This is a genomic window from Mycoplasmopsis caviae (assembly GCF_024498215.1).
GTDB classification, from domain to species: domain Bacteria; phylum Bacillota_I; class Bacilli_A; order Mycoplasmatales; family Metamycoplasmataceae; genus Mycoplasmopsis; species Mycoplasmopsis caviae.
Genome location: NZ_CP101806.1, coordinates 519,042 through 749,727 on the forward strand (window position 1 = coordinate 519,042; position 230,686 = coordinate 749,727).

The 230,686-nt window shown below is 28.0% G+C and carries 235 protein-coding genes, 12 tRNA genes, 2 rRNA genes, 1 other RNA gene and 2 pseudogenes (2 of these 252 only partly in view); 85 read left to right on the plus strand and 167 right to left on the minus strand.

All coding sequences use genetic code 4. From position 1 onward, the window contains the following. A protein-coding gene (locus NPA07_RS02475) for a hypothetical protein (RefSeq protein ID WP_126117839.1) crosses the window boundary here: on the plus strand, positions 1 to 1,190 show its 3' portion. It extends 172 nt beyond the left edge of the window; only the last 1,190 of its 1,362 coding nucleotides appear in the window; the start codon falls outside the window, past its left edge; the stop codon is at positions 1,188 to 1,190. A 245-nt stretch (positions 1,191 to 1,435) separates the two neighbouring features. Beyond that, positions 1,436 to 3,142, plus strand: coding sequence for an ABC transporter permease (locus tag NPA07_RS02480; RefSeq protein ID WP_126117838.1), 1,707 nt, complete (start codon positions 1,436 to 1,438; stop codon positions 3,140 to 3,142). On the opposite strand, the gene NPA07_RS02485 is transcribed toward NPA07_RS02480, so the two are convergent. The 4 genes from NPA07_RS02485 to NPA07_RS02500 all read right to left on the minus strand — a co-directional run bounded on the left by NPA07_RS02485 (position 3,139) and on the right by NPA07_RS02500 (position 13,334). Next, the gene (locus tag NPA07_RS02485; RefSeq protein WP_126117837.1) at positions 3,139 to 3,879 is read right to left on the minus strand and encodes an ATP-binding cassette domain-containing protein; all 741 of its coding nucleotides are present in this window, start codon (positions 3,877 to 3,879) and stop codon (positions 3,139 to 3,141) included. The two genes, NPA07_RS02480 and NPA07_RS02485, sit on opposite strands and share 4 nt — an antisense overlap. A 5-nt stretch (positions 3,880 to 3,884) precedes the next feature. Next, complete coding sequence (cypl, locus tag NPA07_RS02490; RefSeq protein WP_126117836.1) at positions 3,885 to 5,066, minus strand: ABC transporter thiamine pyrophosphate-binding lipoprotein p37/Cypl; 1,182 nt, start codon at positions 5,064 to 5,066, stop codon at positions 3,885 to 3,887. A 243-nt stretch (positions 5,067 to 5,309) separates the two neighbouring features. Further along, entirely contained in the window at positions 5,310 to 9,611 is a 4,302-nt protein-coding gene (locus NPA07_RS02495) for a hypothetical protein (protein WP_126118658.1), read from the minus strand. Positions 9,612 to 9,650: 39 nt separating this feature from the next. Then, positions 9,651 to 13,334: a hypothetical protein gene (locus NPA07_RS02500; RefSeq protein ID WP_256553298.1), complete on the minus strand. Its 3,684-nt coding sequence runs from the start codon at positions 13,332 to 13,334 to the stop codon at positions 9,651 to 9,653. A gap of 380 nt (positions 13,335 to 13,714) precedes the next feature. On the opposite strand from NPA07_RS02500, the gene NPA07_RS02505 reads away from it, so the two are divergent. The 16 genes from NPA07_RS02505 to NPA07_RS02580 all read left to right on the plus strand — a co-directional run bounded on the left by NPA07_RS02505 (position 13,715) and on the right by NPA07_RS02580 (position 27,694). Beyond that, the gene (locus NPA07_RS02505) at positions 13,715 to 14,716 is read left to right on the plus strand and encodes a tyrosine-type recombinase/integrase (RefSeq protein WP_126117832.1); all 1,002 of its coding nucleotides are present in this window, start codon (positions 13,715 to 13,717) and stop codon (positions 14,714 to 14,716) included. A gap of 345 nt (positions 14,717 to 15,061) precedes the next feature. Continuing rightward, positions 15,062 to 15,595, plus strand: a complete 534-nt coding sequence (locus NPA07_RS02510; protein ID WP_256553299.1) for a hypothetical protein — start codon at positions 15,062 to 15,064, stop codon at positions 15,593 to 15,595. Positions 15,596 to 15,747: 152 nt separating this feature from the next. Then, the gene (locus tag NPA07_RS02515) at positions 15,748 to 15,954 is read left to right on the plus strand and encodes a hypothetical protein (RefSeq protein WP_256553300.1); all 207 of its coding nucleotides are present in this window, start codon (positions 15,748 to 15,750) and stop codon (positions 15,952 to 15,954) included. Between the two features lie 163 nt (positions 15,955 to 16,117). Next, positions 16,118 to 16,300 carry a hypothetical protein gene (locus NPA07_RS02520; RefSeq protein WP_256553301.1) on the plus strand — a complete coding sequence of 61 codons (183 nt, stop codon included), beginning with the start codon at positions 16,118 to 16,120 and terminating at the stop codon, positions 16,298 to 16,300. A 118-nt stretch (positions 16,301 to 16,418) separates the two neighbouring features. Further along, positions 16,419 to 18,209 (plus strand): IS1634 family transposase, encoded by a 1,791-nt coding sequence (locus NPA07_RS02525; RefSeq protein ID WP_256553302.1) that lies wholly within the window; start codon positions 16,419 to 16,421, stop codon positions 18,207 to 18,209. A gap of 452 nt (positions 18,210 to 18,661) precedes the next feature. Further along, positions 18,662 to 20,386, plus strand: coding sequence for a hypothetical protein (locus NPA07_RS02530; protein ID WP_256553303.1), 1,725 nt, complete (start codon positions 18,662 to 18,664; stop codon positions 20,384 to 20,386). Positions 20,387 to 20,403: 17 nt separating this feature from the next. Beyond that, entirely contained in the window at positions 20,404 to 20,724 is a 321-nt protein-coding gene (locus tag NPA07_RS02535) for a hypothetical protein (RefSeq protein ID WP_256553304.1), read from the plus strand. A 171-nt stretch (positions 20,725 to 20,895) separates the two neighbouring features. Beyond that, complete coding sequence (locus NPA07_RS02540) at positions 20,896 to 21,069, plus strand: hypothetical protein (protein WP_256553305.1); 174 nt, start codon at positions 20,896 to 20,898, stop codon at positions 21,067 to 21,069. Positions 21,070 to 21,379: 310 nt separating this feature from the next. Continuing rightward, positions 21,380 to 23,224, plus strand: coding sequence for a hypothetical protein (locus tag NPA07_RS02545; RefSeq protein WP_256553306.1), 1,845 nt, complete (start codon positions 21,380 to 21,382; stop codon positions 23,222 to 23,224). A gap of 125 nt (positions 23,225 to 23,349) precedes the next feature. Next, entirely contained in the window at positions 23,350 to 23,601 is a 252-nt protein-coding gene (locus NPA07_RS02550; protein ID WP_256553133.1) for a hypothetical protein, read from the plus strand. A gap of 42 nt (positions 23,602 to 23,643) precedes the next feature. Further along, positions 23,644 to 24,096 carry a hypothetical protein gene (locus NPA07_RS02555; RefSeq protein WP_256553307.1) on the plus strand — a complete coding sequence of 151 codons (453 nt, stop codon included), beginning with the start codon at positions 23,644 to 23,646 and terminating at the stop codon, positions 24,094 to 24,096. Between the two features lie 75 nt (positions 24,097 to 24,171). Further along, positions 24,172 to 24,609: a hypothetical protein gene (locus tag NPA07_RS02560; protein ID WP_256553308.1), complete on the plus strand. Its 438-nt coding sequence runs from the start codon at positions 24,172 to 24,174 to the stop codon at positions 24,607 to 24,609. Continuing rightward, positions 24,549 to 24,818, plus strand: a complete 270-nt coding sequence (locus NPA07_RS02565; RefSeq protein WP_256553166.1) for a hypothetical protein — start codon at positions 24,549 to 24,551, stop codon at positions 24,816 to 24,818. Before NPA07_RS02560 ends, NPA07_RS02565 begins: the two co-directional genes overlap by 61 nt. Positions 24,819 to 25,229: 411 nt before the next feature. Continuing rightward, positions 25,230 to 26,801 carry a hypothetical protein gene (locus tag NPA07_RS02570; RefSeq protein ID WP_126118571.1) on the plus strand — a complete coding sequence of 524 codons (1,572 nt, stop codon included), beginning with the start codon at positions 25,230 to 25,232 and terminating at the stop codon, positions 26,799 to 26,801. Positions 26,802 to 26,884: 83 nt separating this feature from the next. Continuing rightward, on the plus strand, positions 26,885 to 27,412 hold the full coding sequence (locus tag NPA07_RS02575; protein ID WP_126118572.1) for an isochorismatase family cysteine hydrolase: 528 nt from the start codon (positions 26,885 to 26,887) through the stop codon (positions 27,410 to 27,412). A 3-nt stretch (positions 27,413 to 27,415) separates the two neighbouring features. Continuing rightward, on the plus strand, positions 27,416 to 27,694 hold the full coding sequence (locus tag NPA07_RS02580) for a Smr/MutS family protein (protein ID WP_126118573.1): 279 nt from the start codon (positions 27,416 to 27,418) through the stop codon (positions 27,692 to 27,694). Between the two features lie 97 nt (positions 27,695 to 27,791). On the opposite strand, the gene NPA07_RS02585 is transcribed toward NPA07_RS02580, so the two are convergent. From NPA07_RS02585 to deoD, 6 genes and pseudogenes are all read right to left on the minus strand, one after another. Beyond that, positions 27,792 to 32,090 carry a hypothetical protein gene (locus NPA07_RS02585; RefSeq protein WP_126118574.1) on the minus strand — a complete coding sequence of 1,433 codons (4,299 nt, stop codon included), beginning with the start codon at positions 32,088 to 32,090 and terminating at the stop codon, positions 27,792 to 27,794. Between the two features lie 40 nt (positions 32,091 to 32,130). Then, positions 32,131 to 35,922: a hypothetical protein gene (locus NPA07_RS02590; RefSeq protein ID WP_126118575.1), complete on the minus strand. Its 3,792-nt coding sequence runs from the start codon at positions 35,920 to 35,922 to the stop codon at positions 32,131 to 32,133. Between the two features lie 321 nt (positions 35,923 to 36,243). Beyond that, positions 36,244 to 37,530, minus strand: coding sequence for an MAG2810 family protein (locus NPA07_RS02595; protein ID WP_126118576.1), 1,287 nt, complete (start codon positions 37,528 to 37,530; stop codon positions 36,244 to 36,246). A gap of 140 nt (positions 37,531 to 37,670) precedes the next feature. Further along, positions 37,671 to 38,339, minus strand: coding sequence for a deoxyribose-phosphate aldolase (gene deoC, locus NPA07_RS02600; RefSeq protein ID WP_126118577.1), 669 nt, complete (start codon positions 38,337 to 38,339; stop codon positions 37,671 to 37,673). Between the two features lie 19 nt (positions 38,340 to 38,358). After that, positions 38,359 to 39,654: pseudogene (locus tag NPA07_RS02605) on the minus strand (pyrimidine-nucleoside phosphorylase). Between the two features lie 13 nt (positions 39,655 to 39,667). Then, positions 39,668 to 40,372: a purine-nucleoside phosphorylase gene (gene deoD, locus NPA07_RS02610; RefSeq protein ID WP_126118578.1), complete on the minus strand. Its 705-nt coding sequence runs from the start codon at positions 40,370 to 40,372 to the stop codon at positions 39,668 to 39,670. 382 nt (positions 40,373 to 40,754) lie between these two features. Here deoD and pfkA point away from each other — a divergent pair, with 382 nt between their 5' ends. From pfkA to NPA07_RS02630, 4 genes are all read left to right on the plus strand, one after another. After that, entirely contained in the window at positions 40,755 to 41,747 is a 993-nt protein-coding gene (gene pfkA / locus NPA07_RS02615) for a 6-phosphofructokinase (protein WP_126118579.1), read from the plus strand. Between the two features lie 204 nt (positions 41,748 to 41,951). Continuing rightward, on the plus strand, positions 41,952 to 42,773 hold the full coding sequence (locus tag NPA07_RS02620; protein ID WP_126118580.1) for a Cof-type HAD-IIB family hydrolase: 822 nt from the start codon (positions 41,952 to 41,954) through the stop codon (positions 42,771 to 42,773). A 65-nt stretch (positions 42,774 to 42,838) separates the two neighbouring features. Beyond that, positions 42,839 to 44,113: a GTPase ObgE gene (gene obgE / locus NPA07_RS02625; protein WP_126118581.1), complete on the plus strand. Its 1,275-nt coding sequence runs from the start codon at positions 42,839 to 42,841 to the stop codon at positions 44,111 to 44,113. 121 nt (positions 44,114 to 44,234) lie between these two features. After that, positions 44,235 to 44,978 carry a sugar phosphate isomerase family gene (locus NPA07_RS02630; protein ID WP_126118582.1) on the plus strand — a complete coding sequence of 248 codons (744 nt, stop codon included), beginning with the start codon at positions 44,235 to 44,237 and terminating at the stop codon, positions 44,976 to 44,978. Positions 44,979 to 45,003: 25 nt separating this feature from the next. Here NPA07_RS02630 and hpt read toward each other — a convergent pair whose 3' ends face one another. The 4 genes from hpt to greA form a co-directional block, all read right to left on the minus strand. Further along, positions 45,004 to 45,561: a hypoxanthine phosphoribosyltransferase gene (gene hpt / locus NPA07_RS02635; protein ID WP_126118583.1), complete on the minus strand. Its 558-nt coding sequence runs from the start codon at positions 45,559 to 45,561 to the stop codon at positions 45,004 to 45,006. Then, positions 45,554 to 46,225 (minus strand): deoxynucleoside kinase, encoded by a 672-nt coding sequence (locus tag NPA07_RS02640; RefSeq protein WP_126118584.1) that lies wholly within the window; start codon positions 46,223 to 46,225, stop codon positions 45,554 to 45,556. The genes hpt and NPA07_RS02640 overlap by 8 nt, the downstream gene beginning before the upstream one ends. Before the next feature lie 10 nt (positions 46,226 to 46,235). Then, positions 46,236 to 46,907 carry a deoxynucleoside kinase gene (locus tag NPA07_RS02645; protein ID WP_126118585.1) on the minus strand — a complete coding sequence of 224 codons (672 nt, stop codon included), beginning with the start codon at positions 46,905 to 46,907 and terminating at the stop codon, positions 46,236 to 46,238. A gap of 102 nt (positions 46,908 to 47,009) precedes the next feature. Then, a complete protein-coding gene (gene greA, locus NPA07_RS02650; protein ID WP_126118586.1) occupies positions 47,010 to 47,501 on the minus strand; it encodes a transcription elongation factor GreA in 492 nt (163 codons plus the stop codon). 524 nt (positions 47,502 to 48,025) lie between these two features. On the opposite strand from greA, the gene NPA07_RS02655 reads away from it, so the two are divergent. The 3 genes and pseudogenes from NPA07_RS02655 to NPA07_RS05695 all read left to right on the plus strand — a co-directional run bounded on the left by NPA07_RS02655 (position 48,026) and on the right by NPA07_RS05695 (position 50,427). After that, the gene (locus NPA07_RS02655) at positions 48,026 to 49,090 is read left to right on the plus strand and encodes a hypothetical protein (protein ID WP_256553309.1); all 1,065 of its coding nucleotides are present in this window, start codon (positions 48,026 to 48,028) and stop codon (positions 49,088 to 49,090) included. 186 nt (positions 49,091 to 49,276) lie between these two features. Then, a pseudogene (locus NPA07_RS05690) lies at positions 49,277 to 49,845 on the plus strand (DNA cytosine methyltransferase); the annotation flags it as partial. Between the two features lie 12 nt (positions 49,846 to 49,857). After that, positions 49,858 to 50,427 carry a DNA cytosine methyltransferase gene (locus tag NPA07_RS05695; protein ID WP_256553313.1) on the plus strand — a complete coding sequence of 190 codons (570 nt, stop codon included), beginning with the start codon at positions 49,858 to 49,860 and terminating at the stop codon, positions 50,425 to 50,427. 12 nt (positions 50,428 to 50,439) lie between these two features. On the opposite strand, the gene NPA07_RS02670 is transcribed toward NPA07_RS05695, so the two are convergent. The 15 genes from NPA07_RS02670 to NPA07_RS02740 form a co-directional block, all read right to left on the minus strand. Beyond that, the gene (locus NPA07_RS02670; RefSeq protein ID WP_126118589.1) at positions 50,440 to 51,174 is read right to left on the minus strand and encodes a BC85_0335 family putative methyltransferase; all 735 of its coding nucleotides are present in this window, start codon (positions 51,172 to 51,174) and stop codon (positions 50,440 to 50,442) included. Further along, the gene (ruvX, locus tag NPA07_RS02675) at positions 51,167 to 51,601 is read right to left on the minus strand and encodes a Holliday junction resolvase RuvX (protein ID WP_126118590.1); all 435 of its coding nucleotides are present in this window, start codon (positions 51,599 to 51,601) and stop codon (positions 51,167 to 51,169) included. Before ruvX ends, NPA07_RS02670 begins: the two co-directional genes overlap by 8 nt. Beyond that, entirely contained in the window at positions 51,601 to 54,213 is a 2,613-nt protein-coding gene (gene alaS / locus NPA07_RS02680) for an alanine--tRNA ligase (RefSeq protein WP_126118591.1), read from the minus strand. Before alaS ends, ruvX begins: the two co-directional genes overlap by 1 nt. Positions 54,214 to 54,223: 10 nt before the next feature. Continuing rightward, a complete protein-coding gene (locus NPA07_RS02685; RefSeq protein WP_126118592.1) occupies positions 54,224 to 55,435 on the minus strand; it encodes a DNA cytosine methyltransferase in 1,212 nt (403 codons plus the stop codon). A gap of 7 nt (positions 55,436 to 55,442) precedes the next feature. Continuing rightward, a complete protein-coding gene (gene mnmA / locus NPA07_RS02690; protein ID WP_126118593.1) occupies positions 55,443 to 56,561 on the minus strand; it encodes a tRNA 2-thiouridine(34) synthase MnmA in 1,119 nt (372 codons plus the stop codon). A gap of 228 nt (positions 56,562 to 56,789) precedes the next feature. Next, a complete protein-coding gene (locus NPA07_RS02695; RefSeq protein WP_126118594.1) occupies positions 56,790 to 58,064 on the minus strand; it encodes a hypothetical protein in 1,275 nt (424 codons plus the stop codon). A 306-nt stretch (positions 58,065 to 58,370) separates the two neighbouring features. Continuing rightward, the gene (locus NPA07_RS02700; RefSeq protein ID WP_126118595.1) at positions 58,371 to 60,614 is read right to left on the minus strand and encodes a UU173 family protein; all 2,244 of its coding nucleotides are present in this window, start codon (positions 60,612 to 60,614) and stop codon (positions 58,371 to 58,373) included. Further along, positions 60,601 to 61,509 (minus strand): MAGa7180 family putative nuclease, encoded by a 909-nt coding sequence (locus NPA07_RS02705; RefSeq protein WP_126118596.1) that lies wholly within the window; start codon positions 61,507 to 61,509, stop codon positions 60,601 to 60,603. The genes NPA07_RS02700 and NPA07_RS02705 overlap by 14 nt, the downstream gene beginning before the upstream one ends. Before the next feature lie 160 nt (positions 61,510 to 61,669). Further along, complete coding sequence (gene ptsP / locus NPA07_RS02710; protein WP_126118597.1) at positions 61,670 to 63,379, minus strand: phosphoenolpyruvate--protein phosphotransferase; 1,710 nt, start codon at positions 63,377 to 63,379, stop codon at positions 61,670 to 61,672. A 225-nt stretch (positions 63,380 to 63,604) separates the two neighbouring features. Continuing rightward, on the minus strand, positions 63,605 to 65,521 hold the full coding sequence (locus NPA07_RS02715; RefSeq protein WP_126118598.1) for a M13-type metalloendopeptidase: 1,917 nt from the start codon (positions 65,519 to 65,521) through the stop codon (positions 63,605 to 63,607). Positions 65,522 to 65,584: 63 nt separating this feature from the next. Continuing rightward, positions 65,585 to 66,265 carry a 16S rRNA (uracil(1498)-N(3))-methyltransferase gene (locus NPA07_RS02720; RefSeq protein ID WP_126118599.1) on the minus strand — a complete coding sequence of 227 codons (681 nt, stop codon included), beginning with the start codon at positions 66,263 to 66,265 and terminating at the stop codon, positions 65,585 to 65,587. A 161-nt stretch (positions 66,266 to 66,426) separates the two neighbouring features. Next, positions 66,427 to 67,578 (minus strand): cell division protein FtsZ, encoded by a 1,152-nt coding sequence (ftsZ, locus tag NPA07_RS02725; protein WP_256553067.1) that lies wholly within the window; start codon positions 67,576 to 67,578, stop codon positions 66,427 to 66,429. 27 nt (positions 67,579 to 67,605) lie between these two features. After that, positions 67,606 to 68,787, minus strand: coding sequence for an MAG3720 family protein (locus tag NPA07_RS02730; RefSeq protein WP_126118601.1), 1,182 nt, complete (start codon positions 68,785 to 68,787; stop codon positions 67,606 to 67,608). Positions 68,788 to 68,835: 48 nt separating this feature from the next. Beyond that, the gene (gene rsmH, locus NPA07_RS02735; protein ID WP_126118602.1) at positions 68,836 to 69,741 is read right to left on the minus strand and encodes a 16S rRNA (cytosine(1402)-N(4))-methyltransferase RsmH; all 906 of its coding nucleotides are present in this window, start codon (positions 69,739 to 69,741) and stop codon (positions 68,836 to 68,838) included. Position 69,742: 1 nt separating this feature from the next. Then, a complete protein-coding gene (locus tag NPA07_RS02740) occupies positions 69,743 to 70,177 on the minus strand; it encodes a division/cell wall cluster transcriptional repressor MraZ (protein ID WP_126118603.1) in 435 nt (144 codons plus the stop codon). A 312-nt stretch (positions 70,178 to 70,489) separates the two neighbouring features. On the opposite strand from NPA07_RS02740, the gene NPA07_RS02745 reads away from it, so the two are divergent. The 5 genes from NPA07_RS02745 (at position 70,490) to NPA07_RS02765 (ending at position 71,960) form a co-directional block, all read left to right on the plus strand. Further along, on the plus strand, positions 70,490 to 70,741 hold the full coding sequence (locus NPA07_RS02745; protein ID WP_256553068.1) for a hypothetical protein: 252 nt from the start codon (positions 70,490 to 70,492) through the stop codon (positions 70,739 to 70,741). A 42-nt stretch (positions 70,742 to 70,783) separates the two neighbouring features. Then, a complete protein-coding gene (locus tag NPA07_RS02750; RefSeq protein ID WP_256553069.1) occupies positions 70,784 to 71,146 on the plus strand; it encodes a hypothetical protein in 363 nt (120 codons plus the stop codon). 75 nt (positions 71,147 to 71,221) lie between these two features. Next, positions 71,222 to 71,632 carry a hypothetical protein gene (locus NPA07_RS02755; protein ID WP_256553070.1) on the plus strand — a complete coding sequence of 137 codons (411 nt, stop codon included), beginning with the start codon at positions 71,222 to 71,224 and terminating at the stop codon, positions 71,630 to 71,632. Continuing rightward, on the plus strand, positions 71,613 to 71,750 hold the full coding sequence (locus tag NPA07_RS02760; RefSeq protein WP_256553071.1) for a hypothetical protein: 138 nt from the start codon (positions 71,613 to 71,615) through the stop codon (positions 71,748 to 71,750). The genes NPA07_RS02755 and NPA07_RS02760 overlap by 20 nt, the downstream gene beginning before the upstream one ends. Positions 71,751 to 71,768: 18 nt before the next feature. Then, a complete protein-coding gene (locus NPA07_RS02765; RefSeq protein ID WP_256553072.1) occupies positions 71,769 to 71,960 on the plus strand; it encodes a hypothetical protein in 192 nt (63 codons plus the stop codon). Positions 71,961 to 72,625: 665 nt separating this feature from the next. Here NPA07_RS02765 and NPA07_RS02770 read toward each other — a convergent pair. Further along, the gene (locus NPA07_RS02770; protein ID WP_126118604.1) at positions 72,626 to 73,303 is read right to left on the minus strand and encodes a potassium channel family protein; all 678 of its coding nucleotides are present in this window, start codon (positions 73,301 to 73,303) and stop codon (positions 72,626 to 72,628) included. A 189-nt stretch (positions 73,304 to 73,492) separates the two neighbouring features. Between NPA07_RS02770 and NPA07_RS02775 the strand changes: the two genes are divergently transcribed. The 3 genes from NPA07_RS02775 (at position 73,493) to NPA07_RS02785 (ending at position 76,163) form a co-directional block, all read left to right on the plus strand. Continuing rightward, entirely contained in the window at positions 73,493 to 75,028 is a 1,536-nt protein-coding gene (locus NPA07_RS02775) for a TrkH family potassium uptake protein (protein ID WP_126118605.1), read from the plus strand. Between the two features lie 3 nt (positions 75,029 to 75,031). Beyond that, the gene (locus tag NPA07_RS02780) at positions 75,032 to 75,481 is read left to right on the plus strand and encodes an MAG0130/MAG3770 family membrane protein (protein WP_126118606.1); all 450 of its coding nucleotides are present in this window, start codon (positions 75,032 to 75,034) and stop codon (positions 75,479 to 75,481) included. 61 nt (positions 75,482 to 75,542) lie between these two features. Continuing rightward, positions 75,543 to 76,163 carry a copper homeostasis protein CutC gene (locus tag NPA07_RS02785; RefSeq protein WP_256553073.1) on the plus strand — a complete coding sequence of 207 codons (621 nt, stop codon included), beginning with the start codon at positions 75,543 to 75,545 and terminating at the stop codon, positions 76,161 to 76,163. A 454-nt stretch (positions 76,164 to 76,617) separates the two neighbouring features. Here the strand turns inward: NPA07_RS02785 and NPA07_RS02790 are convergent, their stop codons facing one another. The 4 genes from NPA07_RS02790 to NPA07_RS02805 all read right to left on the minus strand — a co-directional run bounded on the left by NPA07_RS02790 (position 76,618) and on the right by NPA07_RS02805 (position 78,302). Continuing rightward, entirely contained in the window at positions 76,618 to 77,034 is a 417-nt protein-coding gene (locus tag NPA07_RS02790; protein ID WP_256553074.1) for an IS1634 family transposase, read from the minus strand. Positions 77,035 to 77,141: 107 nt separating this feature from the next. Continuing rightward, positions 77,142 to 77,654 (minus strand): IS1634 family transposase, encoded by a 513-nt coding sequence (locus NPA07_RS02795; protein WP_256553075.1) that lies wholly within the window; start codon positions 77,652 to 77,654, stop codon positions 77,142 to 77,144. Between the two features lie 58 nt (positions 77,655 to 77,712). Then, a complete protein-coding gene (locus NPA07_RS02800; RefSeq protein WP_256553076.1) occupies positions 77,713 to 78,069 on the minus strand; it encodes a hypothetical protein in 357 nt (118 codons plus the stop codon). Between the two features lie 20 nt (positions 78,070 to 78,089). Continuing rightward, on the minus strand, positions 78,090 to 78,302 hold the full coding sequence (locus tag NPA07_RS02805; protein WP_256553077.1) for a hypothetical protein: 213 nt from the start codon (positions 78,300 to 78,302) through the stop codon (positions 78,090 to 78,092). Positions 78,303 to 78,408: 106 nt separating this feature from the next. On the opposite strand from NPA07_RS02805, the gene NPA07_RS02810 reads away from it, so the two are divergent. The 4 genes from NPA07_RS02810 (at position 78,409) to NPA07_RS02825 (ending at position 81,392) form a co-directional block, all read left to right on the plus strand. Continuing rightward, a complete protein-coding gene (locus NPA07_RS02810; protein WP_126118609.1) occupies positions 78,409 to 78,594 on the plus strand; it encodes a hypothetical protein in 186 nt (61 codons plus the stop codon). Positions 78,595 to 78,820: 226 nt separating this feature from the next. Continuing rightward, entirely contained in the window at positions 78,821 to 79,768 is a 948-nt protein-coding gene (rpsB, locus tag NPA07_RS02815) for a 30S ribosomal protein S2 (RefSeq protein WP_126118610.1), read from the plus strand. A gap of 8 nt (positions 79,769 to 79,776) precedes the next feature. Next, positions 79,777 to 80,649, plus strand: coding sequence for a translation elongation factor Ts (tsf, locus tag NPA07_RS02820; RefSeq protein WP_126118611.1), 873 nt, complete (start codon positions 79,777 to 79,779; stop codon positions 80,647 to 80,649). A 215-nt stretch (positions 80,650 to 80,864) separates the two neighbouring features. Continuing rightward, the gene (locus NPA07_RS02825; protein ID WP_126118612.1) at positions 80,865 to 81,392 is read left to right on the plus strand and encodes a hypothetical protein; all 528 of its coding nucleotides are present in this window, start codon (positions 80,865 to 80,867) and stop codon (positions 81,390 to 81,392) included. A 59-nt stretch (positions 81,393 to 81,451) separates the two neighbouring features. On the opposite strand, the gene NPA07_RS02830 is transcribed toward NPA07_RS02825, so the two are convergent. The 7 genes from NPA07_RS02830 to asnS form a co-directional block, all read right to left on the minus strand. Further along, on the minus strand, positions 81,452 to 81,931 hold the full coding sequence (locus tag NPA07_RS02830) for a PTS sugar transporter subunit IIA (protein WP_126118656.1): 480 nt from the start codon (positions 81,929 to 81,931) through the stop codon (positions 81,452 to 81,454). A 17-nt stretch (positions 81,932 to 81,948) separates the two neighbouring features. After that, entirely contained in the window at positions 81,949 to 82,827 is an 879-nt protein-coding gene (locus tag NPA07_RS02835; protein WP_126118613.1) for a DegV family protein, read from the minus strand. 175 nt (positions 82,828 to 83,002) lie between these two features. Next, entirely contained in the window at positions 83,003 to 84,619 is a 1,617-nt protein-coding gene (locus tag NPA07_RS02840; protein ID WP_126118614.1) for an MHO_4530 family protein, read from the minus strand. Between the two features lie 44 nt (positions 84,620 to 84,663). Further along, complete coding sequence (locus tag NPA07_RS02845) at positions 84,664 to 86,838, minus strand: ATP-dependent helicase (RefSeq protein ID WP_126118615.1); 2,175 nt, start codon at positions 86,836 to 86,838, stop codon at positions 84,664 to 84,666. A gap of 10 nt (positions 86,839 to 86,848) precedes the next feature. After that, positions 86,849 to 87,499 (minus strand): RDD family protein, encoded by a 651-nt coding sequence (locus tag NPA07_RS02850; RefSeq protein WP_126118616.1) that lies wholly within the window; start codon positions 87,497 to 87,499, stop codon positions 86,849 to 86,851. Positions 87,500 to 87,507: 8 nt separating this feature from the next. Further along, positions 87,508 to 88,515, minus strand: a complete 1,008-nt coding sequence (locus NPA07_RS02855; protein WP_126118617.1) for a glycosyltransferase — start codon at positions 88,513 to 88,515, stop codon at positions 87,508 to 87,510. Between the two features lie 12 nt (positions 88,516 to 88,527). Then, positions 88,528 to 89,889, minus strand: a complete 1,362-nt coding sequence (gene asnS / locus NPA07_RS02860) for an asparagine--tRNA ligase (protein ID WP_126118618.1) — start codon at positions 89,887 to 89,889, stop codon at positions 88,528 to 88,530. Between the two features lie 292 nt (positions 89,890 to 90,181). Between asnS and NPA07_RS02865 the strand changes: the two genes are divergently transcribed. Together NPA07_RS02865 and NPA07_RS02870 are read left to right on the plus strand one after the other, a co-directional pair. Next, positions 90,182 to 90,907 carry a PQ-loop repeat-containing protein gene (locus NPA07_RS02865; protein ID WP_126118619.1) on the plus strand — a complete coding sequence of 242 codons (726 nt, stop codon included), beginning with the start codon at positions 90,182 to 90,184 and terminating at the stop codon, positions 90,905 to 90,907. A gap of 102 nt (positions 90,908 to 91,009) precedes the next feature. Continuing rightward, complete coding sequence (locus tag NPA07_RS02870; RefSeq protein WP_256553078.1) at positions 91,010 to 92,329, plus strand: C1 family peptidase; 1,320 nt, start codon at positions 91,010 to 91,012, stop codon at positions 92,327 to 92,329. Between the two features lie 55 nt (positions 92,330 to 92,384). Here NPA07_RS02870 and NPA07_RS02875 read toward each other — a convergent pair whose 3' ends face one another. The 8 genes from NPA07_RS02875 to NPA07_RS02910 form a co-directional block, all read right to left on the minus strand. After that, the gene (locus NPA07_RS02875; RefSeq protein WP_126118620.1) at positions 92,385 to 92,573 is read right to left on the minus strand and encodes a hypothetical protein; all 189 of its coding nucleotides are present in this window, start codon (positions 92,571 to 92,573) and stop codon (positions 92,385 to 92,387) included. Between the two features lie 8 nt (positions 92,574 to 92,581). After that, a complete protein-coding gene (gene mgtE, locus NPA07_RS02880) occupies positions 92,582 to 94,027 on the minus strand; it encodes a magnesium transporter (RefSeq protein WP_126118621.1) in 1,446 nt (481 codons plus the stop codon). A 1-nt stretch (position 94,028) separates the two neighbouring features. Beyond that, entirely contained in the window at positions 94,029 to 94,538 is a 510-nt protein-coding gene (locus NPA07_RS02885) for a diadenylate cyclase (protein ID WP_235659583.1), read from the minus strand. 75 nt (positions 94,539 to 94,613) lie between these two features. Next, positions 94,614 to 94,916 carry a hypothetical protein gene (locus NPA07_RS02890; protein WP_126117821.1) on the minus strand — a complete coding sequence of 101 codons (303 nt, stop codon included), beginning with the start codon at positions 94,914 to 94,916 and terminating at the stop codon, positions 94,614 to 94,616. A gap of 135 nt (positions 94,917 to 95,051) precedes the next feature. Beyond that, a complete protein-coding gene (locus tag NPA07_RS02895) occupies positions 95,052 to 95,837 on the minus strand; it encodes a hypothetical protein (protein ID WP_126118622.1) in 786 nt (261 codons plus the stop codon). A 237-nt stretch (positions 95,838 to 96,074) separates the two neighbouring features. Further along, positions 96,075 to 96,347 carry a hypothetical protein gene (locus NPA07_RS02900; RefSeq protein WP_126117825.1) on the minus strand — a complete coding sequence of 91 codons (273 nt, stop codon included), beginning with the start codon at positions 96,345 to 96,347 and terminating at the stop codon, positions 96,075 to 96,077. Between the two features lie 778 nt (positions 96,348 to 97,125). Beyond that, positions 97,126 to 97,398, minus strand: coding sequence for a hypothetical protein (locus tag NPA07_RS02905; RefSeq protein WP_126117825.1), 273 nt, complete (start codon positions 97,396 to 97,398; stop codon positions 97,126 to 97,128). 347 nt (positions 97,399 to 97,745) lie between these two features. After that, positions 97,746 to 98,306 (minus strand): hypothetical protein, encoded by a 561-nt coding sequence (locus NPA07_RS02910; RefSeq protein ID WP_256553079.1) that lies wholly within the window; start codon positions 98,304 to 98,306, stop codon positions 97,746 to 97,748. A gap of 322 nt (positions 98,307 to 98,628) precedes the next feature. Between NPA07_RS02910 and NPA07_RS02915 the strand changes: the two genes are divergently transcribed. The 4 genes from NPA07_RS02915 (at position 98,629) to NPA07_RS02930 (ending at position 99,936) form a co-directional block, all read left to right on the plus strand. Beyond that, on the plus strand, positions 98,629 to 98,862 hold the full coding sequence (locus NPA07_RS02915) for a hypothetical protein (RefSeq protein WP_256553080.1): 234 nt from the start codon (positions 98,629 to 98,631) through the stop codon (positions 98,860 to 98,862). A gap of 180 nt (positions 98,863 to 99,042) precedes the next feature. Then, positions 99,043 to 99,402: a transposase gene (locus tag NPA07_RS02920; protein WP_256553081.1), complete on the plus strand. Its 360-nt coding sequence runs from the start codon at positions 99,043 to 99,045 to the stop codon at positions 99,400 to 99,402. Next, positions 99,363 to 99,782, plus strand: coding sequence for a transposase (locus NPA07_RS02925; RefSeq protein ID WP_256553082.1), 420 nt, complete (start codon positions 99,363 to 99,365; stop codon positions 99,780 to 99,782). The genes NPA07_RS02920 and NPA07_RS02925 overlap by 40 nt, the downstream gene beginning before the upstream one ends. Before the next feature lie 22 nt (positions 99,783 to 99,804). Then, a complete protein-coding gene (locus NPA07_RS02930; protein WP_256553083.1) occupies positions 99,805 to 99,936 on the plus strand; it encodes a hypothetical protein in 132 nt (43 codons plus the stop codon). 58 nt (positions 99,937 to 99,994) lie between these two features. Here NPA07_RS02930 and NPA07_RS02935 read toward each other — a convergent pair whose 3' ends face one another. From NPA07_RS02935 to NPA07_RS02965, 7 genes are all read right to left on the minus strand, one after another. Beyond that, positions 99,995 to 100,300, minus strand: coding sequence for a hypothetical protein (locus NPA07_RS02935; protein WP_126117828.1), 306 nt, complete (start codon positions 100,298 to 100,300; stop codon positions 99,995 to 99,997). Between the two features lie 62 nt (positions 100,301 to 100,362). Further along, positions 100,363 to 101,199 (minus strand): hypothetical protein, encoded by an 837-nt coding sequence (locus tag NPA07_RS02940; protein WP_126117829.1) that lies wholly within the window; start codon positions 101,197 to 101,199, stop codon positions 100,363 to 100,365. A gap of 114 nt (positions 101,200 to 101,313) precedes the next feature. Beyond that, positions 101,314 to 101,586, minus strand: coding sequence for a hypothetical protein (locus NPA07_RS02945; RefSeq protein WP_256553084.1), 273 nt, complete (start codon positions 101,584 to 101,586; stop codon positions 101,314 to 101,316). A gap of 515 nt (positions 101,587 to 102,101) precedes the next feature. Continuing rightward, the gene (locus tag NPA07_RS02950; RefSeq protein WP_256553085.1) at positions 102,102 to 102,359 is read right to left on the minus strand and encodes a transposase; all 258 of its coding nucleotides are present in this window, start codon (positions 102,357 to 102,359) and stop codon (positions 102,102 to 102,104) included. Beyond that, positions 102,353 to 103,051, minus strand: a complete 699-nt coding sequence (locus tag NPA07_RS02955) for a hypothetical protein (protein ID WP_256553086.1) — start codon at positions 103,049 to 103,051, stop codon at positions 102,353 to 102,355. The genes NPA07_RS02950 and NPA07_RS02955 overlap by 7 nt, the downstream gene beginning before the upstream one ends. Before the next feature lie 28 nt (positions 103,052 to 103,079). Continuing rightward, complete coding sequence (locus NPA07_RS02960; protein ID WP_256553087.1) at positions 103,080 to 103,733, minus strand: hypothetical protein; 654 nt, start codon at positions 103,731 to 103,733, stop codon at positions 103,080 to 103,082. Between the two features lie 119 nt (positions 103,734 to 103,852). Beyond that, positions 103,853 to 104,713: a hypothetical protein gene (locus NPA07_RS02965; RefSeq protein WP_256553088.1), complete on the minus strand. Its 861-nt coding sequence runs from the start codon at positions 104,711 to 104,713 to the stop codon at positions 103,853 to 103,855. Positions 104,714 to 105,122: 409 nt separating this feature from the next. Between NPA07_RS02965 and NPA07_RS02970 the strand changes: the two genes are divergently transcribed. Both NPA07_RS02970 and NPA07_RS02975 read left to right on the plus strand, forming a co-directional pair. Beyond that, positions 105,123 to 106,940 (plus strand): ABC transporter ATP-binding protein, encoded by a 1,818-nt coding sequence (locus tag NPA07_RS02970; RefSeq protein WP_126118566.1) that lies wholly within the window; start codon positions 105,123 to 105,125, stop codon positions 106,938 to 106,940. Next, positions 106,940 to 108,775, plus strand: a complete 1,836-nt coding sequence (locus tag NPA07_RS02975; RefSeq protein WP_126118565.1) for an ABC transporter ATP-binding protein — start codon at positions 106,940 to 106,942, stop codon at positions 108,773 to 108,775. The genes NPA07_RS02970 and NPA07_RS02975 overlap by 1 nt, the downstream gene beginning before the upstream one ends. A 39-nt stretch (positions 108,776 to 108,814) precedes the next feature. On the opposite strand, the gene NPA07_RS02980 is transcribed toward NPA07_RS02975, so the two are convergent. From NPA07_RS02980 to NPA07_RS02990, 3 genes are all read right to left on the minus strand, one after another. Further along, positions 108,815 to 108,899: transfer RNA gene (locus NPA07_RS02980), tRNA-Leu, on the minus strand. A 17-nt stretch (positions 108,900 to 108,916) separates the two neighbouring features. Further along, positions 108,917 to 109,771 carry an HAD family hydrolase gene (locus tag NPA07_RS02985; RefSeq protein ID WP_126118564.1) on the minus strand — a complete coding sequence of 285 codons (855 nt, stop codon included), beginning with the start codon at positions 109,769 to 109,771 and terminating at the stop codon, positions 108,917 to 108,919. Between the two features lie 193 nt (positions 109,772 to 109,964). Continuing rightward, a complete protein-coding gene (locus NPA07_RS02990; protein ID WP_126118563.1) occupies positions 109,965 to 111,113 on the minus strand; it encodes a hypothetical protein in 1,149 nt (382 codons plus the stop codon). A gap of 266 nt (positions 111,114 to 111,379) precedes the next feature. Here NPA07_RS02990 and NPA07_RS02995 point away from each other — a divergent pair, with 266 nt between their 5' ends. From NPA07_RS02995 to NPA07_RS03010, 4 genes are all read left to right on the plus strand, one after another. Further along, entirely contained in the window at positions 111,380 to 112,399 is a 1,020-nt protein-coding gene (locus NPA07_RS02995; RefSeq protein ID WP_126118655.1) for a nicotinate phosphoribosyltransferase, read from the plus strand. 132 nt (positions 112,400 to 112,531) lie between these two features. Next, entirely contained in the window at positions 112,532 to 112,942 is a 411-nt protein-coding gene (locus NPA07_RS03000) for a hypothetical protein (protein ID WP_126118562.1), read from the plus strand. 102 nt (positions 112,943 to 113,044) lie between these two features. Beyond that, positions 113,045 to 113,605, plus strand: a complete 561-nt coding sequence (gene efp, locus NPA07_RS03005) for an elongation factor P (protein WP_126118561.1) — start codon at positions 113,045 to 113,047, stop codon at positions 113,603 to 113,605. 2 nt (positions 113,606 to 113,607) lie between these two features. Next, the gene (locus NPA07_RS03010) at positions 113,608 to 113,910 is read left to right on the plus strand and encodes an MMB_0454 family protein (protein ID WP_126118560.1); all 303 of its coding nucleotides are present in this window, start codon (positions 113,608 to 113,610) and stop codon (positions 113,908 to 113,910) included. A gap of 318 nt (positions 113,911 to 114,228) precedes the next feature. Here the strand turns inward: NPA07_RS03010 and NPA07_RS03015 are convergent, their stop codons facing one another. Together NPA07_RS03015 and NPA07_RS03020 are read right to left on the minus strand one after the other, a co-directional pair. Further along, positions 114,229 to 115,227 (minus strand): IS30 family transposase, encoded by a 999-nt coding sequence (locus NPA07_RS03015; protein WP_256553089.1) that lies wholly within the window; start codon positions 115,225 to 115,227, stop codon positions 114,229 to 114,231. A gap of 142 nt (positions 115,228 to 115,369) precedes the next feature. Beyond that, positions 115,370 to 116,065 (minus strand): LemA family protein, encoded by a 696-nt coding sequence (locus NPA07_RS03020; RefSeq protein WP_126118558.1) that lies wholly within the window; start codon positions 116,063 to 116,065, stop codon positions 115,370 to 115,372. 179 nt (positions 116,066 to 116,244) lie between these two features. Between NPA07_RS03020 and NPA07_RS03025 the strand changes: the two genes are divergently transcribed. The 10 genes from NPA07_RS03025 (at position 116,245) to NPA07_RS03070 (ending at position 121,243) form a co-directional block, all read left to right on the plus strand. Then, the gene (locus tag NPA07_RS03025) at positions 116,245 to 116,385 is read left to right on the plus strand and encodes a hypothetical protein (RefSeq protein ID WP_256553090.1); all 141 of its coding nucleotides are present in this window, start codon (positions 116,245 to 116,247) and stop codon (positions 116,383 to 116,385) included. Positions 116,386 to 116,390: 5 nt separating this feature from the next. Further along, positions 116,391 to 116,642 (plus strand): hypothetical protein, encoded by a 252-nt coding sequence (locus NPA07_RS03030; RefSeq protein ID WP_256553091.1) that lies wholly within the window; start codon positions 116,391 to 116,393, stop codon positions 116,640 to 116,642. A gap of 42 nt (positions 116,643 to 116,684) precedes the next feature. Continuing rightward, positions 116,685 to 116,984 carry a hypothetical protein gene (locus NPA07_RS03035; protein ID WP_256553092.1) on the plus strand — a complete coding sequence of 100 codons (300 nt, stop codon included), beginning with the start codon at positions 116,685 to 116,687 and terminating at the stop codon, positions 116,982 to 116,984. Beyond that, a complete protein-coding gene (locus NPA07_RS03040; RefSeq protein WP_256553094.1) occupies positions 116,978 to 117,295 on the plus strand; it encodes a hypothetical protein in 318 nt (105 codons plus the stop codon). Before NPA07_RS03035 ends, NPA07_RS03040 begins: the two co-directional genes overlap by 7 nt. Beyond that, positions 117,274 to 117,666, plus strand: coding sequence for a hypothetical protein (locus NPA07_RS03045; protein WP_256553095.1), 393 nt, complete (start codon positions 117,274 to 117,276; stop codon positions 117,664 to 117,666). Before NPA07_RS03040 ends, NPA07_RS03045 begins: the two co-directional genes overlap by 22 nt. 4 nt (positions 117,667 to 117,670) lie before the next feature. Beyond that, entirely contained in the window at positions 117,671 to 117,862 is a 192-nt protein-coding gene (locus tag NPA07_RS03050) for a hypothetical protein (protein ID WP_256553072.1), read from the plus strand. A gap of 835 nt (positions 117,863 to 118,697) precedes the next feature. Further along, entirely contained in the window at positions 118,698 to 119,534 is an 837-nt protein-coding gene (locus NPA07_RS03055; RefSeq protein ID WP_126118557.1) for a MurR/RpiR family transcriptional regulator, read from the plus strand. Positions 119,535 to 119,658: 124 nt separating this feature from the next. Further along, the gene (locus NPA07_RS03060) at positions 119,659 to 120,117 is read left to right on the plus strand and encodes a hypothetical protein (protein ID WP_256553096.1); all 459 of its coding nucleotides are present in this window, start codon (positions 119,659 to 119,661) and stop codon (positions 120,115 to 120,117) included. A 95-nt stretch (positions 120,118 to 120,212) separates the two neighbouring features. Then, positions 120,213 to 120,518, plus strand: a complete 306-nt coding sequence (locus tag NPA07_RS03065; protein ID WP_256553097.1) for a hypothetical protein — start codon at positions 120,213 to 120,215, stop codon at positions 120,516 to 120,518. After that, positions 120,494 to 121,243, plus strand: a complete 750-nt coding sequence (locus tag NPA07_RS03070) for an IS1634 family transposase (protein ID WP_256553314.1) — start codon at positions 120,494 to 120,496, stop codon at positions 121,241 to 121,243. Before NPA07_RS03065 ends, NPA07_RS03070 begins: the two co-directional genes overlap by 25 nt. A 682-nt stretch (positions 121,244 to 121,925) precedes the next feature. Here the strand turns inward: NPA07_RS03070 and NPA07_RS03075 are convergent. From NPA07_RS03075 to NPA07_RS03115, 9 genes are all read right to left on the minus strand, one after another. Next, a complete protein-coding gene (locus NPA07_RS03075) occupies positions 121,926 to 122,621 on the minus strand; it encodes an N-acetylmannosamine-6-phosphate 2-epimerase (RefSeq protein ID WP_126118654.1) in 696 nt (231 codons plus the stop codon). Continuing rightward, a complete protein-coding gene (locus NPA07_RS03080; protein WP_126118554.1) occupies positions 122,608 to 124,401 on the minus strand; it encodes a PTS transporter subunit EIIC in 1,794 nt (597 codons plus the stop codon). The genes NPA07_RS03075 and NPA07_RS03080 overlap by 14 nt, the downstream gene beginning before the upstream one ends. 247 nt (positions 124,402 to 124,648) lie before the next feature. Next, positions 124,649 to 125,485 carry a methionyl-tRNA formyltransferase gene (gene fmt, locus NPA07_RS03085; RefSeq protein WP_126118553.1) on the minus strand — a complete coding sequence of 279 codons (837 nt, stop codon included), beginning with the start codon at positions 125,483 to 125,485 and terminating at the stop codon, positions 124,649 to 124,651. A 53-nt stretch (positions 125,486 to 125,538) separates the two neighbouring features. After that, on the minus strand, positions 125,539 to 126,432 hold the full coding sequence (locus NPA07_RS03090; protein WP_126118552.1) for an MSC_0882 family membrane protein: 894 nt from the start codon (positions 126,430 to 126,432) through the stop codon (positions 125,539 to 125,541). Between the two features lie 254 nt (positions 126,433 to 126,686). Continuing rightward, complete coding sequence (locus NPA07_RS03095; protein WP_126118551.1) at positions 126,687 to 129,659, minus strand: AAA family ATPase; 2,973 nt, start codon at positions 129,657 to 129,659, stop codon at positions 126,687 to 126,689. A gap of 92 nt (positions 129,660 to 129,751) precedes the next feature. Then, positions 129,752 to 130,462 (minus strand): ribonuclease III, encoded by a 711-nt coding sequence (gene rnc / locus NPA07_RS03100; protein ID WP_126118550.1) that lies wholly within the window; start codon positions 130,460 to 130,462, stop codon positions 129,752 to 129,754. A 16-nt stretch (positions 130,463 to 130,478) separates the two neighbouring features. Continuing rightward, positions 130,479 to 131,474, minus strand: coding sequence for a phosphate acyltransferase PlsX (gene plsX / locus NPA07_RS03105; protein WP_126118549.1), 996 nt, complete (start codon positions 131,472 to 131,474; stop codon positions 130,479 to 130,481). Between the two features lie 7 nt (positions 131,475 to 131,481). Continuing rightward, the gene (locus tag NPA07_RS03110) at positions 131,482 to 133,107 is read right to left on the minus strand and encodes a DAK2 domain-containing protein (RefSeq protein ID WP_126118548.1); all 1,626 of its coding nucleotides are present in this window, start codon (positions 133,105 to 133,107) and stop codon (positions 131,482 to 131,484) included. Then, positions 133,100 to 133,390, minus strand: a complete 291-nt coding sequence (locus tag NPA07_RS03115; protein ID WP_126118547.1) for a hypothetical protein — start codon at positions 133,388 to 133,390, stop codon at positions 133,100 to 133,102. Before NPA07_RS03115 ends, NPA07_RS03110 begins: the two co-directional genes overlap by 8 nt. Before the next feature lie 136 nt (positions 133,391 to 133,526). Here NPA07_RS03115 and recO point away from each other — a divergent pair, with 136 nt between their 5' ends. The 6 genes from recO to holA all read left to right on the plus strand — a co-directional run bounded on the left by recO (position 133,527) and on the right by holA (position 138,776). After that, positions 133,527 to 134,207 (plus strand): DNA repair protein RecO, encoded by a 681-nt coding sequence (gene recO, locus NPA07_RS03120; protein ID WP_126118546.1) that lies wholly within the window; start codon positions 133,527 to 133,529, stop codon positions 134,205 to 134,207. A 168-nt stretch (positions 134,208 to 134,375) separates the two neighbouring features. Beyond that, complete coding sequence (locus tag NPA07_RS03125) at positions 134,376 to 135,092, plus strand: nitroreductase family protein (RefSeq protein WP_126118545.1); 717 nt, start codon at positions 134,376 to 134,378, stop codon at positions 135,090 to 135,092. A gap of 58 nt (positions 135,093 to 135,150) precedes the next feature. Next, complete coding sequence (locus tag NPA07_RS03130; RefSeq protein WP_126118544.1) at positions 135,151 to 136,338, plus strand: phosphopentomutase; 1,188 nt, start codon at positions 135,151 to 135,153, stop codon at positions 136,336 to 136,338. An 83-nt stretch (positions 136,339 to 136,421) separates the two neighbouring features. Next, on the plus strand, positions 136,422 to 137,261 hold the full coding sequence (gene whiA / locus NPA07_RS03135; RefSeq protein ID WP_126118543.1) for a DNA-binding protein WhiA: 840 nt from the start codon (positions 136,422 to 136,424) through the stop codon (positions 137,259 to 137,261). Further along, positions 137,261 to 137,773 carry a hypothetical protein gene (locus NPA07_RS03140; protein ID WP_126118542.1) on the plus strand — a complete coding sequence of 171 codons (513 nt, stop codon included), beginning with the start codon at positions 137,261 to 137,263 and terminating at the stop codon, positions 137,771 to 137,773. Before whiA ends, NPA07_RS03140 begins: the two co-directional genes overlap by 1 nt. Positions 137,774 to 137,810: 37 nt before the next feature. Beyond that, positions 137,811 to 138,776, plus strand: a complete 966-nt coding sequence (gene holA / locus NPA07_RS03145) for a DNA polymerase III subunit delta (protein WP_126118541.1) — start codon at positions 137,811 to 137,813, stop codon at positions 138,774 to 138,776. 459 nt (positions 138,777 to 139,235) lie between these two features. On the opposite strand, the gene NPA07_RS03150 is transcribed toward holA, so the two are convergent. Genes NPA07_RS03150 through NPA07_RS03170 form a run of 5 tightly spaced genes read right to left on the minus strand, consistent with a single transcriptional unit; the run spans position 139,236 to position 140,702 of the window. Next, entirely contained in the window at positions 139,236 to 139,505 is a 270-nt protein-coding gene (locus tag NPA07_RS03150) for a hypothetical protein (protein WP_256553098.1), read from the minus strand. Beyond that, positions 139,445 to 139,705, minus strand: coding sequence for a hypothetical protein (locus tag NPA07_RS03155; RefSeq protein WP_256553099.1), 261 nt, complete (start codon positions 139,703 to 139,705; stop codon positions 139,445 to 139,447). The genes NPA07_RS03150 and NPA07_RS03155 overlap by 61 nt, the downstream gene beginning before the upstream one ends. 53 nt (positions 139,706 to 139,758) lie before the next feature. Further along, positions 139,759 to 139,971 (minus strand): hypothetical protein, encoded by a 213-nt coding sequence (locus NPA07_RS03160; protein WP_256553101.1) that lies wholly within the window; start codon positions 139,969 to 139,971, stop codon positions 139,759 to 139,761. Further along, positions 139,956 to 140,408 (minus strand): DDE-type integrase/transposase/recombinase, encoded by a 453-nt coding sequence (locus NPA07_RS03165; RefSeq protein WP_256553102.1) that lies wholly within the window; start codon positions 140,406 to 140,408, stop codon positions 139,956 to 139,958. Before NPA07_RS03165 ends, NPA07_RS03160 begins: the two co-directional genes overlap by 16 nt. Positions 140,409 to 140,450: 42 nt before the next feature. Beyond that, on the minus strand, positions 140,451 to 140,702 hold the full coding sequence (locus NPA07_RS03170; RefSeq protein ID WP_256553103.1) for a hypothetical protein: 252 nt from the start codon (positions 140,700 to 140,702) through the stop codon (positions 140,451 to 140,453). Positions 140,703 to 140,985: 283 nt separating this feature from the next. Here NPA07_RS03170 and rnpB point away from each other — a divergent pair. Both rnpB and NPA07_RS03180 read left to right on the plus strand, forming a co-directional pair. After that, positions 140,986 to 141,258, plus strand: an RNA gene (gene rnpB / locus NPA07_RS03175) — RNase P RNA component class B. A gap of 223 nt (positions 141,259 to 141,481) precedes the next feature. Continuing rightward, on the plus strand, positions 141,482 to 142,945 hold the full coding sequence (locus NPA07_RS03180; protein WP_126118538.1) for a helix-turn-helix domain-containing protein: 1,464 nt from the start codon (positions 141,482 to 141,484) through the stop codon (positions 142,943 to 142,945). 4 nt (positions 142,946 to 142,949) lie between these two features. Here NPA07_RS03180 and NPA07_RS03185 read toward each other — a convergent pair whose 3' ends face one another. The 4 genes from NPA07_RS03185 to NPA07_RS03200 all read right to left on the minus strand — a co-directional run bounded on the left by NPA07_RS03185 (position 142,950) and on the right by NPA07_RS03200 (position 145,027). Then, on the minus strand, positions 142,950 to 143,420 hold the full coding sequence (locus tag NPA07_RS03185; RefSeq protein WP_126118537.1) for a GIY-YIG nuclease family protein: 471 nt from the start codon (positions 143,418 to 143,420) through the stop codon (positions 142,950 to 142,952). Positions 143,421 to 143,838: 418 nt separating this feature from the next. Further along, positions 143,839 to 144,495 (minus strand): IS3 family transposase, encoded by a 657-nt coding sequence (locus NPA07_RS03190; protein ID WP_256553104.1) that lies wholly within the window; start codon positions 144,493 to 144,495, stop codon positions 143,839 to 143,841. Further along, positions 144,477 to 144,755 carry an IS3 family transposase gene (locus tag NPA07_RS03195; protein ID WP_256553105.1) on the minus strand — a complete coding sequence of 93 codons (279 nt, stop codon included), beginning with the start codon at positions 144,753 to 144,755 and terminating at the stop codon, positions 144,477 to 144,479. The genes NPA07_RS03190 and NPA07_RS03195 overlap by 19 nt, the downstream gene beginning before the upstream one ends. Positions 144,756 to 144,868: 113 nt before the next feature. Further along, positions 144,869 to 145,027, minus strand: a complete 159-nt coding sequence (locus NPA07_RS03200; protein ID WP_256553106.1) for a helix-turn-helix domain-containing protein — start codon at positions 145,025 to 145,027, stop codon at positions 144,869 to 144,871. A gap of 30 nt (positions 145,028 to 145,057) precedes the next feature. Here NPA07_RS03200 and NPA07_RS03205 point away from each other — a divergent pair, with 30 nt between their 5' ends. Further along, entirely contained in the window at positions 145,058 to 145,195 is a 138-nt protein-coding gene (locus NPA07_RS03205) for a hypothetical protein (protein ID WP_256553107.1), read from the plus strand. 64 nt (positions 145,196 to 145,259) lie between these two features. On the opposite strand, the gene NPA07_RS03210 is transcribed toward NPA07_RS03205, so the two are convergent. The 19 genes from NPA07_RS03210 to NPA07_RS03300 all read right to left on the minus strand — a co-directional run bounded on the left by NPA07_RS03210 (position 145,260) and on the right by NPA07_RS03300 (position 166,841). Continuing rightward, a complete protein-coding gene (locus tag NPA07_RS03210) occupies positions 145,260 to 145,409 on the minus strand; it encodes a hypothetical protein (protein ID WP_164535723.1) in 150 nt (49 codons plus the stop codon). 564 nt (positions 145,410 to 145,973) lie between these two features. Further along, the gene (locus tag NPA07_RS03215) at positions 145,974 to 147,242 is read right to left on the minus strand and encodes an Mbov_0401 family ICE element transposase-like protein (protein WP_126118533.1); all 1,269 of its coding nucleotides are present in this window, start codon (positions 147,240 to 147,242) and stop codon (positions 145,974 to 145,976) included. A gap of 308 nt (positions 147,243 to 147,550) precedes the next feature. Continuing rightward, positions 147,551 to 148,270, minus strand: a complete 720-nt coding sequence (locus tag NPA07_RS03220) for an Mbov_0400 family ICE element protein (protein WP_126118532.1) — start codon at positions 148,268 to 148,270, stop codon at positions 147,551 to 147,553. 518 nt (positions 148,271 to 148,788) lie between these two features. Beyond that, complete coding sequence (locus NPA07_RS03225; RefSeq protein WP_126118531.1) at positions 148,789 to 153,093, minus strand: Mbov_0399 family ICE element protein; 4,305 nt, start codon at positions 153,091 to 153,093, stop codon at positions 148,789 to 148,791. Further along, a complete protein-coding gene (locus tag NPA07_RS03230) occupies positions 153,086 to 153,682 on the minus strand; it encodes an Mbov_0398 family ICE element protein (protein ID WP_126118530.1) in 597 nt (198 codons plus the stop codon). The genes NPA07_RS03225 and NPA07_RS03230 overlap by 8 nt, the downstream gene beginning before the upstream one ends. 21 nt (positions 153,683 to 153,703) lie before the next feature. Then, complete coding sequence (locus NPA07_RS03235) at positions 153,704 to 156,679, minus strand: Mbov_0397 family ICE element conjugal transfer ATPase (protein ID WP_126118529.1); 2,976 nt, start codon at positions 156,677 to 156,679, stop codon at positions 153,704 to 153,706. Between the two features lie 3 nt (positions 156,680 to 156,682). Then, a complete protein-coding gene (locus NPA07_RS03240; RefSeq protein WP_126118528.1) occupies positions 156,683 to 158,359 on the minus strand; it encodes an Mbov_0396 family ICE element transmembrane protein in 1,677 nt (558 codons plus the stop codon). 36 nt (positions 158,360 to 158,395) lie between these two features. Continuing rightward, positions 158,396 to 158,734, minus strand: coding sequence for an Mbov_0395 family pilin-like conjugal transfer protein (locus NPA07_RS03245; protein WP_126118527.1), 339 nt, complete (start codon positions 158,732 to 158,734; stop codon positions 158,396 to 158,398). Between the two features lie 18 nt (positions 158,735 to 158,752). After that, a complete protein-coding gene (locus NPA07_RS03250) occupies positions 158,753 to 161,095 on the minus strand; it encodes a hypothetical protein (protein WP_174705412.1) in 2,343 nt (780 codons plus the stop codon). A 9-nt stretch (positions 161,096 to 161,104) separates the two neighbouring features. Then, the gene (locus tag NPA07_RS03255; protein ID WP_126118526.1) at positions 161,105 to 161,824 is read right to left on the minus strand and encodes an Mbov_0392 family ICE element protein; all 720 of its coding nucleotides are present in this window, start codon (positions 161,822 to 161,824) and stop codon (positions 161,105 to 161,107) included. 18 nt (positions 161,825 to 161,842) lie between these two features. Beyond that, positions 161,843 to 162,580, minus strand: coding sequence for an Mbov_0392 family ICE element protein (locus tag NPA07_RS03260; RefSeq protein WP_126118525.1), 738 nt, complete (start codon positions 162,578 to 162,580; stop codon positions 161,843 to 161,845). 14 nt (positions 162,581 to 162,594) lie between these two features. Next, positions 162,595 to 162,867: a hypothetical protein gene (locus NPA07_RS03265; protein WP_126118524.1), complete on the minus strand. Its 273-nt coding sequence runs from the start codon at positions 162,865 to 162,867 to the stop codon at positions 162,595 to 162,597. A 173-nt stretch (positions 162,868 to 163,040) separates the two neighbouring features. Continuing rightward, positions 163,041 to 163,247 (minus strand): hypothetical protein, encoded by a 207-nt coding sequence (locus NPA07_RS03270; RefSeq protein ID WP_126118523.1) that lies wholly within the window; start codon positions 163,245 to 163,247, stop codon positions 163,041 to 163,043. A gap of 4 nt (positions 163,248 to 163,251) precedes the next feature. Beyond that, positions 163,252 to 164,730 carry an MAG3960 family lipoprotein gene (locus tag NPA07_RS03275; RefSeq protein ID WP_126118522.1) on the minus strand — a complete coding sequence of 493 codons (1,479 nt, stop codon included), beginning with the start codon at positions 164,728 to 164,730 and terminating at the stop codon, positions 163,252 to 163,254. Between the two features lie 140 nt (positions 164,731 to 164,870). Continuing rightward, positions 164,871 to 165,338, minus strand: coding sequence for a hypothetical protein (locus NPA07_RS03280; protein ID WP_126118521.1), 468 nt, complete (start codon positions 165,336 to 165,338; stop codon positions 164,871 to 164,873). A 95-nt stretch (positions 165,339 to 165,433) separates the two neighbouring features. Continuing rightward, the gene (locus NPA07_RS03285; protein ID WP_126118520.1) at positions 165,434 to 165,664 is read right to left on the minus strand and encodes a hypothetical protein; all 231 of its coding nucleotides are present in this window, start codon (positions 165,662 to 165,664) and stop codon (positions 165,434 to 165,436) included. Between the two features lie 178 nt (positions 165,665 to 165,842). Continuing rightward, the gene (locus NPA07_RS03290; protein ID WP_126118519.1) at positions 165,843 to 166,109 is read right to left on the minus strand and encodes a hypothetical protein; all 267 of its coding nucleotides are present in this window, start codon (positions 166,107 to 166,109) and stop codon (positions 165,843 to 165,845) included. Then, positions 166,093 to 166,521, minus strand: coding sequence for a hypothetical protein (locus tag NPA07_RS03295; RefSeq protein WP_126118518.1), 429 nt, complete (start codon positions 166,519 to 166,521; stop codon positions 166,093 to 166,095). The genes NPA07_RS03290 and NPA07_RS03295 overlap by 17 nt, the downstream gene beginning before the upstream one ends. 32 nt (positions 166,522 to 166,553) lie before the next feature. Beyond that, positions 166,554 to 166,841, minus strand: coding sequence for a hypothetical protein (locus NPA07_RS03300; protein ID WP_256553108.1), 288 nt, complete (start codon positions 166,839 to 166,841; stop codon positions 166,554 to 166,556). An 875-nt stretch (positions 166,842 to 167,716) separates the two neighbouring features. Here NPA07_RS03300 and NPA07_RS03305 point away from each other — a divergent pair. Continuing rightward, positions 167,717 to 168,082: a hypothetical protein gene (locus tag NPA07_RS03305; RefSeq protein ID WP_256553109.1), complete on the plus strand. Its 366-nt coding sequence runs from the start codon at positions 167,717 to 167,719 to the stop codon at positions 168,080 to 168,082. A 268-nt stretch (positions 168,083 to 168,350) separates the two neighbouring features. Here the strand turns inward: NPA07_RS03305 and NPA07_RS03310 are convergent, their stop codons facing one another. The 18 genes from NPA07_RS03310 to NPA07_RS03395 form a co-directional block, all read right to left on the minus strand. After that, complete coding sequence (locus tag NPA07_RS03310; RefSeq protein ID WP_126118515.1) at positions 168,351 to 169,283, minus strand: hypothetical protein; 933 nt, start codon at positions 169,281 to 169,283, stop codon at positions 168,351 to 168,353. Positions 169,284 to 169,288: 5 nt separating this feature from the next. Continuing rightward, positions 169,289 to 170,125 (minus strand): hypothetical protein, encoded by an 837-nt coding sequence (locus NPA07_RS03315; protein WP_126118514.1) that lies wholly within the window; start codon positions 170,123 to 170,125, stop codon positions 169,289 to 169,291. A 26-nt stretch (positions 170,126 to 170,151) separates the two neighbouring features. Beyond that, on the minus strand, positions 170,152 to 170,850 hold the full coding sequence (locus NPA07_RS03320) for a LemA family protein (RefSeq protein WP_126118513.1): 699 nt from the start codon (positions 170,848 to 170,850) through the stop codon (positions 170,152 to 170,154). Next, positions 170,834 to 171,301 (minus strand): hypothetical protein, encoded by a 468-nt coding sequence (locus NPA07_RS03325; RefSeq protein ID WP_126118512.1) that lies wholly within the window; start codon positions 171,299 to 171,301, stop codon positions 170,834 to 170,836. Before NPA07_RS03325 ends, NPA07_RS03320 begins: the two co-directional genes overlap by 17 nt. A gap of 7 nt (positions 171,302 to 171,308) precedes the next feature. After that, a complete protein-coding gene (locus NPA07_RS03330; RefSeq protein WP_126118511.1) occupies positions 171,309 to 171,506 on the minus strand; it encodes a hypothetical protein in 198 nt (65 codons plus the stop codon). Between the two features lie 13 nt (positions 171,507 to 171,519). Further along, positions 171,520 to 171,894, minus strand: coding sequence for a hypothetical protein (locus tag NPA07_RS03335; protein WP_126118510.1), 375 nt, complete (start codon positions 171,892 to 171,894; stop codon positions 171,520 to 171,522). Positions 171,895 to 171,904: 10 nt separating this feature from the next. Next, positions 171,905 to 172,516 (minus strand): hypothetical protein, encoded by a 612-nt coding sequence (locus NPA07_RS03340; protein ID WP_126118509.1) that lies wholly within the window; start codon positions 172,514 to 172,516, stop codon positions 171,905 to 171,907. Between the two features lie 221 nt (positions 172,517 to 172,737). Further along, positions 172,738 to 173,142, minus strand: a complete 405-nt coding sequence (locus NPA07_RS03345; protein ID WP_218017469.1) for a hypothetical protein — start codon at positions 173,140 to 173,142, stop codon at positions 172,738 to 172,740. 8 nt (positions 173,143 to 173,150) lie between these two features. After that, positions 173,151 to 175,097: a type IA DNA topoisomerase gene (locus tag NPA07_RS03350; RefSeq protein WP_126118507.1), complete on the minus strand. Its 1,947-nt coding sequence runs from the start codon at positions 175,095 to 175,097 to the stop codon at positions 173,151 to 173,153. After that, complete coding sequence (locus NPA07_RS03355; protein ID WP_235659560.1) at positions 175,088 to 175,477, minus strand: hypothetical protein; 390 nt, start codon at positions 175,475 to 175,477, stop codon at positions 175,088 to 175,090. Before NPA07_RS03355 ends, NPA07_RS03350 begins: the two co-directional genes overlap by 10 nt. 347 nt (positions 175,478 to 175,824) lie before the next feature. Continuing rightward, on the minus strand, positions 175,825 to 177,807 hold the full coding sequence (locus NPA07_RS03360) for a type IV secretory system conjugative DNA transfer family protein (protein WP_126118506.1): 1,983 nt from the start codon (positions 177,805 to 177,807) through the stop codon (positions 175,825 to 175,827). Between the two features lie 3 nt (positions 177,808 to 177,810). Continuing rightward, complete coding sequence (gene mobP3, locus NPA07_RS03365; protein ID WP_126118505.1) at positions 177,811 to 179,070, minus strand: MobP3 family relaxase; 1,260 nt, start codon at positions 179,068 to 179,070, stop codon at positions 177,811 to 177,813. Between the two features lie 554 nt (positions 179,071 to 179,624). After that, positions 179,625 to 180,416, minus strand: a complete 792-nt coding sequence (locus tag NPA07_RS03370; RefSeq protein ID WP_126118504.1) for an MAGa4850 family ICE element protein — start codon at positions 180,414 to 180,416, stop codon at positions 179,625 to 179,627. A 607-nt stretch (positions 180,417 to 181,023) separates the two neighbouring features. Beyond that, the gene (locus NPA07_RS03375; RefSeq protein WP_256553072.1) at positions 181,024 to 181,215 is read right to left on the minus strand and encodes a hypothetical protein; all 192 of its coding nucleotides are present in this window, start codon (positions 181,213 to 181,215) and stop codon (positions 181,024 to 181,026) included. 18 nt (positions 181,216 to 181,233) lie between these two features. After that, positions 181,234 to 181,761 (minus strand): hypothetical protein, encoded by a 528-nt coding sequence (locus tag NPA07_RS03380; protein WP_256553110.1) that lies wholly within the window; start codon positions 181,759 to 181,761, stop codon positions 181,234 to 181,236. 75 nt (positions 181,762 to 181,836) lie between these two features. Continuing rightward, a complete protein-coding gene (locus NPA07_RS03385; RefSeq protein ID WP_256553111.1) occupies positions 181,837 to 182,199 on the minus strand; it encodes a hypothetical protein in 363 nt (120 codons plus the stop codon). Positions 182,200 to 182,241: 42 nt separating this feature from the next. Continuing rightward, complete coding sequence (locus tag NPA07_RS03390) at positions 182,242 to 182,493, minus strand: hypothetical protein (protein WP_256553103.1); 252 nt, start codon at positions 182,491 to 182,493, stop codon at positions 182,242 to 182,244. A gap of 5 nt (positions 182,494 to 182,498) precedes the next feature. Then, complete coding sequence (locus NPA07_RS03395; protein WP_256553090.1) at positions 182,499 to 182,639, minus strand: hypothetical protein; 141 nt, start codon at positions 182,637 to 182,639, stop codon at positions 182,499 to 182,501. A 181-nt stretch (positions 182,640 to 182,820) separates the two neighbouring features. Between NPA07_RS03395 and ychF the strand changes: the two genes are divergently transcribed. The 5 genes from ychF to NPA07_RS03420 all read left to right on the plus strand — a co-directional run bounded on the left by ychF (position 182,821) and on the right by NPA07_RS03420 (position 186,801). Next, positions 182,821 to 183,921, plus strand: coding sequence for a redox-regulated ATPase YchF (ychF, locus tag NPA07_RS03400; protein ID WP_126118503.1), 1,101 nt, complete (start codon positions 182,821 to 182,823; stop codon positions 183,919 to 183,921). Further along, positions 183,921 to 185,315 (plus strand): HsdM family class I SAM-dependent methyltransferase, encoded by a 1,395-nt coding sequence (locus NPA07_RS03405; protein WP_126118502.1) that lies wholly within the window; start codon positions 183,921 to 183,923, stop codon positions 185,313 to 185,315. Before ychF ends, NPA07_RS03405 begins: the two co-directional genes overlap by 1 nt. Further along, positions 185,316 to 186,056 carry a hypothetical protein gene (locus tag NPA07_RS03410; protein ID WP_126118501.1) on the plus strand — a complete coding sequence of 247 codons (741 nt, stop codon included), beginning with the start codon at positions 185,316 to 185,318 and terminating at the stop codon, positions 186,054 to 186,056. It begins immediately after the preceding gene. Between the two features lie 8 nt (positions 186,057 to 186,064). Continuing rightward, positions 186,065 to 186,138: transfer RNA gene (locus NPA07_RS03415), tRNA-Trp, on the plus strand. Positions 186,139 to 186,219: 81 nt separating this feature from the next. Then, positions 186,220 to 186,801, plus strand: a complete 582-nt coding sequence (locus tag NPA07_RS03420) for a hypothetical protein (protein ID WP_126118500.1) — start codon at positions 186,220 to 186,222, stop codon at positions 186,799 to 186,801. 30 nt (positions 186,802 to 186,831) lie between these two features. On the opposite strand, the gene NPA07_RS03425 is transcribed toward NPA07_RS03420, so the two are convergent. The 3 genes from NPA07_RS03425 to NPA07_RS03435 are packed head-to-tail and all read right to left on the minus strand — an operon-like array spanning position 186,832 to position 193,342. After that, positions 186,832 to 188,100, minus strand: coding sequence for a restriction endonuclease (locus tag NPA07_RS03425; RefSeq protein ID WP_126118499.1), 1,269 nt, complete (start codon positions 188,098 to 188,100; stop codon positions 186,832 to 186,834). Beyond that, a complete protein-coding gene (locus tag NPA07_RS03430; protein WP_126118498.1) occupies positions 188,101 to 190,614 on the minus strand; it encodes a DNA cytosine methyltransferase in 2,514 nt (837 codons plus the stop codon). A gap of 22 nt (positions 190,615 to 190,636) precedes the next feature. Then, entirely contained in the window at positions 190,637 to 193,342 is a 2,706-nt protein-coding gene (locus NPA07_RS03435; protein WP_126118497.1) for a cation-translocating P-type ATPase, read from the minus strand. A gap of 189 nt (positions 193,343 to 193,531) precedes the next feature. Here NPA07_RS03435 and NPA07_RS03440 point away from each other — a divergent pair, with 189 nt between their 5' ends. From NPA07_RS03440 to NPA07_RS03465, 6 genes are all read left to right on the plus strand, one after another. Continuing rightward, a complete protein-coding gene (locus NPA07_RS03440; RefSeq protein ID WP_256553090.1) occupies positions 193,532 to 193,672 on the plus strand; it encodes a hypothetical protein in 141 nt (46 codons plus the stop codon). A gap of 5 nt (positions 193,673 to 193,677) precedes the next feature. After that, entirely contained in the window at positions 193,678 to 193,929 is a 252-nt protein-coding gene (locus NPA07_RS03445; RefSeq protein WP_256553112.1) for a hypothetical protein, read from the plus strand. 42 nt (positions 193,930 to 193,971) lie between these two features. After that, on the plus strand, positions 193,972 to 194,334 hold the full coding sequence (locus NPA07_RS03450; protein ID WP_256553113.1) for a hypothetical protein: 363 nt from the start codon (positions 193,972 to 193,974) through the stop codon (positions 194,332 to 194,334). Then, complete coding sequence (locus NPA07_RS03455; protein WP_256553114.1) at positions 194,237 to 194,608, plus strand: hypothetical protein; 372 nt, start codon at positions 194,237 to 194,239, stop codon at positions 194,606 to 194,608. The genes NPA07_RS03450 and NPA07_RS03455 overlap by 98 nt, the downstream gene beginning before the upstream one ends. A 69-nt stretch (positions 194,609 to 194,677) precedes the next feature. Further along, positions 194,678 to 194,821, plus strand: a complete 144-nt coding sequence (locus tag NPA07_RS03460; RefSeq protein ID WP_256553115.1) for a hypothetical protein — start codon at positions 194,678 to 194,680, stop codon at positions 194,819 to 194,821. After that, on the plus strand, positions 194,802 to 195,128 hold the full coding sequence (locus tag NPA07_RS03465; RefSeq protein ID WP_256553116.1) for a hypothetical protein: 327 nt from the start codon (positions 194,802 to 194,804) through the stop codon (positions 195,126 to 195,128). The genes NPA07_RS03460 and NPA07_RS03465 overlap by 20 nt, the downstream gene beginning before the upstream one ends. A gap of 503 nt (positions 195,129 to 195,631) precedes the next feature. Here the strand turns inward: NPA07_RS03465 and NPA07_RS03470 are convergent. From NPA07_RS03470 to NPA07_RS03525, 12 genes are all read right to left on the minus strand, one after another. Further along, positions 195,632 to 195,723 (minus strand) — tRNA-Ser (locus NPA07_RS03470). Positions 195,724 to 195,806: 83 nt separating this feature from the next. After that, on the minus strand, positions 195,807 to 197,765 hold the full coding sequence (locus NPA07_RS03475; protein ID WP_126118496.1) for an endonuclease/exonuclease/phosphatase family protein: 1,959 nt from the start codon (positions 197,763 to 197,765) through the stop codon (positions 195,807 to 195,809). A 45-nt stretch (positions 197,766 to 197,810) separates the two neighbouring features. Continuing rightward, positions 197,811 to 198,719, minus strand: a complete 909-nt coding sequence (locus NPA07_RS03480) for a UTP--glucose-1-phosphate uridylyltransferase (RefSeq protein ID WP_126118495.1) — start codon at positions 198,717 to 198,719, stop codon at positions 197,811 to 197,813. Positions 198,720 to 198,818: 99 nt separating this feature from the next. After that, positions 198,819 to 198,894 (minus strand) — tRNA-Arg (locus tag NPA07_RS03485). Between the two features lie 75 nt (positions 198,895 to 198,969). Then, positions 198,970 to 199,045, minus strand: a tRNA-Phe gene (locus NPA07_RS03490). Between the two features lie 4 nt (positions 199,046 to 199,049). Continuing rightward, a tRNA-Asp gene (locus NPA07_RS03495) sits at positions 199,050 to 199,126 on the minus strand. Between the two features lie 3 nt (positions 199,127 to 199,129). Continuing rightward, a tRNA-Met gene (locus tag NPA07_RS03500) sits at positions 199,130 to 199,206 on the minus strand. A 43-nt stretch (positions 199,207 to 199,249) separates the two neighbouring features. Then, a tRNA-Ser gene (locus tag NPA07_RS03505) sits at positions 199,250 to 199,342 on the minus strand. A 1-nt stretch (position 199,343) separates the two neighbouring features. Next, a tRNA-Ile gene (locus NPA07_RS03510) sits at positions 199,344 to 199,418 on the minus strand. A gap of 26 nt (positions 199,419 to 199,444) precedes the next feature. Further along, positions 199,445 to 199,521: transfer RNA gene (locus NPA07_RS03515), tRNA-Met, on the minus strand. Positions 199,522 to 199,527: 6 nt separating this feature from the next. Further along, positions 199,528 to 199,604: transfer RNA gene (locus tag NPA07_RS03520), tRNA-Ala, on the minus strand. Positions 199,605 to 199,607: 3 nt separating this feature from the next. Next, positions 199,608 to 199,684: transfer RNA gene (locus tag NPA07_RS03525), tRNA-Pro, on the minus strand. A 285-nt stretch (positions 199,685 to 199,969) separates the two neighbouring features. On the opposite strand from NPA07_RS03525, the gene NPA07_RS03530 reads away from it, so the two are divergent. Then, positions 199,970 to 201,046: an HAD family hydrolase gene (locus NPA07_RS03530; protein WP_126118494.1), complete on the plus strand. Its 1,077-nt coding sequence runs from the start codon at positions 199,970 to 199,972 to the stop codon at positions 201,044 to 201,046. 155 nt (positions 201,047 to 201,201) lie between these two features. Here NPA07_RS03530 and NPA07_RS03535 read toward each other — a convergent pair. From NPA07_RS03535 to rpsJ, 22 genes are all read right to left on the minus strand, one after another. Next, positions 201,202 to 204,076 (minus strand): 23S ribosomal RNA (locus NPA07_RS03535). Positions 204,077 to 204,378: 302 nt separating this feature from the next. Continuing rightward, positions 204,379 to 205,891, minus strand: a 16S ribosomal RNA gene (locus NPA07_RS03540). Together the 16S and 23S rRNA genes form the textbook arrangement of a ribosomal RNA operon. 266 nt (positions 205,892 to 206,157) lie before the next feature. Continuing rightward, positions 206,158 to 206,598 (minus strand): 50S ribosomal protein L15, encoded by a 441-nt coding sequence (gene rplO / locus NPA07_RS03545; protein ID WP_126118493.1) that lies wholly within the window; start codon positions 206,596 to 206,598, stop codon positions 206,158 to 206,160. 47 nt (positions 206,599 to 206,645) lie between these two features. Continuing rightward, complete coding sequence (rpsE, locus tag NPA07_RS03550; RefSeq protein ID WP_126118492.1) at positions 206,646 to 207,356, minus strand: 30S ribosomal protein S5; 711 nt, start codon at positions 207,354 to 207,356, stop codon at positions 206,646 to 206,648. Positions 207,357 to 207,358: 2 nt separating this feature from the next. After that, a complete protein-coding gene (rplR, locus tag NPA07_RS03555) occupies positions 207,359 to 207,724 on the minus strand; it encodes a 50S ribosomal protein L18 (protein ID WP_126118491.1) in 366 nt (121 codons plus the stop codon). 27 nt (positions 207,725 to 207,751) lie between these two features. Continuing rightward, positions 207,752 to 208,291, minus strand: coding sequence for a 50S ribosomal protein L6 (gene rplF / locus NPA07_RS03560; protein WP_126118490.1), 540 nt, complete (start codon positions 208,289 to 208,291; stop codon positions 207,752 to 207,754). 10 nt (positions 208,292 to 208,301) lie between these two features. After that, complete coding sequence (gene rpsH, locus NPA07_RS03565) at positions 208,302 to 208,697, minus strand: 30S ribosomal protein S8 (RefSeq protein WP_126118489.1); 396 nt, start codon at positions 208,695 to 208,697, stop codon at positions 208,302 to 208,304. Positions 208,698 to 208,699: 2 nt separating this feature from the next. After that, positions 208,700 to 208,885 (minus strand): type Z 30S ribosomal protein S14, encoded by a 186-nt coding sequence (locus NPA07_RS03570; protein WP_013354768.1) that lies wholly within the window; start codon positions 208,883 to 208,885, stop codon positions 208,700 to 208,702. A gap of 1 nt (position 208,886) precedes the next feature. Then, the gene (rplE, locus tag NPA07_RS03575; protein ID WP_126118488.1) at positions 208,887 to 209,432 is read right to left on the minus strand and encodes a 50S ribosomal protein L5; all 546 of its coding nucleotides are present in this window, start codon (positions 209,430 to 209,432) and stop codon (positions 208,887 to 208,889) included. After that, positions 209,432 to 209,761: a 50S ribosomal protein L24 gene (gene rplX / locus NPA07_RS03580; protein WP_126118487.1), complete on the minus strand. Its 330-nt coding sequence runs from the start codon at positions 209,759 to 209,761 to the stop codon at positions 209,432 to 209,434. The genes rplE and rplX overlap by 1 nt, the downstream gene beginning before the upstream one ends. Before the next feature lie 18 nt (positions 209,762 to 209,779). Beyond that, positions 209,780 to 210,148: a 50S ribosomal protein L14 gene (gene rplN, locus NPA07_RS03585; RefSeq protein WP_126118486.1), complete on the minus strand. Its 369-nt coding sequence runs from the start codon at positions 210,146 to 210,148 to the stop codon at positions 209,780 to 209,782. Beyond that, entirely contained in the window at positions 210,148 to 210,414 is a 267-nt protein-coding gene (gene rpsQ / locus NPA07_RS03590) for a 30S ribosomal protein S17 (RefSeq protein WP_126118485.1), read from the minus strand. Before rpsQ ends, rplN begins: the two co-directional genes overlap by 1 nt. Continuing rightward, on the minus strand, positions 210,414 to 210,617 hold the full coding sequence (rpmC, locus tag NPA07_RS03595) for a 50S ribosomal protein L29 (RefSeq protein WP_126118484.1): 204 nt from the start codon (positions 210,615 to 210,617) through the stop codon (positions 210,414 to 210,416). The genes rpsQ and rpmC overlap by 1 nt, the downstream gene beginning before the upstream one ends. Next, positions 210,617 to 211,045 (minus strand): 50S ribosomal protein L16, encoded by a 429-nt coding sequence (gene rplP / locus NPA07_RS03600; protein WP_126118483.1) that lies wholly within the window; start codon positions 211,043 to 211,045, stop codon positions 210,617 to 210,619. Before rplP ends, rpmC begins: the two co-directional genes overlap by 1 nt. Continuing rightward, a complete protein-coding gene (gene rpsC / locus NPA07_RS03605; RefSeq protein WP_126118482.1) occupies positions 211,023 to 211,697 on the minus strand; it encodes a 30S ribosomal protein S3 in 675 nt (224 codons plus the stop codon). Before rpsC ends, rplP begins: the two co-directional genes overlap by 23 nt. A 6-nt stretch (positions 211,698 to 211,703) precedes the next feature. Further along, positions 211,704 to 212,057, minus strand: a complete 354-nt coding sequence (gene rplV / locus NPA07_RS03610) for a 50S ribosomal protein L22 (protein WP_126118481.1) — start codon at positions 212,055 to 212,057, stop codon at positions 211,704 to 211,706. 2 nt (positions 212,058 to 212,059) lie between these two features. Beyond that, complete coding sequence (gene rpsS / locus NPA07_RS03615; protein ID WP_013354777.1) at positions 212,060 to 212,335, minus strand: 30S ribosomal protein S19; 276 nt, start codon at positions 212,333 to 212,335, stop codon at positions 212,060 to 212,062. Next, entirely contained in the window at positions 212,335 to 213,180 is an 846-nt protein-coding gene (rplB, locus tag NPA07_RS03620; protein ID WP_126118480.1) for a 50S ribosomal protein L2, read from the minus strand. The genes rpsS and rplB overlap by 1 nt, the downstream gene beginning before the upstream one ends. Before the next feature lie 70 nt (positions 213,181 to 213,250). After that, entirely contained in the window at positions 213,251 to 213,727 is a 477-nt protein-coding gene (gene rplW / locus NPA07_RS03625; RefSeq protein WP_126118479.1) for a 50S ribosomal protein L23, read from the minus strand. After that, positions 213,727 to 214,821: a 50S ribosomal protein L4 gene (gene rplD / locus NPA07_RS03630; RefSeq protein ID WP_126118478.1), complete on the minus strand. Its 1,095-nt coding sequence runs from the start codon at positions 214,819 to 214,821 to the stop codon at positions 213,727 to 213,729. The genes rplW and rplD overlap by 1 nt, the downstream gene beginning before the upstream one ends. After that, positions 214,821 to 215,633, minus strand: coding sequence for a 50S ribosomal protein L3 (rplC, locus tag NPA07_RS03635; RefSeq protein ID WP_126118477.1), 813 nt, complete (start codon positions 215,631 to 215,633; stop codon positions 214,821 to 214,823). The genes rplD and rplC overlap by 1 nt, the downstream gene beginning before the upstream one ends. Positions 215,634 to 215,698: 65 nt before the next feature. After that, complete coding sequence (gene rpsJ, locus NPA07_RS03640) at positions 215,699 to 216,004, minus strand: 30S ribosomal protein S10 (RefSeq protein WP_126118476.1); 306 nt, start codon at positions 216,002 to 216,004, stop codon at positions 215,699 to 215,701. 595 nt (positions 216,005 to 216,599) lie between these two features. Between rpsJ and NPA07_RS03645 the strand changes: the two genes are divergently transcribed. Next, on the plus strand, positions 216,600 to 217,790 hold the full coding sequence (locus NPA07_RS03645) for a hypothetical protein (protein WP_126118475.1): 1,191 nt from the start codon (positions 216,600 to 216,602) through the stop codon (positions 217,788 to 217,790). A 370-nt stretch (positions 217,791 to 218,160) separates the two neighbouring features. Continuing rightward, positions 218,161 to 219,171: a recombinase RecA gene (gene recA, locus NPA07_RS03650; RefSeq protein WP_256553117.1), complete on the plus strand. Its 1,011-nt coding sequence runs from the start codon at positions 218,161 to 218,163 to the stop codon at positions 219,169 to 219,171. Between the two features lie 413 nt (positions 219,172 to 219,584). Here recA and NPA07_RS03655 read toward each other — a convergent pair whose 3' ends face one another. The 5 genes from NPA07_RS03655 to NPA07_RS03675 all read right to left on the minus strand — a co-directional run bounded on the left by NPA07_RS03655 (position 219,585) and on the right by NPA07_RS03675 (position 223,133). After that, positions 219,585 to 219,875 (minus strand): hypothetical protein, encoded by a 291-nt coding sequence (locus tag NPA07_RS03655; protein ID WP_256553118.1) that lies wholly within the window; start codon positions 219,873 to 219,875, stop codon positions 219,585 to 219,587. Positions 219,876 to 220,331: 456 nt separating this feature from the next. Beyond that, a complete protein-coding gene (locus NPA07_RS03660) occupies positions 220,332 to 221,339 on the minus strand; it encodes an IS1634 family transposase (RefSeq protein WP_256553119.1) in 1,008 nt (335 codons plus the stop codon). Positions 221,340 to 221,668: 329 nt separating this feature from the next. Then, entirely contained in the window at positions 221,669 to 222,142 is a 474-nt protein-coding gene (locus NPA07_RS03665; protein WP_256553120.1) for a hypothetical protein, read from the minus strand. A gap of 239 nt (positions 222,143 to 222,381) precedes the next feature. Further along, positions 222,382 to 222,816, minus strand: coding sequence for a hypothetical protein (locus NPA07_RS03670; RefSeq protein WP_256553121.1), 435 nt, complete (start codon positions 222,814 to 222,816; stop codon positions 222,382 to 222,384). Between the two features lie 11 nt (positions 222,817 to 222,827). Continuing rightward, complete coding sequence (locus tag NPA07_RS03675; RefSeq protein ID WP_256553122.1) at positions 222,828 to 223,133, minus strand: hypothetical protein; 306 nt, start codon at positions 223,131 to 223,133, stop codon at positions 222,828 to 222,830. Positions 223,134 to 223,516: 383 nt separating this feature from the next. Here NPA07_RS03675 and NPA07_RS03680 point away from each other — a divergent pair, with 383 nt between their 5' ends. Further along, on the plus strand, positions 223,517 to 224,335 hold the full coding sequence (locus tag NPA07_RS03680) for a TIGR00282 family metallophosphoesterase (RefSeq protein ID WP_126118472.1): 819 nt from the start codon (positions 223,517 to 223,519) through the stop codon (positions 224,333 to 224,335). Between the two features lie 84 nt (positions 224,336 to 224,419). Here the strand turns inward: NPA07_RS03680 and NPA07_RS03685 are convergent, their stop codons facing one another. The 9 genes from NPA07_RS03685 to NPA07_RS03725 form a co-directional block, all read right to left on the minus strand. Then, positions 224,420 to 225,505, minus strand: coding sequence for a M42 family metallopeptidase (locus NPA07_RS03685; RefSeq protein ID WP_126118471.1), 1,086 nt, complete (start codon positions 225,503 to 225,505; stop codon positions 224,420 to 224,422). Positions 225,506 to 225,837: 332 nt separating this feature from the next. Next, complete coding sequence (locus NPA07_RS03690; protein ID WP_256553123.1) at positions 225,838 to 226,008, minus strand: hypothetical protein; 171 nt, start codon at positions 226,006 to 226,008, stop codon at positions 225,838 to 225,840. 22 nt (positions 226,009 to 226,030) lie between these two features. After that, positions 226,031 to 226,450, minus strand: coding sequence for a transposase (locus tag NPA07_RS03695; RefSeq protein ID WP_256553082.1), 420 nt, complete (start codon positions 226,448 to 226,450; stop codon positions 226,031 to 226,033). After that, positions 226,411 to 226,632, minus strand: a complete 222-nt coding sequence (locus tag NPA07_RS03700) for a transposase (RefSeq protein WP_256553124.1) — start codon at positions 226,630 to 226,632, stop codon at positions 226,411 to 226,413. Before NPA07_RS03700 ends, NPA07_RS03695 begins: the two co-directional genes overlap by 40 nt. 80 nt (positions 226,633 to 226,712) lie before the next feature. Continuing rightward, entirely contained in the window at positions 226,713 to 227,261 is a 549-nt protein-coding gene (locus NPA07_RS03705; protein ID WP_256553125.1) for a hypothetical protein, read from the minus strand. 344 nt (positions 227,262 to 227,605) lie between these two features. Next, complete coding sequence (locus NPA07_RS03710; protein WP_256553126.1) at positions 227,606 to 228,079, minus strand: hypothetical protein; 474 nt, start codon at positions 228,077 to 228,079, stop codon at positions 227,606 to 227,608. A gap of 138 nt (positions 228,080 to 228,217) precedes the next feature. Beyond that, positions 228,218 to 228,616, minus strand: coding sequence for a hypothetical protein (locus tag NPA07_RS03715; RefSeq protein ID WP_256553127.1), 399 nt, complete (start codon positions 228,614 to 228,616; stop codon positions 228,218 to 228,220). Positions 228,617 to 228,629: 13 nt separating this feature from the next. Continuing rightward, on the minus strand, positions 228,630 to 228,755 hold the full coding sequence (locus tag NPA07_RS03720; protein WP_256553128.1) for a hypothetical protein: 126 nt from the start codon (positions 228,753 to 228,755) through the stop codon (positions 228,630 to 228,632). A gap of 11 nt (positions 228,756 to 228,766) precedes the next feature. Further along, complete coding sequence (locus NPA07_RS03725) at positions 228,767 to 229,195, minus strand: hypothetical protein (protein WP_256553129.1); 429 nt, start codon at positions 229,193 to 229,195, stop codon at positions 228,767 to 228,769. A 256-nt stretch (positions 229,196 to 229,451) separates the two neighbouring features. On the opposite strand from NPA07_RS03725, the gene mgtA reads away from it, so the two are divergent. Then, positions 229,452 to 230,686, plus strand: the 5' portion of a protein-coding gene (gene mgtA, locus NPA07_RS03730; protein WP_126118468.1) for a magnesium-translocating P-type ATPase. The gene runs 1,480 nt beyond the window's last position; only the first 1,235 of its 2,715 coding nucleotides appear in the window; the start codon lies at positions 229,452 to 229,454; its stop codon lies beyond the right edge, outside the window.

A 230,686-nucleotide genomic window follows, 5' to 3' on the forward strand; every position in this document is an offset into this window, starting at 1 on the left:
TTAGTGATTACTTAACAACTAAGAATCTTGAAATTTCAGAAGCTCAATTATCAGTTATGAATTCATTTGATGGTAAAGGCTTATTAAGGATAAAATTAAGTTATAAAGATAACAGTAAAACACCAATTTGAGTTGAATATGAAATTGATGGATTTAAGAAAATAACTTCATATGAAGAAGCTAAATTTGAAAAATTATTAAGTTCAGTTAAGGTTGCAAATAACAACAATAACTACTATTCTGAAATAGTGAAAGACTTGAAAAAGTTTATTAAAGTTAAATATACTAACCCTGATACAAATAGTGAAGAAGACTTTACAGTCGAAAATCTTAAAAAGTTAAACATAAGCCAACTAGACTTGGAATGAAATCCTTACTTTATAACTAAAAATAATCTTACTAATCAAATAACTGTTAACATTAAGTACAAACAAAATGGAGAAACAAAAGTTAAACAAATTAACCACCAATTTTTAAAAGGTTTTTTTGAAGACCACAAGAAAGAATTTGCTAATGAAGTAAGAGCAAGATTAGCTGATGGATTTATTCCTAGTGAAGTTACAAGAGATGATTTAATTTATGATAAAGCTAAATTAAATAATCCATCAACAACTAATCCAATTTATGAATTAATTGATATTGGAATTGTTGCTTCGGCAAATGAATACCTTAGAAATTTACTTGAAAGTCAAGGCAAAGTCATTGTTAGATATACTTACAAAAATAAGGAAACAAATCAAATGCACGACTTTCTTGATACATTATCAAATGGTAAAAAGTTTACTACTAACTGATCAATGCTAATGAAGTTGGCAAGAGTTAAAAAACTATTTACTGTTGATGAAAGTAATTCATCTTATTTACCAATGACAGTTTTATTTAAGGAACAATTAAATAAACCAAATGTTAAGAGTATAGAAATTAATTATAATAGTGATTCTAAAAAATTTATGTTCTTATCAGCAGGATTGGAGTTCGATTTTCTAAAATTTAGTGAAAAAGCACTTAAGGTCATTAGTAAGGATAACCTTGAAACCCACTTACGTGGACACAAGACTATTAACAATTATAAAAAAAACATGTCTATTGCATTTAATAAGAATGGCAAATTAAGTCTCTTTTTCTCAGTAGGTGAAAATAGTACAAGATATAATAAAAATGTTGAAAACTTTGAACTAGAATTAGAATAATATTAACAAGCACAAGGTTGTGCTTGTTTTTATAATTGGCAAACTCAAATATTATATAAGGTTAAAAAAATATGTTAAAATATAAACAAATTGACAGAGGTATTTACCTATAAAACAGGTAGATTGAGAAAAACTCTTAGAGCTGATCAGGTTAAGACCTGCGGAGCAAGTTCAATAGGTTTAATTAAATTCTATAGGCTTTTTTCTCACTAAAATCCTTTCTCAATTTTGAAAGGATTTTTATTTTGCAACCAATTAAGAACAAAGACAAAAAATATCATTATTCATGATTATTTGATATTTATACAAATAGCAAAGGTGACAGTTATAAAAAACCTAAGAAATGAGTAAAGCTAAGTATAGTTTTTATTATTCTCTTAATTTGCTTATATTGTCTTTTTTTATTTGATCTAAGACTAGCAGATCCTAATTCGCTTTCTCAATTAAGAAGCAATATAAAATTATTATTTTCATTTAATAATAAAAATCCTTCATTTCCAGCAAGTAATTTGTGGACTTTAAGTTTCACTTATTTATGAAATACAATTCAGTATACTTCTCTAGGTACTTTATGTGGTTTTCTATTAGCTCTATTTACTAGTTATTTAAGTTCACTAAATTTACATAGAAATAAATTTATACCACTAGTGTGCAAAATTATTATTACCTTATTAAGAGCATTGCCAATCTTTTTCTTTGTTCTTTTACTTAATTCCAGCTTTGATCAATTACTCTCAGCTTCCTTGATTCTAACTTGATTTACTTGATTGTGATTACATAAATATTTAAGTGAAATCTGAGAAAATAGCAAGGTTACTTTCTATTGAAATTCTATATTATTAGGCACTAATAAATTTAAATCATTTATTAATAATGTTTCTTATCGTAATAGAAATAAAGTAATTATGTTATTTCTTTACTCATATGAATCTAACATAAGATGAAGTAGTGTTCTTAGTACCCTTGGACTATTTGGGATTGGAAAATTAATTAATGAGCCTTTAAAAAGCGGTAATTATTCTATAGTTGCAATTCCACTATTACTCTTAGCATTAACATTACTAATTTTAGAGATATTTAGTTTAATAATTAATCATTTAATATTTAAACCTCTTAAATTAAGCAGAAATACAAAAGTTAAAGTTTTCTTAAGAGTTAAGTTCTATTTAATAATTAGTTTTATAACAATAATGCTAACTAGTATTATTACATTATTCAACATTAAATATCAATTTAATGTTTCTATTCTTAGCAGTAGATGAAGTGAATTAACATATAAAGCAAATTATTCAATTTTAAGATTTGATTCTTATGCAATTTTTAATGAGTTGCTTACAAGTTTTAAAATTGCTATTGCAAGTATTTTTCTAGCATTTATTTTTTCTCTTATTGCTTCATTTTTTACTAATGATAAGAGTGTCAATAAGTATATAAAGGTATTAGGTAAGATTCTTTTAGCACTACTAAGAACAATACCAATTACTTTGTTTTTCTATTTTTCTATTTACCTATATTATTCAAGAGAATTTATTCTGATTTTAGCTCTATCTTTTGTAACGATGAGATCGATGAGTAAGTTTTTCACAGAGTCAATTAATAATATTGATCAAAAGTTAATTGATAATTATTTATTAATAAATAATAATAAAGTTTTATTATATTGGAACTTTATTATTCCTAGAGTTATTAAGGATTTTTATAGTTATGCAGCATTTAGATTTGAATTAATATTTAGAAATATTATTAATTATGCATCTTTTGCAATAGTAGGTATAGGCCCTAGACTTAATGAATATAAATTTAAAGGAGAGTGAGATAATGTCGGTGCTTTAACGTTAGTTATTTGACTAACTTTAATTGCAATAGAGTTAATTACTACTATTATTAAGTACCATAGAAGTATTATTAGCTTTTTAAAATTTAAAATAAAAGAACCTAATATTAGGTTCTAGTACTGACTTTGTAATTCCTTCTCACTAATATCTTTAGCTTGTTTTAAAAAAACAAGTCTTTTATCTTTTAATAGTAGTACATAGTCCATGTATTCAAGAGAATTGGCAACATCGTGAATATTGCACAATAACAGTGCATTATTTTGATGAACATAGTTGTGTAGATATTTTAAGATCTTTTGTGTATTAATAAAATCAAGATTACTTGTAGGCTCATCAGCCAATATAATATTCTTTTTTTCAAAAAAGACAGCAGCTAATTCAACCCTTTGTTTTTGACCACCACTAAGATCTTTTACTGGTGTGTTGATGTAATTAAAGATATCTAAATATTCAAGAATATTTGATAGTTCTTTTTTTTGTTCTTTTGTAAGAATTCTTAGAAGTTTAAAAAACCAATTCTTATAATTATTATTTATTTTTTTCTTAATGTTTTCAATAATGTCATCAGTTTCAATTAATGAAGCTTCTTGAAAAAGAAAGGAAATATCTTTTTTGATTGTTTTATAGGTTTTTTGGTCAATTTTTGCAATGTCTTGATCATTTATTAATATTTGACCTCTGAGCACTAATTTAGGCTCTAAAATTGACTTAATTAATGTACTTTTGCCAACACCACTAAGTCCATAAATACCATAGCAGTAACCACTGTTAAAAGTGATATTTATATCACTTAAAATAACTTCACTATTATATGCTAGTGTTACATTTTTAAATTCAATTTTGTATTTTTTCATAATTGCTATATATTAAGTACTGAATCAATTCTATTAATGAAGTTTTCAACTTCATTATCTATTATTGAGTAATGATTAAGACCTCACAAATTGCCAATATAGTTTTTGTTATTATTTGCTAATTCAATGAATGTTTGAGCCAATATATTCAAAACATCATTACTTAAAGAATTATGAGCAATAGCCACATTGTAAGGAATAGGATCTGTTAGTGTTAATATTTCATAGGCTTTGTTACTATCTTTAACATAAAAATCTCTTTTTGTTAATTCTTTTGAACCATGAGATGTATAAGCAAATGAGTTTTCATTATCAAAAGCTATATGGTATTTAGTATTATCTAATTTACCCAATTCTTTTGCTTTTATTTTGCCAAAGTATTGACTATTTGTACTTGCAAATGAATCAAGAGTAAAAGCTTCATTTAAGTCAAATTGCTTTCTTAATAGTGCTTGTGGTAAGTGATATTTTGAAGCACTATAATTTTCTCCATAAGTTATACCGAATTTATAGAAGTCATCTCATCTTCTATTAATTCAAGCATTCTTAATGTTGCTTCTTTCATCCTCAGTTCCAAATATTCAAATTGCACCTCTTTGAACATCAACAAACTTATCCTTTTCATACATATTGGTAAACTTGTAATTTTTATATCCACCCATGCTATCTTTTGTTCAATTTACATAACCACCTTCACTTTTAAACAGATGGTTTTCATATTCTGCTTGTTCAGTGGCAAAATTACTTGGTCCTTTATCTACATCATATAATGATGTATCATCAAATTTAAGAGAATCCTTAGTTTTAAAAGCAAGGCTTTTTGTTTGCATAAATGCACTTACACTCTTATTTTTGTTGTTTTGGTACTCTTGATAATATCTTAAAGCACCAGGGAATGCAACTTGAAATTTATTAGTGTTAATTTCACTAATAGTAGCACTTTCATCGCCTCCTGCTTCATGAAATGAAACAACTTTATTATCTAATTTGGCTTCCATCAAATTTTGATTAAAAATTTGATTAAAAGCATTTGTGTATTCTTTTATTTTGCTATCTTCTCCATACTTAATGCCTTGCATTTTGATTTTAATTTCGCTGACACTTGTATGGTGGTGGCAAGCACCACTTAGTGATGTTAGTGTTATAACACCTGGTATTAATGTTAAGTATTTATACATTTTTTTCATAAATAAAATCCTTTCACGACAGAGTAAAAGGATTAGAGAAATACTATTTGTTAATTCAATGTTTTTGAACTTGCTCCGCAGGTCTTAACCTGATCAGCTCTAAGAGTTTTTCTCAATCTACCTATTTTATAGGTAAATACCTCTGTCAATATGCTTATATTTTATCATATTGAGCAAGTTAAATGTTCAAAAAAACATAAGGAGAATTATGCCTTTCCTTATGTTTTTTTAACTTATATTTTATTATTCAGTTACAGGGGTATATGTAACTAATTGTTTTATTTTACTATTGGTGAAGAAGTCGGTAAAACTATGCGATTTAATTCCTGCACGAAGGTAATCAAAATTTTCACGATCGTTTCCATGTGCTCTTTTGTATTCAGTTAATGTCTTAAATCTTCATCAATCAAAATGTTTTGCATTAAATTTGTTTCCAAATTCATCATCAAATCCAATTTTGTTATAGAATGCAGCAAATATATGTTGATTTTTTCATTCAAAATTAAAATAATCACTTTGTTTTAATTTAAATTGAAATGGCCCAGATGTTGAAATTACATGAGTTGAATTGTATGAAATGTTAACGTTATTTTTTTCAAATTCAGCCTTTATATCACTATGCAATCTATCATAATTAGTTCAATTGTCTTCGCTAACTTGTGATGACAATCCCTCATTATGTGTTATTCAACCTTTGGAAAATGCTTGCTTACTTGGTACTCAATTTCAATTAAAAGCACTATGCATCTTAGAACTTACTTTAACTGGTAAAATTTTAGACATACCAGCATCATAAAACCTAGAACTATAATGCTCATCATCTTTATGACTATATCCAAATGGAATTTCTATTGCTTTGTTGCTATTTGATTGGAACGAACCTAATGTTATTAATATACTAGCATATGTTAATTTTGCAAATGATTTTACAAGTTTTGTAAAATTTTTCTCATAATCATTTCTTGTTAAAATATTAATTTTACTTTTTAATTGATTAATAAAATTATTAACTAGTCTATTTTCGTAATTTAATAATGCAAAAAATGAATCTAAAACATATGGTGCACTGTTTGATTTAATTTTACTTATTGCACTACTTACATTCGAACCAATTTCACTATCACTAATTGAATTATTTCATTTTGCATAGATTCAATTAGGTGATGAAATTTCGTCATCCCTTGATTTTTTTGAAACTTCGATACCAAAAATAGTATCATAATATCAAACTTCATAATTGATCTTACTTCAACCACCATCAACTAGTAACTCATTAAAATTCTTTCCATTAGACTCAAGCCCATAAATAATATTATTAAATCCATAACGTTCATATAGATTCCTATATGAACTAGATTTTAGACCTACATTTGTTTTATATTTACTTGCATCATTCATGGCTTCTGTTTTGTTGGCATATTTGCTATTACCATTAAAAAGAATATTCATTGTTTTATAAGTAAACTTATCAGCAGAATTATCTCAATAATATTTAGGAGCTTCAAAATTATAAACAGTATTATAGCCAAATTTGTTTACAAGGACATTGTAAAAGTTTTTAACAAAACTAACAAGAAGTGTTTTGGTTTGGTCAGCAAAATCATTATCATCATTTATTAATGGATTTTTATTTATATTTATTATATTTGCTTCTAGTTGTTTGTAAAATTCATCTACTGAATTTTCAATTAATTCCTGTTGCTTAGTAGCAAAATTAACAGCATCATCCTTTATGTACGCAATATCAAGATGTGAATATTTCTCGAATTCATTTTTAATTGAATTATTATATTCAACATGTTTGTCATATTTTTTAAATATTTCAAGTCATGCATTAGCAAAGTCTTCACTTACTTTTATTGATGAAGGTTGTATTTTTGTTTGAAATTCATCTTGACTTGATACATTTAAATAGTCATTTGTAACACCACTCACAATTTTCTTAGCAGCATCAATATTTCTTTGATGTTTATTGTGGTTTTTGTCTAATGTGTTTTCAATTTTGCTAATTTCGTTTACAACAGTATCAAGAAATGATGTGTAGTTTGTTTTAATTTCATTTATTTTAGTTGCTTTTTCTTGAATTTCATCAATAGCATTAAATAGGAAATTCATTGATTCTTTTACAGTGTCAATATTACTATCAACTCATTCAGTAGGCATTATTGCCTCAACTGTTTCAATTTTAGAATCAAATCAAAGTTTTGCTTCTTTAATGTCACTTAGTTCTTTAAAACTCTTATATCCATTAATTTTGCTATATGTAAATTCATATGCAGTAGGTAACTTATCTACATCATTGATATTAGATAATATAGTATTTTTGACTGAGTTAAAATTATCAGTATCAACCAAACCAAATTTATTCATATTTAATAAATCATTTAAAAATTCACTTAAATCTTTATTTTCGGAATTAATGAAATTATTAAAGTTAGTTGATAGAGCTTTATTTGCTCTTTCTTCCTGAGCACTTATTTCTGAATATGAGAAATTAAATAAATTAAAGTCCTCAAGTTTTTGTTTTCTTTGATTATATGCTTCTTTAAATGCACTAATTCTACTTTTTGCATATTCATAGTATAAAAGGCTCTTGTCTTTTAGTTGCAAAATTTTGTTTTTAACATTAACAAATTTGTCAATTAATTCATTTCTTTGAACTAGATATTCTTCTTTCTTATATTGAGAAAAGTCAACATTAGAAGTATTTGAAAAATCTTTAATTTCTTTTCAATCAGAATTAAGTTTTAGGAATTTGATATATTCACTTAAATTTCCTTTGAATTCATTAACCTTAGTTTTTAGTTCGCTCTCAACAAATGAAGCAAAGTCATCATTTAGTGATTTTTCATCATTATTTAAATTATTTACTTTTGTAACTAATTCAAGTAGTGAATCAATATTTTTGTATTGTAGAGATGTTGAATAACTCTTGAATTCGCTACCTTTGTTGTAAAGTTCATTATATCTTTCTGTTCTTGAATTCAAATTAAACATTTTTGAACCGATTAATAGATTCTTTTCATCGGCCTTAGTTTTTAGGCTTTCAATTGATTTAACAACAAATGAAGAAACATTATTTTTGAGCTTATTAGCAAACTCAATAATGTTTGTCTTAATTGAAGCAAACTGATCCATAAATGAATTTCTTTTTGTTAAATAATCTTGGCCATTGAGATTTGCAAAATCAACATTGTTGGCATTTACATATTTGATAATATTATCTCATGTGTTTTTTAATTCAAATTCACCAAGCAAGTTTGAAAAATCACTACCAACATTTTTAACTTTTGTTTTAAGTTCATTATCTATAAAACTTTGGAGTTCAGAAGTTAAACTTTTTTCACTCTTAATAATTTCTATTGACTTAGAAATTAATGTAGTAACTCTTTCAAGACTTGATGTGCTAGTATTTTGAGACAGATTTTGATAATCGTTATTTAATTTATATAAATCTTGATATTTAGTATTTCTATCACTTAAGTTAAGTAAGTTTGATTTTTCTAATATCTTCAAAGATTGATTCTTGTTCTTTAGTGAATCAATTAGGTTAGAAATAAAACTTTGAACATCTGAATTAAATGCTGTAATGTTATTATTAGCAATATTCAATTGTTCTAGAATTTCTTCTCTTGAATATTCTGTCGTTTCAAGAATTTTTCCTTCAAGGCTAAAGAATTTAGCTAATATTTCTTTTGCAGATTTATAATTTTCTGCTGAAATATTACTTTCATTTTCAAGAATATCAATTTCATTACTGTTGAGAATTTGTTTGCTAATTGAATTAGTAGTTACTTCTTCATTGAATTTGGCCAAAACACCCTTTTCTCAAAGAATTCTATCGCTATTGATTAATTCAAGACCAGCAAGAATATAGTCTCCATCGATTTTTTTCTTTCCATTTATTGATGGTATTTTAGCTTTTTGCTCACTATATTTTTTTAGTGCTTTTTCTAAATTATTAAATTTGATATCTTTATCATTTGTTGACATTATTAAAAAGTTATCGCTATCTCTTAATAATGTCAATTCTCTTGCTAATTTAGCAACATTATCAAAACGTTTTAATAATCACTCATCAGCTTCAAGAAGCAGATTTGTTTTTCTAATTCCTTCTGGAACATTTTCTTCAAAGAAAAGTCTTTCTTTGTAATTTTTTGCTTTTCTTAAAAATTGTTTATTACCAGGATGATGACCAACATTATACTTTGAATAAGTTTTCAATCTTTCTTTTAAACCATCCTGTAATATTTTGTTCTCTGTAATTTGATCATTAAACTTATTTAGAATATTATCCAACTCTTTTTTAATGTCAGTATCAATGTTTCTACCTTCAACTTTGCGAGCAATATTATCACGAGTGTGCATAAGGTCATTATTATTATCATCAAATTGTTTGTCAAGCGACTTGATATGGTCAATTTCATTCGAATAATTTCTTTTGTCTTTAGCCACACCGGCTATTGAACCTATTGAAAGAATACCAATACCTGCTCCTACAATACCTAGTGATATTCCAACAACTTTTTTCTTCTTCTTAGTCATAAGTCTCCTATTGTGTTTAGTTATATTTGTATTAAATTATTATTCACTAACTGGTTCATACTTAGTTAATTTGGTTACTTTTTCTTCTGTAAAGAAGTCAGTAAATTTATGACGTTCTAAGTTGTGTTCTAGATATGGATACTCATCGTTAACGAGGTTTCCATATGTTCTTTTGTATTCAGTGATAGTATTAAATCTTCATCAATCGAAGTGCTTAGTATTAAATTTATAACCAAAATCATCATTAAAACTTAATTTGTTGTAAAATGCCACAAATATATTTTGTTTTCCCCTAAAAATATCAAAGTATTCACTTTGAAGAAGTTTTATTTGAAATGCACCTGATGTTGAAATAACATGAGTTGAATCATGTGACACATTTATATTATGTTTCATAAATAAATCATTTATGTCAAATCTCAACATATCAAATTCAGTAGTATTTCCTTCTCTTGCTTGTGAAAAATGACCTTCAGGCATATCTGTGTAGTATCTAAAATGATGTATGTCATAATCATAAGTTTTATAATATCTATTGTGAATATCTCGATCGATAGATATTGGAAGAACCTTTGACATACCAGCATTATATCACTTACCTAATGGTGATCCCACGTTTCATACAATGTTTTCTGGCTTATCTCTATCAGGTAAGTATAACGATTTATTGTCAATTGATTGGAATGAACTTAATATTGAAAGAATACTTGTGTATGTCAATTTAGCAAGAGAATTTACTAGTTTTGTGAAAATTTCATCATATTCAGTTTTTTCAATAAGTTTATTTTTGTCTTTTAATTGACTAATTACTTTGTGTGTTAATTTGTTTTCATAATTCAATAAGTCAAAAAATGTGTCGAGAATATATGGAGCACTCTCTTCTTTTATTTTAACAAGAGCAGAACTTACATCATCACCTATCACATGATTTGTAATTGAATTATTTCATTTTGCATAAATTCAATTATTAGCTTTAACAGTATAATATCTCTTATCAGTACTATCAGATTTATTTGTTTCAGTATAACTAACTTCTGATTCGTTATTTGGTTCTAGAAATTCATTATTAAAATTTTTCCCATTTAAGTCAATACCATAAAACGGCTGATCAAATCCATAACGCTTATATAAATCACTAGCTTTATCTGATTTAGGTTTTAGACCAGGTTGACTCTCGTACTTTTTAGCATCTTCCATGGCTTTGGTTTTGTTTGCATATTCATTTTGGCCATTTCTAAGTATATTTACTGAATCAAAGATAAATTTTTTATTACTTTCATCATATTTGTATTTTGGAGATTGAAAATTGTAAATTGTGTTGTAACCAAACTGATCAACTAAAATTTTGTAAAGATTCTTAACAAAATTTACACGTAACGATTTTTCAGATTTAACAAATTCATTGAATTTATTCTTTTGCGGTAATTGATTTCAATTAATCGATCCTTGATCTAGTACACCATATATCTCATTTATTGATGCTTCAATTATGCCATGTTGGTGTTCAATAAATTGACTAACAGCATCTTTAAGATATGCAATGTCATTGTGTGAATATTTAGTTAGTTCAGGTTCTAGTAATTTCTTTACTTCTTCATATTTGTCATATTCTTTAAATACTTCAACTCATGATTTAGCATATTTTTCTTTAAGATTCTTTGCATTATTTTCAATTTTTGAACTAAATTGTTCTTTGTTACATACATCTAAATAATCAGTTTTTGCTAGAGCAATAATTTTATCCTTTGCTTCAATATTCTTTTTGTTGTTTGCATGTCCACTTTCAACAATAGATTTAAGAGCATTGATATTTTTAACAACCGTGTCTAAAAATGATTTGTAACTTTCTTTAACATCTTCTAATGATTTAACCGAATTATTAATTTCCTCAATTAAGGTAAATATCGAAGTAAAGGAACTTCTCACTGTTTCAAGATTGTTTTCAACTCATTGCTCCGATTTTTTTGCTTGAACTTCTGCGTTCTTTGTTTCAACTAATGTCTTAACACCTTTAACATCTTCAAGTTGTTCAAATGGTTTGTATCCATCAATTCCACTATAACTAAATTCATATGCAGTAGGAAATTTATCACTATCAGTGATATTTGAATTAAGTGCACTCTTGAGTGCTTCAAAATTATTAGTATCAATTGATACTAATTGACTAACTGATTGAACATTAGCAAGAAATTCATCAACTTGCTTGTTATTGGCATTAATTAATGATTCTAGATCTTTACTTAGTGCATCATTAATTAAATTTTCTCTTTCGGAAATTTTCGAGTATGAAAAGTTTAAAAAATTAAATCCATTCAATTTAGATTTCTTAGATGAATATGCTGTCTTAAATGCATTAAGACGATTCTTACCATATGTATAATTGCTTAATGATTTATCTTTAAGAAGATTAATAGTCTCTTTTGATTTTAAGAAAGAATCAATTAATGTATCTCTTTGGTTGATGTATTCTTGTGCTTTAATAGTTGAAAAGTCAATGTTTGAACTCTTAGAAAAGTTAACTAGTTCATCTCATTGTGTTTTGAGTCCAATTAGTTCGAGAAACGAAGTAATGTCTCCACCAAATTCATTAACTTTTGATTTAAGAGATGAGTTTATAAATGAATTTAACTCGACAATCTGTTCTTTTTCTTTTAAAATAAGTGCATTTGATTTAAAAATTAGTTGGCCAACTTTTTCAAGATTTCATAGCGAAGAATTTGTTGATATTGACTTAATTTCTTCAACATTGCGATAAAGTTCTCCATACGAGTCACTTTTATCACTTATATCAAGCATATTAGATTGATTAAACGCATTTTTAGATTCTAATTTTGTTTTTAGGGAACTAATTAGATTTGTAACATAACTTAAAATTTCGTCATTAAAGTTAGCAATGTCGCTATTTGCTTTTGATAATTCGCTAATAATTTCACTTCTTTTGACATCTTCATTAGAAATAAGTTTACCATCTTTATCAAAATATCTTGCTAAGATGTCCTTAACTCCATCATATTTTGCTATTGATAAATTAGTATTGTCTTTCAATAAGTCAATATCTTTGTTATTTAATATTTTTTCACTGATTGAATTGTTTGGATTTGATTTTGATTTAATAAATTTACCCAATACACTTTCTCACAATTTTTTGTCTTCACTAAATAATTTAATACCAGCAAAAATGAAATCAGCTGTTAACTCTTGCTTTTTGTCTTTGATTGGTAGTTTAGTTTTTTGTTCTTTATATTCATTAATTTTTACTTGCAAATTACTAAACTTAGATTCTTTTGCACTAATTGAGTCAATTAGTAAATTGTTTGAGTCTTTAAGTGAAATTAATTCATTGGCATTTTCAACTACTTTATCAAAGTAATTAATAAGTCAATTACTTTCTGAAAGCAAAGCATTTGTTTGTTGTTCAGCATCAACTAGTGTTTCACTAAAGAAAAGTTGCTCTTCACGGTTTGCTAATTTTCTTAAAAATGATTTATTGCCCGGGTGGTGACCAACACTGAATTTTGCATATTTGTCAATTTTTTCTTGAAGTTGTTTTTGAAGATCATTGTTTGTAGAAATTTGGTCATTATATCTAGATAATAATTTTTCGAGATCTTCCTTAATTGGATCATAACCAGGCTGATCAACGACTTTCTCGATAATATCATCATGTATTTTTTTAAGTTTCTTACTATTAATCTCAAAGTCTTTTTTAGTGTCTTCATTCACTCATTGACTTTAACATAATTAGATTTATCAACTGATACACCGGCAATTGCACCAATTGATATTACACCAACTATCCCGCAACCAATACCAGCCGATATCCCAACGAGTTTCTTGTTTTTCTTTGTCATATATTCCTTTATTTTTCTATATCAATATTTCTAATTTTTGAGTAATGTGGATATGTTTATTGGACATTAGGAAAATAATGTCATAAAAAACGTTTCATTTTCTAAGTGCATCTATGTTGTTAAATTGCTTAATTTAAAGAAAAATAAATGACTTGTACATGGAAGAAATTAAGACAACTGTAATAATAAGTAGCCTTTATATATTGAAATTGCATATATAATAAAAAGGTTGAAAATATAAGGAGATGACATATGAATAATAATTTTGATTACATTCAACTATATTTAAGAAACATATACAATATGGTACAAAGAGACCAAAGAAGCATAGAAACATACAAACAGTATAAGAAATATTTAACTGTTTTTAAAAAATGAGAAGATATTAACGAATTAATTTCATTAATGAATAAAGAATTACAAAATCGTCAAATATCTAATAATTCTAAACTTACTAAAAGAAATATTTTTAAAGCATTTTTAAGTTGGTATACAAAAATGAATAATTTTTATATGGATTATAACAGTGAACTTGTATATATTCGTGAGGAAAAAGGTAGACGTCAAGCTATACCAGAGAAGATGTTAGAAATATTAATAGACGAACTAAAAAGTTATAAAAATGCTAAATTTAGTGTCCTTTTTAGACTTTTTCTTTCGACAGGCATGAGGGTTGGTGAGTTTAAAATATTTGTTAAGAATGCTCACAAATTGGAAAGTGAGAACTGAAGTTTCATTATACAAACACTAAAAAATAATAAACCTAGATACATCAGAGTACCTTCAAAATACGATATGCCACTAGTTGGGGATCTTAGGCGAGATTTAATGAAATATTTAGAAAATCTTAATTTGACTACAAAATCAATTAAGAATATGTTTTGTGAATTTAGTAAATATATTAAACAAAAATATCCTAATTTTAAACACCAAATATCGGCTCATATTCTAAGGCATAACTTCGCAACAAAAGCTTTTTATAATCTTGGAAGTAATGATTTAGTTGCAAAACTTTTAGGTCATACAAATTCAACAATTACTCAAAAAACATACATTGACTACGATAAAAATATAATGGACCAACTTGCAATTGCAGCGGTTCAGGATCGTAAGACATATGTGTCAATTGTTGAACTTAAAGCAATAAATAAATCTCTGGGAGATAAAATTGTAGAACTAGAAAAAGACAACAAAGCATTAAGAGAAGAAATTGAAAAATTGAAAAATGAAAAAAATTATTGTGCAAGAAAATAAGCAAATCTTATTTAAATAGTATTTTAACAATTTACTAAATTAACTATAAAACAGTTGTTTTAGATAAAATAGAAAATTTGACAATTATTTTTTAATTTAATTTTATTTGATAAAAAATTTGTCTTTATATTAATATCTGTAATATAAATATATTTGTATTATAATTTATATGTATTTATTACGAAAGATTAATGGAGTTTATTTAATGCATAAATTACCAAAATGCATATAAATCAGGTATTTTGTGACATAATAAGAGACATTATTTTCCTAATGTCCCAAAAATATATTTGATTGTTAAAGAATATATACTTCATTTTTGAAATAAATAGAAAAGGAGTCTTTATGACTAGAAAGAACAAGAAAATTATTGAGATTACTGCTGGTATAGCTAGCGGAATAGTTGGGACAATATCAATAGGTACAATCGCTGGTGCATCAGTAGACCATTCTAACTATAAAAAAATCAAGCAGGAATTTGATAAAAAAATTGACAATTTCACTAAGTTCAATAAAAAACTTAAACAAAACCATGATGACTTAGTAAATATTATTAAGGATGAGCCACTAGAAGATGAAGTTAAGGCTCAACTTAATATGATTCTTGATTCTTACAATAAACAAATGCAATTAAACAAAGAACTAAGCGATGAATTAATTAATATCCAAAAAAGCCAAGACAAATACAAGGTTGGTCATCACTTTGGAAACAATTCATTTCTTAGAGCAAAAAGAATCTCAAACAATATAAATTTATTAAAGAAAGAATACCTGAAGCTTGTTGTTGAAACAGAAACAATATTAAACGTTAGTCAAGTTGAGCATTTGCAAAAAATATTTGACACAACCGAAAAGTTAGTAATGAACTATACAACCTAAGAGAAAGTGACAATTTTCTCATAAAATCCATAGAGAATAAAGATGTCAAATTTGATGAACTTAAATCGGCGGTTAATGAATACAAAACACAAAAAGAGAGAGATGAGTTTAAAAATGAGAAGAAACTAACAAAGGATTTCATCTTAACTGGTTTGAAACTACTTAGTGAAGATTATAAAATTTGAGATGAAGGCGTGCTTGCTAAATTAAACGAAGATAAAACCACAAATTCAATTAGCAAAAGTTTGATTAATAACAAAGATGTTGAAGTGTTGCAAACTATCAGTGGTTTGGATATTTCAAAGTTTCAACAGGCAAAAACATACTGACAAAATATTTTACTAGTGAAGGAAAAATAATTAAGTACAAACCTTCTTTGTCGCGAAGTCATATTCTTAATGATCTAAAAATTGCAAATGACACTATTAGCGAATATAATAAGGATATAGTTAAATATAGTACAAATTTAATTACTTCATTAAAGAAAAAATAGATACTTCAAGAATCTTGGAACAAACGACTTTGCTTGATTACAGCAGTGAAAAGAATAATTATGATAAATTGTATTCGGCAAAAGACGAAATTGTTACACATTCATCAGATGGTAACCTTTGAGAACTTGAAAAAGTTGGCAATATTATTCATAAATCAATTGATTTAATCAATAAAGAGAAGAATCAAACAAACTTCACTTATGACTCTTAACTTTGACATTTTTTTCGTAATTTTTTACCAATTTACCTATAAATAAGCAAGATAAAAAAATTTTCACTTTTTTAAAAATGTGTTACCATTATAATACCATTTATGGTATAATTTATATATGTTTGTTAAAATTTCAAAGATAAATGGCATTGAATATGTCAAAATAGCCCGTAGTGTTAGGGATAAGGAAACAAAAAAGGTTAAACAAGTTATTGTTAAAAGACTTGGTAAACTTGAAGATTTACTAAAAGAAGATCCAAACTACATTCAAAATCTAAAAAAATATTATTCAGAACTCTCAAAACAAGAAAGTCAAAGAAAAATTGAACTAGCAAAATTTGGTGAAATATTTATGAATTTTATTGAGGAAGATTCAGATGAGATTAACTATACAGAATTAACAAGAGTTAAGCGTTTTGATGAACTAGAAAATGAAAATCTTTTCGACATAGAGAAGATTAAAGAGCAATTTAGTAATTCATCAACCGAATTTGAATTTTTCAATTATGGTAATCTAGTTTACAAAATAATTTATGAAAAATTAAAACTAGATAAACTAATGAATTCAATAAAATCAACAACTCAAATTAAATATGATTTCAATAATATTGTTCAAAATCTTACCTATATGAGAATCCTAAATCCTTGTTCAAAATTAAGAACTTATAATGAATATGAAAATCATTTTTTGCAAAATGATGATACATTAAAATCTCATTATCGTTCACTTGAAATATTAGGTAAAAAAAGACTCGATATTATCAAGCATATAAACAATGTTTTAAACAAGATAACAAATAGAAAAATAAATAGAGCATTTTACGATGTTACAACTGTATATTTTGAAAGTTTTACCGCTGATGACTTAAGGTTGCATGGTTTTTCAAAAGACCAAAAAGTTAACGAAGTTCAGGTTGTCTTAGGTCTAATGACAGATGCTAATGGATTACCAATAAGCTATAAATTATTTCCTGGAAATACAAGTGATTTTAAGACTTTTGTGCCTTTTATACAGGAAGTTAAGGAAAATTTAGGTATTGAAGATATTACAATAGTTGCAGACAGAGGATTAAATTCAGGTCCAAATTTACTTGAAATAATTAACTCAGGTTACAAATTTATAATGGCTCAAAAAATTGGAGATGCCAAGAATAAAGTTAATGGAATTCTAGACCTTGAAACATATGAAAAAATGGGCGAAGAATTCTTTATGAAAGATGAAAAAATGGTTAAATTTGTGCCTGATAATGACAAGATTAAACAAGAAATTCCAGGGAAATTAGTATTAACTTATTCAGAAAAAAGAGCAAAAAAAGACAGATATGACAGAGAAAGATTAGTTGAAAAAGCGAAAAAATTAATCAAGAATAGCCAGTCAATTGCAAGGTCTGAATTGCAAAAAGGTGGCAAGAAATATCTTGATTATGATGTTAATAAGATTACACTAAAAGAACAAAAAATTGAAGATGATGCAAAATGAGATGGCTTTTATGGTATATTCACAAACAACTTTGAGATGACAAATGAAGAGGTTTTGTATACTTACAGAAAACTTTGACAAATTGAAGAATCGTTCAGAATATTAAAGACAACATTTGAAGTTAGACCGATTTATCTTTGAAAGAAAGAAAGTATTGAAGGACATTTTGCGTTGTGTTATTTGGCATTAGCAATTCATAGATTATTAGAATTCTCACTTGAGTCAGTTATACATCCTTTTAAGTTTACTACAGACAATATTGTTAGAGCATTAAGGAAACTTTGACTAGTTGTTTTTAAAGATGCAAATAGTTCAAATAAGTACTTTTTAAGGTTAAAAGAACCGATTATTTATAAGTGTTTAAGGCAAGTTTTAGGTATAAAAAGAATTCCAAAATGAGGAAACACAAAAGAACTTAAACTATGGTAACACAAAATTGATAGATTAAAAATTTACTAATACAGCTATTTTATAGGTGTATTAGTAAATTTTTTTGATAGAAAATGTCAAAGTTAAGAAAAAAATCAAGCAGGAATTTGATAAAAAAATTGACAATTTCACTAAGTTCAATAAAAACTTAAACAAAACCATGATGACTTAGTAAATATTATTAAGGATGAGCCACTAGAAGATGAAGTTAAGGCTCAACTTAATATGATTCTTGATTCTTACAATAAACAAATGCAATTAAACAAAGAACTAAGCGATGAATTAATTAATATCCAAAAAGCCAAGACAAATACAAGGTTGGTCATCACTTTGGAAACAATTCATTTCTTAGAGCAAAAAAGAATCTCAAACAATATAAATTTATTAAAGAAAGAATACCTGAAGCTGTTGTTGAAACAGAAACAATATTAAACGTTAGTCAAGTTGAGCATTTGCAAAAAATATTTGACACAACCGAAAAGTTAGCTAATGAACTATACAACCTAAGAGAAAGTGACAATTTTCTCATAAAATCCATAGAGAATAAAGATGTCAAATTTGATGAACTTAAATCGGCGGTTAATGAATACAAAACACAAAAAGAGAGAGATGAGTTTAAAAATGAGAAGAAACTAACAAAGGATTTCATCTTAACTGGTTTGAAACTACTTAGTGAAGATTATAAAATTTGAGATGAAGGCGTGCTTGCTAAATTAAACGAAGATAAAACCACAAATTCAATTAGCAAAAGTTTGATTAATAACAAAGATGTTGAAGTGTTGCAAACTATCAGTGGTTTGGATATTTCAAAGTTTCAACAGGCAAAAAACATACTGACAAAATATTTTACTAGTGAAGGAAAAATAATTAAGTACAAACCTTCTTTGTCGCGAAGTCATATTCTTAATGATCTAAAAATTGCAAATGACACTATTAGCGAATATAATAAGGATATAGTTAAATATAGTACAAATTTAATTACTTCATTAAAGAAAAAAATAGATACTTCAAGAATCTTGGAACAAACGACTTTGCTTGATTACAGCAGTGAAAAGAATAATTATGATAAATTGTATTCGGCAAAAGACGAAATTGTTACACATTCATCAGATGGTAACCTTTGAGAACTTGAAAAAGTTGGCAATATTATTCATAAATCAATTGATTTAATCAATAAAGAGAAGAATCAAACAGCTTCACTTATGACTTTTATTGATAACTCACTCAAGTTAAAAATGAAGAACTTTAATGGAAACATAGATGAGCTAATTGAAAAAATAAAATTTCAAACTGAATGGAGTGAAATTAAAGAACTTGTTAATAAAAGTAACGAAGATTTAACAAATGTAAAATCACTAGAATATATTTCTAAAAGAAATGAAATTATTAACTCATTCGTTTCAATTAAACAACATATTAATAAATTAAAGGATGAAGCAGTTAAATTTTGAAAGTATGGTAAACAAAGGCTTGGCGCTTTTAAAACATCATACGAAAATATTAAAAATGAATTAGATGTTTTTAATATATTTGACTTTTCTTATTCAACAATTAGTGATCAATTGAATGAAAATAAGACATTATTAACCAAAAACGTAGATAAAACATTCGAAACAACAAGCGATTTACTTGAATTTTTAAATTCATTAATGCATGCAAAAGAACTTGAAAATGTTGATTTAAAAAACTTTAATAGTGTCAAAAGTGCAATTGCGACAAATATTAATATTAAATTGCCATTAGCAATTAAAATTGACGAAAAAAATAATGTTAGATTTAAACAATTGTCAGAATTAAGTGATGTAAGTTCCATCATTCAAACAATAAATTTAAAAAACAATGTAATAAATGAACTAAATTTAGCTGAATGAAACAACATGAATGTTGATGAAGTTAAAAAAATATATACTCAAATGTTTAACAATATTCTGGAAATCAACCTTGAAATACCTAAAATTGTATCAATAAAGAGCAAATATTTAAAATATGTGGATGAAGCTACCAATATAATAAATACCTATAATCAATCAATTTGAGATAAAAAGAGTATAGAAACAATTCGTGAATATTTATCTAAAACTGAAGTTGAAAAAAAAGTCGAACATTGAAGAAACATAATATCTTCAACTATTAAAAACACTTTATCAATATTCCAAATATGAATGAAGTCTCCTTAAAAATAAATAATAACAATTTGAATAAGATTCAAATATTTGTTGATTATTGAATTAAAGAGTTGTTCGACTATTATTATTGATATGAAGGTAATAAAGATGAAACTGATAAGTATCTACTTTTAATTAAAGAAAGAAAACCTGAAATTTATAGCACAATGAAAAATGTTGTAGATACTTCTCGAAAAAATTATCAAACTGATATTGAAAAAGCATTTGACATAATTGAAAAAATGGATCTTGAATTAACAAATAAGTTAATTTCTCCTCATAATTTTAAAAATATATCTTTAACCGAAGAAGCACTTTACGAAATATTACGACATGAACTCAATAAATAAATTTGAATGAAATAACTGAAAAATTAAACCAAGGAAATTTATTGTTCTTAATGCAAAAAAGAATCATCTTGAGTAGAATTGCTCTCAAGAATTAACCTTAATTAATTATCGAAATTACCAAAAATAACAAGAAAAGAGATAAATAATAATGACAAGAAAAAATAAAAAAATATGGGAATAATTTTGGGTATTACATCTGGAATAGTTGGGACAATATCAATAGGTACAATCGCTGGTGCATCAGTAGACCATTCTAACTATAAAAAAATCAAGCAGGAATTTGATAAAAAAATTGACAATTTCACTAAGTTCAATAAAAACTTAAACAAAACCATGATGACTTAGTAAATATTATTAAGGATGAGCCACTAGAAGATGAAGTTAAGGCTCAACTTAATATGATTCTTGATTCTTACAATAAACAAATGCAATTAAACAAAGAACTAAGCGATGAATTAATTAATATCCAAAAAGCCAAGACAAATACAAGGTTGGTCATCACTTTGGAAACAATTCATTTCTTAGAGCAAAAAAGAATCTCAAACAATATAAACTTATTAAAGAAAGAATACCTGAAGCTGTTGTTGAAACCGAAACAATATTAAATATTAGTCAAGTTGAGCATTTGCAAAAAATATTTGACAAGTGTGAAAAATTGGCTTGTGAAGTATACAATTTAAGAGATAGTGATAATTTTCTCATAAAATCAATAGAAAATAAAGACACTAAATTTAATGAACTTAAACTAGCTATTGACAACTACAAGAAACAAAAAGAAAATGATGAATTTAAGAAAGAGAAGAAACTAACAAAAGACTATATTTTATCTGGTTTAAAATTGCTCAGTGAAGATTATAAAGTTTGAGATGAAGGAACACTAGCAAAGTTTAACGAGAACAAGAACACTAATTCAATAAGCAAGAAGATAATTAGTAACACTGAGATTGAAACAATACAAACTTCAGTTGGTTTAGATATTTCAAAGTACCAACAAGCGAAAAACATACTGGCAAAATACTTTACTGATGAAGGAAAAATAATTAAGCACAAGATATCTCCATCAAGAAGCACAATTCTTAGTGATCTAAAAAGTGCAAATGAATCTATTAATGAATTTAATAATGAAATGATTAAACATAATACAAATCTAATTACTTCACTAAAAGAAAAATTAGACAATTCAAAAGTATTAGAACAAACAACATTGCTTGATTATAGTGTGCAAAAAGCTAATTATGACAACTTATACTTACTAAATGATGAAATCACAAAATATTCATCAAATAACAACAATTGAGAACTTGAAAAAGCAAGTGAAATTATTCATAAATCACTTGATTTAATTAGCAAAGAAAAGAATCAAACTTCCACTCTTATAACTTTTATTGATAATTCAATAAAGTCAAAATTTAAAAATTTAAATGTCAATCTAGATTTTTTAATGGAAAAATTAAAATTACATAGTGAATGGAATGAAGTTGAAGAATTTGCAAAACAAAGTAGTGAAAATTTAACAAATTTAAAGACAGAACAATATATATCTAAACGAAATGAAGTAATTGATTCGTTTATTAAAATTAAAACACATATTAATAAATTGAGGGAAGAAAGTATCAAATTATGAGATTATGGTAAACATAGACTTAACGCTTTTAAAACTTCATATGAAAGTGTAAAGAGTGAACTGGATACATTTAATACATTTGGATTTTCTTATTCAACAATTAATGATCAATTGAATGAAAATAAGACATTATTAACCAAAAACGCAGATAAAACATTCGAAACAACAAGCGATTTACTTGAATTTTTAAATTCATTAACACTTACAAAAGAACTTGAAGATGTTGATTCAAAAAACTTTAATATTGTTAAGAATACAGTTACGACAAACATTAATAATAAATTATCATTAGGCATAAAAATTGCTCATACTAAATTAGATGGATATAAGCAACTAATTGAATTAAGTGACGCGAATGTGCTTAAAGACGGAATAGACACAAAAAATAAATTATTACAAGCAATAAATTCTATTGATTGAGAGAATGGTAATATTGATGATGTCAAAAATCTTTTTGATAAATCATTTAAACTGATTACAGAAATTAATAATAAAATAATTGAATTGGAAACATTAAAGAATAAATACAATAATTTTTTAGATGCAGTTGAAAACAATCTTAGAGAGCTTAAAAACATTGCTGAACCTTATTTGAAAAATCAACAAATGAATATTAATGCCAAAAATAAAATTGTTCAAAAAGCGAGCAAAGACTATTTAAATGTTGATAGCACCACCGATTTTACTAATAAATTGAACAGTAAAAACATAAAAGAAGATTATATGACTAGTTGAACTAAAATATTTAACGAATATAATCTTAATGGTTTTATTTTATTTTGTCCACCCTGTTTTTATCTTTTATTTTGTCCATTTTTAGGTTTCAATTATTATTTTAAAAAGGAGAATTTAAATTATGGAAAATCTTGTAATTAAAACCAGATTTCAAGCAGTTGATACAGGTAAAACAACTGATTATGAAGATAAAAAAATTTTAGATTTAAAAAATTCAACAATATTGAAATAGACCAAATGCCGAAATATCAAAAATATTAGGAAAATTGGGTTGTAGAACATCAACAAAAACAATTAAAAGATATAGAAATCAAATATTGATTGCATCTACAAATAACCAAGATGCAATCAGTATATCACATGGTAATAAAAATAAACTTAGGGGTGTGAAAGTAAGTGATTCAGTTATTATTGATTTAACTAATAGATATTATGAATTAGTGGAACATATTGAGAAAATATCAAAAGGTGATCTTAGTGTAGCCTTGTTGCATTTTTACAATAATGAGCCTTACTAATGATGAAAAAAATTGTTGCCTTTCACTACCTTTTATAAAAGAATGCTTAGACTTGGTTATTGCAGTTCATATGCAACGAGAAAAGTAAAAAATGAGCTTAAGAGAAGAAGAATGTTTTTAGAAAACGGTCAAGATATTTCTAAAATCGAGGCACAGTTTATTAAAATTTATGAAAAAATTCTAAATAAAAATCCATTAAAAGGTGTTTACCAAAATAAAAGTTCTGACTATGATTTTGGGCAAATTATTGAAATTGATGCAACACCACTTCATCTTTTGGAGAAAGTAAGAAGTACCATATTTATAATGCTTGTTGATGCGACAACAAAAAGTTTGTTAGCAATCTGAATTGACATTGAGGAAACAACAATTGGATATCAAAATCTTCTAACACAATTATTTAAAAGGTATGGCATTCCACAAGTAATAATAACGGATAGAAGAAGAACTTTTGAGGTTCAGATAGTACAAGAACAAGTATGGAAGAAGCACTAAATGCAAGAGGAATTGAACTTATAACAAGCGAGCAATCCAAAGGCAAAACCAAATGTTGAAAGATCATTTTGAACATTGCAAAGATGAATAGGAACATTCTTTCATACAAACGGAATCAACTGTTTTGAAGACTTTTTGGGAAAAATTGAACTTTTAATTGATGAATACAACAAACAATTTAAAAAGGCCGAAGCAGTAAGTAAAAAATCAAATGTTTTTAGAAAGCCAAATACTGAAATTTTTGAAGAAGAGATGAATCTTGTAATTAAAAGAAAAATAGTTAATCATACTGTGAGATATGACAACAAATATCTTGCTCCATTTGATAATAATGGCGCTAGGGTTTCTATGTTTGAAAGTGGAGAGGCAAAGCTTATGGTAACTCCTGAAAATAAATTATTCTTTGTTGAGGGAAAAGAAAATATGAAGCCAGAGTACCGAAAGGAAACGAATTGAGCGCAATCGATGTATATGCAATATCAAAAAATCTTGATCCACAACATCAAGGTGTAAGAGCTACAATTAAAACCATGCTTCATAATAGAACATGAACATCCAGTACATTTGAAAAACTTGAAAATATATTTAAGAATTCTGCAAACCCAAACAATAAAGACATTGAATTTATTAAAAAACTATTAAGTGAAAATCTTGAAAAGTTAAATGATATTACAAAAGAAATGAAGGAATTTATTGACGCTAATTACAAATCATTTAAGTAAGTTTTTCTTGTTTCTTCTTTTTTAAAAGAAGAAAGCCTGTCTTAGCAAGACAAAAAGAAGTTTTGCTTCTTAAGACCGACAGGTCTTAATAAGAGCCAACGGCTCAATACTTATTAAATAAGTTATTTTTTATTTCAATCAACAATTTATTTGTTGATTGAAGAATATTTAAAAAGAAATTAACAAATGATGTCAATCCCCAAAAGTTATGAAAAAACTTTAGGATTGAAGACAAAATGAATTAATTAAAAGCAACTTCTTAATGATGTTGTATGTTTTAATATGCAAAATTTTAAAAAATGTAATTTAACATTTAAAAATGCGGTAAACCTTAATGTTGTACACACAAAAACAAAAAATAACACATTTTTTGCTGTTTTAGTTAAAAAAATAGCCAAACTTTTATGTGTTTTGGCTATAATTTTTACAACCTTAAAAATTGGACAAAATAGAAGAAAATTATCAACTAAAATATTTAACGAATATAATCTCTATATTAAAGAAAGAAATATTACTGATAACGAATATAGCAAATATGAACACGATGAAATTAGATACATTAAAGAAACAACAGGCAAATTAATAGTTCACCAAAATAAACTAATTGAGGATGAAATCAATAACGTCTATAGCGAATTAGATAAAAATGAACTAAATTGAATAAATGTAATTAATTTTCAAGATATAAATAAATTTACAAAATTAGAAGAGAATCTTATTCATTTTATTAAGAATTTCTATGATATTTTAGTTAATAAATTTTCTCTTAATAAAATGTATAACATTAAAACAATGAGATTCTTTAGGAAAGATGATGTAATAAATTCAGAAATTGTAAATGTATTATCATATAAAAAACCACTAACAATAAACAAAACGTTAGCAATTCAAGAAGCAAAAAATGTCAAAGATAGTAATAGTTTTGGGCATAAACCTGGTTTTAATACTGAAGATTTATATAGGAAATGAGGACTTAGTGAGGCAATTTTTGGCTTACAATTAGAAGATTCATTTAATAATGAAATGAACAGCGAATATCTTAACAATGGTACACCTCTAAGTGCAGAATATGATGAGTTTATTTGGCAAAATGAATCAAGATGAATTTATACACCAACTAATATTCAAAGTATTTCTAATGAAATTGGCAACAATATAGATGAGGCTATTGCAAAAATTAAAGATGTAAAAAGTCTTTATATATTAGATGCAATTTTTAATTCATTAAATTATGAATACAATCTTTCTAATAAAATTATAAATTTACTAATTGCGAAAAATAAAATTTATAGTAAAAGTGACTATGATGAAATATTAAGCAAATTTGTAAGATCATTGGCAAAATTATCTTATTCGTTGATATTGATGATTTTGCCGATAGTTAATATTGATTTTCCTATACATGATGCGAAAAAAGATTCATTTTTTCAGATAGCAAACGAAAAAAATATAAATGTTTATGGGGCCTACTATATTTTCATGCATGAAATAAGTAAAACATTAAATAAAGACCCTGATGATGTTTATAGATATTTAAACCATGGAACAGATAATAGTAACATACTCTATATCAAAGCAATGAGTTCTGATATAATTAAAAACATAAATACTGATGAATCATATGGAGTTAATCTATTTTTTAATTATCTTCGTAATGAATTTAATCTTGGTGTTAATCTTATTACAACAGCAGTTTTAACAAGTTCTTCATCACTCATAAGTTATTTAAATAATATTGGTAAAATTGCAAATAGATTTCTTTCTTGAACTGCCTTATATAATAAATTAAGTTTTATAGATGAATTTAACACTAAATTTGAAGTTAATTATTATTCTTGATATAGATATAATAAATTGTTTCATTATACAGCTTACAACAGTAATAAAAAAGGCTCACCTGATAATACAAAATTTATAACCAATGAATATTATAAAAATGAGTTTTTTAGAAATATTTCTTCATATACACCAGTTAGTGAATAATTTATAAAGCGTAGCAAATAATATTGCACGCTTTTTTTGTTCATTAATTTATAATAATAGCATTAAATAAAAGGGGAATAAAAATGAAGAAATTAATCTGTGTTATAGATATGTTAGAAGGATTTTGTAATAGTGGTAATCTAGCTAGTCCACTAATTAAAAAAATAGTTCCAAATATTAAGAATCTCTTAGAAGAAAACAAGGAACAAGATAATTTATTTATTTGTGATAGTCATAACTCTTATGACCTAGAGATGCAACAGTATCCACTTCATTGTCTTAAAGAAACTAAGGAAGCTCAAGTAGTAAGTGAACTTAAGTCATATGTTAAAGATATTCTTACAAAGAACTCAACTAATGCTTTTCATAATTTTGACAAAGAATTAATTAATAAATATGATGAATTTATAATTGTGGGTTGTTGTACTGATATTTGCATATTACAATTTTCACTAAGCCTTAAGACATATTTAAATGAAAAGAATATTGACAAGAAAGTCACTGTCTTAAAAGATGCTGTAGCAACTTTTGATATGCCTGGGCACAATGCTCAACAATTTAATAACTTTAGTCTAATGCTAATGTCTTATGCAGGAGTAGAAATTAAATAGATTATGACTAAGACAATTGATTTGCATGGCTTAAGTGTTGAAGCAGCAACAAGTAAAATAATTCTGGCATTAGATGAGGCGAGAAGCAATCAATTAACTTTGCTTACAATTATCACTGGTTATGGTAGTGGAACTCTTAGAACAATTACAATTGACTTAATTGAACAAGAGAATTTAGATTATATAGAAGAAGGTCCTTCAGTAATTGTTTATCTCTTAAATGATTCTAATTTAGACACAGATAATGATTTCTTCGATGAATATAATAAGAAATTCCAATAGTCAAAACTCTGCATATTCAGTGTGCAGAGTTTTGTTGTTTCTTAATTTGTGCTATCTGCGCATAATAAAAGCAAGCAAATAATTGCTTGCCTATAAATTATTCATTAATTGGGGTATATGTAGTTATTTTTCTTAATCTTTCATTTGTAAAGAAATCAGTAAATTTATGTCTTTCCAAACCATATTTTAAGTATGGATAGTCATCTTTTGCACCATATCTTCTTTTATATTCAGTAATTGTGTTAAATCTTCATCAATCAAAGTGTTTTGTGTTAAATTGATTTCCAAATTCATCGTTGAAGTCTATTCTTGTATAAAATGATGTAAAAATATTTTGGTCTTTTCTATTAGCATTGAAATATTCTTTTCAAAGAAGCATTAGTTGAAATGCTCCTGAAGTTGAAATAACGTGTGTAGAACTCATTGAAACGTCAATATTATTTTGACTGAATATACTGCTTATATCAGAGTGTAATTTATCGTGTTTCTCAGTATTTCTTTCATGAACAGTTGCAAAATGACCTTCTGGAGTGGTTATTTCTTTATGATGATAAGCACCATAACTTCATGTATCCTTATATCTATTATGTATATCTGAATCTATTTCAACTGGCAGTATCCTTGACATACCCGCCTCATATCAATTGCCAACTTGTGATTCTACATTTCATATCACATTATCCTTTTCATTTTTATTTGGCAATTCTAATGCCTTGTTATCATATGATTGATATGAACTTAATATTGAAAGTAAACTTGCATAATATAATTTTGAAAATGATTTAACTAATTTAGCCAAAATCTCGTTGTATTCTGTTTTATCAATTATTTTTTCTTTACTTTTTAACAAATCAATTACGTTATGAGTTAATTTATTTTCATAATTCAATAAGTCAAAGAATGTATCTAAGATATAAGGAGCATCATTTGCTTTAATTTTATCAAGTGCTGAAGCAACATCTGAACCGATTTCATCTGAGTTAATCGAACTATTCCACTTTGTAAAAATTCAATTATCATTAGTAACATCATATCTTGATCAATTTCTGCCAGTGTCTCTATCTCACATTGAATATGCAACCGTTGTTTTCTTACCAGGAACTAAAAACTCATTATTAAAATTTTTACCATTTCATTCAATACCATAGAGGGCTAGATTGAAACCGTATCTCTTATATAAATGACTTGCCTTACTTGAACTTGGTTTTAGCCCTCTATTTGATTGAGAATAATTTTTTGCATCCTGCATTGCTGCTGTTTTATTTGAATACTCGTTTTCACCGTTTCTAAGTATATTTACAACATCAAAGTCAAAACTTTTTCTTGATTCATTTCATTTATATTTAGGTACTTGTAAATTATAAATAGTATCATAGCCAAATTGTGTAACAACAATGTCATAAAGATTTTTAATAAAACTTGTTGACAATGTTTTTTCACTGTCGCTAAATGAATTAAACTGATTTAAATCCGGTTTTAGCAATCAGTTAACTTGATTATTATCAAGAACTTCATAAACTTTGTCAATTTGATCTTCAATTAACTTATGTTGTTGGTTAACAAAAACCTCAGCTGCATTTTTTAAATAAGCAATATCTTTGTGTGAATAATTTGTTAGTTGATCATCAGTTGATTTCTTGTTTATTGCAAATTTGTCATATTCTTTAAAAACAGCATTTCAACTGCTTGCAAAGTCTTCTTTAATTTTAATAGCAGTATTTGTGCTTTTAGCATCAAATTCTCTTTTGCTACTTATATCAAGGTAATCAGTTTTAGCTAGTAAAGAAATTTTCTTTGTTGCTTCGACGTTTCTTTGATGTCCTGCGTGGTTGTTGTTAAGAATAGATTCAATTTTCTTAACATTTTCAACAACTTTATCAAGATAAGTTTTGTATGAATGTTTTATAGAATTTAATTCAGTTGTTTTCGTTTGAATTTCTTCAATTGCACCAAAAAGTAAATTAAGTGAATTTTTAACTGTATCTATATTGCCCTCCGCTCACTCATCAGCCTTTTTAGTACTAATTTCATCGTTTTTAGTCTCAATTCATTTTTTAGCTTGCTTAACTTCTTCTAGTTCAATATAGTTCTTATAATTGTCAATTTCACTATAACTAAACTCATATACACTTGGTAATTTGTCACTATCGCTAACATTTGAATTTATTACTCTTTTGATAGCCTCAAAATTAGCAGAATCAACAGCACTTAATTTATTTATTGATAACAAATCATTAAGAAATTCATTAAGATCCTTGTTAGCAGAATTAAATGAATTGTTGAAGTTTTTAGCAAGAGCTTCGTTGCTTCTAGCTTCTTGTTCTCTGATTTCTGAGTATGAGAAATTAAATAAATTAAAGTTTTCTATATTTGCTTTTCTTTGGTTATATGCATCTTTAAATGCATTAAGTCTAGCTTTGGCATATGTATAATATGAAATACTATTATCTTTTAATTTAATAACTTTACTCTTAATATTAGCAAATGTATCAATTAAAATATCTCTTTGACTCAAATAATCGTCCTTTTTTAATTGAGAGAAGTCAATATCAGCTGTATTTGAAAACTCAGTAATCTCTTTTCAATCTGATTCAAATTTTAAGAATTTAATGTATTCATTTAGGTTACCATTAAATGAATTTACCTTTTCTTTTAGTTCACTTGTTATAAATGAAGCAAATTCATTATTAAGCGATTTTTCAGCACTATTTAATTCATCGACTTTTGTAACTAATTCAATTAATGAATCAATACTTTTAAGTTGAACGGAACTTTGATAGGTCTTAAAAGTATTATTTTTGCTATAAAGTTCATTGTAATTTTCACTTTTAATACTTAAATTGAGCAACTGCGTTTTGCTTAAAAGATTTTTCTCCGCAACTTTTGTCTTGAGTCTATCAATAGATGAAGTAATAAAAGGAATTACATCAGTTTTAATTTTTTTTGCAAATTCAATGATGTCTGTCTTTGTTCTTGAATATTGTTCAATAAGTTCGTCTCTCTTAGTTAGATATTCATTAACTTTAAGAGATGAAAAGTCAAAATTCTCACTCTTTGAATATTTTGTTATTTTTTCTCACAAATTTGCTAGGTCAAATTCACTAACTAAGACATTCAAATTTCTATTAATATTATTAATTTTTGTTTTAATTTCATTATTAGAAAAATTTTGCAATTCTGTATTTAAGTTCTTGTCAGTATTAATTATTTCTGATGATTTAGAAAGTAATAATGTAACTTTCTCAAGATTATATAAGGATGTGTTTTTCACAATATTAATATATTCATCATCAAGTTGGAACAATTTTTTGTAATCTGTATCTTTATTACTAAAATCAACTAAGTCAGTCTTTTCTAATAGTTTAAAACTTTGAACATTCGATCTCAATGAAAGAGTTAATTTAGAAACAAGTGTGTTAACATCATTAATAAATGAACCAACATTTGTGTTTGCTAATTCTAATTGGTCTAAAAGTTCATTTCTGGAATATTCAAGCAATTCAATAACATAACCTTCAGCAGTAAAGTATTTGGCCAATATTTCCTTAGCAGATGTAAAACTATCAGCTGAAATATTAGAAAAATCAATTAATTTATTAATTTCAGTATTATTAAGTATTTGCTTACTAATAGAATTAGTAGTTACTTTCTCGTTAAATTTAGCTAATACACCTTCTTCTCACAGTTTGCGATCGCTACTAATTAATTCCAAGCCAGCAATAATGAAATCAGCAGTGAGTTTCTTTGCACCGTTTTCTTTTTGTATTTTATCTTTCTGAATTACATAGTTTTTGATACTACTTTCAAGATTTGAAAACTTACTTTCTTTATCTTTTGTTGTGTTAATTAACCAATTATCGCTATCTTTTAATGAGATTAGTTCTTTGGCAAGATTGTTAACTTTATCAAAACGTTGCAATAATCACTTGTCAGTTTCAAGTAGTTCATCAGTTTGCTTAATTCCTTCTGGAATACTTTTCTCAAAGAATTGTCTTTCTCTATAATTCTTTGCTTTTCTTAAAAATTGCTTACTGCCCGGATGATGACCAACTTTATATTTTGAATAAGTTTGTAGTCTTTGCAATAAACCATTTTGTAATTGCTTATTTATTTCAATTTGAACCTTAAACTTATCTAAAATATTATTTAATTCTTTTTCAATATCGACATCAATACTTCCTCTCTTAACTCTACGATCGATATCTTTATATGTATTCTCAAGTTCAACATTTTTATCGTTAAATTGTCTGTTAAGGTCTTTAATGTGATCCATCTCTTTCGAATAGTTTCTCTTGTCACTGGCTACTCCAACTATTGTGCCTATTGAAAGAGTACCTACTATTGCTCCTGCAATACCTAGTGATATTCCAACAACTTTTCTCTTCTTCTTAGTCATAATACCTCCTATTATGTTTACTTATTTCTGTTTTAAATTGTTATTCATTTATTGGTTCATATTTGACTAATTTCTTTACTTTTTCATCAGTAAAGAAATCAGTGAATTTATGGCGTTCTAAGCCATGTTTAAGGTATGAGTATTCATTATTAATTTGAGCTCCAAATGTTCTCTTGTATTCTGTGATTGTATTAAATCTTCATCAGTCAAAGTGTTTAGTATTAAATTTATTGCCAAAATCATCAACAAAACTTAATTTACTGTAGTAAGCAGCAAAGATGTTTTGATCGCCACTGACAATTTTAAAATATTTGTCATCGAGTAATACTTGTTGGAAGGGTGCTGACGTTGAAATAACATGCGTTGTATCATGTGATACATTAACTCCTCTACTCTCAAAAGTTTTGTTTATATCAGAATATAACACATTAAATTCTTCATTGTACTTTTTACCAACTTCTGAAAAATGTCATTCTGGTAAACCTTTATAATAATTTAATCTATGTTCCTGATAACTCAAATGAATTCTAAAATCATTTATCTCAACATTCATCGTTTTTGATACCCCAGCATTTAATCATTTACCTTTTGATGATTCAACATTTAGTACTACATCTTCTGGTTTTTCTCTATCAGGTAAGTATAATGATTTATTATCATTTGATTGGAATGAACTTAAAGTTGAAAGAATACTTGTGTATGTCAATTTTGCAAGAGAATTTACTAGTTTTGTGAAAATTTCATCATATTCTACATTATCAATGAGTTTGTTTTTTAATTTTAATACTTCAATTACACTATGAGTTAATTGATTTTCATAATTTAACATATCAAGGAATGTATCCAAAATATATGATGCTCTATCATCTTTAATTTTTTCTAATGCCGTTACTTCATCAAAACCTACTTCATTTGAACTAATTGATGTATTTTGCTTATAAAAAATTCAATTTTTTTCAGTAATATAAACATCTTCTCATCCAAAAATATTACGCTTACAAACTACATACTTTGTACTTTGTTTACCGGGAACTAAAAGTTCATTATTAAAATTCTTACCCATATAGTCAATACCATAAAAAATTTGATCAAAGCCATAACGTTTATATAAATTTTTAGCTTTATCTGAATTAGGTTTTAGACCAGGTTGGCTCTCATACTTTTTAGCATCTTCCATGGCTTTGGTTTTGTTCGCATATTCACTTTGGCCATTTCTAAGTATATTTACTGAATCAAAAATAAATTTTTTATTACTTTCATCATATTTGTATTTTGGAGATTGAAAATTGTAAATTGTGTTGTAACCAAATTGATCAACTAAAATTTTGTAAAGATTCTTAACAAAATTTACACGTAATGTTTTTTCAGATTCAACAAATTTATTGAAATTACTCTTTTGCGGTAATTGGTTTCAATTAATCGAACCTTGATCTAGTACACCATATATTTCATTTATTGATGCATCAATTATGGCATGTTGGTGCTCAATAAATTGACTAACAGCATCTTTAAGATATGCAATATCATTGTGTGAATACTTAGTTAATTCAGGTTCTAGTAATTTCTTAACTTCTTCATATTTGTCATATTCTTTAAATACTTCAACTCATGTTTTAGCATATTTTTCTTTTAGAGTCTTTGCATTGTTTTCAATTTTTGAACTAAATTGTTCTTTGTTATTTACATCTAAATAATCAGTTTTTGCATAAGATATAATTTTATCCTTAGCTTCAATATTCTTTTTGTTGTTTGCATGTCCGCTTTCAACAATAGATTTAAGTGCATTGATATTTTCAAAAACTGTGTCTAGGAATGATTTATAACTTTCTTTAACATCTTCTAATGATTTAACCGAATTATTAATTTCCTCAATTAAGGTAAATATCGAAGTAAAAGAACTTCTCACTGTTTCAAGATTGTTTTCAACTCATTGTTCCGATTTTTTTGATTGAACTTCTGCATTTTTTGTTTCAACTAATGTTTTAACACCTTTAACATCATCAAGTTGTTCAAAAGGCTTGTAACCATCAATCCCACTATAACTAAATTCATATGCAGTAGGAAATTTATCACTATCAGTGATATTTAAATTAAGTGCACTTTTGAGCGTTTCAAAATTATTAGTATCAATTGATACTAATTGACTAACCGATTGAACATTAGCAAGAAATTCATCAACTTGCTTGTTATTGGCATTAATTAGTGATTCTAGATTTTTACCTAATGCATCATTGATTACATTTTCTCTTTCGGCAATTTTCGAGTATGAAAAGTTTAATGAATTAAATCCATTCAATTTAGATTTCTTAGATGAATATGCCGTTTTAAATGCATTAAGACGATTCTTACCATATGTATAATTGCTTAATGATTTATTTTTAAGAAGATTAATAATCTCTTTTGATTTTAAAAATGAATCAATTAATGTATTTCTTTGGTTGATGTATTCTTGTGCTTTAATAGTTGAAAAGTCAATGTTTGAACTCTTAGAAAAGTTAACTAGTTCATCTCATTGTGTTTTGAGTCCAATTAGTTCAATGAATGAGTCAATATCTCCACCAAATTCACTAACTTTTGATTTAAGAGATGAATTTATAAAAGAATTTAATTCAATAATTTGATATTTTTCTTTCAAAATAAGTGTATTTGATTTAGTGATTAGTTGAGTAACTTTTTCAAGATTTCAAAGTGATGAATTTGTAGATATTGACTTAATTTCTTCAACATAACGATAAAGCTCCCCATATGAGTCACTTTTATCACTTATATCGAGCATATTAGTTTGATTAAATGCATTTTTAGACTCTAATTTTGACTTTAGCGAAGTAATAAGATTTGTAACATAACTTAAAACTTCGTTATTAAAGTTAGCGATGTCATCATTTACTTTTGATAGTTCACTAATAATTTCACTTCTCTTGACATCTTCATTAGAAATTAATTTGCCGTCTTTATCAAAATATCTTGCTAAGACACTTTTAACTTTTTCATACTCTACTATTGATAAATTACTATTGTCTTTTAATAAGTCAATATCATTGTTGTTTAATATTTTTTCACTAATTGAATTGTTTGGATTTGATTTTGATTTAGTGAATTTAGTCAATATAGCCTCTCATAATTTCTTATCTTCACTAAATAATTTAATACCCGCAAAAATGAAATCAGCTGTCAATTCTTGTTTATTATCTTTGATTGGCAATTTAGTTTTTTGACTCTTATATTCATCAATTGATTTTTGTAAATTATTGAATTTAGAATCTTTTGCACTAATTGAGTCAATTAGTAAATTGTTTGAGTCTTTAAGTGAGATTAATTCATTAGCATTTTCAACCACCTTATCGAAGTAACTAATAAGTCAATTACTTTCTGAAAGCAAAGCATTTGTTTGTTGTTCAGCATCAGGAAGCGTTTCATTAAAGAAAAGTTGCTCTTTAAGGTTTGCTGATTTTCTTAAAAATGATTTATTGCCCGGGTGGTGACCAACACCGAATTTTGCATATTTGTCAATTTTTTCTTGAAGTTGTTTCTGAATGTAATTATTTGTAGAAATTTGATCATTGTATCTAGATAATAATTTTTCGAGATCTTCCTTGATTGAATCATAGCCAGGTTGACCAACAACTTTTTGAATAATATCATCATGTATTTTTTTAAGTTTCTTACTATTAATCTCAAAGTCTTTTTTAAGTGTCTTCATTCACTCATTGACTTTAACATAATTAGATTTATCAACTGATACACCGGCAATTGCACCAATTGATATTACACCAACTATCCCGCCACCAATACCAGCCGATATCCCAACGAGTTTCTTATTTTTCTTAGTCATATATCCCTTTGTTTCTTCTATATCAATATTTCTAGTTTTTGAGTAATGTAGTCAAATTTTTGGGACATTAGGAAAATAATGTCATAAGAATTTACTAAATTTAAAGAAATATTTGACCATTATTTTATTGTTAAATACCTATAACAAAATAGTTAAAAATCCAGTGTTTTAAATAAATTAAATTTTTATATTTTCTTCCTTTAAATTTGCTAAAACGCCTATAAAACAGCAAAATTAGGAATTATTCTTATTTGAAATTTTTGTTCTAACCGCAAAATAAAAATGCCACTTGTTTGCAACAACAAGTTAGCATTATAGTTATTATTCTTTTGTTTCTTGATTATTTGTTGATTCTTTATCATCAAACACCAAGTCGCTTTCAAGAGGTTTATTAACTACTTCTTCTTTAACACTAATTTCTAGCCCAAAAGGAACCAATAATTGAAGTGCTAAATAAATTAAGTAGAAGTCATCCATTAATTTATTTACAATAGTTTCAATAATATCTTCTTTATTGATATTTTTTGCAATAAAGATTAAGTCAACTAATTCAAAAGGTATGTCAAATCAAATAAATGCTTCTGTATTTCTAACAATAAATGACAAGTTATCTATTAAGAATTTCTTGTTAGCCTTAGTGTTTGGAACACTAATTTGACTAATTATTAGTTCATTGTAAATTTCATTTAGAAATTCTAAATTATTCTTTTGATTAAGCCATGATTCCAATACAAAAGGATTATTAGATTTAATTAATAATTTTTCATATGATTTAGGTATATCGATACTTTTGTAATCATTTGGTGTATAAATATTATCTTTGTCAAATAATGAAACATTAACTTCAGGATTAAGGTTTTTTAATTTAACAGCAATACCAAAACGTTTTTTAGTAAGTTTTTGTTCAATTAAATTTCCATATGTTTGAGCGTTTGTTTTTAGCACACGCTTTTTAATTTTACGACTAAGAGAGTTGATATTATGTCAAATACTACCTTGGTATTCAATGTTGTGCATTTTAATATATTGATTAGTTGTTAGTGCTTCATATTGTTCATATTTCTTGCAAATAGGAGCAAAACCACTTTTGAGATCGCTGAAGTTATGTGTGTTTTTATAAAAGTTGATTAGTTCATAATTTTTGTCAGTATTATTACCATCTTCATCAATATTTTCTTTATATCCTAATGTAAAGAAATTAAACAACTTTTTAATTAATTTATACTTATCTAAACTAGTAATTACATCTTTTAAAACATACTTTTTAGCTCTATGTCCAATTATAAGAACAATTAGACCTAAAAAAATAAAACTAAATGATGTTCCTAGCATAATTCCATAAAAAAGTTCTCGTTTAATTTTTCCTAGAAGTTGCATATTTCTAAAATAATCAAAAACAAATAGAAACACAATTGTTATTAATAATAACAAGCCAAGAACAAAGATTGAAACACCACTTCAAAAACCACTTTTAGCTCAATTAATTTTTCTACTTTTCTTTCTGTCAGCAAAGTAATTGTTAATTAATTGTGTAGTTAGTTTGCTAATAGTTGGACGTTTTGAACGAATAAATGATTCTTTGGAAACTAATTTGTTTGATACTGACATAGTACCTCATCTTTCTATAGGTATTATTATATATGAATAATCAATATTTAGTAAATTTTGGACTCTTAGCCCGTGATGTATCTATAAACAAAAAAACTTTTGCTCTTTTTATAGCAAAAGTAAATTTTTATTATTGGATTTTAGTAACCATCTTTTGATGATTGGCCTTCAACAATAGCCACTGAACGACTTGTGCCAAAACGATTTGCACCAGCATTTGTCATATTGATCATGTCATCTTTGTTGCTGATTCCACCAGCTGCTTTGATTAATAATTTGTCGCCACAAACACTTTTCATAATTTTAACATCTTCAAGTGTTGCTCCTCTTGTTGAAAAACCTGTTGAAGTTTTAATGAATTCAGCACCTGATGCCATAACAATTTCTGTTGCTTTTTTAATTTCGGTTTCGCTTAATAATGCTGTTTCAATAATAACTTTTAACACATGTTTACCACAAGCTTTTTTAACAGCTTTAATGTCTTCTAAAACATAGTCATAGTCACCCATTTTCATTTTTCCAATTTGAATAACCATGTCAATTTCATCAGCACCAGCTTTAATAGCTTCCTTAGCTTCATAAGCTTTGCAATTTGTTAGCATTGCACCTAAGGGGAAACCTATAACTGATGTAATACCGATGTTTGTTTTAGCTAATTTTTCTTTACAGTATGCTACTCATGAAGAATTAACACAAACTGTTTTGAAATCGTACTTAATAGCTTCTTCTAATAATTTGTCAATTTCTTTTGTTGTTGCATCAGCTTTTAAGTATGTATGATCGATCATTTTGTTGTAATTTGTACTCATAATTTATCTCCTAATTTAGTTATTTTAATTTAGCAATTATAATCTTATTTTCAACTTTTGAATTGCCAATTTTGTATCCTGTTGCAAGTTCATTTATTAATGAACTATCAATAGGATTTGATGAGTAAAGTGTAAATAGTTTTTGACCTTTTGTAACTTTGTGATTTGTTTTTGCATGAAGACTAATACCAGCTTCAAAGTCAATTGAGTCTTCCTTAGTTGCACGACCTGCACCTAATTTCATAGCTACAATTCCAAATATAAGAGAATCAAAGATATCTAAATATCCATCTTTTTGAGTTACTACTTCAAGTGAGTGCTTTGGTGCTCAAAATTTAGGATCTTTAAGTGCTTTAACATCTCCACCTTGAAGTTGAATAAATTCATAGAATTTTTCAAGTGCTTTACCGTTGTTAATAACTTCACTAACTTTTTTGATTCCTTCACTATGATTTTTAACTAATTTAGCTTGTTATAAAATAGTTGCGCATGAAGAATAAACTAATTCGTTAAAATCTTCTGGTCCATTTCCTTGAAGAGTTCTAATTGCTTCAAGAACTTCGTTTTTGTTTCCAATTTCGCAACCAATAGGTTGGTTCATGTTGGTTATTTCAGCACGAACATCAACATTAAGTTCTTTACCAATTGAGATCATTGTCTTTGCCAATTCCTTAGCACTTGCTTCGGTTTTCATAAATGCACCATTACCGCATTTAACATCTAATAAAATTGCATTTGAACCTGTTGCTAATTTTTTAGACATAATACTTGAAGCAATAAGAGGTATTGAGTTAACGCAACCTGTAACATCTCTAAGTGCATAAAGTTTTTTGTCCGCAGGAACTAGTTCACCTGTTTGACCAATAACTGAAATATTGTGTGCTTTAACTTGTTCAATAAATTGTCTTTCACTAAGTTCAATCTTAAAGCCTGGAATTGATTCTAACTTGTCAAGTGTTCCGCCTGTGTGTCCTAAACCACGACCACTCATTTTAGCAACCGGTGCACCTAGTGCAGCACAAATTGGAGCAACTGCAAGTGTTGTTTTATCTCCAACCCCTCCAGTTGAGTGTTTGTCAACTTTTATTCCTGGAATTTCACTTAGGTCAATAATGTCACCAGAGTGCATCATTGTTTTAGTAAATGTTGCTAGTTCGCCCTTAGCCATTCCTTGGAACATAACAGCCATAATAAAAGCTGCCATTTGATAATCTGGTGTCTTGCCAGCAACATATGAAGAAATTAAGAATTCGATTTCTTGGCTACTTAATTCTTTTCCTTCTCTTTTCTTTTCGATTAAATCTACTACACGCATCGCTTAACCTCCGCTACTTTGCAACACCTAGTGCAATTTCCATCATGTTTTTAAATGCACTTTGTCTTTCATCTGCACTTGTTTCTTCATGAGTGATTAAATTGTCGCTAATTGTTAAAAGGCAAGCAGCGTTTTTACCTAATTTTTCTGCATTAGTAAAAAGTGCATAAGATTCCATTTCAACACAAAGTGCATGTGTTTCTTCAATTCTTTCTTCAAGAGGTACTGATGAATAAAAGACATCAGAAGAGTGCACACGACCAGTGGTTAATTTAATATTTAATTTTTTAGCTACTTTTTCTATTTCGCTATTTAATTTTGCACTTGGTAGTGCTATGTGGCTTTTGTCTCCAATTACAAGTCTTCTGTAACTTGAACCATCTGAAAAAGCTTCTGTTGCTAAAACTGTTTCATATAAGCTTAATTCAGCCTTGTATGAGCCAGCTGAACCAATTCTTATGATGTTATCAACATCATAGAATTTGAATAATTCATATGAATAAATACCAATTGAAGGGCAACCCATTCCACTACCAGCAATAGTTACTGGATGTCCTTTATATGTACCTGTGTACATATACATATTTCTAACTGTGTTAACTAATTTAAAACCCTTATCCAAAAATGTTTCAGCAATGAATTTAGCTCTTAATGGATCTCCGGGCATTAAAACTGTTTTAGCAATTTCGCCTTTCTTGGCATTAATGTGTGGTGTCATAATTCTCCTTAAATTAATGTTAATAAGTACTTGATTTTATGTTTAATTTGTACATTATTGGACATCAACTAATAGAAACCTGATAGAGTGCGATTTAAATAATATTAGTGATTTTTACTTAATACTTAGTATATTAAACATACGAGTAAATTTTAACATATATTAAATATGCACTCTTTAAATGAACAACACCTTTGCTCTTAAAGTGTTAATTTAAGAGCAAAGTATGGCAAATTACCATAATTAACAATAACTAAAAAAAATAATAAAAACATTTACACATTTATTAAAAAATGCTTTGATAATTAATATTTTTATTAATATGACTTATATATAATTTATTAAATAAATTTGATAACTTTTTTAATTGATGAGGTAAATTATGAAAAAGATTAAGAAAATTGCAATTTTAACTTCAGGTGGTGATGCACCAGGGATGAATAGTGCAATTAGAGCTGCTGCCAAAATGGCAAGAAGTCAAGGAATTGAAACATTTTTAGTTTATGAAGGTTATAAAGGGTTAGTTGAAGATAATATTATTAACTCTACTCAAGTTGATTTAGACTTTTTCAATAGTTGAGGTGGTACATGTATTTATTCAGCTCGTTATCCTCAATTTAAAGATCCAGATGTTCGTGAAATTGCTATTAAAAATTTACACAAACGTAAAATAGATGCCTTAATTGTAATAGGTGGTGACGGTTCATATGCAGGAGCTCAATTATTACATGAAAAAGGAATTAAAACTATTGGACTTCCAGGAACAATTGACAATGATATAGCTTCAAGTGATTACACAATTGGTTATGATACAGCACTAAATACAGTTGTTAGAAGCATTGACCAAATAAGAGATACAGCATCAAGTCACAAAAGAATTATGATTATTGAAGTTATGGGAAATCACTGTGGTGACTTAGCACTACACTCTGGACTAGCAACAGGAGCTGAAATTATAGCAACAAGCGAATATAGAATTGATGAAAAAGAAATTATTAATAATTGTGTTAAAATAACTTCAAAAGCAAGCCCAATGAGAAGAAATATTTCTATTGTGGTTAGTGAAAAACTTTATGACATCAAACAATTAGCAAAGGATATTGAAAAAGCAACAGGTTGATCAACTAGAGCAAATGTTTTAGGTCACTTACAACGTGGTGGAAATCCATCTGCACAAGAGAGAATTTTAGCTTCATTATTTGGTATTAAAGCAGTTGAGTGTTTACTTGAGGGCAAAAGTGGTGTAGCAATAGGAATTATTAACAATGATATTATTGCACTTCCAATTACTGAAGCATTAAGCATGGAGAATAAATCAAAGGCTAAAGTTAAAGAAAAAGCTATTAAATTTAACGAATTAAATCAATTAGACTAATATAAAAATAGTGTCACTCAAATGACATTATTTTTATCCCCTTGTATGATTTTACTAACAAAAGTTGTAGTTTTATTGCCTAAAATTGAATAAATTAGATTTATTAAAACTCAACAACATAACTTATTGAAGATAAAAAAATATTTATTATTTTTAAATAATAATCTATTATTATAGAGCAACATTATTAGAAAGGAGCAAACTATGAGAGTTAAAATGAACAAAAAACCTATAGTTTTTAGTGATGTCGATGGAACACTTTATGCAAGAGATTGCTATGTTTCTAATTTTAATTTAAATATTATTAAACAAGATGATTTAAGTTTTAACATTGCAACAGGTAATCCAATTTGCCCAAGAATGCTAAAACTTGCTAAACTAGTTGATGCTGATTATGTAATTGGATCTTCTGGTGTTCAAATTTATGATTATAAGAAATCAAAATACTTACATGAAGAATATTTAGATGCGGATGTAGTTAAAAAAATATTCCAAATATTCAAAAAAAATGATGTTTCAGCAGCTGCTTGAAGTAGTGAAGCATTCTATGTTTTTAAAGAAGATGACAAGGAATTTTTAAACAAAATTTATTATCGTTTTGAAAGTTTTGATCAATTTGAGTTATATGAGAATCAAAGTGATATTAAAAAAATTGCAAAAATTGAGGTCTACTTTGAAAATACACCTAATATTGACCATCTAATTGATGAATTAAGCAAACTTAATTGCCAATTAATTAAAACTCATATGAATTTAGAAATAATTTCAAAAGGTGCTTCAAAAGGCAATGCAATCTTATGACTACTTAAAAATGTTTTAAAAGTTTATACAACCGAGGAAGTTATGGTTATTGGAGATAGTGAAAACGATTATTCAATGTTCCATAAATTTAATTATTCATATGTTATGGATAATGCAAAAGATGAAGTAAAAGACAAAGCAAACTTTATAACTAAAGCCGTTCAAGAGCACGGCTTAGGTTATGCAGTACTTGATTACCTTGAAAAATTTAATAAGAATAAATAGCTACTTAATGCTATTTTTTTGATATTTTTATATAATTTAAAAACTTAATTTATAAAGGAGAAACTATGGCCAGATTTATTGATGAAATCAAGATTATGTTACAAGCCGGAAAAGGCGGAGATGGAATGATTTCATTTCGTCGTGAGGCACATGTTGACAAAGGTGGTCCTGATGGCGGTGATGGTGGAAGAGGCGGAAACATCTATTTTATAGGTGATTTAGGTAAAAACACTCTTCTAAGTCTTTATGGTAATAAAAAAATTACTGCTGAAGATGGCGTTAATGGTGGACCTAAAAATTTATATGGTGCAGCTGGTAAAGATACTTATGTTAAAGTTCCTCTTGGCACCGTTGTTTATAAAGGCAATAAAGTAATTGCAGATGTTATTGAAGCAGATAAAAAATATTTAGTGGCTCAAGGTGGACAAGGTGGTCGTGGAAATATGAAGTTTAAAAGCCCAAGAAATACCGCTCCGCGTATTTGTGAAAATGGAACTAAGGGCGAAAAATTTGAAGCTCATATTGTACTAAAAGTTATGTCTGATGTTGGTGTAGTAGGTAAACCAAGTGCTGGAAAGAGCACGCTTTTAACAGTAATTAGTAATGCAAAAGCAAAGATAGCTGAATATGAATTTACAACTCTTGTTCCACAACTTGGATTAGTCAAATATTTTGATAATTCATTCACAGTAGCTGACTTACCTGGATTGATTAAAGGTGCAAGCTTAGGTAAAGGACTTGGTTTTCAATTCTTAAAACATATTGAGAGATGCCGCGTTATAGCCCATATTATCGACTTTGGTTCGAGTGATAAAAACCCAATTGAAGACTATGAAACAATTAACAATGAACTTGCTTCATATAGTATGAAATTAGAGTCAAAAGAACAAATTGTTATTGCCAATAAAAGCGACTTACCAGATTTTAAGCAACACCTTAAAATATTTAAAAAGAAATATCCAGAAGTTAAAATCATTCAAATTAGTGCTCTTGAACAAAATAATTTAGATGAACTTAAAGGTGCACTTTGGAGTGCAATAGAAGCTAACAAAGCTACACCTGTTGCTGAAGTAGAAGAAGTTGAAATGGTTGAAATTAAACTTGAGGAAGATTACACAATTGTAAAATTGCACCATGGTTTCTTTGAAATTAGTGGACCAAAAATTCAAAAAATCTACGAGAAAATTCCTCTTGTTTCATATGATAACTTAATTAGGTTTAACCATATGCTTAAAAAAATAGGTGTTTGAGATGACCTTGTTAAAAAAGGAATTGAACCTGGCGACACAGTAAGAATATTTGAATATGAATTTGAATGAGATGGAGATTTTAATAGTTAATTTTTTGAAAAAACCTATAAAACAGTTGTTTTGGTCAAAGCTAGTGGCCAACTTTTGGTTTCCACATCAAATAATTTAAAAATGTTATATAATTTTTTTATCAAAATTATAAGGGAGTTCTATGGCAATTAAATATTTACACAAAAATAATTACTCTGATGTTTGCGAATATGTTTCTCGAATTATTGAAGAACAACTGTTAATTAAACCTAATTCAAATATTGCGATGAATGCAAATGATGATCTTATTGGCATTTATGGGCAAATTGTAAATGATATTAAAAAAGGAAAATATAACTTTAATAAAGTTAATTTCTTTTTAACAGAAGAGTTGGCTAATGTAACAAGAAATAATGCTAATTCAGTTTTTAGTTATATGGATAAAAATATTTTTACCCCAATCAATATGCCACTTGAACAGGTATTTTATCCTCAAACATTTGCACCAAAACGTGATGAAGAATATGATCCTGTTATCTTTAAGAAAAATTCCTTAGACTTAGCTATTATTTTTTTAGGTAAAGGTGGCGAATTAGGTTACATTGAACAATTTAAAAATTTTAAGTCTGATTACACTTCTAAATTTTGACTAAGAGAAAATAGTTTAGCAAGTTTTAAAATAATGCAAAAAAATAAGAACCTCAATTCGCTTGAATTATATTCAATAGGTTCAGGTGCTCTCTTTAATACTAAGAAAATAATTGTAATTGCACTAGGACTTGGTAGAAGCAGTGTAGTTTATAAAATAATGAACGCAAAAATAATGGACAATAAATTTGCTGCTACTCTTTTGATGGAACATCCAGATGTAACTCTTGTTACTGATATTACCGCAGGTGCTCTATTGCCTAAAAGTATTCAATAATCAAAAATAATGACATCACCTGTCATTATTTTTTTAGATATTTTTGGTCAAAGATACCGATATAAGGTATATTTCTCATTTTTTCATCATAGTCAAGTCCGAAGCCTACAAGAAATTCATTTGGTACAACAAAACCGCTTTTGTCAGCATCTAATTTTACTTTTCGATTGTGTGGTTTATCTAATAGAGTAAGTATTTTAAATGACTTAGGTTTACGTGAAATTAAAATTTCTTTAATTTTTTCAAGTGTGATGCCTGAGTCAATTATGTCTTCAACTATAAGAATGTCTTTATCCTTTATATCTTGTGCTAAGTCCATAATGATTTTAACACTGCCACTGCTACTTCCGCCACCTGCATAACTTGAAGCAGTCATAAAATCAAGGGTGTGATCTACTTTTATATCTTTAATAAGTTGAGCTAAGAAAGGAATTGAACCTTTTAGTAGCCCAATTAAAATTAGGCTGTCTGAATTTTTGTATTCTTCATTAACTCATAGAGCCAGTTCTTTAATTCTAGCCTCAAGTTCTTCTTGTGTATAGAGAACTTTTTTAATACGATAGTCGATATCTGCTTTATTCATTGTACCTCTTAGATTTTGAGAAGTCATATGAGTCTATAATACTAATTGCTTCACTTAAAACTTCTTTATCACTTTTATTATTACTATTAATGATAACATAAGGAATATTAAATTTTTCAACTAATCTTATATAAAGTTTTTTATATAGTGAGTGAAGAAGTTTAAAGTATTCTTCATTCTGAGCATAATTGTTAACTTCTGATTCTCTACCACGAGATAAAATGCGTGCTTTAAAAGTCTTAAAGTCAATGTCAATAAAAATAGCTAGGTCAGGATTGTCTTCTGGATCAATTATTTTTTCAAACATAGCATCAAAGCCTGCTTGATATTTAGGATCTTTATCCATTAGAGTTACCACAGCAAAAACATAGTGTTCAATGTTAAAGCGATCTAGAAAAATATGATTGTCTTTAAAATTTAATTTTTTATCTTTAAATTTTGCAACTGTTTTTTTAAATGTATCTGATAAGCTTTCGATAATGTATGATTGAAAACCAATGTGAATATTAGGTTGCTTTTCATACATTCATTTTAAAAATGTATTAAAAATTGGATCATTTTCTTGAAATTCTTCTAACAAAATTGATTTCTTGTAATGTTTATGTAAGCCTTTGGCTAGTGTACTCTTGCCACTGCCTATCATTCCGCTAATACCTATAATCATAATTATCCTTTTACTTATTGTAGCGGTCCATTTTACTAAAATCGTAATTGTCAATTACTTCAAGAGCCTTTTGGAAAACTTGTGCTTCATTCATATTGTCAGTTTCAATAATGACATAATTTAAACCATATTTTTGTGCTTGTTTGATAAAAAGAGGTTTATAAAGATCATATAGTTCTTTAAAGTAGTCTTTATTTTTGTTTCAGTTCTCAACCTCAACTTCTCTTCCACGTTCAAATAGTCTTTTCTTAAATGTGTCAAAAGACATGTCAAGAAAAATGGCTAGGTCTGGAGTTTCGTCTTTTGTTATTAAATGACTAAATAATGCATCGTAACCCTCTAGATATTTTTGTCCTTTTGGTCTTAAATTAACATTAGCAAAAATATAGTGTTCTATGCTAAAGCGGTCCAAAAATAAATGGTTTTTGCTATGCTTATAACCTAATTTAGTAAATTCATTAAAGCAATCTGCTAACTTAGATGTATGGTTTTCAACAACATATGATTGAAAACCAATTGTTAAATTTGGTTGCTTTTCATAAAGCCACTTTAAAAATGTGTTGAATACTTCATCATCTTCATCGTATTCCTTTAACATCATTGAATTTTTGTAGTGTTTAACTAAATTTTTAGTTAGTGTGCTTTTGCCACTACTAATCATTCCACTAATACCTATAACCATAATAATTACCTCATTTCTACATATTTTTTAAAAAAAGTGAATAAAAAAACAATACAAAATAGATTCGTGTATTAATTATTTGAATGAATATTAAATAGTTAACTATTTGTATTGTATTGATAAGATTTTTATACTGTACTTGTTAGGTACATCAACTTCAACAGTTGAGCCTTCACTACCTTCCATAATAGCTTGAGCTACTGGAGACTCATTTGAAATATTGCCTTCCATTGGATTTGAATCATGGATACCCATAATTTTGACAGTAATTTCTTTATTTGTTTTTAAATTAAGATACTTAACTGTTGCACCAATTCCTGCTTTTAATTTACCACTTTTTGATTGATTTGTATCAATAACTTCTGCATTTGCTAAAATACCTTCCAATTCAAGAATTCTAGCTTCAACAATTCCTTGACGATCTCTTGCTGCATCATATTCAGCATTTTCAGAAAGGTCACCTTGTGCTCTTGCTTCTTTAAGCGCTGCTTGAATTTCAGGTCTTTCAACTTTAATCAAATGTTCGTATTCTGCTTGATATTTTTCTAACGTTTCTTTTGCTAATATGATCTTGTCTTGTTTTTTAACTGCCATTCATCCTCCCGATTTTTATCTAGTATTAGTTATTTTACATTAAATAGAGTTTATTTTTTATAAAAATAGCTGAATATTTTATAATTTTTTTGTACAACTTTCGATGTTGCATCAAACTTCTTTTTTATTTTAAGTAAAATTTATTTAAAAATGTATAGGTTATATTGAGAGTATTTAAGTAAAAGGAATAATTAAAGTTTAATTTCTTAGTAATTATTTTTACTAAACAAGTGGGCAAAATGAAAATTTCGTATGACAAAGTGTATTCTAAAATGATTGAAAAAGGTATAAACCAAAAAGAATTAGTAAGTAAGATGTTGCTTATTCTGTCTCGTTGTCAGTTTTATTGAATGAAAATAATGATTGTTAATTATCATCTTTTTTGTCCAACTTTCAAGTTTGTAAATATAAACAAAAATTTATTAATTTTTAATTATGATAAGTAAAAATGTAATTATTTGTTCAATTTTTAGGTTTGCCTTAATACAAGAATGATTTATGAATTAAATTTAGTGGAGAAAAATATGTATCTTATACCTGAACAACTTTTACCTAATAATCAAATAGAATATGCTTATGATACTTGCTTGACAAAAAAAGAAACAAAAAACATTTTACAAGATATTTTTGGAAGCTCATTATCAACTGAAAAAATTGAAGGCAAAGATGTTTTTATATGTAGTGGTTTAGATAAAAAAGTAATTCTCCTAACAAGTCAAATTTCATATCTGGGTAACCCACATCCTATTTATAAAAAACGTGTTCAGCTAAAAAAGTGATTTTTAGATATCTTTAACTATGCATCAAAATTTGATAATTTTGATGTTAAATTTATTGGTATTTATAGATACCGTGATAATGTTTTATTTGTTGATTTTGAAAAAGATAAATATATCAATAAAAAGATGCACAATTCTTCTGCTCATGTTTATACAAATGATTTGTACAAAGGCAATTCAAATGGTATATTTACAAAATATGACAAAAATAAGAATTTAATACATATAATTTCAAAGAAAAAATTTAAGGACTATATCTTGAATAATGAGAAACCTACAACAGAAGAGTATGAATTAATTGAATTAATTGATGACTTTAATAAAAACCATTTCGATTTCAATAAATGAATTGAAGTACAAAATGCTGTTTTAGAAATGAAAAATAACAATTTTCCAAAATGAAAAGAATGCGAATGACCGGCATTTTATTTGGAATACAAGTTTTCATGTTGAACAATATTGAAATATATTAACAAATACATAAAATATCTTAACAATGAGTTTAAAAATAGAAAATTAGACTTTGATATTTCCTTTCCGAATTCAAATTTTTTTGGAGATCTTAAAGCTAGTGATATTAAAAAGCTAGATGCTATGCTTAATGATGCTGAAAATATTGAATATGAATTAGAACAATACGGAAAATTATGATACCTAATTTATGAGCATGACACTATAAAGGATAAAAATTTAGATAATTATCCTTTTACAAAGAAAAGACTTGAGACAATTAGAATTTTCGAGCCAGATTATAAAAAAAGGTGAAGAACTTTCATATTCATCTCGCTTAAAAGCGAAAGTCAAATTTAAAAAGATGATGATTGTTGAAATAAATAAAGTTAATTTTGCTTCTCTTTTGGAAAAAATGACTCCAAATTTTCATCAACCCAATCATGGTGCATTAAGGAAACCAAAATTTAAACTTACAAAAGAAAATGTTAAGAACGCAATTATTTACACATATATTGCATAGTAGTTATAATAAGAGAGGTAGAAATGAAATTTAAATTTATAGATTTGTTTAGTGGCATAGGCGGATTTCATCAAGCACTGTCTTTAAAAGGTGGAGAGTGTGTTTTTGCCTCTGAGATTGATAAGGATTGCATTGACGTATATTATGAGAATTATGGTATTAATTCGAATAATGATATAACAAAAGTTGAAGCATCAAGCATACCTGACCACGATGTACTTTGCGATGGTTTCCCTGTCAAGCATTTTCAAAAGCGGGAAAACAAGAAGGTATAAACGATACAAGAGGAACATTATTTTTTGAAATAGAAAGAATTCTAAGAAATAAACACACCAAGTATATTTTACTTGAGAATGTTCGCAATTTAGTTAGCCATGATAATGGCTACACATGGTCAACGATTCAAAAAATATTAAAGGAAATCGGTTATAGATTAACAAGTGAACCACTTGTTCTTAGTCCACATCAATTTAAGATCCCGCAAATTAGGGAAAGGGTATATATTTTAGGCAAATATGATCCCGAAAATGTTGATAAACCGCTAAAAATTCATCTTAAAAAATTATTTTCTAAAAAAGAAAATTCAATTGAAGATATTCTTGAAATGAATGCAGATAGCGAATATAAAATAAGTAAATATGAGGAAGAAATACTTAATGCTTGAGATGAATTTTATAAAGGCATTGATGTAAAAATAATTGGTTTTCCAATATGAACTGAGTATTTTAAGAATAATGAAAATATTGAAATATATCCAGAATGAAAGAAGTTGATTATAAGAAAAAATATTGACTTGTATCAAAGAAATAAAACGTTTATAGACAAATGATTAAAAAAATATAATAATTTAGAATCGTTTGCCCCAACCCATAGAAAATTTGAATGACAAGCAGGAACAAATATCCAAAGTCTTTGAGAAGGCATAATTCAATTAAGGCCTTCAGGAATAAGAGTAAAGAAGCCAGATTGCTTTCAAGCACTTGTTGCTATTGTGCAAATTCCTATTATTGGTAAGTATAAAAGAAGACTCACAATTCGTGAGTGTGCAAGGTTGCAATCATTTCCAGAATCGTTTATTCCCTCGAAGAATAAATTGCAGGCCTATAAACAATTTGGAAACAGTGTTAATGTTGAGATTATTAAATTCCTATTTGATGAACTAATTAAAAATTAACCAACAAAACGTTTAATTACTTTGTTGGTTAATTTTATTTTCTGCTGGTTTAACTATGTATAAAAAACCACTTTTGACATAACTTAATTCATAGATAATTTTGCTAATTTTAAGATGTCTAGCAAGTACCTTGTAGCCAACTTTTGTGTTTGAATTTTGCAATACTACTAACATACCATTTTCTTCTAGAAGTGAGTAGTATGTATCAAATAACTCTTGGTTTGTTTGCTTAGAATTAATTGCAAAAATAAGTTTGTATCTTTGATTATTTGATTTAATTTGATCAAGTTCAATAAAATTTGGCTGAGTGCTAAAATATTGAGGCAATTCTAATACTGCTCTATTTCATAAACTAACATCCATATTCTTTTTTTCTAAACTTATTTGAGCAAGGGATTTATTTTTAAATAAAGCAGTTGGATATTCTAAATTTTGACCAACCAATAAAACATCCTTAGCATCATTTAAATATATTGTATTAATAAGGTTTTCTAAATCATAGTCATCAAGTTTACTTTTTAAAAATTCTTTGAGTTCTTTTGGAAATTCACCTAATTCTTCACCACGCAATTTAATTATTGCTTCATGTGCTCTTTGAGCTTCTTTGGTGCTTAATTCATTTCTAATTTTACGTGTTTTTGCAAGTAAAATCATATAGACAACAAAAGCAATAATTACAAAAATAATTGCAGAAGAAACTAGGCCAATTTTTACTTCCTTTGATAAATTTATTGATGCACTAATCATTTAATTTAACGCCTCCATAATTTAAGAACTCTTGCAATATCAAAACAGCAGAGATTGTATCCTTGTGTTGTTTTCTTTTTTTAATAGAAAGTTTAGCTTCTTTTAAAATGCTTGTTGCAGCTTTTGTGCTTCCATATTCATTTACTTGATAAATTATACATTCACTAAAAGTTTCTTTTAATTTGTGTGCAAATGAGTCAAAAAGCAAGGTTCTTTCACTACTTGTGCCATTAGATCTTAGTGGTTTTCCAACTACTAATTTGGCTATTTTATAGGTTTTTTGGTAATTTTTGATTTGCTCAATAATCTTGTCAAAATCACATTCTTCAAAATATATTGTTTCTAGTGCACTAGCTATAATTTCACTCTCATCACTAATGGCAAAACCACAACTTTTAGTGCCTAAATCTAAAGCTAATGCTCTCATTAAAGCAATTCCTTAATAATAGATTCAATGTTGTCAATATTGCTAATTTTACCTATTGAAATTATAGGGTTTCCACCACCACGCCCATTAGCTTTGCTTGCTATTTGTTGGAACAATTTATTACTATCTAGCACTTTTGAAGCAACTGCTAAAAGGATTTGATCTCCATTTTTTGAGCCCAAAATAATTACTGCATCTTGGTGTTGCTCTCTAAGTTTTGCAGCACTTATTTTAACTTGTGAACTTTCAACATTTAAGTTTATGTAATATGAATAATTTGAACCTTTGCTTAATACAACATTTTCAATATCATAGTTTATTTCACTTTTAACTTTGATAAGTTGTCTGATGTCTTCTCTCACAGTTTCAATTTGCTTTTTGATTGATTCATTTTCAATTTGAATATCATTATTAGGCTCAAACTTTGACACATATTTAGCATCAATGCTCTTTGCTTTATTAACTAAAGCTTCAAAGTCTTCTTTTAATTTCTTATTTACATCTTGGTAGTGTTTTTGAACATACTTGTGTGAAGTAACAGCGCGGATTCTAAAAATACCAGCTTGTTTTCTTTCGACATTTGTAATTTTAAAGTCTTCAATAAAACTCGTTTTATCAACATGTGTTCCACCACAAAGATCAGAAGTTACGCCATCAAATTTAACTATACGAATATTTTTAGCATCCATATATTCATATTCACTAATGGTCATAATAGCACCTAATTCTTTTGCTTTTTGAATATTTGTAACTATATATTCACGCTTAATATCTCTTTTAATTCAATTGTGCATTTTGTCTTCAATTTGTTTAATTTGAAGGTCACTTGGTTTTGAATCTGCTGGAAAGTCAAATGTCAAACGCTCAGCAATTATATCTGAGCCCAATTGCTCAATTTGAGGTCCTAATACCTCTCTGAGTGCACAGAATAATAAGTGTGTTGCAGAGTGACCACGAGCCATACCTGCTCTTATTTCTGAATCAACAAAGCACTCAAGTGCTTCCTTATTATTAATTTTTCCTTCAACTTTATGAATGTGATTACCAAATTTATCTTTGAAAACATCAAGGATCTTAATTTTATTTTTGTTTTGCAAAATATAACCATGATCGTGATTTTGACCACCACTTGTAGCATAAAAAGGTGTTTTATCTAAGAGTAAATATGCTTCCCCATTAATTGAGTCTACTTCTTCTTCACTATTAAATAATTTAAGTACTCTTGATTTAGATTCTAGTGTTGAATAACCAACAAATTCACTAACCTTATCTTTGATTAAAGCAAGCGAGTTAATTACTTGATCCATTCCACTTACTTTTTGACCTCTACTTAAATTGGCATGTTTTTCTTTTGCTTCCTCAAAAGCTTTCATATCAACTTTAATGTTTTTCTTAGCTAAAATTTCTACAGTTAATTCAATTGGAAAACCATAGGTTTCCAATAAATTGAATGCATCATCACCAGAGAAAATTTTGGTTTTTTTGTCCATAAATTTTTCAAGTAAAATTTTACCTTTTTCAATTGTTTGGCTAAAGGTAATTTCTTCTTCTTTAATTGCTGCTTTAACAACTTCCTTATCATATTCAAAAGGAAGTGATTCTTGAACTACATCAACCAATTTATATAAGAACAAACCCTTGATACCTAATTGCATTCCTTTGTAAATTGAACGTCTAATTAATCTTCTAATAATGTAACCACGGCCAACGTTTGAAACCTTAGCACCATCAGCTATAGCATTAGTTACTGTACGAATGTGGTCGGCTATAACCTTGAAATTAATATTGATCTCAGTTTGTGCTTTATTTTTCTTAAAATAATTTTCTACATCATATTTAAAAGTAGAAAACTTTTCAATTTCCTTAATAATATTAATAAACAAGTCGCTGTCATAATTAGTTGGTGCATCTTGCATAATTGATGCTATACGTTCAAGACCTGCTCCTGTATCAATATTTTTTTGCTTAAGTTCTGTATAATTACCCTCACCATCATTATTAAATTGACTAAATACAATGTTTCAAATTTCAATGTAACGATCGTTTTCAATATCTTTTTTAAGTAACTCAAGCCCGCGTTTATTATATTTAGGTCCTCTATCATAAAAAATTTCTGTATCAGGCCCACAAGGTCCACTTCCTACATCTCAAAAGTTAGTGTCTCTTGTCCCTGGAATTAAGTGAGATTCCTTAACGCCTTGGTCAATTCAATACTGTTTGGTTTCAAGATCCTCAGAATAATAGGTCATATAAAGTTTTTTAGGATCTAGTTTAAGTTCTTTTGTCAAGAACTCATAGCCAAACTCGATAGCTTCCTTTTTAAAGTAATCTCCAATTGAAAAGTTACCTAACATTTCAAAAAAAGTATGATGCCTTGAAGTAAGACCAACATTTTCGATGTCATTAGTTCTTATTGCTTTTTGACTATTAGTTAATCTGTTTTTAGGCGGTTGCTTTTTACCACTAAAATAATCTTTTAGTGTTGCTACTCCAGAATTTATTCACAAAAGTGAAGGGTCATTAACTGGAATTAGTGACTTACTTTCTACTCTTAGGTGGCCTTTAGATTCAAAATATCTTAGTCATTTTTCTCTTATTTCCTTTGATGTCATATTTACCTCTTTAATTTGCTTTTTGTTGAGATATTTTATTTAGCATTTCTATTAATTTTAAACCAATTACCTTAGCAAGTGCTACAGGAACTGCATTGCCAATTTGTCGATACATTGATGAGATATTACCACTAAAGATAAAATCATCTGGAAAACTTTGCAATAAGGCACACTCACGAACTGAAAGTCTGCGATCTTTGTTAATGTGAATTTCAGGCGAGGTTGCAGTAATTGTATCGCTTGGTTTATCTCAATTTGTAATTCTTAGTGATTGCTCAAATTTAATTGGTTTTTGAACAAATTCACAAACTGCTTTATCATATTTATCATCAAACTCAAGTAATTTTTTTAACTTAAGTCAATCATTTGCTTTAGGTATACTGCCCGAATTATTATCTTTTCTAAATCAATGGCCCGCAGTGTGTCTATAACCTAAAAGTTGGTCAATTTTAGCAGAACTAATTTTCTTTTTCATTTTTCAAAAGTTTAAATAATCACATATCTCTTCTTGCTTAACTTGATGAACTCGTGCAAAAAATGTATCGTGAACGTTATCTTTCGCAACATGGTTGTAAATAATTCTGTTATCAACTTTTAGTGTCTTATTAACTAAATTATTTACAATACCAACATTTCTTAAAAAGCCAATTGAATCACTAACACTAACATATGAATCTTTGTTGTGAGTAGGCTCAGGGAACAGATTGCTAACTCCACAGCGATTACCAATTATTATTACTCTTTCTCTCGTTTGTGGTACACCATAATTTGCTGCATTTAATAGTTTATAATCAACTTTGTAGCCTATTTTTTCAAAGTCACTAATAATCATTTTGATTACTTTACCTTCTTCCATACTTAAAAGGCCTTTAACGTTTTCAGCTAGAAATATTTTTGGTTTCTTATCTTTAATAATTCTTAAAAGTTCAAGGTACAGAAAATTTCTTTTATCTTGCATATTTCTATTTTTATTTGCGATCGAGAAGCCTTGACAGGGAAAACCACCAACTACCAAATCAACCTTATCAGCATTAATATCACTAGAATTTATTTTTGAAATATCACCTAAAACTATGTGAGTGCCTAAATTATTTCTATATGTTTCAACTGCATCTTTGTCAAAATCGTTTGCTCAAAGTATTTCAAAGCCTGCTTGAACTAATCCTAAATCCATACCACCGGCACCAGAAAAGAGCGATATTACTTTATATTTATTTTTCATATTGCTCCTAAACATAGTCCCTTTCTTTACCATTCAAGTATATTTTTTCAATAATTGCTCCGCCAATGCATTTGTCACCATCATAAATTACAACTTGCTGACCTGGAGTTACTGCCTGAGCTTTATCTTTATAACTTATTTTGACAAGGTTATTATCTAAAATTTGCATCTTAACTGGAATATCTTTTTGTCGATATCTAAATTTAGCACTTAAATTATCAATATTGAATTCATTTGTATTTAGATTTAAATGAGAACCTAATAACTCATCTGATTCAAGGTAACTCATATCAGAAGCAGGTGCTACATAAAGAATATTTTGAGCCACATTATGCCCGCAAACATAATGAGCCTCACTCATACCGCCTAAATTAAGCCCTTTTCTTTGCCCAAGTGTGTAATAGAAGCAACCCTCATGACTTCCAACTTCTTTTCCATCTTTAATGCTTATGATTTTGCCAGGTTGTGCAGGAATGTAATTTTGCAAAAATTTTGTAAAATTACGCTCACCAATAAAGCAAATGCCTGTTGAGTCCTTTTTTTCAGCAGTTATTAGATCTAATTTTTTAGCTATTTTTCTAATTTCTTCTTTTGGATAATTGGCAAGTGGCATTAACACTTTTTCTAGTTGTGCTTTATTAAGTTGTGCCAAAAAGTAAGTTTGATCTTTATTATCATCAAGTGCCCTAAATAATTCACCTTTTTCAACTTTTGCATAGTGGCCCATAGCAATGTAGTCTGCATTCAACTTATCAAATGCATAGTTTAGAAAAGCATCAAATTTAATATATTTATTACACAAGATATCAGGATTAGGGGTACGTCCGGCCTTATATTCATCGATAAAGTTTTGAAAAACATTATCTCAATATTCTTTAACAAAATCTACTCGATGAAGCTTAATTTTTAATTTTTTAGCTACTGCAAGAGCATCTTGGTAATCTTGCTCTTGTGGACAAATGTCCTGAGAAATATTTTCATTTCCTAAAAAATCATTATTAACATAAGAGTCTCAATTACGCATAAAAAGACCTTCAACATCATAGCCTTGTTGAAGTAATAAGTAAGCTGCAACAGATGAATCGACACCACCTGACATACCTAAAATAACTTTTTTCTTATGCATTTTACCTCTTATTAAATATAAATATTTAATATTATTTTTAAATTATACATTAATTTAATTTTGAATTTTCTAATTTAATATTCAAGATTTTTAGATTAATTTTGTCCTATTATTTTTAGGCTAATCAAATTATTTTTTTACATTTAAGACTGTTTTATAGACTTTTATGCAAAAATTAGAAGCGCTTCAAAACACTTCTAATTTTTGCTTGATTAATTGACAATAGTATTAAATATTTAATTTTTTCTTGTATGCATCAAGTTGTTTATCAACTTCATCTAATAATTTTGAAAAACCTGCAATACTGTCTATGTAATCATCAATGAACTTTACTAATTGCTCATAAGTTTTTGAATATTTATCAATTTCACTTGTTGCTCATTCAAATTTTATTGTTTTATATGTAACATCACTTTTTTGTTCTCCAAATTTCTTGAATTCTTCAAGTTGTGACTTAATGTACATTGTATGAGCTTCAAGTAATTTCTTATTAATTTCTGTTATTGTTTTACCTAATTCTTCTCCATTATAATTCTCAATTGTCGTTTTATCCATAAACCTGTTATATTCAGGAATAGATTTATATACATTCATAAACTTGTCTTTTTCAGTGTGCTTTGAAATTTTTGCTTCAAATTCTTCAACACTCCTTAGCGATGATCTTCAAAAATCTAAATCACGTTCATAATCTTTTTTAGCTTTTTCTATTTTTGTTTCTAGTGTTTTCAGTTCTTCAATTAAAAAATTGTTTAATGAAGTAAGTTTTGCCTTAACTTCTTCAGCTGATAAATTTTCAACATCTTTTAGTTCATGATTTTCTTTTTTGGTTATAAATTCATTCATAAATTGATCTATAACTTTTTTAATTGCTTTTTTGTCTTTGTTATCTTCACCATGTTTATCAATTTTTTTGCTTATTTCATCAATTGACTTCTTTGCATTTAGAACTATCTCAACATCTTTTTCAAATGTTTTAACAGCTACATTCAATTTTGTTTGTGCATTTTTATATGAACTCTCTTCTTGGTCATTCTTTTCGCTAACTTCCTTAGCTTGCTTAATACTATCAGTTAATGCTTGTTTAATTTTTATTAGGAATTTTTCACCTAGCACATTACTATTTTTTTCCTCAGCAACACTAATTTCTAATAACAATTCATTTTTAGCAAAATCAATTTTTGTAGCTTTAATTTGATTTTCAAGTTCGCTTTTTAATGATTTTATATCTTCTGTGGTTATGTTTGTTTCTTTTACCTTATCTTCTGTTTTTGTAATTAAAGTTTCTAACTTATTTAAATCTGTTCCTGGATATTTAGCTTTAAAATTTTCCTTCAATGACTTAGCACTTGCTACTGTTTCTAAAAGATATTTTTTAGCATTTTCAATTTCAAGATTTTGTTTTGGTTCAGTTTTACTTGAACAATTTGATGCAACAAAAGACATCGATGTTGCAAGCACACCAGCAGATGCCAAAAAGGTTGAAATTTTTATTTTTTTGGACATTAATAATTTCCTCTTTCTATTTTTTATATCTATAAAATTATATTTAATTTTTTTACAAATAATTTAAATGTGAAAAGCCTAATAGTATACCCGTTTTGTACATATAAAATTATTTTATTTGTTATTATACTTGATATTCAATAAACTATAAAAGAGAGTACAATATGTTTAAACAACTGATATTAAATTTCGCCATTATAACACAAATGCAAAATCTCAAAATTTCTAAAAACACTATAAAACAGCCATAAATGTAAATTTAAAAAATTAAAGTGTCAAAAAAAACAGATAATTATAATACCTGTTTTACTTACTTTTAACTACTAATTTTAATAATTCTGCATCAAAGTCATAATATTGATTTTCATCTAATTTATACTCAGTATCATAAATGTTTTTAAAGACACTTGCTACAATTTCCATAATAAAGTCATAGGTCATAATCATAGCCATAACATCGTTTTCACAGTATTCCTTTAATGAGTCAATTTTTGTTTCTCATGCACTATCACCAATGATACCTAATTTACGACTGATTGACTCTTCAAGTGCCATTGAACCATTCTGAATTTCAAGACTTTTATATGGTTTTATTATATGTCTTAAATTGAATTTGTTTTCGGTTATTATGTGTTCAATTTTTTTAATACTTGTCTTGCCTCATAACTCATAGATAAAAATTGAAAATCTATCATCATAATAATCCATCGCAAGATTTTCAACGTTGAAATTACTATCATTTTTCGAGATAGAAGTATACCTTATTTCATTATTTAAATTGTTTTTGTGAAAATCTGCTTGTGGTACATAGTTTGTCTTGAAAACATAATAATTTTTAGCTTCTGAACCACGATATCGTTCATCAAATTTAGATTTTGATATTGGTTTAAAGAAATCTAATAAATCAATTGTATTGTTATTAATATGATTAATTAACTTTTCTATTTTTTCCAAATTTAACTGTTTTGTAGTTAAATAATGCTTAATTTGTTCACTATGTTTATTATCCTTATGATAAAGTTTAATCAATTCTAGCAACTCTTTGTTTCTTGTATTTTCATACCCTTTATTAAAAACAATGTAATAGTCAGCTTTATTTGAATAAACTGAAATTATATTGTCTAATAGATCATAAATTGTTATATTTTTAGGATCTTTTACAATGTTTTCTTTGCTAACTATTTTGCCATTGACTGTTTCAATAATTGAAACCTGATGCGCAATTTGAATATAAGGATTTAAGTAATCTATAATTGGAAAAACTGAGCTAAGACCTTCATAGTCATATCAAATTATTCTTTTGTTTTTCTGATGAATAAGCGAAAGAATTTCAAAAACAAAAGAAGAAAAAAGGTTATGATATGATCTTTTTTCTTTAACTCTTTGTCAAAATTGATCTAAGTAATTTTGATCAAATGTTCCAAGACACTTGCAAAGTGCAGGAGAATATTGTAATTCATTTGGTGTAATTGCTACTCTAATTTTGTTAATCAGTTCTTTGTTTTTCCCATAATATAAGTCTGAATCAGGAAGCAATATTTTATTATTATGCGAAAAAGTAGGTTTACTTATATAATAAGCACTTATTATTTGACTAATAATATTTCTAAAATCACCAAATTTACTACTAGGATTCTTACTCATAAAGTCAGCAACAGTTTTCGGCTTAGATCTAGCTGTTGGTTGAGCAAAAATATCTTCCATTTTGGCACTGTAAATATAGTTACCTTTAATGCCTAATTCATTTTTTGATGAAAAATATGTTCCATCATTAATAGAATAACCTAATTCATTTCTTAATGTTTGTTTATTCATCTTATTTTTGCTACAACTTGAAGCATCAATTAAACGAAAATTTAACTTATTTTTTTTATATGCAATGCCATTTTGAAGATAATCATCAAAGATAATGTTTTTTATTTTCTCTACTTCTATGTTTGCAATCTTTGCAACTTGATAAAGATAATTAGCTTCCAAATAATCCTTATTTGTAGTTTTAGAATTCATTCTCTTAAAATAGATTGTTTTAGTTACTTTATCATAAGCAAATGGTTGAGCCTTAATAATAAACTCATCATTGTTTTCGCTTAAAGTTTTAAAAGAAAAGACAGGATTAATTATATGCTTAATTTTATCGTTTTTTAGTGCTTCTTGAGTATTTATAATTGCTTCATTTATGTCGCTAACTTTTTTGAATATGACTGTTTCATAGTTGTTTTGGACACACCATATATTCGAATTTAAATAATTTATAAATTGTTCTTCAACCTTATCATATGCAATTAAATTTGCTCCTTTAAAATCTCATGGAGTATTCTCTGCTTGATTTATAAAATTAGATCAAAAATCATCTTCACTTTCTTCATCTTCGTCATCTAAAAAGTCGCCAAAATTTAGTGAATGTACATTTTTAACAAGAGGTAAAGCAAAACCATTGGCATCCTCATTTTCTAGATCGCTTTCTAAAAAAGGATGTCAAATATAATATTTTTGTTTTGTATAATAGTTAAAATATTGAGAAAAATTAATAATTTTTTTAGTTGAACTCATAGTCCAAGTCGACCTTTCCTAATGATTTTCAACGGTCAAACAACTCTTTTCATTCTTCTTCATTATGGCATCTTAAATAATCAACTAAATCGCGATCTTTAACAAGATTATACTTAGGTGAAGTTCCTAATTGTGAATATCTTTTTCAAAATTCGATAATTACATTAGCATCATCTTCTGCCATTTTTTTATCAACTTTAAAAGGGTAGGTTGCAAAATATCTTTTTTTAATTGGAAAATTATATGGATCAGCATAGTCATCTTCCTTTAGAAATGCAGCTGCAATCATATATTTATCATATCCCAATAAAAATGCGTAAAGTTGTGCTTGTTTTTTGTAGTCAAGAGGAATTTTGTTGTTAGGAGCATCTCAGTCGATTTTCTTTTTTTCTTGTACTGTCTTAACTTCAACAACTATATTTTTTGATGGAATAAGACCATCAGGTACACCACCTAGAATATCATGCTTTCCTTTAAAATAATCATAATTAACTTTTTCCGCTTCTATATGAATAACTTCGGTTGGTTTTGAATTAGCAGGAACTTTACCTATTTTAACATCGCTAGCATGCATTTTGTCGAAATTTTCTTGAAGAAGTTCAAAAACTTTTGGTTCAATAGCAACCCCTGCATCGATATATTTAGTTTGTAATACAGGCATGCTCAATCTTGACATAAAACAAAATGCTTGAAACTTACTTTTAAAAGCATCAGTTTCTAAAACATTGCCAATTGAACTACCACCAAATTTTTTAAATCCATTAAAAGTACCTAAACTATTTAAAAGTGTGTTATGAAAATCAGCAGACAATTTAACAATTTGTCTATCTTCATCTAAAGTATAGTCTTGTCCATTATAGAATTTTCGTTTTGATAATTTTTTAACTCTTTTCATATTTACTCCTCTTTTATATTAATATTATGTATTTTAAAAACATAATTAGTATTAATATTATACAAACATAAGCAATGCAAACATATCTAATTTACTAAATAGTTTAATTTGAACTACAAAGTGAAAAAAATCTGTCATGCAATCTGACAGATTAGTTAAATTATTTTAATTTCAATGTTTTGTTTAAAAGCTTAATTACTTGTTCTTCATTGTCACACTCAAGAGCTTGTGAAGCTAATTTTTCCATTTGAGCCTTACTTAGTTGAGAAACCAGTTCCCTTGAAGCTAACACACTACCAGCTGACATACTAAATTCATCAAGTCCTAGACCTAAAAGTAAAGGCAACGCTCGTCTGTCGCCAGCCATTTCACCACACATGCCTGCTCATTTACCATGTTTGTGTGCACCGTCAATTATCATTTTAATTAATCTTAAAATAGATGGGTTAAGTGGTTGATATAAATAAGAAATTGACTCGCTCATTCTGTCTGCAGCCATTGAATATTGAATTAAGTCATTTGTTCCAATTGAAACAAAGTCAGCATACTTACAGAATTGATCGCTTAATACTGCTGCTGCAGGTGTTTCCATCATAAGACCAACTTCGATATCTTTTTTAGCAGCAACTTTGTGGCCTGCTTTTTTAACTTCTGCATAAGCTTCTTCATAAATTTTCTTTGCAGCTAAAAATTCAGGTATATTAGTAATCATTGGAAACATAATTGCAACTTTACCATATGCACTTGCTCTTACAAGGGCTCTAAGTTGAGTCTTAAAGATTTCTACTTCTTTAAGGCAAAGTCTAATTGCACGATAACCTAAGAAAGGGTTCATTTCATGTGGGAATGTAAAGTATTTAAGAATTTTATCACCACCAATGTCAAGCGTTCTAATAACAACTCTTTTACCTTTCATTCTTTCAACTACTTCTTTATATGCTGCAAATTGTTCTTCCTCTGTAGGTCAGTGGTCATTGTCCATATATAAAAATTCTGAACGAAATAGACCAACTGCTTCAGCATCATTATCAATAACTGACTCAACATCTTTTGGACTTCCAATATTAGCAGCTAGTTCAACATGATGTTTATCTTTTGTAATTGATTCTTTGCCTTTGTATTTAGCAATGGTTTCTAAATATTTATTGTATTTAGCTTCTTCTTTTTTATATTGTTCAAGTTCTTCTTTGCTTGGATCAACTATAACTATACCTTTAATTCCATCGATAACTATAACTTGTCCATTTTTAACTGACTCAAGAACGTTGTTTGTACCAACAACAGAAGGAATATTCATACTACGAGCCATAATAGCTGTATGACTTGTTGGTCCACCGATGTTGGTTGCAAAACCCTTAACATATTTTTTGTCTAATTGAACTGTTTGAGATGGACTTAAGTCATAGGCAACAATGACAACTTCTTTATCAATAGCAGTCAAATCTGGTTCTTCAATGTCATTAAGAATATAAAGAAGTTTCTTCATAACATCTTTAACATCAGCTGCTCTTTCCTTCATATAAGCATCATCCATATTTGAAAACATAGCAGCCATTTCTTCATAAAATGACTTGGTAGCAAATTCTGCACTTTCTCCATTTTCCTTAATTCTGCCACTAATTGTTTCTAGTGCTCAAGGGTCATTAATAATTTGTAAATGTGCATCAAAAATAGCTGCTTGTTCTTCATTTTTAGCTAATTTTTTAGTTGCTTCAGTCTTTTGTGATGCTTTTGCAACAGCATCATTATAAAGTTTTAATTCTACTTCAGCATCCTTAGCTTTTTCGCTAATATTAACTGGTAGTTCTTCAATTTTAAATACTTTAGCAATCGCAATACCACGACTTGCTCCTATTCCTTTGATTGTCATTACAACCTCCTATTATTAAATATAGTAACTAAATTATAATAATATAAAGGCAATAAACTTTATTAAAGTAAATATATGAAAATTAAATAAGTTATCGTTTCCACAAATTTAATATGATTGATTCTATGTATTAAAGTTCTTTTTTAAATTCTCTAAAAGTACTATTTTATAGGTATTTTTGATTAATGGCAATAGCAAAAAAATAAAAATCCAAAATATGGATTTTTATCAAATTTTAACCCTTTTTTCAGGTGCAAGATACATTTTGTCACCTTTTTTGATCTTAAATGCATTTTGAAATTCATCAAGATTTTTAGCTTGAATATTTGCTCTTAAATCCTTAGGTGCATGTACATCAGCAGCTAAAAGCATTTTGGCATATTCTGGCTTTTGTTTAGCTCTTCAAACTGTTGCTCAGTTAGTAAAGAAAGCATTAGATGAGTGGTCTTTTTCCTTCATGCTTGCTTCAAGTGCACATCTAATTCCGCCTGCATCCGCAATGTTTTCAGAAACTGTTAACTTACCATTACATTTTCCAAATTCTGAGTCTTGGTTATCAAATAAGTCAATCATATCCTTTGAAAGTTCACTGAATTTCTTAAAATCTTCTTCACTTCATCATGAATTTAGATTACCTTTTTCATCAAATTTAGCTCCATTATTATCAAATGCATGAGAAATTTCATGAGCTATAACAGCACCTATTCCGCCATAATTTGCAGATGAACTTTGGTCAAGTGAATAAAATGGTTTTGCTAAAATACCAGCAGGAAAAACTATATGATTCATAAATGGGTTATAGTAAGCGTTAACTTCAGCAGGTGACATACCTCAATAATTTTTATTAATTGGTTGTTTATATTGACTAAAATTAAACTCACTTTCAACAGCATTAAGATTTAGGGTATTTACTACTAAATTACCACCATGTTTATATGGTGTAATAACCATAAGCTCATAAAAAGGTCTTAATTCACTTGGATAACCGACATGAACACCTAAACTATTTAATTTAACAATTGCTTTATCTTTTGTTTCCTGTGAGAGTCAATTGTTGGTGCTTAATCTTTCTTGGTAAATCCTTATCATTTTTTGCACCATATACTCAACATTTCTTTTAGCTTCTGGGCCAAAATTTTCAAGCGCAAACTTGAGACCAAAAGGTATTTTGAAATATGAATAAGCAAGATAAAAAGCGCTTTTTGCAGGATTTGTAGCTTTATCAATTCCGCTTGTTGCACGAGCAAATTCACCACTAATAACTCTTGTTTTGTTATCTAAAAGATGAGAAAACTTAATTAGGTTTCTTAAATACATTCAACACTTAAATGACTCAAAAGTTTTTGCATTATAAATCTCGTTTAGAGCTTTCATAAATTTAGGATAAATAACAACAACTTTTTCATCAACTTCTTGCTTAACTAATTTTTGTGCAATTTCTTTAATATCAAAGATGCTTGAGCATTGACTAATTTCTTCAATACTGAAAGGATTGTAAAGAGATGGATAGTCAGCCATTTCAACTGCTGACATTGTATATTGAACTAATGAATTATCAAATTCAAGAGTTTTAGCAATAATGTCTTCAATAAGTTTTTTATCTTTGTGATAAGAAACAAGCAATTTTCTTGACATATTTTTGAATGCTTCTAAAAGTTTAGCCTTTGCTGGATGTTTATCATCATAATAAGACTTTTCAGGCAAAATTAAACTAGGTCCACTAAAGCCAAGTGTTTGTAATTCAGCATTTTTAAAATCTTGCATTACATCAAAGTCAAAAGGCAAGTGAAATTTTCTTAATTGATAGAATTCATAATTTTTGATTAAGTCATCTCATGATTTCATTTCTCAAATTTTATCTAAATATGGCTTAAGCGGTTCAACTTTTAGGCTATTTCTATATTTAAAATCGCTAGCCATTGAATATAAATTACTAAAATTTAAGATTGCACCAACTTCAAGCTCGCCCGCATCACGAGTTTTAACTAAGTCATTAGCCATCTTTCTTAAAATTCTCTCATTGCGATTATGAATTTCTAAAAAAGCACCAGTAGCACTTTTATCTCCTGGAATTTTTGCCTTATCTAATCATTTTTGATTTACTGCAAAATATAAGTCATCTTTAATGTTGATTTTTTTCATAAGTTTCTCCTTTTTGTATTAATATTATATTTAATAATTATTTTTAAGTTTAATAATTAACATTTAATTTTCTTTAACATTTGAGAGCATATATAGGCAAGCTGTTTCAGCTCTTAAAATTCTTTTTCCTAATGAAGTAATTTTGATGTTGTTTTTTTGAGCAAATTCTATTTCTTCATCACTAAAACCACCTTCAGGTCCTACTATTAAAATCGAGTTTGTTGGATATGAAATATTATTGCTTTCATTTTGTAAATTTTCATAAGCTAAATATTTGCTTTCATTTGGATAAGCGTTTACAATTTGTTTCAAATTCATTGGCGTTGTTAATTGAGGAATTATATTTCGAAAACTTTGTTCAGCAGCGTTTTTAATAATTTCGCCAAAACGTTCTAGTTTAGAATTAAATTCATATTTTAGGATTTTACTATCTGTATATTTAGAAACAAAAGGAATAATTGTACTAACACCTAACTCAGTTGCTTTTTGCAAAATTCATTCGAAGCGTTTTATTTTAATAATTGGTGCAGCTAGAATAAGAGGTTTATTAAACTCATTATTTAAATTTAATTTTTCAATAATATACGCTGTTTTATTCTTTAGTTTACACTTATAAAATTCTCCTTCATATGTACAGATAAATTCTTCGTTTTCAACTCGTGCAACCTTAATATGTTTTAATATCTGAACACTTAATTCAAAGTGTTCATTATCTATCTTTTTATCTACAAAAAATCTGTGCATTTAACTCCTTGATTTTAACCAAAACCACTGTTTTGCAGTATTTTTGGTTAAAGCATATTTGCTTGCCAAATATTTCAATTTATAATAAAATTTTATCAAAAAATAAAAAAGGGCGTATCTAAACTCCCTCTTATATCTATTAATTTAAACATCCTTAGTAATTAATGTATTTCTTCAAAGAAATTTGGAATTGCATCCTCATTTTCATCTTCAAAATGATGTGTTGAGTAATTCATTATTCTTGAATTAGCAACACTATTGGTTTGAGTATATGAATTTTGCATACTTTGTCCATAGTAATCATTAACATTCTTTTGTAATATCTTAGGTATTGCAAATGTTGATGTTTGTTGAATACTACTATTAAGATTTGAAGCAATTATACTTACTCTAAATATTTCTTCTCTTTCTTGAGTATCAATATATTGAATTCCAATAAATGTTTGAGCTTCTAAATTGTTTGTTAAATATTCATCAATTCGATTTTTCGCTGTTTCAATATCATCTAAACTTGCACACTTGTCACATTGAAACAATATTGCAACCTTTTGACAATTTTTGATATCTGATTGAAATAATGGAGTCATTAATGCATCATCAACAGCTTTAATTGCTCGATCTTTTCCAAAACCATTTCCAATTCCTATAATAGTTTCCTTACCATTATTTAAAACTTGACGTAAATCATTAAAATCTAGATTAACAAATCCAGTTTCAAAAATTATGTCCCGAATTATTTTTATTGAATTTTTCAATGTGTAATTTGAAACCTTGAAAGCTTCATTAACTGGTAAATTTCTGTAATTTTCAACCAATTTTTGATTGGAAATTACAATGTAACTATCTACAACTTTACTTAATTTTTTTAAACCTTCTTGTGCTATTAAGCACTTATGTTTTCCCTCAATCAATTCAAAAGGTGTGGTTACTACTGCCACTGTCAGGACACCCATTTTTTTAGCAACTTCTGCAATCACTGGTGCTGCTCCAGTTCCTGTTTCGCCGCCTAATCCTGCTGAAATAATAACAATATCTGTATTAGTGAGCAATGATTTAATTTCATCAATGCTCTCAAGAGCACATTCACGACCAACTTTTGGATCACCACCGGCACCAAAGCCGCGAGTACTTTTACCCAAAAGTAATTTATTTGGACACAAACTTTTAATCAAATCTTGTCGATCTGAGTTTGCGACTAATAATTCAACATTAGCTAAGTTTTCATCAAGCATCAAGTTGATAGCATTGTTACCAGCACCACCGACACCAATGACTTTTAATTTAACTTCTAATGATTCAGAATTTAAATCCATAGGTACTCCTTTACTTGTTTATTATTTCTATTTTTGGGCTCTTTGAGATGGTAATAGTCATGAAAACATTTTGGCTCAGAAACTTTTTGGTTTGTATTCTGGCAAATTGTTTAGTGTGTTAGCCATATCTTCACGATTGGTTTTTTGAGGACTAAGTAGGTTAATAGTTCCTAATATACTATTAGGTATGTTAAATAATGTTGAAACATTATCATTTAGTTTTGAAACATTAAGACTTGGATATAGTTGATTGAAACGGTCAATAAACATATCAGCATTTTTGCAATTTAAAACAAGTTCATCAATTTTTTGACCACTCTGGTCTAAAAATTGTTTAACTTTATGAATTGCCTGGTCAAAAAGTGATGTTATAAGCTTATGAGCCTTATAACCTTCGCTATCTTGCACTAAGTTTTGATAAATTTTTCAATTTGCAACAACTGCTTCAAGCAATAATAGTGACTCTTCTTTACTTTTATTCATTTCTTTCGAAAAGAAATTAATAAAGTTTTTAAAATCAATGCTAAGTTTTTCATAAAATGAAGTTTTACCATTAAATGAACCATTTACAACAAGTGTATTTCAGTCAAAATGGAATAAATAATTATATTTATCCTTTTGTTCAAAATTCCCACTTAATGCTTGCGATTCTAGTAAAAATGACTCAATTTTTAGTTCACATTCTTTTAGAATGTTAACTATTTTAGCAAGTCAAGTATCTTTTGAAATAATGAAAAGACCTTGATTAACAATTAATTTTTGAGCTTCTTTTTTTCAAGGAAAAGTGTTGTAATTTTTTATCTCACCATTATTAAGTGTTTGATATAAATATACATTTGAATTAATTAACTCAAATGTAGAACTATCATTTTGTTCATCAAGTCTGCTTTTTAATTCTTTATATACATTTTGGCCAATTGTATTTGAATTAGTATCAAAAGTTAATGATTGATTAATAAACTTTAAACTTTTGTATAGACTATCTTTAACAATAAATGAGTACTTAACTACATCATTTTTTCTTGTTGCTATTTTAGACTTCAAGTATTTTTTGAAATTTGCAATAAATTCCTTAATCTTATTTGCTTCAAGACTTTTGGTTTCTAGATATGTTTGAAAAACCAGAAAATATTTTGAGTTGATATCTTCTGTTACACTTACTTCAAATCTAGTTTTCTTAAGAGAGAAATTTACATAAATTTTTTTCATAATTACCTCCAAAATAGTCTTTTTAGCAAAAAAGATAGATTAAAAAAATTAAAAGCATTTTTTCAAAACTCTTAATTTAGCGCTTCGAGAACGCTTATTAAGTTCTAACTCATTATCAGTTGGAAGAAATACTTTTACTTTATATTGCTTCTCTTCATTAATTGGCATTTTTGCTGGTATCTTACTTTTGATTAGTGAACCAAAAAAGTGTTTAACGATACCATCTTCCAATGAATGAAAAGTTATCACGGCTAAAGATGTATTAGGTTTTAATAGGTCAATTGCATCTTGCAACATTTGCTTTAGTGAGTCAAATTCGCTATTAACTTCAATGCGGAGAGCTTGAAAAACAGCTTTATTAGGGTTTTTTAATTTTACTAATTTGGCTGGATAAGCATCTCGAACTATTTGAGCTAATTCTAAGGTGGTAGTTATTGGCCTCTTACTAATAATGGCTTTCGCAACTTGTTTTGCAAGCTTTACCTCAGCGTATTTTTTTAGCAAGTTTTCCAATTGAACTTCACTATAGTTATTAACTACATAATAGGCATCAAGTTCTTGCTCTTGATTCATGCGCATGTCAAGACGTGCATCTTTATTGTAGGAGAAACCTCTCTCATCATTATCAACTTGTGGACTGCTAATACCTAAGTCAGCAATAATCCCGTCAACCTGGCTAATTTTCAATTTCTCTAATTCACTCTTTATATTCTTAAAATCAGAGTGAATTAGTTGAAAATTAGTTGACTTTATTAAACTCAGACGCTTGCGACTTTCTTCTATCGCAAATTTATCTTTGTCAAATGCAATCAAGCAACCAGTTTCAAGTCTTTTCAAAATTTCACTTGAGTGACCACCCATACCTAGTGTTAAATCAACATAAATACCATCTGGCTTTATATCTAGTGCATTGATAGTCTCGCTTAATAAAACAGAAAAATGTTTATTTTCCATTTTATTTACCGCTTCTTTCAAGGATTTTTTGAGCTGCTTGCGCGATATCATTGTCTCCAAAACTTTGACAATATTGATCGAATTTTTCACTGCCTCAAAGTTCAACTAAGTTTCCTGAGGCGACAAAAATGGCTTCTTTTTGGATAGCAGCTTTGTCAAGAAATTGTTTAGGCACTACAAAACGTCCTTGGTTGTCAAGTTCGATTTCTTGAGTGTTGCTCAATCAAAATCTTCTAACAAAACGAGCATTTTGATCAAAAGAGTTTTGTTGGTTCAAAACTTCAACAAATTTGTTAAATTCGCTTTCGCTTCGAACTTCAACAATACCTTCAAGGCCGACAGTAAGATATATTTTACTTCCTAAATCATCTCGTAATTTAGAAGGCAGGGCTAATCTCTTCTTGTCGTCAATGTTTCTTCTGTATTGTCCAAACATTTTCCACTTCCTTCCACTATCCACCACAATTTTACACTATATTAATAAGGCGTACAAGAAAATATAATAATTTAATGGTTTTATTTTATTTTGTCCACCCTGTTTTTATCTTTTATTTTGTCCATTTTTAGGTTTCAATTATTATTTTAAAAAGGAGAATTTAAATTATGGAAAATCTTGTAATTAAAACCAGATTTCAAGCAGTTGATACAGGTAAAACAACTGATTATGAAGATAAAAAAATTTTAGATTTAAAAAATTCAACAATATTGAAATAGACCAAATGCCGAAATATCAAAAATATTAGGAAAATTGGGTTGTAGAACATCAACAAAAACAATTAAAAGATATAGAAATCAAATATTGATTGCATCTACAAATAACCAAGATGCAATCAGTATATCACATGGTAATAAAAATAAACTTAGGGGTGTGAAAGTAAGTGATTCAGTTATTATTGATTTAACTAATAGATATTATGAATTAGTGGAACATATTGAGAAAATATCAAAAAGTGATCTTAGTGTAGCCTTGTTGCATTTTTACAATAATGAGACTTACTAATGATGAAAAAAATTGTTGCCTTTCACTACCTTTTATAAAAGAATGCTTAGACTTGGTTATTGCAGTTCATATGCAACGAGAAAAGTAAAAAATGAGCTTAAGAGAAGAAGAATGTTTTTAGAAAACGGTCAAGATATTTCTAAAATCGAGGCACAGTTTATTAAAATTTATGAAAAAATTCTAAATAAAAATCCATTAAAAGGTGTTTACCAAAATAAAAGTTCTGACTATGATTTTGGGCAAATTATTGAAATTGATGCAACACCACTTCATCTTTTTGGAGAAAGTAAGAAGTACCATATTTATAATCGTTGTTGATGCGGCAACAAAAAGTTTGTTAGCAATCTGAATTGACATTGAGGAAACAACAATTGGATATCAAAATCTTCTAACACAATTATTTAAAAGGTATGGCATTCCACAAGTAATAATAACGGATAGAAGAAGAACTTTTGAGGTTCAGATAGTACAAGAACAAGTATGGAAGAAGCACTAAATGCAAGAGGAATTGAACTTATAACAAGCGGCAATCCAAAGGCAAAACCAAATGTTGAAAGATCATTTTGAACATTGCAAAGATGAATAGGAACATTCTTTCATACAAACGGAATCAACTGTTTTGAAGACTTTTTGGGAAAAATTGAACTTTTAATTGATGAATACAACAAACAATTTAAAAAGGCCGAAGCAGTAAGTAAAAAATCAAATGTTTTTAGAAAGCCAAATACTGAAATTTTTGAAGAAGAGATGAATCTTGTAATTAAAAGAAAAATAGTTAATCATACTGTGAGATATGACAACAAATATCTTGCTCCATTTGATAATAATGGCGCTAGGGTTTCTATGTTTGAAAGTGGAGAGGCAAAGGCTTATGGTAACTCCTGAAAATAAATTATTCTTTGTTGAGGGAAAAGAAAATATGAAGCCAGAGTACCGAAAGGAAACGAATTGAGTGCAATCGATGTATATGCAATATCAAAAAATCTTGATCCACAACATCAAGGTGTAAGAGTCTACAATTAAAACCATGCTTCATAATAGAACATGAACATCCAGTACATTTGAAAAACTTGAAAATATATTTAAGAATTCTGCAAACCCAAACAATAAAGACATTGAATTTATTAAAAAACTATTAAGTGAAAATCTTGAAAAGTTAAATGATATTACAAAAGAAATGAAGGAATTTATTGACGCTAATTACAAATCATTTAAGTAAGTTTTTCTTGTTTCTTCTTTTTTAAAAAGAAGAAAGCCTGTCTTAGCAAGACAAAAAGAAGTTTTGCTTCTTAAGACCGACAGGTCTTAATAAGAGCCAACGGCTCAATACTTATTAAATAAGTTATTTTTTATTTCAATCAACAATTTATTTGTTGATTGAAGAATATTTAAAAAGAAATTAACAAATGATGTCAATCCCCAAAAGTTATGAAAAAACTTTAGGATTGAAGACAAAATGAATTAATTAAAAGCAACTTCTTAATGATGTTGTATGTTTTAATATGCAAAATTTTAAAAAATGTAATTTAACATTTAAAAAATGCGGTAAACCTTAATGTTGTACACACAAAAACAAAAAAATAACACATTTTTTGCTGTTTTAGTTAAAAAAATAGCCAAACTTTTATGTGTTTTGGCTATAATTTTTACAACCTTAAAAATTGGACAAAATAGAAGAAAATTATCAAAGGCGTACAAGAAAATATAATAATTTTTTGCTTCATTTTTATGTGTTTAATAACTCCTTGAATGTAGAGGGAAACTAAAAAAATGCGTTTTTCAGCACAAAAGTGCTAAAAAACGCATTTAATGATTATAAACAAGAAATTTAGTATGAAAAATTTAACATAAATATTTTTTTACTTAAAGTGTGGAGTAAATTCCCTAATCTTCAACATTTAAGAGACCAAAGGCATTTGTTACATCTTCAACCTTACCAAGTATTGTGATTAAGTCACCTTTTTGCAACACAGTTACACCGGTTGGAAGGATGCTGCCTGTTCCACGTTTAATTAGTACAACTGAAATTCCTAGGTCAAAGAATTTTAATTCTTTGATAGGTTTATTAATTAACTCCTCATTATTTAAAATTGTTGTTCCCATCACAAAACCGTCACCTATTTCTTGTAAGGTTTGAGAATAATGACTAAAGTTTGGGTTAGCTGCCAAAAGTGCTGTACGGACTCCGGCCTCATGTTCAGGTCGCACAATAACATTAACTCCAATTTGCTTTAGTACCCGCGCATGTCTCTTGCTAGTTGCTCGAGCAATAATATTATTTACTTTTAACTCAAGTAAAGCAGCCACTATCTCAATGTTGTCAGGAACTGAAACAACAACAGTTCCTATTTCTTGAATATTTAGTGCTTTAAGTGCCTTCATATCAGCTGCTTCTGCAATTACAACTTTTTGAGCTAAATCAGCATATGATTTTAACACTTCCTCATCTTTATCAATTAACAATAAAGGACAATTCATTTTGGCTAACTGACTTACAACAGCACCACCAAAACGACCTAAACCAATAACACAAATGTCATCATTCTTTCTTTTTCGAGCCATAAATAACTCCTTATTTTATGTAACTTATGTTAATAATTATAAAATATTTTGACCTTTTTGAAACTATATTTTTGGTCTCGAAAAGGTAATCTTTTGACTTAAATCTTTTTTTATTTTAATAAAAAAATATTCAAAAAAACCCTTAAAAATACAATTGTAATTTTATAAAAAATGAGTTAAAATTAAACTATGAAAAAATCAAAGTTTAGCACTTGATGAAGAAAAAGTAAAGTTAGAATGTTTTTTTTAAACTATAGGGTTTGAAAATTAAATATTACTAAAGTTAAATATATTTTTATAACTTATCTGCTAACAGTTATAATTGCAACTCTTTTTCTCCTAAGTCCATGAACTCATAAAAATAGCAATGAAAAAATTAGTTTTTGAGATGCTCTCTTTACTACAGCAAGTTCATTTAGTGACACAGGGTTATTAAGAAAACCAACATATAATACCTGAAATATGTTTGGTCAAGCAATAATAGCTGTCTTAATTTTTTTAGGTGGATTAGGCATATTTGCATTCCGCATTTTTTTAATAAATTTAATTTTCTTTAAGAGAAGAAATTCACTAAGTGAAATTGAAGTTGTTTCACATGAGCGCGGTAGCGGTGAAAGTGGCCAAACAAAAAAATTAATTATGGACTCAATTGGGACTTTGTTAATCATTTGAATAGTTTTTAGTTTTGGTCTTACTTTTTATTTTTATTTTAATGCACCAAAAGCAAATACAACTAATTATGGGGATTATATTTCACCATATAAAAATTGATCACTAAGTTTTAGATATGGATTTTTTCACTGTGTAAGTGCTCTTAATAATGCTGGTTTTGATATCATAGGTAATTCTTCTCTAAAGCCGTATTATCACAATATCGGTCTACAATTTTTATTCCTATTACTCTTAATTACAGGAGGATTAGGTTATCCTGTCATTCACGATATTTTGAATTATTTTAGATTTTTAATTAAATATAAAGGTAAGAGAAGATATCAATGAAGATTATTTACAAAAATTAGTTTGCTAACTTATTTTCTTACAACCTTAATAGCTTTTATCTTAATATTTTCTTTTGAGGCAAGTGTAAGACAGGATAAGTACTTTTGACGAAGTAGTGATATTAATTTAGGTAACAAATGAGAAAGAGCTTGAGCCCTCTTATTCACAACATTTTCAACTAGATCAGCTGGTTTTTCAACAATTGATTTTAGTAAACTTTCTTCAACTTCACTAGTTATTTGCTCAATATTAATGTTTATTGGTGCTGCACCAGCATCAACAGGTGGTGGTATTAGAACCACAACGATGGCGATCTTATTCTTGTCGCTTCTTTCAAAAATAATGGGGCGACCAACTGTTAGAGCATTTCGAAGAAGAATTGAGGATGAAACAGTTAAAATGTCATCTATTGTTTTCTCAATTAGTATCTTTTTAGTTCTTATATTTTCATTTATTACTATGTCTTCATTTGATAAATATGGTGGCAAAATCCCTTCAGAAAAATTTAGTTTTATTCACATATTTTTTGAAGTTAATTCAGCATTTGGAACTGCGGGATTAAGTTGTGGAATTACCCCAAATTTAAATAATGCATCAATTGTCTTTTTAAGTATTTTAATGTTTATTGGTCAATTTGGAATTAGTAGTACCATCTTGGTTTGAGGTAAGAAGAAGAATTATTCAAATAAATATGAATATATTTCTGAACCTGTTGTTATAGGATAATTTATGAATAATAATTTACTAGATTTAAATATTTCAAGAGATAAATTGGAAAAGTGGGCTTCATATAGCACTAATAAGACTCTTAAAATATTAATATTATTTTTTGTTTTTCTTATGATTGTTTCATTACTTGTTCCAATAGTAGTTATGATTATTTATAATACTAAAATTAGCATAATTATTAACTCTATCATTATTGCATTTTTTATAATATTTTGATTCTTGCTACTAGCACCCATTTGTTATTTAATGATAACATCATTTTGAACTAAAAGAGCTATAAAACAGGATGATAAAGTAATTTTTAAGGGTTATAAAGAATCAAATTTTTGAATCAAAGTTCAACTTTATTATGCAAATTTTGGTTACAAAATGATTACTAAAAAGAAATTACATTTTAAAAAGGATGAGTTTAAAATTTTTGTAAATTTTTTTGTGAATGTGAAAGAATAATTATGCAATTTCACATTCATTTTTCATTTATTATAAAATAATAAATATAAGGATGTAAATTATGAAAGATATTATTACAGAAGTTGCAATTGACTCATATCAATCTGCAATCAATGCAAATAATGCTGGTGCAAACAGGGTTGAATTATGTTCAGATTTAATAATGGGTGGACTAACCCCGTCACTTGGATTATATAGACTAATTAGAAAAAATACAAATCTTAAGATTGCTGTTATGATAAGACCAAGAGCAGGAGATTTTTGTTATAGCAAAAGTGAAATTGAGCACATAATGGAAGATGTTAAACTTTTTGTATCAGAAGGTGCTGATGCAATTGTTACTGGAATATTAAATTCTGACTTTTCCATCAACTATGAGGCTATGAAAAATGTTATCAAATATTCAAAGAGCACACCAGTTGTTTTTCACCGAGCGTTTGACATTGTTAATGATCAATTTAAAGAGTTAGAAAACCTAAAGAAAATAGGAATTAGTAGAATTCTTACTTCCGGTGCTAGACAAAATTGTGAATTAGGAATTGAAAGAATTAAGGAATTAATAAATAAAGCTAGCGATGAAATTTCAATTTTACCCGGTGCTGGAGTAAGCGACAAAAATGTTGTGAAAATATTAAAAGAAACAGGTGCTAAGGAAATTCATTTTACTGCCAAAAAATCATAAAAACAGGTAGTTTGGAAAATTTGAAAGAAGTTAATTATTCATCAAAAGAACTAAACGAACATTTTAAAATTGAGAGTGAATTTGAAGCAATTAAAAATATAATTAACAAAATTAAAGATGCATAAGTTCGCAAACTATTAACCAAAAATTGCCTTAAAATTAATTAAATGAGTTTTTGATTAAAAAACTTGTTTTTTAAACTTTTATTATAAAATAATAATGAATTTTTAAATTCAAATTTGATCAAATTTAAATTAACACACTATTATCTTAACTTTGACATTTTCTATCAAAAAATTTACTAATACACCTATAAAATAGTTGTATTAGTAAATTTTTAATCTATCAATTTTGTGTTACCATAGTTTAAGTTCTTTTGTGTTTCCTCATTTTGGAATTCTTTTTATACCTAAAACTTGCCTTAAACACTTATAAATAATCGGTTCTTTTAACCTTAAAAGTACTTATTTGAACTATTTGCATCTTTAAAAGCAACTAGTCAAAGTTTCCTTAATGCTCTAACAATATTGTCTATAGTAAACTTAAAAGGATGTATAACTGACTCAAGTGAGAATTCTAATAATCTATGAATTGCTAATGCCAAATAACACAACGCAAAATGTCCTTCAATACTTTCTTTCTTTCAAAGATAAATCGGTCTAACTTCAAATGTTGTCTTTAATATTCTGAACGATTCTTCAATTTGTCAAAGTTTTCTGTAAGTATACAAAACCTCTTCATTTGTCATCTCAAAGTTGTTTGTGAATATACCATAAAAGCCATCTCATTTTGCATCATCTTCAATTTTTTGTTCTTTTAGTGTAATCTTATTAACATCATAATCAAAATATTTCTTGCCACCTTTTTGCAATTCAGACCTTGCAATTGACTGGCTATTCTTGATTAATTTTTCGCTTTTTCAACTAATCTTTCTCTGTCATATCTGTCTTTTTTGCTCTTTTTCTGAATAAGTTAATACTAATTTCCTGGAATTTCTTGTTTAATCTTGTCATTATCAGGCACAAATTTAACCATTTTTTCATCTTTCATAAAGAATTCTTCGCCCATTTTTTCATATGTTTCAAGGTCTAGAATTCCATTAACTTTATTCTTGGCATCTCTAATTTTTTGAGCCATTATAAATTTGTAACCTGAGTTAATTATTTCAAGTAAATTTGGACCTGAATTTAATCCTCTGTCTGCAACTATTGTAATATCTTCAATACCTAAATTTTCCTTAACTTCCTGTATAAAAGGCACAAAAGTCTTAAAATCACTTGTATTTCCAGGAAATAATTTATACCTTATTGGTAATCCATTAGCATCTGTCATTAGACCTAAGACAACCTGAACTTCGTTAACTTTTTGGTCTTTTGAAAAACCATGCAACCTTAAGTCATCAGCGGTAAAACTTTCAAAATATACAGTTGTAACATCGTAAAATGCTCTATTTATTTTTCTATTTGTTATCTTGTTTAAAACATTGTTCATATGCTTGATAATATCGAGTCTTTTTTACCTAATATTTCAAGTGAACGATAATGAGATTTTAATGTATCATCATTTTGCAAAAATGATTTTCATATTCATTATAAGTTCTTAATTTTGAACAAGGATTTAGGATTCTCATATAGGTAAGATTTTGAACAATATTATTGAAATCATATTTAATTTGAGTTGTTGATTTTATTGAATTCATTAGTTTATCTAGTTTTAATTTTTCATAAATTATTTTGTAAACTAGATTACCATAATTGAAAAATTCAAATTCGGTTGATGAATTACTAAATTGCTCTTTAATCTTCTCTATGTCGAAAAGATTTTCATTTTCTAGTTCATCAAAACGCTTAACTCTTGTTAATTCTGTATAGTTAATCTCATCTGAATCTTCCTCAATAAAATTCATAAATATTTCATCAAATTTTGCTAGTTCAATTTTTCTTTGACTTTCTTGTTTTGAGAGTTCTGAATAATATTTTTTAGATTTTGAATGTAGTTTGGATCTTCTTTTAGTAAATCTTCAAGTTTACCAAGTCTTTTAACAATAACTTGTTTAACCTTTTTTGTTTCCTTATCCCTAACACTACGGGCTATTTTGACATATTCAATGCCATTTATCTTTGAAATTTTAACAAACATATATAAATTATACCATAAATGGTATTATAATGGTAACACATTTTTAAAAAGTGAAAATTTTTTATCTTGCTTATTTATAGGTAAATTGGTAAAAAATTACGAAAAAATGTCAAAGTTAAGAGAAACAGGTGCTAAGGAAATTCATTTTACTGCCAAAAAAATCATAAAAACAGGTAGTTTGGAAAATTTGAAAGAAGTTAATTATTCATCAAAAGAACTAAACGAACATTTTAAAATTGAGAGTGAATTTGAAGCAATTAAAAATATAATTAACAAAATTAAAGATGCATAAGTTCGCAAACTATTAACCAAAAATTGCCTTAAAATTAATTAAATGAGTTTTTGATTAAAAAACTTGTTTTTTTAAACTTTTATTATAAAATAATAATGAATTTTTAAATTCAAATTTGATCAAATTTAAATTAACACACTATTATGGATTCACTTGGGTGTGCCTGGAGAAAGGGTGCTAGGTGTTAGAAATAGTAGGAAGTATAACAAACTAAAGGAAAATTTATATGACAGATAAAAAAGATGTTGTGGCTCAACCTGAAGCTGCAAAAATTGAAAAGAAACTTATTGTTTCTAAAGACAAATTATTAGAGGCAGGAACATACTTTGGTCACAAAGCAAGTATGTGAAACCCACGTATGAGAGAATTCTTATTACCACAACCAAAACGTGGCGTGCATATAATTAACTCAAACTTCACATTACAAAGATTAGAATTTATTTACACATTACTTAATAAATTCGTTGCAAAAAACCCACGTGCTTCATTTATTTTTGTTGGTACAAAAAAACAAGCACGAGAAACAATCAAGGACAATGCATTAAGAACAAGTAGTTACTATGTAACAGAGCGTTGACTTGGTGGTACATTAACTAATTCTTCAACAATCTTCAAAAGAGTAAAAACCATGGAAGAATTAGAGGCTAAAGCAGCTAAAAACTTTGAAGGATACACCAAAAAAGAAGGACTATTATTCCAAAAGAAATTAGATAAATTACACAAAAACCTTGAAGGTATTCGACGCATGCAAGGTCTTCCAACATTTATGATTGTAGCTGACCCTAATGACGATGAAATTGCTGTTAAGGAAGCTCGTAAAAAAGGTGTTAAGGTTATCGGTATTTTAGACTCAAATGCTAACCCTGATTTAGTTGACTTTGGCATTCCCGCTAATGATGACTCAGCTAAAAGTATTACATTAATTATTACAATTTTAGCTGATGCTATTGCAACTGCAAGGGGCGGAAAAGCTCGTTTTGCTTACCAACCAGATGAGAAAATTGTGTTACCTGAATTCAAAACAGAAAGAAAAGAAAACAACTTTGTAAAACGTCCTTTCAATCGTACAAGATTTGAAAATAATAGCGAAAATGAAAAAAGAACTTCAACAAACACAGAAAATAGTGAAACAAAAGTAACAAAAGAAAAGGTTCAAAAAGAAGAATCAAAATAGGAATTACTATGGATAAATTAGGATTAATTAAGGAATTACGTGAACGTACCAACGGTGGTATGGTTGATTGTAAAAAAGCTTTGGAAGAGTCAGATTGAGATATTGAAAAAGCTATTACATGACTAAAAAGCAATGGAAAAATTAAAGCTGCTAAGAAAGCGGACAGAGTTTCAGCTGAAGGTTTAGTTGCGATTGCAGCAAATAAATCAAAAGCAGTTATGGTTGAAGTCAACTGTGAAACAGACTTTGTTGCTCGTAACGAAAAATTTAAAGCTTTGGTTGAAAAAATTGCTATTTTAATTTTAGATTCAAAAGTTAAATCAGTTGATGAAGTTCTTAAATTGAAATCAGGTAAAGAAACAGTTGCAGACTTGTGTGAAAATCTAACTGCTACAATTGGTGAAAAAATTACATTCCGTCGTTTTGAAGTAGTTGAAACCAAAAAAGGTGAGATTTTAGGTCACTTTGTTCATGTTACAGGTCAAATTGCTGCTATTGTAAAAATCTCTGGAACTCATGAAGAAAGTGCAAGAAATGTTGCAATGCACTTAAGTGCTATGAAACCTGAATTTATTTTTGTTAAAGATATTCCTGCTGAAAGAATTCAACTATTTAGGGATGAATTTGTTGTTCCAGCAAACTTTGATAAAAAACCAGTAAAAGTTCAAGAAATGATTCGCGAAGGATCATTAAATAAAAAAATTGGTGAAGTTGCACTTGAAGAACAACCATTTATGATGGAAGAAAGTTTAACAATTAATAAGTATTTAGCAAATCACAAAGGTAAATTAGTTTCAGCAATTCGTTATGGTGTCGGTGAAGGTATTCAAAAAGCAACAAGTGATTTTGCATCAGAAGTTGCTGCACAAATGAAACAATAATATAAAATTAAAAAAGCTATCATTTGTTATAAAAATGGGGCTTTTTTTATTAATTTGACTTATGCACAAGTTATTAACATTTTTTTGATGGTTCTTTTTTTGCTAAAAAGCCTATTTTATAGTTCTTCAAGAAGACAAATATAAAATTTATACACATTTTTAAAATTATGATTTTTTAGGAAAAATCATAATACTTAATTTCGTAGAATTAGATTATGGAAACGAAAATATTAGAAAGTAACGAACAGTTACCAATATTAAAACCTATTTTATTAGCAACAGATTTCGTCGAAAAGATAAAAGGAGATAAGTTAAATTCAGACGTGATGATGCTAATAGCACAAGATGACAACTATGTATATTTTGTATCCTGTTTAAAAGAATGAAATGAAGACTATGAACAAAATCCTAAATTTATAAGAATATATGAAGATGAAGGGATAATGGAAAATGGTGACAAGAAAGATATAACACTAGCAAAAGGAATTGATTTAAGCACAATTTTTAAAATCAACTTTTATGAATTAATTGAGAAAATTGGCCATGATTTGGACCAAATTCCATCATTGCCTTATTTAGGACTTAGGAATCAATTGGAATTTGTTAACAAAATAACAGAAAACATAAATGAAGAAAGCAGAAACAATGCACCAAGAATTGTCATAATTCGTAGAAGAGCAACATTAAATGACTTTGATGTACGTGAAGCTAGAAATAAAATGAACCAGTTGCAAGATTTATAGTTCATAGTGAATCTAACATTTGAAACAAAAAATGAGTTTGTCAAAAACTCATTTTTAAATTATTCATATTGATGCATATCAACATTAAATTTATTAATAATTTCATAAATTTCGTCAACAGATTTAGAAGCTAGAATTTTATTATCAAGAACATTCTCGAGTGATAAAATACTAATCATTTGAAGCGTATCTATTTGCAGGTCGCGATTATTTTTACTTAATATTAAAGCAAAAACTAAATTAACATTTTTTTCATCTTCTGCAATTCAGTCACTGATTCCAGCATTATTTAATGTTAAAATACATAATGTATTCTTTTTAACTGTTGAACTTAAAGCTTGACAAATCGCGATACCATCGCCAATTGCAGTGTTCATCAATTCCTCACGAAAGAGAAAAGCTTCATATATTTTCTTTTCATCATCAACAAAATTATTTTCCATTAGTTGATGTGATAAAAATCTAAGAACTTCATCTTTTGTTTTAAAATCCACATGGACAAAAATTGATCTTTTGTTCAATAAACTATTAAATTCCATTTTAATAATTCTTTCAGTTATATTTCTCTTTTTTCTAGTTTCGGCATAATACTTAGTGAAAACGCCTCTGGCCCTGTATGCACCGCAATCGCTGATGATGTTCATCTTTCACTGTCAATTTTAAGATTTTTTGACTCAGCTAATTGTTTAACAGTATTATTTAATTCTTCATCAATTCCATGAATTCAATCAATTTTGTATTTTTCTGTTAAATCTTCAAGTTTTTTCACATTTGCAAATGATATTAGTTTATTAAATATTTGAATTATTGCATTTTTAACACCACGTGCAACTCCGGCAGTTGAAACTTTTTGGTTAACATACTTAACATGTGGATAAATTCTTAATTTATTCATTGTTTTTAAGAGTATCTTTTTAAAACTACTTACTCTACCACCTTCAATTAAATAACGAAGTTTAATTGGCAAGATATAAACTATCGAATTCTTTTTTATTCATTCTAATTCTTCAAACACTTTGTCCATTGATTGATACTTCTCATAAACTTTTTTAACGTGTTCGATAATTTCATTGTATTGGTCGCCTACTCAGTTGTTGTCAAAAACATGAAAATTTTTAAATTCTGAGCAAATTGTAATAGAGGTGTTGCAACTTGATGATAATGATGAGCCAATTGGTAAATAAAGAACATCATCATATTTTTTTGACATTTCTTCTACTGTGTCCATAATGCCCTTAATACTTGGCATTGATGTTTTCACAGAGTTAGCCTTATCAATTTTATGTAAAATTTCTTGTTGTTCTAAATCAACACCGTCTCTATATGTTGATCCATCAATATCAATTATAAATGGTAAATATCCGTAACCTTTTTCTAACACTTTTTCTTGTGGTTCACTAATAAAACCATCTACAATAAAACCGATTTTTTTCATTATTAACCTCCGTTAAATAATTAAAACATACGTCTATTATAATATAGTTTTTTAAAATCATATAAAATTAATATTTATTATTCTTGTTTTTGAAAAATATTTACTTTTGCAAAAAATAAAAATAGTGATTTTTTACCAAAATCACTATAAAACAATCAAATTGGGAATTATTCTTTTATTTACAAATGTATTGAACATTTAATTTTTCAACCATTAATTGATCTAAATCAGATGGTAAATTTTGATAAATGATTACATGGTTTTTAATAGTACTAATTGTTTTAACAAAATTTAAAAGTTTTATATATAAAATTTGATCTTTTTCTATATCTTTACATATTTTTTCTGAAATAACAAACACTTTAATATTGCCAATATTAACATAGTTAATTAATCTATCATTAATTTTTTCAATGTATAAACCTAAATTAACACCTTCATTAAGGTTATTGAATGCATTATTAATTAAACTGTAATTAAATCCATTTTGTAATGATTTAATTAAAAGTGTTGTTTTAGGTCTATTATAATTATTTAAATTAACTAAGTCATACTCATTAGTAATCAAAATAATATTTTCATCTTCTTCACAATTTTCCATCAAATATTTATTTCATCTGCTTGTATAAATTAATCTATTTCATGAAACATTATTAAAGAATTCTGCGTCTTGGTCTGAATAGCCTACAATTCTATTCTTTAAAATAGATACCTTACTTTCACGATTATCTTTGTACAAAATAATTGGAATGCTTTCCTTAATATATTGTTGTAACTCATTTTTCTTTTCATAATCCAGCATTAAAGTTTTGAATTCTTGATAGTGTTTATCATGTGTCAAATCATCAATAAGTCAAGTAGAATACTTTTCAAATTTTCTTTTGTTGTTTAAATGTTGAATTAAATATTTGGCTTTTGTAACTAATTCGTCAACATCATTGATATCTTTAAATGAGTTTGAACTAATAAATGAAAAACTATTAAAAAAAGGATTAATTATCTTTCTCTCATGTATAAATTTAAGTCTTTTATGAGCTTTTTTTGTGTAATAATTTAGTGAAAATTTTGAGTTTGCTTCAAAAATTAAGAGAATCAAACCGTTTTTTACATAGTAATATCCAAACATATTGTTTAGTTTAAAAATTTTTAAGATGTCTTCAATATCTGACTTGTTAATTATATTATTGTAAAGAAATTCATTAATTCCAAGTGCATATGCTAATATATATTTTCCCTTATTTAAAGCATTAAACAATTCCTCTGGTTTTTTAACAAATTGAAAAACAGATGATGCGTTTCTTCTTGGTTTAGCATTTCAATGAATTGTAATATAATATTCATTATTAGCAATTGGGAAAAATTTAAGCAATATTTTCTCATTAGTCATCTTAATATTTAATAATTTTAAGCCACTAAAATCTTGGTGATTTTTAAAACCTTTTGAACTCATTTTACAATATATATTAAAGCGTCTGTCGTTGCCTGAATTATTAGATAAATATTCGATTAAATTATTTTTGCTTTCATCATCAAAATAAGAAAGAAAAGTGTCAAAATCAACATATTGATTAGGGGACAAGCCTTGTTTTTTTGAGTCAAAATTTAAAGAACCACTGATATTTTTTTGACTTAGACGAATAATTTTTCTCTGATTAAAATCTAATTTAAAAATTGCTAAACCGTTTGTCTTAACCCTTTTTATGTAGTTTAAATAAACAAATATAACAATAAAAATGGAGGCCAATATAATACAAGCCACTGCTATTGATATGCCAATTATTGAATAATGCATGTTACCTCCTTTTTTACCAAAAAGACTGTTTTATAGGATTTTATTTATTTTTTTGTGTTTTTTAAAAGTCTAATCGAATAGTGGTTTTTTGCTAAAACACGAATTGCTTTTTGGCCTGTAAATTTAACACTAATTGTATCACTTTCAACTGCAACAACCTCACCCTCACCAAAAAATGAATGGCTCACAATATCACCGGCAATAATTTTTTTGTTATGTGCTTTAATTTGTTTTTCGTCAACAATTTCATCGAAATCAACACCAACTATATCATCTTGTAAAATAAACTTTTTAAGATCGATGCCCATTTCGCGTATAAATCTTGATGGTTTTTTTTCATTATTAGTGCCAATTAAATAACCACGGCTATCACTAATAAATAATTTGTTTCTTGCCCTAGTTATTGCAACATAAGCGAGTCTTCTTTCTTCTTCCAATGCATCAGCATGATTAGAATTTAAACTCTTATAATTTGGAAAAATTTGATCACTCATACCAACAAGGAAGATGTTATCAAACTCAAGGCCTTTTGCTGAATGAACAGTCATTAAAGTTACATAATTTGTAGAATTATCATATTCATCACCAGCAGATAGAAGCGAAACAGATTCTAGATATTCCTTAATTTTTTTGTCCGGATTTTTATTTTCCCACGCTACTATTGAACGAATTAATTCTGCAACATTATCCTTTGCTGTTCCATGAAGTGTTGTTTGCTCTTCAATGTGTTCATAGTAGCCTATTTCCTTAAGAAAACTATCTAAAACCACATTAATTTGATTGTTTTTAAGAGCTTGGCGATATTTATTAATTTTATTTAATAAATTAACAATATTAGTTTTAACATTTATTGAAACCGGTAGTTCCTTATAATATTTAATCAGGTAAGAATAAAGAGATAAATTTTTGCTATTTGCTGCATCTTGTAATTTTTTAAGTGTTGCTTCACCTATTTTTCTATTTGGTACATTAATTATTCGATTTAGTGAAACATCTGAACCATCATAAATAACTCTTAAAAACGCAAGAGCATCTTTTATTTCAGAACGTTGGAAAAATTTTTGCCCATTAAAAATTTTGTGATTAATATTTTCGTTAATTAATTCTTCTTCAAAAGGACGAGAATAATAATTAGAGCGATAGAATATTGCTATGTTTTTTAGTTGTATTTTTTGCTTTTTTAATTCATTTATTTTTTGGACTACTCACCTTGCTTCTGCTTCAACACTAAAAGCATGAATAAATTCAATTGGTGCTCCATCTTCTTCTCGGTTTGTGATTAAATCCTTACTAAAACGTTTTTTATTGTGTTTAATTAACTTGTTAGCAGCATTAAGAATGACTTTTGATGAGCGATAGTTTGTGTTGAGAATAACAGTTTTAGTGTCCTTAAAATCTTTGTCAAAGTCAAGAATTAGATTAACATCTGCACCTCTTCAACCATAAATTGTTTGGTCAGGATCACCAACGATTGTTAATTGAGCATTTGTTGATAAATATTTAACAATGTCATATTGAATTGATGATGTGTCTTGGAACTCATCAACTAAAATATATGAATATTTTTTGCTTCAAATTTTTGCAACCTCAGGAAAGTTATCAAAAAGTTCTTTTACTTTGATAATCAAGTCGTCAAAGTCAAGGCACTTCTTATTTTCCAAAAATTGATTGTAACGTTCATATAGTTTTCCAATTAGTGCATTTGAGTTATGTTTTTCTTTTGCATTTAGTTCATTGACCATTTCATCGGCACTAAAACCTTGGTTCTTAGCTCAAGAAAAAATTCTCATAATATCTTTAAATGAAATTTCATCATTAGATATATCTTCTGTCTTACAAATTTGATTAATAATAGATTTTTTGTCCGTTTCATCTATAATTTGAAAATCATTGCTTAAATTAACATGAATAGCTTCTTTTCTAAGTATTTTTGAACTCAAAGAGTGAAAAGTACAAATATCAATTTGGCTTGCTTGTTCTCCAACATATTGTCTAACACGCTCGCTCATTTCATTTGCTGCTTTGTTGGTAAATGTAACAGCCAAAATTGAACGTGGGCTAATACCAAGTTCATTTATTAAATAAGCTACTTTACGAGTCAAAACTCTAGTTTTACCGCTACCTGCACCAGCTATGATTCTTAGAGGTCCATCAAAATATAAAAGTGCTTCTTTTTGTTCATTATTTAATAAATTTAAAATTTCATCTTTTTTGCTCATTAATACCTCGCTATTTTTTGTTATAAATTACTAACTCATTTTCACACTTAAATGGAACAAGTTTAATTTCTTTTAAATAACTTGAGTGTGAATAATGTTTAATATAAACTATTCTGCTATTAGATGAGTGGTCAAAAAGCCCTAAATTAGCTTTTGAACCAATAATCATAATGAAATTGGCTAATATCAAGGTGAACCAAAAACCTGATAATCCAACTATTAACCTGTAAGCTATTAGATAACGACCCTTACCATCGCTTTTATTAATAACAAATTGACTAAATTCATTAATTTCATTAGGCATAACTAGTGTAGTTGATATTAAAATAATTAGAAATCAGATTACTAAATTGAATGCTTGTTTTTTCAAAGGAAGTAATCTTAATGACCTCAATTTCATTTTTTTAGATGGAATAATTTGTACTCTAAAAATTATCATACCTAATGTTCTACCACTATAAAACAGTGGAATTAGTAAAAATAAAACAAGTATAAGTATGCTTGATAATGCTAAAAATGAATAAAAATTTAAAGCTTTTATTTCGCCTTTGTTAACCATTAAAAAATAATAGTCAAAAATTATTAGTGATGCAAAGAGCATAAAATCAAACAAATTAATTAGCAATCTATATCAAGCATTTATATTTTTATGAAATTTCATTTAACTTCCTAGAGTTGATCTAAAATGTCATCTCATTTTTTAATATTTGGCAAACTTTTTAAAAGATTCGATTCAATTGTGTTTTTATTAATGTAGATATTTGTATTAAAAAACAAGTTGTTTTCTTCATGTTCTTTTTTAAGATATCTATATAGTTCATTAATGAATCTCTCAGCTCTTTTTTCATTATAGTTGATACGATCTCTAATTACACCTTTTGATCAAAATCTTAATCTTCATGTATTTAATAATGCACCTAAAATAATTTGTAAAAAGTAGATTTTCGCATATTCTATTTCCTGTTCAAATTTTAAATTGTTAGTTTGAACATAGTTCTCAATAGCCTTAAACTGTTGAACAAATGTTTTGGGGTTAAGTCACATGACTGATGAGATAAATTCACGAACTATTCTTTTGTTTATATAAATATAACTTTGAGCTTTAAGCAATAAAAAGTAATTTAATTCAATGCAAAATTTACTATCGCTTACAACAATAGTACGATATTTTGTAAATTGACTAATTAATGATTTTTTGAATACTTTATTAAAAATAAATGGATATGTATAAGCTAAAACATGATGTTGATTACTAATATTATAAAGTCTATTTTCTTCAAGTCTGCTATTTGGTTTTCACTTAACTGTTCCTACTAGTCTTGGACGATACTCTAAAACATCAGGATTATATTTTTCAATATAATTAGTTAATTCCTGAGCAAAATAAGGTCGAATCCAGTTGTCGCAATTAATAATTGTTACATAGCTCCCTTTAACTAGATGAAAAGCACAAACTATATCACTTTGAATGCTTCGTGAACGATTATTAACAATAAATTTTAATCTTGTGCCAAAGAATTTTAAATATTTTTCAATTAGTTCGTACATTTTAGCTGTTGGTGTTCTTAAGGCTAAAATTAGTTCAAAGTCTTGGCTATTTTGGTCTTTCATGCCATCCAAAATGTTTTTAAGATTTTTAGCACTACTAATCCCGGGTGAAATAATTGATAATTTCATTTTGCTCCTTTATTACATTTTAATATTTCCGGATGTTCTTGGGTATGGAATAACATCACGAATGTTATCTATACCTGTAACATACATAACAAGTCTTTCAAATCCTACTCCAAAACCACTTGAACCACTATCACCAAAACGACGTAGGTCTAAATATCATTGCAATTCTTCTTGACTTATTCCAACTTCAAGAGCTCTTTGCAACAATTTATCATATCTTACTTCTCTTTGGCTTCCACCAATAAGCTCTCCAATGCCAGGCACTAGAAGATCAAACGCTGCAACAGTTTCATTATCATCATTCTGGTGCATATAAAATGCTTTGAATTTCTTAGGGAAGTTAATAACAGCAACAGGTCCATTGAAGAGTTTTTCTGAAATAAATCTTTCGTGTTCAGTTGCTAAATCTAATCCGAATTCAATATTCTTATTTTCAAATTGTTCTTTTACTTTTGCTAATTCACTAATTGCATCACGATAGTCTATAATACTAAGTTTAGTTTTCAAGAAATGATTTAAACGTTCCAAAAGATTGCTATCAACATTTTCCTGTAAATATTTAAACTCTGCAGGATGTTTTTTAATTGTATTTTTAATTACACATTTAAGCATATTATCAGCAAGTTTAATTACATCTTTTAATTCATAAAAAGCAACTTCGGGCTCAATCATTCAAAATTCAGCTGCATGCTTTTTAGTGTTTGAGTGTTCAGCTCTAAATGTAGGGGCAAAAGTATACACTTTTTTAAAACCAATCGCATAACTTTCAGCATGCAGTTGACCTGTAACTCCAAGTGTTGCTTTTTTTGTTCCAAAAAACGGGTCTTTTGAATTATCATCATTGACAACAAAAGTTTCGCCCGCACCCTCACCATCATTACTTGTAATTATTGGTGCATTAAAATATAAATATCCATTGTCATCAAAATATTTATGAACTTCCTTTGCTAGTGTAGATCTAATCAACATTGTTGATCTTAAAATATTTGTTCTATGACGTACATGTGGTATTTCCCTTAATGTTTCTAAATTGATACCTTGTTTTTGGATAGGAAAATCAAGATCTGCATCTCTTAAAAGTTTAAAACTTAATGCTTCTAATTCAAAAGGTTGTTGAGCTTTTGGTGTTAGTATAATAATACCTTTAACTTCAACTGCTGCTCCTGTGTGAATTTGATCTAATAAACTAAAGTTAAACCCTTTACGATTTTTGCAAATAACTTGTAGCGATTGCACACTTGAACCATCATTCATAATAATAAATCTTATATGCTTGTTACCTCTGCTTGAAGAAATTCAACCCTTAACTGTGATTTTTTTGTTCTTAAATTCTTTTGGATTTTCAAATATTTTTTTAATATCAACTGTTGTCATAGCCACCTCTACTAATAAATGTATAACTTAAATTTATATATATTATTTTAACATTAAAATTTAATATTAATATTAAATGGGTTTTATTGTACAAAAATTGTTTTAATATGAAGAATATTTCATTTTTTGCAAAAAGTTTAAAAAATGAGAAATACTTATATAATTTCAATTGGTTATATTAATTTAATTAAATTCCTTTTTACTAATTAAACTGTTTTATAGGTTAATTAGTAAATTGCAAATATTATTGATTTGATTTATATTCGAATTTTGAAAGGCAAGGTTTTAATACATGGAGTATGTTCAATATACTTTTGGTACACTGGCAAGCATTGTGATGGTTGCTCTTTGTATACCTCAGATTATTCAATTACTAAAGACAAAAAAAGTTGGTAATGTTTCCTATCCAACTTTCATAATTTATTTCTTTGGTGGTTTTATTTTTGTTTTAACAATGCTGCTAAAAAGTGGCGTTGGTGTTTATAAATTGGAAGACCCAATTGTAAATGTACTTGGTAATGTGATATTTACAATTTTAATGGCTTTTACAATAACATTGTTCTTTATTTATGATACAAAAGCTAAAAATGGTTTTAAAATTGGAATTGGTTCACTACTTTGGTTATTAGTTTTGGTTGGCATTACTTTTACAATTGCTGCTTATTCAAGTCCTAAAGCACGATTAAACTTAGGTGCAGATAATGGTTGAATGATTGCTGCTTCAGTTATTGCTACTTGTTGCTGTGCATTACCATTTACAATTCAAATCGCTAAAACAATTAAATCTAAAAGTGCTGACGGAATCAGTTTGCCAATGCTTTATTTAGGAATAATCTTAAATGCTTTATTATGCATTTACTTAGGTTTAGTTGTTAAATTTAATACACCTACCTGATATGTTTTTGTAATCTTCCAATTAATTGCTATTGTTGTCTATGTAATTCAAATTTATTTCTATTACTACTACAAAAACAGAACTTCAAAACAACAAGAAACCAATGTTGAGAAACAAAATTAAAAATTAATTTATTGAGGTTTTATAACCTCTTTTTATTTGCTATTATTGTTTAATTTGTAATAAAATTAAAATCACAATTAACAAACTAAATAAGGAGTAAACATGAAAATAGATAAGAAAGAGATTAATAAGTTTTATAAAAAATATGCCAAGAATTCAACTAACAAACTAATTGAAAGTGCAATGACTAAAAATGGAATTTTTAACGCTAGTTATAATAATGATATGCAAGTAAAACATAACTTTGAATTCAACACACAAGTTACAAAAACCGGGATTACAAATCAAAAAAGTTCCGGTCGTTGCTGGATATTTTCTGGCTTAAATATGCTTAAAGTTAAAGCTTCAAAAAGCCTTAATGTTGAAAATTTTGAATTCAGCGAAAACTACTTTTTATTTTGAGACAAACTAGAAAAATCAAATACATTTTTACAAATTATGATTGATATGCCAGAGTTAAAATTTGAAGATAGACTTTTTTCATTCTTAATGCAAGGAACAATCAATGATGGCGGATATTGAGAGTGAGTAGCAGGATTAATCAAAAAATATGGTGCTGTGCCAAAAAGTATTATGCCTGAAACATATAACTCGAGCAATACTCACGCTTTAAATATTGCTCTAAATACTCAATTAATTAGTGCAACTAAATTAATTAGAGATGCAGTTAAAAATGGCGCAAGCAAAGATGAACTCTTAAGTATTAAGCATCAATGCCTTGAAATAATCTTTGAAATTTGTGCTAAGACACTTGGCTTACCACCTCAAAAGTTTTCATTTGAATATCGAGACAAAGATAAAAAATTCAACAGAGTTGAAAACATAAGCCCTGTGGAATTCTTACAAAAATATGTTGGCGATGATTTCTTGAATAAGGTAAATTTACTTGATGATCCACGTAGTGAAAATCCTAAAAATAGACTACTAGTTGCTAAATATTACAGATCAGTAATTGAAGAAAAAGGTTTAGAATCTCTTAATGTTACAATGAGTGTGATTAAAAAAGCTGTTATTGAATCATTAAAAGATAATGAGCCTGTTTGATTTGATTGTGACGTTGATTCTTATAGTGATAGAAAAGGCGGAATATTTGACTTAGAACTATATAAGTACGAAGATATGCTAAATATAAAAAATCAATTGTCAAAAGAAGACAGAGTTAATTATCGACTTTCTGCTCCTACACATGCAATGACAATCATTGGTGTTAATTTAGATAATGATGGCAATCCAATTAATTGAGAAATTGAAAATTCGTGAGGTGATGAAGTTGGTAAAAAGGGGTATTTTTCAATGAGTGATAAGTGATTTGAAGAATATGTTTTTGGCGTTATTGTTGATCCTAAATATGTTGATAAAGAGGCTCTTAAAGGTCTAAATAAACCTGCTATTGAACTTGAACCATGAGACCCACTATCATAGTTAATTTTAAAGTTACAAAAAATAACCAAAAAGGCTGTTTTATAGGCTTATTTGGTTATTTTTTGTAATCTACTTTTTTGAACTTTATTGCTAAGTAAATTGTAATTGAAATTAAAATTACTAATGCTATTGTTATTAGAACTGCTGGTCAAACTTGTGCTGAATTATCAACTTTTTCTACTTCCTGTATATGGAAGTTTATCATACAAGCTGGACAATGGCATTTATCAATATGAATAGTCATTTTACCTCCTAAACAAATGCAGTAATGAGTGCAAAAGTAAGTGAAAAAATTAACAATGTTGCAATTATGTCAGTAATTGTTTTAATTAACGAAACAGATATTGAACTTGGGTCTTTTTTAAATTTAGCTCAAATTATTGGGAAAGCAGCACCTAATAATTTTGAAATGGTTAATGATAATAAAAGTGCTATTGATGAACCAATTATTATTGCTCAATAAATCATTTTTTGAACTGACATTAAGTCTTTTGTTACTGAAAAATAAACACCAAGACGAGCAAAATTAATAAGAGCTAGAATTAATCCGCTAATAAAGCCAATTAAAGTTTCTTTTCAAATTACCTTAGCATACTGATTAGTTTCAATTTCTTTTAATGCTAATGCTCTATTAACTGATATATTAGCCTGTATTCCACTATTACTTGTAGTACTATTAATTACTGGAATTAGTGCTGCAAAAGCAATGGTTGCAAGTGAGATAGTTGTTGCTTGCTGATTAATTCTTTTAGCAATGCTTCATGCTCCAAAATGAACTATAATTTGGGTTACTGTTGCAAAAAGCAACAATAATATTAACCACAAAATTCTAGATTTAAGAATTTTGTATCAAGGTGTTTTTAAATATTCATTCTCATTAACTTCATGGCTATTAATACCTGCAATTTTATATAGGTCCTCGGTTGCTTCTTCTTTAATAACATCTATAACATCATCACTGGTTATCATACCAACAAGTCTTTTTTCGTGGTTAACAACAGGTAAAACAGACATATCATGTTCACTAAATACTTGAGCGGCAATCTCAGTTTTATCATGCACCGAAACATATGTTACAGGATTGTATATATCATCAATTTTTGCATTTGGATCAGCAAAAATAATTTCCTCTAAGGTTAAAACGCCAATTAGTTTATTTGTTTCATTAACTACATAGTAATAATGAACTAATTCAGCATTTTTCTTTTTGTAATCACGTCTAATTTTATGTAAGGCTTGTTCGCATGTATAAAAATTACTAATTGACGAAATGTCAATAGACATTATGCTACCAACTTCATCATCTTCATAACTAAGTAACTTGTTTAATTCAGTTCTTTTTTCGCGTGGTGTATATGCTAGTATTTTACTTGTAACATTAGAAGGTAATTCTTCTAAAACATCTGCTAATTCATCACTTTGCAATTCTTGAAGTAATTTCATTCCCCAATCTTCTGTAAAACTTTGAGCCAAATTAGATTGAACTTCTTCATCAAGGTAGCTAAACAATTCAGCTGCTTCAACCGTCTTTAATAAAGGTAAAAAAGTTAATTGTTCTTCTAACTTTAACTCATTTAGTAGTGCTGCAACATCGGCCATTGGATTATTATCGATGAAATCTCTGGCTTTTGCAACATTTTTAGTTATAATAATTTCTTGCAGTTCGTTCTGTAAGTTAATTTCTTGACTTTCGCTCATGTTAATCCTTTAAGTATTTAACTAATTGTTCTTGAAATTGTTCAAGACGGATGTTGTAAAATGTTCCATTCTTAACAAACTTTACATCTCCAGTTTCTTCACTAACAATTATTGTGGTTGCATCACAAAGTTCACTAATTCCCATCGCTGCTCTGTGGCGCGCACCATATTGGTTATCAATTGATTTTCTTGTTATTTTATAAAATGTTGATGCATAATAAATTTTGTTATCACGGATAATAACTGCTCCATCATGAAGTGGACTATATTTATTAAAAATTGAAATCAGTAGGCTACTGCTAATGTTTGCATTCAAAATAACACCATCAGTTCTTAAATTATCAATGTTGTCATTATTTTCAATTGTTATCAAAGCACCGACTTTGTTCTTTGATAAATATTCAACTGCTTCCCGAAGTTGGTTGATCAATCTAATTTGACTACTTTGTCCTAGTTTTTGGAAGTGTGTACGAGCCATTTTATTTTTAATTGAAGAAATAATAAGAGGCATTATTGAGATCAAAATTAAAATAACTAATAAAACGATTATTATATAAGAATAGATATTTTTGTCCATAATTTCTTCCTATGAGTAAATTCTTGAAATAAGAACGGCTAAAAGTGTGCAAAGCAAAATAATCGTGATTGACAAACTAGCACCTAAAATTCTTAAAACTAGTTGTTGTCTTCTAACTTTTGGATCAATTTTGCTTTCTTTTTTAACTAAACACATAAATTCTTCACACTCACCACTAATTGGCTTTTGTTCCTCAATTAAAGCAGGATTAGCTAATTCAGCTGCATTTTCATCATAAAGTTTTTGTAATAATTCTCTTCTTTTTTGGATTCTTTCAGCACATGTTGCTGGGTCTCTATCAATAATAGCCATAAATACCTCTTTAATTAATATTTAATTTGATATTAATACTTTATATTATAATACAATAAGAAAAATTATTTAGAAAGTAAAAAGCCGAGCAACGCTTTTGCTCTGGCTTTTTTTGTAAAAAATTCACTTTTTAAATTATTTTGTTAAATCACAAAATTCAATAATGGTTTTTTTGATTGCTTCAACATCATTTAGATTGCTTAAGTCACTTTTAAGGTTTATAAACTTTTCTTGTTTTCCGGAAATCAAAAGGTATAAATTATTGTAAAAATCATATTTTTTGTTTTCTTTAAACATTCTTACATATTCACTTACATAAGTATCGCATAATGTTTCAATTTTTGCTAAATATTCTTTTTGGAAATTGCTGTCAACTTTCTTTTTTTCCATGATTTCTTTAACGCCATTAACAATTTTTGTTTTTAGATCTCCATTTATTGTAAAAATTTTAAATGATTTAGCAACTTCATCTATTACAGAATTAATAACTGCTTGTTCAGTTGATTCAATTTTATTGTTTAGTTCCTTTAATTTAGAAAGTGTGCCACTATATAAATTGGATACATCTTCATAATTATCAATTGATTCATTAATTTTATGCTTAAGAGACTCAAAAGCACCAATTTGTTGATTAAGTTCATTTATTGCTTTTTTGATTTCATTAACTTTTGCTGACGTTTCAGTTGTCAAAGTTATTTTGTCCTTAAGTTTATTATTTAATTGTGTAAATGATGTAACAATTCTATTAAATGAATCAATATTAGTTTTGTATTTTGGAATTTCATTAAATTCATTAATTTCTTTTTTAAGTGCTTCGTATTTTTGTTCTTTTGTTTGTGAACAACTCGAAGACAAAACAGGAATAGTTGCAAAACCTAAAAGAACTGTACTATTTCTAATTATTGATTTAATTTTGTTCATTTTTCTCCCTAGGTAATAAGTGTAAATTTACCATATTTAAATTATAGAAAAATATTGAAATAAAAGAAATTGAAGCTTATAAATTCAAAAACAAGATAAAAAATGTTGCTTATGAAAATTAGAGAAATGGGGTGTCGCTTCTAAATGACACATTACTTTTCTAAATCTCAAATTAATTAAATATTTTATAGTTTTTTGTATAACTTTTAATGTTTATGTCAAATAACTGTGCTTTTATTATTCAATAGGTATATAAATATCATTTAACATCAATTTTTTATCAGTGTAAAAGTTCTTTCAAGATTCATACGAAACTTTAAAATCAATTGTAGCATTACTTGGATGAATATAAAACGATTTTGTAAATTCGTTTGATTTATCAAAACGTAGTCAATCATAGTAATGTAATTTAACTTCATTATTGAATCCATCATTAAAATTTATAATGTTATAAAAACAAGAGAATAAATAACTTCTATCAAAACCAGCATTCTCTCTTCACGTTAACATAGTAGAGAGATAGGCTGAATTAGAAATGACATGTGTTGAATATAAATTAATAGGTAACCTTAACTCGTCCGCAAGCAAATTCTCTGAATTTAACCCTGGATATACTTCTGCACCCTCTTTGTAAAAAGAATATGCTCTTAATCTTTTTTTCTTACCAAATAAACTTAGTTTTCAGATTTCTGAAATATTATTAGCTTATTCCGCAGAATGCAAAGCACCAAGAATTCTAGTTTCACCTGCAAATTTTCAATGACTTGCATATTCATTATGATTATAGTTTTTATCACTGTCATCGATTAATTCAATAGTACGTGAATTATTTTTCAGAGATTGATTTGAATTAAGAGTTAATAGAAGATTAGCATAGTATATTTTTTTACCCGAGTTTCGGAGTTAGACACACTAAAAAGGCTCAATTTTTGGCAAAAAGCACAAAAAACATTAATTTTTAGGCATTTTTTAAGCTTTTCTCAAAAACGTGTTATATGCATTTAATTACACTTTTTCCCTTATTATTGACAGAAAAGAATTAATTACATTTAACTATTTTGTGGTATTATTTAATTTATCGGCACATTTTAACCTTAAAATTGTAAAAGTGTTATTAAAATTATTGCCAAAATTTTACCAATATGCCTATTTTATAGGCAAATTGTTCATTTTTTAATTTTTAACTCCGAAAGTCGGGACACATTACTTTTCTAAATCTCAAATTAATTAAATATTTTATAGTTTTTTGTATAACTTTTAATGTTTATGTCAAATAACTGTGCTTTTATTATTCAATAGGTATATAAATATCATTTAACATCAATTTTTTATCAGTGTAAAAGTTCTTTCAAGATTCATACGAAACTTTAAAATCAATTGTAGCATTACTTGGATGAATATAAAACGATTTTGTAAATTCGTTTGATTTATCAAAACGTAGTCAATCATAGTAATGTAATTTAACTTCATTATTGAATCCATCATTAAAATTTATAATGTTATAAAAACAAGAGAATAAATAACTTCTATCAAAACCAGCATTCTCTCTTCACGTTAACATAGTAGAGAGATAGGCTGAATTAGAAATGACATGTGTTGAATATAAATTAATAGGTAACCTTAACTCGTCCGCAAGCAAATTCTCTGAATTTAACCCTGGATATACTTCTGCACCCTCTTTGTAAAAAGAATATGCTCTTAATCTTTTTTCTTACCAAATAAACTTAGTTTTCAGATTTCTGAAATATTATTAAACTTATTCCGCAGAATGCAAAGCACCAAGAATTCTAGTTTCACCTGCAAATTTTCAATGACTTGCATATTCATTATGATTATAGTTTTTATCACTGTCATCGATTAATTCAATAGTACGTGAATTATTTTTCAGAGATTGATTTGAATTAAGAGTTAATAGAAGATTAGCATAGTATATTTTTTATATGATTCAAATAATTTATTTAATATCTCTTCATACTTTATTTTAGAAATAATTAAATTATCTTTCTTCAAAATATTAATTATATTTTTAACAATTTTATATTCATGTTTTAACAAACTAAAGAAAGCATCCAGAATAAAATGTGAATCATTACTATTTAATTTATTGAATGCTTCTTCTTTATTTGCTCCCACAATTGTTTGAATATTTTTAACCTTCTGAGTAATTGAATATTCTAACCCATATACAATGTAATCAAATTTCTTTTTATAACCAAATAAATCTTGATTATCACTACTTACACCATCAATCTTTAAAAATTTTTCATTTGCATTAATGTTATTATCCTCAAATCCATAAATTACTCTATCAAACCCATATTTTTTATACATTTCCTTGTTGTTTTTCAGATTTGGCCTTAGTCCCGACTGGCTCATTGCATCTTTTAAAGCCATTGTTTTATTTTTAAAATTATCATCACCACTTCCAAGAATCTTGACAATACTATATTCAAAAATGTTTTTTTTCATTGTTTCAATAATATCTTGGGGCATCAAAGTTGTAAATAACGTTATAACCAAACTTATCTACTAATAAAGTTTTAGCCAGTGTTACTATATAAATTTTAAATAATTACCTATTTTCACCAATTTCAGTTACAAAACCTACAAAATAGTAAAAAACAAAGTGAAATAATCAAAAATTTCCTTGTTTTTTTATTTAGTTTTTGATATAATATATAGTAACATTACTATATAAAAAGGAAATTAAAGATGGCAATACCAAAAGAAATATTATCGATTGAGAGACCAAAAGGAACGATTGTAAGAAACAGTTTTGGAATTTATTCAGTTGTTAAGAGAAGTTCAAAATATGTTAACGGAAAAGTCTATTCCCTACAATATTGCGGTTATTGGAAGAATAGAGAACGGCAAATATATAGCATTAAAAGAACCAAAATACATGAAAAACAATAAGAAGGTAGTAACAACAATAAAGGACTATGGAAATGTTGCAATTTTTCAAAAACATGGCAAAAACATATATGAACAATTACAAAAACATTTTGATGAATTGACAGACTAAGAAAATTTATTTAATATCATTAATTCGATGTGCTTATCCAAAGGCCACAAACAGAGATTTAAAATTTTATTATGAAACTTCTTTCCTATCGGAATTATTTAAAAATGTTGGTTTAAGTGAATCCATGATGCCTGATTTTTTGAAAGAGTCGGAAGAGATTATGCAAAAATTGAGAATTTCATGGTTGATAGAATTAACCAGTTTAAAAAATCTATTCAAATTATTGATGGTACATTAAAATCATACAATTCTGATGATTCTGTTTTTTCTAAATGATCAAGAAAAGGAAAAATAAAAGGTAGTAAAGATTTTACACTTTTGTATACATACGATTTAAAAACAAAAGAACCAATCTATGGTAGACCATATGCTGGAAATATGTTGGATTGCACTATATTTGAAGACTATTTGGAAAATATAGCTAAAAATGATGAGTTAATAGTTGGGGATAAAGGTTATTGGAATTCTAAGATAATTAAGAAGATTGAAGAACACAAAAAATGAGATATTTATTTCCAATTAAACGTTCTTCAAAACTAATTTCAGCAAATAATTTAATGGATAATTTGATTCCATTAATGATAAAAGATAGAAATTTACTTGGAAAAATTACTAATATAGGAAATAAATACTATTACACAATTAAAGATTTAGATATAGAAGCGAATGAAAGAAAAGTGCTTTTTAAAATGTCACAAAAGAAGAATAATTTTGAATTTCAAAAATTTAATGATGAAACTATAAATCTAGGTACAATAATCTTTGAATCTAACAGCAAACTATCACTTGAAGATGTCTACACAATATATTCTCAAAGATGAGAAATAGAAGAAATGTTTAGATTTTATAAGAACATTTTAGAATTACCAAAAACAGGAGTTCATTCTGAATATAGACTTATATACAACAGAGTTTATTAATTACATTTCATTGATAATTTCAATGAGAGTTAAGAACGAATTAACAAGGCTGAACCTAATTGAAAAATATTCATATAATCAAATTATCAACTATCTAAAATCATTTAAAAACAATCGTCCAATGGTGTTGATTGAAGAAATACTAAATTATTAAATTACATTGAAAAACTTGCTGAAATTTTAGCCATATAGTAACATCTGTTAAAACTTTTTTAATCTACAATGATGTTGTAAAAATTTTTAACAAAAAACAATAAATCATTGGCAAATTTTGAAAAATTATTGTCATTTGTAATAGAAACATAATTATTTCAGTCTATTTGTTCATTTATAAGTTTACTATATATGTCATCAATTACTTTTTCTATTAATTTTGTTTGTTCTAGAATAAATTCGCCCGCTTCATCATTAATGTATTTAATATCATTGTGTTCATATTCAGAAAATTTTTCATTTATATTATTTTTATTATTTACATAATCATTAAATTTTTTAAATATTTCTATTCAAGCAGTCACAAATCTTTCTTTTACTGCTTTAAAATTATGTGATTTTTTATTTTTGAAATCATCACTATTATTTATTTTGTTGCTTCTGTAATTATCTTATTTCTCGCATCAATATTTCTTTGATAACCCTTTAAATGTGGTTCAGCTAAACTTGATAGTTCTTTAACATTTTTGCTTACATTATCAAGAAAATCGTTATATAAAATTCTTAAATAATCTAATTCTTTAGCCTTAGTATTAATTTCTTTTGTTGATTTAAATAAATTATCAAATGAAGATTTAACAGAATTGTAATTGTTTTCTTCTCACTCAATTATGCTTGTTGCTTGTAATGAATTATTTTTAGTTTCTATTTCATCCTTGATACTTCTTGCATCACTTAATTCAATTAGTTGCTTATAACCTTCTAGTTCATTATGTTTAGTTACAATAGCTGATGATAATTTGTTGTTAACGTTTGAAGTATTTGCACTTTTTATTGAATTATAGTTTTTAAAATCAACTTCAAGTAGTTCATTTGTAAGGTTAAGTGTGCTCAAAAATTCAGTTAAGTCAGTTGCTGTATTAAGTTTACTTCTATGATCTTTTGACAAAAATGTGTTTGTATTTTCTAATTGATCACTAATTGTTGAATATGAAAACCCAAATGCATTAAATGTATCCAGATTACTCTTTACATTTTCATATGAAGTTTTAAAAGCATTAAGTCTATGTTTACCATAATCTCATAATTTAATACTTTCTTTTCTCAATTTATTAATATGTGTTTTAATTTTAATAAACGAATCAATTACTTCATTTCGTTTAGATATATATTGTTCTGACTTTAAATTTGTTAAATCTTCACTACTTTGTTTTGCAAATTCTTCGACTTCATTCCATTCACTTTGTAATTTTAATTTTTCCATTAAAAAATCTAGATTGACATTTAAATTTTTTAATTTTGACTTTATCTTGACTTTGACACTTTAGAAATTCATTTTTTAAAAAAGCCTATAAAATAGGCTTTTATGGAAAGTCTATTATTTAGATTCTAGTAAAACAGGGCCTAATTCATCGACTTTTCCCCATTTAGGAATTATTTGATAACCTAATGATTCTCTTAAATTTGTGTAATCTTCTGGTTCTCTAACTCTTAAAAAGTATTTTTCTTTCTTGTCTAAACTCTCAATAAGTACTATTTTTACCTTTCTCAATGCATCAACAATTCTGTCGGTTGTTAAACTGTTATTAGCCAATGAACTTAATGAAAATTCTATGAATCTTTCAATAACTAATGCTAAATAACAAATCATAAAATGTCCTTCAATTGTTTTTTCTTTTGACAAATAAACTGGTCTAGTTTCAAAAGTTGTTTTTAAAATCCTAAATGATTCTTCAATCTTTCATAAATTTGAATATGTTCTTATTACTGTTTCAATGCTTAAATTTTTGTTGCTTGTATATATTCCGTAAAATCCATCTCATCTTGCATCATCTATAATTTTTCTTCATTTAATGAAATTTCTCCAACAGAATAGTTGACATATTTTTTGCCACCTTTTTTAATTCACTCATGGCTTTTGAGCCATTTTTTCAACACAACTTTTGGCTTTTTAATCAGTCTTTCTCTATCACTTTGATCTTTTTTCTTCTTTTTCTGAAAAACTTAAAATTAAATTTCCATCTAATGAATTATCAAGTACTAATTCATCCTTAATTTTTTAGTTAATGGTGCTTTTTTACATAAAAACCATCATTGCTTGCTCATATGTAGCAAGGTCTATAATGCCAGGAACAAGGTTCTTATTTCCTTTAATTTTGTGAGACATTATGAACTCAAAACCATCTTTTTAAGTTCTAAAAGATTAGGACCAGAGTTTAATCCTCTGTCTGCAATAACAGTAATATTTTCAATACCTAATTTTTCCTTAACTTCCTTTATAAAAGGGACAAAAGTTTTAAAATCACTTGTATTTCCGGCAAACAATTTGTAGGCAATTGGAATTCCATAAGCATCAATCATCATCCCAAGAACAACCTGTACATTATTAATTTTTGCATCCTTAGAAAACCCGTAATCTAACAAATCGTTTTTTCTATACTTTCAAAGTAAACAGTTGTAACATCGTAAAATGTTTCTTTTAGGTTTCTATCAAATAGTTTGGCTAATTTTTTGTTGATATGTTCAATGATATCTAGCCTTTCATCACACAAAATTTCAAGGCTTCTGTAGATTGATTTAAGGGTGTCATCATTCTTTATTGTATACTCATCAAAAATATTAAATGTTTTACTTTTTGAACAAGGTTTTAAAAATCTCATTGCGACTAAATTTTGGACAATATTGTTCAAATCGTATTTGATTCTCTTCATATTCTTTGATTTCTCAAAATATTTATCTAGGTCTAACTTTCGGTAAACATTGTTTAGTATTAAATTGCCATAATTTAAAACTTCTAATTCATTCTGATATTTATTGTGTATCTTGTTTTCATCTCTAATATCATATTCACCGTCAATGCTATCGTCAGATAAAACATCTTTAAATGTCCCAAGCATTCTGCCTAAAAGTACTTCTTTTTCTTCCTTATCTTTTGAATACTTTTTAAATTCATTTCTCAGGTTTTCTAAAAAATTAGGATCGTTTTCTTCTAATTTGGATAATAATCCCAAATTTTGGACAACCTTATGTTTACAAGATTTGCTTTCTTTATCTCAATAACTTTTCACAATATTAACATATTCTTTATTTCTAACTCTAATAACTTTAACAAACATAATTATATTATACTATGTTTTACTAGAATTACAAGAAAAAATAAAAAATTCATATACTATGTATATGAGCCTTATTTTCAATGTGTTTTAATGGCCAAAGTGTCAAAGTCAAGAATGTATCCAGATTACTCTTTACATTTTCATATGAAGTTTTAAAAGCATTAAGTCTATGTTTACCATAATCTCATAATTTAATACTTTCTTTTCTCAATTTATTAATATGTGTTTTAATTTTAATAAACGAATCAATTACTTCATTTCGTTTAGATATATATTGTTCTGACTTTAAATTTGTTAAATCTTCACTACTTTGTTTTGCAAATTCTTCGACTTCATTCCATTCACTTTGTAATTTTAATTTTTCCATTAAAAAATCTAGATTGACATTTAAATTTTTTAATTTTGACTTTATTGAATTATCAATAAAAGTTATAAGAGTAGATGTTCGATTCTTTTCCTTGCTAATTAAATCAAGTGATTTATGAATAATTTCACTTGCTTTTTCAAGTTCTCAATTGTTGTTATTTGATGAATATTTTGTGATTTCATCATTTAGTAAGTATAAGTTGTCATAATTGGCTTTTTGGACACTATAGTCAAGCAACGTTGTTTGTTCTAATACTTTTGAATTGTCTAATTTTTCTTTTAGTGAAGTAATTAAATTTGTATTATATTTAATCATTTCATTATTAAATTCATTAATAGATTCATTTGCACTTTTTAGATCACTAAGAACGCTGGTTCTCGATAAATAATTTTTATGTTTAATAATTTTTCCATCGTGACTAAAATACTTATTTACTATCTTTTTGCTTGTTGGTACTTTGAAATATCTAAACCAACTGAAGTTTGTATTGTTTCAATCTCAGTGTTACTAATTATCTTCTTACTGATTGAATTAGTGATCTTGTTCTCGTTAAACTTTGCTAGTGCCCCTTCATCTCAAACTTTATAATCTTCACTAAGCAATTTTAAGCCAGATAAAATATAGTCTTTTGTTAGTTTCTTCTCTTTCTTAAATTCATCATTTTCTTTTTGTTTCTTGTAGTTGTCAATAGCTAATTTAAGTTCATTAAATTTAGTATCTTTATTTTCTATTGATTTTATGAGAAAATTATCACTATCTCTTAAATTGTATACTTCAGTAGCCAACTTTTCACACTTGTCAAATATTTTTTGCAAATGCTCAACTTGACTAATATTTAATATTGTTTCTGTTTCTGTAACAGCTTCAGGTATTCTTTCTTTAATAAGTTTATATTGTTTGAAGTTCTTTTTTGCTCTAAGAAATGAATTGTTTCCAAAGTGGTGACCAACCTTGTATTTATCTTGGCTTTTTTGGATATTAATTAATTCATCACTTAGCTCTTTGTTTAATTGCATTTGTTTATTGTAAGAATCAAGAATCATATTAAGTTGAGCCTTAACTTCATCTTCTAGTGGCTCATCCTTAATAATATTTACTAAGTCATCATGATTTTGCTTAAGTTTTTTATTGAACTTAGTGAAACTGTCAATTTTCGTATCAAATTCCTGCTTGATTTTTTTATAGTTAGAATGGTCTACTGATGCACCAGCGATTGTACCTATTGATATTGTCCCAACTATTCCGCTAGCTATACCAGCAGTAATCCCAATAATTTTCTTGTTCTTTCTAGTCATAAAGACTCCTTTTCCATTTATTTCAAAATGAAGTATATATTCTTTAACAATCAAATATATTTTTGGGACATTAGGAAAATAATGTCATAAAAAATGTGTCATTTTCTAAGTGCATCTATGTTGTTAAATTGCTTAATTTAAAGAAAAATAAATGACTTGTACATGGAAGAAATTAAGGCAACTGTAATAATAAGTAGCCTTTATATATTGAAATTGCATATGTAATAAAAAGTATAAATTCAAATACAGGATAAAAAATTGTCGCTTAATTTGTATTAAAAAAATCAATTTTAAATAAAAAAATATTGTTTTTATTTCTTGTCAAAATATGAATTATTTGGGTGTTTTATTTGTAAAAATAAGAATATAATTTAAAAACATATTTTAAAACAAAAAAGGAGGTAAAAAAATGTTAAATATTTTCAAATATATGCCACTAAAAATTAAGTTTTTTGCTTTCATTAGTGCATTTTTTGCAATTATACAGCCTTTTTTGTCAATGCTTAATCCAACAATAACAAAACAACTTATTACATTGATTGCAAATGTTCAAAACGGAATTGAAATGAAGCAAGTTAATTTATTGTTTTGAAACATAATTACTAACAGTACAAATCTTAGTATAGTTTATTTAATTTCAATGGCTATTGGGTTTGCATTGTTGCTAATGATAGTAGCTTTCTTAAGTGCATTTTTTGCAACAAAAACCTGTATTTATGGGACTTATTATTTAAGAAAAGCATTGTTTGAGCATTTACTTACTCTTTCAAGGAGTAAACTAGAAAAATATAGCGTTGGAAGTTTACTAACGCGTTTTAGTAATGATTTGAGCAAAATTAGAGATGGTATTTTTATAGTTATTAGAGGTCTGGTTGTTTCTCCATTTTTTGTAATTTGAGGTCTTGTATTCACAACTACAACAAACCTTTATTTATCAATTGCGATTTATATAACTATTCCATTCTTAATTGGTGGAGCAATATTTGCAATTTTCAAATTATTTCCTTTTTATCGAAAAGAAAATTGAATTTTAGATCAATTAAATGAACAATCAAAAGAAGATATAAATGCCGTTGCTTTAATTAAGTCATATAACCTTGAGGAACAAAGATATCAAAAATATTTTTCAAAAAACCAAGAATGATTTAATGTATATAGTAAGAATGCCACATTTAGTTCATATGCATGACCTATAATTAATGTTTTTGTGCTTTTTGGAAATGTTATAATTTTTGCCTTAATAGCCTTTTTAATAGGCAAAAAAGGTAATGACAACATCTCAAAATTAATTGGTGATATTTCTCAGTTTACAGCTAATTTAAGCATGATTTCAATGGGTGTTTTTAACACATTATTTACTATTAATAGATTATTTAGATCAAGTGTTTCAGCTAAAAGATTTATTGAATTAATGAATACAAGAAGCGAAATTCCTTATGTTATTAGTGATAATAAAATAACTAATGGTTCAATTGAGTTTAGGAATGTTAATTTTTCCTATCCTATCTATAAAAAAGGCGAATTGGTCGATTCAAAGGTAGCGTTGAAAAATATTAATCTAAAAATTGAATCAGGTCAAAAAGTAGGGATAATTGGTAAAACAGGTAGCGGTAAAAGCACTCTTGTAAAACTTTTATCACATGAATATTTACTCAATGAAGAAGATGGAAAAATTCTTATTGATTCACATAATATTAACGAAATTGACACGGCTAATTTCTTTGAAAAAGTTACACATGTTTATCAAAAACCAATGATCATTTCAGGTTCAATAAAGAAAAATATTACATTCTCGAACGATAAATTTAGTGAACAAGAAATTGAACAAGCAATTAATATTTCATGTGCTGATTTTATAAACGAATTAGATGACAAATACAGTGCTAAAGTTGATCAACGTGGTAAAAATTTTAGTGGTGGCCAACGCCAAAGAGTTGCAATTGCACAAGCATTGATTAAGAAACCTAAAATCTTAATTTTAGATGATTCTACTAGTGCACTTGATAATGAAACTGATCTAAAAGTGCGTCAAAATATTAGAGATAACTTAAAAGAAAGTACATTAATTATAATTAGTCAAAAGATTAATTCAATTAAAGATTCAGATCAAATTTTTGTTCTTGATAAAGGAGAATTAATTGCTAAGGATAAGCATGATAATTTAATTAATAATTGCAAAATTTATCAAGAGATTTGAAAATCACAGGAAGAAGAAGGGGGTCAATAATGGCACGTAGATTTACCAATATTTACCTTCGAAAAAAAGGTGAAAAAAGGGTTGGTTTAAAAATTTTTTTTAAATTTTTAACTAACTTCGAAATTTCAAGAAGTGTTTGAGTTTTCACAATAATTTTTGGTTTTTTTGTTGCATCATTAACAAATGTTGCGTCTTGGTTAATTGGTTTTATAACTGACAAATTTTTAGATTCAAAAACATTTAATATTGCAAATTTTAGGATGAAAGATTACATAATTTTTGTAATATTACTTGCTTGTTTATATATTTTTATAAAGGTTTTTGAAATTAGTCAAAGGCTGACAATTTCAAAACTATCTGCTAAAATTGGATGAAATCTAAGACTTCAATGCTACCAAAAGATTCAACAGATGCAAATGAGCTATTATGAAGAAGAACAAACAGGTGACATAATGTCAGCACTAACTAATGATATACAGAATATAACTCAAGCAATATGAGATATTTTAGTTTCTTTCATAGCAATAATATTTGAATTTACCTTTATAGCAATTATGATGTTTGTTTATGCGCCCTTACTTGCTATCATTATTTTACTAATTGCACTATTTAATGCTTCAATTATTTTCTTAATTATTAAAAGTAATCAAAAATTTTATATCGAGCAACAAGAAAGACTTGGACAATTTAATGGTTATTTGGAAGAAATTATGGATGCTCTTCCACTTGTTAATTTGCATCAACAAAGTCAAAGCGTTGCTAAGGAATTTGATAAATATTCAAAAGCATTAGTTAAACCAGATGCAAGTGCTGGGTTTAGAATGAATATAACATTTCCTTGATTTCACTTTAGTAAAACACTAAATTTAATAATATTAATTTCAACTGCTGCATTATTTGTTTATTATGATATTCCTATTGGTGGAATTAAGCCTTTAAGTGCTGGAGTTGTTATGACTTTTGCTTTATATCTTTTTAGAATTAACGATAATATCTTACTAATTCTTGAGATTGTTAATGGAATTCAGCACGGTTTAGGTTCAATTGTTAGAATTAATAAAATTTTAGCTCTTAATCCACAATTTGATGAGAATAAATTAAATGAATTAGACTATAAAACAGGTAAAATTGAATTTAAAAATGTTTCTTTTGCTTATCCATCTAATCCAGATAAATTAGTTCTAAAAAATATAAGTTTTACAATTGAAAAAGGTAAGTCCCTTGCACTTGTAGGACACACAGGCTGTGGTAAAACCACAATTGCAAAACTATTATCAAAATTTTATGTCCCAACAAGTGGTCAAATTTTAATAGATGGACAGAATATACTTGATATCAAAAGCAAAAGTTGAAGAAATTATATTGATACAATTTTGCAAGAAACCTACATCTTTAATGACACTGTTAAAAATAACTTAACAATAGTTAATCCTAATATAAGTGAGCAAGACTTTGATAAAATAGTTAATAAAACATCAATTAATGAATTTATAGAACTAATGCCGAATAAATATGAGACATTTCTTAAGTCAAACGGAAATAATTTAAGCGAAGGACAAAAACAATTAATAGCAATTACACGTTCACTAATTGCCTCAAAACCAATATCAATTCTTGATGAGGCTACTTCCAATATTGACACAATTACCGAGTTTAAAATTCAAAAAGCTATGAAACATTTAATGAAAGATAGAAGTATGTTAATTATTGCACACCGTTTAAGCACAATAAAAAATGTAGATGAAATTCTCGTTATAAAAGAGGGAACGATTATTGAGCGTGGTAGTCACAAACAATTATTAAATCAAAATGGACACTATAAGAAAATATACGCTCTTGGTGTTAATGACTTGCTCATTGAATAAACAAAATTAAAACTAGGCGTTGAACCCAGTTTTAATATTTGGTGCCCGAGACAGGACTTGAACCTGCAAGCCGTTAAGCACTAGATCCTTAGTCTAGCGTGTTTGCCAATTTCACCACTCAGGCGCATGAGTAAATTAATTTTACCAAAGTTTGGCTTGCTTTGATATTTTTTTACCCATTTTTTGATTTTTCGGTTGAATTTCTCCTAATTCTTCAAATAATTTAGATATTCCACAATTTTCAAATGATGGACCTATATAATTTGCAACTGCTTTTACTTCATCCATAGCATTTCCCATAGCAATAAATGTTCCTACTTCAGGTAGTGCATTAATATCATTACCACTATCCCCAATATGAGCCGCATTTTTAGCATCTATATTTAATAAGTTACAAACAAAGGCATTACCTTTACCTTTTGTTGCACTTTTATGCGTTATTTCAATTGAATATCCTTTTGATACAATATGAAAAGATAATGATGGATATTTATTAGTCAAAAATTTGTAAAATTTGTTAATTTCCTCTTTATCCTTTCCAAAAGTTAAAATTTTTGTTACTTTTGAATATTTAGGCATTTGCTCATACTTAAATTTATCAAGTTTTGCAGTTCACGGTCTAATAAACGGACTTGTTTCGCAAGGACCAAAAATTTTATTATCTCCATTGAAAATTATGAACATTTTTTCTTTAATTAATAATTCAACAACACTATCAACATCACCATTCTCAATTTCATATTTGGCTAAAATATTATTATTTTTATCAATGATTAATGCACCATTTTGACACACAGCATATGGACATTTTAGTTTATCAATTAATGACAAAACAAAAGAACTATTAGCTCTACCAGTTGAAATAACAACTGGTTTAGATTTATTTAATTCAACAATAGCTTTAACATTTTCTTCTGAAATCGTTTCCTCTCCATTAGGCAAATCTAATAGGGTTCCATCTAAATCAATAAAGTAAGCATCAATATTTCTTTTCATAGTTTTAAAATTATCTCCTTTAAATGTGAATCGATATATAAAAAAAACACTATTAATTATTAACAAATAACATTATTCTTTTTATCATTTTTTGTTTAAAAAAATGAAATAGGGAGTTATTTGAGTATCAACACAACATTTTCGTTCTTCTAAAATTTACCAATATGACTATTTTATTGGCAAATTAGTCAATTTAGATTTTTGTAGCTTTTTCAATACTGCAAGTTCTTAAAAAATTAATATATGTCAAAAAAGATACAATTAAGCCGAAAAAATAATATGTTTCAAATTTAAAAGATTTAACAAACTCTTTTGTTTCACGATCACTTATTTTAGTGTTCTTGTTTATAAAAGACAACATTTTAACTGAATTATCATAAAGAGTTGTGAAATAGTTAAAATATGGATTATTAAAAATAAATTCAGGTACAAATTGAGCATTAAAATATTCAAAACAATAGTTTTTAAGATTTATACACTTAATTTCAATGTCATCTTGACTATAAGATAAATTTATAAAATTTAGTAGTGTACTAAAAAGTGATTTGTAGACATAAATATAAAATTCAAGTAGTTTTGATATAATCTGGTCTTTATTACTGTAATAAAATTGATAATCTTCAAGTGGTTTTTCAATTTTCAGTTCATTGAATTTAGTGCAAAATTCATTAAATTTGTCATCAGCTAATTTTCTAAATAATTCATTAGAAACAATTTCAAACTTGTAATTTGAAGAATTATTATGGTCAACTTTTAAATTTCTAAATAATTTAGTTTCTGCATTGTTTTTATTATTTTCACCATTAAGTTCAGTAATAAGATCTTTAATTAAATAAAGAAACATACTTTCACAAGTATATTCATCATCAAAGCCACTTAAATTAAAATTTTTAACATGTTTATTACGAATTCTTAGATATGATAATCACCTACTAAAAATGGACATACCTTCTATTTTTCGAATTGCTTCTAGATAAAAATAAGCAAAATCATCCTCAAAAACTCATAATGAATATTTTTTATCTTCAAATCAAGTCATTTTTTTAAAAAATTCTTGTTCTTGATCATATATGAATTTAGATTCAACACATTCTTCGCATTGACTTTCATACTTAACTCTAAATGCATAATATTTTGAATCATAAAATGGCATAAAATAAATTCTTATTTTTTCATCACTATCAGTCACATTATCCTTAATATATTTTTTAATCAATTCAAAATACTGCTCATTAAAATCTTCTCATTTCTTAAGTTCATAACATGATGATTTTTTGCTGTTGCGTAACTTTGTTATGTAATTGTTAAATTGTTTCTTTGTTATTGTTACATTTAATTCCATAAGTATTTAAATTATATAAAACAATATAAAATGTACTGTAAAATATTGGTATTAAATATAAAAATGAAGTCTTGCGAAAAAACAATTCATTATTATTTTTTTAAAATCTTATTATTTTTATATAAAGTGAAAAAAATCACTTATGTTAGGCCTTGGGACATAATCAATTAAACAAGAAACTTTGAATTAATCAAAATATTAAATATTAATGATATCTAAACTTTAATTTATAATTAAATAACAATTTAATAAATAAGGACGCAATGATGACAAGTAAAAAAATGAACAAATATATTGCTAGTTACTTTCATAAAACTGAAAAAATATTAGCTAAATATAATAAAAATAATGTAATAGTTTTGCAGTTTTTTCAGCGACGAGACAATAGTTTACTTGCAGGTATGCAAGAAGTTCTTGACTTACTAGAAAAAAATACTGATACCAGTAAATACATTATCAGATATTTACCAGATGGGACTATTATAAATAATTTGGAAGTTGTACTTGAATTAGAAGGACATTATCATGATTTTGGTAAATTTGAGGGTTTAATTGATGGAATTCTAACTAGATCAACATCAATTGCATCAAATGCTTATGATTGTGTTCAAGCTGCAAAAGGTAAAAATGTAATTTTTATGGGAGATCGTGCTGACCACTACCTTATGCAGGAAATAGATGGTCGTGCAGTTGCGTTAGCAGGAATTAAATCAGTTTCAACAGAGGCCCAAAATATTCTCAATAATGAATCAACATTTGGCTCAGTTCCACATATATTAATTCAAAATTTTGGTGGCAATACAGCGAAAGCAATGCAAGCTTATAGTGAACTTTTTCCTCAAAACAAGATAATTTCATTAGTGGACTACCACAATAACGTAATTGAACAAGCATTAGAATCTTACAAAGTTTTAGGTAATAAGCTTTGAGGTGTTAGAATTGACACATCTAAAAATATGGTTGACCATATGTTTGATAACCAAGAAGAAAACCCAGAACACTATGGAGTAAATATCGAACAAGTCAAAAATTTAAGATCAGCCCTAGATAAAGTTGGTGCTAATGATGTCAAAATAGTTGTTAGTTCTGGTTTTAACGCAGCTAAAATTAAAAAATTTGAGGAAGCAGACACTCCAGTTGATAGTTATGGAGTTGGTGCCGGAATATTTAAATTTGTATCTAGTTTTAGTGCTGACGCAGTATTGCTAAATGGCAAAAAAGAAGCAAAAGAGGGTCGCGAATATAGACCTAATCCAAAATTGCAAATTTACCATTCTAAAAAATAATCAATTTTCCAAAACACCTACAAAACAGTCGTTTTGGAAAATTTTTATAATTAATAATACCTTACAAAAAAATCTCAAAATTCAAAAAATTAAGTATAATTTAATTATCAATTAATATGAAAGGGAATTAAAATGAAAAAACAATCATCGGCTTTTGTGGGCGTTAGTTTATTACAAACATCAATCATAATTGTTTTATTTGTTATAGGAATGATTGAAGCAATTAAAGGTGCAGGCTTTGGCCTTCTAATTTATGGTGCTGTTGGTTTTACTCTTGCACTCCAAATAGTTATTTTGTTCTTTGCGTTTGTATTCAAAAAGACAGGAAACAGCGGGAAAATAGGAACACTATTAATTATTTTCTTGTTTTTAATGTTAGCAGCAACAATTATTTCACTATCGTACACAATTTGCTTTACACAAGGTGCAAATATTAAACCTAATGGACAACAAGTTTTTGGAATTGTTTCATCAATTTTAACATGAACATTGGCAGTTCCATACCTTGTATGTACAATAATCTTTTCTATTAAATCAAAATAAGAAATTAACCTGCAAAGAGCAGGTTTTTTGATCTTTTTATAAGAAAAAAACTCTTTTTAGTATAATTTAAATACTATTTTAAACTAGAATAAAGGAGCATTTATGATTAATGTTAATACATTTAAACCTGGGATTACTTTTGAAGATGAGGGCGAAATTTTTGTTGTTCTAGAAGCTCAACACTCAAAACAAGGTCGTGGTCAAGCAAACGTTAAAGCTAAGGTTAAGAACTTAAGAACAGGTTCAACAACAATTAAATCATACACAGGTGGTGTTATGGTTTCAAAAGCTCACATTGATAAAAGACCAATGAATTACTTATATTCAGAAGGTAAAAATATTATTTTAATGGACAATGAAACCTATGAACAAATTGAAGTACCTGTGAGCCATGTTGAGTGAGAAATGAATTTTATTAAAGAAGGTTCAACTGTCAAGGTTCGTATGTACAAGGATGAAATTTTGGACATTGAAATTGAAGATACAGTTACACTAGAAGTAATTGAAGCACCTGATGCAGTTAAAGGCAATACTACAACAAACCCACAAAAGAAAGTAAAAGTTGAAACAGGTTATGAGTTAGAAACACCTATGTTTATCAAAGAAGGTGACTTAATTAATATATCAACATCAACCGGTAAATATAATGGTAAAGGAAAATAATAATGAATTTAATAACTACGAATTGTGGATTAAATTTATCTTACTCAATTACAGAAAATGTTTTTAACCAACTAATAAACCAATGTTTTGATGAAATTAAGGACGTAAAATTAACTAACGAAGCAAGAATTTCATTCAACAAAGAACAAACAAATGTTTCATTTGAAATTGACATAAAAATTAGAAAAGGCATTGGCATTCAACAAATTATTGAAACTATAACACAAGAATTAGAATCTCGCTGTTTAGGTTTATTAGATATTAAACCCCGAAGTATAAGATTGTGTTTTGTTGGATATTATTAATAATAACAAGTTAAAATTAAAAATTGTTTTGGTGTTTTCAATTTTTAACTTTATTTGAGAATTTTTAAAAATTAAGGCATGGTAGCCTTAATTTCCCAAAATGAAACAATAAGTGCAACACACAATAATTTATTAAAAAAATTATATTTGTTTCTTGAAAATTAAAGTCAAAAAAGGTCTTGAATTATTGCTTTTGCAATAAAAAAGACTTTTTTTTAATAAAAGAAAGTGAACGAACGAATGTGAGAGAACTTTTTCCTAATAGGAAAGCGGGGGTGGGTAGATCTACCCACCCCGCGGCGGCACCTTGCAAAAAAACTATTCGATAATTCCAAAATTCTCAAAAAGAAAGCATTCTTCACTGGTTTTTCAGTTTAAAACTTCGCGTGGCATTCTATTAATTTGTTTTTCTACTTCTTTAAGTTCTTCATAACTAATATTATTAAAATCGGTTCCTTTTTTTCATTCTCTTCTTAACATACCATTATAGTTTTCGTTGCTCCCTCTTTGAAAAGAAGCAAATGGTTCTGCTTTATAAATGATTATATTCAATCATTTTGCAACTAGTCCTAAACCTTCAAATTCAATTCCGTTATCAGTGGTAATTGAGTGAACAATTAGGTTATTATTTTTTATTAATTCTCTTATTTTTTTATTAATCTTAAAATGATTTTTACTTTCAACAAAATCAGAAATACTATATCTTGTTTTTCTTTCTTTAAGTGTTAAAATATTACGAAAACCATTACTTTTCTTACCAATTACTAAATCCGCCTCTCAATGGCCATATTCTTCTCTTAAATCAATTTTCTTAGGTCTTGCTCAAATAGGAAAAACATAATCAGATGTCTTTATTAGTCTTTTAATAAAGTCTTTTCCCCTTTTTCCACCTTTTTTATAATATTGTCTCAGTCTGTCTTTTTTTGCTATTGTTCAACCGTTAGTCTTAATTCAATTAAAAACCGTTCTGATTGTAGGTTTATCTATTTCAGGAAAATTTTCATCAATGAAATGATATGTAGCCTTAACACCAAAAAATTTTTTATTATATTTTTTAGAGAAAAGTGCAGAAAATTCTTTAAATTTAAAATTGATTTGAAACTTGAAAAACGATTTATGGAGTGAACGTCTTTTAGCCTTTAAATCTGCTTTATCATAAATATAAAAACCGTTTAGACTTGTATTTCGTTTCAATTCCCTTGAGATTGTTGAAGCACTTCTGCCAATAATTGAAGATATTTTTCTTAATGAATAACCTTTATTAATAAAAGTTTGTATTAAATATCTCTCTTCCTTTGATAAATGTTTATAATTCATATGCAATTCTTCCTATCCAAGTAAGGATTGCTTTTTTTATACAAAAAAACAAGCACTTACATAACTAATTTTACTCAATTATGTGTTGCACTTGTTTTTTCAATCTGGGAAATTAAGGCATGGTAGCCTTAATTTTTGTTTATTAGTATAATTTTGCACTAATATCTTGTCTATCTGATTCTTTAGCTTGGAATAACAAAATAGTTGTTAATTTCATGCTTGAAGCAGTAACACTTTTTGGATATGAAAAGATTTCTTGATTAAATATAGTTGCATTTGAATTGTAAAGTCTTCTTGCTGAAGCAATATTGTTTTCGCATTCAACAATTTGCTCATTTAAATCCTTAACTAATTCAGCACTTTTAAGTTCTGGGTAAGCTTCAAATTGAGCCATAAATCTGGTTAAAAGTGGAGCTGTTTGATTTTCAAGGTTTTGACGTGCTTCCATAGCTTCTGCCGATATATTACCATCGGTATTTACCGATTGTTCTTGAACTTTTGTTGCAGCAGAACGGTATTGAGCCACCTGTGTCATGATATCTTTTTCAAATCTCATATGTGAACTTACAGATTCAACCATACGTAAAATCTTTTGTGCTCTACTTGCTAATTGGGTATCAATCAATGAAGCATTATTGCTAATTTCAAGCTGTCTTCTTTTAAACTCATTTACTCATTTAATATGAATAAAGATTGGAACAATAAAAATAAATAATAAATATCAAATAAATTTTCCGAAACCATTAACCTTTACAGGAATTTCACTACTTATTGTCCGTGGGTTGTAACCTTGGTCGCTAGTTGGTTTTGATGACTCATGGTTATATAAATTTGCCATTTGCTTAATTCTCCTATTAATATGTATCTTAATTACTACTATTATAAAATTAAAATCATAATTTAATATATAACTTATTATTTTTAATGGTTTTATTTTATTTTGTCCACCCTGTTTTTATCTTTTATTTTGTCCATTTTTAGGTTTCAATTATTATTTTAAAAAGGAGAATTTAAATTATGGAAAATCTTGTAATTAAAACCAGATTTCAAGCAGTTGATACAGGTAAAACAACTGATTATGAAGATAAAAAAATTTTAGATTTAAAAAAATTCAACAATATTGAAATAGACCAAATGCCGAAATATCAAAAATATTAGGAAAATTGGGTTGTAGAACATCAACAAAAACAATTAAAAGATATAGAAATCAAATATTGATTGCATCTACAAATAACCAAGATGCAATCAGTATATCACATGGTAATAAAAATAAACTTAGGGGTGTGAAAGTAAGTGATTCAGTTATTATTGATTTAACTAATAGATATTATGAATTAGTGGAACATATTGAGAAAATATCAAAAAGTGATCTTAGTGTAGCCTTGTTGCATTTTTACAATAATGAGCTTTACTAATGATGAAAAAAATTGTTGCCTTTCACTACCTTTTATAAAAGAATGCTTAGACTTGGTTATTGCAGTTCATATGCAACGAGAAAAGTAAAAAATGAGCTTAAGAGAAGAAGAATGTTTTTAGAAAACGGTCAAGATATTTCTAAAATCGAGGCACAGTTTATTAAAATTTATGAAAAAATTCTAAATAAAAATCCATTAAAAGGTGTTTACCAAAATAAAAGTTCTGACTATGATTTTGGGCAAATTATTGAAATTGATGCAACACCACTTCATCTTTTTGGAGAAAGTAAGAAGTACCATATTTATAATGCTGTTGATGCTGAGCAACAAAAAGTTTGTTAGCAATCTGAATTGACATTGAGGAAACAACAATTGGATATCAAAATCTTCTAACACAATTATTTAAAAGGTATGGCATTCCACAAGTAATAATAACGGATAGAAGAAGAACTTTTTGAGGTTCAGATAGTACAAGAACAACTATGGAAGAAGCACTAAATGCAAGAGGAATTGAACTTATAACAAGCAACAATCCAAAGGCAAAACCAAATGTTGAAAGATCATTTTGAACATTGCAAAGATGAATAGGAACATTCTTTCATACAAACGGAATCAACTGTTTTGAAGACTTTTGGGAAAAATTGAACTTTTAATTGATGAATACAACAAACAATTTAAAAAGGCCGAAGCAGTAAGTAAAAAATCAAATGTTTTTAGAAAGCCAAATACTGAAATTTTTGAAGAAGAGATGAATCTTGTAATTAAAAGAAAAATAGTTAATCATACTGTGAGATATGACAACAAATATCTTGCTCCATTTGATAATAATGGCGCTAGGGTTTCTATGTTTGAAAGTGGAGAGGCAAAGCTTATGGTAACTCCTGAAAATAAATTATTCTTTGTTGAGGGGAAAAGAAAATATGAAGCCAGAGTACCGAAAGGAAACGAATTGAGTGCAATCGATGTATATGCAATATCAAAAAATCTTGATCCACAACATCAAGGTGTAAGAGCCTACAATTAAAACCATGCTTCATAATAGAACATGAACATCCAGTACATTTGAAAAACTTGAAAATATATTTAAGAATTCTGCAAACCCAAACAATAAAGACATTGAATTTATTAAAAAACTATTAAGTGAAAATCTTGAAAAGTTAAATGATATTACAAAAGAAATGAAGGAATTTATTGACGCTAATTACAAATCATTTAAGTAAGTTTTTCTTGTTTCTTCTTTTTAAAAAGAAGAAAGCCTGTCTTGCAAGACAAAAAGAAGTTTTGCTTCTTAAGACCGACAGGTCTTAATAAGAGCCAACGGCTCAATACTTATTAAATAAGTTATTTTTTATTTCAATCAACAATTTATTTGTTGATTGAAGAATATTTAAAAAGAAATTAACAAATGATGTCAATCCCCAAAAGTTATGAAAAAACTTTAGGATTGAAGACAAAATGAATTAATTAAAAGCAACTTCTTAATGATGTTGTATGTTTTAATATGCAAAATTTTAAAAAATGTAATTTAACATTTAAAAATGCGGTAAACCTTAATGTTGTACACACAAAAACAAAAAATAACACATTTTTTGCTGTTTTAGTTAAAAAAATAGCCAAACTTTTATGTGTTTTGGCTATAATTTTTACAACCTTAAAAATTGGACAAAATAGAAGAAAATTATCATAATTTAATATATAACTTATTATTTTTTGCAATAAATAACACAATAAGTATTAAATTTATAAAGATATAAAAATTTGAAAAATGGACGTCATTTATAATCGACACTTCACTTTTTCAATTTAGGTTTGCAAATTAAAATAACATATAAAAACTTCTGTTGTTTTTTTAAATAATAAATTATTGGTAAAATATTTTTTAAAATTAAAAATATTTCTAAAATCTATAAATCTTCTCTTTGACCAAAACGGCTGTTTTATAGGCAAATTATAAAATTTTGACTTCAAAATTATAAATATGTGAACATTTTCAAAATTATTTTCTTTTATGCTTATAAAATAGGTTTTTTCATCGAAAATATGTATAATATTGATATGAAACTATTTTTATTTGCTGATGAATATAAATCACTTACTAATGCTGAACAAAAAATTGTTGAGTATTTAAATGAAAATCCAAATGACTTTGCAGAAAATTCAATAGAGAAAAACGCTACAAAAACAAATACATCAACAGCAGTATTATCTCGTATGTACAGTAAATTAGGTTTTTCAAGCTACAAAGAAATGCAATTTTATGTTAAATACAATTATTTATCTCGCATAAAGATTCCTAAAGAACTAGAAGATAATAGTATTTATAAAGTTTTTAAGTCATATATCGAAACAATCAATTTGACTAGTAAGTATTTAGATATAAATGAAATCAGGTTTATTTGCAATGAAATTCATAAAAAGAAAACGGTCTACTGTTATGGAATTGGATCGAGTGCTATTTCAGCTCGAGAATTATGCTTAAATTTAGAAAAATTTAACTACAGGACATTTTTCTATGATGGCTTTCATACGTTTTTAATTTCATTATTTTCAAAGGCTCAAAAGGAAGAAAAACCACCGGTTATAATTTTTTCTAAGACCGGAAATACTGCTGAAATTATTTTCTTATGTGAACAATTATTGAAAAATAATTTCCCATTTCTATTAATAACAGCCAATAAATCACAAAAGTCAAAATACCCTCATGTTCTTCTTCACGAAACTGTTGAACAACGTATTCGCTACCATGCATTAAGTTCTAAAATAGCTCAACAATATATAGCAGATATAATTACCGACTATCTAGTATCTAAGATAGAAGACAAAAGCAGTAGAAGTGATTGACTTAAAGTAATTGATGAATGAAATGATAGTGGCAAAAAAAGACACGATTAGATAAAATGCGTGTCTTTTTCCCAAGTTTGACGAATCAAAAATGAAAATGAACACTTCATATACTAAAGTATATGAAATTTTTTCATTTTTCTTATTTTGTGTTATAATATGTTATAATATAATTATGTATGTAAAAGTTTCAAAAGTAGCAGGCAAAGAATATGTTCAAATTTGCCATTCAGTTAGAATAAAAGGAACAAATAAAACAAAGCAAGTGGTTATTGAAAAACTTGGTCTTTTATCAAAACTGCAAGAAGAAAATCCTAACATTTTAGAGGATTTAAAAAATAAATATCAAGGTTTGAGAAATGAAGCAAGAGATAATGAATTATTGAAGTATAGAGTTCACAAATCTATCGATGTTTTGTTTGATACAGAATTCAATGAAAGGAATGAATTCAAAGACAAATTAACATATGAAGAAAATGCTGAAAAAGTAAAAAATAGTTCGAAAAAATATGGTAATTTACTTTACAAAACGATTTACAAAAAACTAAAACTTGATGAATATTTTGATTTAAAAAGTAAAGAATTTCTTTTCAGATATGATTTAAATAATATTGTTGAGAACCTAACTTTTTAAGAATTTTAAAACCTTCATCAAAACTAAGAACAGTTCAATCTTATGATTCATATTTAATAGAGAATGACGACACGTTGAAATCTCATTACAGAGCATTGGAAATTTTATGTGATGAAAGATTAGATATTATTAAACATTTAAACAATAGATTATCAGAATTAATAGACAGAAATTTAGAAGAGGCTTTCTACGATGTTACAACAGTTTATTTTGAAAGTTTCACAGCAGATGATTTTAGAATCTTTGGTTTTTCAAAGGATTTAAAAGTTAACCAAACACAAGTGGTATTAGGTTTGATGATTGATGCAAATGGAATACCAATAAGTTACAAACTTTTTCCGGAAATACAAGCGATTTTAAGACTTTTATCCCTTTTATACAGGAAGTTAAGGAAAATTTAGGGATCGAAAATGTAACGATAGTTGCTGATAGAGGACTTAATTCTGGACCTAATTTACAGGCGATAATTGACAATGGTTTTAAATTTATAATGGCAGAAAAAATTAAAGCAAAAGGCAAAATTGCTTCTGAAATACTTGACTTAGATTCATATGATAAAATAACTGAAAACTACTTTATTAAAGATCGTAAAGATACAAAATTTGTAAAAAATGAAGAAGATGAGAAATATATAATTGATGGTAGACTTGTTCTTTCTTTCAGTGAAAATAGAAGAAAAAAGGATGAGAACGACCGCAAAAGACTTATTGAAAAAGCTTTAAAAGGTGTTCAAAACAACGCTTCAAAAGCTCGCTCAGAATTAAGTAGAGGTGGTAGAAAGTACCTCGATTATAATGTTAAAGAAGTAACGATAAAGACAACAAAAATTGAAGATGATGCAAAATGAGATGGATTTTATGGAATATTCACAAACGATATGGAAATGAAGACTGATAGAATTATTTCAACATATCGAAAACTTTGAAAAATTGAAGATTCGTTTAGAATGTTAAAAACATCATTTGAGGTTAGACCTGTTTATCTATCAAAAAGGAAGACAATTGAAGCGGCATTTTCTTATTTGTTATTTAGCCCTTGTACTCCAAAGATTTCTAGAATTCACTATTGACTCAATAGTTGAAGATGATCACAAATTTACTACTGAAAAAATACTCAACAGTATTAGAGAAGTTGAACTAATAACCTTTAAAGATTATGAGAATGATACAGAGTATTTTATGAGAACTGATGAACCAATTGAATACCTTGAATTAATTGAAAAATTAAATATTGAAAGACTTCCACTGATGGGAAAAGTCGATGAAATTGAGGGTATTATAACACAAGGCTAAAATTGTAAAAATGACCAATACACCTATAAATAAGGCGTATTAGTCATTTTTAATACTCTTTTTTTAATTGATTCGTCAAACTTGGGAGAAAAATTTAACTACAGGACATTTTTCTATGATGGCTTTCATACGTTTTTAATTTCATTATTTTCAAAGGCTCAAAAGGAAGAAAAACCACCGGTTATAATTTTTCTAAGACCGGAAATACTGCTGAAATTATTTTCTTATGTGAACAATTATTGAAAAATAATTTCCCATTTCTATTAATAACAGCCAATAAATCACAAAAGTCAAAATACCCTCATGTTCTTCTTCACGAAACTGTTGAACAACGTATTCGCTACCATGCATTAAGTTCTAAAATAGACTCAACAATATATAGCAGATATAATTACCGACTATCTAGTATCTAAGATAGAAGACAAAAGCAGTAGAAGTGATTGACTTAAAGTAATTGATGAATGAAATGATAGTGGCAAAAAAAGACACGATTAGATAAAATGCGTGTCTTTTTTATTATTTATTTATCTTAAGGTAATTTACAAATTGTTGAGTAATAAAAGTTGGTCGAGTAATTGCAGAACCAACAACAACACCATTAGCACCAATTTTAAAAGCTTTTGCCACACTTTGTGGTGTATTGAAGCCACCTTCAGCAATTATATACTTATTATATTTTTTATTTAATTTAACTATATCTTTAAGGAATTGGTAATTATTGAATATATTTGGCATATCTTTCGTATCGCTCGTGTAACCTCTGAGCGTTGTTGAAATGATATCAAAATCAAGCTCAAATGCGTTTTTAACATCATCAATATTTGAGCAATCTGCCATCAATAATTGATTATTATTATGCGATTTAAAATAAGATACTAATTCTTCAAGGCTTTCTTTTGGTCTTTTTCTTAATGTTGCATCAATAGCAATTATAGGAATTTTGCTATCAATTAAGAATTTTAAATCATCTAAATCCGGAGTTATAAAAACTTCTGAGTCATCAAATTTCTTTTTAGTAATACCAATAAGTGGAATATCCTTTGGTACTAAATCCATAATAGTTTTTATGTTCTCTCTCTGACTAATTCTTATTCCGCCAGCACCACCTAGTAAAGCAGATTTAACAAGTCGCTCAATAACGCCAGGTCCATACATAGGTTCATCTTCAAGTGCTTGACATGAAACAATAAACAAATTATTATTTAACTTCATCATTAATTTTCTCGTTTATTTTATCGGCTATGACTGTAGCCTTACCACCAAGAATAACCTGAACAGATAAATTGTCATGAACTAATCCAAATGAACCATATGGAACAAAATCTTCAGCCTTAATATCCAAGTTTTCTTTTAGTTCAACTCTCAATCTTGTTGCACAAGCTGATACATTATTTAGGTTTGCTAATCCACCTAATTTATTAACAATACCCTCAATATTTTCATCATCGAATGTTTTTTTATTTTCTTGATTGCTAGCTTTTTCAATGAGTTTTTTATCAGCTTCATTTTCTTTTAATTCTTGATATTTTTTCTTGTTTATTAAACCAATATTATTTCCTAGCCGTCCAGGAGTAGCTATCTTACCATACTTAATTCAAAAGTAGAATGTTACAAATGAAATTGAACCAAGCACAATTGATCAAAGTAGTGCTCAGTAGAATGCTGTGCCTTTGGCGACTGGAATTGCACCATAGATAATTAGATCAATAAATCCACGGGCAAAACCAACACCGACATGAGCTCCGCTTCACTCCATTAAAGCATAAGCAAGTCCACTAAGTGGAACATAAATTGCATAGTAAAGTTGTGGTGCTACAAACAAGAATGTAAATTCTAATGGTTCTGTAATACCTGTTAAGAATGCAACAGCCATTGCTGAACCTATTGTTATAGCAACATTTCTACGATTTTCTTTTTCAGCTAACAAAATCATTGCTAAACCAATACCCATACATGTACCAAGATATGTTGGATAATCTTGAGTAAATCGACCGGCATTAATTCCTAAATTCGAATAAAATCAAGGATATAACCTTACTCCATTAATAGTATTAAATTTAAGTCCATTAATGAAGTTTCATATATTTTGATCACCTATGATTGTTTCCTTATTATCTGTAAATGACTTTAATTCCTTAATTAAAATGTTTGCTGTATTTTGATCAATTATATTTTTGGTTACTGCTTGCTCAATCATTTGTATAGATAGCACGCCACCAAATTCTGTTTGAAATGCCAAAACAATTGGAATATGATGTAAACCAAAAGGCATAAGTGCACGACCTAAAACTCCATAAACAAATCCATCAAGTCCTAATGGTGCTTTTTGAATTAGTGCACCAATTTTAAAGATTGCCAAACCTACTCATGGTCAAAATAGTAAGAATACTAATGAGATACCAAATGAAATAGGAACTAAAACAATAGGTACTAGTCTAATACCTGAGAAAAATGACAATGCAGTTGGTAATTGTAATTTTGAAAAGTAATTAAACGTATAAGAAGTAGCAATGCCCACTACCAAACCACCAAAAATGCTGGTATTTAATGAATTCATACCTAGATTCTTATCAACAATACCTGGTAAATATTTATGAAATCATAGAATTGAACCAGCAAAGTCTTTTTCTGGTTTTTGTATAAAAGCCATTTGACTACTTGTGAAAACAAGGTATGCAATTACTGCAGCAAAACCTGCACCACCTTTGTCCTTTGAAAAAGTAATTGCAATAGCAATACAAAATAATATAGGTAAATTGCCAAATACAACTACAGAAATTCCTTTAAAAATGTTTGCAATGGTTGTACCTAATGCTGTATGAACGTTTGCACCAATAGCTCCTCCAATTCCAAGAAGTAACCCTGCAATAGGTAAAATTGCTATTGGCAACATTAAACCCCTAGCCAGTTGCTGAAACCAAGCTTTAATTTTACCTTTTTGAGATTTATTATTAACTTCATTTGGAGAAGTAGTTGTTTTTGAGGTGTCCATTTATAAAACCTCCTTGCCTAGAAAAAAGAATATTCCCAATTATAAAACTACCAATATTTTGAATATTTATTAGCATCATATAATTATGTAAATATTTCCTTTTTCTATTAAAATTTTACTATTATTAAAAGTTAATCAATTTACTTGGTATGTTTCTTACAAGTGAATAAATTGATTTTGTATTTTTTTTACAACAAAAAAACAGACAAATTAAATGTTTAATCACTACTTTTGTCTATTTAGAGATTTAAATAAGTTTTATTCTTTTTTTAGATTCAAATTGGTAATCAGTGGCATATAAATAACCATCACTAAATTTCAATTTAGGTGCATTTTTTACTTCTTTTTTTGTAGCAAAAAATATTTTAACCCTTTTATTATCTATAAAAGTATATGCCCCGGGGTTTAACTCATATGCTCGTATAATGTTTATTGCTTCCTGCATGCATAGTTCACTACTTAAAAGTGCTTTTTCTTTATCTAGTTTTGGACTAAGTGTTACTTTTGATTCGTCTTGCTTTATTCTTTTTAATTTTCCCAAATCAAGGTCTATTAATCATTGAACAATATTGTCGCAAGTTAATTTGGAAAGCTTGTTAAATAGGATACTTGTTGTGTCGTATTCTTCTATTTTGATGGCTTTTTGGACAAATATATCGCCCGCGTCCATTTGCTTAACCATTTCCATTAAACTAATTCCTGTCTCTTGGTCATTGTTTAAAAGCGAGTATTGAATTGGAGCAGCTCCGCGATATTTTGGAAGTAGAGAACCGTGAATATTTAAGTTAAGTTTTTTAGCAATTTTTAGAACATTTTCAGGTATATATTGGCCAAATGCACAAGTAATTAAATAGTCATAATTTAATGCTTCTAATTCATCTTTAATTTGAGAAATTTTTTCTGGTTGGAAACATTTAATATTATATTTTTGAGCTAATTGCTTTGTTGGTGTTGGAGTTAGTTTATGTCCTCTAACGCTTGGTCGATCAGGTTGCGACACTATTGCAACAACTTCAAAGTTGTTGATTAATTTTTCAAAAATTTCAACTGCAAATGCAGGTGTTCCAGCTAATAATAATTTCATATCTCAATTATAAATGTAAATAAAAAAAAGCGGAATTAATCCGCTAAATTAAATTATTTAATAACGCTTCTGCGACGTCTAACAATTAGTCTTCATAACGCAACTAATGCTAAGGCAATAGGCAATAATATTGTAAGAGTAACTATAACCAAATAAACTCTTAACCACATTTTGTTCCGTTCTCTTCTGCTCTTTTCAACTTGTTCATGAATCTCGACAGAACGCTCACCTAAAAAGTCGCATATATCAGCCAATCGTTTTTTGTCAAATAACCTAATTATGATATATGCAGCAACTGAAGAAGCCATTATTATTACACTAATGATACAAAACAATATTGTGTTTCCAAATCCTTGGTCAAGTCATTTTGCTCATTCAAAATTAATTTTTAATGTATCACTTTCATAATATCAGCGTTTTCACATATAAAGTCCATAAACTATTGCAGTTATAATTCCTAGATATGTTAAAACAAAAACAAGCATTCATGTTAAATTAACATCTTTGAGTACTATTTTTCGATAAGCAATGTGGAATGTGCTGCTTGATGTATAATCTCCATTACTTACCGCATCTCGATACCTTTGAATAGTATGAGATCATTGTATATTCTCAATTAAGTTTTTAAAACCTATTGACATTGATAAAAATGCTACAGTTCCAAAAAGAATCAAATAACCAATTAGTCTTTTTTCTTGATTAAAAATCCCAACTTTTGCATATACTAATGTAAACATTATTACCGATATTGTCATAATCAAAAATGAAATTGAAAGGATTAAAATCTTAAGCATTTGTTCTGCTCTAATAACACGATAAACACGGGGCGAAATTTGATTCTTTGGATCACGATAAACACGACTATTGTGATTATTAAATTTATAGTCGTGGTTATTTTGAACAACTTCGATACTTGCTGAATTTTGTATTGGTTGATATTTTCGCATGCTTTTTACCTTTCAATTTAGTACTCTAATTATAAATGATTATTTTTTATATTTAGTAATATTAATGTTTATATTTCTCATAATTATTATAAATAATTATAAGTTTTACTGACCTTTTTCACTATATAATAATTGCTACATTAAGCAAAGAATTTCTTAGTACTTCTCTATTAATATTTGACTAATATGCCTATTTTATAGGTTTTTTAAGCAAAAATAAAAATCGTGCTTTCAAAAGTTAGCACGATAACTATTTATTTTTTGTTTGAGTGTTCAATATCATCTTTTTGTTCATCATCAACAAGTTTTTTAGCATCTGCTAATTGAATACTAAAGAAGCTTGTAACACCACGGTTTTGCATTGTTGCACCAAATAAAGTGTCAACTCTTGACATTGTTCCGTGACGGTGAGTAATAACCAAGAATTGAGTTTTTTCTTTAAGTTGTTGAAGATATTCTGCATAACGAACAACGTTTGCCTCGTCAAGTGCAGCTTCAACCTCATCAAGGATACAAAGTGGTAATGGACGAGCTTTAAGAATACCAAATAATAATGAAATAGCAATAAGAGATTTTTCTCCACCTGAGAATAATTTAAGATTCTTAATATTTTTTCCAGGAGGTTGAGCTTCAATTTCAACACCTGACTCAAGTATGTCTTTTGGGTTGCTAAAGAATAGTTTTGCAGTACCACCACCAAACATTGTTCGAAAGACATTATTAAATTCATCATTAACATCATTAATAATATTTGTTAGACGAGTAATAATAATTTTGTCCATATCTGCAATAGCACTTTCAAGTGTTTCTTTTGCAGCACTTAATTCTCTTTCACCTTCTGCATACTCATTGTAACGCTTTTCTTCCTCTACTAATTGTTCAAGGGCTTCAAGGTTAACATTGCCTAGGTTTTCAATTTCTTCTCTAAGTTGTCTAACAATTTCTTCCGCTTGATCTCTGTTCATTTCAAGATGGTGAACTTTTTCAGCAGCTTCAAAAGTCATTTTATATTGAGAAGCAAGTCTTTCTCTACTTTGCTCAAGTAGTGTTTTTGATCGTTCTCTTTCCCCGATTTTTGTTGAGAATGCATCAGTTAGTTTACGACGAGTTGCCTCATAATCGTTTTTAAGCGCTAATGTCGAGTTAATTTCAGCAGCAATTGTATTAACACGTTCATTTTTTGCTCTGAATTGTGACTCAAGTGCAATTTTTTGGCTTTCTAAAACTTCAATTGATGCTTCAGGGCTTGAAGCTGAAACACCTTCTTTAACTTTGAATTCTTTGTTTGTAATATTTTGAAGTTTTAGTTGTAATTCATCAAATAGTCCTTGCTCACTGCTTTTTTGGGTTTTTAAACTTGTAATTTGTTGTTTTAATTGGCTATCTAACTCAAGTGCACTTCGACGATAGTTTCTAATCTCGTTGATTTTTGACTCATCAGCTTGCACAGCTGCTCTCATACCTGGTACAATTTCTTCAAGCTCTTTAATTTTTTCATCAAAGCCAAGTAATGATTGAGCAGTATTCTTGGCACCGCCAATAATAACACCACCTGAACGAATTGTATCACCATCAAGTGAAACAACCATATAACGACGTTCAAGAATACTTGAAATTTTGTTTGCATTTTCAATATCACTAGCAACAATAACATTACCTAAAAGAAATTTATTAAGAATTTCGAATTGAGGATCAATAGTAACTAGATTACTTGCTACATCAACAAATCCAGGGTGACCTTGGATTGCTAGAAGGTGATCATCACGAATCATTTTTGGTTGGATTGATGTAAGAGGAATAAATGTTGCACGACCGCCGTTGTTTTCTTTTAAGAAGTTAACAGCTTTAACAGCTGTTTCACTTTTATCAACAACCAAGTGTTGTGAGGCATTTGCTAAAATTGAATCGATTGCTGGAATGTATTCCTTAATAACTTTAATTAAATCAGCAACCGTTCCTTTAAGTGCTTTACCAAAGTATGATTTGTTTTCTAAAATATTCTTTGTACCTTTAAATAATAAAGAATTACTTTCTTTTTGTTGATTAAGTAAATTTAATTGAGTTTCAATTTTAAGTAAATCGGTACGCTTTTTATTAATTTTAATGTTCATTAAGTTAATTTCTTCATCATATTTTGAAATTACTTTTTGATTTTCAGCAATTTGGTTAGCCTGATTTTCTATCTCGCGTGCATAATAATTTAATTTATTTGCATGTCTTGTAAGCATTGTTTTATATGCTTCAATTTGCTCTGTTTGATTAGCTTGAATTTCACCAGCTGCTATTAATCTTTCACGTTCACTTTCTTTTGCTAATGTAATGTTAAGTTTATTTAATCTATCCTTAACTGTTTCATATTCTATTGAAAGTTCCTTTAATTCAGCTTCAACTTCTGATCTAAATTTTGTATTTTGTGTAATTGCAGCTTCTGCTGATAAAATACGTGCATCAAGATCATTTTTTGTTTCTTGAACACCTTCAAGTTCGCTAACTAATCTCTCATACATTGAACCAAATGTTCTAATGTTATCAACTAAAAGACCTACTTCAACACTTTTTAGTTCTTCACTTTTTGCAATATAAACCTTTGCTTTTTCAGCTTGTCTTCTTAACGGAATTAACTTTCTCTCAATTTCACTTATAACAAGTTTAATTTGATCAAGTCCTTCTTGCGTTTTTGCCAACTTGCTTAATGCTTCTTTTTTACGGAATTTATACTTTGAAACACCTGCTGCTTCTTCAAAAATAGCTTTTCTTTCTTCTGGTGTTGCCTCGGCAATGTCACTAACTGTTCCTTGCGAAATAATAGCTAATGAACTCTTACCAATACCACTTTCCATTGCTATATCTTTAATGTCTTTTTGACGACATAATTCGCCATTTAAAAAGTACTGGTTATTCCCATTTCCTCTTTCAAGCACACGGCTAATTGAAATAGTTTCATGCGGAATTGAACTTATACCATTTCGATTGTCAAATGTTAATGTAACTGTTGCTTTGTCCATAGGTTTAGCAGTTTTTGAACCCGCAAAGATAACGTCATCCATATTATCTCCACGTAATTCTTTAGCACTACGTTCACCTAAAACTCATTTAATAGCATCGTTAATGTTTGATTTACCTGAACCATTAGGCCCAACAATCCCCGCTACTCCACCATCAAACTTAAGCACAATTGGATCAGCAAATGATTTAAATCCATGAGCTTCAACTTTAATGAGTTTCATATTACCTCCTTGTTTATTTAGAACCACTCAATTCTATTTTTGGTCCATAATAATAATTTTAATATTAATAATTTATTTAAATTGTAAAATGTTTATTTTTTCATTTTGTGTAATGCATCAAGAGCTGCATTTTCTTCAGCCTCAACCTTGCTTTTTCCAATGCCAAAACCATAGATTTTGTTGTCATGAATTGCTTGAGCTTCAAATTCATTCAAACCTTTTTCATTAACTACATAAACAACTGCTAACTTGCTAAATGATTGAATTTGTTCTTGAAAAGTTGTTTTTGCATCTTTAAGATGTTCAATGTCAAAGGCTTCAATGTTTATGTCGAAGACAGTCTTATCTAAGAATTCTTTGACAACTCTTAAGTTTGTATCAAGATATATTGCGGCAATAAAAGCCTCAAAAATATCGGCGCCAACTTTAATTGATTGTTTTGCATCTTCGCTCATTTGACCAGGCGCAGTTAGTAAGAATTTTTTAAGCCCAATTTTTATACTTAGGTCATTAAGAGTTTTTGTACGAACTAATTTTGAACGAATAAGTGTCATTTTACCAGCACTTAAATTTGGAAATTTTCGAAAGACAAAATCTGTCGAAAAGTACTGTAAAATAGCATCACCGAGAAATTCTAAATCTTGATAGTTGCCTACTCTTTCACTTTCTGTTTTTTTTGTTTTATTCTTTTTTAGGCCAAAATAAGATCCATGAGTCACAGCCTGACGATAATAACTTAAATTATTGAAATTAATATTTCATGACTTTAAAAAATCCTCAATATTTTGCTTTTTATCTTGCATTTTGTTGTTAGTCTTTCTATGACTCACTAATGTTTAAGTCTTTTTTAACTTCACTTAAAATATTATTGTCTAGTGCTAATTTAATTTGATTTAGTGCTCCAAAATAAGCTTTTTCATCACTACTTCCGTGGCTTTTAATGACAACACCATTAACACCTGCTATTCATGCAGCTCCAACATTTCGATAATCAAGAGTTTCAGCCACATCTCTAAAAGCGCCTTTTGCTAATAAATATCCAAGTTTTCTAATAGGTTTAAGCTTAATTTTACTAGTTAGTAAACTCTTAAAACTTAAAATAGCTCCTTCAAGGCTCTTGAGGATTAAATTACCAGCATATCCATCAATAACAGCCACTTCACAAACGCCATTCAATAAATCGCGTGGTTCTTGAAAACCAATGTAATTTATCTTATTTTGTTCTTTTAATTTAATATTTGCTTCCTTAATAATGTCAATTCCTTTATAGTCTTCCGATCCGATGTTAATTAAGGCACATCTAGGGGTTAAATTTTTTAGCAAAACTCTAGCAAATGAATTAGCAATTTTAGTTCATTCAATTAAATAATCACTTGTTGTTTCTAAATTAGCACCAACATCTAAGAGCATAAATTTACGTCCTGTTATTGTTGGCATCATTGGCATAAATGCAGCTCTTGAAATTCCTTCCAATCTTTTAATTTTAAATGTTGCTGCTGCTAAATAGGTACCTGAGTCGCCTGAAGAGAGCACTGCATCAGCTTTCTTGTTTGCAACTAAATCTATTGCAACATTCATTGATGTATCTTCTCTTAAAGATTGGCGAATGTTTTTAACATCGCTTGCAAGTTTTGAATTGTCTATTATTTCGATATTATTTGGCATATTTTTGCCATAATATTTTTCAATTTCATCCTTAGGACCAACTAAAATGATTGAATAGTCTTTGTTTGTATTTAAAAATAATTTAGTTGCTGCTAAAGCTGAATTGATGCCGTTGTCGTTCCCGTTAATATCAAATGCGATCTTGTACATTATTCTCCTATTCAAAACCAATTATAAAATGATAATTTGGCTGATTTCCATTAACTATCTCAACCTCAACATCATAGTGGCTTTCTAAAAAGTTTTTAATTTCATTTGCATCGACATCGGAAGCATCATTGCCATAGTAGACAGTTACAAGTTCATGATCATCATTAATTGTTTTCTTAATTAACTTTTTGGCAGCATCAATATAATTATTTTCACTTACTAAAATTTTTCCATCAGTAATGCCAATATATTGGCCTTCTTTGATTTTAACATTATCAATTTTTGTGCTTCTAATTGCTTGGGTTATTTCGCCAGTTGTTACAAGTTTAATAGCATCATTTATTATGTCTTTGTTATCTTTTGCACTTGCTTCTGGGTCAAAATTCATTAAAGCAGTAAGACCTTGAATTTGGCTTCTTGTTTGAATTATGAATATTTTTTTATCTGTTATTGACTGTGCTGCTTGTTCAGCTGCTAGGAAAATATTTGAATTATTTGGTAAAATAAAAACATTTTTACTATTTACTGAGTTAATTGCATCAATAATATCCTGAGCAGAAGGGTTTTGAGTTTGACCGCTCTCAATAATAACATCTACACCAAATTCTTTCATTCTTGCAATAATGCCACTACCTAAATTGCATGAAATAATGGCACACTTTTTACTATCTTGCTCATCACTTTGGTTAACAATAACATTTTTATTACGGCTTTCACTTGCTTGGCGTGTCATGTTTTCTGACTTGATTTTAATAAATTCACCAAATTTTTGACCAAAATTAAGCATATCGCCTGGTTTTAATGTATGTCCATGGACTTTAACAATTTTCTCATCCTGAACAACAACAAGTGAATTAGCATTTTTATTTAACATTTTTTCAAATTGAACTTTATCAAATTTTTTCTCATTGGCTAATTCAATAATAAATTCAGTACAATAACCAAATTCGCCTTCATAAACTTCTTTTGAGCTAATAAATGTATCAACATTATCATCAGCTTCACTAATTGTTATAGGTTCTGAATTAAGTGCAGCTTCCATTCCACTAATTATAGTAAAGAGGCCTTCTCCACCTGAATCAGTTACACCAACTTCACGCAGAATTTTTAATTTGTTCGGAGTATTATCGCAAGCTTTACGAGCAAAACTTTTGGCCATAGTAAAGAATTCTTCAAAACTGGTGCTTTCACTAACCTGTTTTTCTAATTCTTCTGTTGTTTCTCTAATAACAGTTAAGATTGTACCTTCAACAGGTTTCAACACTGATGAATAAGCTTTTTTAGTTGCTTCTTTAAAACCATTTAAAAGTCCTAAAATATCAACACTTTCAACATCTTTGAAGGCAATTGCAAAACCTTTGAAAATTTGGCTCAAAATAACACCAGAATTACCACGAGCCCCAAGAAGCATATTTTTTGAGATAATATTTGCAATTTCTCCTAAATTGTTTGAACTTTTTGTTGATAATGCGTCTGCTGCTGCTTGTGCTGTTGATGACATATTTGTACCTGTATCACCATCAGGAACTGGAAAAACATTTAAGGCATCAATTTTATTTTTTGAATTAATTATATTGTTAGCACCCGAAATAAAAAGTTCGCTAAATAGTTTACCATTCATAATTTTAGTCATTTGTAAGACCTCCTATAAAAATATTTAATTTGCCTAACTTTTCTCTTCTTTTTGTAAGTTCATATCTTAAGTGTGAGCTAATTGAATTAACTACATTTTTTGCATTCGAATATTTCAATATAACTATTGTCGCTCCAAAGTATCAATGTTCATCAATTTTTTGAATAGTTAGATACTCATGTGCTAAACCTGAGCATTCTGCCTCGTTTTGACATATTCCATAAACCCCCGGAGTTGATTTAAGAATATCTAGAAAAATTTTTCTCATTTCGTCCAATGTCATTCTTTGCTCCTTGTAATGTTAACCTATATATAATCTTAAATATTTTAACAAAAAATATAAAATAATATTCAATTAAATATTAAAATTAATAATAAGATAAAAAATAAATTTTTTTGTGTAGAGATTAGGTAAGTTTATGGCTGAAAAAATTATGCAAGTTGTGGTTTTAGATATTAAGAATTCGCCTTCTAGCGATAATGATGCAATAGTTGAAGTTTATTCAAAAAAAGGTATTTTTTTTCTTTTGGCCAAAGGCATTAACAAGAGCGAGTCTAAAAACCGGACCAATTTGCAACTTGGATCACTTGTAGAAATTGAATTTTTTCAAGCCAGAATTCAAAATAAAATGAGTTTATTAAAAAAAGCAACTTTAATTTCTGATATTGATTATGCAAACAGATTTAACCTAATTTATATTCAAAAGGCAATTACCCTACTAAAACAATTTCCAAAGGCTTACTATCCTCTTTTTGAATCGTATGTAAATACATTAAATTACCTTGGAATAGGGAAAAACTCACTACTTTTTACTTTTCTTTTGTCACATACATTAAATTATTTTGGACTAGGTGTTAACGTAAGTAAGTGTTGCGAATGTAACAGCCCAAGTAACTTATGTGATTTCAAATTCTATAAGGGTGGTTTTTTATGTGGAACTCACATGGTTAATCAGCGTTGAACCAAAGAATTAAAGTCAATTTACTATATGTACCATGATATTAAAATTTTCTTGCAAATTTGCATCTCAAAAGTTAATCAAACTATTTTGTGTGAACTTAAGGAATATCTTGAAGAAAATGGAATATTTTTAAACTAGTATTTAACCTTTTTTACTAAAAATACTATAAAACAGTTGTTTTGGTAAAAGGCATTTTTTTACATATTATATTTTTTGGTGTTTAATCTATATTTTTAATATAATTAAAATAATATTTTCATTAAACATTATTTAATGTAAATTAGATAAATTTAGGAGGTAATTTATATGTCATTTATAGAAAAAAATTTAAAGAGGGGGTCAGTAAGAGATTATCATGTTAACTATAAAATAAGTGATGAAGATAGAGAAAAATTAATTAAAACTATTCAAAACGCACCTACAAGTAATAATTATTTTGCTTCATCAGTAGTTGTTGTTGAAGAACAATCTACAAAAGAAAGATTGGCTGAAATTTTGCAACAAAAACAAGTTAAAGATTGCTCAATATTTTTTGTGTTTTTAGCTGACAATAATCGTATTGATTATGTTCTAAAATCAATGAATAAAAGCGACCAAAATAAAACACTTAATTCGCTGTTGCTATCTGTTGGAGATGCTTTTATTCAAGCTACAATGCTTCAAGATGCAGCAACAGAATTAGACTTGTCAAGTTGTTTTATAGGCGGTGTTAGAGCTCATGTTAGCGAGATAAATAAAATTTTGAAAATAAAAGGTTCAGCTTTTCCAGCTATAGCTTTAGCAGTTGGAAAAGCATCAATGCCTGCTGACATTAAACCAAAAATTAATAGAGTTTATTACGAACAATACTCATATGCACAAGTAATTGATGAAATAATTCCATACAATGAAAAATTAGAAAACTATTGAAAAAACAAAAGTGTTCAAGGTGATTACATTAATTCAAGTGCCAATTATTTAAGTAAAAAAGTAAGCGGCCGTGATAAAACAATTATAAATATTGCAAAAATTAAAAAAATGTAACTAATGTAATAAAATATTTAAGATTTATATAGTTTTGCATTTAAATAAAGGAGAGATTATGGCAAAATTTAAACGTATTTTTATGCTTGTTACTGATGGGTTAGGAATTGGGCCGGATAAAGATCAAAAAGCTTTTGGCGATAAAGGTGCTAATACAATTCTTTCAGCTTCAAAAAGTTCAATGTTCTTTATTGATACATGAAAAAAATTAGGTATAGGTAATATCACAACATTAGAAGGTAACTATCGTTACAAAGACCAAAAAGCTTATATGTCAAGAGTGCAAGAAGTTTCAAATGCCAAGGATACACTGGCAGGTCATTGAGAAATGATGGGAATTAAAACTGTAGTTCCTTTTCCAACATTTGAAAAAGAAGGCTTTCCTAAGGAATTACTTGATGAATTATCAAAAGCTTTTGATGGAAGAAAAATTGTATGTAATGAAGTTATTTCTGGTACAGAAGCAATTGACAATTATGCAAAAGAACAAAAAGAAAATGGCTCAATCATTATTTACACTTCATTTGACTCTGTGCTACAAATTGCAGCACATGAAGAATGAGTTGGATTAGATAATTTATACCGTTATGGAAAAGCTGCTCGTCAAATTTGTTCAAGTAAACCTGAATGAAATGTTGGTCGTATTATAGTTAGACCTTTTGTTGGCGAAGACGGTAAATATACAAGAACATTTAATCGCCATGACTATGCTAATCAACCTCGTCCAATGATTTTAAATGAGTTACAAAAGGCTGGTGTGAATGTGGTTGGTATTGGTAAAATTTCAGACATTTTTGTTGGCCAAGGTATTAGTGAATCGATTCACTCAGACGGTGACGCACATGGTATGGATCTTACTATTAAGTGTGCTGAAGAAAGACCAGAAAACACTTTCGTCTTCACTAACCTTGTTCAATTTGACTCTCACTATGGACACCGTAGAGATGTTGATGGTTATGCTTCAAATATTGCTTTACTTGATTCTAAATTAGCCAAATTAATTAATGTTATGAAAGAAGATGACTTATTAATTATGACAAGTGACCATGGTAACGACCCACTTTATCCAGGTTTTAACCACACACGTGAATTGCTTCCTTTAACAATTTTTTCAAAAAGATTTAAAAAACCTAAAGTGTTCGAGGATGTAAGAGGCTTAGGTACAAGCGGAAACATTGTTGCTCGAAACTGAGGAGTTAAAATAGTTGAAGAAACCGGAGATGATATCTTCGATCAACTTGTTTAATACTATTAATAATACTTGCTTTAATTAGCAAGTTTTTATTTGTAAATTTGAGTTAATAAGCAAATATATACTAAAATATAAATATGAATTTTACCTATTTTGTTAAAAATGAAATTATTAATCGCAAAAAAAATGATGTTGAATCTCTTGAATACCTTAGAGGTTTAATTTTTGGCAATGGTTTAATTAAAAATGAGTCAATTCTTTTAAATATTAGAAACCAAGAGTTTTTTGACCTAATTGTGGCTTTAATTAAACGTTTAAATTTGCACTATGAAATAAAAAATTCAAGAACATTAATTTTAAATAAATGTGATATAGATCTTGATGTTGAATTTATAAAACCTTCATTATTTTTTGCTGGTGTGTTTCAAGCCGGTGGAAGTATTAGCAATTTAGGTAAAACATCTTATCATATGCAATTAAGTTCAAATTATGAACAATTTATAGATATTATTATGAATAAATTGAATGAGTATTATTTTAATTTTCAAAAGATTAAACATCAAAATAAATACATTATTTACGTCAAACAAAAAGAAAAAATCGAGGATTTTTTGAAAGCAATTTTAGCTCTTGAGTCATTTTACAAATTTACCGATATTACTATAAAAAGGGACTTTGAGAATAGTTTTAACCGTATAAATAATATTGATATTTATAATATTAAAAAGGCTGTTAATGCTAACGTAAAACACGTTGAAAATCTTAATTATTTATTTAATAATAATCTACTGAACCACTTTAGCAATGAACAAATTTCAGTTTATAAAATATTATTATCTAATCCAGAAACACCGTTGTCAAATATTTCTCTTTTGCTTGAAAAAGAACAAAATTTAATAAAAAGTAAGAGCACTATTCATCATTGATTAACAAAAGCAAGAAATATAGTTATTAAGCATAAAAAAGGAGAAATATAGTGCCACAGTTAAGCACATACAGAAATCCAAGAGTTCAACAAAAAATGGATCACATTCACTATTTAACAGGAATAATTGTTCATGTTGTTCAAAAATTGGAGTTTCGATTGACAAATTTAATTACACTAAAAGAAATCGTGCAAAAAGTAAGAAGTAATAAAAAAATATTAAACATGACTGATAATGAAATTAATACATGGATAAACAATCAAACAGAGAAAAAGTTTATGATTCTGTTGAATAAGCCTTTTGGAAGCATATGTCAAAAGGCTTATAAAATAGGTGTTTTAGACAACAATGAATGTGAATTAATATCTAAAATAGTTGAAAGGCGCAACACATTAATTCACTGGTTTTTTAGAATAATAGACTTTCAACTACAAGATAAGTTGCTTATCAAAAATTTAAATAATGAAATTAAAAAACTTGAGAATTTTCTTTTAGAAACCAGAGAATGATATGCTTATATTAAAGAAAAAACTAGAAAATATAGAGAGGAAAATTTAAATTAAACAAACTCATTAACATTATTTAATATAATTCTAATATATGAATTTTATTTATGGACCTGAAAAGTTTTTTGTTGAACAAGAAATTGAAAAAATAACTATCAAAACGCCAAATGCATCAATAACTATTTTTAATATTGAAAGCAATGAGGATATTGAAAAATTAATCCAATTTTTAAGCAACGGAGACTTGTTTATTCAACAAAGAATCATTATTGTTAATGATTTATTTTTCTTTGAAAAGAAACCTATCGCAAACGAAAATATTTTAGTTAATAATTTAATAAAAAGTATTGAAAACAACAAAAATGATGAAATTATTTTTGTTAATAAAAATATTAGTGAAAAAGAAAAGATAAATAAAAATATGTTTACAAGTTTTATATTCAATCAATTGAGTCACAATAATTTTATAGCTGCGAATAATATCGAACAAAATGAACTAACAAGAAAAGTTGCAAATATAGTTGAGCAAAAGGGTGGTTCAATTGATGCACTTGCAATAAGTGCATTACTTAAGAAAATCCCTAATGACTTATATTTAATTAATTTAGAAATTGATAAACTGATTAATCAAAATAAGCATATTAGTGAAAGTATGATTAATGTTGCTGTAAGCGATGTTATAGTTGAAGATGCATTCGGTTTTAGCAATAGTTTTGAAACAAATGATTTTTCTTTAATTTGAAAAAAATATAAAGAAAAAATTATTGAAGGGGTTGATATTTCAATTTTGATTGGTCAAACGTCACAATTATTTATATTAGCGAACCAAATTTATGCATACAAAAATGTTGGCAAAACATTAGAAAACTTAGCAAGTGATTTTAAAATTAATCAATATAGAGTTAAAAAAGTTAGTTATTTATTAACAAGATTAGGGGTATTAAAAATAAGAAAAATGATCAAATCGCTTGCAAGGCTTGATCAAGATATTAAAGAAGGTAAGACAGATCCTACAATAGGATTCGAACGCTTTTTAATAAAATTCTTTATTAATTGATAATTTTCTTCTATTTTGTCCAATTTTTAAGGTTGTAAAAATTATAGCCAAAACACATAAAAGTTTGGCTATTTTTTTAACCAAAACAGCAAAAAAATGTGTTGTTTTTTGTTTTTGTGTGTACAACATTAAGGTTCACCGCTTTTTTAAATGTTAAATTACATTTTTTAAAATTTTGCATATTAAAACATACAACATCGTTAAGAAGTTGCTTTTAATTAATTCATTTTGTCTTCATTCCAAAAGTTTTTTGCATAACTTTTGGGGTTTGACATCATTTGTTAATTTCTTTTTAAATATTCTTCAATCAACAAATAAATTGTTGATTGAAATAAAAAATAACTTATTTAATAAGTATTGAGCCGTTGGCTCTTATTAAGACCTGTCGGTCTTAAGAAGTAAAACTTCTTTTGTCTTGCTAGACAGGCTTTCTTCTTTTCAAAAAGAAGAAACAAGAAAAACTTACTTAAATGATTTGTAATTAGCGTCAATAAATTCCTTCATTTCTTTTGTAATATCATTTAACTTTTCAAGATTTTCACTTAATAGTTTTTTAATAAATTCAATGTCTTTATTATTCGGGTTTGCAGAATTCTTAAATATATTTTCAAGTTTTTCAAATGTACAGGATGTTCATGTTCTATTATGAAGCATGGTTTTAATTGTAGCTCTTACACCTTGATGTTGTGGATCAAGATTTTTTGATATTGCATATACATCGATTGCGCTCAATTCATTTCCTTTCGGTACTTTGGCTTCATATTTTCTTTTCCCTCAATAAAGAATAATTTATTTTCAGGAGTTACCATAAGTTTTGCTTCTCCACTTTCAAACATAGAAACCCTAGCGCCATTATTATCAAATGGAGCAAGATATTTGTTGTCATATCTCACAGTATGATTAACTATTTTTCTTTTAATTACAAGATTCATCTCTTCTTCAAAAATTTCAGTATTTGGCTTTCTAAAAACATTTGATTTTTTACTTACTGCTTCGGCCTTTTAAATTGTTTGTTGTATTCATCAATTAAAAGTTCCATTTTTCCCAAAAAGTCTTCAAAACAGTTGATTCCGTTTGTATGAAAGAATGTTCCTATTCATCTTTGCAATGTTCAAAATGATCTTTCAACATTTGGTTTTGCCTTTGGATTGTCGCTTGTTATAAGTTCAATTCCTCTTGCATTTAGTGCTTCTTCCATTGCTGTTCTTGTACTATCTGAACCTCAAAAGTTCTTCTTCTATCCGTTATTATCACTTGTGGAATGCCATACCTTTTAAATAATTGTGTTAGAAGATTTTGATATCCAATTGTTGTTTCCTCAATGTCAATTCAGATTGCTAACAAACATTTTGTTGCCGTATCAACAGCATTATAAATATGGTACTTCTTACTTTCTCCAAAAAGATGAAGTGGTGTTGCATCAATTTCAATAATTTGCCCAAAATCATAGTCAGAACTTTTATTTTGGTAAACGCCTTTTAATGGATTTTTATTTAGAATTTTTTCATAAATTTTAATAAACTGTGCCTCGATTTTAGAAATATCTTGACCGTTTTCTAAAAACATTCTTCTTCTCTTAGCCCATTTTTTTACTTTTCTCGTTGCATATGAACTACAATAACCAAGTCTAAGCATTCTTTTATAAAAGGTAGTGAAAGGCAACAATTTTTTTCATCATTAGTAAGTCTCATTATTGTAAAAATGCAACAAGGCTACACTAAGATCACCTTTTGATATCTTCTCAATATGTTCCACTAATTCATAATATCTATTAGTTAAATCAATAATAACTGAATCACTTACTTTCACACCCCTAAGTTTATTTTTATTACCATGTGATATACTGATTGCATCTTGGTTATTTGTAGATGCAATCAATATTTGATTTCTATATCTTTTAATTGTTTTTGTTGATGTTCTACAACCCAATTTTCCTAATATTTTTGATATTTCTGCATTTGGTCTATTTCAATATTGTTGAATTTTTTAAATCTAAAATTTTTTTATCTTCATAATCAGTTGTTTTACCTGTATCAACTGCTTGAAATCTGGTTTTAATTATAAGATTTTCCATAATTTAAATTCTCCTTTTTAAAATAATAATTGAAACCTAAAAATGGACAAAATAAAAGATAAAAACAGGGTGGACAAAATAAAATAAAACCATTATAATAAAATTCTTTATTAATTCATAATTTAGTATAATTAATCAAGCATTGGCTAACAGCTGCTTTAATTAGTAGAGGAAAGTCCACGCTAGCACAACCTGCGATGGTTGTAGTGTTCATGCTAGGTCCAATAAACCTAGGCTTAGACGACTAGTGCCACAGAGACGAGAATTGTGAAACGCGGTAAACTCCATGAGCTAGAAACCCAAATGTTGGTAGGGGAACTTTTCAATGGAAAATGAACCAAAGAGAAGAGTTGATTGATCAACTAGATAAATTGTTAGCACCTGAGAGGGTACAAAACGTGGCTTATAAATGCTAAAACTCTTGCGTGAGCAAGCGTTTTTTTATTATTTTTAGATAAACGTGATTATTGACTAAAATACCTATAAAACAGCCATATACGAAAAATCAAAAATAAACTACAAAGGTGTTAGTGGCTCCATTCAAAGCAATATGAACAAACTTATTGATATTTTTTTTCTTATTTTAAATCTTTGCGAAAGCAGAGAACAATTTAATATATAATAGAATTATAAAATGGGAGAAATTGATATGGCTTTGAACTATGATGGCTTATGAAAATTATTAGATGAGAGAAAATATAACAAAACAATTCTTCGCCAACTAACAGGTCTAAGCCACTCCACTGTTGCAAAATTAACTAAGGGAGAAAATATTACAACTGATGTTCTTGAAAGAATCTGCAATGCTTTAAATTGTAAAATTGAAGAAATTGTAAAAGTAGTCGATAGTAATGATACCTTCAAATTTAGTGATCCATACATAAGCAATTGTAAATCTGCAACATCTATGAGTAATATGGAACTTTTTAAATATTACAATAAATTAAATGAGAATAATTTACATTCAAGTTCAAGAGATGATATCTGCACGCCTATGGAATGTGTAAAATTAATGATTGACTATATTCCTGATGAGCTTTGAAATAGAAAAAATATCAAAGTTCTTGATCCTTGTTGTGGAAATGGTAATTTTGGTGCATATTGCAAAACAAAAATAAATGAAGATTCAATTTTTTACAATGAAATTAATGAAAAAAGACTAAAAAATTGCATAAAAATATTATCGCCAAAAAATTGGAGTTGTAGAAATGCTTTTGATTTTGTTAATGATCATAATTTAAAATTTGACTTGGTTATGGCAAACCTGCCTTATTCAGGTGGTGGTAACAAAAACCAGAGTCTTTCAAACAATTTTATCGAATTGGGCATTGACCTATTAAATGACAAAGGTTATTTATGTTATGTTACACCAAACAATTGAATGAGTTACAATAATAACAATACAACACTTAAAAAACTTCTTAAATATGGGTCGTTTATTGTAATTGATAATGATATTAAAAAATATTTTAATGGCGTTGGTTCTTCATTTACAGTTTTTATTTGACAAAAAGGCGTTTTTAATAACAAAACAAAAGTGATTAATAACTTTTTAATAAAAGATGTCAAAGAAAATGTAATTATTCCTAATGATATGAACTTCTTACCTTTATATCTATCTAATGAAGTTATCTCAATTGCCAAAAAGATTGTTGGCGATCAATTTAATAAATTTACCTACCGTTGTGATCTGCATAATTTTACTAAAAAGGATTCGCTAAGCGACACTAAAAATAAACTATTTAAATACCGTACTATACACACAGCAAGAAAAACACGATATGCAACAATAAAACAAGATATATACGATAAGTGAATCATTATTGTTCCACTTTCAACATATTTTATTCCATATATTGAGCATAAGACTAACACAACGCAGTCAGTTGGATATTTAGCTTTTGAAACCGAAAATGAAGCGAATGAATATATTAAAGTAATTACTCAGCCTCACTTTAAACTATTAATCCATCTTACTCGCTATGGTAATTTTAATAATATAAAAGTACTTAAGCATTTAAGATTTGGTGATCAATTTAAATTTAGTGAACCTGAAATTGTTGAACTTAACAAATTAGTAAGCCAAATCAAGTACTAATTTGTTAGGTTTTTTTAATGGTTGTTGCATTAGCTTGAATATTAATTAGTGGTTTTTGACCAAACTGCTTAATAAACGCTTTAATCATAATATCTTCAACTGCTAATGAAAATGAATTTGCAAATGGCACTGATGTAATGCCATATCACTCAAACGTTTCCAACTTTCCACAGTCATATAAATAAAGTGTAATTGGTAATCTAGTACATACCATGGATTGTTTAAGTTTAATATTTGTTGTAGATGCGGTTCTTCAATTGTTAACAGAACCACAATTATAAGATTGAAGTCTGTCTTTAAAACTATTTCTAGTTTGTCCAATTTTTATTATTCTTTCAACTCCTTCAACTTCACAAGTCATTAAATAAGCAACACCCATTGAGTTATTGAAGATGTTCTGTGCATTATTCGATGTAAAGTTAGTAGCAAGAATTTTTTCATTTTTTCGAACATTGGTCAGTGGATTATATTTCATTGGTTCAATTACCAATGTGCAAATTTTTTTAAATTCTGATTTTCCACCAAATGAAAATGAATCGTAAGAAGGTTGTGTGCTAATATCAGCAATACTAATGGTGATGTGAACCCCAAAACTTGTACAAAAAAATTATAAAATATTTGATTATTTTTATCAAGCGGAATCCGCTTGATTTTATTTATTTCGCATTTTTGATCAAAAATGCGAAAAAGAATCATTAATATTATTTTCTTGGGTTGGCTTCTAGCCAACCAATTATTTTTTTATTTAGTTTTTAAAATTAATTTTATTAATTATTTTTGTGGAAATGCGTTTTTCCAATTTATATAAAATTAATTTCTCAATTTGTTACATTGTTTGTGTTGCGAATTTATTTAAAAGATATGATTTAATCATAATTAATTTTCTTGACAATCTAGTTCATTTCTTTATATTGATCCATATTACATCTCTTCCAATATTCAGCGGGTGACATTTTTAATCTCAGAATTATTCTTTCATTATTGTAATAATCTATGTACTCATTAATTTTTTGTTCTAACTCATCAATCGATTTATATTCTTTTCCATAATATATTTCATTCTTTAATTGTGCAAAGAATGTTTCCATAATTGAATTGTCAAGACAATTGCCTTTTCGAGACATACTTTGGATAATACCTCTATCTTTTAGTTTTTTCTGATATTGTGGCATTTGATATGGTCATCCTTGATCTGAATGAAATATCAATCCTTCAAGGTTATCGAATTTTGCTAACGCCTCGTCCAACATATCTTCAACCATTTTGAAATTTGGACTTTTTGATAATTTTCTAACAATAATATAACCTGTATGCATATCGCGAATTGGTGAGAGATATGTTTTTTTGTCTTTCACTTTAAATTCGGTAACATCTGTTGTTCATTTTTGATTTGGCTTTGAAGTTTTAAAATTTTGACCTAATTTGCCTGTTTTATAGCCTTTTTCTTCTTTCTCTTCTAATAAATGATTAGGTATTTTCTTATTAAGTTCACCCTTAAATGATTTGTATTTTTCTCTTGGTTGAATTCCTTTTAATCCAAGTTCATTCATAATTCTTTTAACCTTTTTTGTAGTTCAATAGTGATTCTTCTATACCCATATCTTCCTTTGTGTTTTTCGTAGATAGATATTATTTCTTGTTTAATTTCACTATCAACTTCTGTTTTATTTACTCTTTTCAGATAGTAATAATATGTTGAACTAGAAGTTCAAAAATAAGAAATCAACTCACTTAATTTATAAATATGCCTTAGCTGATTTACGATTTCAAATCTGTATTTATTGATTTCTTTTTGCTTTCACCTTTTCAATTAAGGCTATCGATTTTTTAAAATATCATTTTCCATTCAAAGAATTCTAATTTGTTCTTCATAGATTTTGCATCTTTGTTCTGAATCAATATTCTTGTATTTTTCATTATTAGTTAATAATTCTCTTCTAAGTATTTTTTAATTCTTGACTTTTTCATAAGTCCATTATATCCTAATTCTTGGTATTTCATTACCCAAGATCTAATTGCACAATAACTAATTTTTTCTTGTATTGATATATCTTGTATTGTTTCACCATTAAGAACTCTCAAAACTATGAGATGCTTAAATTCAGGTGATTTATGAGTGGAATTTTTCTTGGTTCGAAACTTGTTTTACCAAACGCATTGTATTTTTCGATAACATTAGTAACTGTACTTTCTGATAACCCAAACTTCAATGATATTTGACTTTTTATCATTCCTTTTTATAAAAATTAACAATTTTTTCTTAATACTTTTATCTAATTTCATATAAAAACCCCTAAAGTTCTTTTGTACAACTTTAGGGGTTCACTTCATGGCTATCATTTTTATTTTTTAATAAAAAAACTTTTGACAATGCTTTAATGTAATCATCTCCGCTTTTTTGGATATAAATATTTCCATCAAAGTCACACAATGTTATAAATTGTTCAATTGTTAAAGAAGCCATCACAATCCTTAAAATAATATTTTCTTTTATGTTATAAAATATATTTTATCACAAAGAAGACTTGCGAACATTGCAGGAAATTTTATTTAAAATTAAATTACAAACTTGCAAATTTTCGAGATTTACACCACTTTTATAATTTATAAAAAATGGATTTGGGAATACTCAATGTGTGGTAGTTAATTATCAAAAACAATGAAGCATTATTTTTTTTCTAACTCTTATTCTTATTGTAACATACTTTCTTTCAAGTACAAAATTTTTTATTTTTGTACGCGCCACATTTTTTGAAAAAATGGGGTCTACGCGCGTACGCACCTTTTAAGGCAAGATAAGAAGTGGCGCAAAGTTCCTAACCGGAACGCACTTTTTATCTTGCTATAATTCCTAAAGGAATTATAGGGATAAGGAATTTTTTTGTGTCATTTTGACACTGCCCCTTTCCTTTTGGCGCAAGTTTGGCAAAAAAGTGGCAATGGCAAAATCCACATATTATCAAAGATAATATGTGAAAAACCAATTTTTGATGCTTTTTAGCATCACAAACAGGAAAGGTGCAAAAAATTATGGTAAAAGCGTTAATATTCCTTTTCGCATATTTTGGTATGTTACAAGTAATTTCATAGTTTCAATTGAGTATAATGAATGTGGTTTTTTGATATATTTTTTGAATGCGTTATATACAAAGTGTTCAGTATAACTCTTTTTATTATTCAATGTTCCATCTTCATTTCAAATTCCATTTTTATTTCTCTCAACATAATTAAAGAAGTTTTTAATGCTTTTTAGTACTTCATTGTTTACATTAAAATTAACAATTTCACTTCAAAAATCACTTTTTATTTTAAGAAAATCACTTCTATTTTTACCAAATTTAGGGTCTAAAAGTTCAATGAAAATGTTCTTTCAACTTCTATTATTTACACTATATTTAAAAGTTCTAAACAGTAGTTTATTAGCCATTGGAGAGTATCTATAATCTCCAAAAGTACTGTTAATTTTCTTAATTAAATGGAACAAATCAAGCCTGAATTTAGCATTTAATTTAGATGATGTTTGCCTAATATTTGCAGCTCCATCGCCTATTAAATGTATATCAATATTAGCGTCTTTTAATGGAGAAATAAAGTCTTTTAGGAACTCAATTTGTCTATTTGTATCTGCATTTTTATCCTTATTTTGTGGACAATTTCTAATGTCAATAATAGTTAAACAATCATCACTTAATGATGAATTCTTATTAGAATTTGGGTGTATTGTATATTGAGTTGCAACAACCTTTTTTCTTTGTTTATTAGTTTGTGATTTAGTATATGAATCATCCATTTCAATATTAATTTCTTCTATATCTTGTTTGATTATATTGTCAAAAAATTCATTAATTTCTTTTTCTGCTTTGCTAAATATTTGTTTGTCAATACCATATTTTTTTATTCACATCTTAACAGTTTGTCGTTTTGGAGTGCAATTAAAACTTTCTATTTCTTTAACAGTTCCTGTTCTTAAAAATTGTCTAGTAAAGGCTTTAATTATTGATTTATCATATCTAATTCTTCCCTTAACCAAATCATCGTGGAAGTATGTTATTCTTTGTCTTTTGCCCTTTTTATTGATTAATTCATATGTTGTTACGTTCAAATCAAACACCCCAGCAGGAGTGAATCATTTCTTAATATAATGTTTTGAAATTCTTCAATTTGGGTGTAATTTAAATCTTAATTTTGTTCTAAACTCTTCTTCTTTTATGTTTGCTATTCTAGCTTTTTCATAATAAAATATATGACTTTCATAAAAAATATTATTAATATCTATATCATTGTAGTTAATTTCCATAGCCTATCCATCCTTGTATTTTGCAAAAAATTATATGACTTTTTATGTTGGTAAAAAAGTACTTATTTACCTATAAAACAGTTATATATATTCCATATATATAAAAAAATGTGATAAAAATTTTCGCAATATTTACTATAAAGATTTAACAATATATCACTTCTAATCTTTAGTAACAAGCACAAATTTTGCAAAATTAGTAAACACAAAGTTATATAAAAGTTGTCAAAATTAAGATAATGAGTTCTATAAACGAATATAAAAAACTAATCATATTGTTAATATGATTAGTGATATTTTTCTTTTTGTTAGCCTTGACTATAACCCTTTCTAAATGTGATGGATGATACAAGTGATTCTTCTTCATTGTCTTCTTGTTCATTTGCTAATGATAATTTTTCTAGTACATTTGCATCACAATCGCTCTCAACAAATTCTTCATATTGTTCAGGTGTTAGTGAATTAATTCTTTTGATAAATGTTTGAAATTCATTAAGTAATTCAATGTGTTCAAAATCATCTTCATCTGCTATTTTGCTATTATCTGTTGTTTGAAAGGTGTTTTTATTTTCAATATTTAAATGGTGTACTAAAAAGTTTGATTTTTCAGTATTTGGGTCAACACTAACTTCACTTAAAGTATATGTTCCCTTATCCATTAATTCTTCTATTGTTTCATAAATTTCTTTTGATTTATCTAATGGAATTGTTCAATATTTACCTTTTTCTTTTAAATTTATATCATAATACTCTTCAAATTGTTCCCTATTCATCACATTTATAGAACTAGCATCAATGTAACTATCTTTTAATCCTGCATCACTTGGATATTCAATATGAAATTCTGTTTCTCCTTTTCTCTTTAATGTATCCTTATCAAATCTTGCTGACCTTGCGTTAAGATATCACACTTTATCGTTAGTATAGAAGAGTATAACGGGGTGTGGATATGGATATATTGGTTTACCATAGTTATCAGCATTTATTGAATCGTTTGGCACTTTTTTACATCATACAAATATTTTCATAATAGTATTATATTAAGAAATAAAGAAAAGCACGTAAAAACGTGCTTTCCCCACTTAGTCCATTGTTTCAGGTCTTTTTATAAGAATATTATACTGCTTATGCCAAATATGTCAAGTAATTTAACTGTTTTGTGGTATTTTTTCACTAATTTTGTTACAAAAAAGATTTATTAGTAAATTAAGAAAAGCACGTAAAAACGTGCCTTTCCCCTAAAAAATTAGTCCAATGTTTCAGGTCTTTTTATATAAATATTATACTGTTTCTAGCAAATATTTCAAGTAATCTAGGTACTCTATGGGTGTTTTTTGCTAATTTAAGTATAAAACAGGCTTATTAGTAAATTAAGAAAAGCACGTAAAAACGCGCTTTTCCCCATTGTCCTGTGGTTTCAAGGACTTTTATATATTAATTTTACTACTTATGCCAAATATATCAAGTAATTTAAATACTTTGAAGCAAATTTTTCTTATTTTACCAAAACACCTGTTTTATAGGCTTAAATAAAAAAGTGAGCATTTTATCTCACTTTGTTATCTTTCTTACGAAGATAGAAATATCACACAAGCAAACCAATTACAACACCTAAAATTAAGCATAATGGTATGAAAATTAACATCATTTTCTTCTTTTGCGCAGCTAACTTTTTAGAATTAATAGAAGTTTTATCTAAATCATCAACAGGCTTTTTATCTTTATTATGATTAATGATATTAACCATAAAAGTTCCTTGTGAAAGACCATCAACGCTATAAATAGTTAATTTTTCATTAAGAGCAACTTTTGACCTTTGTATTAATTTTCTAACAATATCATCTAATTCCTTAATATTAATAGAGTAGTATTTATTGCTAATATTATATTGTTGTTTAATAGAATTTTCAACATCTTCAATAATTTTATCTCTTAATTGACTTCCAATATATTCATTATATTTTAAATCATTAATTGAAAGTATATTCAAATCATAAAGATATCTTTTGTTAGGGTTATTTGGGTCAATATCATCAATAACATAAGGTGCAATATTAGTAACTTTTACTTTTGTTTTATTAACAATCATATTATTTAATGAAGTAATAATAAATTCAAAACTTGTACGGTTACCTAATGCAAGATAGTTAATACCATCATTGTAATTTTCAATTTTGATATCTCTGCCAATAACTAGTTTCTCATCTAAATTGTCAAATTGACTTTGAATTTCTTCCCTTACACGCTTTTTGAGTTGACTTAATTTATTTTCATTAATTTCAAAGTCATCAAGCATATAAGTACTTAAATCAATTTCTTTTTCAAATATTCTACCTGCTGTATTAGTAATAGTTATTTTATGTATGCCACTTTTATTAATTGCTTCTAAAGATAGAATGGATGATTTTACAATTAAACCATCTGCTTCAATTTGTGGATTAATTAAGTCTTCTAATACATTTCCCCAATTTATTTTAAAGTCTTTATCCAAAGTCAAATTAAGTTTCTTTGTTGCTTCTACAACTTTACTTGTGATGTAGTTTTTAATTTTTTCCTTATTGTTAAGACCCTTTAAATTAATTTCATTAAGTGTAATATCTTTAAAGATACCAATATCAACATTGGCATTCTTATTAAGGTCATCTTTGTTAAAAATTTGACTAAATTCACTTTTGGGCTGAACGCTATAATCTTTAAATTTTTCTTTAAGTTTAACATTAATAATTAAATTAATTTTATTATTACTTTCACTATGTAAAAATTTAAAATCTAATTTGTCATTTTGTTCACTAGTTATGCCAAAAATTTCAGTTGTTTTTGACATTAGATTTACTATAAATGTTCTAACATCCACACTACTTTCAAAGATAGTATTCACTTTTACACTATCGTATATTAAATTAATAATTTTTTTGCTAGTTGTAATATCCTTAAATTTTACTTCTTTAAATATGACATCTTGCTTTAATTCATATCAGGCTTGAACAGTATCTAAATTTAGATAGATTTTAATTCCTGCTTTATCTTTATCAAATTCAAGTTTTCTTATTTTAACATCAACACCATCATATTTCTCTTTTGGTGCTATATAGAAATCTCTTTTAAAATCTTCAAGGTTGTTAAAATACTTATTAGCAAATTCATCACTTGTATAAATATCACTTGGTACATCTTTAAATTTTGCATCTATTAAAAATTTATCACTATATTTTGCATTTTCATAAAGTCTATCAATATATTCCTTGTAATATTCCATTGCATCTTCATACTTTAATGCATTAAGTTCTTCCTTATTAAAATCTTTTTCCTTAATTAAGAAGTTAATAAATTTTCTGCCTTGTGGTTTTGAAGATAAAGGAGCAATGAAATTATTTTTAGTAATTACATTATTTGTAAAATATTTCTTCTTTTCGCTATTTGTACCCGTTACATAAACAAGTTTAAAGTTTGAAATAGAATTTTTAGCATTAGAAGAAAATAAATAGATGCCTGCTTCACTAAAATAACTTTGCTCGCTTGTTTGTTTTGGTAATTCTTTATAATATCTGTTATCTATTTTTGCAAAATATAAATTGTTATCTTGGTCTTTTTCAAGTTTGAACATTGTGAAATTTTCAACATCTCCAATGATACTTTTAACTCCACCTTTATTTAAAACTATTGCTTCTGCAATAAAACCACGATCTAAATCATCTTCTCATTTATGCGGAGCAAAAAGTGTTTTAGCATTATAAGGAAGTAAAGTATTCATATAGTAATTCTTTTGTTTTTCATCACTATAATAATGTGAAAAGTTACTAATTCCACCAGTTTTAAAGAACATTGATTTATTCTTAAATACACCCATATCAACCCAAACAAGTTGTTTTCTAGTACCAGTTGCAGGATCTATTGTTGGATCATATTTTGGATTTTTGATTGGTTCGCCCTTATCATCTTTCTTATATTCCTTTTTACTATCCATAAGATATTCATCAAGTAATTCTTGTTGATGTGGATTATTTGATGGATCTCAACCATATCATTTGAAATCCATTTGAGATGACCTTGAATTTATGACTAAGATCATTTTATAAGTAACTTCCAAATCACTATCTAAATTACCAGGTTTTGAATATTTCTTAACTTCAATAATATATTCATTTTTCTTATGTGAGTTATTTTTATCAGGTTTTTCATCTTCCTTATTTTTATATCCTGCATTAAACTCTCTACCATCATCGCTAGCATTCTTTCTTTTATCTTCTAACAATTCAAGGAAATTTTTGTTTAATACATCAATTTTTTTGCCATTAATAAACAGTGCTTCATTTTCTTTATCAATTGTCCTAAAAGTTACTTTTGCTGGACTATGAACAATTCACTTACCAAGTCAAAATTCATTACCTGCTAATCCTATATGTTTATTGTCTTCAGGGTGTTTTTCTTTTATGTCATCAACCAATTTGGTTGTTCCGTTTTGAAAATCAACCCATTTACCAAATATTATTTTTAATCTATTATCAATATCTTTTTTATTTGCAATGTCTTTTGCAAGTTGAGATTCAGTTAAATAAACAGGAAGATTACTAATTAATGGTAAATCAATGATTTTTGGTTCATTATTCTTACTTCTTAACAATATATCTATTTTTTTAGGATCTCAAGGCTTATTTTGAGAATTTGAATTTGAATAGCCCCAAACAAGTTTAAAACTATTATTTTCCAATAACATATTTTTTTCATCAATAAATTCTTTTAATCGTTCATAATTTGATTTTGATCTACTTTCGCCACTTATTTTTTGACTTCAATCATTGAGCATATCACTTTCAATGTTTACACTATCTAAATTTTGCAATTTATTTCTTCATTCATTAAAGTCATCTTCATATTTTTTGTTACCTTTATTATGAACAACTTGGACTTTGTCATATCTAGTAATTCTAAAATTTATCTCATTAACTAATAACTTATTTATATCATCATTATTAGTTCATAATTTTGAATTAAGTTTATTTTGAAATTCATCTTTACTAAATTCATTTGATAATTCTTTGACATTAAATAATTTTCCACTAAACTGAATATTTACCTTATCAACATTTTTTAATTCGTTAAATATCTTTCTAATTTCGTTTCTTGCTTGTGCATAAATATAAATTGGCTCAGAAAAAAATTTTTCTTTATTTCGAAAGGATCATATTCAATCATTTTTCTCAATTTTTTTAGGATAGCAATAACTGGCAACACAATGAAATCCATCATTTACTCAATATGATTTATCAAAATCAAAATAATTATTAATGTGTTTTTTATGAATATTAAAATTCATATTTGCTCAAACAAAATTATCTTTTATATGAAAGGTTATTACATCAGGTGTAATTTTTATGTTTTTCTTGATTGTATCATCATTGCCTGCTGGTGTTATTATGTCATATGACTCATAAAGGAAAATATTATTTTCTTCTTTTTCATTGGCTTCATATAACACAAAACCTGAAAAATTATTAATAAAATTCTCTAATTTTCATTTTGATTTATTTTCTGTATTGTTTTTTATATCAAAATAAAGATGTTGTCTATTTTTTCCTATAATTTTAGAAAAATTCCCAAGACTATTTTTAAAACTAAAATTTGTGGTAGTTAACGCTTTTTCAATTGGTTTCAATTCATGGTATTCATTCTCTTTCAACTCTTCAGGGAAACTGTGAACTATTCTATTAGTTGAAGCGCTTGAACTTGAATATAATAAATTATTCTTTAAAATAGAATACTTCTCATTCTTGTTATAACAAGATGTCATAACAAAAGGAAAAAAGCAGCCACTTAATGCTAAACTGCTTAATAATATTTTCTTCTTATTCATCAAATTCCCCTTTCATAGCATCAATTGAAGAATCTAAAACTTCTGGTTCAAATAAACCATCTTCAAATTCATAATTCTCATACTTTTCTTCTTGCTTTTTGATTCTTGCAACCTTTTCATTTTTTGTTTCTATTACTTTATCATTCTTAACGTTTAGCAGATTTCTTAAGTTTCTAAAGAATTCTACTTCTTCAATTAAATCTTGTGTAGGGTTTCTTAATAGTGATTTAGTTAAATCCTTATCACTTGCAATTGAATTAAGTAATAAATCAAGTTTCTTATTTATAATGTAATTATCTGCCTTAATACTTAAAATGTTTTCAATAATATTAGCACTAAAAGGAGTTAAAGAAGCAAACATTGACTTTCTAAAAGCATAAAATAAGTCCGTTTTAAAGTCTTTAAGCACTTTTTTCTTTTCTGTATCATCTAAATAGTTCATAATTACACGAGATAAGACATTAGAGAAAGAATCTCCTGCTAGTGAAACTTGTTTCTTTCATTTATTTAATCTAGCAACATCATCAACATTATAAAACCTAATAGTTAATCTTAATTCTTTATTATTTTTGTCGGTTTCCTTATTCATAATATCTCCTTTATTTTGTTTTTATTCATTAGTACCATCAAAATCTCTACCTATTCTACCTTTGGTAAAGAATAGTTCTTCTTCAAATTCGTTGTAGTAAATATTTGCTTTAATTTTTGAATACATATGCAAACTAAATAACAAGCAACCAATATTTGAATCTGCTAAATATTTAATATGACTTTCATTCAAACCACCACTTGATTTATACATCTCAATTACACTTTCTAAATCCCTTTGTCTTAGTCCAAAGAATTTAGAATATTGGCAGTTTTGCAAGATTGCTTCAGCCTTTCTTGTTATTGCATTAGAGCCTAATAAATCACTTGGGTTTTGAGTTCCTAGAATTGCACCGGCATTGAATTTTCTAGCAGTTTTTATAGTCTTATAAACAAAGTTTAATGTTGTCATATTATCAGGGTCAACATACATATGTAACTCATCAATACCAATGATGGTATTTTTAGTTTTATCTTCTAAATAGTTATTAACTATCTTATTTTGAATAAATGATAGTAGAACATAAGTTCCAACTCTACCACTTTTAATATCTCCAGAAGTAAAAAGTTTTTGAGTATTGAAAATAATAAAGTCATTATCTAAATTAATGTTAGTTTGACCATTATAGACAAATTGATACTTACCGTGATGTTCAAAGAGTGATTCCATATGGTCCTTAATATTAGCAACCATTAATTGCTTTCTATCCCTTTCAAATTTGTCTACAAATTTGTATTTTCTTAACCTTTGAATTAAATCACTCATAATAGGTCATTTAATTTTGCTTGAAGACAATTCTTCAATTGATTTTAATTTATATAATTTCTTTTTTTCATAAAGTTCTCTAACACACTTCATAATAACGATTAAGTGGTCAGTTTTTCACTCTGGTTGTACCAGTGAAAAGAACTCTTCCAATCACTCTAAATGTTTATTGATAACTAATTCAATAGACATTTCTTCATCATCTTCTAAAAATTGAGTTTGAACTTCTAGCGGATTAATTACGGTATTAATACCACTACCTAAATCAATTATAGTAGCACCAAATTTACGTCCAATTGACTTATATTCATTTTGCGGGTCAATGATGTAAACCTTATTATTTGAAGCCAAGTGATTAACAAAGGCTTTCTTCATATCGGTACTTTTACCCTTACCAGAAGAGCCAACAGTTATCATATTGTAATTAGTTCTTCGCTCACTCTTCTTATAGAATTGATCAAAGATAATAGGCTCTCCTGTTGAAGCAGTTTCAGCTAATATAAAACTATTACCATCATTATTGCTTTCATTTTCAAAAGGTCAACCATAAGCGATATTATGTGATGACATTTGCACTGATTCCTTTAAGTTATCAGTAGGAATTAAGCAACTTTGAGCAAAGGCTTCAAATTGTTTGAAAGGAACAGGATTAAGGTTAATCTTACTTTTATTGGCAATTGAGTAGTTCCTATGCTCAATTTTCTTTAATTCTTTTAATGTTTCTGCTTCATTAATAATTACTAATGCACTGTTAAATAATTTATTTCTATCAATTTGCAATTGATCTTCCAAATATTCAAGTGCTTCAAGTTGTAAACTATCTCCTTTTTGAGCATATTTACTTTTTGTCATTGTGGCATTATCAGTAATCTTCCTATTTGTTTTATCTAACAATTTTGCTTGTTCTTCTTCACTATAAGGCATTAAATTTCAAATAATTATGCTATTGTTATCAAATAGCGGTATTGCTCAACCATCATCTAAAACAGTTGGTAAATCACTAACTGTTTGAATAGAATAATATTTGTCATCTTTAATAAAATAAGATGATTTAAAGATAAGTTTATTAGGTTTAAGAAGTGAATCAAGTGTAATGATTTCTTCTTCATCTTTCTTCATTTCTATTGGTTTAACAACCTTTGTTGTAATATCAACTTCTTCCTTTTTATTCTTCTTTTTAAGTTTCTTTAACTTACTAAATAATTCTTTTAATTTAGCACCAAACTTCTTAAAGTTTACTTTTAAGTTTTTAGCACTTTTAATTATTCAATTCTTAAAGGTTGATAAGTAGTCTATTTTTTGACCATAATCATCTTGGTTCTTACTTAACAATGTTTTACGATAGTTAAATTGTTGTTGATAAAGATACTTATTGGCCAATTCAATATCAATTTCTTTATGATTTAACTTACCTAAAAACTTGATTAAATTAACACCACTAATTAGTTCACTTTCACAATCCATAGAAACAAATTGATTTATTACTGAATTAATAGATTTGACTAATTCATTTGTGTTTTTGTCATAAACAACAGCATAATATGAATCAACATATAAATCTTCGTCAATATGTTCAAAATCTTCAAAAACACTTTCATAATATCTTTGATAGTTTTCAATAACTTCTATTGAAGCATTGCTTTTTTGTAAATCATCTAGTTTCCTATTCATATTACTCTTTAATGATTCAAAGTTATTGGTGTAATCCATTAATTCTTTTGTTCTAACAATAGTAAAGTGAGTAGTAGTTTCATCTAAAATTTCTATATATTTTTTAAGAAATGAATTCCTATCTATTTCATCTTCATTTCAAGGTGTTTTACCATTAAATTTAACAACAGCAAGATATTTAATTCCACCTTTAAGTTTCTTTGTTTTGACAAATTTATCTTCAACAATTTCATCATATGGAATTAATAATTTAGAATTAAGACTTCTTTTATCAATTTTGGAAGTAAATTTCTTTGCTCTAAATCAATGTTTAATCATCCTAGCAATTAAGACATAAAACCTACAATTGTATTTTTTGCTCTTAATCAACAGAACACTAGTAATACTAAAAACAAAAGCAGATAAACCAAATTTTCAACCACTATTAACTTGTTGTGGCAAAGTAGTATAGCCAATAGTACCAGAAATAGCCAATAAGACAAGAGCAACAGCCATATCAACAAGAGTGATATTTTTAAATATTTTAGTATGTTGTTTACTTATATTTTTTGGTTGTAACATAATCTATTTCTTTCCCTTTCTTGCTTTTGGATCTCATATTTTCTTTCAACTTTCGCCTAGTGATTCACCTTTAATTTGACCGCCTTTTTTAATAGAAGCATCTAATGAACTCTTTAATGTATCATCTGCATCTCTATTTCTATCACTTAAGCCAACTTTACCATCAGGCGTAGCAGCAAAACTACCTTGCCCCCTTAAAACATTGACATTAGTGTTGTGGTTTTCAGACACAGAACCTTTTAGTTTCTTCTCACTATTTCTACCTAGTCTAGCATCTAATACGCCGTTCATTTTATCTCTTCTTGCTGTTAATTCTCTAATTTGGTCATCTGTAAGGTTTTTATTATTAATTTTCTTATTTAATTTATTTGATTTTTTTGCTAATTTAGCATCACTTGTTTTTGATCAGCCTTCATTTTTGCGTAATTCTTTCTCTTGTTTCTTGTTTTCTTTTTCTTGTAGATGGTTTTCTTTCAATAGATTCTTTTGTGATTTATAGTCTTCTTTTGAAATTAAACCTGCTTTTTTTGCTTTATTTAAGTTGATCTTATCTTTTGCTTGCCTTGCGCCAAGTTTGCCATTTTTAATGAATCCACCAGTTATTTTTGCAGCACTTGATGCACCTTTTACTGCTTTATGTGCAAATTTCGCGGCTGCAACAGCACCACCACCAAGAGCAATTGCTCCACCAATTACTCTTTTTGTTTCATTTAAGGTGTCTTTTGCAGATACTGCTTCTCCAAGAAACTCTCCAACTATTGATGATGTTGTAGTTGCTGCCATAGCACCACCACCTAAAATTACAATCATCAATATAATTTTCATTGCAAAGTGAACATCAGGCAATTTATCTACTCATTCAATAGATCTTTGTATGAAAGCAGAAAAAACTTGAATTGAAACAAGAAGTGAAATAATTACAAAACTCTTCCGCATATATAATTGTTGTCAAGTTCTCATTTTTGCACCATCATCACTAATAGCACTAGCAGCTACAAAAGGAGCAATTATGAATAAAAAGAATTGTTGAAAGATCTTTTCCATTAATGAAATAAGACCCATAATAAGTGGATAAAGAGTTCCGGCAGCTAGCGCAAAACCTAGGACAATAACAATTGGTCCAAAACCCCACTCTGTATTGTAGTAGGCTCCAAAGGAAATTTTGTACCTTTCAGGTCCAGGTTTAGTAAAACTCATTCATTCACTTTTTGAAATATTTCATTTCTTTTGCCACAATGCTTCAAAAATATTATTGGATATTTCTGATCCATCTTCTCCTACTATCAAAACTAATAGGATATTTATAAAAACACTAAACAAATAAATCAATATTGGTAAGCCGACAAGTCATAAAGTCGCTATAAATGAATATTTAAAAGCAACTTTTACTGGGTTGGGTTCTCCATCTCTATGAAAGTGTAACCGTATACCACTAATAGCCAATAAAACAGCAAAAACAACAATACTTATTATTGCTAATCTTAAAAACAATACAGGCATCTCTGCCTGATTGAATGATTCATTAAAACCAATGCCAAAAATTAAATATTGTGGCAATTTCATTGCTATTAATGAATAAATTTGAATGATTAAAATTATTGCTATGAGTGGTAAAACAACAAATGGATATCATCCCATTAGAAAAACACCATAACAAATTTTGTTCATTAATCACGCCATATTTTTACCTTTATAAATATTAAATTTATTTATTACTTATTTGGTTGTGGATATACTCCCGGTAACAATTCTAATAATAAGACTTGAAACACCCCATAATATCGCTATACCTAAAACAAAGAAAAAGAGCCATTTTATTTTTCTTAAATTTGCTTGTCTTACTTCTTCGCTTTCACTTGTGCTTGCTTTAAATAGAGTTATTCCACCAATAATGATTATTGCTAAACCAACAAGACCCATAAGTGTCCCTAAACCAATATTTATATATTTTTGAACTGCATCAACAAGATCTTTTAGGTTTTTCCCTAAGTTTTCGGCTCCAACATTTGGATCTACCGAAGTTTGCTCATATCAAGGTGTAATTTTTAAGTTCATAAATTATCTATCCTTTTCTTACATCTTTTGTGATGATGATTCACTAAATTCAATTGATGAAACTAATGATTCATCTTCAATTTCATCATCATCATCATCATCATCTTCATCTCCAAACATAAAACCAAATTTACTTTGTTCTCGTTCTATGGTTGGTTGTTCAATTTGAACTTCTTCACTTATTGGTAATTCAGCTTCTGGTTGTTCTGTTAAATTAGGTTTAGTATCTTCTGCTTTTTGAGAAATCTTTGCTTCAATATATTCTTGGTGTTTTTGAAATGTTTTGAGATCTTCTAATGGACTTTCCATATTAGATTTAAAGTCAAATGTATTCTCTTGATTCTTCTTACCATATGTAATACCCATTAATTGGTCTATATAAACAGAATTTCTTTGTAGCATTTTACCAACAACGTTTCATTCATCACGGCTCATTGCCATTGGCTTACCCATTTTTCAATTCTCAGCACGGGCTAATTTGCCATCTTTGTCAAAGAATAATTGAATGCTATCAAGTTCTCCATTTTTGATATTAAGTCAATAATGTTTAACTTTTTTTACTTCTCCTGTTTCACTATTTACAATATCACTATTGCGCAATGCTAGTTTTTGTTTAGTGCCTTTACTTTTTAAAATGTCTTCAATCGGTTCATATTTTCAACCTTTTTCCTTATATCTTTTGGCAGTTTCTTCATTGTGTCTTCAATATAGTTTCTCATTTCACTTATTACCTATAAAATATGTTCTTTGATTTTCCTTAAAATTTGTTTCTAATTTAGAAATAAATTCTTCCTTATTAAAAGGTTTTGCATTTTTATCTGTTGCTTCAGTTGTTATTAATTCTTCTTTTTTCATTTTATTTTTCTCCTTATTAACTTCTTTTAAAGTCTTTTCTTTTAAATATTCTTTTTCATCAAGTGTGTCATAATTTACATCGTTGTCATCATCATAACTTGATTCTGTTTTGGTGTCATTGATAGATGGTCCAAATCTTTTATTGATTTCATTAATGACTTCATCATCTTTGCCATCCTGTAATTTAGTTCTATAAATCTTCATTTCTTCTGCACTAATTTCAACTTTGGCATAGATGGAAGCATCTAACAAACTCTCCAAACCAAATCTAATTTGATGCATTTGTTCAACATCAAATTTTGGATCGGCATATTTAGAAACATCTAACTTGTTTTGTTGACCTAAACGAATTTCGCGCATTTGGTCGGCATCAAATTCAACCTTAGAATAAATAGAAACGTCAAGTCCATTTTCTAACCCTAAAAGTATTTGTTCCATTTGTTTTGCACTAAATTTAGGATCTGCATAATGAGATACATCTAAACCACTTATAAGTCCTTGTTTAATTAAAAACATTTTATATCCATCAAATTCAGGTCTTGCGTAGTATGCAACAGAAATCTTTTGTTCTATACCATCTCTAATGAACATCATTTGTAAAAAATCAAATTCAGGTCTTGCGTAAATATCCACATTTAAGCCTAGCCGAAGCCCAGTTTTAATTTCCCGCATTTGGTCGCCTTTAAATTTAGGATCTGCATATTTAGAAACATCTAACTTGTTTCTTAAACCACTTCTAATTTGGTTCATTTGATCTCAATTAAATTCTTCCTTAGCGTAGATAGTTACATCCAAATTTTGTGCAACACCAAGTTTAATCATCTCTATTCGATGGTTATCAAATTTAGATAAGTCAATATTTAGTTGTTTAATCTTTTCTATGATTTGAACATCTTGTTCTTTAAGCATTTTGTTTCTAATTTCCTGCATTTGAGAGTTGTCGTATTGTTGTAATGCATATTTAGAAACATCAAGATTTCATTTCAATCCTTTTGCAATTTGTATAAGACATAAAAAGTCAAATTCTTTAACATATGGCGCTATGTTAACTTCATTATCGTCAAGTTCTCATTGAATTGCTCTCATATCATCGGCAGTGTATTTAGGGTCTGCATATATTGATACGTCAACACCACTTTTAAGTCCTAAACGGATTTGTTTCATTTGTCATACATCAAATTTAGGATCGGCATAAATGGAAACATCCAAATTTCTCACAAGTCCTAAACGAATTTCTTCCATTTGCTCTGCATAAAATTTAGGATCGGCATATTTAGAAACATCTAGGTTATTCTCAAGACCCCATTGAATTTGTTTCATTTGTTCAACATCAAATTTAGGGTTAGCATAATATCTAGGATCTAAACTTTTTTTAAGACCATCTCCAATTACTATGAATTGTTCTTTCGAATAGAGTGGCTTCCTAACTATTTTTTGTTGCTGACCTTGATTTCACTTGTACTTATTGTTGTAATTATTGTAATTGTTATATCTGTTGTTATACATTAATTACTATTACATCCTTTGTGATGATGTTTCACTAAATTCAACAGATGAAACTAATGATTCTTCTTCATTTTCACTATAAGGTTCAAATTCATATAGTTCGTTTAGTGTAAAATCACTCAATGTATAATTAAGAATTCCAATAAACTTCCTTGGAAATAATTCTTCAATTCCGTTCTCATTTCCATTCATTTCAACATATGTAGTGTCAATTGATTTATTAACAACATCACTAATTAGCCCACGACTATAATTACTATTGAATAGACCATTTTCCATCACATCTTCTTCAACAGAATCACACAATTCATCGTAAGGAACAATCATATTGTGTTCAAATATTTTTTCGCCTACGTTTTCAATTGTGTTTAATATTTTTTCTAGTGCTTGTTCATCTTTTGTGTGATCAAGTAATGAAATAAAATTTGTTGTAAATGTTTCAACAGGATTTATGTTTTCAGGTTTAATTGTTGGCAATTGTTCAATAACTTTTGAATATGCACTAGTAATTTTTTCTTTTTCTCCTAATGTTAAAAAGTGGTAATGTAAACTAATTTCATCTGCTTCTTTAGCACTTTTGAAAATGCTTTCAATTTTATTAATGTAATTTTCTTTTACACCTTTATCATCAATTGAATTAGCAATTGACTCAAGTGTTGAAATATCAAAATTACTTTTGTTGTACTTTAGTATGTTTTTTATTAATTTTTCATCTTTAAATATTTTCATAAATTATCTATCCTTTCTTTACATCCTTTGTGATGATGTTTCACTAAATTCAACAGATGAAACTAATGATTCTTCTTCATCTTCTTCATTTCCAACTTGTTTCATATCTAATTTTTCATTTTGACTAAAGAAATCATACAAGTCATAATCATTAAAGAAATTAATAAATTCTTTTGGTTTCATTTCCTTAATTTCATTATGAATATCGTTAACTTGAATATACTCAGTGTTGAAAGGTTTCGTCATAATATCAGTTAAAATATATTTAAATTGGCTTTGTAATCCATTTTCCTTTAAGTCTTCATCAACTACTTCATAAAAATATCCTTTTTCATAAATACCGGCATCATTCATAACATCTATTGCTTCCATTGAAGATAGAATTTTCTTCAACGCCTTATCATCTTCTTTATAATTACCAAGTTTGGGCAAGTTAGTTACAAATGTTTCAATGCCATCAATGTCTTCTGGTTTTATAGTTGGAAGATGTTCAATAACGCCTATATAGGTCAATTCAATAACATCAATAGCAACATTAGTTAAATCAATTTCAATTTTTGATCTATCAAAGTCCCCCTTATTATTGCCCAAATCATCAAGGTATTTGAAGATATTGGTTACCTTATTAACATAATTTTCTCTAATTTTATTATTAGCACTAAGATTAGCGATTTTTTCAAGTGTTTTTAAATCCACTTTACTTTTGTAGTATTCTAATTTTTCTTTTATTAATTTTTCGTCTTTAAATATTTTCATATTTTCTCCTTAATTTAGATTGTTGTATTTGTTCCAAAAACTTCATTAAAGGCTTCCTGGCTTGTAAAACTATGAATAAGTAATGATGAAATCATTAATAATCCCAAACCTGAAACAACGGCTATAATTAAAGCAATTTTTCATCCAGGATAGAGTGATCTAAACTTACTTCTATCTCTTTTATCTTTACTAAAACAATCTTTATAATCTCTAAATATTGTTACCATTGATGAGATAAAAATAATTAGTAAGAATAGAATACAAACAATAAAACCAGATACAATCATAGTTTTCTCCTTTAATCAAATTTTGAATAAAAAAATAACAAAAAATAATGAACCTATATTTATATAAGTTTCACTACTTTTTGTTATAAAAGTATTTATATTGTTTTTTAATATAGTCTTGCACTTTGTTCAAAACTACGACAATGAATTTGGGTTTTATAAAGTTATTTTATCTACTCAATGTCTTCACTATTACATTGTTCAATAAAATTTTCTAATTCTTCCTGCACAATAGGAGAAGTATCATCCAAGACTGCAAAATGGAAAGGTTGAGATTCTTCAGTTTTTACAATCTCTTCTCTTAAATATTCAATTTCTTCTTCTTTTAACTTATTAGGGTCATATTTTAAAAATGCCCTATTATTATCAATTGATATCATTAATTTACTCCTTTCATTTTCAATTGAATTTATCCTTGAATTCTTTGGTTATAAGGTTTCATTTAGCAATTGCTTCTTCTTCACTAATAACATATGGCTTTTCAATGTTATCAACGTGTTTAATGTTTGCTCAAATCATTTCATATTTATCTTTATATGATTCTACAAAATTCTTTTCTAAATGTGATTTCATCACTCTATGATTGTCAATCATAGTTCACATTGGAGCAATTACTTTATGATATTGATAATGTGCTCATCGATAAGTATCTCTAAAGTCAGTGGTAATAGGGTTTCCATTAAATTCCCCTTTATATTCGCTTCCACCTGGAAACATTTGCAAGTCAATTTGTTCTCTTTTAGGTTCCGCACAAAAGCCTAAAATTTGTTCAAGTTTTAGATAATCTAATAATGCTTTTTCTAAATCTTCTACTATTGATTGCAAACCACTACTATCAATATTATCTTTAAGCGACTTACTTTCATCACTAATACCGGTGGTATTATTTGGAAGAACACTTTCACTAACTTTCTTGCAGAATTCTAAATATTTAATTAACATATTTCATTGAACTATTTGCATCCCAAATGATGAAGTATTATTTGAAATGTTTCAGTCAATAAAGCACATATCTAATAAGTGTTTTTTAGGATCAAGTTTCTTGCCATAAAATTCTCTTCACAAGAATAATTCATTTTTATCAAAACGACTTTTAATATTTAATGTACGTTCAAGTTTTCAATAAAGAGTTGCATATGTAACACCAGCAGATTTGTTTCTATTCTCACTATCTAATGGAGAAAAACCTTTAAACTCTTTTCTACCATCTCTATATTCCTTTACAACTTCGCCGAAAACAAAGAGAGCATCTTTCTTATTCATTTCATATCAATCGTCAGCTTGTGCATTAAAAAATTTACCAATAAAAGTTTCTCCATTCTTAAACAAATCATTTAATTCACTTGCTTTTAGAATATCCAATATCTTTGTAACCATAGTATGATATTCAACTCAATTAATAACTTCTTTATTATCCTTTGAGTGGCTCATCATAGTTGTATGATAAGGGTCTAATGCTCTAATATAATTTGATATCCTTGCTATTGTTGGAAAAAAAGCACTCCAAAGGTCTTCAAGTTCATAATCTTTCTTTTTAGGTATTCAACTTTTGAAAACTTTTGCATCATTCTTTAGCAAATCATCAGCATAGTTTATAGTGTTTAAATCATAAGTGTCTTCATTAGCAATATTGTACTTAATGCCATTGTATTCAAATGGGTTTTCAGTAGGTTTAGTATATCCCCTATCAGGGTTGTTATTGACATTAGGATTAGTGCTTTCATCAACATTAGATGGATTTTTCTTATTAGGAATTGCAGGCCCAAACAATTTAGAAAAGTAACAACTTTGAAGAGTTAAAGGAGTTAAGCATAAAGGAGTAATTGCTCCTAAACTAATAATTTTTTTTATTCTTTTATTCATAATTACCCCTTGCAAATCTTGTAATATTATTATATCATAAATATATGTTTAAATTTTTACAAAGTAAAAATTATATGGTAACATTTTCACATAAGTTTTGATTATTTTTGTCTTCTTTGACTTTCTTTTATTTTTTGTTTTTAATTAGTGCAAATTGTGGATGCTCAAATATTTTTATCAGCAACCAACTTTTTTCTAATTTCTTCCATCTTTTTTCAATTAAATTCTTTCTTTGCGTATTTAGAAACATCGATATTTTGTTCTAGCCCTAATCTAACTTGTCGCATTTGCTCTACATTGAAATTTCAATCGCAATATAGAGAAGCATCTAAGTTTTTTTCGATGCCCAGTCTTAATTCTCGCATTTGTTGTCAACTAAACATAGAATCTCCATACCAAGGTAATTCAATTCCATTTTGTAATCCATATCTTATTTCTCTCATTTGCTTTCAATCATAATATGGTCAATGAAAATGTTCAACAGGCAATTTTAAGAGTAAGCCTTTATATATTTGCGATAATTGTTGTTTATTGTATTTATTTATGTTTACTCTATATTCATCAAATATTGACTTGTTTTTATAAAATAAATTAAGCATTTTATTCATATTATCTCCTTTAAGCCTGTTTTATAGGCTTTTTAGCACATTTACAAATTTATTATGTATTACATATTTTGCCTTTGGCTTCACTCAAGTTATTTTTATTTTTTATCTTTGTCATATTTATAAGTAAATACATCAATTAATAATCAAAGCAAGAAAAGGAATATACATATTATAGAACCAATTGCAACATATCTAAATATTGGTTTATTTCCAATATAGATATCACAAGCCATCATTCCAATTACTATCAAAATAAGTAACCCAAGTATTAAACACACAATAAAAGGGTGTTGACTTATATTAAATATTTTTTTAAATTTCTTCATAATATTTCTTTCTAAAACACCTATAAAACAAGTGTTTTAATCATTTTCAATTAAACTATATTCTTGTGTTCAAACACAAACATCATCAAAACAATCAGGACAACAAGCAAGTTTATTTCAAGTCTTTAATTCTTTGCTAGAAACTAATGACTTACATCTTACACAAATGTAATAAATTTTATTCAGCATCATCAATCACTTCACTTTCTTCTTGCTCTTCTTTTTTAACTCTCTTGCGTTTGCGAAGTAATAATATGTCATTTATCATCATAATTCCATATAAGATAATCAATATAACAAGACCAATAGTAATAAATGTAAATATTTGTTTATTAAGCAATATTAAAAATGAAGATATGATTGTTAAAATTACAACAACAATAAAAGGTATATAAAGCACTTTATCTTTAAACACAATTTCTTTTAATTTACTTAATCATCTCATAGTTACCTTTCTTTTTTGGAGAAAGTTTTTGCCTAATACACCTACGAAATAGAGTTCTATATTTCTTATCCTTAATTGATAATCAAAACAATTTTCTATTTATTTCTTTCATTTCCTTACTAGATAATTTTGGATCAGCATATTTGGAAACGTCCAAACCAGATAAAAGACCTAAACGGATTTGACACATTTGAGCACCACTATATTTAACATCTGCGTATTTTGAAACGTCCAAATCTTGCATAAGCCCTATTGTAATTTGATTCATTTGTTCTCAATCAAATTCAGGCTTGGCATAGATGGAAACATCTACTCCTTTTTCTAAACCAAGTTGAATTTCTTTTAATTGTTTTTCATTAAAAATAAGTGAATTTTCTTTAAATTTTAATAATTGTGTATTTAATTCTTTCATACTTTTTCCTTAAAGAAATTTATTATTAATACCTATAAAACAGGTGTTTTAGTAATTTCTTCATATTCAATATTATTTTTTTCTAACCATTTTTTATAGTTATTTGTTGTTAATCATTTCTTTTTAATCTTTAATCTTTGATCATCATTTGAAATATTGATTTTTAATCTAATGGAACTAGAATTTATTAATAATATAGTTTCCCCTTTGCTATATAGAAGTAGTGAAACAATTGTAATAAATACACTTAATTCAATGATTTTCAAAAATGCAAGTAATAATAATATTATTGATGCAACCAATTTACAAATTAACAACATTAAAAATCAAAAATTGTAAATTGATATTCTAATTACTCTTTCACTTTTTTATGTTTCATTTTTTATCCATTTCTATTTATAATTTAAGTATGCAAATAACATTATTATTTTTGAAGAATTCAATTTGGTCATTATTGTTTTGTATTTTTCAATTATTTTTAACTTTTTATTTCTTAAAAAGACATAATAATTTTTTAAACATTGCACAACAGATATAATGAATATTTATGAATACAATAGAATAAAAGAAATTTAATAAGTTCTATTGCTTATTCTTTTGTTAGTATATTTATCTGGTTTGGTCTTTTGATCTGTATTATGGATCAAGAAAACAAAATTAATGATATTGAAGATCTATCTAAATTAAATGTTAAAAGGAAATATTAATTATTTTAGAATCTAAAATAAGCATAGGTGCATATTCACTACCGATAATTAAATTTCTTTTTCCACTTTATAAATTTTTTGTTATAAAAAAGGTGAGATATAACAAATAACAAAACTATAAACTACCTTTATTAATACCTATAAAACAGGTGTTTTGGTAATTTCTTCATATTCAATATTATTTTTTCTAACCATTTTTTATAGTTATTTGTTGTTAATCATTTCTTTTAATCTTCTTTCTATCTTCCATTGATTTAATACTAATATAAATAAATTTTGAACATTTAAAATATAAAATAGTTTGTAAGGGCAAAAATAGTATCAAAATTAATGAAAATGATAATAATATAATTTGGTAAAGGTGTTGCTTAAATAAATAACAAGAAATAACACTTATAATTATTGAAGTAAGATGAATTAGTAATAAAACAAGTCATTTTACATTAATTAAAAATTTTGGAGGTTTAATCATAATAACTCTTTCTTTCTTGCGTTGAACATCACTTCAACTTATAGCAATATTTGCTTACTTTTTAATTGGTATATTTATGCTTATTCTCAAAAATAAACATGAGAATGATGGTAAATATAAAGTTAATACAGAAGAATATGAAAAAACTTTAAAATATTTTCTTATTAACTCTGGTATTGATTTAATTGTTTGAATTGCCTTTATATCAATTGTTTCATCTATTGAAAATAATCTTATTAAACTAGACAAAATTGCCAATAAAAATTACCACGATTTAATAGCAATGTTTCTTAATACATCATTTATAATTTTCGGTTATACAATTGTTGTAGGGCAATTAATTTGACCAATTTTTAAACACATAGTTAAAAATGCCACTTAAAATCTGCATAGTCCATAAGGACTATTTTTATTCATCTCTATTTCGTTTTCAAAAGCAAAAGATTTCAATAATAATTTCAATTAACCAAATAAACCACATATTAGCCATAACTAAATGCCAATTTCTTCATCAATAAATACTTTATTAGGACACTGACTACAATTAATAAATGAATCTCATATTTGATTAATATTAAACTCATTAAGTGTAATTAGATTTTTGGAACAATTATGACACACATAAAAATTATGTATTTTCACACTTCTCCTTAATAAGACATTGTGCTATTTGTTTTTGTTAAATTTTCTGCGTCAATTTGATCCTTTTGTTCCAATAAATTTGCTAGCAAAAAATTTTCGACCACACTTACCACTTCCTTTGAAACTTCACTAACATCAGTAATGAGTTTCTTTTTATCTATTGTTGATGTATTCATAATTCAATTGCCTAAAAAACCAAAATTAACTAATTTTGTTTCTATTCCAAAAGTTTTGCAGATTACATAAGAGCCTAATTCTGCTAATAATTCACAACTTGGGTCGCTTAATTTTGAATAATCGTGTTTTAATATGTAATGTATATATTCGTGTGCTAGGACATTAATTTTTGAAATTATATCTAGTTGATCATTTAGAAAAATATCTTTAAGATTGGTAAATCCTTGAACATCGTTTAATTTATTGCTTTGGTGGATTTTAAGGGTATCCTTATGTCTGGTTTCAATTGATGATTTTAAAGCATTAAAAACGTTTAAAACCTTATTATTTCTTTGTTTATTGTTGTTATCTTTAACAAAGTTATCTATGAAATAATTAGGATATTCACTTTTACTTAATGTTGTTTGAGAAATATCATATACATCTCATAATTGGAAATATCTATAAGTTTTTAATTCAATATCCGCTTCTAACGATGCACTGCTTATTTCACAAGGTACAAATATTTTAATTGGTTTTTCTCCATCTTTAATCTTTACATTATCAATATTTTCTCAAGCACTTTTAGGCTTAACAAGAGTTGCTTCTGGTTTCTGGTTATAAATTAAAATAAGGTTATTAAAAGAAAATTTATTCTTAAACTTGATAATAAAATTTAATAAGTTACTCAACTTAACAGAGTCTGTAAAATAATCATTAATTAAATTATTAATATCATTAATGTACTCTGCACATATACTAGTTTCTAATTTACTATCATTCATAAAAACTATTGTTTTTGAGAACTAGAAGATTTAAATTCAATTGAAGAAGCGATTGATTCTTCTTTTTCTTGTTGTTCTCTCAATCTTTTCTTTTCTTCATCAAGTTTTTCATATTTTTCTTTACACATTGCACATAATTTATCTCACATTACTCTACCATTAATTTTAGGGTCGGCATATGATTCTCAATCAATTCCAGATCTTATGCCTTGTCTAATAGCCATCATTTGCGTAAAGTCATATTTTGGATCTGCATAATGAGATATGTCTATTTTCTTTCTTAATCCTGCTCTAATTTGGTCCATTTGAAAATTATCGTATTGATGTAAAGCATATTTTGAAACATCCACTTTTTGAACCAAACCTTGTCTTATTATAGACATTTGACCTGAATTAAAACCTTGCTCGTGGTATTTCATAATATTAATCCCATCTTCTAGCCCCAATCTAACTTGTCTCATTTTAAGTCAACTTAAATCAGGTAATGCATAAATGCTAACATCAACCTTACTATATTGCAATCCATAAATGATTTCTCGCATTTGCTTTCAATCAAAAACAGGTTCTTTAAATAGTGAAATATCAACATTGTTTTTTAAACAATATTTGATTTGCTTCATTTGATTACAATCATATTTAGCATCCGCATATTTAGTAACATCAAGGTTGTCTTTTATACCGTCCCTTATTTGTTTAATTTGTCAAATGTTAAATTTAGGATGTGCATATAATGAGATATCTTCTCCTAATTCAAAACCTGCCTTGATTTCTTCTAATTGCATATCATTTAGATCTTTAACATTAACCTTTAATTGTTTTAATTTATTTAATAACTTGTCCATAATAAAACTCCTTTAAGTCTTGTTTATTAAATTTTACTCTTTAAATTAACATCTTCTCTATCATTACTATTTGCACTAAATAATAAGATAGTATTTAATTTCATACTTGAAGCAACAACGCTCATAGGATATGAGAGTATTTCTTCATTAAATTTTGAAGCATTAGCATTGTATAGTCTTCTAGCAGATGCAATATTGTTTTCACACTCTACAATTTGATTATTCAAATCTTTAATTAGTTCAACACTTTTAAGTTCAGGGTATGCTTCAAATTGAGCCATAAATCTAGTTAATAATGGAGCACTTTGCTCTTCAATCTCAATTCTTGTTTCCATTGCATCACTTGAAGTATTATGAGAAGTGTCTTTTGACAATGATTTAATCTTCTCAATGTTTGAGCGATATTGAGCAATTTGGCTCATAACATCCTTTTCAAACTTCATATGTGAACTAAGTGCATCAACCAATTTAATAATTGTCTTTGCCCGTTTAGTTAATTGAATATCAATTAGTGATGCATTATTACTTATTTGCATTTGTTTAGTTTTAAAATAGTTAACTCACTTAATATGAAGAAAAAAAGGAATAATAAAGATAAATGATAAGTACCAAATTATCTTTCCAAAAGTATTAACTTTTACCTTAATTTCTCTAGTAATTGTTTGTGGATTATGAACATTGTTCTCTATTTGAATTGTGTTATCTTTGCTATATAAATTGGCCATAATTTATTAACTTCTTCTTTCACTTTTCATAACCATTAAAAGGTTTATCAACAACTTTAATTTGCAATTTATTTTTAGATGGTATAAATAAGCCATAAACACAAATATTGCGTGATTTCTTTTTTGATGAATAATCAAAACAAACATTTAATGGACATTGTTTAATAACTCTTTTATTTATTCCTATCAACCTATCATAAATTTCGTCTTTTGATAATCTTTCGTTTGAGAAGATAAAGTATTCTATATAGAATTCATTTTTATAATTTCAACCAAAAGAATAGTCGTTATATATTGTTTCTTTTGTATAAACAAATGAACTACCAATTTCATCACTTGCGCATTGTGGACAATGCACTAATTCTCCTTGCAAATCATTTTCATATACAACGCCTTCTTCTGCGTGTAATGAATATCTATATCTTGTTTCTCTTCAGTTAATTAAACTCATAATCCACCTACTTTGTTCTAAATACTTTTGCTAATAAATCACTTACACCAACACTAAAAGAATCTTGTGGCTTAACCACTGTATAAGTTAATATAATTGCTGCAATAGCAGTTATAATAAGTGCAATACTTAATAATCATAAGAATATAGTTTTAATCATTTTTAATTTACCTTTCTTGTCTTTGATTGTATTTTTATCTTTCATAGTTGACACACCCCTATTCCTGTGGTCTATATTGTTCGATGCTATTTATTAAAAGATTTTTTCTTACCTCTTCCATTTCTTCATAAGATAAATCTTCTTTTGCATAAATAGAAACATCCAATTTGTCTTCTAGCCCTAATCTAATTGATCTCATTTGAGAACTATTAAATAAAGGATTAGAATAAATGGAAACATCAAGTTTACTTTTTAAACCTTTTCTAATCTCTTGCATTTGTTCCCAACTAAATTTAGGATTTGAAAAGTATGAAATGTCCAACTTATCTTTTAGACCTTGCTTAATTTCTCTAATTTGTAAACTATCATAGAAATCATTAATGTTCATACCTAACTTAATTAATTTTTTATTTATTTTTTCTAACTTATCCATATTTTCTCCTTTAAACTTGTTTTATAGGCTTTTTAGTAATTTCTGCAAGCATTTTTTTTCTTATATTTTTCATCTGCTTTCAATCATATTCAGGTTTGGCATATTTTGATACATCTAAACCTTTTTCTAGTCCTTGTTCAATCTCCCACATTTGTTTTTCACTATATTCAAGCTTAGCATAGACGGAAACATCTAAACCCTTAATAAAACCATAATAAACAACTACCTGTTGAGCATTATCCAAATCTTTTAAATTAATGCCTTGCTCTTCAAGTTTTGCACTCATTAATTGATTTCTCATATTTCCCATTTGATCGGCACTGAACTTAGGGTCAGCATAAATGTTAATATCAACTCCGCCTTTTAAACCATAGCGGATTTGTTCCATTTGCTCTGCATTAAATTTAGGGTCGGCATATTTAGAAACATCTAAGTTTTTCAAAAGACCAAAAATGATTTGTTCCATTTGCTGCCAACTAAATTCCGGATTGGCATAGGTGGAAATATCTAAATTCAATACAAGACCACTATTAATTAGTAATAATTGAAATCGGTTAAATTGACTTGATTTATAACCTAATTTTTTTAATTCACTTTTTAATTGATTATTGATATTTGACATAAAAATCTTTCTAAATTATTAAGCCTTTTTTGATAGGCCTTTTAGCACATTTGCAAATTTATTATGTATTACATATTTTGCCTTTGGCTTCACTCAAGTTATCTCATCTAAACAATAACGAGTACAACATTGATAATTACCGAAGCGATATATACTATATTCATTCTTATTGCGTAAATCACTTAAACAATTTGAACATTTTTTATTCATATAAAACCTTTCTACATTACTTTCATTCTTTGGAAAATAGTTTCAATCTCATCATCTATATTTTGATTTTGAATAGAATGCTCACTTGTATCTATATTTTCTAAATCAACTCTAATTTGTTCCATTTCTTTAGAACTTAATTCACTGTTGGCATATTTTGATACATCAAGTCCACTTTCAAGTCCTTTGCGAATTTGGAACATTTGGTTATTGTCAAATTCTTTTTTAGCATATATACTTACATCTAAGCCATCTTCAAGTCCATATCTTATTTCTCGCATCTTATAATAACTAAATTCTGGTTTGGCATAATAACTAATATCTAAGCCTTTTTGAATTCCTTCACTAATTTCGAATGTTTGATGAATATCAAATTGACTTCAATCAATGTCAAATTTTTTACCATTATCACTCATATTTCTCCTTAATTTATTCACTCAATATTGCAACCACTTCAACTTTTAGTCTTTGGATCAAATATTGAATTTTTACATTTAACATATGTCTTGCCATTGCTTGTTACTTTAATCATTCTTGCTTCATTACATTTAGAACAATAATGATTTGGACTTAATGTTTCTTCTTTCTTAAACTTATCACTATATTTTTCTTTAAGGCTGTTAACTAACCTGTCAATATCAAAATTTAATTTCTTAAATAATTCCTTTCAATTAGTTTTATTAGTAGCAACTAAATCAAGTTGCTTTTCAAAGTTTTTAGTAAAGTCATAATTAATATAGTTACTAAAATGTAAATCAATTAATTTTGATAATTCTTTACCGCTTTGACTTAACTCTAATTGATTTTTACTATTTAGTGTGGCATATTTGCGGTCTAAAACAATCTTTGAATATGATGAATAAGTACTTGGCCGACCTATTTCTTTCTTTTCTAAAATGTCTAGGATATCACTTTCCTTATATAAAGCTGGTTGTGGATTAGTTAAGTATTCTTCAATGCCTAATTTAGATAAGTTATAGGTTTTATTAACTTCAAAATTAAAGGTCAATAAACTTTCTTCGCTTGAATTAATATCTCCACACTTTTCTAAATATTCCTTGAAGCCTTTATTTACATAGCGACTAGTTTTTCCTAAATAGTAATAGCCACTTAACTCATTAATAAATAAGTATTCTGTATCTTGCTTAATTGCATCATTTAAAAATTGAATTAATGTTCTATCTCAAATTAATTTATAAATTTTCTTTTGTTCATCATTAAGCATTAGATATTCATTAGAATTAAGATTTCTTTCCAAGTGAGCAATTCTTAAACACTCGTGTCCTGCTTGTGCCGATTCTTTATTTTGATACTTAACTAACTCGTTTCTGGTCTTACCTAAACCAAAATTACTAATTGTATAATCCTTTAACTCATTCTTAAAATTGTCATTAATAGTCATACTATCTGTTCTTGGATAAGTGATATAACCTTGCTCATAAAGATATTGCAAAATACTAGTTGTCTTTGATGGACTAAATTTGAATTTCTTGTTAGCATCCATAAGCAACTTACTTGTTATATAAGGCTTATCAGGTTTAATAGTTCTTTGTGCTAAATTATTGATTGCTAAACATTTAACCCTACGATAATCATCTTTAAACTCGTTGTTATAAATAGCAATTTTGCTCTTATCATATAATTCAAAGTAAACCTTTTCCTTGTCGTTTAAATTATTTATATGACTTAATGCAAGTTCATTTCTTTCATTATCAACAACGGATGACTTAATGATATTTTTGTAAATTGGAACTGAATTTTTAATTTCATTATCTCTATCATTAAGCATTTTAACAACTACACTTTGAACCCTACCAATTGAAGTAGCATTAGAAATTTTTGATGCTACCCTTGATGACTTGTAACCAAAGTCCTTATCGTAGAGTTGTCTAACAAATTGAGCATAAACTAAATTAGTGTCAATATCTCTTGGATTATTAATTGCATTAGTGATTGCACTCTTTGTAATTTCATTATAAGATATGCGTTTAGCCCTATTTTTGACACTTCTTGGCAAGTGTTGATAAATATGTCATCCAATGGCTTCGCCTTCTCGATCTGGGTCGCTAGCAATATAGATGTTTTCATAGTTATCTATGTCTTTAATGGCATTATGTCAATGCTTTTTACCGTCTTCACTATATACAAAGATAGGGTTAAAATTTTCATCAAAACCAATGCCATCAACTCCATCATCTGCTAAATTAGTAAAGTGCCCCATTGTGGCTTTAACATCATAATTGTTACCTAGTAAGGATTTAGTAGTTTTGACCTTACCAGAGCCTTCGATTAAAATCAATGATTTCTTCATACTTTTCTCCTTTTCTTTGTAATAGCCAATCATATCTTTCATTGCTTGACTTAATGGCATATTTGCTCCTTTTGACTATTTATAAAATTAGTTGATGAATTAACAATATCTAAAATTAATTTTGTAGGTATATTTGACCTTTGATTGTAATTACCATATGTGTAATACTTACTATTACCCCTTATGGATGAGTTCCTTAATAAATTAAGGGTTATATTAGAAAAGAATTTTGTCGGTTTTAGCGAATAACTTTGGTCATAGTTTGAATAATAAGTGCTGTTTAAAATCCCATCTAAACCGTGATGATTAATAAGAAACTTTCAAATATGAGATTGGTATGGATTTTCAATTACTCACACATCAGGTTTAAAATAGTCAATAATTAACTTTGTAGCACCCGCTGTACTTTCTCCAATAACTCTATTAATTTCTTTTTTCATAAAATTTCTTCTCTTATTTTTTGTTGTTTGCTTATCTTTGTAATATTGGAAATTATGAACTCTTCAATATTCATTATTAATGTCATCTCAAATTGCTAGTGAGCAATCTGCACGACTTCAACTCTCACAGGGGGGGGGATGCGAGAATGATATTTGGTTTAGGCAATTGACTCTTTAATTCTTTAAGTAAATTCAAATTATTTAATGACAAATCGATTCTCTTGTAATTTTCTATATCCTTAATATCATTAATGCCAACAGGATAAACTTCTAAATTTTCATTATCCTTTAATGATTGATAATAGCACATATTACCATCATCATATAAGGCTCATACTATGACTTTCTTATTCATTTTTCTCCTTTGGATTTTTGTGAATACATACAATGTTTTTACTTACAATTTTGTATTTTGCTAATTCTTTATCAACAATATCAAGTGTTTCAATTTGTGCTTCTTCAACATTCTCAACTTTTTCTTTTTCTCCAAAAGTAATTATTTTCATACTTTGAAAATTTCAAGAAGTGGAATTATCTAATTCTAATTTTTGCTCTTGGTGGTTATATGTTTTTAGGTGTTTTAAATATTGTCAAGCGGGTATAGGTTTAATAGCAATTGGTTTAGTACCACCGGAAAGAACAATCATCATAGATGGGTCTTTATATTTAATTTCTCCAACAGACATTAATCTTTCCTTTTGTGTTGATGTTGTTACAGATTCACTTTTTTCATTAACACTTTTGCTTTCTTTTGTTGTTTCTTTATCTCCTAGCATCTTTGAAAAACTTTCTAATGTGTTTTCATTATTAGTTTCCAAGAAGTAAGTTAATCTTGCTTGTGATTTAATAACAACATCTTCTTTTTGACCACTATTGTATTTTGCTAATTGCTCGTAGTCTTGCAGAACTAGCAAGAAGAAAATTCTTCTACTCCGTGAAATAGACATTCAGTTACCTAACGGCTGTAAGATACCAATTGAGTTAAACTCTTCAAATAAAAAGTTAAGTGGTCTATTAAGTTTCTTGCTAGGCAATGAATTAACATAGTCTAATGCAGTTTTATAAACTTGACTAATTAATATAGGTATTAAGAATTGAATATTATCCTTATGGTCAGGGAACTTAATGAAAATTGCATATGGTTTCTCACTACTAATAATTTCACGTAGTTCAAAATTATCACTACTTGTAATTCGCTCAACAATTAAGTTATTACTAAAATCACTCATCACCTTAACAGCATTAGTTAAAAAACTTGTTAAGGTTTCTGGTGCAATATTAATGAAAGAACTAATTCCGCTTGCCAATTTATTTCAATAAACATTTTTGTTTTTATTTTTACCTGTTATTTCAATTCACTTGCCTTTTTTAAAAGTTTCAACATTTAAAAACTTGTTAATATTTGAAAAGTTGAAGTATTTCAATTCAAAATTTTTGTTCTCTAGTGAATATAAAATTAAAAATTTAAGAATTAAAATGATTAGGTTTTTGGCTTGTGGCACTCAAATATCTTTATCTCCATTAGCAGGTCATTTAAGAGAGTTAACTAACTCACTAATTTCCCCATAGCCATCACTATAATCTTGTTCAGTTAACTCTTCAACAGGTTTAGAGTGAAAGATATCTCATACTCTTTTAAGTGGATTTCATTTAACAGAATTATCAGGGTCATCTAAATCAAAAAGTTTAATTATGTAACCATTTTCTTTTAAAACTTCTCCTGTTCTTTGAAGAATGTCCCCTTTTGGATCGGTTACAACAAAGCAAGGTCGCTTTTCTTCTGGTAGTTGAGCATTGCGAATAATGTTAGGTATCAAAATTTTTTCAGTCTTACCACTGCCCGCAATTCCTAATACTATTGCGTGAGAATCGGTCTTATTAACAACATAACCTTTTTTTGGCCCTAAATAACCAAAAATAAAATTTGGTTCATCATTACTAAATTGTTTCTTAAATTCCTTAAATGTGCCTGATTTGTCATTATCAAATTGATTATATGTTCAATTAAGTTCATCCTTATTTTTAAAACTTCATATTCAACTTCAAATAATCTTCCATCTAAAAAACACAAATAAAGCAACAGGTCCTAAAATCATTGTTAATATCACATAAAGTCTAATTTTTGATGATGTATTATAAAATGTCATAACATCATTAATAAAACTTCTTTGTTTAGAGAATCAATTCCCTATTAATTGTGTATCCTTTGACAAAGTTATTGAACCAATAGCACCTAGAAGAAAGAAAAGCAATATTGGAACAAGAATAAAGCACAATATGGCTAATATTATGGTTGATACCTTATCTCTATTTTCCTTAAAAAATTTCATAATTTAATACCTTTGCCTTTGTCTTTCAATTTCTTCTAATAAATGTTTTCTGTAATTTTTTAATGCTTGAATTTTTCTTTTAAATCAAACTCTATCAGCATCTCATTTTCATTTTTCAAGCAAATAACCTATTGATCAACCACTTTCATATTGATTATCATTATTTGGTTTAATTTCTTCAATTTCCTTTACTTCATCGCTAATGCAAAACTTAACAATCAAGTTTCCAATTTGTGAATCAAATTCTTCTCTTTCTTTCTCTAAAAAAATTAATTTTTGATTTTCTACAAATGATGAATCAAATTTTATATTGTTGAGTTTTTTAAAATAGTGATTATATTCATCACATTTTTTAGCAAAGTCTTCATCATTGTTTTTTAAATAATCAAAGATTTTTCAAATTGAATTTTTAACTTCATCATTAGCAATTGCATAATTCTTATTTTTGCTATCACTGTAAAATTCTTTAACTTTTGAAATTTCATTTAACATTGCATAATCTCTTTTAGGTTTAGCAATTAGTGAGCGGATTTCTTTTCTTAAATCTCAGGTTTCTTTTTTAATTTTGAATAGTTCATCATATTCCTTATTATTTTTTAGTCTACTTTGTAATACGTGTTGAAAGTTCTCTGGTGATTTTTTTGAAAAGTTACACTTTTGTTTAAAAACCAATTCCCCATCTTTGTTAATATGCTTTGGATACTTTTCTCAAAAAGACAAATGAATATGTGGATGTGATGTGTTAGTATGAATTGTTCAATGCCCAGTTATATTGTGCTTATCTAAATTATTAGCCCTTAACAAATTGCCTAATGCATAATTTAATTCTTCATTTCACTCATTCTTATCAATTAAAAATGAACTCCTACCTAAATCCCCTGGATTAATAATCATTTCTCATATTGCTTGATCTTTTGATATTTTTGATACTTCTTTAAGTTCCTGCTCAATATCCAGGTCTTTTGGTTCTTCTGCAAATAATCTATACAAACCACTATGTGTATTTTTAAAGTTTGTGTTATTTTCCTTTGTTTTAGAATTTAAAAATTCACTTCAACTTATATTAGAATTATCAAATTCATTTTTTAATTGTCTTTTTGTTGTGTTATCTCCTTGCAAATAAACTGCACTATTTCTTGTTATGTATTTAAGGTGTGAGCCTGAAGTATAAAATTCTCAATTATGAACTTCTTTTTGTCCATTACTAACTTTTTTATCTAAATCTTTTTTACTTCATTCTAAACGAACATAGAAATCTTTCATTTTATGCCACCACCAATACTAATTGATGTAACCATTGACAACTGGCTAATAAAACCCAAATTCATTGCCTTTAATAAAAAAACAATATATTTTCAGAAACTGTTAATGATTTAATGAAATTAATTTGCTTTGTGAAATTAAGTAAAAAAAGTGATGTGATAGGCTACAAAACAAATGAAATGACTAACATTAAAATTTAAAGAAAAGCAAGTTACAATTTTGAAAACTTTAGCCAGTTGTCAATGGCTACAAAATAATTAATAAGTGTAATTGTTAGATATATGTTTACTTGTTATTTAATGCTTCTTATATATTTAAGAATTCTATTATCTACACTTTAATAAATTCCTTTAACTAATGCACTTATTTTTGCCACTATTACATAGTGGATAAATTTTTAGTCAAAAATTTAGGTAGAAAAAGATAACAATGCATTACCAAAAACTAGTAAACGCAAATTTACCAATAAAATCTATGAATCATCTATTGTAACAAGTTAAAAAGCCATAGTCTTATTTCTTCAACTACTGCAATCTACACTTCTAACAAATTCCTTAAAAAATATAACTTGCCACAATATTAACTTGTAATGTTCTAACTTTCATAAAGTATTTTGAAGTTAGTTTTCGAATATGTTTATTATCTTTCAATTTTTTAACTTTGGCTTTTGTATTAAACAATTTCTTATAATCAACATCCAAGAACTCTGCATATTGCTTTAACATCTTATAAATTGATGTCTTTGACATCCTTTTAAAAAAGTTGTTTTGTAAAACAATTGTAGAGTTTTTTGAAATACTAAACTTCTTACCTTTTATACTTTTACTCTTTCATTCAATTAAGAGTAAGTTTTCCAAACTTCTTAAACTAAAAATAAATACTTTCTTTCAATGAAAGGGATGGTTGAGTTTTAGATATCTCTCTTTTTTCAAATTTAAAAAAGTTTTATTAATTTTTACATTGCCAAAATTGTCAATGAAAATTAATTCCTTTTTAGCAAGATTTTCGATTGCTACTCTTAATGATGTTCTACTAAAATGTTCTAACAAAAAGTCTATATTGATAAACTTCTTTTTAGCACCACTTTTAAGTAGAAAGCAAAAGACAAAAAATGATAATTTAGAATTTAAAAGTAATTCATAAACTCTAAAAGATAAATTAATCTTTCACTTCAAAATTTGGTTAACAATATCGCTACCAAACTTTAAATACTTTTTGTTATTAATGGCATCTCAAAAATAAAAATCGTTTTTGCTTTTTCAAATAGAAGATTGAATTTGTGCTTCGCTAATGAACTTAGTTTTTATTTCTTCATTATCTAAAAGTTTGTTTGCTCAAACACTCATATATTCAACCACCTATCACTTATTGCAATTAATAACTTTTACACTTTAAGAGAAAGGATTAAAAAAACAACCAAGCATAACGCTTGATTGCTAAATTAACATTACCACCGAAAATGTCCAGATCCTAAAAAATGTTAATAGCACATGATAATTTTCTTCTATTTTGTCCAATTTTTAAGGTTGTAAAAATTATAGCCAAAACACATAAAAGTTTGGCTATTTTTTAACCAAAACAGCAAAAAAATGTGTTATTTTTTTGTTTTTGTGTGTACAACATTAAGGTTTACCGCATTTTTAAATGTTAAATTACATTTTTTAAAATTTTGCATATTAAAACATACAACATCATTAAGAAGTTGCTTTTAATTAATTCATTTTGTCTTCAATCCTAAAGTTTTTTCATAACTTTTGGGGATTGACATCATTTGTTAATTTCTTTTTAAATATTCTTCAATCAACAAATAAATTGTTGATTGAAATAAAAATAACTTATTTAATAAGTATTGAGCCGTTGGCTCTTATTAAGACCTGTCGGTCTTAAGAAGCAAAACTTCTTTTGTCTTGTCAGACAGGCTTTCTTCTTTTTAAAAAGAAGAAACAAGAAAACTTACTTAAATGATTTGTAATTAGCGTCAATAAATTCCTTCATTTCTTTTGTAATATCATTTAACTTTTCAAGATTTTCACTTAATAGTTTTTTAATAAATTCAATGTCTTTATTGTTTGGGTTTGCAGAATTCTTAAATATATTTTCAAGTTTTTCAAATGTACTGGATGTTCATGTTCTATTATGAAGCATGGTTTTAATTGTAGGCTCTTACACCTTGATGTTGTGGATCAAGATTTTTTGATATTGCATATACATCGATTGCACTCAATTCGTTTCCTTTCGGTACTCTGGCTTCATATTTTCTTTTCCCTCAACAAAGAATAATTTATTTTCAGGAGTTACCATAGCCTTTGCCTCTCCACTTTCAAACATAGAAACCCTAGCGCCATTATTATCAAATGGAGCAAGATATTTGTTGTCATATCTCACAGTATGATTAACTATTTTTCTTTTAATTACAAGATTCATCTCTTCTTCAAAAATTTCAGTATTTGGCTTTCTAAAAACATTTGATTTTTTACTTACTGCTTCGGCCTTTTTAAATTGTTTGTTGTATTCATCAATTAAAAGTTCAATTTTTCCCAAAAAGTCTTCAAAACAGTTGATTCCGCTTGTATGAAAGAATGTTCCTATTCATCTTTGCAATGTTCAAAATGATCTTTCAACATTTGGTTTTGCCTTTGGATTGTCGCTTGTTATAAGTTCAATTCCTCTTGCATTTAGTGCTTCTTCCATATCTGTTCTTGTACTATCTGAACCTCAAAAGTTCTTCTTCTATCCGTTATTATTACTTGTGGAATGCCATACCTTTTAAATAATTGTGTTAGAAGATTTTGATATCCAATTGTTGTTTCCTCAATGTCAATTCAGATTGCTAACAAACTTTTTGTTGCCGCATCAACAACGATTATAAATATGGTACTTCTTACTTTCTCCAAAAAGATGAAGTGGTGTTGCATCAATTTCAATAATTTGCCCAAAATCATAGTCAGAACTTTTATTTTGGTAAACACCTTTTAATGGATTTTTATTTAGAATTTTTTCATAAATTTTAATAAACTGTGCCTCGATTTTAGAAATATCTTGACCGTTTTCTAAAAACATTCTTCTTCTCTTAATCTCATTTTTTACTTTTCTCGTTGCATATGAACTGCAATAACCAAGTCTAAGCATTCTTTTATAAAAGGTAGTGAAAGGCAACAATTTTTTTCATCATTAGTAAGTCTCATTATTGTAAAAATGCAACAAGGCTACACTAAGATCACCTTTTGATATTTTCTCAATATGTTCCACTAATTCATAATATCTATTAGTTAAATCAATAATAACTGAATCACTTACTTTCACACCCCTAAGTTTATTTTTATTACCATGTGATATACTGATTGCATCTTGGTTATTTGTAGATGCAATCAATATTTGATTTCTATATCTTTTAATTGTTTTTGTTGATGTTCTACAACCCAATTTTCCTAATATTTTTGATATTTCGGCATTTGGTCTATTTCAATATTGTTGAATTTTTTTAAATCTAAAATTTTTTTATCTTCATAATCAGTTGTTTTACCTGTATCAACTGCTTGAAATCTGGTTTTAATTACAAGATTTTCCATAATTTAAATTCTCCTTTTTAAAATAATAATTGAAACCTAAAAATGGACAAAATAAAAGATAAAAACAGGGTGGACAAAATAAAATAAAACCATTAAGATCCTAAAAAATGTTAATAGCACATTAATTTTAATGTATCATTTATTTAATATTTAAAAATACATTTTTAAACAAGGAGAAATTATGTCATTAAAAGCTGGTATTGTTGGGCTACCAAATGTTGGTAAAAGTACACTTTTTTCTGCTATAACTAAACATCAAGTTGAAGCAAGTAACTATGCATTTACGACAATTGACCCTAACATTAGTAGTGTTCCACTTAAAGACCAGAGATTATATGAATTAGCTAAAATTGTTAATCCTAAGAAAATTGTTCCAGCTACTTTTGACTTTGTTGATATAGCTGGTTTGGTTAAGGGCGCAAGTCGTGGCGAAGGTCTAGGCAATAAATTTTTAGCTAATATTCGTGAAGTTGATGCCATAATTCATGTTGTAAGATGTTTTGAAAATAAAGATATAATGCATGTGGCTAATGAAGTCAATCCACTTAACGACAAAGAAACAATCAATGTTGAATTAATGCTAGCCGATTTAGAAACTATTACTAATGTTTTAAATCGGATTCATAAAAAAGCAAAAGCAGGTGACAAAGATGCAATATTGGAAGAAAATTTAGCTCTTAAAATAAAAGATTTATTGGAAAATAATAAACCAGCAAGAGCAATTAGTCAACTAAGTGACGACGAGAAAAAAATAGTTAGATCATATAACTTATTAACCTATAAACCAATGATTTATGTTGCTAATTTATCAAGCAAACAAATTGCAAATTACCAAAATGACAAATTATTTAATATGCTCGCAAATTCTCTTGCTGAAAATGAAAAGATAATCCCAATTTGTGTACAACTTGAATCTGAAATTTCTCAATTTGAGGATAATGATATTAAAGAGTGACTTTCTTCATACAACATTAAATACAGTGGACTAGATATTTTGGCACGTGAAGCTTTTGACTTATTAAATCTTAAAACATATTTTACTGCTGGTGAAATGGAAGTTAGAGCTTGGGTTTTTAAATCTGGTATGCTTGCACCTGAATGTGCAGGAATTATACATAGCGATTTTGAAAAGAAATTCATTAAAGCTGAAATCATTAAATTTGATGACTATGTTACAAATAATGGAGAAAAGGGTTGTCGCGAACTTGGAAAAATTAATATTGAAGGAAAAAATTATATTATGCAAGATGGTGATGTCTGTCTATTCAAGGTAGGCAAATAATGAAAATTAACACCACTTATAAAACAAAAAAATTAGGTGAAGTTTTTACACCACAATTTATAGTTAAGACTATGTTAGATGAATTAAAATATGATAATTTCGATTCTATTTACCAAAAGCATATAATCGATAATTCGGCTGGCCAAGGAGCATTTTTGTGTGAAGTAGTTTCTCGTTATATAAACATTTCTCTTAAATGTAATATCAAACCTGAAAAGATTAAAAATGATTTAGAAACCTATATTCATGGCGTTGAAATCAATTATGATAATTATTTAAAATTGATTGAAAACTTGAATTCAATTTGCGTAAAATACAATTTTACAGACATAAAGTGAAATATTTTAAATCAAGATAGCCTTGATGTTGTCAACTATGATGGACAAATGGACTATGTTGTTGGCAATCCACCTTATGTTAGAATTCATAACATAGAAAAAAATAATAAGGTTAAAAATTTTATTTTTTCTAAAAGAGGAATGACTGATTTATATATAACCTTTTTTGAACTTGGTTTTAGAATGTTGAAAAAAGATGGAAAATTAGCCTATATTTCACCAAATTCTTGATGAAATAGTGTTGCTGGTAGTGAATTTAGAAAATGAATAATTGAACATAGGAAACTTAGAAAAATTTATAATTTTGGTCATTTTCAACCTTTTAAAAATATTACTACGTATACTTGCATTACTTTCTTTGACCTTTCTCAAAATTATGAATCAATTAACTATTATGAATATTTGACAGGTGAAAATAAAAAGTATTCATATAATGATATATTAATTAAAGGTAATTTTTATTTTTCTAATGATAATACATTATTACAAAAAATAATAAAATGTAAAAGCAATAAAATTACTGTTAAAAATGCTTTTGCAACATGCAATGACAAGGTATTTATTAAGGAAAATTTTAACAGTGAAATTTCGCCTTTAATACCTATAATAAAGGCTTCAAGGTCAATTATGCTAAAATGTTTTTATCCATATGACAAGAGTGGAAAATTACTACCTTTTGATTCATTTAATGAACAAACAAAGAAATATTTAATTGATAATTTAGAAAAGAAAAATGATTACTGGTATGGTTTTGGTAAAACGCAGGGTCTAAAAGACACTTTTAAAGACAAAATTGCCATTAATTCACTAATAGTTTCAAACAATATTAATTCAATTAAACTTAATTTTTTAAAATCAGGTACAGGTGTGTATTCAGGATTATATATCCTTAGCGATCTAGAATTTGAAAAAATTGAAAAAGCAATCAAAACACAAGAATTCCTAACTTTTATTCAAGGTTTAAAAAAATATAAAAATGGAAATTCTTGAACATTTAACACAAAAGATTTACAATGTTATCTTAACTATTGATTTTATGGAAAAGAGGAAAATTAAGTGACAAATAATGATTTCCTTGAAATGATTAATGCTTCGTTTATTGATTATCTCGAAAGTAAATCAGGAAGCAGAAGTACAAAAAAACTAAAAAAACTTCATAGTTTTTTCGCAGATGCAATTAAGCAAAGAATTGGAAGCGAATATATTATAATGAGCCAAGACAATTTTGGTGGTAAAGAATATAATGCAGAAGGTCGCTATACTAAAAAGTTTTGCGATATTGCTATTTTAAAAAATGAAAGAGTAATATCTTCTATTGAAATTAAATTTGTTGTTGAAAATTATAAACAAAATTCAGTTAACTATTTTAACTCAATGTTAGGTGAAACAGCAAACTTGCGTTCTAATAAAATGTTGTGTTTTCAGGTTATTATTATAATTAACAATTTGCCTTATTTTAGTGAAGGGTATAGCAGTAAAAATGTTCAAAGACTAGAAAAAATCACTTCTCAAAATTTGGAAAAATATGTAAAATTGGGAGAAGATAATATTGATGCTTTTTATCATACACCAAACAAAACTCTATTAATTATATTAAATAATGAATTCATTAATGAAGTTTTAGTTGGTAAAAGTAAGGATGAATATTGTTATAGACTTCTAACACTTTGCAATAAGCAAAATAAGTTTGTATTTGATAATTCACACAAGTTATTATTTGAAAATAGTAGAAATATAATTTTTAATGATTTTGAATTATTTATAAGTAAAATTTCACATAAAATTTTAGGCGAATAATTCTTTATGGGGGTTTAGTATAATGGTAGTACTGCAGTCTCCAAAACTGCTTGCATGGGTTCGATTCCTATAACCCCTGCCATATCAAAAATGACCAGCAAGCTGTCAGCTTGCTTTTTACTTATTTTTGCCATTTTAAACGATTTTTTATTATAATTAATTCATGCAAAATAATAATTGACAACAAGCAAGCGGAAATGCAAATAAACAAAGTGAAAAAAATAACTTTAACAATCAAAAAGAACAAAAAAAGAAGAAGAAAGAAAAAGAAAATAAAATTAAATTTAGAGGAACTAATTTAAACTTTAGAATTATTCTTGTTAGTATTTTTGTTTTTGCTATTCTTTTTCTAATTAGTTTAAGTTCATTAATTACTTTTTCAATTTTTAGAAATAGTTCAGTGTTAAAAGCATCTACATTCTTTACAGTATTATTTGTGTTAATTTTATTAATATTTTGAATAATTCTTTTAATAGAATTATCTACAAAAAAATGATGATATTACTTTGTTATTACAGTTCTTAGTCCACTTACTATGTTTATCCTTTTAATGGTTGTGGCCATTTTGTTAAAAATCGAAATAAAAGACAATACAAGATTTGTGACAAGAGTTACAGGCTATCGTTGAAAAAGAGATACCACATGTATTAATATTGAAGAAAAAAGACAAGAAAGTGATAGCGACAAAGAAAAAGTCGAAGAAGCAACAATTGTTACAAACTTTCTTGAAGACAATGAAGATTAAAAAACTGCTTATCCAAGCAGTTTTTTATGTTTACAATTCACTAATTAATTTTAGTTTGTTTAATTGAATAAGTTCGCTGTATTTATTATTTTCAATATATTTTAAATATAATAAATCTATTTTATTAATCAATTCAGTGAAATCAAGAATTTTTATTTCATTAAATACACTTGTTTTTAAACCTGTATTAAGAACGAAAATAAAGTCTTCAAAACTATAAAAATTGTCTTTTCTTATTACAATACTTTCATAAATTTGAATTGTTTTAGCTAATAAACAAATGTACTGAAAATCATTGTCAACTAGTCATGTATTATTTGATGGATGAGCATAACTATAATGCTGGTTCGGTGTCAGGCAAATTAAATTTTCCAGATAGTTTCTAATAATTGGAAACCTTGAAACAGGAAAAATATGGTGAACCTGTGTAGCATCAACAATTTCACTTTGCTGTTTTATTTCTGATTTGTTATTATTGAAGAGTTCGTTATATTTTCTTAAAAATTTTTTTGCTTTGTTCAATGAGTAATTATCAAGAAATATATTATTCAGTTGTTCACAAATTAGACTAAATTCTTGTCTAGAAACATTTTTGTCTTTTTTATTAACCTTGTCTTTAAAATTAAAGCGGTTATATTGAATATCATTAAGTGTAATGTTATTCTTTGACAACAGACCCTTTTCTGTACCTTTCTTAGCCTGTCAAAAAGCTAAGGGATTTAAAATTTTTGTAAAAATTCTAGATGCCTCAACATTTGTGTTAATTTTAGTATTTTCAATTGTAAATTTAATAAAATTATCCTTAAGAATTTTAAAACTGTTAACATCTTGCTTATTTAGAAAATTATCAAAAAAGTTAATTATTTCACTATCTTTTAAAACTTTTTGGATATATTCATTAAGGAATAACAATGCGTTCATGGGTTTAAGTGCAATTTGAGTAAGAAGTTCATAATCATTAATTCAATAGGTAAATTTATTTTTTGACTTTCTATATGATAATATCTTGCTATATGCAAGTAACTTTATTGGTTGCGAGAAATATTTATCATATTCATTCTTTACTGTTGTATTTTCAGTGTCTGGTTTTGAAAATATACTTATTACATTAAGTCTTGCATATTCAGAGTGCCAAATATCAGAAACTGTAAATTCATCATTATTTTTACAAAATTCTAAAATACAATCTGCAACAATACATATAACATCAAATGTGCACTTTTGATCTATTCATCTTGCATCCTTGCTTTTTCTTATATCATAGTTGTATTTTGATAAATGCTTCATATACAAGTTCATTTAAATCTCCTTTTTTATCCCAAATCAAAAGCAACTTAAATTATCAATGTTTAGTGACCTTGTTTGATAATTTCTAGCTATTCTATAAAATTTACTGAATTCGTCGCTTGATATATACATCATTTGTTCTTTTGATAATTCAATATTTTTGCTTTTAGGAATAAGAATAGCAATCGATCCATTAACAATATAACCTTTTTCTTTTCTAATTAATCTTGGGTTATATGTCATATTTGGTGTTAAGTAAACTGATGTATCATCTAAAAACCTGCTAACATTTAATTTTTTACAGTCTTCAAGTTTTATAAATGAATCATAGTTTTTTACATTAATAATTTCACCGTCATTATTGATATTTCTTGATTTTAAAACAGGTATTCACTTATCATTTTTTTCGCTGCTAATTAATGAATTTGTTACTTGGCGATCTCTAAACACATTAAAGACACCAAATTTCATTTTTGAGAAAATACTGTCAAAAAATTTGTCTCTATATATTACTCAATATGGCAAATTATTATCAAAAATATAATCACTTTTTTGTGATATTTGAATATTTTTTATTAATGATACTATTTTTGTTTCTTTACATTTTTTGTTTGTGTTAATAATTATATTAATTGTTTCAACTGATACGTCAGAAAAACCAAATTCTCCAAAATCAATAATATTTTCGATTCCAAAACTGTTTAACAAATAATTTCTTGTTTCAATATATTCAGGTGTATTTAGTAAATTCTTTGGCATAATTAAGGATACGTAGTCAGCTAGTAAAATAGATTTTTCTAAAATAAATTCAGCAAGGTTTGTTGATTTTTGATTTTTGTTATTTAGTAAATACTTTTTTCTTAAAGCTGGTTCAACTTTTGTAAATGGAGGGTTACCTACTATCAAATCAACTCTTGATTCTGGATTAAATAACATAAAATCACTGCAAATAAAATTTATTTCAAAATTGCTTGGAATATTTTCTGGTGAGAAAATAATTTTTAGTAATTCAATGATCTTCTCATCTATATCTATGGCAAAAATAGTCACTTTTTTATGATTTTGATATTTTTTTAATAAAAAAGGCAGGAAATTACCAATACCAACTGATGGTTCAATAATTTTTATGCATTCTTTTTCAAAAGTTGGCAAACTATCATATATTTTTTGAATAATGAATTTGTTTGTAAAATATGCTGAATTTTTTACTTTATTATTATTTGCTAACTCAATTATTTTCATTAATGTTGAAAGATTGTAATTTTTTTTATTTTTAATTACAAAATCTTTCAAATTTTTAAATTCATTTAATTCATTATCTTTAATTAATTTTTTAATTTCCCTAATCGAAAGACCTTTAACTAATAAAAAGTTTTTTATTTTATTTGCTATTTGTCTAAAAATAATTGTTGGAACTGCTTCACCTATGCTTTGTCTTATATTGAGTTCTTCTTTTTTTGATATTTTCTTTTTTTCTTCATATGAAAGAGAATTTAATTCATTTAATTCGATGTCAATTCATTTAAAATCATAAGGGATTGTCATCATTTTCATTAATTCGCGAATTGAAAAGACTCTGTTTTCACTTGGATGAATTGTGTTTTGGCTTGCTAATTGGTCACTTCTAGTATGGATGCAAGGGCCTACCTTATCAAAATATTGTCTTGTATATTTATTGCTATTTTTTTGTGTATTTGGGATTATTTTGCCATTTAATAATTTGTGTGGTCTTTTAAATGGATCTATATTGTCAAATGCACTTTCTCCTTGTTTAAGTTCACTAATTCACTCTTCCATGTTTTTTGGATATGTTCTAAAACTATGAAAAAAATCTTCTTGATCATATTCACCTCAGTTTAACTTTGTCAAATTACCGATTGTTTCAAAAAGTGTTTTTTCTTCCTTATAATCTGGGAATAGTTCAATAGGAGAAATTTCATCACATAGGCTTTTGTTAACACCAATAACAATTGTTCTATTGCGTGATGAATTGGAGCCATAATTTTTAAAATTAATAACTTCCTTGTGAATTGTGTACTCACAATTAAGCTCAAATTGTATAAATTCTCCAATTGCAACAATTTCATTAGAATTATTAATACAACCTGTTTTTCAAAAAGCAGGCACATTTTCAAATACAAAAAATCTTGGTTTAATTTCTTTAATTAAATTTACAGATTCTCTAATTAAACTATTGCGTTCTAAATCATTTTCACTCTTGCTATGATTAGCTACACTCATACCTTGGCAAGGTGGTGTTGCAATAACAACATCTATTTTATCGTTACCTATTTTTGATCATTTTTTAATTTCTTGATAAATTAAATCTTTTGTCTCTTGTCTTTTTATATCACCAACAATATATCCGCTTTCATATTTACATTTCTTGTTTAAACGTTGAATATTTAATCTTTTAGAAAGAACTTCATTTGTTGCTACACATTCAAATTGTTCTTGTTTAAAACCATAACAACCAACACCTGCTGATGAAAATAAACTAATATATGTTGGCTTATTATTTATCATTTTTTCTCCTTTGATAACAAATTTATTTAATTTTTAAATTGTTATTTTTATAATTAAACACTATTAATTTACCAAGTTTCTTAATTTCATTTGCTACTATTAAACCAAGTCCTAGCGGAAGTGATAAAGCTATTAATGTTGGGTGGTAAATATATTCAGAAGACATTCTAAATACAGACGCTAATTGTGGTATTATAACAACAATAAGCGAACAAATTGCAGAAAATAGTGCTGCAAGTCATACAATTCAATATTTCTTAAGCGAACTTACAAATATTGACTTATTACTCATTAAATTAATACTATTTAGTGAAGCTGCAAGTGCCATTGTAACAAAACATGTTGTAGAAGCAACACTAACAAGATCTAAATTATTTTTAAGTGCATACTCTGCACCTAATCAATAAGAAATAAGCGATAGTAGCGAAAGTATACAAGATTGTCAAATTAGATCAATACCCATACCACGAGCAAAAATACTTTCATTTTTTGAAAATGGTTGACGCTTCATAACATCTTTTCCGCTATCAACAAAACCAAGAGCAATAGCTGGTAAACCATGAGTTAGTAAATTAATCCAAAGTAGTTGACTAGCACCTAAAATATAAAAACCATCTTTATAATGTTGTCTATATGATAAATAAAAAGCAACCATTCCAATTAACATTACTAAAATTTCTGTTAGAGAACTAATTAATAAGTTTAAAATAACAGTTTTAATTTTGTCAAAAATCAATCGTCCATTTTTTACTGAATTAACAATTGTATTAAAATTATCATCAACTAAAATTAAATCAGCAGCTTGTTTTGAAACATCAGTTCCAACAATACCCATCGCACAACCGATATCGCTTGTTTTAAGTGCTGGTGCATCATTAACACCATCACCTGTCATAGCAACAACTTTTTGATGTGATTGTCAAGCTTGAACAATTCTTAACTTATCTTCTGGATTAACACGTGCATAAACTGAAATATTAGCAATTTTTTCTTCCAATTGACTTTGTGTTAAATTTGCTAAATCTTTTCCTTCAAGACATAAGTCACCGTCTTTAAAAATACCTAAATTTTGAGCAATAGCCTTAGCTGTATTAATTTGGTCGCCGGTAATCATAACTACTTTAATACCCGCATCTTGTGCTTGCTTAATCGAATTTGCAACTTCTACACGTGGTGGATCAATCATAGCTACAAGACCCACAAATTCTAAATCATTTTCATCATTAAAGTCTATTTTATAGTCTTTAACAACTTTTTTAGCAACAGCTAAAACACGATAAGCATTATTAGACCATTGTTGATTAATTTTGTTAATATCCTCAGTATCTAAATTATTACATCTTTCTAATAAAACCTCTGGTGCACCTTTAGTCACTAAAAGAAAATGATCATTTTCTTTAAATACAACAGAGTGCATTTTGCGATTTGAATCAAAAGGAATTGAAGTTAAAATTGGATATTCTTTAAGTAATTCTTCCTTTTTATATCCATATGAGTATGCATATCTTAAAAGTCCTGTTTCGGTAGGATCTCCTACTTCTTTTCACTTTCCGTCATCTTCAAGACTAATAAAAGCGTCATTGCATAATGTTAAATATTTTGCTAATGGTTTAAATACTTGTTCATCTCTTTGAGCACTTCAAAGTGTATTTAATCGATAAGCATCAACAACACTCATCTTATTTTCAGTTAATGTGCCTGTTTTATCACTACATATAATAGATGCTGAACCAAGTGTCTCGACTGCCAAGAGATTTTTAACTAAGGCTTTTTGCTTTGACATCTTGCTTACACCAATGGACAAAATTACAGTTGTAAAGGTAATTAAACCCTCAGGAATTGCAGCAACAGCTAGTGATATAGCTGTCACTAATGCGCTAGTATATGTTGATGAATTATTTCAAATTCCACTATGTACATTATTTAAAATTATTTGAAGTATAAAACTAATAAATAAAAGAATAATTCCGCCATATCCAAATCATTTACTTAATTTATTAAGTTTAATTTGCAATGGAGTTGTATTTTTATTTTGCACTTGAATCATTGAATTAATTTTGCCTATTTCAGTTTGTGCACCTGTGTATTCTACAACATATGTCGCTTTTCCGCCTGTTACATATGTACATGAATAAACCAAATGTTTGTTGTTGGCTAAAATCTTATCATCATTAGCACTTAAATTTGCACATTTTGAAACTGCAAAACTTTCTCCAGTTAGTGATGATTCTACAACTTCTAAATTAAATGAATCTATTAGACGTCCATCTGCATTAATTGTGTCTCCTGATGCCAAAATAACTAAATCACCAGGTACTAATAAATTTGCTGGAATTACTTGAGTTTTACCATCTCTAATAACTGTTGCATTAACTTGATTTATTTTTTCTAACGCTCGCACTGCTTGGTCGCTTTTAATTTCTTGATAAGCTCCTAGCATGCTATTTAGAACAATAACAAGCATAATTATTCCTGGTTCAACATATGAAACAATTAAGTCTCGCAATAGTTTGTGTCCTTGAACATGATCAACTATTGCTAATGTTAAGCTTATAATAGCAGCAATAATTAATAAAATGACCATAGGGTCACAAAATTGCTTAAAGAAAGCAGTAAAAACATTAAGTTTTTTTGATTTTAAAAGTGTGTTTTCACCATATTTTTCAAATCTTTCACTTACTTCTTTGCTACTTAGACCATTGTAATCTTTTTTATATTTTTTGGACATAAAGACCTCTTTTAATTCTTATAAAATTAACTTTTATTATAGTTAATAAATTATATTAATAAATAGTAAATGCAAAATAAAAAAATGGCGGAACTAATGGTTTTATTTTATTTTGTCCACCCTGTTTTTATCTTTTATTTTGTCCATTTTTAGGTTTCAATTATTATTTTAAAAAGGAGAATTTAAATTATGGAAAATCTTGTAATTAAAACCAGATTTCAAGCAGTTGATACAGGTAAAACAACTGATTATGAAGATAAAAAAATTTTAGATTTAAAAAAATTCAACAATATTGAAATAGACCAAATGCCGAAATATCAAAAATATTAGGAAAATTGGGTTGTAGAACATCAACAAAAACAATTAAAAGATATAGAAATCAAATATTGATTGCATCTACAAATAACCAAGATGCAATCAGTATATCACATGGTAATAAAAATAAACTTAGGGGTGTGAAAGTAAGTGATTCAGTTATTATTGATTTAACTAATAGATATTATGAATTAGTGGAACATATTGAGAAAATATCAAAAGGTGATCTTAGTGTAGCCTTGTTGCATTTTTACAATAATGAGCTTTACTAATGATGAAAAAAATTGTTGCCTTTCACTACCTTTTATAAAAGAATGCTTAGACTTGGTTATTGCAGTTCATATGCAACGAGAAAAGTAAAAAATGAGCTTAAGAGAAGAAGAATGTTTTTAGAAAACGGTCAAGATATTTCTAAAATCGAGGCACAGTTTATTAAAATTTATGAAAAAATTCTAAATAAAAATCCATTAAAAGGTGTTTACCAAAATAAAAGTTCTGACTATGATTTTGGGCAAATTATTGAAATTGATGCAACACCACTTCATCTTTTTGGAGAAAGTAAGAAGTACCATATTTATAATGTTGTTGATGCTAGCAACAAAAAGTTTGTTAGCAATCTGAATTGACATTGAGGAAACAACAATTGGATATCAAAATCTTCTAACACAATTATTTAAAAGGTATGGCATTCCACAAGTAATAATAACGGATAGAAGAAGAACTTTTTGAGGTTCAGATAGTACAAGAACAAATATGGAAGAAGCACTAAATGCAAGAGGAATTGAACTTATAACAAGCAAGCAATCCAAAGGCAAAACCAAATGTTGAAAGATCATTTTGAACATTGCAAAGATGAATAGGAACATTCTTTCATACAAACGGAATCAACTGTTTTGAAGACTTTTTGGGAAAAATTGAACTTTTAATTGATGAATACAACAAACAATTTAAAAAGGCCGAAGCAGTAAGTAAAAATCAAATGTTTTTAGAAAGCCAAATACTGAAATTTTTGAAGAAGAGATGAATCTTGTAATTAAAAGAAAAATAGTTAATCATACTGTGAGATATGACAACAAATATCTTGCTCCATTTGATAATAATGGCGCTAGGGTTTCTATGTTTGAAAGTGGAGAGGCAAAGTCTTATGGTAACTCCTGAAAATAAATTATTCTTTGTTGAGGGAAAAGAAAATATGAAGCCAGAGTACCGAAAGGAAACGAATTGAGTGCAATCGATGTATATGCAATATCAAAAATCTTGATCCACAACATCAAGGTGTAAGAGCCTACAATTAAAACCATGCTTCATAATAGAACATGAACATCCAGTACATTTGAAAAACTTGAAAATATATTTAAGAATTCTGCAAACCCAAACAATAAAGACATTGAATTTATTAAAAACTATTAAGTGAAAATCTTGAAAAGTTAAATGATATTACAAAAGAAATGAAGGAATTTATTGACGCTAATTACAAATCATTTAAGTAAGTTTTTCTTGTTTCTTCTTTTTAAAAAGAAGAAAGCCTGTCTTAGCAAGACAAAAAGAAGTTTTGCTTCTTAAGACCGACAGGTCTTAATAAGAGCCAACGGCTCAATACTTATTAAATAAGTTATTTTTTATTTCAATCAACAATTTATTTGTTGATTGAAGAATATTTAAAAAGAAATTAACAAATGATGTCAATCCCCAAAAGTTATGAAAAAACTTTAGGATTGAAGACAAAATGAATTAATTAAAAGCAACTTCTTAATGATGTTGTATGTTTTAATATGCAAAATTTTAAAAAATGTAATTTAACATTTAAAAATGCGGTAAACCTTAATGTTGTACACACAAAAACAAAAAATAACACATTTTTTTGCTGTTTTGATTAAAAAAATAGCCAAACTTTTATGTGTTTTGGCTATAATTTTTACAACCTTAAAAATTGGACAAAATAGAAGAAAATTATCAAAATGCAAAATAAAAAAATGGCGGAACAGAGAGGATTCGAACCTCCGCGGGTGTTGCCACCCCTACAGTCTTAGCAGGACCGCCTCTTCGACCGACTTGAGTACTGTTCCACAAATGCTTAATTATTATATAACAAAAGATATCATAATTAAACAAAAAGCAGGCTCTAGCCTGCAATTTTTTGAAAATTTAATTATTTATCATCATTTGCACTCAAAATTAGGTCAAAGTAGATTGGACAGTGGTCACTAATTGCACTTTTTATAAAACCAGCATCACCGCTTTTATATGTTTTGTTAATATATGTTTTTCATTCGTTTAATGTTGCATAGTTTTTTATATAACCATCATTAAAAACATTATATAAAGGATAGAATGATGCATTTTCATATTTTAAATTACTTTTGAAGAAGATTTTATCATAAGGTTCTGAGTATTCATTTCATTTCGCTTTAAGAGATGTTTTTGATTGCTCATCATCATTTAAAAGTGATTTGTAATATTGATCGCTTAGTATTTTGTCAAATGCTTTCCTTTGATTATTTAGTTTTATGTTGGTATCACCCATAAAAAATAAATCGTCATTTTCACCATCGTGTTTATCAAATCAATCCATAACATTTTTAAGGTTAAATGCTTCATCTGCTTCTTGAGTACCTTGTCCACTTATTTGTGAATCTGTCTCACTGTTATCTTTTTTTGCACCTGGACTGTCAAAGTGATCAATAACAAATGTAAAATTATTTTTAATTTGACCTTTTGTTCTAAATTTAACACCCATTGGTGGCCGGACATATCCAATACTACCATCGGTTTCATTTCCAACAAATGTGCTGTTATCATAACCTAATCAATTTTTGCCATTATCAAATTTTTCAACTTCTAAAATATTCTTTTTATATAAAAATGCAGGACATTCATGTTGCTTAGAATTACTTTCTAGTCTCAAATTATGAATTGATGAATTAGAAGCAATAACTTCTCAATTATTATTACCAGTAAATGTTTTTAAATATTCACAAAATGATTGAGCACTTGCTTCTGTTTTATTTTCAATAATGCCAATTAAATCTAGATTTAATTTATCGATTATACTTGCCAAAGCATATTTTTTAAAAACAGCTGACTTTTGAGATAGATTAAGAACATTTCACATTCCAATTCGAATCTTAGAACTTGCTAATGTTGGCGAAACAGAAGGTATAGTTGATGTTTTAAAGCCTTCTATTTCATAAACATATTCATCACTAATTATGTTTTCTTTATTAGATATTTGATAATAAGCTTTTAATGTTGTTTCAGTATGTTCGAGATTCGTGTAATTAATTTTGTACTTTGTATCATCCAAATCAAAAACTTTTAGTTGACTATATTCATTTATTTCACTACTTAAAATATTTGCTTTATTATCAACATCAAAACTAATTCCTTCTGCAATTTTATCTAAATCTTCTTTTGTTTCACCATTTGTATTGTGATTAGTTTTAAATCCACTTAATGTATATGTTCAATTGTTACTTTCAAGTTTAGTTCTTTTATCCTTGAGTATAAACGTGATTCTAATTTCATTAGTGTTTTTTGTTCATTTTTTGAAAACAACATCATACTTATTTTTATTATAACCACTATAAAACAGCTCATTTTGTGAAATGTCACTAATATATTTGTCCCAAATATTATCAATTGTAATTTTTACATTTCTAACATCATTATTTAATTGTTTGATAATTTCTTGTTGTTTTAATTTGTCTGACTTAAAACCACTAAATGTTACAGTTTTGTGCTTACTTGTAACTAATGGTGTTAAATTTTTTAATACAAATTTTACAGATATATTCCCCTCTAGTTCATCTCTAGAAATTGATTCTATTTCAACAGAATAGTTGGAATTATTATAAAATTTTAATTCATTTTTAATAGATTCGTTGTTTAAATTGTTAACATCAATTTGAGATTTAGCACTTGCATCTAGATTATTTTTTTCTCACAAAACTTTAACTTTTTCAATAGTTGAATCTAAATCATTTTTTATTTCTTTTTTTATTTTATTATCATCATCTGTATTAAAAATACATTGAGTGGATAAAAAAGGCAAGGACAATAAAGAAAAAGTCCCTCCCTTCATAAAAAACAAGAGTTTATTTTTCTTCATGACCTTCACCTTATTTAAACCTTATGTATTAAAATTATACCAAAATTAGATTTCTTTGTTTTTTTGCTTGATAAATTCCTTAATTTGCTCAGCTATTTGAGGTTCTTCCAATGCATAATCAATGTTTGCCTTAACAAATCCTTCCATTGAACCAAGATCATATCTTGTACCTTCAAATTCATAAGCATATATTTTTTGATTATACTTTCTCATTAATTCATCAAAAGCATCAACGACCTGAATTTCATTCTTGCCATCATATTCAATTTTTGATAAAATTTCTAGTATTTCGTAGTTAAATACATAACGACCTAAAATTGCTTTGTTTGATGGTGCTTTTTCAGGACTTGGTTTTTCAACTGCTCCATCAATTTCAAAGTATTTGTTATCTTTTTCCTTACTATTTATTGGATTAACAATACCATACTTGTTTATATATTCTCTATCAACAGATTGAACGCCAATAACATTTGCACCTGTTTGATTATAGAAGTTAATAAGTTGTTTAATTGCAGGTGTCTTAGCTTTAATTAAATCATCACCAAGAATAATTGCAAAAGGTTCATTGTCAAGAAATTCCTTACATGTTGCTAATGCATGACCTAAACCATGTTGCTCTTTTTGAATAACCTTAGTAATATAGTTTGATCGGTTAGTTTTTTTAACCTTTGCTAATATATCTTTTTTGCCTTTTAAGATTAGTTCTGTTTGCAAATCTTGATCAACGCGAAAAAAGTTTAATAAATCAACTTTTCTATCACTTAATACAATGAGTATTTCTTCAATTCCTGACTCTAACGCTTCATCAACTAGCCTGTCAATAACAGGTGTATCTAAAATAGGTACTAATTCTTTGTGAATAATTTTTGTCATTGGTAAGAATCTTGTACCTCAACCAGCAGCAGGAATAATTAGTTTTTTAATTTTTTTAATTTCGCTTTTGTTTGATTTCATGCATTTATTATACTATAAACAATACTCACTAAATAGATTTATGAAATATGCAAAATAAAATAGACAACCTACACGTTGTCTATTGGTGTACAAAACATTTGGCGATCTTAAAGGGATTCGAACCCTTAACCTTTGGGGCCGAAACCCAAAACTCTTTCCGTTGAGCTATAAGATCAAACTAAAGCAATTATATTACTTTTACGTCAAAAAATAAAAAAACTTCGCAAAACGAAGTGCATATAAAATGATATGGTGGCTCCGGCAGGAATCGAACCAGCGACACACGGATCTTCAGTCCGTTGCTCTACCAACTGAGCTACAGAGCCATAATGGCGGTCCAGACGGGAATTGAACCCGCGATCTCCTCCGTGACAGGGAGGCGTATTAAACCACTTTACCACTGGACCATTTGGTGGCGGAGGCTGGACTCGAACCAGCGGCCTCGAGGTTATGAGCCTCGCGAGATACCAAACTTCTCCACTCCGCGATGTGATAGTTTTTTTTATTTTGGTGTTCAATAAATGAACAAATGGCGGGTGATGAGGGATTCGAACCCCCGCGGGCCGTGAAGCCCCTGCTAGTTTTCAAGACTAGTCCCTTCAGCCAGGCTTGGGTAATCACCCATGGTGGACCCAACTGGATTCGAACCAGTAACCAACCGGTTATGAGCCGGTTGCTCTGCCGTTGAGCTATAGGTCCAAAGCAGTTAGGATTTCTCCATATAATGGTAGCGTCGATGAGATTCGAACTCATGACCTTCCGGGTATGAACCGGATGCTCTAACCAACTGAGCTACAACGCCATATAATGGTGGAGGATATGGGATTCGAACCCACCACCCCTTGCGTGCAAGGCAAGTGCTCTAGCCAAATGAGCTAATCCCCCACATGGTGAAGAAGACAGGATTTGAACCTGCGACCACTACGTCCCAAACGTAGCGCTCTGCCAAACTGAGCTACTTCTCCAATGAATGAATAAGTTGCTAATTTTGATATAAAAAGCATATATATTATATACTAATTTAACTTTTTATAACATAATTATTTTATTTTTTTGTCTTAATTCTTTTTGACCAAAAGTGCTGTTTTATAGTGTTTTTGGAAAAAATATATTTTATGATACATCGTTTTTCAAATAATAAGTAATAAAATGTGAAAAAGTAAATTTTCTTTTTTAAATGTAATATTTAATTATTTTATTAATTTAAAATGTTTGTTAAAATATTATTAATATTTTATAAGGAATTCAAAATGAAATTTAAAATTGATACACATAAAATTGATTTATTAAAAAAAGAAAATCAAGATGACTACTTTTATATAAATTCAAACACTCTCAAAAAATATAAAAATGGAAAACTAATAAGTTTTTATGATGATTCAGATAAATATAATTTCTTAATTTTTGAAATTATTGAAATAATCGATGTTGAGTATAATAACATTAATGAAAGTAATATTCTTTACAACGATCATAAAAGTCATTGTTGATTTAGATTAAAACTAAAACGACATTATTTTGAACTTTCAATGGTAGATAATTTTGTTTTCGATATGGATGGCACACTATTAAATGATAAAAAGCTTATTTTAGATGAAAATATTAAATCACTAAATGAACTTAAAAGTATGGGTAAGAATATAATTGTGGCAACTGGTAGACCACTTTTTACTTTAAATCATATTGACGAAGTACCAACTGATTTTCCAATAATTTGTGCAAATGGTGCATTAATTTACAATAAGGATAGAAGTTTATTAAAATCATTTAAAATTGATAAAAATGAATGCAGGAAAATATATCAATATTTAAAAGAACATGATATGGAATTCTTAATGTATACTCCTGACTATGTTTTAGGTTGCAAGAATAATAGTTGTAAATACATTGAGCTTCGAAATTATGTAAGTACAATTGGTAAAAATTATATGGATGGAGATTTCTTAAATGAACTTGATAAATATGATATATGTAAATTTTTAATTCATATGCCCTGCACAACTGAAGAAAAATTAAAAAATCTTAAAGAATATTTAAAACAATTTAATGTTTATTTAGTTAGATCTCAATCAACATTTGCTGATATTATGAGAAAAGATGCAACAAAAGGAGAAGCTGTTAAGTTTCTAGCAAATAAATATAATTTAGATTTAAATAGAACAATTTGCTTTGGAGATGCTGAAAACGATACAAGTATGTTTTCAATATCCAAATATTCAGCAAGCCCAGCAAGTGGTAATATTAATGCTAAAAGCAAATCACTATTAAGAGCCAGAAATCATAAAGTTCCTTGGCTAAGTGAATTCATTGAACAATTTAAAAAATAAATAGTTTTTATGGCTATTTATTTTTTATCCAATCTTTCACAAATAGATGTTAGTAGGTGTAAAAAAATGAAATAAAAATGTCACTTTGTGACACATATTCTTTGAAAACTGAATAGTAATAATAATTCATTGAAATGTCTTAAATATACACTTCTACTTTTAAATCAATCGATTTATTAGTATTGGTCAGCTCAACGTATTACTACGCTTACACCTCCAACCTATCAACCTCATAGTCTATAAGGAATCTCAAGGGAATACTTATCTCTGAGGAGGCTTCCCACTTAGATGCTTTCAGCGGTTATCCTTTCCGTACTTAGCTACCCAGCTATGCTCCTGGCGGAACAACTGGAACACCAGTGGTACGTCCACTCCGGTCCTCTCGTACTAAGAGCGGCTCTCATCAATATTCCAACGCCCACATCAGATAGGGACCAAACTGTCTCACGACGTTTTGAACCCAGGCTCGCGTACCGCTTTAATGGGCGAACAGCCCAACCCTGAACCGACTCCAGCTCCAGGATGCGATGAGCCGACATCGAGGTGCCAAACCTTGCCGTCGATGTGATCTCTTGGGCAAGATAAGCCTGTTATCCCAGGGTAACTTTTATCCGTTGAGCGACTGCCATTCCACAATGTACAGCCGGATCACTAAGTCCTGCTTTCGCACCTGCTCGACTTGTAAGTCTCGCAGTCAAGCACACTTCTACCTTTGCGCTCTACATACGGTTTCTGACCGTACTGAGTGTACCTTTGAACGCCTCCGTTACTCTTTAGGAGGCGACCGCCCCAGTCAAACTACCCGTCACGCACTGTCCACCCGCCAGTAAAGGGCGGCATGTTAGAAACTCAATATACCAAGGGTGGTATTTCAAGGATGACTCCACAAGGACTAGCGTCCTCGCTTCAAAGTCTCCCACCTATCCTACACATGTTAGACCAAGTTCCAATACGAAACCATAGTAAGGCTCCATGGGGTCTTTTCGTCTTGATGCGGCATGCCAGCGTTTTCACTGGGACTATAATTTCACCGAGTCCAGTGTTGAGACAGTTGAGAGATCATTGCGCCTTTCGTGCAGGTCAGTATTTAGCCGACAAGGAATTTCGCTACCTTAGGACCGTTATAGTTACGGTCGCCGTTCACCGGGCTTCATTTCAACGCTTCGCGTAGAACTAACGCATCCACTTAACCTTCGGGCACTGGGCAGGCTTCACCCCTATACATCACCTTGCGGTTTAGCAGAGAGCTGTGTTTTTGATAAACAGTTGCGCCTCATAATTTACTGTGGCCTAAGTGTTACCTTAGGCGCCCTTCTTGCGAACTTACGGGGTCATTTTGCAGAGTTCCTTAACACTAGTTTTCTCGCTCGCCTTAGAATACTCATCTAGGGGACGTGTGTCCGTTCTCGGTACAGGTTTCCATAATATTAAGTTTAGAAGCTTTCTTGGAAGCATGGAATCATTTAGTTTAGTTGCCCTGTGCATCACGCCTTCCGGTTATAGACTGCGGATTTGCCTACAGTCACCAGTCAACGCTTACCCCACAATCCAGTAAGTGGTAAAATTATCCTTCTCCGTCACTCCATCACTATTATAGAAAGTACAGGAATATTAACCTGTTGTCCATCGGCTACGCTTTTCAGCCTCGTCTTAGGTCCTGACTAACCCTGGGTGGACGAACCTTGCCCAGGAAACCTTCCCCAATAGGCGTCGTAGATTCTCACTACGAATCGTTACTCATACCGGCATTCTCACTTCCTAGCGCTCCACCAGTCCTCTCGGTCTGACTTCATTGCCCTAGGAACGCTCCTCTAACGTACAGATGTACCCGCGGCTTCGGTATCGTGTTTTAGTCCCGTTAAATTGTTGGCGCAAGGTCTCTTGACTAGTGAGCTATTACGCACTCTTTAAAAGATGGCTGCTTCTGAGCCAACTTCCTAGTTGTTTATGAAACCTCACAACCTTTCTCACTTAACACGATTTTGGGACCTTAGCCGGCGATCTGGGTTGTTGCCCTCGCGAGCCGGGACGTTAGCACCCCGGTTCCGACTGCATAGTAATACATAATGGTATTCGGAGTTTGATTATAGTCAGTACAGCTAGGCGCCGCCATTCCATATTCAGTGCTCTACCACCATTACTTAACACTACACGCTAGCCCTAAAGCTATTTCGAGGAGAACCAGCTATCTCCAAGTTCGATTGGAATTTCTCCGCTATTCACAAGTCATCCGGGCACTTTTCAGCGTACTACGGTTCGGCCCTCCGCTTGGGGTTAGCCAAGTTTCAGCCTGCTCATGAATAGATCACATGGTTTCGGGTATATAACAACATACTAATTCGCCCTATTAAGACTCGATTTCTCTACGGCTCCGCTTTTTTCTGCTTAACCTCGCATGCTGTCATAACTCGCCGGTCCATACTGCAAGATGTACGCCATCACCCATAAACGGGCTCTGACTAATTGTAAGTAAGTGGTTTCAGAATCTATTTCACTCCCCTCTTGGGGTTCTTTTCACCTTTCCCTCACGGTACTAGTTCACTATCGGTGTCTGATTAGTATTTAGCCTTACCGGGTGGTCCCGGCAGATTCAGACAGGGTTCCACGTGCCCCGCCCTACTCAGGATACGATCAGAAGATTTAATAATTTCACATACGGGGGTATCACCCTCTGTGCCGCTTCTTCCCAAAAGCTTCTGCTATCATTAAATTTTGTAACTTCATGTAGATCGTCCTACAACCCCCATTGCTGGGTTTGGGCTCTTTCTCGTTCGCTCGCCGCTACTAAAGAAATCATTGTTTATTTTCTCTTCCTCTTGCTACTAAGATGTTTCAGTTCACAAGGTGTCTCGCTCAAGTTTCTATGTATTCAAAACATGGCAACTAGGCATTACCCTAGCTAGGTTTCCCCATTCGGAAATCCCCGTTTCATAGCATATTTCCGGCTCCACGAGGCTTATCGCAGGTAATCACGTCCTTCATCGACTTTCAGACCCAAGGCATCCACCACAAACTCTTCCTTATTTAAAAGTATTTTCCTATTGTTATAGTTTGTTATGATGTGTATTTTAAGACATTTCAATGAATCATAATAATATGATTTTTTCTCGATGAAATCAAAACAAATTAACCATTTAATTTAATTTTGATGTCGTTGTAAATATCAAAAAATTTACTATTCAGTTTTCAAAGAACATTAGAGAGAAAAAATATTGTTCTCTCAAAACTAGATATAAAGCTTTAGACCCAAAAAAAGCCACATAACAAAAATATATAAATAGGTCTAGTGAAATAAGGTTAATAACACTACAAAGTGTTTTTGTACTCCGTAGAAAGGAGGTGATCCATCCCCACGTTCTCGTAGGGATACCTTGTTACGACTTAACCCCAGTCACCAGTCCTGCCTTAGGCAGTTTGTTTATAAACCGACTTCGGGCATTACCAGCTCCCATGGTTTGACGGGCGGTGTGTACAAGACCCGAGAACGTATTCACCGTAGCGTAGCTGATCTACGATTACTAGCGATTCCGACTTCATGTAGTCGAGTTGCAGACTACAATCCGAACTGAGACCGGTTTTTTGAGGTTTGCTCCATGTCACCACTTCGCTTCTCTTTGTACCGGCCATTGTAGCACGTGTGTTGCCCCACTCGTAAGAGGCATGATGATTTGACGTCATCCCCACCTTCCTCCCGATTACTCGGGCAGTCTCCTTAGAGTCCTCAACTAAATGGTAGTAACTAAGGATAAGGGTTGCGCTCGTTGCAGGACTTAACCGAACATCTCACGACACGAGCTGACGACAACCATGCACCATCTGTCATTCTGTTAACCTCCACTATGTCTCCATAGCTTTGCAGAAGATGTCAAGAGTGGGTAAGGTTCTACGCGTATCTTCAAATTAAACCACATGCTCCACCGCTTGTGCGGATCCCCGTCAATTCCTTTAAGTTTTATTCTTGCGAACGTACTACTCAGGCGGATCATTTAATGCGTTAGCTGCGCCGATGAGTTCCCCATCAGCTAATGATCATCGTTTAGGGCGTGGACTACCAGGGTATCTAATCCTGTTTGCTCCCCACGCTTTCGTCTCTCAGTGTCAGTATATGTCCAGTTAGCTGCCTTCGCCATATTGGTGTTCTTCCTTATATCTACGCATTTCACCGCTTCACAAGGAATTCCGCTAACCTCTACACAACTCTAGTCTGCCAGTATCCAACGCGTTTTGGGGTTGAGCCCCAAAATTTAACGCCAGACTTAACAAACAACCTACAGACGCTTTACGCCCAATAATTCCGGATAACGCTTGCAACCTATGTATTACCGCGGCTGCTGGCACATAGTTAGCCGTTGCTTTCTAATAAGGTACCGTCAAAACAAAATCATTTCCTATTCTGTCTTTTCTTCCCTCACCACAGAAGTTTACAATCCATAGGACCTTCATCCTTCACGCTGTGTCGCTCCATCAGGCTTTCGCCCATTGTGGAATATTCCCTACTGCTGCCTCCCGTAGGAGTCTGGGCCGTATCTCAGTCCCAGTGTGGCGGTTCAGTCTCTCAACCCCGCTAAACATCATCGCCTTGGTGGGCCGTTACCTCACCAACTAGCTAATGTTACGCACCCCGATCCTTCAGCGAAGCAAACGCTTCTTTTACGTAATCTTCATGCGAAAATTACGAGTATTTGGAATTATCGACTGTTTCCAGTCGCTATGCCAAACTGAAGGGTACGTTGAGCACGTGTTACTCACCCATTCGCCGCTAAGGTATTGCTACCTTCGCTCGACATGCATGTATTAGGCACACAGCCAGCGTTCATCCTGAGCCAGGATCAAACTCTCGAAAAAATTGACTGTCATGTTTATATATCTAGTTTTCAAAGAACAATTTTAGTGCATTAATTTACAAATGCTTTAATATGATAACACATAAGTGATTAATTTCAAAATATTTTTTTAATTTTTTTATATATTGAGAATTTTTTCATAAATTTTCTCTTTTTTTAGGTTTTTTCTAAGTTAAAAAATAAAAAAAGCAGGTTATTCTCCTACTTTTTTAGATTATTAGTAATAGAAAATACTTTTTTATAGACTAACAAAAGTTAGGTTGCAAACTATAATAAAGTAACTTTTCCACCTTTTGCTTCAATTGCTTCGATTGCACTTTTTGAAGCTGCATGAAGATTAACTTTGAATTTTTTGGTTACTTGACCGTTTCCTAATAATTTAACAGGCATTTGTCTTTTAATCAAGTTAGCTTTAAATAATGATTCTAAATCGATTGTATCATTTGATTTGAAATTGTTTTCTAAATCAATTAAATTAACTATTTGGTATTCGATATGATTAACATTTGTAAAACCACGTTTTCCAATACGACGGAATCAAGGTGTTTGACCACCTTCAAATCCTAATCTGTGACCTTTACGTTTATTTTGTCCACTTTGACCTTTACCAGCTTGTTTACCTTTTCCAGCAGCATGTCCACGACCAACGCGATGTTTTTCTACACGTGAACCAGGAGTAGGTTTTAATGATTGTAATGTTGAGTTCATTTTAGTCCTTTCTTTATATAAATAATTTTTTATTTAGTCTAGATTAATTAGGCTAAAAGTTCCTTAACATCTTTACCACGAATGTCAGCTATTTGTTCAGGTGTTCTTAGTAATTGAAGAGCCTTTAGAGTTGCTCTAACAATGTTAGCCTTTGAACGTGAGCTGTATGTTTTTGTGTAAATATCTGTGTAACCAGCAAGTTCAACAACCGCTCTAACTGTACCACTAGCAACAATACCCTTACCTTTTGTAGCAGGCTTAAGCATAACTCTTGAAGCTAAAAATTTAGCTTGTACTTCGTGAGGTACTGTGATTTTGTTTTGAATTGGAACTGTAATAAGGTGATTTTTTGCATCTTTAACTGCTTTCTTGATCGAATCTGGAACCTCATTGGCCTTTCCATGTCCAAATCCAACACGTCCTTTTTTATCACCAACAACTACAAAGGCTGCAAATGAGAAACGACGTCCACCTTTAACAACTTTTGTTACACGCGAGATATTAACAACTTTTTCACTGAATTCATTATCAACTGCGTCAAAGTGACTACGACGATCACGACGAGCATTCTTGTCGCTTTTTGCATGTGAACGTGGATTTTGAGAAGATGATTTTTGACCTAAAGGTCTTTTTTCTCAAATTTGTTTTTTATCTTTATTATCAAATTTTGCCTTAGGAGCTACTACTTCTTTAGTACCTTGTCCATTAGTTTCTTTAGGTTGTTGAGAAACAACTTTCTTTACTTCTGCTTCTGCCATAATTAGAATTTAACTCCTTTAGCTGTATTTCTTACACCTTCTGCGAAGGCCTTAACACGTCCATGATAAATGTAACCTGAACGATCGAATACTATTTCTTTTAATTTAAGAGCAACAATTTTGGTTCCCATTTCTTCACCAGCCTTTGTTGCTGAAGTAATATTTCCGTGATATTTGCCTTTTGCTTTAGGATCAAGTGTTGAAACACTTGCTAAAGTGTGGCCTGTAGTATCGTCAATTAATTGTGCATAAAAGTTTGTATGAGATTTAAAAACACAAAGACGCGGTTTAGTAGCAGTGCCTGAAATACTTTGACGTTCACGTAAGTGTTTAACTTGGCGTGCTTGATTACGAGATAATGTAGCCATAATATTTTCTTCCTTTCAACTAAACTACTATTTAGAAGCAGTTTTTCCTTCTTTAATACGAATGTATTCGCCTTTGTATGAAATCCCTTTACCTGAATATGAATTAGGACGACGAACGTCATGCACAACTGCAGCAAATTGACCAACTTTTTCTTTACTAATACCACTAATTATTATTTCAAGAGGTTTTGGAACATCAACTTTAATTCCTTCAGGAATTTCAAGATTTACAAGATGGCTGTAACCAACTGCAAGTTCAAGAACATTACCCTTAAGAGCAGCTTTGTAACCAACACCTTTGATTGTTAATTCTTTTTTGAAACCTTTTGAAACACCTTCAAGCATACCATCGATTAATGCATTTGTTGTACCGTGTAATTGTTTTGTGTGTTTTTCTTCATTAGCACGGATTGTTGTAACTTGACTATTTTCAATTTTGATAGCAATAAGTGGGTCAAATGATTTTTCTAATTGACCTAATTGACCTTTAACACTTAATGTGGTGCCATTTAATGTGACTTCAACACCAGCAGGGATATTTAATACTCTATTTCCAACACGAGACATAGACTACCCCCTATCAAATGTAGGCAATGATTTCACCACCTACATTTTCCTTACGAGCTTGTTTTTCAGTCATCATTCCTTTTGAAGTTGAAATGATAGCTGTACCATAACCTGATAAAACAGTAGGTAACTTGTCAGCTGAAGTATAAACCTTAAGACCTGGTTTTGAAACACGCTTAAAGTCAACAATAGCACCTTGGTTATTTTTGTATTTTAATGTAACTTCAAGTACTTTGTCTTTTCCTTCACCTTTAGCAACATAGTTTGTAATGTAACCTTCATTTTGAAGAATATCTAGAATTTTAGCTTTTTTATTTGAAAAAGGAATAGCTACAGTTTTAAATTTACGTTGATTAGCGTTTTTGATTCTAACAATCATATCTGAAATTGGATCTGTTATAAACATGATTATCAACTCGCTTTCTTCATGCCAGGAATTTTTCCTTCATGAGCTAAATTACGGAAACAAATACGGCAGATTTTATATTTTCTTAAAACTGCATGTGGACGACCACATAATTCACAACGTGTGTAAGCACGTGTTGAGAATTTTGGGTGTTTCTTTTGTTTTGCTTTTAACGAAACTTTAGCCATATTATCTTTCTCCTTTAACAAATGGAATGCCGATTAATTCTAATAAACTTCTAGCTTCTTCATCTTTATTTGTACTTGTGATTAATTGAACATCAAGACCTTTGATACGACGAATTTTATCAAAGTCAATTTCTGGGAAAATAATTTCTTCTTTAACGCCTAATGAGTAGTTTCCCCTACCATCAAATGCTTTAGGATTTGCACCACGGAAATCACGAATACGTGGCATTGCAACATTGATTAATTTTTCTAAAAAGTCTCACATACGATCACGACGTAACGTAACTTTACCACCCATAGCCATACCTTCACGAAGTTTTCATGAAGCGTTTGACTTTTTAGCACGAGTTTGGAATGGTTTTTGTCCTGAAATTTGAGTTAATTCGTTAAGAACTTCTTCAATTGCTTTAGAGTTTGTTACTTCTTTACCTGCTGTCATATTTAAAACGATTTTTTCCAAACGAGGCACTTGCATTACTGATGAATAGTTGTATTTTTTCATCAATGCAGGTACTACTGTTTTTGTATAGTAAGTTTTTAAATTCATTATTTAATTTCCTTCTTAGTTTTACGAGCAATTCTAACTTTAGTTTTGCCACTAACTTTAAAACCTATTTTTGAATATTGAGCAGATGAACTTTTGCTTGCTTTTTTAGTAACAATTGCAAGATTTGAAATATGAATAGGAGCTTCCATGTTCTTAATTGAACCTTCAGTATTACTTTGGCTTGGTTTAACGTGTTTGGTTACTACATTTATATCTTTTACATAAGCACGGTTAGTTTTAAAATCTGTTCTAATGATACGACCTATTTTACCTTTATTGCTTCCTGCAATAACGATAACTTCGTCATTTTTCTTTAGTTTTAATTTCATATATACCTACTTTACATATTAAAGAACTTCAGGAGCTAATGAAACTACTTTTAAATAACCACGATCACGTAATTCACGAGCAACTGGTCCAAACACACGAGTACCTCTCATTGAGCCATCATCTTTAATTAACACAACTGCATTATCATCAAAACGAATATGTGTACCGTTTTCACGTTTAATTCCATAAACGCTTCTAACAATAACGCCTTTAACTACTTGTCCTTCTTTTACAATACCATTTGGTAGAGCTTTTTTAACTGAACATACAATAACATCACCGATGTTTGCAGTTTTCTTTCTACTCCCACCTAAAACTTTGATTACACCAACTTCTTTTGCTCCAGAGTTATCTGCAACATTTAATTTTGAAAGTGCTATAACCATTATTTTTCTCCTTCAACAGCATGTTGTTTAATTTCAACAAGACGAAAGTGCTTAGTTTTTGAAAGAGGACGTGTTTCCATAATTGTAACTAGGTCATTAACCTTAGCTAAGTTTTTTTCATCATGAACTGCGAAACGTTTAATAACCTTAAAACGTTTTGAGTAAAGACTATGAGCTTTATAACTTTCAACTTCAACAATGATTGTTTTATCACCACGTGCTGAAGCAACACGACCTTGAAGGGTCTTACGTGAACTTCTTTCCATTATTTAGCTTCTCCTTTTGTTTCGTTAATTTTCAATATTGTTAACACTCTTGCAATATCACGACGTACTTCTCTAATTTTATGACTGTGGTCTAATACACCAGTTTTGTTTTGGAAACGATAGATAAATAATTGTGCTTTTAGATCTTCAAGTAATTTACGGAGTTCAGCATTTGATTTAACTTTTATGTCTTTGTAAAGCATTATTGTTGACCTCCTTGTTCTTCTTTAGCTACTATTCTTCAACTTACAGGAAGTTTATGACCACCTAGTCGTAAAGCTTCTCTTGCAATTTCTTCACTAACACCTGAAACTTCAAACATCATTGTGTTAACTTTAACAGGTGTATATCATTTTTCAGGACTACCTTTACCAGAACCCATACGAACACCAATAGGTTTTGATGTTTTTGAGAAGTGAGGGAAGATTCTAATAAAAACATGACCTTCACGACCCATACGACGAGTAATAGCAATACGAGCACTTTCAATTTGACGTGCATCGACTCAAGCTGATGTTACAGCTTGTAAACCGAATTCGCCATAAGAAACTTTGTTTCCTTTAAAAGCTTTACGCTTATCATGGCGAACTAAAAATGGTTTTCTATATTTAGTTCTTTTTGGTTGAAGCATCTTTTGACCCTCCTTCCAAAATTTCACCTTTTGAAATTCAAACTTTGACACCAATTACACCATATGTTGTATGTGCATTTGCATGAGCATAATCAACATCTTGTCTTAGTGTGTGAAGTCTCATTTCTCCACGTGAATATCCTTCTGTTCTAGCCATATCAACACCATTAAGACGGCCTGAAACAGCAGTTTTAATACCTTTAGCACCCGCTTTTAAAGCATCATTAATTATTAATTTTTGTGCAATACGGAAACTTTCGCGATTTTCTAGTTTAATTGCAATAGCTTCAGCAGCTAAACGTGCATTAAGTTCAGGATTTTTGAGTAAAACAACTTGTAAATTAATATCAAGATTTTTGTTTTTTAAATATTTGTGTAAATCAACATTAACTTTGTCGATTGTACTTCCACCTTCACTAACCAATTTATTTGGTGTAGCTGAGTGAATGAAAACTGTTATTTTATTGGCTTGATTTCTTTTAATTTCAACTTTTCCAATTTGATATTTACGTACTAACTTATCAAAGAATTTGTAGATTTTAGCATCTTGTACTAAAAAATTTCCATAGTTTGCTTTTTCAGCAAATCATGATGAATTAAGATTTTTTGTAATTCCGTAACGGAATCCATTTGGATTAACTTTTTGTCCCATAATTTTCTACTTTCTTTCTTCTAATGTAACTGATAAGTGAGATGTACGTTTTAAAATTGAATAAGCCGTTCCTCTTGAGTGAGGTTGGTATCTTTTAAGTGTTGGTCCTTCATTTACTAAGATTTCTTTAACAAATAATTTAGATGCATCCATTCCATGGTTGTTTGTAGCATTAGCAATTGCTGAGTTAATAAGTTTAATAAATAATTCTGATGATTTCTTGTTTGTATTTCTTAAAATACCAAGAGCTTCACGCACGTCTTTGTTTCTAACTAAGTCAGCAACTAAACGTGCTTTACGAGCGCTAACACGTTGAACCTTAACATGTGCTTTTGCTTGTTGAAATGCTGTATTTTCCATAATTATTTCTTACCTTTGTCAGCACCATGACCTGAGAATGTTCTTGTAGGTACAAATTCACCTAACTTGTGACCAACCATGTCATCTGTTACGTAAACATCAATAAATTGCTTGCCGTTGTGTACTTGGAATGTTAAACCAATGAAACTTGGAAAGATTGTTGAACGTCTTGATCAAGTTTTAATTGGTTTTTTAGGTGCTTTACCTTCAACAATAGCATCTACTTTTTTAAGTAAATGTTCATCTGCAAAAGGTCCTTTTTTAAGACTGCGAGCCATTATTTAGCATCCTTTCTTCTTCTTATAATAAGTTTGTTTGAAGATTTCTTAGTTTTTCTTGTTTTAACACCAAGAGCTTTCTTACCTCAAGGAGTAAGAGGAGCTTTACGACCAACTGGTTGCTTACCTTCACCACCACCATGTGGGTGATCAACTGGGTTCATAACTGAACCACGAACAGTTGGACGAACACCCATGTGACGGTTTCTACCAGCTTTTCCTAAATCAACCAATAAATGTTCCCCGTTACCTACTGTACCAATTGTGGCACGGCAACGTGCTAAGATACGACGCATTTCACCGCTTTTTAGACGTAAAATTACATATTTACCATCGTCATCTTTACCAAGAATTTGAGCAGATGTACCTGCTGATCTAGCAATAATACCGCCACCACCTGGTTGCATTTCAATGTTGTGTACAAATGTACCCTCTGGAATGTTTGCTAGTGGTAATGCATTACCTACTAAAATATCAGCATTTTCACCTGAAATAACAGTTTGCCCTACTTTAATACCTTCGGGCGCTAAAATATATTTCTTTACTCCATCAGCATAAGCTAATAAACAAATATTAGCTGAACGGTTAGGATCGTATTCAATTGTCTTAACCACTGCTGGAATATTGTCTTTAATACGTTTGAAGTCGATTAATCTATAAAATCTCTTTACACGACCACCTTTGTGACGCACTGTAATCTTACCTTGGTTATTACGACCGGCACTATATTTTAATAGTGTAAGTAATGATTTTTCAGGAGCGTGTCCACTAAGATTTTCGCTGTAATGTAGAGATGACATATTACGACGACCATTCGTAGTTGGCTTGTAATGTTTAATTGCCATTTCTAATTTTCTCCTTGCTTAAAAATAGTTGAGGAAATTTTCTTTTAAGCAAAATTAAATCCTCTAATAATTATTTTGTACTCTTCTTAGTACTTGCTTTTTTAGTAGCAGACTTAGAAGTTGTTGATTTTGTAGTTTTTTCAACTTTTGCTTTTTTAGCAGCAAGTTTTTTAGCAATTTCAGCTTCTTTTGCCTCTGCTTGTTTCTTGCTTTCAACTTTTTGAGCTTTAACCTTAGCTTCTTTTTTAGCATCTTGTGCTTCTGCTTCATTTGGATAGTAGACAATTTTGTCACCATCTGCTAAAGTAATCATAGCTTTTTTGTAACGATTTGTAAAACCATTAAATCGGCCTACTCTTTTTGGTTTTTTGTCAACTTTTAAAATATTAACTCTAACAACCTTAACTTTGAAAATGAATTCAACAGCTTCCTTAATTTGATATTTGTTTGCTGATCAATCAACTTCTCATGTGTATGTGTTTGAACTTTGTAGCACATTTGTTTTTTCGGTAAGAATTGGCTTATGTAAAACTTGAGTAATTTCCATTATTTAATTCTCCCTTCAAAGTTTTTAAGGCCTTCATTAGATAAAACTAATACATCAGCTCATACTAAATTTTCAACACTTACAGAGTTTGGCTTAACACATAAAACATTTTGTAAATTTGCTGTTGATTTGTAAACAGTTTCGTCAGTTGTTACTACCAAAATGTGTTTTAGGTTTTCAATCTTTAATGATTTAAGTTTGTTAACAGCATCTTTTGTTGAAATTTTTGACATTTTAAAGTCATCAATAACAACTGATTTCTTGTTAGCAAGCAATGTAAGAGCCGATAAGAATGCAGCACGACGCACTTTCTTGTTAACTTTTAATGAATAATTACGCTCTGGTGTAGGTCCAAATGCACGTCCACCACCAACTCAAATAGGAGATCTTGTTGAACCTGCACGAGCACGACCTGTTCCTTTTTGTCTTCAAGGTTTTTTACCACCACCACTTACTTCTGAACGATTCTTAACATCATGTGTACCTTGACGTCTTGAGGCACGTTCTGACATAATTGTGTCAAAAATTGCTTGTTCATAAATTTTTGGTAATGCGAATAATTCTTTTGGTAAAGATTTATTATCAAAGTGAAGTAAGATAACTTTTGTAAATTTTTCTTCTTCCATTTTAGCTTCATTTAATTTAAGTGAAGCAACTTTTGCTCTTGAAGATGCATAAGTTTTAGCTTTTCTTTTTGCAGCTTCAGCGGCTGCTTTTAATTCATCAATAGCTGCTTGTGCTTCTTTTTCAGCTTTTGCTTTTGCAGCTGCTTCTTCTTTTGCCTCTTTAGCTTTTTGAGCAGCTGTTTTAGCAGCAAGCTTGCCTTTAGCACTTTCCATTTTAGCTTCTTGTGCTTTTAATTCAGCTTTTGTAGGTTTTTTAGGTTTTAAGTTCTTGGTTAAATCAATTTCAACTGTAACTTTCTTAGTTGTCTTCTTTTCGCCTGTTGCTGTCTTTGTTGTTTTTGAAGTTGTAGCTTTTTTTGTTGTTGTAGATTTAGCAGCAGTTGTTTTTTTAGCAGATGCTACTTTTTTGGTTGTAGTTTTCTTTTCTTCACCAGTTTTTGTAGTAGCTTTTTTCTTTGTTTCAGCCATTATTTATCTCCTTCTGCTTTTGAGTTTTCAGCATCAGCCTCTGCTTTTTGGATAAGAGGTTCCAATTCGCTTGAGTGCATTCCAACTGTAACTTCAATATTGAATTTCTTAGCTTTTTCAAGTAATTCATTCATTTTAACAACTTCTTTAACATCAACAAGTTTAATTGCCTCACGATTTGGTAAACCTTTGACAGCTTCTCTAATCATTACATATGAGTTTTTGGCACCAGGGATTGAGCCTTTAACTAACATAATATTATTTGCAACATCAATTCTAACTATTTCAAGATTTTGAACTGTTGTTCTAACAGCTCCTAAGTGACCTGGCATTGTCATACCTTTGAAAACACGGTTACCTGAAATATCCCCGAGTGAACCCGTTTGTCTAACTGGTTGACTACCACCGCCACCACCGTGTGATTTAGGTCCAATGTGTTGGTTTCATCTCTTGATTGTACCAGCAAAACCTTTACCTTTTGATGTACCAGTGATATCAACTAATTCACCAGCACTAAAAATGTTAGCCATAATTGTTTGGCCTAATTCATAGCCTTGCATGCCACGAATTTCTTTAATGTAGCGCTTAGGTGTTGTTTTAGCTTGAGCAAACTGACCTTTAAGAGGTTTATTGCTTCTTTGTTCTTTCTTTTCGCCGACTGCGATTTGAGTTGCAACATACCCGTTTTTGTCAGCTGAAAGAACTTTAGTAACAACATTTGGTTGCACTTCAATAACTGTAACTGGTACACAAGCACCAAATTCAGTAAAGATTTGTGTCATACCAATCTTACGTCCTAAGATTCCTTTCATAATTTTCTCCTTAAATTTTTATTAATTTAACGACCGTCGCTTGTTGTCAGCACAAGTCGGATTTCTTATTTTGTTGAAATTTTAACTTCAACACCTGCAGGAAGTTCTAATCTTTTGATTTGGTCAAGAGTTTTTTCATTTGGGTTTAATAAAACAATCAAACGTTGAAAAGTTCTTGATTCAAATTGTTCACGTGATTTTTTGTTAACGTGTACAGATCTTAAAATGGTCACAACTTCTCTTTTTGTTGGAAGCGGAACTGGACCACTTACTTTAATTGAGTTTTTGGTTGCAACATCAACAATTTTTTTTGCACCAAAATCAACCAATGCATGATCAAAACTTTTAACCTTAATATTAATTTTACTCATAGTTGTCTCCTTTGTTCATTTATGAACTTTACTCCACATAAATTACTTAGAATGTCCTCAACAACTCTCTTGACATTCTAACAACCTTATGCTTCTATGTAATAGTTGCTTTACAATTATAAAGAAAAAAGCAAAAAACAAAAGTAAAAATATTAAATATTTATATAAATAAAAATTATCATTATTTTCTCAATAACAACACTATACAAAAAGTTATATTTTTACCTATTTTTTGTCAAAAAACTAACTTTTAGTTAAATTGAACATTTTTTAATTTGTTACAATTTAGAGAAAAATAATAATAAAAAAGGTTTCAAAAGTATTGAAACACTGAAACAGGTTGTTAAATATTTTATTAATTATTTTTTAATGCAGATTGGCAAATTTAATTCAAATTAAAGTGTTAAATAATGTTTAAAATTGTGCAATTTCATATCATTTTTTATGTTTGTGCATTCTTAATTTTTTGCAATATAAAAAGTTTCTATATAATAAGATAGAAGATTAAAGGACATATAATATTTTGAAGGAAGTATTTTATTTTAATCAAATCTATCTCTCTTAAATATAAAAAATAATTAAGGAATAATAATATATGAAAAAGAAATTAATCTTTAACATTTCTTTGTTATCATTTGCATCATTGCCTCTTTTTACAACAGTTGCAGCAAGTTGTAATTCGAAAAAGGAGGGCTCAGATACAAATATAAATGAAGAAGTGAAGAATTACAGTGTTAAGGCAAATGAAAAAGGTTTAGGATATTTTCCTGAAACTATAAAAAAATTAATTAAAAATAAGACAAACAAGGAACTAATTGATAAAATCAATGAATTTGTTGCAAAAGATCAACAAATTAGTTATGATAGTAACAAAACATACTTATTTAATGAAGACAAAAGCACTTTTGAACTTGATGATTATGATTCTAAATACAATTGCATAATATCAATTAGTGAAAAAGATGCTAAAAGTCTAAAAGTACATAATATAACAATTGATAATATTGGCTACAATAATTTAGAGCATGATGAACATGAGTTTAGTAAACTTGAAAAAGTTTATTTTTGAGATGGTCAACTAATTATTGACGGTTACATCAATGATCCTGAGATTAAGAAAAAAGTTTCTGCTGCTGATCTTTATGAAAAAATTAGCGACAAGACTTTTGAAGAACAAATTCAAATAATTAGAGATATGTGCAAAATTAATGTTGAATTTAAACCAGATGATAATTATGATTACTACAGCGATGTAGCAACACACACACATGAAAAATCATTGCATTATACATTTTCAAGATCAAAAAAAGGTGTTTTTAAACTTGAAAAGGTTTCACGTGATATTCAAGGTTTCGAAATCATTTCAAAAGAATGGGTTGGAATCTATGCAAGTGGTGGACAACGAATATTGAACGAAGACGTTGAGGATCAAAGTGAAAATCACAATTGAACTGGCCAAGATGTTAAGTTAGGTTCATTTACAATTAAACCAGTCGCTAATGATGAAGGTAAAAAAATATCATCAAATAAGTTCAATGAATTACTTAAAAAACATGATGAAGAAAAAAACCATGAACCTGAGGAAATTATTAAATTTATTAAAAAATATATAAACATCCAAGGCGAATTTAAAAGTGATGACATATATGAATATGCATTTAATGTTAAAACTTCTCACACACATGGTACATCAAACTTTCATTTTTACGCTTACTACCGTGAAAAAGGTAAAAATCAAAAATGAAAAGAAGCCTCGGTTGTTGTAAATGGGTGAAATAGTCAATAACATATTTGAATAATAAGTCTATAAAACAATCGTTTTAGAAAAAATGACTCATTCAACAAAAAGGGTTTATCTTTTTTTGTCTTCTTTACAATATGATTAAAATTTGTTTTTTTAGTTGGTAAATAAAATAATTTTTTTGGTTGTTCGTTAATTAATAAGACAAAAGAATATTTTTTACTAAACATAAATTATGTTTATTGTGCAACGCATTATCATATTTACCTATAAAGTAATAATAAATGTAATACTATTTACTTATAAATAATTGACAACTAATTTGGTAAAAGTGAGCCTTTTTTCTTAATTTTTTCCATTTTTGAATAATTATTTCTCAAAGTAACGAGTTTTAATTGAAAGGATATAACCAATTATGAAAAACAAAAATGTTGAAATTAAAAATAAAGACAAAGAACTAAAAGAAGCATTAGATGAAATTACTAAGAAATTCGGCTCTGAGGCAATTATGCTTTTTGGTGAAAATGGAGTTGATGAAAAAGTAGAAACCTTTCCAAGTGGTTCATATTTATTAGATGGCGCATTAGGTATTGATGGCTATCCAAAAGGAAGAATTATTGAAATTTATGGACCTGAGAGCAGTGGCAAAACTACTCTTTGTTTACATGCGATTGCCGAAATTCAAAAACAAGGTGGCATTGCAGCTTATATTGATGCAGAGCACTCACTTGATCCAAATTATGCACGTAATTTAGGAATTAATTTAGATAGTTTAATACTATCTCAACCTGATAGTGGTGAACAAGCTTTGCAAATTGTTGATATTTTAGCTAAAAGCGGTTCAATTGATTTAATTGTTGTTGATAGTGTAGCAGCACTAGTTCCTGAAGTTGAGTTAAATGGAACAATGAGTGATTCATCTGTTGGGGCTCAAGCTCTCCTAATGGCAAAAGGATTGAGAAAAATCACAGCAAATTTAAACAAAAATAAAACAGCGATTATTTTTGTTAATCAAATAAGAGAAAAAATTGGAGTTTTATTTGGTAACCCTGAAACAACAACAGGTGGTAGAGCACTTAAATTCTTCTCATCAATTAGAATTGAAGTTCGTAAAACTGCTTCAATTGTTGAAGGCAAAGATATAACAGGTAACGAAATTAAGATAAAAATTGCTAAAAACAAATTAGCAGCACCATATAAATCATTTACAACTCAAATAATTTTTTCAAAAGGTATTGATAAACTTGGAGAACTAATTAATTTAGCAGTTGACGCGGGTGTTATTGAGAAAAAAGGCGCTTGATTTGCGTACCAAGACAAAAATATAGCACAAGGTAAAAAAGCACTTAAAGATATGCTACTTGAGAACCCAGAATTTAAGGCAGAAATCGAAAAACAAGTTTTAAACGTAGACAAGAACGATTAGCAAATTTTACTAAAGTCCTATTTTATAGGGCTTTTGTTTTTTGCTAACTAGAAAGCAATGAGTTTAGTAGTCAATTTAGGTATTTTGACAATATGAAGACCTAGTTATTTAATTTTAAATTAACAATTGTAAGTTTTAAAACAAATTGAGCTCTTTTTTGTGTTTAATTCCAAAACAAAATGAGATCCTATAAGTTCTCCTTTTGTTTTGGAATTAACTATTATTTTTTAAAATAAAAATGGAGAATTTAATTCTCCATTATTGCCTTTTTTATAAACAGTTAGTTAGTTGCTGGCTGTTTTTTCAACTGAATCTAGCAATAATTTATCCCAAGTTTGACGAATCAATTAAAAAGGAGTATTAAAAATGACTAATACGCCTTATTTATAGGTGTATTGGTCATTTTTACAATTTTAGCCATGTGTTATAATACCCTCAATTTCATCGACTTTTCCCATCAGTGGAAGTCTTTCAATATTTAATTTTTCAATTAATTCAAGGTATTCAATTGGTTCATCAGTTCTCATAAAATACTCTGTATCATTCTCATAATCTTTAAAGGTTATTAGTTCAACTTCTCTAATACTGTTGAGTATTTTTTCAGTAGTAAATTTGTGATCATCTTCAACTATTGAGTCAATAGTGAATTCTAGAAATCTTTGGAGTACAAGGGCTAAATAACAAATAAGAAAATGCCGCTTCAATTGTCTTCCTTTTTGATAGATAAACAGGTCTAACCTCAAATGATGTTTTTAACATTCTAAACGAATCTTCAATCTTTCAAAGTTTTCGATATGTTGAAATAATTCTATCAGTCTTCATTTCCATATCGTTTGTGAATATTCCATAAAATCCATCTCATTTTGCATCATCTTCAATTTTTGTTGTCTTTATCGTTACTTCTTTAACATTATAATCGAGATACTTTCTACCGCCTCTACTTAATTCTGAGCGAGCTTTTGAAGCATTGTTTTGAACACCTTTTAAAGCTTTTTCAATAAGTCTTTTGCGGTCGCTCTCATCCTTTTTTCTTCTATTTTCACTGAAAGAAAGAACAAGTCTACCATCAATTATATATTTCTCATCATCTTCATTTTTTACAAATTTTGTATCTTTACGATCTCTAATAAAGTAGTTTTCAGTTATTTTATCATATGAATCTAAGTCAAGTATTTCAGAGGCAATTTTGCCTTTTGCTCTAATTTTTCTGCCATTATAAATTTAAAACCATTGTCAATTATCGACTGTAAATTAGGCCCAGAATTAAGTCCTCTATCAGCAACTATCGTTACATTTTCGATTCCTAAATTTTCCTTAACTTCCTGTATAAAAGGGATAAAAGTCTTAAAATCGCTTGTATTTCCAGGAAAAAGTTTGTAACTTATTGGTATTCCATTTGCATCAATCATCAAACCTAATACCACTTGTGTTTGATTAACTTTTAAATCCTTTGAAAAACCAAAGATTCTAAAATCATCTGCTGTGAAACTTTCAAAATAAACTGTTGTAACATCGTAGAAAGCCTCTTCTAGATTTCTGTCCATTAATTCTGATAATCTATTGTTTAAATGTTTAATAATATCTAATCTTTCATCGCATAAAATTTCCAATGCTCTGTAATGAGATTTCAACGTGTCGTCATTCTCTATTAAATATGAATCATAAGATTGAACTGTTCTTAGTTTTGATGAAGGTTTTAAAATTCTTAAAAAAGTTAGGTTCTCAACAATATTATTTAAATCATATCTGAAAAGAAATTCTTTACTTTTTAAATCAAAATATTCATCAAGTTTTAGTTTTTTGTAAATCGTTTTGTAAAGTAAATTACCATATTTTTTTCTAACTATTTTTTTACTTTTTTCAGCCTTTTCTTCATATGTTAATTTGTCTTTGAATTCATTCCTTTCATTGAATTCTGTGTCAAATAAAGCATCAATAGATTTGTGAACTCTATACTTCAATAATTCATTATCTCTCGCTTCATTTCTCAAACCTTGATATTTATTTTTTAAATCCTCTAAAATGTTAGGATTTTCTTCTTGCAGTTTTGATAAAAGACCAAGTTTTTCAATAACCACTTGCTTTGTTTTATTTGTTCCTTTTATTCTAACTGAATGGCAAATTTGAACATATTCTTTGCCTGCTACTTTTGAAACTTTTACATACATAATTATATTATAACATATTATAACACAAAATAAGAAAAAATGAAAAAAATTTCATATACTTTAGTATATGAAGTGTTCATTTTTATTTTTGATTCGTCAAACTTGGGAGTTTAGTAGTCAATTTAGGTATTTTGACAATATGAAGACCTAGTTATTTAATTTTAAATTAACAATTGTAAGTTTTAAAACAAATTGAGCTCTTTTTGTGTTTAATTCCAAAACAAAATGAGCACCTATAAGTTCTCCTTTTGTTTTGGAATTAACTATTATTTTTAAAATAAAAATGGAGAATTTAATTCTCCATTATTGCCTTTTTTATAAACAGTTAGTTAGTTGCTGGCTGTTTTTTCAACTGAATCTAGCAATAATTTATAGTTATCGCTTAATGATTTATAAATTAATTCTGCCATATTTAGATTTTCTTTAAGGAGTTCATTTGAGCAATTAGAAGTATTGCTAATGTCATCAATTAACTTTCGTAGGTAAGGTAAAAAGTCTTTACTTGCTTTTGTGACTCGATATAAGCATTCTGATCTTTTGTCATCATAGAACAAATGAAATGTTTTACAAAATTTTTGAAACTCAGTTAACTCATCATCACGTAATATTCTTGCTTTGAATAGTTTATTATTGATAATGAAGAAATACTCATTATTTGAATTATGAACGAATCTCAATTCCACACCGTTTTGTATAATTTTGTACTTGTTATCATCTGTAACCGGTATATAAAATTTATTTTGAAATTGAATAACACCATTGTTGAATTTTCTATCAATTGATAGATATAACTTTGTATCCATTTCATCTTTTGGTTTTATAAAGAAATTTAATTTATCACCTATTTTTTATTGAAATGTTCATTATATTTATTAATGATCAAGAGAGCATTTTCATTAATTTGATCAATAGTTTTTATATTATTATCACGTAAAAAATTATTAACCAAGGTTGTAAAGTTCTGTTTGTTCGCTCCACATCTAGTTTAAATTCGCCGTAACTTGCAGACGATACTTCAGTACCTTTTTTATGATTTGTCGTGCTAATTCAGTATCATTCCTTTTGTAAGAAAAGCACGTTCTTTTATCTGTTCTAACAGACATTGGAATCCCAAAAGCCCTATAAAGAAGTTCAAAAGTTTCATATAACCTATTGTTGTTTCTTCTTTCTCAGCATATATTGAGACCAACATTTTGGAAGATGTTTCTACAATTGTATATATATGAAAATTGTCTAATTCTTTAATTCACGCTTCATAACAAGCGTCTGCTTGCACTTGTTCACCAAATTCAAATTTAACTGAATTCATTGTTCTTGGTAACCTTTTAACATTCTCCATATTATCAATTGATTTAATCTTTATATAAAGCTGTTTTTTGTTTATATTTTTATCTTCTGTTTTTGTTAATGCAATTAAATAATTTCTAACATTTCTCCTTGTTTTCTTATGTTGTGTAGGTTTAACATAGCCTGTCATATTACATTTATTTATGAATGTTGTAAGGCACATTTTTTCTTTAAGTTTATCTTCGTCTTTATTTTTAAAAAATGATTAAAAGGTACAGAAAACTTATTTTCGTCCCTATCTTTAAAATATTCTTTGTCCTTTAATTTCATATTTGTAATTGCCTTTTCTATTTCATTGTTAAAATCTTTTTCTGCATTTTTGTTGTTTAAATTTCCATGTGAATACATTACAATTGATGTTGCATTTTCCTTTTCACACTCTCTAATTTGTTTAATGTATCTTCTAATAGTTGAATAAGAAATTCCGCTCGATCCATCTCCAATCAAAGAATGAATTCTTCTTGCAGTAAAGCCTTTTTTAAATAGAAAACAATTTTTTCAATATTAATTTTTTATTTAATTCATATTCAGTTGAATCTCTGTGATTAGTATTAAATGATTTTTTCATATGGATATTTATAAATATAAAAAATAAGGCACTAAATTATAAAATTAACTTTTTGATACCTTATCTTTTGTGTCTTTATTCATAAAATAATCTAATGAAAAATTACCACAAAGTGTTCAAATTGTTTTGGAATTTAAAGAGCTCAATTTGTTTTGGAATTCACAAAGACCTAGTTATTTAATTTTAAATTAACACTACAATTTATATTATAATAATCATACTTAAAGTTTGATTTAATCAAGTAGAATGGGGTCATTTAAAAATGACAAATGAAAATAAGACTCTAAATATACTTTTTATTGGAGATATTTTTTCAGACTCAGGAATTGAAATAGTTGAAGAACTATTACCTTCCTTAATTAATGAACACAAAATTGATGTTGTTATTGCTCAAGGCGAAAATGTATCAGGTAGAAAAGGGTTAATTAAAAAAGATTATCTAAGACTTAAAAGAGCGGGAGTTGACATCTTTACAATAGGAAATCATGTTTGAGCAAAAGATGGTATTTTTTCAATAATTAACAATCCTGAACTTGTTAGACCTGCTAACATTGATGAAGGTTATCCAGGTAGTGGTTCAATAATTTATAAGTGTAAAAACGGTGTTAGTCTAAGAGTTACATCTCTTATGGGAATTACATTTAATAAATTACTTGCTCCTTGAACTCAGGAATATGCTAATAATTTCTTTGACACAATTGATAGTATTCTTGAATATGGTGAGAAAAGTGATTTTCACTTTGTTGACTTTCATGCTGAAACAACTAGTGAAAAATATGTTTTAGGTCTTCATTTAGATGGAAAAGTCGACGGTTTATGTGGGACTCATACTCATGTACAAACAAACGATGCACATATATTACCAAAGGGAACATGCTATATAACAGATGCTGGAATGTGTGGGCCTTTTGATTGTGCTATTGGAGCTAATTTTGAGGAAGTTTATCAAAAAATGAGATACAACAGGAATGTAAAATTTATCCCTTCGAAAAACCGTTGTCAATTTAATGGTGCTGTTTTAAAGTTAAATAGTGATAAAAGCAAAAATGTAATTATTCCAATTAATATTAAACCAAACTAAAATGCAACTTTAGTACAAAAAACGCAGGACTTTTAATGTTCCTGCGTTTTTCTAAAATCACTATTTTATAGCATTTTTGGTTTCCTAATTACTCCTAAGTTCACTCAACATCTTAGAATCAAAAACCTTAACAAATTCAGTAATTAAATCAATTGTTGCTTGGATGTCAACTAATGAACATACACCGATTGGAGAATGTAAATAACGTTGTGGCAATGACAATGTAATTGTTGGAACTCCACCTTTTCCATATTGTAAACTAGCACCATCAGTTCCGCCACCTTCAGCAATATATTTATAAACTGGTATGTTGTGTTTTTTAGCTAATTTAACTAACATATTAATTAATTTTGGATCTGTAATTACTGCGCCATCTTGAATTAAGAGTGCAACACCTTTGCCTAATACTGGTGTACCTTTTATGCAACCTGTTGTGTCATGACTTGCACCTGTATCAATAGCAAAAGCAACATCAGGATTGATAAGTGAAACAGATGTCTTAGCACCTCTTGTTCCAATTTCTTCTTGGACTGTACCAACAATATATGTTTCATTTGGTAATTCTAAATCTTTAATATTATTAGCTAAAAAATCAATAACCGTAACACCTGCTCTATTGTCCATTGCTTTACCAGCTATCAAATTATTAGGCATATCAATTGGCTCACCTGACATATAAACTCTATCGCCAACTTCAATACCTCATTTTTCAGCTTCTTCTTTTGAATTAAAACCACAATCTATGAATAATTCTTTTGTTGTTGGAACTTTTGAACGTTTTTCAGCCTCCATAATATGAATTGATGTATGGCCAAAAATACCAAAAATTTCTTTATTATCTCGGTTAGTCACAACTCTGCACTTTGTTCCGATAACAGCAGCAGGCCATACGCCACCAACAACTGAAACAAGTAAATTGCCATTAGCCTCAATTGATCTAACTAAATAACCAACTTCATCCATATGAGCTGCAATCATAACTTTTGGTGCATTTTTTACCTTGGTCTTATTTTTAATAATTAATGATCCAAAATTATCTCTTGAATACTCAAAATTTGCCGATGCTGTGTTTTTCTTTAGTGCTTCTACAACAGGTTCCTCATATCTACTCATAGCTTCGATTGCCATATATTCTTTTAATCTTTTTGCAATTTTTTCGTATTTTGCCATTTCTTCTCCTTTAAATTCTTATATGAATTATATAACTAATTGTCAAATGAATTTATGATTAAACTAATTTTAGTTTTGAAACAATTATATTTAAGCACAATTAAGTACCTAAGTGTTAAAATAATAATTTTCTTCATTTATTGCTTTTCCTAAAAACCTATAAAACAGGTTTTTTGGAAAATTAAAACAATTTAATAATATTTCGTTATTTTCCTAGAAACTAGAAATCTGCTTACTTTTATTAGGAAACAAATTTAAGATCATTCTCAACATCTAATAAAAAAATTGAAATGGGGAGCATTATTTGTAATAAAAAAGTTTAACAGATGTTACTATATGGCTAAAATTTCAGCAAGTTTTTCAATGTAATTTAATAATTTAGTATTTCTTCAATCAACACCATTGGACGATTGTTTTTTAAATGATTTTAGATAGTTGATAATTTGATTATATGAATATTTTTCAATTAGGTTCAGCCTTGTTAATTCGTTCTTAACTCTCATTGAAATTATCAATGAAATGTAATTAATAAACTCTGTTGTATATAAGTCTATATTCAGAATGAACTCCTGTTTTTGGTAATTCTAAAATGTTCTTATAAAATCTAAACATTTCTTCTATTTCTCATCTTTGAGAATATATTGTGTAGACATCTTCAAGTGATAGTTTGCTGTTAGATTCAAAGATTATTGTACCTAGATTTATAGTTTCATCATTAAATTTTTGAAATTCAAAATTATTCTTCTTTTGTGACATTTTAAAAAGCACTTTTCTTTCATTCGCTTCTATATCTAAATCTTTAATTGTGTAATAGTATTTATTTCCTATATTAGTAATTTTTCCAAGTAAATTTCTATCTTTTATCATTAATGGAATCAAATTATCCATTAAATTATTTGCTGAAATTAGTTTTGAAGAACGTTTAATTGGAAATAAATATCTCATTTTTTGTGTTCTTCAATCTTCTTAATTATCTTAGAATTCCAATAACCTTTATCCCCAACTATTAACTCATCATTTTTAATTATATTTTCCAAATAGTCTTCAAATATAGTGCAATCCAACATATTTCCAGCATATGGTCTACCATAGATTGGTTCTTTTGTTTTTAAATCGTATGTATACAAAAGTGTAAAATCTTTACTACCTTTTATTTTTCCTTTTCTTGTTCATTTAGAAAAAACAGAATCATCAGAATTGTATGATTTTAATGTACCATCAATAATTTGAATAGATTTTTAAACTGGTTAATTCTATCAACCATGAAATTCTCAATTTTTGCATAATCTCTTCCGACTCTTTCAAAAAAATCAGGCATCATGGATTCACTTAAACCAACATTTTTAAATAATTCCGATAGGAAAGAAGTTTCATAATAAAATTTTAAATCTCTGTTTGTGGCCTTTGGATAAGCACATCGAATTAATGATATTAAATAAATTTTCTTAGCTGTCAATTCATCAAAATGTTTTTGTGATTGTTCGTATATGTTTTTGCCATGTTTTTGAAAAATTGCAACATTTCCATAGTCCTTTATTGTTGTTACTACCTTCTTATTGTTTTTCATGTATTTTGGTTCTTTTAATGCTATATATTTGCCGTTCTCTATTCTTCCAATAACCGCAATATTGTAGGGAATAGCTTTTCCGTTAACATATTTTGAACTTCTCTTAACAACTGAATAAATTCCAAAACTGTTTCTTACAATCGTTCCTTTTGGTCTCTCAATCGATAATATTTCTTTTGGTATTGCCATCTTTAATTTCCTTTTTTATATAGTAATGTTACTATATATTATATCAAAAACTAAATAAAAAAACAAGGAAATTTTTGATTATTTCACTTTGTTTTTTTACTATTTTGTAGGTTTTGTAACTGAAATTGGTGAAAATAGGTAATTATTTAAAATTTATATAGTAACACTAGCTAAAACTTTATTATTGTAAGTTTTAAAACAAATTGAGCTCTTTTTTGTGTTTAATTCCAAAACAAAATGAGACCCTATAAGTTCTCCTTTTGTTTTGGAATTAACTATTATTTTTAAAATAAAAATGGAGAATTAAATTCTCCATTATTGCCTTATTTTTTATAAACAGTTAGTTAGTTGCTGGCTGTTTTTTCAACTGAATCTAGCAATAATTTATAGTTATCGCTTAATGATTTATAAATTAATTCTGCCATATTTAGATTTTCTTTAAGGAGTTCATTTGAGCAATTAGAAGTATTGCTAATGTCATCAATTAACTTTCGTAGGTAAGGTAAAAAGTCTTTACTTGCTTTTGTGACCTGATATAAGCATTCTGATCTTTTGTCATCATAGAACAAATGAAATGTTTTACAAAATTTTTGAAACTCAGTTAACTCATCATCACGTAATATTCTTGCTTTGAATAGTTTATTGTTGATAATGAAGAAATACTCATTATTTGAATTATGAACGAATCTCAATTCCACACCGTTTTGTATAATTTTGTACTTGTTATCATCTGTAACCGGTATATAAAATTTATTTTGAAATTGAATAACACCATTGTTGAATTTTCTATCAATTGATAGATATAACTTTGTATCCATTTCATCTTTTGGTTTTATAAAGAAATTTAATTTATCACCTATTTTTTATTGAAATGTTCATTATATTTATTAATGATCAAGAGAGCATTTTCATTAATTTGATCAATAGTTTTTATATTATTATCACGTAAAAAATTATTAACCAAGGTTGTAAAGTTCTGTTTGTTCGCTCCACATCTGGTTTAAATTCGCCATAACTTGCAGACGATACTTCAGTACCTTTTTTATGATTTGTCGTGCTAATTCAGTATCATTCCCTTTGTAAGAAAAGCACGTTCTTTTATCTGTTCTAACAGACATTGGAATCCCAAAAGCCCTATAAAGAAGTTCAAAAAGTTTCATATAACCTGTTGTTGTTTCTTCTTTCTCAGCATATATTGAGACCAGCATTTTGGAAGATGTTTCTACAATTGTATATATATGAAAATTGTCTAATTCTTTAATTCACGCTTCATAACAAGCGTCTGCTTGCACTTGTTCACCAAATTCAAATTTAACTGAATTCATTGTTCTTGGTAACCTTTTAACATTCTCCATATTATCAATTGATTTAATCTTTATATAAAGGCTGTTTTTTGTTTATATTTTTATCTTCTGTTTTTGTTAATGCAATTAAATAATTTCTAACATTTCTCCTTGTTTTCTTATGTTGTGTAGGTTTAACATAGCCTGTCATATTACATTTATTTATGAATGTTGTAAGGCACATTTTTTCTTTAAGTTTATCTTCGTCTTTATTTTTAAAAAATGATTAAAAGGTACAGAAAACTTATTTTCGTCCCTATCTTTAAAATATTCTTTGTCCTTTAATTTCATATTTGTAATTGCCTTTTCTATTTCATTGTTAAAATCTTTTTCTGCATTTTTGTTGTTTAAATTTCCATGTGAATACATTACAATTGATGTTGCATTTTCCTTTTCACACTCTCTAATTTGTTTAATGTATCTTCTAATAGTTGAATAAGAAATTCCGCTCGATCCATCTCCAATCAAAGAATGAATTCTTCTTGCAGTAAAGCCTTTTTTTAAATAGAAAACAATTTTTTCAATATTAATTTTTTTATTTAATTCATATTCAGTTGAATCTCTGTGATTAGTATTAAATGATTTTTTCATATGGATATTTATAAATATAAAAAAATAAGGCACTAAATTATAAAATTAACTTTTTTGATACCTTATCTTTTGTGTCTTTATTCATAAAATAATCTAATGAAAAATTACCACAAAGTGTTCAAATTGTTTTGGAATTTAAAGAGCTCAATTTGTTTTGGAATTCACACAACATCTAATAAAAAAATTGAAATGGGGAGCATTATTATTTTAATTTGCTATAATAAATTGTATTTATTATATTGCGAAAGGAGGTGTTATGAAAAAGGCAAACAAAAACAAAAAAACAAACGAGAATTTATCAATAAAAAATAGGCTTGTTGAGGCTGCAAATATTAATCAGAATGAACTTTGTGAAAAATACAACTCAACTCCAAAAGGCATTATTAATGAAGAATTTATTGAACAAAATAGAGAAAAATTTGGTACTAATAAACTTAGTAAAAAGAAAAAGGGCGGAGTTTTAAGGCGAATATGAGATAGTTTTTTTAACCCTTTTTCTCTTATTTTAATTCTGCTATCGATTGTTTCACTTGTTACAGATATAATACTTCCTTTAACTAAGAGCGAAAGTGCAGAACCTTGAACTGTAATAATAATTATAACAATGGTTTTAATCAGCGGGATACTGCACTTTGTTGAAGAAACACGCAGTAGTGCAAGTGCTGAAAAATTGGTTAAAATGGTACAAACTACTACAAGAGTTGAACGCAATGGAATAGCTTATGAAATCCCACTTGAAGAAGTTGTGGTTGGTGACATTATTGTTTTGGCAGCTGGTGATATTATCCCTGCTGACGTGCGAATTCTTAGTGCAACCGACCTATTCGTTTCACAATCACAATTAACAGGTGAAAGTGACTCGATTGAAAAGTTTCCTAATTTGGTTGCTAATTATGAATATGACAATGTAACTGATTATCATAATTTAGCTTTCATGGGTTCAAACATCATTTCTGGATCAGCAAAAGCAATGGTTGTTGTTACAGGTAATCAGACATTTTTAGGTCAAATTGCTCAAAAAGTTAATGAGAAAGCAACCAAAACTGACTTTGAAAAAGGAATTAAAGCAATTAGCTGACTATTAATTAGAATAATGCTTGTTGCTGTGCCTCTTGTTTTAATTATCACTGGTACAAGAGCATCAATTGCAGGGGAACATCACAAGTGAGTTGATGCACTATTGTTTGCTATTTCAGTAGCAATTGGACTTACACCTGAAATGCTTCCTATGATTATTACCAGTACTCTTGCAAAGGGTGCTATGAGTATGTCCAAAAAACGAACTATTGTTAAGAGTTTAAATTCAATACAAAACTTTGGAGCTATGGATGTTTTTTGTACTGATAAAACAGGAACTTTAACCTTAGATCAAGTTGTACTTGAGCGTCATCTTGATGTTAGAGGACTTGAAAATCTAAAAGTTCTAAAATATGGCTTTTTAAATAGTTATTATCAAACTGGGCTTAAAAATTTGCTTGATATTTCAATTAT